Origin of the sequence: Sinorhizobium numidicum, assembly GCF_029892045.1 — a bacterium.
In the GTDB taxonomy this organism is placed as follows: domain Bacteria; phylum Pseudomonadota; class Alphaproteobacteria; order Rhizobiales; family Rhizobiaceae; genus Sinorhizobium; species Sinorhizobium numidicum.
The window spans coordinates 742,228-971,546 of sequence record NZ_CP120367.1 but is presented as its reverse complement, the minus strand read 5'-3'; the positions used below and the strand labels follow the sequence as shown (position 1 = coordinate 971,546).

Genomic DNA, 229,319 nt, shown 5'->3' with positions numbered 1-229,319 from the left:
GAAGCGGACCATCGGCGAGCGGTCTTTGACATAGATGTCGAGGCTGACCGGCGTTTCGAGCACCTCGTCCACGGAGGAGGGCAGCCCTTGGCGGAGCACGAGCTTGTAGCGTTGCCCGTGCGTCAGGCCCTCGACGCAAATCTCGCTTCCCTTTGCTTCGACGGCTTTGGGTGCCGCTCCGTCAAGGGTCACGAACGAGGCATAGTCAGGCCCGTTCTTGACGAGTTGTTCGGAGAATTGAACGCAGGCGCGTGCGCTGGCGCTATCGGCATCGATCGTGTGATCGGTAACGCGGAAGCCCTGCCGCGCCTTGAGGTCGAGATAGGCCGTCTCCACGGTCTTTGCCTGCGCGAGCTCGAGACTTGCCTTATAGGCATTGAGCGCCGCGCGGTAGTTTTCCATGTTCTCGAGCGCCTTGGCGAGAACGGCGAGTGCATTCGCCCGGCTCTCAGTCGTGCGCGTCAATTGATAGCCGTTCAGAGCGGCAAGGGCGGCCTGACCGGCGATTTCAGTATTGCCCGTGATCCGATTGGCGGCGCGCGCCGTCTCGAGCCACAATTCGCCGTCGTCGGGCGTGATCGCGAGCGCTCCGCGGAATGCTTTCAGCGCGTTCTCGACATTGCCGGCAGTCAATTCGCTGCGCGCCGCTTCGATAAGGCCGTTGACGCCGAAGCCCTGCTGATCCTCGGCGAGCGCCAGGTTCGCCTTTACGTCGCGGGCATCCTGCATGAGCTGGTCCGAGACGAAGGAGAGGCGCGGCGGCGCACCGATGTCAGGGCCGTTGCCGACGTTCTCGACGATCTTCCCGGCTATTGCTCCCTTGAACGTATTCAGCTGGTTGAAGTCGGACTTGAGGAAACACCACTTCACCTTTGGATTGTAGGTGAAGGCCCTGCAGGATCGATCGGCGACGCAGGTGGTCTGGCACTGTTCGAGCGAGACGTTCTGTTCGGTGCGAAGGTCGAAGCCGAAATAGTCGCCATCCCGGGTGATCTCGATCCTTCGACCAGAGTCAGCCGCCGCGGCAGGTGTACCAACGGAAACGAGCATGAGAAGGAAAGTGGAAAGGCCGATGAACGCGCGCATAGACATTAAGTCCTCCCAACGCTGCCCGCCTCGATTGGTGATCACTCTTTCAATCTTCACCAGGCGTTGTCAACCGAGGAGACGGCGAGGAGCGTGCAGGCGCCACAAATCGGCGCTGCAACCGCAGGCATTTATGGAAGGCAAGGCCATGTACGATCTGCATGACGCGGAAACGATGCGCAACATTGACCGGATCGGACAGACGATGTTGCAGAACGTCGTCGAGCTGGCGCTCGAGGATGGATATTCGCACGGCACGATCACCGCCGGGCTCATCAAGCAGGCCTATACGATCATACGCCTGACGCTGCCGATCGATCCGGCAGAGCGCAAGGAGCTGTTCCTCAAACTCGCCGCCGATATGGCGGATCGAAGCGGCCACGCAGCCGCGCGGATAGCGCCCGTTCGGTTCCGAGCTAGCGAAACTCCCGGCCGTTCCACTTGATAGTCCCTTGCTTTCCGCCATGAGCGGACATGTGGATTGCCCCGCCGCTGACGGTGACGCCGGCCCCGAGCATTTCGCGCGCGAGCACCAGCAGAGCCTCGCGGCGGATATAGATCAGGACCGAGCAAACCTGCGCTCCGCAAAAGCTGCTACGTTTCCCGTTCCCGCAGTTCATGCCTTCGTGGCTGATGATGAGATCGGCCTTGCCATCGCCAGTCAGGTCGCGCTCGATCACCGCGCCGGGGTCGATCTGTCCCGGCCCGCCGCAGCCCTCGGCAATCTGTTCGGCAACCAGGTATTCCGCTGCCTTGGAACGCGCTGCGGCCGGAGCCGAGAGCATGGCGAGAGCGACGGCGAGAATGATGACACGTGACATGCTGGCTCCCCCGGGCAGGCGATGGCGCAGAATATATTCATTTCGGTGCTAAGTCAGGTCCGCGGCGGAACGGTGCAACTCCCTTCCCCTCTTCGGGCTGCCCGTTCTGACGGGCTTTCGCAGACCGACGCAAGGCGCGAAGAGCGGGACCTACGCCGATGCTGGCGCAAAGGCGCTCATCGAACCGGCATAGGCTTTCGCCAGAGGAGAGGCATAGGAACCGCGTTTGCTGGTAGTCAGACCCTGCGCCACGAGCGCTTCCGCCTGCTTGACCGCTGCCGAGACGCCGTCGACGACCGGCACGCGATATTCGCGTTGAAGGGATTGCGCGAGATCGGCCATGCCGGCGCAACCAAGCACGATCGCCTCGGCGCCATCGTCTTCGAGCGCCAGTTCGATCTGGCGCTTGAGCTTTAGTAGCGCGCCGGAGGCCTTGTCCTCGAGTTCGAGAACCGGAATATCCGCAGCGCGTACCTTCGCCCGGTCACCCATTCCGTAGCGGCGGCGCACCAGGTCTTCGATGAGAACGCGGGAGCGCTCCAGCGTGGTGACGACCGTGAAGCGTTGGGAGAGGAGTGCGGCGGTCATCACCGCGGATTCGCAAAGCCCGACCACGGGAATATCGGCGAGCATGCGAGCCGCCTCCAATCCTGTATCGTCGAAACAGGCAATAATGGCGGCGTCCACTCCTGCTGCTTGACCCTCGCGGATTTCGAGCAGCAGACCGGGTACGGCAATCGCTCCGTCGTAGTGCCCCTCGATCGAGGCAGGTCCGCTCTTCGACGTGGCGGCGATGATTTTGGTGCCGTGCCCGGCGACCGCATGCGCGGCCTTAGCTGCTTTCTCGGTCATCGAGACGGTGGTGTTCGGATTGACGATCAGAATGTGCATGGAGTTAGCTTATCTTTGCCTGCCGGCGGCGCATGACCAGAATGACGGCGAGTGCGACGAGGATGATGGTGAAGGAGAAGAGCGTCGTGACCGTGCCGAGCGCATAGAGCACCGGCGTCGTCACATTGGTTGTCATGCCGTAGATTTCGAGCGGCAGCGTGTTGTAGGTGCCGGAGGTCATCAGCGTGCGTGCGAACTCGTCGTAGGAAAGCGTGAAACCGAAGAGGCCCACGCCGATCAGGCTGGGTGCGATCATCGGCAGGACCACGTGCCGGAAAGTCTGCCACGAGCTTGCACCAAGGTCGCGCGCAGCTTCTTCGTAGGCGGGCGAGAAGCGGTTGAACACGGCGAACATGATGAGGACGCCAAAGGGCAGCGTCCAGGTGAGATGCGCACCGAAACCGGATGAATACCAGGCGGGCTTCAGGCCGAACTGCTGGAAGACGACGCCAATGCCGAGCGAGATGATGATCGACGGAACGACGAGGCTCGCGACCGTCATGTAGAAGAGTGTGGTCGCACCTCGGAAACGGTGGCGGAAGGCAAGGCCGGCAAGCAGCGCCACGACGACGTTCACCAGCATCACCATCAGTCCGAGCGTGAAGGAGCGGCGGAAGGATGCGCCGAAGTCGCCGACGGCTTGTCTCTCGAAAAGATTATAGAACCAGTGCAGCGATACGCCATTCAGCGGGAAGGTGAGGCCGCCGTCCGGACCCTGGAACGAGAGGATCAGGACGGCCGACAACGGTCCGTACAGGAAAAGGACGAACAGCGCGAAGAAGGCCGCGAGCACGTAGAATTCCATAGGTCGCGTTTCGCGGCTCATGTCAGAGCTCCTTCCGGATGTCGACGACCCTGAGGATTGCGGCGACCATCAGCAGCACGACGACGAGCAGGACGACGGCGTTGGCCGCTGCCGCCGGATATTGCAGCAGCGACATCTGGTTCTTCATCATCAGCGCGACGGATGCGCTCTGTCCGCCGGACATGACCTGCACCGTCGAAAAATCGGCCATGACCAGCGTCACGACGAAGATCGAGCCGATGGCCATGCCGGGCTTCGCCAAAGGAAGGATGACGTTCCAGAGGATCTGCCAGCCGGTCGCGCCGCAGTCGCGCGCCGCCTCGATCAGCGAGCGGTCGATGCGCATCAGCGTGTTGAAGATCGGCGTCACCATGAAGAGCGTATTGAGATGAACCATGGCAAGCACGACGGCGAAATCGGAATAGAGCAGCCACTCGATCGGTTGAGGAATGATGCCGAGCTCGATCAGCGTCGAATTGACGAGGCCGTTGCGGCCGAGCACCGGAATCCAGGAGATCATGCGAATGATATTGGAGGTGAGGAACGGCACCGTGCAGACGAGAAAGAGCACCATTTGCATCGTTGTCGTGCGGATATGGAAGGCGAGAAAATAGGCGACCCAGAAACCGATAAAGAGCGTCAGCGCCCAGGTCATGGCCGTGAATTTCAGCGTGTTGAGATAGGTTTTCCAGGTCACCCACGAGCCGAGCGTATCGCTATAGTTCATCGTCAAGAAATCGGGATAGAGGCCCGCGAAGTCGTAGTCCCAGAAGCTGACCACGAAGATCGTCAGGATCGGCAGGATGAAGAAGAAACCGAGGATCAAGATGAGCGGCAAGGCCTGAAGATAGGCGATCAGCCATTGCGGCGCGGCAAGGCCGCGAGGTGCTGCGTTGACCTCTCCTGAAACTGCGATTGCCGTCATCGTCTATCCTCTCGAACTTGCAGCATGCAAAATAGCCCCCTCATCCCCTGCCGGGACCTTCTCCCCGGCTAGACGGGGAGAAGGGACATGCGGCGCGCTTACCGTCCCGCGCCCGCGGGGGGAGGTTGGGGTGAGGGGCAATCCACATTACGCGGCGATGAACTCGTTCCAGCGGCGGACCATGTAACGATCCTCGTCCATCACCGAGTTCCAGCAGGCGACCTTGCCCATGCGTTCCTCGAAGGAGCCGCCGTCGCGAACGGCACCGGCTTTTTCCATGACCTTGCCTTCCGGAGAGACGATGTCGCCTTTTGCCGGCTTGCCCTCGACCCAGTAGCCCCACTCGTCCTCGGACATGAAGCCTTTCGCGGTCTCCATGGCGGCCGAATAGTAGCCCTGGCGGTTGAGGTACGCGCCGACCCAGCCGGAGAGATACCAGTTGATATATTCGTAGGCTGCGTCGAGTTGGGCACCCTCAAGATGGGCGGCAAGGCCGAGGCCGCCGCCCCAAGCGCGGTAACCTTCCTTGAGCGGCTGGTATTTGCAGGCGATCCCCTTCGAGCGCACGGCCGCAACCGCCGGCGACCACATCGACTGAATGACGACCTCGCCGGAGGCCATGAGGTTGACGCTCTCATCGAAGGATTTCCAGAAGGCGCGGAACTGGCCGTCCTGCTTGGCCTTGATCAGGAAATCGATCGTCTGGTCGATTTCCGCCTTCGTCATGTTGCCCTTGTCGGCATATTTGATGTTGCCCATCGCCTCCATGATCATGGCGGCATCCATGATGCCGATCGACGGAATGTTGAGGATTGCCGTCTTGCCCTTGAAGGCGGGGTCCATGATGTCGGCCCAACTGCCGATTTCGCGGCCGACGAGGTCCGGGCGGATGCCGAGCGTGTCGGCGTTATAGATCGTTGGGATGAGCGTCATCCACTGCGTCGGCTCCTTGGCGAAGGTTTTGGAGTCCTGCGCGTCGACGAAACCGACCGTGTGTGGCGCGGTGCCCTGTGCGATCACGCTATCCGGCTTCAGCTTGCCGTCGACAAAGAGCGGCACGATCTTGTCGTAGTATTTGATCTTGGAGACGTCCATCGGCTGCATGACGCCCGACGGGAAGACCTTCTTGGCGATCCAGTATTCGATATCGGCGATGTCGTAGGAGTCCGGCTGAGTGACGGCGCGTTGGGCGGCGGCGTCGGAATCGGTCGCCGTCATTTCCAGCGTGATGCCGAGGTCTTCCTTGCACTTTTCGGCAATCGCATTGATGTTCGAAACGCCGGTGCCGAACTGACGCAGCGTGATCGGGTTTTGCGCCCAGATGGTCGGGAAGCCGGTGATCGCGCCCGAGCCGGCAATGGCGCCGACGGCGGCCGCACCGGTCTTTAGCAGCGTGCGTCGCGAGATGCCCTTTTCGGACGTGACAGTCTTTGTTTCAGTACTCATGCTTTCGTTCCCCTTTGGTGGCGCTTGATTGGATGGGTCTTTCAGCAGGTCGGGCGGACAGCCGCTTCTTCTCACCCTGCTTCAGGCTGATACGCGGCCGAGGGGGATCACATCCTCCAGGGCCCAGCTCAAGGACACCGCATCGCCGACTGATGCGGGTTTCTTGAAGTACTCGGCGTCAGAGACGATCAGCGTGAAATCGTCGCTGCCGGCACCGATCAGCGTGACCTTCACCGAGGCGCCGCGATATTCGACATTCGATACGATCCCCTCGAAGCCGAGCGATTTTTCAGACGGCGCCTCGAGCCGCACGCGGTCGGTCCGGATGCCGATGTCGATCGGCTTGCCGACCTCCTGTGCGATGTCGCGGACCGAGAATGTCTGGCCTACAGGCACGGCGAGCGTGACGATGCCGTCCTCAATCGCGGTCACGCGGCCGGAAAGCACATTGTGGTCGCCCATGAAGCGGGCGACGAAGGCAGTCGCCGGCTTCTCGAATACAGTGCGTGGCGGGGCGGCCTGTTCGATCCGGCCATTGTTCATGATGACGATCAGATCGGCGAGGGCCATCGCCTCTTCCTGGCTATGCGTGACATGGACGAAGGTGATGCCGAGCGTCTTCTGCAGTTTCTTCAGTTCGGCGCGCATCCGGATTTTCAAGAATGGATCGAGCGCGGAAAGCGGCTCATCGAGCAGCAGCGCTTCGGGGTCGGTGATGAGCGCACGGGCCAGCGCCACCCGCTGCTGCTGGCCGCCCGAAAGCTGCGCCGGCCGGCGCGTAGCATAGGCTTCCATCTGCATCAGCTTCAGCATTTCCAATGCCTTGGCGCGCCGCTCGTCCCTGTCGATCCCCTTCATCTTCAAGCTGAAGGCGACATTGTCGACGAGATCGAGATGAGGGAAGAGGGCATAGGACTGGAACATCATCGCCGTGCCGCGCCTGGCCGGCGGGAAATCCGTGACCACCACATTGCCGAGGCGAACGTCGCCGGACGAGATGCTTTCGTGGCCGGCTATCATGCGCAGTGTCGACGTCTTGCCGCAGCCCGACGGCCCGAGGAAGCAGCAATAGCTACCGGCCGGAATCTTCAGGCTGATGGCTTGAACGGCCGTCGTCGTGCCGTAAACCTTGGAAACGGAAGCGATATCGATTTCTGCCGCTTTGGACATGCGATGTTCTCCTTGCGCCAGAGGAGAAGCATCAAGCGTGCCAGTTTGCTAAAGGCATGATTTTGTGAAGAACTTTTTCGATCGATCCAAGCCGGCCGCGCCGGCCTCGGATTAGCTGCACATTTTATAGGCTTTCGTCATCAAAGCGTGCCTATATTTGTATACAATCGAAAAGATAGGTTGAGCACAAATAGCGGTTAACTTCCGGCGCGCGCCACGCTACAGTATTCGCAACCGTTTGGATTACCAGCCTCATGACTTCACCCAACCTTGCCCGGGCGGAAAACGCCGTCGACATCGGCGCCCAGCACATCCGTGACGCGATCCGTGATGCGATCGTCGAGCGGCGCCTCGCGCCGGGAACCAAGCTTTCCGAGAACGACGTCGGCAACCTGTTCAATGTCAGCCGCACGCTTGTCCGCGCCGCTCTTCAAGCCCTTTCCTACGAGGGGCTCGTCAATGTCGAGAAGAATCGCGGTGCCTTCGTCGCCTATCCTTCCATCGCTGAGGCGCGGCAAATCTTCGCGACGCGCCGTCTCATGGAACCCGGCATTCTCCGCGAGGCTGCGCGCCATATCGGAAAGGCGCAGATCAAGGAGTTGCGGGAGCTGCTCGCTGCAGAGGAACGGCTGACGAATCAGCGTGGAAAATCTGCCCGCCATGCCGAGATCAAGGCCTCCGGCGATTTTCACCTGGCGGTCGCTGCCATGAGTGGCAACGCCATCCTCCAGCGCTTCATGGATGAGCTCGTCGCTCGCTCTTCTCTGGTGATAGCGCTCTACGGGCAGTCGGTGATCTCAAGCTGCGGCCACGCTGAGCACCAGCAGATCGTCGACGAGCTGGAAAAGAAAAACGTCGAAGCGGCCTGCATGCTGATGATCCATCACATTGACCATATCGAAGCGGACCTCGACCTTCGAGGGGCGAAGAAGGGCACCGATCTGAAAGACGCCCTTCGTCTGTAACGCCACAGCAGAGCCTGCGAGTACAAGATCACGGTAGCCTCAGGCTCCGCCCTTCCGATGGGCTACTTCGATGGACGGCTCTCCATGAATGCGTATCCGGAAAATTGTGAATGCTCTTGTTTGCAGGGCGGAAGTTGTGATATTTCTCACAAAACTATGGTAGATAGAGGCTCGCCGTTGGTTTGGCGCGAGGCTCGCAAGTCTCGGACCCGCAAGACATGGCAAACCGCAGGGCAACACGTATCATTGCATTGGCTGACGCGCTGTCGACGCGGAGGGTTCTGCACCTCAAAGACGCAGCAGCCCTGCTGGGCGTGTCGGAAATGACGGTCCGGCGCGACGTCGCCGACAATCCGGAGCTTTTCGGTTATCTCGGCGGGCATATCGTGCCTGCCGCCGATTTCGAGGGCGATGCACCTTACGAGCTTGCGCGCGCGGCCGACAGCCATGCCGCGGCGAAGCGGGAGGCTTGCGTTCACGCCGCCCGGCACATCAGGCCGGACGAGACGATCTTCATCGATTGCGGCACGACGCTTGAATATCTCGTCGACTTGATCCCTGAAAATTACTCAACAACCGCAGTATGTTACTCCCTGAACGTAGCCGAGCGCCTGACGCGCAAACCGAACGTACGGATCGTCATGCTGGGCGGTGTCTATCATCCGTCGTCGGCTTCGTTCTCCGGCAATTCCGGCCTTGAGACGCTTAACCACCTCGGCATCAATGTGGCGTTTCTTTCGGCGGCCGGCGTCGATCCAGGAAGGGGCGCGACTTGCGTTCATTTCCACGAAGTTCCAGTCAAGCAGAGGGTCATTGCGCTAGCGCGCGAAAATTACCTCGTCGTTGACAAGAGCAAGATCGGTAGGCTGAAGCCTGCCTTCTTTGCGCCGATGGGCGTGTTCCGCTCGGTAATCACCGAGGACGGCGAAACGATGCTTTCAGCCGCTTGATGTAGGGCCCGAAAACTATGACAATTTGCGCGAAGGCGAATGTCTTCGCTTGACAGCCTGCGGACATGATGGAACGATAACAAAAAATAGAAAGAAAAATAACAAATCACTAAGCTGAGAGCCCTGACGCGGGCAACTGGCGATAGCAGGGAGCTCGAGGAGAGGCCGGTTGGAAGATCTTGCTGTAAAGGGCGCGCCGGTGACGTCTGTTCATCCCGTCGGCGCAGGCCATAACTGGCCGCGCAACGACGGCGTCGACCTCGACCTTTCGTGGGTGGTCGACGCGCGCGTCAATCTTTCCGCCGCCGAGCGGCGCGTGGCGACGCTGCCGGGGCGGCGCACGGTCAAGAAAGACGCGCAGGCGGCCTGGTTGCTCAAGGCGGTGACCTGCATCGACCTCACCACCCTCAACGGCGACGACACAGTCGAGCGCGTCAAGCGGCTCTGTGCAAAGGCGCGCCAGCCGGTGCGTCAGGATATTCTCGATGCGCTCGGCATGGGCGGGCGCGAGATCACGACGGGCGCGGTCTGCGTTTACCATCGTTTCGTGTCAACGGCGGTCGAGGCGCTTGAGGGCTCCGGCATTCCGGTTGCCGCGGTGTCCACCGGCTTTCCCGCCGGTCTCGTCCCGCATGATGTGAAGCTCAGGGAAATCGAAGCATCGGTGGCCGACGGTGCCCGGGAAATCGACATCGTCATTACCCGCGAGCATGTTTTGACCGGCAATTGGCAGGCACTCTACGAAGAAATGCGCGATTTCCGCGCCGCCTGCGGCGATGCGCATGTCAAGGCGATCCTGGCAACCGGCGACCTCAAAACGTTGCGCAATGTCGCGCGGGCTTCCCTTGTCTGCATGATGGCCGGCGCCGACTTCATCAAAACCTCGACCGGCAAGGAGGGCGTCAACGCGACGCTGCTCGTGACGCTTGTCATGCTGCGCATGATCCGGGCCTATCGGGAACGGACCGGTCTCAAGGTCGGGTACAAGCCGGCAGGCGGCATCTCGGCGGCAAAGGATGTACTCAATTATCAGTTCCTGATGAAGGATGAGCTCGGTCGGGAATGGCTCGAGCCGGATCTCTTCCGCGTCGGGGCATCGAGCCTGCTGGCCGATATCGAGCGCCAGCTCGAGCATCATGTCAGCGGCGCCTACTCGGCCCTCAACAGACACCCGATAGGATAATCCGATGAGCGTCGCCAGATTTTTTGACGAAATGTCTTATGGTCCCGCACCCGAAGCCGATACCGAGGCGCGCGCCTGGCTTGCGCGTCACAATGGCGAGTTCGGCCACTTCATCAATGGTGCCTTCGTCCCTTCCACCTCGGGAAAGACGTTCAATAGCTACGAACCGGCCACCGGCGCGCTGCTCGCAAAAATCGCGCTGGGCGGTCGCGAGGACGTGAACGCTGCGGTTGTCGCGGCACGTAAGGCGCAGGGCGCGTGGGCGAAGCTCGCCGGTCATGCCCGTGCGCGCCATCTCTACGCACTTGCCCGCATGATACAACGCCATGCCCGCCTGATCGCGGTGATCGAAGCGATCGACAACGGCAAGCCGATCCGCGAAACGCGCGACATCGATATTCCCCTTGCCGCCCGCCATTTCTACCATTACGCCGGTTGGGCGCAGCTTCAGGAAACGGAATTTGCCGATCAGGTGCCGGTCGGCGTTGTCGGGCAGGTCATTCCCTGGAACTTCCCCTTCCTGATGCTTGCGTGGAAGGTCGCGCCGGCGCTCGCTCTTGGCAACACGGTCGTTCTGAAACCGGCGGAGTTCACTCCGCTCACCGCCCTTCTCTTTGCCGAACTTGCTGGTGCGGCCGGACTGCCGCCGGGCGTCCTGAATGTGGTCACAGGCGAGGGGGAGACCGGTGCGCTGATCGTCGAGCATGACGACATCGACAAGATCGCCTTCACCGGCTCGACGGAGGTCGGCCGCCTGATCCGCGAAAAGACCGCCGGCACGGGGAAATCGCTGACGCTGGAGCTCGGCGGCAAGTCGCCCTTCATTATCTTCGATGATGCCGATATCGATGGGGCCGTCGAAGGTGTGGTAGACGCCATCTGGTTCAATCAGGGGCAGGTCTGCTGCGCCGGATCGCGTCTGCTCGTGCAGGAGGGTGTTGCACCACTCCTTCATGAGCGGTTGAAGCGGCGAATGGAAACCCTGCGCGTCGGTCACCCGCTCGACAAGGCGATCGACATGGCCGCAATCGTCGCGCCGGTACAGTTGCAACGGATCGAAAGCCTCGTCGTGCAAGGCGTCACCGAGGGTGCCGCGCTGCACCAGCCGAAGATCGAGTTGCCGAAGGGCGGCAGCTTTTATCCGCCGACACTGCTCACCAATGTCCAGCCGACATCCATCGTCGCCACGGAAGAAATCTTCGGGCCGGTGGCGGTTTCCATGACCTTCCGCACGCCGGAAGAGGCCATTCAACTGGCCAACCATTCGCGCTATGGCCTTGCCGCAAGCGTCTGGAGCGAAACCATCGGGCTGGCCCTGCACATTGCCGAAAAGCTTGCCGCCGGCGTCGTCTGGGTCAACGCCACCAATCTCTTCGACGCGGCGGCCGGCTTTGGAGGCAAGCGTGAATCCGGCTTCGGCCGCGAAGGTGGGCGCGAGGGTTGCTATGAATATCTGAAGCCCAAGGCCTGGCTCGGCCGCAAGGCCCGTACCGAGCCGGTTCAGCCGGTCACGAAATCGGTGGCGGGCGATTTCGCGATGCCGGTGCTGGACCGCACAGCCAAGCTTTTCATCGGCGGTAAACAGGCACGGCCGGATGGAAACTACTCGCGGCCCATTCTGTCGGCGAAAGGCAAGGCCATCGGCGAAGTCGGGGAGGGCAACCGCAAGGACATCCGAAACGCCGTCGTCGCCGCGCGAGGCGCATCGGCCTGGTCTTCGGCAACAGCGCACAATCGTGCGCAGATTCTTTATTACCTCGCAGAAAACCTCAGCGGCCGCGTGACCGAATTCGCTGAACGCATCGCGGCAATGACCGGCGCCTCGGCGGCGAATGCGAGGGCCGAAGTCGATGCGTCGATCGCGCGTCTTTTCACCTATGGCGCCTGGGCGGACAAATATGAGGGCGTCGTACACCAGCCGCCGTTGCGCGGGGTCGCCTTGGCGATGCCGGAGCCGCAAGGCGTCGTCGGCGTCATCTGCCCGCCCGAAGCACCGCTGCTCGGCTTCGTCAGCCTCGTCGCGCCGCTGATTGCCGTCGGCAATCGCGTGGTCGCCGTTCCGAGCGAACCGCATCCGCTCGCCGCAACCGATTTCTATTCCGTCATCGAAACATCGGACGTGCCGGGCGGCGTCATCAATATCGTTACCGGATCGACAATGGAACTGGCGAAGACGCTTGCCTCTCACAACGACGTGGATGCGCTCTGGGCCTTCGGTACAGCGGAACTCTCGACGCTGGTCGAGAAGCTCTCGGCTGGCAACCTTAAGCGCACCTTCGTCGACTACGGCAAGGCACTCGACTGGATGGATCGTTCCGCGGCCGAGGGTCAGCCGTTCCTGCGCCGGGCGGTCGACGTCAAGAACATCTGGATTCCCTACGGTGAGTAAGGGATCCCATGCATTCTTCCGGGCGGAGGGAGCCGGCCGGTGGAGTGAAGGAAGCAGAGACAGATTGTAAAGGCGTGGATGCGGCGTCACGCTATCGCGCCGTCGGCAGTCACGCATAATGCTTTGGAGGAGGACAGGCATGCTCAAGAATATCGACCCCGCCCTGAACGCGGACGTACTGCACGCGCTTCGATCTATGGGGCATGCCGACACGCTGGTGATCTCCGACACCAACTTCCCTTCGGACGCGATCGCTCGGCAGACGCGACTGGGCAAATTGCTGCACATCGACAACGTCTCGGCCGCGCGTGCCGTGAAGGCGATCCTTTCGGTGATGCCGCTCGACACGCCCCTTCAGCCCTCGGCCGGCCGTATGGAAATCATGGGGGCGCCTGACGAGATTCCGGCCGTCCAACGCGAAGTCCAGGCGGAGATCGATCGCGCCGAAGGCAAGCCGACACCCATGTACGGTATCGAGCGCTTTGCCTTCTACGAAGAGGCCAAGAAGGCCTATTGCGTCATCACCACGGGTGAAACGCGTTTCTATGGCTGCTTCCTTTTTACTAAGGGGGTCATTCCGCCGGAATCGGCCTGAAACATTCAATCGACTGCTTTTTGAGGGGAGGCTAGGCATGAAGACGGGTGTTTCGATCCTTGGGATCTTCGTGGCCGACACGGCCTATCTGGCGCCGCGCATGCCGCTGATCGGCGAAACGATCACTGGCAGCGGATTTTCCGTCGGCCCGGGCGGCAAAGGATCGAACCAGGCGGTGGCGGCGGCACGCGCCGGCAGCCAGGTTTCGTTCATCTCCAGGCTTGGACGCGATACGTTCGGCGAGATGGCGCTCAAGACCTATGCCGAGGCGGGCGTGACGCCCAAGATCGTTGAAATGGACGATTTGCCGACGGGCGCCGCCTTCATCTACGTAAACGACCAGAACGGCGAGAATGCTATCATCGTCTATCCAGGTGCCGCCGGCTCGATCGATGTGGGCGACGTGGAGGCGGCACGCGAGACGATCGAGAACTCGCGCGTCTTCGTAACCCAGCTCGAGCAGCCGGCAGAGGCCGCAGAAAGCGCGCTGCAAATCGCGCGTGCCGCCGGTGTCACGACGGTGTTCAACCCTGCGCCCGCGGAGCCCTTCCCGGAGAGCATCTATCCGCTATGCGACTATATCGTTCCGAACGAAACGGAAGCGGCAGCAATTGTCGGCTTTGCCTTGCCAACGCTTGAAGACGCGCGTCGCGGCGGTGACGTGCTCTTGAAGAAAGGTGTCAAGACGGCGCTCATCACGCTTGGCGAGCGCGGCGTGCTCTACCACACCGATGGCCAATCGGCTCTGGTGCCCGCTATTGCAAGCGGGCCGGTGGTCGACACGACTGGGGCCGGCGATGCCTTCGTCGGCGGATTTTCGGCCGCTCTGGCGCGGGGGCTGGCGCCCGTCGAGGCGGTACGCTTCGGTTGCGCCACCGCCGGCATATCTGTCACACGCCGCGGAACGGCGCCGGCTATGCCAAAGCTTGCCGAGATCGAGGCTCTTCTCGACAAGGGGGCGGCAGCGTGACACGCAATGACCCGATCAAGCACTTCTTCATCTGGCCGGCATTGATCATCGTTCTTCTGATTTCGATCTTTCCGCTGATCTATTCGCTCACGACGAGCTTCATGAGCATGCGGCTCGTCCCACCGACCCCGGCACGCTTCGTCGGCTTTGGCAATTATGCCGATCTGCTGCAGAACCCGCGGTTCTGGCATGTCGCGACCACGACGACGTTGATCGCCTTCATTTCCGTCGGGCTGCAATATGTCATCGGACTCTCCGTCGCCATTGCCCTCAATTCACGCGTGCCGGGCGAGGGGATTTTCCGCGTCGGTTTCCTGCTGCCTATGCTCGTTGCGCCGGTCGCCGTGGCGCTGGTCGCCCGCCAGATTCTCAATCCGACCATGGGGCCGTTGAACGAGTTCATGAGCCTTATCGGCTTTCCGAACCTTCCGTTTCTCACGAGGACCAGCTGGGCGCTGGGCTCGATCATCGTCGTCGAGGTCTGGCAATGGACGCCGTTCGTGATCCTGATGCTGCTCGCCGGCCTCCAGACCTTGCCGGACGATGTCTACGAGGCGGCCGCCCTTGAAAACGCAACTCCATGGCAGCAATTCCGCGACATCACCTTTCCGATGCTGCTGCCGATCTCGGTGGCCGTCGTCTTCATCCGCCTGATCGAAAGCTACAAGATCATGGATACAGTCTTTGTGATGACCGGAGGAGGGCCGGGTATCTCGACCGAGACGCTGACCCTGTTCGCCTATCAGGAGGGCTTCAAGAAGTTCAATCTCGGCTACACTTCGGCGCTGTCATTCCTCTTCCTGATTTTCATCACGGTTATTGGGCTCGTCTACCTCGCCATCCTCAAGCCCTATTTGGAGAAGCACAAATGAGCGTGCGCACCCTCAAGGGAAATCGCCGCTGGCTGGCGCTTGGCGGATGTCTTCTCTGGCTGGCCTTCACCTTGTTTCCGCTCTACTGGGTGGCGATCACCTCGTTCAAAACGCCGCTTGCTGTCGTCGGTGGTCCGACCTACTTGCCATTCGGCGATTTCGAGCCGAGCCTGACGGCTTGGAATGAGCTGGTATCCGGTCAGCGCGGGCAATTCTACAATACCTTTATTGCATCACTGATCGTCAGTCTGTCGGCAGCGGTGCTCGCCACCGGCATCGGTGCCATGGCAGCCTATGCGCTCGTTCGCTTCACATTCCGTTTCCGGCTTCTGTCGGCGCTGATCTTCGTCGTCATCGCCTTTGGAGGCTTTCTGTTGGGGCGCAACGTGCTCGGGTTCGGCCAGGGAATTTCTCTGATCTATGCCTTCATCGCGGCGCTCGCGCTTGCGGTCATCTCAAGCCGCTTCCGTCTGCCGGGACCTGAGCTTGGCAACAACGACATCGTATTCTGGTTCGTCAGCCAGCGCATGTTCCCGCCGATCGTCGCCGCTTTCGCGCTCTATCTCATGTACACGGAAGTGGGAAAGCTCGGCTTCAAACTCGTCGACAGCTATATCGGGCTGACCTTTGCTTATATCGCCTTCTCGCTGCCGATCGTCGTATGGCTGATGCGGGACTTCTTCGAGGCCCTGCCGGTCGAGGTGGAGGAGGCGGCAATGGTGGATAACGTGCCGACGTGGCGGATCTTCTTCGGCATCGTCCTACCGATGTCGAAGCCCGGTCTCATCGCCACCTTCATGATCACGCTCGCCTTCGTGTGGAACGAGTTCCTCTTCGCGCTCTTTCTGACCAGCTCGAAATGGCAGACGCTGCCGATCCTCGTCGCCGGTCAGAACAGCCAGCGCGGCGATGAATGGTGGTCGATTTCCGCCGCCGCTTTGGTCGCAATCATCCCGATGGTTGTGATGGCAGGACTCTTGAGCAGGCTGATGCGGTCGGGCCTGCTTCTCGGAGCGATCAAATGACTGCGTGTCTCTTTTGGTAAGGTTCATTCAGAGGGAGGAAAGAATGAGAAAGCTGCTACTCGCATCGACTGCCGCCTGGCTCTTGGCCGCTGGCGGCGCCACAACGGCCTTTGCCTGCGATCCGGACTATTCAGGCGTCGAACTGACGGCTACGACGCAGACCGGGCCCTATATCGCCTCGGCGCTTCAGCTTGCAGCCAAGGGTTGGGAGGAAAAGACCTGCGGCAAGGTGAAGGTCGTCGAATTTCCGTGGTCGGAGCTTTACCCCAAGATCGTCACCTCGCTGACCTCCGGCGAGGACGCCTTTGACGTGATTGCCTTCGCCCCTGCCTGGGCGCCGGACTTCACCGATTTCCTGTCGGAAATGCCGGCCGACATGCAGAAGGGTGCCGCTTGGGAGGATATCGCACCGGTCTACCGCGAGCAATTGATGGTCTGGAACGGCAAGGTGCTGTCGCAGACCATGGACGGCGACGCCCATACCTACACCTATCGCATCGATCTCTTCGAGAACGCGGACAATCAGAAAGCCTTCAAGGAAAAATACGGCTACGACCTCGCGCCGGCAAAGACCTGGAAGCAATATCTGGACATTGCCGAATTCTTCAATCAGCCGGCGAACAACCTCTGGGGCACGGCGGAAGCCTTCCGACGCGGCGGCCAGCAATTCTGGTTCCTGTTCAGCCACGTCGCCGGCTACACCAGCCATCCGGACAATCCGGGCGGCATGTTCTTCGACCCGGACACGATGGATGCTCAAGTCAACAACCCGGGCTGGGTGAAGGGGCTCGAGGAATACATCCGCGCGTCGAAGCTCGCGCCCCCGAACGCGTTGAACTTCTCCTTCGGGGAGGTCAACGCCGCCTTCGCCGGCGGACAGGTAGCCGAATCGATCGGCTGGGGCGACACCGGCGTTATCGCGGCCGATTCCAAACAGTCGAAGGTTGCCGGTAACGTCGGCTCGGCGTCGCTGCCGGGCTCGGACGAGATCTGGAATTACAAGACCAAGAAGTGGGACAAGTTCGATCAGGTCGTGCAGACCTCGTTCATGGCCTTCGGCGGCTGGCAGGCGGCGGTGCCGAGCTCTTCCACCAAGCAGGAAGCGGCCTGGAACTACATCCAGTATCTGACGAGTCCAGAGGTTTCCGGTCAGGCCGCTATCACCGGCGGTACGGGCGTCAACCCATATCGCATTTCGCACACGACCAATCTCGATCTCTGGTCGAAGATCTTTACCGAGCGTGAGGCAAAGGAATATCTTGGAGCCCAGAAGGAGGCGGTCACCGCGAAGAATGTCGCACTCGACATGCGTCTTCCGGGCTACTTCTCCTATACGGAAGTGCTTGAAATCGAGCTGTCCAAGGCACTGGCGGGTGAAGTCACGCCGCAAGAGGCGCTCGATAGCGTTGCCGAACAATGGAACAAGCTGACGGATGAGTTCGGCCGCGACAAGCAACTCGCCGCCTATCGCTCATCCATGGGTCTGCCGACGAAGTAATCCACGCCCAGCATACCCGCTTCGAGCTTTTCGAAGCGGGTATGCTTTTTTAGAATGGCGGCTCAACTCGCCATTTTTGCCGTCGCATTTCGCCCGCAGCCACCTGCGGGCCTCATCAGAAAAGGCGTCAGTATGTCCCAGGTCCGCTTGGAACAAGTTACAAAATCCTTCGGCAGCATCACCGTCATTCCGCCCCTTGACCTTTCGATTGCCGACCGGGAGTTCGTCGTTCTCGTCGGTCCATCGGGCTGCGGCAAGACGACGACGCTCAGAATGATTGCCGGCCTGGAGACAGCTTCCTCGGGGACGATCCGGATCGGCGAACGCGATGTGACCGAACTGAGACCGGGCTTGCGCAACTGCTCGATGGTGTTCCAGAACTACGCGCTTTATCCCCATATGACCGTGGCCGAAAACATCGGCTATGGCATGAAGGTGCGCGGCACACCCAAGAGCGACATCGAGAGGTCGGTTGCCGAAGCCGCCCGCATTCTGAACCTGGGCGCCTACCTCAACCGCAAGCCCAACGCGCTTTCCGGCGGCCAGCGCCAGCGCGTCGCCATCGGCCGCGCGATCGTGCGCCAGCCGGACGTCTTTCTCTTTGACGAACCGCTATCGAATCTCGACGCGAAACTCCGGATCGAAATGCGCACCGAAATCAAGCTTTTGCACCGGCGTCTTCAGACGACGGCGGTCTATGTGACGCATGATCAGGTCGAGGCGATGACCATGGCCGACCGCGTTGTGGTGATGAACCAGGGCCGTGTCGAACAGGCTGCCGATCCAATCACTCTCTACGAAGCGCCCGCCAATCTCTTCGTCGCGGCCTTCATTGGCGCCCCGAGCATGAATTTCATCGATGGTATCCTCGAGCGTGGTGAGGGTGGGCTCTGGTTCCGTGCGCCCGGCAATGTCACGCTGCCGCTGCCGGACGAAAGGGCGAAGAAACTCGGCGCCTACCTAGGCCAGGCAGTCATACTCGGTATTCGGCCCGAGCATACGATGGCGACGGAGACGAACCTGCCAAGGATCAGCATGCAGGTGCGAGACGTCGAGCCGCTCGGCCCTCATACGCTCGCAATCGGCAAGGTAGGCCCGGCGCCATTCACTGCCCAGGTGCATGCAGGGGCACCCATTTCGCCGGACGACGTTATCGATGTGCCGATCGATATGGCGCGGATGCATCTGTTCCTGAAGGGCACGGGCGAAGCTGTCGGCCGTTGACGAGGTTCTCTACGGCGTACTTGCGAAAATTGTCAGGACGGTACGGCCCGGGTTCAGGCTGGAACGGCGAAGGAGAGATGCAATGGCCGGGTTGAAGGTGAGGGCGAGGGAGACCGGGGCTACCGCCGTCGTCGGACGGACAGGCGTTCCGCACGTGAAATCGGTTACGGGCGGCGAACTCGACATCATCACCAGCCCATCGCAGCCAGGATTCGGACCGCTCGATCTTCTCTATGCTTCGCTCGCCAGTTGTCTGGTGCTCAGCGCGCGCATTGCGGCGAGCCGCTTCGGCGTGCTCGACCGGCTTGCGGAAGTCTCAGCCAAGGTTACCGGCGAGAAAGCCCATGACGAGCCCTCCCGCATCGTGCGCTTCAACGTCGACTTCGTCATCAAGGGCGATTTCGATGACACGGTGCGGCACGCCATCGCCGAGGCCGCGGAAAATGAGATCTGCACTGTCAGCAACACGCTCCGCGGCAGTCCCGAATTCCTGAGCCACGTCTCCCACTAGGCGAGCGCAACCGCTCGACGTCAACGCAGGTCCTAGAACCGTTCGGGTTCAACGATTGGGACTGGACGCGTAGAAAGGCTCAAAGTCACTGGGAGAAGCCTGGCGTTACCCCCGCGCTCTTAGCGCTGATGTCAACGGAAGCCGTGTCGCTGCGATGGCGGGAAGCGCCCCGCCAATGATCCCGATCGACAGGCCCATGAGACCAGCTGCCAGCATCACGTCGCCGGTCACCGCTAGTTGGAACGCCAATTGGGCATCGTTTGCCCCTATGGTGCTCGCCTGCCAGCCATTGAAGGCCAGCCATGACGCGATGATGCCGACGGCGGCGCCCGTTGCGGAGAGCAGCATCGCCTCGACCCATGTCGCCAGAAATGTCGAGAGACGGCTGAAGCCCAAGGCACGCACCGTCGCGATCTCGACCGTCCTGTCGGAAACGGAGGTCATCATCGTGTTGAGTGCGCCGGCGGCGGCGCCGGTCGCCATCAGCAGCGCGATCGGCCAGCCGAAAAGTCGAATGAGGCTGCTGGTGCGCTCCGACTGCGACGCATAGAGATCGGCTTCCGAAACGGCGACGAGCGGCATGGCCGGGAAGGAGCCAAGCGCATCCCGCAATGTCTTCAGCGCTGCGGGATTGGTCAGACGGAGACGCAGAGCCTGCGTCTGGCCTTGCCGGTCGAAGGCGGACTGTACGGTTTCGAGGTCACCCCATATTTCGGATTCGAACGCACTGCCACTGGCGGAAAAGTGCCCAACCACGGTCCAGTCGACCGCGCCGAGACGCACCCGCTCGCCAATGCCGAAGCCGCGAAACTCCTGCGCAATACGGGCTCCGACGACGATTTCGCGCGAGCTCGCCGAGAAAAGGCGCCCCGCGGCCAGTGCCACGCTGTCACGCAGCGTAGGACCGGAAGGATCCATGCCGCGCAGCGCCAGCGTCCGCTCGGCGCCAGGCTTCGGTTGCTTCACGTCAACGGGTACGACCATTTCACGGGACGAGACCAAATTTCCGGCCGCATCGCGCACGACGCCAATATCTTCCGCGGTCGCCTTGAGGAGCCGGATCGCATCGGACGGCACATCCGAACCAGCCTCCTGGTTTGTACCACCGCCGAGGATCACGGCGACTGAAGGTGAGCCGGCGCCGGTCAGCGCCTTTTCGAAACCCTTTGCCATGGAGAGAAAACCGCTCAGGACGCAAACGACCAGGGCGACCGACAGAACCATTGACAGCGAAATGGAGAAACGGCGCGGTAAGCTCGACAGGTTGGCCCGGATCATCACGAGCGTCTGTTTGATTTGCGAAGACATGGGCTACCTCGTTCGAAAGGCGGTGACGATCGGAGTTCGCATTGCGTTGAAGGCCGGGAGGGCGCCGGTCGCGAGACCAAGGGCGATGATGATGGCCGTGGCTTTCGCGAGCACCAGGCCGGAGAAAACCAGTCCAAGCGTCGGACCGGCCAACAAAGTTGCAAGCTTCGCCACGGCGAGCCCCGCAAATCCGCCCACGGCGAATATGAACAGCGTCTCGCCGAGGACCAGCGTCATGATCCGCAGGCGCGAAAAGCCCAGCGTCTTCAGGAGGCCGATCTCGAAGGTCCGTTCGCGCACGGCGAAGACCATAGTGTTGATGACGATCATCAGGATGGTGACGAAAGCCGCGCCGACGACCAGACCGACGATCAGGCCGGTATCGGCGTATTGGCGGAGGAAGGCTTCGAGGAACTGCTTTTCCGACTGCGTCTTCGTCGCCGCGGCCGAGTTGGCGAAGAGCGCGTCGATGCGGGCGGCGAGCAATCCCGGTGAGACTGTTGCACGCGGGCGGACGATGAAGGCGTCCACGGTGTCCTTGCCCCGCGCCCGGGCGGCGTTGACGTAGTCATAGCGGGCGATCATGAAATAGGTATCGGTGCTCGCACTCTCGCCCTCGAAGATGCCGGCGACCTCGAAGCTCCAGTTGCGGCTGCCATCCTCCCTCACGGTCTGGAACGCAGCCACCGCGACGCGCTGGCCGACGGACCAGCCCTGCGTCCTAGCGAGTGCGCGCCCGACCAGCACCCGATCGCGAGCCTCGCCGATCGCGTCAAGCAGCGGCGACGTCAGGCCCAGTTCCTTGCCGTTGACGGCTGCCAGTAACGCGGGATCGGCGGCGCTTATGGCGACGACATTCCTCTCGACATCCACGAAGCCGCGCATGCGCGCCATGTAGGCAACCGCGGCGACATCGGGAGTCGCGGCTATCCGCGTCATATGGGCCATGGGCAAGGGCTGTGTTCGCCCCGCGCTGTTCATCACGCCGAGTATGTCATCGCTCGCACCCGCAGAACCTTGCGTCCCGTCGAGGAAGCTCGCGGTCAGGCCATAGACCAGGAAGGCGACGGCGACGCAGAACATGACGAGCATAGTTCGTATGGGCTTTCGCCAGGCGTTCTTCCTTGCAAGCTTGAAGAATGTCATTGCGCCGACCTCTCCTGCTCGATGAACTCACCCTTGTCGAGATGCAGCGTGCGTCTGGCGGAGAGGGCGGCTTGCAGATCGTGCGTGACCATGACGATCGTCTTGTTCAGCTCGCGATTGAGGAGCCGCAGCATCTCCAGGATATCGTCCGCCGACTTGCGGTCGAGATCGCCGGTCGGCTCGTCGCAGAGCAACAGGCCAGGATCGGCGACGATGGCGCGGGCGATGCCGACGCGTTGCTGCTGCCCGCCGGACATAGTGGCCGGATATTGCGTCTGTCGGCCGGCGAGCCCTACCAGATCGAGGGCCTTGTCGACCCGCATCCGCCGCTCCTTGTGGGATAAGGGTTTGAGCAGCAACGGCAATTTGACGTTGTCCGCCGTGTTGAGCATAGGCAGCAAGTTGTAGAACTGGAAGACGATGCCCATGTGGTGGGCCCGCCAGGACGACCGGGCGTTTTCGCCCATTCGTTCGAGGCGGTTCCTGCCGATGCGCAGCTCTCCGGCATCAGGACCATCGATGCCGCTCAACATGTTCAGGAGCGTAGATTTTCCCGATCCGGATGGTCCCATGACGGCGACGAAATCGCCGCGCGCTATCGTCAGGTTCAGGTCTGAGAAAATCGATATCGTCTCTCCGCCGATGCTGTATCCCTTGCTGACGCCTTTCAGCTCGATATATGGCTCTTCCTGTCCGGTGACTGTCATTTTACGGTGTCTCCATGGTGGTCATCGGGGTTTGGGAGGATGACGGGAATGCGGATACGCGCGGCCATGTTCGGGCGGATACCGGAGGGAGGCGCGATGACATTGCTCGCTGCGCGCTCCCACGCCGCGCATGCGTCTTCAAGCTGCTGTTTGGACGCAGCGTCCCTGGCACTGAGAACTTTGACGCGATCAAGCGAGGAGCGTGCCTGCGCCAGATCGATTTGCCTGGAGGCAAGCACCAGTTCAGCCGAAATGTTCGCAGCTCTCGCCTCCTCGAGAGAAAGGCGAGCGCTGGCATCGTCGAGGGTGACCAACACCTGTCCAGCCTCGACCTTATCACCCACGTCGACGGCGACGCCGACGATCCTGCCTTCATATTTGGAATAGACGGTCGTGAAGTGCGGCGCGACCACGTAGCCTGAGCCCGTCACGTCTCGAGTAACGAGGACTGAAGTTGGAACGGCCGATTGCGCTCCTTCACGCGCCTTCTGCTGCATCTTCGCATGCTCAGATGACGCGTCGGCGTCTTTATAGGACACCGCCGGATTCCCCGCCGTCTTCGGCGCGGCGAAGAGAACGGTTTTGATACGTTCGGCCGCATCCGGCCGATGCAATGCTAAGACAACAAAAGAAGTGGCGGTTACCAGCGCAAGAACGCAACCGAGGATGAGAAGCCGCCGGGAGCTTCGCTTCGGCGGCTCGAATTCGTCTGTTACAGGCTCAAGAGAAAGCGACCTGAGCGTGTCGGCGAGTTTGCGGTCGTATTCAGTGGTCGTGTTCATGCCGACAGGATGGCCGGCCCGGCTGAAATCGCGACTTGGAACGCGTTTGAGATCGTGCTTGATCGCGATTTGATACTCGATGCACGATCAAGCCGCCGTCAGGACTGCGGCGCCTTCCTCTCTCTCCATTCCAACGGCGTCATGTCGGTGACGCGACGGAATTCGCGGTTGAAATTGGACTTGGTCTGGAAGCCGACGTCAAACATGATTTCGGTCACGGATTTTTCCGACTCAGCGAGCAGACGGCATGCCTCGACGATCCGGTACTCGTTGACGTATTGAGAGACATTGTTGGCCGTCGCCCGGTTTATCGCTCCCGAGATCTGCCGTGCGGGGATACCTACCTTGCGGGCCAGTCGCTCGAGGTTGAGATTGGCGTCGCGATAGATGTGCTTCGTCTCCATCAGCGCCTGAACCATGGCGATGGTTTGCTTGTCCTCCGCTGTTTCGGGCTTTGGTGCGATGTCGATAGTTTCGACAGGAGTGCGGCTGCGGCTCGCCGCGGCGGCCGCAACTGCGAGGATAAGCAGCGCCGCGAGGTTCCCGAAGGTGATGACCGTCACCGCACGCTCGCCATCGGCCCATGCCAGATCGAGAAACACGAAGGTATCGACCGCCGCCGACAAGAGCAGCCCCACCGCCGTGAATATGATCGCGCGATAGGCGGAAACCGCTCCCTCGAAAGGCGCGAGGCGAAGCGCGTCCGCGCCCGGCCGCATCAGGAAGAGGATCGCCGCGGCATAGCCGACGAAGATCAGGACCAATGCGACGTCGATGGCGTCCCGCCATGCCGCCACGAGTACGATGATGACGGCCGCTGGAAGGGCGTGCAGTCCGATCCGCGACAACCAGGATCGGCGGCTCCTCCGCACCAGTCTCGAGACGCCTCCGTAGGCAAGCGGCGGCACTGTCGCCGCGACCACGGGTGCGACGTACATGACGCCATGGACCCCGTAACCCCAGCGTAGACCTGAAAGCAGCGATTGAAACGCGCTGATCAGGATCAGCGCCAGAAACGGCAGGTTCGGCGACGCTTCATCCTCCCGCCTGACCATGGTGACGAAGAGAACGAGGAGCAGGATGGCAACAACGAAGGGAAAAGGGATGAACAGCATGAAGGATACGATGAGAGTGGCGGGAGGTATAGTTTCTTACATCATCACAGAAACCATGACTTCCCGCGACCTCAATCGTGTTTTAGGTCGAAGGCGGCGCCGTCAGTCCCGCGCCAGCATCTTTCGCCCCTGATTATCGGGCGCCGAGTGCAATGCGGTCCGGTACAGGGCCATCGAGAACCTCCTCGGGATCGCCTGGCTGAACGAGGTGGATACGCGTGCCGCTCTCGCTGGCACCCAGACCCGGCTTCAGGACCTGCTGGCCATCATAGTGGCCGCCATTCTGAGTGCGGAACGCGATTGGCCTGTCATTGAAGAGGCCGGCGATGCGGCGCTTATAGGCGTCAGCGACGGCTGGCCATTCGGTGTCCGCCAGCCGATCACTCTGGTAAACGGCGAAGGGCGGAACGACTTCAAGACCCGGGTAGAAGAGAACGCCATGCTGAATGGGCCAAAGGAGGTCGTCGAGTCGGCCATTCACTCCGCGCGCGCCATAGTGAGGCTCGCGGCCGCCAATCGTCACGGTGAGCATGGCGCGGCGTCCGCTGAGGACGCCTTCTCCGTAGCGATCGCCCCATCTCTCGCCGCCGTGGACACCGACTCCATAGGCGAAGCCATATGCGAAGACCCGGTCAACCCAGCCTTTCAAAATGGCAGGCATGCCAAACCACCACATTGGAAAACTCAATAGAACGGCGTCCGCCCATAGTAGCTTTCGCTGCTCGGCATCTATGTCAGGGGACTGGGTACCTGAAGCAAAAGCATGGCGCGATTCGGCTACGTAGCTGAGACGGTCCGGTCGACCTTGCTCGATGAAATCCCCTCGATCCGCGACCGCTTTCCAGCCGGACTGATAGAGATCGGAGACCCGCACTGTATGCCCTTGGGCGGTGAGGGTGTCGACAGCCAAATCCTTCAGCGCGCTGGTTAGCGATTTCGGTTCCGGATGCGCATGGACGATGAGAATGTTGCTCATTCAGTATGTTCCTCGATCAGTTTCTTTGGGTTGGGTTTGGTGATGGCGATGCACCCGCCTCGTCACCCTTGAATCCCAGGATTGATCATGTGGGCCTCCCACTGCTATTTCTGAAATCGAAGTTTTGATGCGTTGGTATAATTTTCATGGATATCGAACGGCTCGATCTGAACCTGCTCGTCACGCTGGACACGCTGCTCGCCGAGCGAAACGTCACGCGTGCCGCCAAGCGGCTGAACCTGAGCCAACCGGCACTATCTGCGCGGCTCACGCGGTTGAGGGAGATCCTCGAGGACCAGTTGCTGTTGCCGGCCCAGCGCGGCATGGTGCCGACTCAACGCGCGCTGGAGCTGCAGGCGCCACTTCATGAAGCATTGGAAGCAGTTCGCCGGGTCGTCGCGGAAGGCACCCCATTTGATCCGTCCAGCGCGGTCGCTACGATAACGATCTCAGCAAGTGACTATGGCCAGTATTCAATCCTGATGCGTCTTGCCCGAGTGTTTCGGACCGAGGCACCAGGAGTGAGGATCGTTTGGCGGACCATCGATGCATCGGCGCTAACGGCTCAGATGGAGCGAGGCGAAGTGGATCTGGCGCTCATGACGCCGGAGAGCGCGCCTGAACTGCTGCGCATGAGAAAACTGTTTCGTGAACGGTACGTTGCGATTGCGCGCTCCGATCACCCGGTCGTGCAGGGAAGCATCGACCTCGATGTATTCTGCGCACTCGATCATGTGGTTGTCTCCCCTCAGGGCGGTGGTTTTATCGGGGCGACCGACGTGGCGCTCGAAGCAGCAGGCCGTAGCCGCCGCGTCGTTCTATCCGCTCCCGGTTTTCTTATTGTTCCGGAGATCATCGTACGGTCGGACATGATCGCGCTGGTTCCCCATCGAATTGCACGCGATCGCTCGGATCAGCTGCAGATCCTGGAGCCGCCGATAGCCGTTCCGGGCTTCGAGATAGCTATGGTTTGGCACGACAGGACGACGACGCACCCGGTTCAGCGCTGGCTGCGAGAGCGAATCGCAACTGTCGCAAACAACGGTTCCATTGCGCCTTGACGGCTCACCACGCGACCTTCAGGGCGATACTTTCTTCTTCAGGCGCATGAGCCGCGGCTGCCTGCCTGCAAACGCCAGGGAGGTTGCGGTAGATTTCCAAATAGTCCTGGGTCATGCGCTCGGCGGTAAAGCGCCTTTCGAAGGCACCGCGAACCTTTCGCCTGTCGAGGCTTAGCACCGCTTCCAGCTTCTCGATCGCTTCGGGCATCGTATCGACCAAGATTCCCGAGACACCGTCGTCGATCACCTCTGGCGCCGAACCGCAACGAAAGGCGAGCACAGGGGTGCCACATGCCATCGATTCAATCATCACCAGGCCGAACGGTTCGGGCCAATCGATCGGAAAAAGCATCGCGGCTGCATTGCCGAGGAAGTCGGCTTTCTCACGTTCGTCTATCTCGCCCATGTATTCGACGTTGGGATGGCTCGCCACCATGGGTTCGATCACGGTTTGCCAATAACACTTATCTTGCGTGTCCACCTTCGCGGCGATCTTCAAGCGCATCCCGACTCGATCGGCGATCTCGATGGCACGATCGGCCCCCTTCTCCGGCGAAATGCGCCCGAGGAACGCCAGATAGCCGCTGTGAGGCTTTTCGGTGAACGGCAAGACATTCTCGTCCAGGCCATGATAGACGGTTCCTCTCCAGTTGACGGGGGGCATCGGCTGCCGCTGGTCATTCGAAATGGACACCACCGGAATTTCAGGAAAAGCGCGATAGAAGGGCTGAAGGTCAGGCAGATCGAGACGGCCGTGAAGCGTCGTGACGGTGCGATCGGCGAAATCCCTGATCAAAGGGAAATGCAGAAATTCGATATGGAAGTGCAACACGTCGAACTCCTGCGCGTGGCGGCGAACCTCCTCGATCATAGCGGCTAGATGAGGAATCGGATCGCTTACGGCCGCGTTGAGCCTCAGTGCGACCTCGGAACATGGCACCAGTTTGGCTTTCGTGAGCGAGTCGCCGCTGGCAAAGAGAGTTACGTCATGACCTTGCCGGACCAATTCCTCGGTGAGATAGGAAACAATTCGTTCAGTACCTCCATAAAGCTTGGGCGGAACTCGCTCCGCAAGTGGTGCAATCTGCGCAATCTTCATTGCGAAAACTCCTATCGAGGGAAGCAGCCCGCCATGTGCCTCCGTTTATACGCAAGTTCTGTTGAGACAATTGTCGAGAGCGACTCTTGTTCCGTCCCTGGAGTACGGTTCGCTGGTCTGCCGGCCGGATGCGTACAAATAGGCGAAGCAAACAGAATCGATGCAACTGTCCCTGGCCGGAAGAGGTGCGGCGGCACATGTTTCCTGCAAAATCGAACGTGCAAAACCCAACGCAATGTAAGTTCCGGCTTGTGGTGCGGAATGCCCGCAAACTGGCATGGAACAGGGCAACAGCCTGACCAGCAGCAGCAGCCTGATGTTCAAGGTGGGGCAACCCAGAGATCGTGCCGGCGTATGAGGGCTATTTGTTCTTCGTGCTGGCGCACGGCCGAATAGTTATCATCGAGCCTTGGACACTGAGAGGTGGTGGTCATCGTCACCTAGCGCGCCGACGCGCAGCCAGGGTCCGCTGTCCTACAGCGCCGTGCGTCTTTTCAGACGCACTAAGGCCGCTGTAGCACTTTGAATCGCTGCATGTTTTCGCCCTTAAATCGGTTCCGATTTAAGGGAACATGCAGTAGGGGGACCGATCTTAACAACAGGTAGATGAGACCGGACAAGCATCGAAGGGCTGCAGTTCCTGAGATCGCCCGGGTTTGCCGATTGGAGCCGTCGAAGATCAATCAGCACCAATGCCGAATGTTGCCGGTGCCGAAGGCTCTGCGCTTCGATAGTGGCTTGGCGGCACGCCGATAACGCGCTTGAAGGCGCGGCTGAAGGCTGCTTCTGAGTCATAGCCAAGACGCCGCGCTGCGACGGAGATGCGCATGCGATCGCGGGTTAGCCACTGCCGCGCCTGGTGCATGCGCACTTGCGTCAGGTAGCGTGCCGGCGTCTCTCCGACCACCGAAGCAAACAGTTGGGCGAAGCCGGAGCGGGAGGCCCCCATCACTTTGGCGAGCGAGCCTACGGTCCAGTTCTTCTCGGGATCGAGATGAATCGCCGCCATGACGCGCCCTATGCCTGGATGCCGCACCGCCGCCATCCAGCCGCTCGTGTCGCCGCATCCGTTCTCCACCCAGGAGCGTATGATCAGGGCGGCCAGCACATCGGCAAGCCGCGCCAGTACGCCGCCTGAGCCGACGCGGCTGGCGCCGACCTCCCGCGCCATGGCATCGAGCAGGTGCGGGATCGCCGGCTCGCTGGCGGTGAGCGCGTCGATGCGCATAACCTCGGGCATCATGCGCAACAGCGGTTGCATGGCATCCAGATTGAACTTCAGGCTCCCGCAGAACAAAATTGTGCTCGGTCCTCGCCCGCCTCCGCAGACGTCGTAGACGCATTTGCACACCTCTTGAACCGAGTATGCCTCGAGAGGAGACAGCTTCTCACCGGGTGAACTCGCCAACGCGTGCTCGCCGCCACGTGGGAGAAGCACGGCGTCTCCACGTTTCAACTCGATCCATTCGCCGTCCGGAACGCGCAACCAGCAGGCGCCGCAGATGAAGTGGAATCGCGCCGCCTCCTGCGCCGGAAAGAAAATGCCCCATGGCGCGGCCAGTTCGCAGCGGCCGTAGTCGACGCCGTCAAGGCGCAGGCCCCTCAGCATGTCGGTCAGGGAATCTCCCGAGGAGTCAGCCGCATATTTGGACGAATGATCAAGCATTACAGAATTTCTAACATGGAATGTCCAATGCGTCACGGCCTATCTAAAGCAGACCCATAGCGGAGCCTGCTCATATGTCACAAACAGCTACAATCCTGGAGGCCGGACTTTCACCGGCGGCGGGCGAAGAGCGAAGCGATCCCGCCTGGGCCGGCGTCGTGTCGCTAGCGCTTGGCGTGTTCGGTCTCGTCACCGCGGAGTTTCTCCCGGCCAGTATCCTGACGCCGATGGCGGCCGATCTCGGCATCAGCGACGGTACGGCCGGGCAAGCTGTCACGGCGACCGCTGTCGTCGGCGCCATCGCGGCGCCGACCATTGCGATCTTCACGCGCAACTTTGATCGCCGGCTCGTGCTGTGGGGCTTCAGCCTTGCGCTGATCGTCTCCAGCTTGCTCGCGGCGCTTGCCACCAATCTCACGATGCTTCTTGCCGCCCGGATCGTACTCGGCATCGGACTTGGCGGCTTCTGGTCGATGATGGCGGCCATCGCATTGCGTCTCGTGCCGATGCGTCTCGTGCCACGTGCCATGTCGATCATCTTCACCGGCGTATCGCTTGCGACGGTCTGCGCCGCGCCTGTCGGCGCCTATATAGGCGATCTCTGGGGATGGCGCGCCGCCTTCTGGGTGGCCGCTGCGCTCGGCGCGGTGACGCTGCTGGTTCAAGTTACGAGTGTGCCGTGTCTGCCGCCGCAATCGGCGCCGAGCCCTAAGCTTCTGCTCGACCTCCTGCGCAGGCCGAGCATCCGCATCGGCATCGTCACCGTCCTGCTCTTCGTGTCGGGCCACTTCGCTGGTTTCACCTATGTCCGCCCGTTCCTGGAGAAGGTGCCTGGATTCGGTATCGAATCGATCTCGTTGATCCTGCTGGCCTATGGCGTCGGCGGCTTTTTCGGCAATCTCGCAGGCGGCTTTGTCATCGAGCGCAGCATCACGGCCGCCGTCAGCCTTGGCACTCTGCTCATAGCGGCAATGGCGCTCGCATTGGTGGCCTTTGGAGCGAACGACATCGTCGCGGCGGCTTCCGTGACGCTCTGGGGCTTCGCGTTCGGAGCATTGCCGGTGGCTGTCCAGACTTGGATGGTGCGCGCTGCCCCCGACCATGCGGAAAGCACCGGCGGCCTGATCGTCGCGACGTTTCAGGTCGCCATCGCCAGCGGGGCCGTTCTGGGCGGTCTCTTCGTGGATGGCTTCGGGCCGCTTGGTGCGATCACCTACTGCGCCGCCGCAACGCTTGCCAGCGGACTCTACGTTCTGGCATCCAGGCGAAGCATCCGGGAGTGAGCAGAGCATTCCATAAGAAAAGATGGATGAATCCCAGTCTATTGCATCGTCTTTATAAGAATGTCCTTCAGCGAGGATGAGGCACGCCGCAAATGCCGGCGACGGCGATTGCCACCGAAAGACCTGCTGGCAATCGCCTGCGAATTAGCGCCGTGGTCTGGGGAACCTATTGGTGATCATTTCGTTGAGATGGCATTAGCTCTCGCTTAAATAATCGATCAGAGGAGAGAGCCATGAAGAGGACAATCGGTAAGGTTCTAGCAACGGTGTTGGTCGGCGTCGGCACCATGATCGCGTTGCCGTCTGTGCCGTCGGCGCAGGGGCTGGACCTATACATTGGACCGGGCGGCCCGGATCTGGATTTTCGCGAATCCCCCCGAAGATACTATGATGACGACGACTATCGCGGGCGCTGTAGCGAGCGGCAAGCGATTCGTCGTGCCTATAGGCTTGGAATTCGCGACCCAGAGGTACAAGACGTGACGCGGAGACAGGTTGTCGTCGATGGCGTTAGCCGTCGTGGTAACTACACGACGGTCTATTTCGCAAATCGTCGAGGTTGCCCGCGAATAGGCTAAGCCTTGGAGGAGCCGAGGAGCGGCGGTCATATATCGGGGCTCCACCACGAGTCTCGCGTAGCGGCAGCGATCTGACCTCTCAGGCGCTGCTGCGCATAAATTTGGGCCATCTTTATTGCCGAATCTTCGAGGGCATCGTTTCCGTCCGCGATTTCGGCCGCGCGGGTGATGCGGCGAGAGCACCAAGTCAACTCCTCGAATCGTGCGTTTTCCTAACGGCGAAGGCTGCCGTTCCCTCACCGTTTTTCGTCGCCGGGCCAGATAACCGTGGCTGCACGCATGGCGCCAAGTGGCTCGATAGCAGCGCGGCATCACGTTCCTGTCTATCACGTTCCCCTCTGGGTAATACCCTCTCGCCCCAAATTTCACGATTGCTGAGACCGGCTCCCAATTGACGACGCGCCTTGTCCTGAATACGGGTGCAGGGTTCCCGATTTCTAGCCGCGGCTGTAACCGAACCAACGGACAATCATATGAGTGTGAAGCGTATCCCGCCTCTGATAACCCTCCTGGCGTTATTCGTCACCGGATGCACGGCATCTACCGATGGCGCCAAGCCCGCAAGCACCAAGCCAAATATGAGCACGCCAAAGTCGGCGGCTGCGGAAGACACGCCGCGCCAGTGCACCACCCGCTTGACCAAATGCTTTTACGGCACCGGTCCGGCAGGCGTTCCCTGCTCTTGCTGGTCGAGTGACGGTGCCCCAGATCACGGCATCACCACAAAATAGATTTCGGGACGAGAGCGGATCTCCTCCGCCGACGACCATGGAAGACCTCATGGGGTGAGACCAGACGCAATCACCTGCGGAGGTGTCGTGCCGATGAGTGATCTTGATGACGCGCAATGTGCCCATCAAGACCTGATCAGCAGTCAGAACAAAGCCAGATATCTCAGTAGTGACAGGACGCCGATGATAATGACGATGACTTGTACTATTTGCTTCGTGCGTCCGTCCATCGGAAGCCGATTGACGAGATAAAGCACCAGAACGACGACGAGAAACGTCACGAGCACGCTAATCAGTAGGGACATATACTCCGCTCCTGTTGAAGAGGTTTGGCTACAAAGCTTACCTATGGGAGAAGGAATGGAAGGAAAGACCCTTGCGTTGTAATCGGCTCGAGCGTCTCGCCCGCCGGATAGCGCAGGGCGCCGCCATTAGCGGGCGCCGTGGCCGCAGCGGTTCGGACGGCCGCCACCCCAGGCCCGCCCGCCACTACAACGGATCGCGCCCGTCCCCTCCGGAAAAGAGCGAGGCGTTCGCTGCCAGCAGCGCCGAAAGCCGGTCTGCAACCGTGCGCACGTCCTCTCGGGACCGTTCGTCATCATGTAGCACAATCCATAGGTCATGGCTGAGCTTCTCGATGACCGGCCCCGCCCGGACGAAGCTGGGGTCGCTGTCGCCGATGAAACAGGGCATAACCCCAATTCCCGCTCCAGCCTTCACCAGATCAAACATCATTCGCGGTGTGTTCACCCAGTTCGTGATCCACCGGTCCGACTGCTCGAATGCCCAGCGCATCCAAGGCTGATTGGCGACATCCGTTCCGAGCGACACCCAATTGCAGTGACGGCGATGGTCGAAACCCTGTGCACAATAAGGCGCATAAGCGACAGCGACCGATCGGCGGGCCGCGACGTTGCCCGTTTTCGGCCTTTGACCGCAGAGACCGATATCGGCATCGCGGTGGGTCAGATGGATGTCCTCGTCGGAGCTCTTGAAGCACATCCGAAATTCGTCGTGGGGCGTCCAAAAGTGTCGCAACCTCTCTGCCGTGAAGTGCGATAGAGCGCTGTCTAAGAGAACCCGCACGATTGGCATTGAAAGCACCTTCTCGTGCCAGTTGGCGATATCCTGTGCCGCCGCTTGCATCGCCAAGACGCGGTCGAGCAACATCTGGCCGTCGGGTGCGAGTCCGTATCCCGTCCTCGCGCGCACAAAGAGCGCCCGGCCAGTCGAGCGCTCAAGCGCGAGCATGCGCCGCCCGATGGTCGGTGCACTAAGACCGGTCTTCTCGGCAGCACCCGCAAGCCCGCCTTCCTGGGCCACGTGGAAGAACAGGCGAAGATCTTCCCAGTTTTCGACTTTCATTGGTGAAAGATGCCTTTCGTTTCTGCGTCTACATCCGCCGTTGGTCACGTACCACCTCCTGGGTGCCGCGATACTTCCAGGAGAAACGACAATGCTACTCGATTGGACGATCTTATATAGGGAACTCCTGCGCCAGCAGCGCAGACAACGCGCCGATGCCTTTGCCGACCCGCTCGATAGCGCAGAATGGGAGGGGTTGGGATGGCTGTTAAAGCTAATCGAAACGTCTGCCAGGATCCGGCAAAATGGGTGGTCGGCGGCCGATCGTCGGCAAACGGCCTACAGGCCAGCGCGAGGCGCCTTGGGTTGCCAACCCAAAGTTCAAGATGGTTGCGCTGCGAGACAGCTCTAAGTTGCCGCAACAGGGGGTGATCAGGAGGATTGTGCCTGGGCCTCTGCAGTCAGTTTACTCTTGTCGATGTCGCTCGCCCTGTGAGCGCTCCTCAAGCGGCTCGTGCAGTGAGCCGCTAACGGCGCTTTCGCTCATCGGCTTTTGTCGTCGGGGAGGGGACGAGCGTGATGAGGTTCGACGTTCCCAAAGCAATCGGTGCTCGCCGTTTTTTTGTCGGATAATCGGTTCCTCGACCCACTCCGCCATCGGACGGGCTAAATTCGATGGTTTGTGCTTCGCGGACTGACGGGGGACGAATATATGGGATGGATCGACCGAAACATCGATCAACCTTTGCTGAATTGTGCGGCTCGGACATTGAACGCCTGGCATTCGCGAACCGGCCTAAGGCCGGAAATTCTGGAGCCGTGTTGGAACGTTGCGGTCTTGTCATGTCTGCTGATCGCCAGCGGTCTAATCCTCGACAACGGATCGCTTTTGCTCAGCCAGTTTGCACTCGTGGCGCTGGCAATCCCGTCGGCGTGGAGGCTTCTGCCTTCATCGCGGCGAGAGGGTCATGAATACGATTTCCACTCGTATAAAGCGCTTCGAGCGCGTGCGCTGCTAAAGAGGGAGACGGAGTGGTCGTTGCGGCTGACCGTGCTGCTCGTGTCGCCGTTCCTCTCGCTCGTCATGCAAGCGGCGGATCAGGAGGCGGCCTATTTTATTGTCGGAGCAGGCCTGTGGTTCGCTCTCACGGCGCCGGCGAAATTCTACTTGGAAGCGGCCGAGCCGCCGAAGCCTACCGATGGCGACCGGATTTCCCTCGTGCTGACCGGGCACAAGCTCAATTTCTTGCCGGTCCGATGACAAGGATGCACCCGGCTCTCGGCCTCTCAGTGTTTGCCCGACGGGCATTCTCTCGAGCCGGCATCAACCCTCCGTCGTAGAACCTGCTGCCTTGAAGCGCTCCTCGAACTCCCGCCGCAGAGCCCGCCGCACCTCCGCGGCGCGCTGGCGACGTTCCCGGACGCCGGGCTCCGGTACATATGGAGGGACCGTCGTTGGACGTCCCTGCGCATCGACGGCAACCATGGTGAAGTAGCACGAGTTCGTATGCCGCCGCTCGCCCGTCCGGATATTCTCCGCTTCAACCCTGATGCCGACTTCCATGGATGTGCGGCCGGCGTGATTGATCGAGGCTCGGAAGGTCACCAGTTCGCCGACATGGATCGGCTGACGGAACACGACCTGATCGACGGATAACGTTACGGCATATTGCTTTGAGTAACGCGATGCACAGGAGAAGGCGACCCGGTCCAGCAGGTTGAGGAGTGCTCCGCCGTGAACGTTACCACTGAAGTTGGCCATGTCGGGCGTCATCAGGACGACCATCTCGACTTGGCTCGTATCATTAATCTCATGCATCTCTCTTCGTCTCCGGATGATCCCCACTTGACATGCTGTCTATCAGTTCTTTGTATTTCGTGAGTGAGATTGCGAATTCGCGAAATATGCTCAATTTCACTCGGCCGATCCGCCAATAACGGGGCACGCTCTACACCACGCAAGCAACGGTCCGCTCTACGTTATTCAAACCCCGTCTGGGTTCACATCATCGTGACCTTCGGCCGCGGCTGATGACTTCCCCGCCCCTTCGCTCTAGGTGGGAGGAATGCCTAACCTCATAGCCGCTCTTCTGTCGTTCATCGTATTTTTGTCGCCTGCCGCCGCGCAGGAAACATCCTCAGTCTCTTCGTTGTTGAAGAGCGTTGCAACTCGGGGCGATCTGAGGACGCTGAAAACTGTAATCGTTGCGCGCGACGGCAAGATCATCGCCGAGCAGGGTTATCGCGGCTACAGCCCCTCGGGATCGACCAATATTAAATCCGCATCGAAATCGATCGTATCGGCGCTCGTCGGAATAGCGATCAGCAAGGGTCTACTCGAGGGTCCGGACCAGAAGATCGCGCCTATCCTGAAATCCGATCTGCCGCCATCGGCGGACGCGAGGATAAACGAGATCACTATTGGCAACCTGCTTTCGATGCAGGCGGGGCTAGGCCGGATGTCGGGACCGAATTACGGTCGCTGGGTTTCCAGCCGCAATTGGGTGCGCTTCGCCCTTGCCCAACCTTTCGACGATGAACCGGGAGGACGGATGCTCTATTCGACAGCATCGACCCATCTCCTTTCGGCGATCCTGACTAAAGTGAGTGGCAAATCAACCCTGGCTCTGGCGCGTGACTGGCTCGACCCGGTCGAGGGCTTCCGGATCGGCGCCTGGGATCGCGATCCACAAGGCATTTACCTTGGCGGAAACCAGATGGCGATGAGCGCCCGCTCGCTCCTTGCCTTCGGTGAGCTTTACCGCAACAGCGGCCGCACGACTGCCGGCCAGCAGATCGTTCCCGCGGATTGGATAGAGCGTTCGTGGCAGGCGCACACGATTTCGCGCTTTTCCGGCGACGCTTACGGCTACGGCTGGTTCAACCGGCGGATTGCTGGAGAGGATGTTTACTTCGCCTGGGGATATGGCGGCCAGATGCTTTATATAGTGCCGTCGCTGAAGCTCACCGTCGTCATGACGTCGGAGGAGAACGAACCCTCCGCCCGTAACGGATACCGCGACACTCTGCACGGCTTGCTGGCGGAGATTATCGCGGTGGCACGAACCTCCTGATCCTGTCGAAGCGAAAACCCGCGAAAAGCCGTGGTGTCGACTTCTCGCGGGTGTGACCGGCTCCCTTCGATAATCCCAGGCGCGCTGTACGAGCCGCTCCGTTGCCTTATGCCGTCGGCTGCTTGGTCTTCCTCAGATAGGGAAGAACGGTATCGAACGAACCGAAACGCTGGATGGCGTCCTCGTTGGACACGGCCGCGGTGATGATGACATCTTCTCCCTGCTGCCAGTTCGCCGGAGTTGCCACCTGATGCTTGGCAGTCAGCTGGATCGAGTCGATGGCGCGCAGGATTTCGTTGAAGTTGCGGCCCGTCGTCATCGGATAGGTGAGGATCAGCTTGATCTTCTTGTCAGGACCGATGACATAGACCGAACGCACGGTCGCGTTATCGGCGGGCGTGCGGCCCTCCGAGGTGTCGCCGGCCCCGGCGGGCAGCATATCGTAGAGCTTGGCGACTTTGAGATCGCGATCGCCGATCAGCGGGTAATCGACATCGAAACCCGTTGCGAGCTTGATGTCGCTCTTCCATTTGTCGTGGCTTTCGACCGGATCGACCGAGATGCCGATGATCTTCACGCCCCGCTTGCGAAATTCGTTCTCGATGCCGGCCATGGCGCCGAGTTCGGTGGTGCATACGGGCGTGAAATTCTTCGGGTGGGAGAAAAGGACAGCCCAGCCATCGCCAATCCATTCATGGAAATTGATCGTGCCATGCGTGGTCTCGGCGGTGAAATCTGGGGCAGTCTCGTTGATGCGGAGGCTCATGGGTTGCTCCTTTCGGTTCGGCAAAATTTCGCTAAGGATCGCGCAACCGCGAGACTTTCGAGGAGGAAACACGCGATCGCCAATCGTAAAAAGAATGGCAAGGGCGAGAGATCCTGCAGAGCCTGTCAAGCTCCTCGACGAAAGCCTCGGTGAAGCGAACCGGGTCCAACATATCATCCACCGCTTCGGGTAAAAAGCAGTAGCTGCAAGCGGTCTGTTCCTGATAAATGGCCCCTATCGAGCCTAGCATGCCGCTTCTGAAAGAAGAACCTCCCGGGAAAGAAAGCCAAGATGATAGTGGTCCGTTCCGCCCGGTCCGATGACGTAAATGCTCTTGCTGAAATTGGTCTTGCAGCATGGCGCAAGGGAATAAAACCGCATGTGCCAGTGGCCGTTGCGATGGCACTCGAGCAAAATAATCCATTCCTGCCATTCCTGCGGGAACTGGGTTCGCGAGTTTTAGTCGCTGAAGTTCATGGAGAACCTGTTGGCCTCGGTGCCTGTGAGCATGCTGACGACACCATCAGCGATATCTGAAACGCGCAGGGGAGGGTCGCATGACAGCAATCGCTTTAACCATAGCCGGATCGGATTCGGGCGGCGGCGCCGGCATCCAAGCCGATCTCAAGACCTTTTCGGCGCTCGGCGTTTACGGCGCCAGCGTCATTACTGCGATCACGGCCCAGAACACGAAGGGCGTAAGCGCCGTCGAGGATATCTCTCCGAAAATGGTCGCGGCGCAAATCGATGCCGTGTTTTCCGATCTCGACGTGGCAGCAGCAAAGGTCGGCATGGTCTCGCGCTCGGAGACGATCGCCGCAATAGCCGACGCGTTGCAGCGGTTCGGCAGGCGGGCTGTCGTCGATCCGGTTATGGTGGCGACCTCCGGCGATCGGCTGCTGCAACCGGATGCGCTTGAGGCTTTGGTGAAGGAACTCCTGCCATTGGCGCTCGTCGTCACTCCCAATTTGGCCGAGGCAGCTCTGCTGACCGGTCGCTCGGTCGCCGCGGATGAAGCGGAGATGGCGCGTCAGGCAGAAGCGATCTTGAAAACCGGCGCGCATTCGGTTCTGGTCAAGGGAGGGCATTTGAAGAGCGGCGAGGCTACCGATCTTTTCTTCGACGGCGACGGTCTGATCCGGCTTCCGGCGCCGCGGGTCGAAACGCACAACGATCACGGCACCGGCTGCACGCTCTCAGCCGCGATTGCCGCCGGTCTTGCGCTCGGGCAGCCACTAACGGAGGCAGTGCGCACCGCCAAGACCTATCTGCACGGCGCTATTGCTGCCTCCGACGAGTTGAAGGTGGGGCGAGGGCGGGGACCCGTGCACCACTTCCACCGCTGGTGGCGGGCGTGATCTCTTCTTCGATCACCCAATTATGATTCTGTTGTCAGCCGTGAAGCTGTACGGCGGGACCTCAAGATTGCGCGGCGCCGGTCCTTTGCGAACCCGTCCCGAGACGTCGTAGATCGAACCGTGGCACGGGCAGAACCAGCCGTCATGGGGGCCGCGAGGATCGCCGTCCTGCTGGCCCAAGGGTATGCAGCCTAGATGTGTGCACACCCCGACCAGGACGAGCCATTCGGGTCGCGGAGCACGTTCGCTGTCTGCAACGGGATCGATGAGCGCGGGGCTGTCATCATCTTCTCGCGCCTGGGCAATCATTTGCTCCGACCGACGGACGATGAACACCGGTTTGCCGCGCCATTTGATCGTGACACGCTGTCCCGGCTCAACGAGGGAGATGTCGAACTCTACGGAAGCCATCGCAGTCACGTCTGCCGACGGCTGCATGCTGTCTATAAATGGCCACAGAAATGCCGCGCCGCCGACGAGAGTGGCCATGCCCGTGCAAAGGTAAAGAAAATCCCGTCGGGTCGGCTCACGGGGTTGCTCAGTCTGTTCGACGGCGTCAGTCATTTTTATTCGCTGAAGGAGAATCTGCGCCCCTTCTCTGTCAACTATCGACCAGCTGATTCTCCGCTTTCATCGTGACTACGTCAACGCCTTCGAGGCGGCGGCGCCAACTTCAAGGATGGCACCGCTCGCGATGCCTCGTTATCGCCACGGTTGCGCCGCAGCATCATTTTATACTTGATTAATGAGCAGTAGCCGGTTCATCGAGGCAGCCACCATATGCACTTCCTTACCCGTCGGCTGGAGGCTTTCAACCGTGACGAACTGCCGGATTGGCCGCGGTCGCCAAAGGCTCTATGGCGGGTGTTCCTGATTGCCTCGAGCCTCGTCGAGTTTTTCCTTTTTTATATGCTGTCGCTGCTCGTTTTAGCGGCCGTGATCGTTCTAATGATCGTGGCCTGGCTCATCAGGGTCGATCGAAAACCGGCGAAGGTTTATCACCGCTGACAAGTGCGCGCCCGGGGCGACAGCACCGCGCGTCTGCTCGGACGCGCGGTGCTTTGTGGTCGTTTACGGATCAGGCGGCCGTATACCGGTTTTCGGGAGTCCCTTGCTCGATATAATATTTGCCGTAGCGATGCCGGTATTTTTCAGCCCCGCCGAAATCGCTGTATTTCCCGAGCTCATTCATGTCGGTCTTGTTTAGGATCACACCAAGCACCTTGGAATTGATATGCGGCTCGGCGTTCAGGAGATCGCGCACGAGCCGTGACGGCGTTCTTCCCCACTCGACAACGAAGAGGAAGCCGTCGGCAAGCGGCGCAAAGGCTTTGGCATCGACGACCGGAGCAAGGGCGGCTAGATCCACGACCACATAGTCGAACGAATTGCGTGCGTTCTCGATCAGGCCCGCCATGGCCGGCGAGGCGAGCAGTTCATTGCTATGATGCCGCTGGTGATGCGATGCCTCGCCGCCGGCGGGCAGGATCGCCAGCTTCGACCGCTGGTCCACTTTGATCCCGGCGGGCCACGTGGCTTCTCCCGTCAGCGTTTCTACCAGTCCGGTCCTCGGGGCGGGCGTGATCATCTGGGTCAGGCCCGGCTTGCGGATGTCGGCATCGATCAAGAGGGTGCGTTTGCCGCTCGCTGCCAGAAGAGCCGCAAAATTCGCCGCGATGACTGACTTTCCTTCGTCCGGAAGAGCGGAAATGATCGCGATTACACGGCTTTCATTTCCCGGCAGCATGTGGTCCCCGGCGAGTTTGGCGTTCCTGAAGGTCTCGGCGAATGCCGATCGCGGTGCATCGAGCACGATGCGTGAGAGCCGCTGGAACGGCATGGCACCATCGCTCGCGTCGTCCGGCTGCCTATCCGACCCGAAGCGAGCGCGCACGAGCTGCGCCGTCTTCTTCGGCCGGGAACCGATGAGCGGAACATAGCCGAGCGCTCTGTGCCCGAGAAGAGAGCGCACGTCCTCTTCGAGACGGAAAGTCCTTTCGCGAAACTCCAGAAACGCTGCATAGGCGCCGCCGACCATCATGCCGAGCACGGCCGATAGAGCAAGCGCCATGGTTTTCTTCGGGCTCGACGGTGAAACCGGAACGCCGGCCTCCGAGATGACACGTGCCTTGGCGATCGGGAAGGAGCGCTGCTGCGTCGCCTGCTCGTAGCGGCCGAGATAGGATTCATAAAGCGTCTTGAGCGCAGCTGCCTGCTGCTCCAGCTCCCTCAACTGAACGAGCGACTTGCTGGCCTCCGAGTTCTTGCCCGCCATGCCTTGGATGCTCTCGCGCAAAGATGCTTCGCGTGAGCGGGCGACCTCGTATTCGTTCTTGTAGCTCGCCGTAAGCTGTTGCAGTTCCTGATAGATCTGCCGGGCGACATCGCTCTGCTCGGCTCTGAGCGAGACAGCCTGCGGATGGTCGGCGCCAAAATTCTGCGTGACTTCCTGTTCGCGCTTGCCGACAGCGAGATAGCGGGTTCTGAGGTCGCGGATCACCGAATTGTCGCCCTCCTTGGAGGAAACGGTGGCATTGTTCACCGCGTTTTCCGGCCCCTGATCGACAATCGACTTGTACTGATTGTAGCGCGCCGACGCTTGGGCGGTGTCCGCTTGGGCGACGATGAGCTGGCTGTTGAGATCGGACAGCTGCTGCTCGGACATCAGCTCGCCGCGAGCGGCGGTAAGCCCGTTTTCGCTTCTGAACATTTCGACCTCGAGCGCTGCGGCTTGCGAACGCTGTTGCAAATCCGTCAGTCGCTCCTGCAGCCACACAGAGGCGCGCTCGGTCGCCTCGAAGTTGGCGTTCAATTGATCGGTAAGATAAGCTTCCGCGTAGCCACGCACGACGATTGCGGCGAGCTGTGGATCGGGTGAACGGTAAGCAAGCGCCACCACCGAGCTTCGCGCGACCCGCTCAACCGTCAGCGCCTGCTGGAGAAGGGCGGCCGCTTTCTTTCGCCGGCCATTTCGCGCCGCCTCTTCGGAGACGGTCGGCCCGCTCAAAAACAGTCCGGTTGCTGTCTTTAGCCAATCCTTGACGACGGCGACCGGCGACTGGGGAGGATTGAGGATCGTGTCGTTCTCCGAAAGGTTGAGCTTGTCGACGACACGCAGAGCAAGCTCGCCGGATTTCAGGATTTCGACCGCGCTCGCAATCTGCGTGTCCAACATCTGACTGTTTGCAGGCGCCGGCTCTTCCTCGGCGTATTTCGACAGGTTCTCGTCGAGGAGAATCTGCGTCAGGGACGTATATTGTGGTGTTGCGAATAGCAGGTAGACGACCCCCAGTACGATGAAGAGACCAACGAAGGCTGCGACGAGCCTGGCTCGGCGAAAGACGACAGCCATGAGCCGATCGAGATCGATGAAGCCGTCGGACTGCTCTTCGCGAGGCATGATGGTGCTCAATGGGACACTTCTCTGTTTCATGGGGGCCGTTCTGTTCATCTTTTTCTCCGGTCCTTGTCCCGGCGGCCTCCCTTGGCCGCCAGGAACGTTCGCTTATGCCGCCCGGATGCGGCTTTCGTGAGACAGGACCATCTCGCGAACGGATTCGAAGACGGTCTCGCCGATATCCGCCCGGGCAAGCGCGAAGGCGACGTTGGCTTCGATGAAGCCCTGTTTCGAGCCGCAGTCGAAGGTTCGGCCGTCATAGGGGTGCGCATGGAAGGTCTGGTCCGCCGAAAGCTTGAGCATGCCGTCGGTGAGCTGGATTTCATTGCCTGCACCGCGCGGCTGATGGGCAAGAATGGAGAAGATTTCCGGCTGGAGGATGTAGCGGCCGTTGAGATAGAAGTTGGACGGAGCTTCGCCCGCCGCAGGCTTTTCGACCATCTGGGTCACGGCGAAACCGTGCCGCACGGTCTCGCCCTTGCCGACAATGCCGTATTTCGAGGCTTCTTCGGGCGCGCATTGTTCTACGCCGACGACATTACCGCCCACGTCGCGATAAAGATCCACCAAGCCTGCCAGGCAGCCGCGCGTCCCGAAGGAGACCATATCCGGTAGGAGAAGCGCGAAGGGCTCATCGCCGATGAGGTCGCGGGCACACCAAACCGCGTGACCAAGACCGAGCGGGGCCTGCTGACGCGTGAAGCTTACCGAGCCGGCTGCCGGCAACATGCTTTCAAGTTCGGAAATCTGGGCATTCTTGCCCGAACGCGAAAGCGAAGAGATGAGCTCCGGCGTATCGTCGAAGTGATCCTCGATCGCCTGCTTGTTGCGGCTGGTTACGAAAACGATGTGTTCAATGCCAGCCTGGCGCGCCTCGTCCACGGCATATTGAACGACGGGCCGATCGACGATCGTCAACATTTCCTTAGGCACTGCCTTCGTCGCCGGAAGGAACCTCGTTCCGTTTCCGGCAACGGGAATCACTGCTTTTCTGACGGTCCTGATACGGTCCATAGTATCATCCTTTACTTGTGTGAGAGTCGTTGCCCAGCGGGGATGGCTCAGCCGCTGCGGTCACGGGGGCGGGAGGTGCCAATCGCGCCGCAAGGCGGCGCAACCGGATGGCGATCGGCATGCGCAGATGCCGAAGCGCAAGAGGGTCGGCGAGCGCGGTTTTCAGCGCGCCTGCCAACGATCTGTTTTTCAACTGTTCGACGAGGACGAGAAACGAACGCGCCTGGCGGAAGGCGCGGCTGCGCTTGTGCTGCACTGCTTCAGACCTCGGATCGAGCCGGTAACGGCGCAGGAACGCTTCGTCGGCGGACATCATGGCGTCGATATGTTCGAGCTTCAGCACCCGTGAAATCGATCCCTCGCGGATGTGATAGATATAGCCGGCAGAGGGCTCGATCGCGCAGCGGCCACCGGAGGCAAGCGCGGAGGCAAGCAGTATATAGTCCTCGCCGATCCGCAACGCCTCGTCGAATTGGAGGGCATGGTCTTCGAGGAAGCGGCGCCCGAATATCGGTTTCATGTAGCCGAAGTTGTGCTGCGAGCGAAAAAGGACATTCGACTCGATGAAAGCGGAAAGTGTGAGCAGCGGCTGCGCGGCGAGCTCCGCCTCCGAGAACATTCTTACGCTGCAGCCGTTGACCGAGACGACATCGAGATTGTCGACGACGATCTGCGCTCCCGACCTTTCGGCACGCGCGATCATCCGCGCCAGCCGGTCCGGTCTCAGCGTGTCGTCCGAATCGAGAATCGCGATCCACTTGCCCCGTGCCGCGGTAAGGCCGGCATTGCGGGCGCCGCCAGGCCCACGGTTGCGCTCAAGCGCAATCAGGCGAACCCGTGGATCGGCGATGGCCGAGACGAGGGCTGGAGTGGCGTCCGATGAGCAGTCATCGACAACGATAACTTCGACGGTGATGCCTTCCTGACCGAGCGCGCTTTCGACGGCGCGCATGATTGTCTCCGCGGCGTTGAAGGCGGCGACGACAAAGGTTACCTCGGGAACGAGATTGGTCGTCGGCTCGCTCATGGTGATGTCACCTCGGCGGTTCCATATTGTTCGAGTTCCTTTTGCCCGAGAAGGCCGCTGACAACGCCCGCGTGCATGATGGCGCGCAATAAAAAGCGATGACGGCGAACGGGTGACGGCAGCACGAGCAGTGTGGCGAATATGCAATAGGTCGATTTGGCGGCAGCGAGCGCCAGGTTCAAAGGCTTGCGCAAGCCCCTTGCTTTCTCTGCGAGAAGGCGGCCGTGCGTCTGTCCGGAGCGGAAGCGTCGCTTCGACAGCCAGGAGAAGGAGGTCCGGTTTTCGGGAACCGGCTCGTGCACCCAGGCTTCCGGCGCGAAAGCAATTGTTCCGCCAGCGCCATGCATCTCCGTGAAGAAGTCCGTATCCTCGCCCCCGCTCCGGCCGAGCGTGAGCTTGAAGCGACGCCCAATGAGCGAAGGCGCTTTGAGCTTGAGCAGGACATTGCAGGTATAGCCGGTGCGGATCTGCCCAGCGACCCAGACGGGCAGCGTCGAATGGAAGTCGCCGCGGCGCATCCAACCAGGAGCTGACGGGCCGTAATGCGCACGGACGGGGCCGAGAATTGCATCGGCGCCGGTGGTCCGAGCCTTTTCCAGCAAGCGAACGAGCCATTCCTTCGAAGCGGCCTCGTCGTCATCTATGAAGGCGAGGAAGTCGCCGGTGCCGTTGTCGAGGCAGGCGTTGCGCGCGATCGAAATGTTCGATGCCGGGCAATGAACGTAGGTAACGTCGAAGGGAAGTTCCGGTCGAAGGCGGTCGACCAGCGCGCTCGCACTAGGCGTCACGTCGTTGTCCGCGACGATGATGCGGATCGCAGCGCTTTCCGGCACAATCAAGGTCGCGAGCGAACGGAGCGTCTCAGCGAGTTCCGGCCGTCGAAACGTGCAGACGGCGATATCGATCTTGAGGTTCTCGTTCGTCATCAGACCACCCGGCGGCGGAGGTCGAGAAGCTCCCGCCAGAAGCCGGCGGACCAGGCGAAATGCATGACCATGGCCGAAAAGGCGGCGAGCGGCCCGTAGGGATTTCGCTGACCGAGCGCCATCCAGACGCCGTAACCAAGGCACGCGATAACCCAAAGGCCCGCCGGAATGACGGCAGCCCAGTTGATGATTGCGAGGAGGGCGCCGAAGGCTACGGGCGCCACCGCGAGCGGCAGAATCTGCCGGATGCCGGGCATGGCACGGTGCTTGAGGAAGTTTTTGGCCCGGCCGCGGCCATAGCCGAAATATTGGCGGAAGAGGGGAACGACCTTCGCGCGCGGATAGTAGACCATGCTCGTTTTGTCGGTCATCCAGATCCGGTAGCCGGCTTTTCTCAGGCGATAGTCGAATTCGGCATCCTCGTTGTGGCTGAAGCTTTCGTCATAGCCGCCGATCGCCTTGAAGGCGGCGATACGCATCAGCGCGTGATGGCCATGCTCGGCCCAGTGGCCGGCCGCACCGGCCCGGTGCTTGGAACCACCGTTACCGAGCTTGGAATTCTGCGCGAAGGCCGTCGCCTTCTGAAACGTGCTGATCCCGACGGTCTGCATGGCGACGACGACGGAGTCGGCGCCCGTCGCCAGAGCGTCTTCGACGAGCCGCTGGCAATAATCATCCGGATAGGTCGCGTGAGCGTCGATGCGGATCAGGTAGTCGAATTCCGAACCGAGTGCGGCCACCGCGCGGTTGACGGCAGCGCTCTGTATGCGTTGCGGATTGTCGAGGACGAGCACCTGGGGGTCCTCGGCGGCAAGGCGGCGAGCGATCTCACGCGTACCGTCCGTACTGCCGCCGTCGACGATGACGATCGTTGCGTTCAAGGGCTTCAGCGACGGCCGCAGCTTTTCGACCAGCGCTTCGATGTGGATCGCCTCATTGAGGCAGGGTATCACGATAAGACTGGACGTGGATGTCAGACCATCCGTGTTCATAGCAATCCACCTTCATTGTGACGGGGCTCCGATACGGCGCCGGCCGGCATGGTCTGCGGCTCTTCGACGGTGAGGGTCGCAAGGCGGCGCACCAGTGCCTCGCAGTCGGCACGGTCGAACACCCAGGTCGCCGGGTTGCACTGGCCGACGCGATCGGCGGCCTCGACGTAGCGGTCCGCTGTCATGGAGCCGATGAGTGTGACGAGGCTGTCGGCACTCGCTTCCTCGACGACGAGGCCAATTCCTCGTACGGAAAGAAAGCGCGCCGTCTCGGTGCCTTTCATGGCGATCGGCACCCGTCCGTAGCGGCAGCCTTCATAGAGCCTGTTCGGCAGTAGCCAGGAGGAATTCTGACCTTCCTCGAAGAAGTCGATTGCCCATGTGAAATGGACATCGCCATAGATGCCGGCGAGGTCTTCCGGATTGCGATAGGATCCCTCAAAGCGCATGAACGGCTCGTCGCGCACGAAGCCTCCAAAATCCTCAAACTCGGAATAAGCGGGCCTGCCTCTGAGCACGATCTCGACGCGCCCCTCCATCTTCCGCGAGAATTCGGCGAGAAGAGCGAGAGACTTTCGGCAGCGCAACGCGCCGAACCAGCCGATCTTCCACGGCGCGCCGGGCGTTGGATACTCTGCCGAAATTGTGTTTCGGTCTGCGCAGCCGTCGATTTCCAGCACCTTGTTTTCAAGCAGCAACGCCGGCGCCTCCAGCCCCGAAAGCGGACGAAAGTAGTGCTCGATGAAGGCCGGTGAACTGGTGATCAGCCAGCGCGCGTCCTTGCCGAAATGAGCCTCGGCGGCGCGAAGCGCCCGCCCGACAACGTCCTTGCGTAGCAGCAGCCGGTGAATGTCGAGGCATTCGTAGACGATCGGAACCTCGCCGCCGAAAAGCGTGACTGCCCGCTTGGCGACAGCGAGCATTTCGAGATTGCGCGCGATGATGATGTCGGGCTTTCGAACGTTTCCGAGCTTGCTCTTGAGCGACAGACACGCCGAGGCAACGGCCCCGATCCGTTGCGCAAAACGGCCGTCCGCCGTCACCCCGAGTTCGACCGGTTCGACGCCGTGAACCGCGGCCAGAGAATTGCTGTCGCGGCGGAATCCCGCAAGCGTTACGCTTGCGCCGCCGGCGACGAGCGTCAAAATCCTGCGCCGTACCGCAGGGTCGGCCAGATCTTGTGCCAAATAAAGTATCTGCAGCATGAAAACGTCCGTTTCCCTGCTCAGCCCCCGCCGAGCTTAATTCGATTTCTTGTGTATCGCAACAAGCGGTTGCAATTGCTCAGCAATTGGTCATCTGCTCAGTTTCCGCTCAGTTCAGGGCGGCAGGCCACTGACTCGGCGAATTGGCACTCGTCGCCGGCAGCCGTGAAAGCGACGCGATCCACCTGCAGCTTCGTCGGCTCCTTGTATGAGAAGGTTCCCATCCAGTCCGAAAGCTTGTCCGTTCCCCAGAGGCTGAAGAAGATCTTTTGTGCATTGACCGGTATTTTCGCGGGATCCGTAACTTCGTGGACCAACTCGCCGTTGACATAATAGCGCAGCCGGTCCTTCTCCCAGACGAAGGCGTAATCATTAAAACCCTGGTTCGCGCCGCCTGGAACATCGGCGAGATACTCGTTGCCGCCCTTCGCGGAGACATATTGATTGATTTGCACCTTTGCGGTGTTCTTACCGAGCACCTCGAAATCGATCTCGTCGTGCGGTTTCTTGTCGGCCGGACCGATATAGGTGAAGAAGGCTGAATTCAGCCCGGAGCCGTCTGCGGTCTTGATCCTTGCCTCATAGGTGCCATAGCCGAAACGTTTGCGTGTCTGGATTTCACCGCAAACGAAATTCCGCTCGCCTTCCTTTCGATCCTGAAAGGTCAGTTCCAAAATGCCGTTTGCAATCTTCACCTGCTTCTTCGACCAGGTGCAATTCTGGTGCGGACCATTGTTCCACCCATCCGAGACAAACCAGACTCGGGTATCGAGCTTATCGAAATCATCCATGAAGGAGGTGCCATTGGCGCCCTCTTGTGCCGCCGCGGCTCCGGCTGCAGCGAGAGGAAGCATTGCGATGAGGGCGAGGCGACTTAAGCGGCCATAACGATCGGATTTCATGTCCTGTTACCTTTGTGTTTCGCACTTGTTCGGCTACCACTAAGGCTGCCGAGGCGAACGGGCGCCAAACGCTTCATAAGCCTGTGCGAAGCGACGAGAATCGCGAGCGCCAGGAACGGCGCCGTAAAATAGAAGAGCGGATATAGTGCGGACCCGGTGCGGTTCCAGATCATCCAGAACAAGAAGAGCAGCGGGAGTTGTGCGCAGAAACTCAGCCCGTTGGTGCTGGTCGGCCTGTCGCCGAGTGGCACATGTGCGGACATGGTGCCCGAGATCAGCACGATCGGCATCAGATTGCTGCGCGACGAGACGTTCGCGTCCATATTCATGATGTCAGTCATCCCCTATCGGGCAGCGCCTCTGCGGCAGCCGTTTCAACGGAGCAGACTTGAGCCCGCGGGAGTCAAACTAGGGCAATCTCAAAGAAAAAATATGGCAGTGCAGCAGAAAATTGAATGGTGTCATGCTGCACTGCACCTAAGTGGCGAGCTATCGCATGGGAAGCCATGGCAGACCGGCCATGCTCGCGGGAGAAAAACCCCGGTTTCGCCGCACGTTGCAGAAATTGTGCCCCGCAAATTTTTGGGGCAACCTAAAATTGAACAACGGGATTGTGATTTTTTTAAATTGCGTGAATTTTTTGGTGGAACAAACCCGTCCCAGGTGGCGATATCCCGAAATGAGGCAAGCTTTGGGCAGCCTTCGCAGTCAAAAGCAGCCCGCCATACCGACAGCGAGATTCGCAATCGCCATTCCAAATCGTTCAAGCGGGCGCGATCATGCAAGCAAACGCCGGGCGGCTATGAGCTCGGCATTCATGGACGTTCGTTCGGTGGAATTGGAAGCAGGCAGCCTCTGCGTCCGGAGCGCAAGGCTGCGACGCGGCGATAAGCCCTAAAATGTTACTGGAAAGTCGTGCGACGCCGAGCAATAGTGCGCACATATTTTAGTCGTTTCAGTACCATCCGAGCCCGCCACAAACCGGCGGGCTTTTTTTGATTGGCGAGCGAATGCTCGCATCGACCGCCAATCCGTACCACCCCCAGGAGTTCATGGCGCGTCTGAAGGAGCTATTGATCCTTTGGCTTTACGGAGATCGTCTTCGTCTCGTTTTCCCGGAAGGGTCTGGTCATCTCGTCGATTTCGGCCTGTCGCTCTGCTGCGACCCTCGGCTCTCGTGATTTCAGCGAGGGCATCAGCACCGCCGCAGCGATCCCCAGCGGACCAAGAATACAACCGATCAGAAGCCAGCGAAGGCTGTGACCGCCCCTCATTGCCGCTATGACCGCGGTAACAATGGCGCACAAAATCCAGATTTCGATGATCATTGACTCTCGTTCGCTGCCTTCAACAGATCGGTTTTCCATTCACGCGTCCGGCGCGTACCGGGCAGGATCGGTCGGTCTGACCACGCCATATGCCGGCCCTGGCCGATCTCGCCATTTCCTGCGCTGAGGCATACAGGCCGTTGCTGTATCTTTCCCAGTCGATAGCATTGCCGGTCTCGACAAGCCAGCGGTTCACATCTCTCCCGTCAGCCCGAAAGCACGTGCCGATAAAACGGCGATAACGGTCGCGCCCGGCAAATTCGCACCGGGTCGGGCGGGACGCCGACAGGAAAGCCTCCAAGGCCAAGGTCGCTTCCTTACCGCACCGGTAATCCGCCCCTGTTTCATCCAGACAGACTTGCCAATCCTCCGGCGCGTCCACACCGTTAAGTTGGATGCGTTCGCCGGCAATTTCAATAGTATCTCCGTCGATGGTGGACGCAGGTCCGACGATCGGTTCGGCCGCCTCGGCGCCGTTGGCGACTAAAAGCATAGCCAACACCGCGTTGATCTTCCGCCTTGCTGTTCGCGAACGTGACGAGAGACACGAGGGTCCTTTTCCGAGGACCTTTGCAGCGAACTCGATGCCGAACATGCCCCATTCCCGTGCAACCCTCATTCCCCATCAGCCTAACTCAGGTCGACCGCGGTCCGCATCCTTCAAAACTATGGGTGAAAGTCGACATCGAAGCCCTATCGATCACGATCGGCGCGCCTCGGTTGCGGCAGGAGGGATTTGCTAAACTTCGCGCAAGACCGCGATCTCACGATTAGAAGACAAAGAGGTAGAGCAGGATGATAACGATGAGCGGAACGCCCATCAGCCAGAGAATGATGCCTTTCATCTTCCCAATCCCGATAGTTGCCACTGAAGCGGTAACACCGAGCAGGCAAAAGTGTTCCTGACCGGCTGATCAGGCAGGCAACAAAAAAGGCCGGGCTTCCCCGACCTTTTCACATTCGCTGCTCTGCCCTGCCAGTACATCCGTGGTCAGCGGCCAAGCGCGAATTCTGCCCGGAAAAAGATCAGGCGCGATGCGCCGACACGTCTCTCCAAGCAATCTGTTGACCGCTAGATGGGAACCCGCGACGAAAATTACAAGCTAGCCGCTTCGTTCATAGCGGGTTTCAGCGAACTAGATCCGATTAAACGTTATTCGCCCCGCTCCATCGCGAATCCTTCGAGCAGATAGCGTACGTCACCCGTGCCCCCGAGCGCGACCGGGGCCGGCGAGCGGGGGCGTCGGAAACGCTCGGTCTTGTCGGCAAGGATTCCGCCCACGATGGCGGGAAGGGCGCCCGGGTGAGTCAAGGCATAAGCGATCGCGTTCTTGAAACCTTCATTGTTCTTAAGATCGAGAAAGTACCGCAACTCGTAGCGGTCCCGAATATGGCGTTCGTGCCAGCGTATGACGGCCTCCGCCTCGCGGCTCAGGCGGCTCTCGGCGAGGATCGCACGATCGGCCTCGTAGAGACGTTTCAGGTCGATCGTTCGGTGGCTGCCGCTCAGCGAATCGCCTCGAACAACGGCGGCGTAACCGCAACTGTGAATAATCTTGTAGCGGGCACCCTTCGCTAACGCCCGGGTATAGAGGTCGTAGTCTTCACCAAGGCGCAGCATCTCGTTGTAGCGAAGCCCATGTTGATCGAGGAAAGTGCGCCGCATAAGCGGTTTTAAAAAGCCGATTTCACCGCGCCGCACTCCGCGCCGCGAGATGTTTCCCTCGACGAAGCCGACAAGATCGATCAGGCGGGGACTTGGCGTGAAGCGACCGATCTTGCCATGGGCGCTTGCGGCTTGAGCGGCATCGATGAAGGCGATGTTGTCGGCGATGAAATCCCAGCCGTCCTCAGATAGCAGTTGCCGCAGCCGACCGGGAAAAAAGAAATCGTCGGCGTCTAGTACGCCGAGAAGCGGCGATTGCGAAATCGAGATCGCATGATTGCGCGCCGCCGCAGGGCCGCGGTTTTCTTCGAAGCGAACGACATTCAGCCGGCCGGTCCCGTCATCGGCAGCGCGCGCGACGGTAGCTGTATCGTCGGTCGAGCCGTCATCGATGACGACGACTTCCGCCGCTTCCGGCTCGGCAAGAGCCGAGGCAATTGCGATGGTGATCGTGTCGGCGGCGTTTTTTGCGGCAATGATAATGCAGACATTCGTCCGCGCGGCTGCGGTCATACTGGCCTCCAGCGGGTCATCGGATGCGCCGGTGCGAAACGAGTTTCACCCGGACGCGCGAATCATGCCGGGCGATCATGTCGCAAACGCGTCAAACGGGAAATTTTTTTGCAAGTGCGAAAGGGACGACGACAGTCGCGCTTCACGCCATCAGAAATTGAAATGCCGCGGCCGGTTCAGTCCGCGGAGGCGAACCTTGCCGGGTTGATTGTCGTCGTTCGCTGGCTCGACGACTACCGGCACCTTACTGGGCTCGAGCTTGCGGCGATCGCGGGCCTCTTTCCAAACGAGAAAAAGGACAGCGAGGAAGTACCCGACTTGCATGAGCACGGCGCAGATCAAGGTCTGTAATGCCGTAGAAGCCAGTGAACCATTGAGGAGGTAGGTCGCGATGGCGAACACTGCCAGAGCGCCAATCATGCTTACAAGGAAGCGTGGTGCGAACATACCGCTATCCCGCTTTCAAAATGTCGATCGGAACTATCATCGGACTCTCAGGCCTCCCTCCTGTGTTTCCACTATATTAGGAGACGCTTTTTTCTTCAACATGTAAACGCAACTTTGTCACTATTGTTTCTACGTTAAAAACCTTTCCGCTGCCTTTAAGCCCATCGCTAACGAATCCCTTCCAAAGTGATTGGAGTGGTTCCCTTCTGCAATCCCCGGTTATGAAGAGCGCGCCAATAATAGTTTTCCGCGCGTTTTCAGTGGTTACTGACTCGCGACACAATCCCCTAAATTAGCAGGGGGGAAAGGCGAACTTATTCTGATTGCTGCATCTTTCGGCTCGCCGAAAGCGATTTTCCGCGATCAACTTTTGTTACAGAGCAGATGCCAAATGGGCGAGCAAATGTGCAGCGCAACATAATGATGCAATGCAACAAACTGGTGGAAACTTGCCCCGCGCCAATTCCGCTCGGCCGCCGCTGCGGCGTATTTGAGTGAAACGATGATACGTGAATTACAATACTTTAGGACATGCAATAATGAAGTCCCGCCGATGTTTCAACGTGGCAATCTTGTGACGAACTATCCTAGCTGTAATTTTGGACCGTTATAATTAAATGTCCGTAATAGTGTGACAGGCATACGCCTCCAAAACGCTTTGGATGGGCGTCCGCAAGGGCCGCCATCATTTCGCCTTCAAAAAACAAAATCTCACCATACACTCGCGCTAGATCAGCCCGCGTCCTGCGGGACCGACAATCGCCAACGTAAGTCCTGCGGGACCGACAATCGCCAACGTAAATGGAGTCACCTCTATGAAGTCCGCGACTCGCTCGGCCAGTTCGCCGTTTTTTATCACCGAAGAGACCGGAGTATTCCGGCCGATAGGGGGAATATCAAAACGAAGTTTCGACGTGCTCGCCGCCTCTCTGGCGCTCGTCCTCTTCAGCCCGCTCTTCCTGCTCATCATGGCGCTCGTGAGGTTTTCCGACGGCGGCAGCGTTTTCTATGGACATCGTCGCATCGGGCATAACGGTCAGGCTTTCAAGTGCCTGAAGTTCCGCACGATGATGGAAAACGGCGATCGGGTGCTGCAAGAGTATTTCAAGGCAAATCCCGCCGCCTATGAAGAATGGCGCGCGACGCGCAAGCTTCAGCACGATCCGCGCGTAACCGCGATCGGCAGCGTTCTTCGCAAGCTCAGCCTCGACGAGCTGCCGCAACTGCTCAACATCATTCGCGGCGAAATGAGTATCGTTGGTCCGAGACCGGTGGTCGAAGACGAACTCGAGCTCTATGATCAGGCTGCAGTCTACTACCTGCGCTCGCGCCCCGGCCTTACCGGCCTTTGGCAGATCAGCGGCCGCAACGATGTGTCCTACGCCGCCAGGGTGGCTTTCGACACGCAATATGTTCAGAACTGGTCGCTCCTTGCCGACCTTGTTATTGTCGCCCGAACAATCCCCGCCGTCTGCTTCTCCCGCGGCAGCTACTGAAACCCTGGCGTTGACCAAACGGTCAGGACAACGTCAGGCAATGGAAATCCCAAACATGCAATCCATCAGAATTTCAGGGAAGTCCGCCGGTTCCCGCAAGCTTACCTATTTCGCCCGCATCGCGATCATCGCGATCATGACCGCCTCCGGGCCGGTCCTCGCCCGGGCAGATGAGTATCGGCTCGGCGTCATGGACAAGCTCCGCGTTCGCGTCGCCGAGTGGCAGACAGCCGAGGGCGCCGTCCGCGACTGGTCTGCCGTCAGCGGCGAATACACGGTAGGCGCGTCCGGCAACGTTTCCTTGCCCTTCGTAGGCGATCTGCCCGTCTCGGGCAGGACGACGGCGGAGGTCGCCGAAGAGATCGGCATAAAGATGCAGAAGCTCTTTGGTCTACGGGACAGACCTTCCGCGTCGGTCGAAATGGCCCAGTACCGCCCTGTCTATCTCTACGGAGAGGTGGAGACGCCCGGCGAATACCCCTACGCGCCCAACCTGACGGTGCTTAAAGCCGTCAGCCTGGGAGGAGGTTTGCGGCGAGCCGAGAACGGTCAACGCTTTGCTCGGGACTATATCAATGCGAGCGGCGATTCCGCGGTGCATGTTTCCGAGCGCAGCCGGCTGCTCATTCGTCGTGCCCGGCTCCAGGCGGAAATCGCGAAACGCGACAAGATCACCTTGCCTGAAGAGCTGAAAGACTTCCCCGGCGTCGACAAGCTGCTTGCCAGCGAGGAGGCGCTGATGGAATCGCGCGACAAGCGGCAGCAACGCCAGTTGGCTGCTCTCGCCGATCTCAAATCCCTTCTTCAAGGCGAAATAGAATCGCTTGCGAAGAAATCCGAGACGCAAGCACGCCAGCTTGAGCTCGTCATGGAGGATCGCGACAAGGTCGACAGCCTAGCGGAAAAAGGGTTGGCTCTCAGCCAGCGCAAGCTTGCGCTTGAGCAAAGGGTGGCTGATGTGCAGTCGTCACTGCTCGACATCGACACCGCCTCGCTCAAGGCAAAACAGGACATGAGCAAGGCGACGCAGGACGAGACCAATCTTCGCAATGACTGGGACGCGCAGCTCGCCCAGGAACTGCAGAACACCGAAGCCGAACTCGACACGCTGACGCTGAAGCTCGGCACCAGCCGTGACCTGATGACCGAAGCCCTGGCACAGTCGGCAGAGGCGGCCCAGTTGCAAGAGCAAAGCGCGAGCATCACCTATTCGATCATTCGCGAAAAAGACGGAAAGCCGACCGAGATTGCGGGGGACGAGAACACTCCAGTGCTGCCCGGAGACGTCATCAAGGTGACCGCTGCACCGGCGATGCGGTGAGGGTGGCATGAGAATATCGAAGGCGAGCCTGATCAGCCCCGGGGCCAATGAGCTGTACGGCATTGCGGCCGTCGCCCTGTCGCTTTTCGTCTTCGCCTATTCGACCCGCTTCGGCCCGATTTCCATTCTGCTTTACTACGGCCTGTGGCTTCCCCTCGTCGCGGTCGACTATCGTAGGGTCCTCGGCAGTTACAGCAAATATCTCTGGATATTTGCCTTCGCCGTGTTTGCCTGCGTTAGCCTCTTCTGGTCGGCGGCGCCCTCGATAACGCTAAGAGCTGGCATCCAATACCTAAGTCACATCATCTGTGCGCTGATCGCCATGCGGACAATCGACATACGTACCTTGGCGCGGGGTGCCATTGTCGGCGTCGCCATTGTGCTCGTCTATTCGCTGCTGTTCGGCGTCTATCATTACGATCCGCTTGACGGCACATACAGCTTCGTTGGCGCATTTGCCTCGAAGAACCAATTGGGCTTCTATGCCTCGCTTGGCATCTATTTCGCTTTCGTGTCCGTCTTCACGCTCGGTGAGCGGGGCATCTGGCGGGCGGCGGCAGGCGTTTCCGGGGCGATCGCCGCCTATTCGCTGCTCGCCTCGCAATCGGCGACATCGGTGCTGACGACCGTCGCGATCATCGGGCTCTGCCTCGGCATGCGCTTGATATCGGCACTGCGCCCCGCCAGCCGCAAGAGCCTCTTCCTCGGCGCCGCGGTATTCGGCAGCGTGGCCGCGGTAGCGATGATCTATGCCGGCGGCATCGATCTGATCCTCGGCGCGTTCGGCAAGGATTCGACGCTCACCGGGCGCACCTATCTGTGGCAACAGGGCATAGAGGCGGCAAAGGCTTCGCCCATCTTCGGCCTCGGTTACCAGGCCTATTGGGTCCAGGGCTTCTCCGAGGCGGAGCGCCTATGGGAAGAATTCTATATCACTGCCCGCGGCGGCTTCCATTTTCATAACACCTTCATCGAGGCCGCCGTCGAAACAGGACTTGTCGGCCTTGTGTTGCTGAGCACGCTGTTGCTTATCGCGGTTTTCGGCAACCTGAAGCGGCTGCTTTTCCTGGACCGCGATCCTGAAGCCTTCGTGCTCTTCGGCGTCGCGATGCTCCTCTTCATTCGCGCTTTCGTCGAAATCGATATTATGAACCCTTATCATGTCGGGTCCTTCCTGCTGTATTTCACCGCCGGAAAACTGACGCTCCCGCGTCGCCGGATCGTCGCGCCTCAGCTATGGCCGGTAATGGGCCGGCCGGTCACCTACGAGGCCCGCGTCAGCGGATGACGCCAGGGGCGGAGGCGACCGAGTGAAGACGATCCACGTAATTCAGTATCTCCGCGCGGCAGCGGCACTAGCCGTGGTTCTGTTCCATGCCGCAGAAAAGACCGGACATCATTTTGCGATCGGCGCGGCCGGTGTTGATATTTTCTTCGTCATCAGCGGCTTCATCATGTGGGTTGTCAGCGATCGTCGGCCGCTGACGCCGGCGAGATTCATTGCCGACCGCATCCGCCGGATCGTGCCTGTCTATTGGCTCGCGACGGCTATCATGGTTGCCGGCGCGCTCGCGGGACTGTTTCCCAACATGGTTCTGACCTTGAAACATCTGCTCGCGTCGCTTTTCTTCGTTCCGGTTCGATCTCCGAGCAATGGCGAAATCTGGCCTGTTCTCGTGCAGGGTTGGACGCTCAATTTCGAGATGCTGTTCTACGCGGTGTTCGCGATCTCGCTGCTACTGCCGCGAAGCTCGCGCCTGCCGGCAATCGGCAGTCTGTTCCTCTTGCTCGTGGCAGCGGGCCTGGCCATCCGCTTCGACAATGCCGTGATGCTCAACTATACGCGGCCGGTCATTCTTGAATTCGTCGCGGGCATGATCGTCGGTGAGTTCTGGCTGAGGGGCAGGGTGCCTTCGGTGACCATCGGTTCTGCGCTGATTGGCTGTTCCGTCGGCGGCTTTGCTCTTATCGCTCTCCTGCGCCTGCCATTCGACGAGTTGACGACAGGCCCGCTGGCCGTGCTGCTCGTCGTCGGCGCGCTTTCGCTGGAGGCGCACGGCCGCGTCCGGGCGTTGACATTACCGAACCTTCTCGGCAACGCATCCTATTCGATCTACCTCTGGCACACTTTTGCGATTTCGGTGGTCGCCAAGATGGGTTTTGCGTTGGGTCTCGATCCACTGATATCAATGGCCGTAGCCGTGCTTTCGGGAACGCTTGTCGGGATCGCCGGCTATGCGATGCTGGAGCGCCCGCTGCTGCAGCGCGGGCGCGCTCAGCCAGCCGTACCCGGCCTTGTTGGCCGCGCAGGCGAATAGATCAGCGCGACTGACGAAATCTGTCTTCTTTTGCACGTAAACGCTTCAAGTTCGCACGAGAATAAAACCATCGTACGGCGTGGCGCGCCTATTCAGACGCGCCACGCCTGGTGGAATCACGCGCCCTGATTTCTGCGTGAATGCCAGTTCCAGGCCGACTCGGTGATTGCCGCGAGATTGTATTGCGGCTCCCAGCCAAGCACCTCGCGGGCCTTGTCGTTGTTGGCGACAAGCGTCGTCGAGTCGCCTTCGCGTCGTCCGGCATAGCCGACATTGAACGGCCGTTTGGCCACCTTTTCGATCGCGCTCAGCAGTTCCTTGACCGTTGTTCCGGTACCGGTTCCAAGGTTGAGCTCGACGCTCTTACCGCCGTCGAGGAGATAGTCGACTGCACGCACATGCGCGTCCGCAAGATCGAGGACATGGATATAGTCGCGCACGCAGGTCCCGTCGCGGGTGTCGTAATCGGTTCCGAACACCTTGAAGCCCTCCCGCCGACCGAGCGCCGCTTCGATCGCCAGCGGTATCGCGTGGGTCTCCGGTTCGTGCCATTCACCGATGCGGCCCTCGAAATCGGCGCCTGCGGCATTGAAGTAGCGCAGGATGACGGAGCGCATGCCCTTATAGAGGCCGTAATCCTTCAGTGCTTGCTCGCAAATCCATTTCGTCCGGCCATAGGGGTTGATCGGCGCCTGTTTGTGGCTTTCGTCCATGGGCACGCTGTCTGGCAGACCATAGGTCGCGCAGGTGGACGAGAACACGAAGGCGTCGATCCCGGCTGCGAGTGCTGCCGACAGCAGGGTCAGCGTGCCGATCACATTGTTGTCGTAGAAGGCGGCCGGGTCCTTCACGGATTCGCCGACCTCGATCATGGCCGCAAAATGCAGGATGGCGCGCGGCTGATGGTGCGCCAGGACCTCGTCGAGACGCTGCCGGTCGCGGATGTCCCCCTTTTCAAGCACGCCCCATTTGACGAACTCCTCGTGGCCATTCGAGAGGTTGTCGTAAACGATCGGCCGATAACCCTTTTCAGCAAGTTGGAGGCAGGTATGGGAACCGATATAGCCGGCACCACCGACGACGAGAATATTGTTGTTCTGCACGGGCAACCTCAAGGATCTCTAAAACTTCGGTAAGAACTCTGTACGCTTGGCCATGAATAGCGGCGAAATTTCCAACACATTGTGAAAGTTCTGCAAAACGGTGGCGTTTTCAACTGCTTCGTTGAAAGGATCGCTTATTTCGTTGCCGCCGGGTCAGTCATGCTTCTGACAACCGGAACTGTTGCAAGGATGCAGCATTCCGCTTCTCTCCGGCGCGCAGCTGCACTATAGGCGCTTGGCGTCTGCTCGGATTTCAACTATAAGCAGTCATCCGGCAATCGGAATCAGGGAGGTCATGATGACAGTTTTTTCCTTCTCCCTCCACGGTGGTCCACGATCCTGACCCTGTGAGCGAGGGCGCCCGCGCCTTTCGATAGCAGATTGAGATTGTCACCGTCGCGCCGTCTCCCTTGGAGACCGCGCTGATTCATTGATGCCGCGTTGATTCATTTTGTCTGGCGGCATTCCCCTTCTGTGCAGATTTTGAGGCCGGTGCGCTCGTCGCCGGGCAAGCCATATGTCGTTTACTCGTTTTGTTGCGCGCGACGGCGCGTTTCGGCGCGTTTTCCGCTTCTCCTGGATCCATTGCAAAAGGCAGCCCCTGCGGCTTGCGGCCATTCTCGGCGCGGTGCTTCTTTCCACGCTCGCCGACGTGCTGACGCCGCTCTATTCCGGTAAGCTGGTCGACGCGGTCGTGTCAGGTGCTGCGACCGATACCCTCGCATGGAACGCCGCAATTTCGGCTTTTATGATGTTGATGGCTCTGTCTCTGGGCGCCATCGTCCTACGGCACATCACGTTCATCGGCATTGTCAGCCTCACCCTGAAAATGATGACCGATATCGCTTCCGCCGCGTTCCATCACATTCAGAGGTTTTCCAGTGATTGGCACGCCAACAGCTTCGCCGGTTCGACCGTCCGCAAGGTGACCCGAGGCATGTGGGCGCTGGACCTGCTCAACGACACTTTGCTGGTCGCCCTGTTTCCCTCGGTGGTCATGCTGGCGGGATCGACCGCACTAATGGCCTGGCACTGGCCCATCATGGGCGTGATCGTCGGGCTTGGCTCCGTCGCCTTCATCGCAGTGACCGTCACCTTGTCGCTCGGCTATGTGGCGCCGATGGCAAGTCTCGCCAATAGCTGGGACACCAAGCTCGGGGGCGCGCTCGCTGACGCGGTGAGCTGCAACGCCGTGGTCAAGGGGTTTGGCGCAGAGCAGCGCGAAGACGCTCGCCTCGCCAAAGTTCTCGGCAAATGGGAGCACCGCACCCGCCGTACCTGGACGCGCGGTACGGTTAACGGCACGGTACAAGGCGCGATGCTGCTCGTGTTGCGCGCGGCGGTGATCGGTTCTGCCTTGCTGCTATGGGCGAGGGGGCAGGCGAGCGCCGGCGCCATCACTTTCATCCTCACGTCCTTTTTCATCCTGCAGGGCTACCTGCGGGAAGTAGGCATGCACATCCGCAATCTGCAGCGCTCGATCAACGATATGGAGGAACTCGTCCATATCCACAGCCAGCCGGTCGGCGTCGAGGATCGAGCCGATGCCAGGCCGATCCGTATCACCGACGGTCAGATCGAGTTCCGCGACGTGACTTTCCACTACGGGGCGCACCGCGCACCGCTTTATGATCGTTTCTCGGTGACCATTCGTGCCGGCGAACGTGTCGGCCTCGTCGGGCATTCCGGCTCGGGCAAGACGACCTTCGTCAAGCTGATCCAGCGTCTGCACGACGTGAAGGCGGGCGAGATCCGGATCGACGGACAGGATATCGTCGGCGTGACGCAGGCGTCGCTGCGCCAGCAGATCGCCATCGTGCAGCAGGAGCCGATCCTGTTTCACCGGTCGCTTGCGGAAAACATCGCCTATGGCCGGCCGGGCGCGACACAGCGCGAGATCGAGGAAGCTGCAAGACTTGCGAGCGCGCATGATTTCATCACGGCATTGCCGAAAGGCTATGGAACCCTGGTGGGAGAGCGCGGCGTCAAGCTTTCGGGGGGCGAACGCCAGCGTGTCGCCATCGCCCGAGCTTTCCTTGCGGACGCACCGATCCTCATTCTGGACGAGGCAACGTCGAGCCTCGACTCTGAATCGGAGGTGCTGATCCAGCAGGCGATGGAGCGGCTCATGATGGGTCGCACCACACTTGTGATCGCCCACCGGCTGTCCACCGTGCGGGCGCTCGATCGGCTGTTGGTCTTCGATCGGGGCCGCATCGTGGAAGAAGGCGACCATGGTACGCTTATTCGCCTGAAGGGCGGCATCTATCGCAGCCTGTTCGAACGGCAGGCGCTGGAACTGACCAAGGGCCTCGTCCTCAACGACGGTTGACCGGGTTGCGATTGAGGAATGGCCGGCCGCGCAGCGGGTTTTTATTCCCGTTTGACCGGCCGGCCCATTCACAAGACGTCCTCTTTGGCCTAAAGAGCACGCAGGTAAAACTCCGGTCGCAGCCTACCCGGTCAAAACAAGGACACCTATCATGAAGACCATCGTAATCTGCTCCGGCGGATTGGATTCCGTTTCGCTCGCGCACAAGGTCGCGGCGGAACATCAGCTTCTCGGCCTGCTGTCATTCGATTATGGCCAGAGGCATTGCAAGGAACTGGATTTCGCCGCTGCCTGCGCTGAACGTCTCGGCGTCTCTCACCAGATCATCGACATCCGTGAGATCGGCCGCCATCTAAGCGGTTCGGCGCTCACCGACGAAGTGGACGTGCCGGACGGGCACTATGCGGAAGAATCGATGAGGGTGACGGTGGTGCCTAACCGCAACGCCATCATGCTCGCCATCGCCTTCGGCGTCGCCGCCGCCCGCAAGGCCGATGCAGTGGCCACCGCCGTACATGGCGGCGACCATTTCATCTATCCCGACTGTCGGCCGGGCTTCATCGGCGCCTTTCAGGCGATGCAGAACCATGCGCTCGAGGGATATGCGGACGTCACCCTGTACGCGCCCTACGTCAATGTCTCCAAGGCCGACATCGTCAAGGACGGGGCGAAGAACAACACCCCCTTTGCCGAGACCTGGTCCTGCTACAAGGGCGGGGCGCGGCATTGCGGGCGTTGCGGCACCTGCGTCGAACGGCGCGAGGCCTTCCATCTGGCGGGTGTGGCGGATCCGACAGACTATGACGATCCGGACTTCTGGATCGCGGCCACCGGTGGCTTCGCCGCCGAGGAGGTGAAGTAATGTTCCGTATCACCAAGGAATTCCATTTCTCCGCCTCGCACCAACTGACGAGCCTGCCGCCCGAACATCAATGTGCACGGCTGCACGGGCACAACTATATCGTCGAAGTCGAGCTTTCGGCCGAAGCATTGAACGAGCACGGCTTCGTACGCGACTATCATGAACTCGCACCGCTGAAACAGTATATCGACGAGACCTTCGATCATCGCCACCTCAACGACGTATTGGGCCATGACCGGGTCACGGCGGAATGTCTGGCACAACATTTCTACATATGGTGCAAGGCGCGGCTCCCGGAGACGACAGCCGTGCGCGTCAGCGAGACGGCAAAGACCTGGGCGGAATATCGGCCATGACTGGGGCAAGATCCGCCGAAATCCGCGTCAGCGAGATTTTCGGGCCGACGATTCAGGGCGAAGGGGTGCTGATCGGTCTGCCGACGGTATTCGTGAGGACGGGCGGCTGTGATTTTCGCTGTTCCTGGTGCGACAGTCTGCATGCCGTCGACAGCCGCTACCGCGACGAATGGCGGGCAATGTCCACCGAGGAAGTGTGGCGGGAGATCGCCAAGCTGTCCGGGGAAGAGCCAGTCATGGTCTCGCTTTCCGGCGGCAATCCGGCGATCCAGCCTCTGGGGGACTTGATCAGGCGCGGTCACGGCGAGGGCTATCGTTTTGCGCTCGAGACCCAAGGGTCGGTTGCCCGCGATTGGTTCGCCGACCTCGATGTACTGGTACTGAGCCCAAAGCCGCCTTCGAGCGGAATGGAAACAGATTGGGACGCATTCGACGCCTGCCTGCGGATGTCCCGGGATAAGCCGCGGACCGTGCTGAAGATCGTCGTCTTCGACGAGGCGGATTATGCCTATGCCAAAACGGCCGCAGCGCGCTACCGGCAATTGCCGGTCTACCTGCAGCCCGGAAACCATACGCCACCCCCTGCGGACGACGACGAGGCGTCGATCGACATCGAAGGCTTGATGGACCGCATGCGCTGGCTTGTCGGCAGGGTCACCGAGGACAAGTGGTTCGGGGCGCATGTTTTGCCGCAGTTGCATGTCCTGCTCTGGGGCAATAAGCGCGGTGTCTAGCTTTACCAGGCGACGGCGTCTTGATCTGAAATGTTTCAGGGCGCGCCGCGTGCTGCCACTTCTCTCTCGGCGATGCCTCCTCCGAGCAGAACTGGCTTCAGCGCAGGCCCCTCGGGATCCTTTACGAGGTGAATTACGCGGGAGAACAGGCTTCCGTTCCGTGGCGTTCGGCCGATCTTGACGACTGCGGTATCCCGAAGATCCGTCTCGAAGATCGACAGCGCCCGTTTCAGCGCCTCGCCGTCCATGGTCTCGAGTGCCTCATCGATGATCACCCAGCGCGGCCGTTGCAGGAGAAGCCGCGCAAAGGCAAGCAGCCTCTGCTCGTCGTCGCTGAGCTCCCGCTCCCAACGGGCTTCGCGGTCGAGTGACGTCGTAAGCTGATCGAGGCCGACCCTCGAGAGCGCTGCGACGATGTCGCCATCCCGGAAGCTCGCCGCTTCCGGATAAGCGAGAGCGTCGCGCAACCGCCCTCGAGGGAAATACGGAGCACGTGGGATGAAAGCGACGGCCTCGCGCGCCGGCATTCCGACACGCCCGCCGCCCCAGGGCCAAAGCCCTGCGAGGGCGCGAAACAGCAGCGTCTTTCCCGCGCGGGGATCACCGCTGATGATGACACGTTGGCCGGCGCCGATCTCGATATGGCGCTCGGCGAGCCTCGTACGCCCGGACGGCGAGGCGACCTCGAGGTTGTCGAAGGTCAGGCTGTCGCCCTCGTTCTCGGCGAATGAGATCCGTTTCTCCTTGTCGTGCAGCGCGTCCGTCATGATCAGTGCGCGGCGGAAGGCAGCGACGCGCAGAAGCGTCGCGCGCCAATCGGCAATGGCACTGATGTTGGCGATGAACCAGCGAAGCGACGTGTGCACCTGGTTAAAGGCGCCGACCGCCATCATTAGACCGCCGAAGCTGATGTTGCCGGCGAAATAGACGGGCGCGGCAACCAGGATCGGCGCGACGACCGTCACCCAACCATAGCCGTCCTGGACCCAGGCAAGGTTGACCTGTGCGCGAAATATGTTGCGCATGGCGCCGAGCACCGACGCGAGATCGAGCTCCAACCGCCGCCGCTCTCCGGCTTCACCCCCAGCCAGCGATATGGCGTCGATGTGCTCGTTGACATGCATCAGCGAGAAACGCAATTCGGCCTCGCGGGCGTACCGCTCGCCGTTCAACACAATGAGGGGACGCGCGACCAGCCAGCTCAGATAAGACGCCGACCCGGCGTAGAGGATCGCGGCCCAGACCATATAGCCAGGAATCTCCAGCGATCTGTCGCCAAAGTGAAAGACAAAGCCCGCTGACAGCGACCAGAGTACGCCGACGAAGGAGGCGAGCAGGATCGACGATTGCAGCAGTCCGAACCCGAGATCGGTGGTGAGATCGGCGAGGTGGCCCGCATCCTCCTGCATCCTCTGGTCCGGATTGACGCCGATTGCACCGGCATTGGCGAGCCGAAAGGCGCGGCGCGACCGCATCCATTCGCCGATGAGGTCCAGTGTCAGTCCTTCGCGCAGCTTCAGCCGGACCATCTGGTTGAGCCACTGCTGCGTGACGTTCAGCACCAAAAGGCCGCCGGCGATTCCGACGAAGAGCAGCAGTTGATAGAAGAAGGTGTTCAGATCGCGCCGTTCGATCGCGTCGAAAAAAGGCTTGTACCAGCGATTGAGCACAATCTGTCCGATGGCCGTTGCGATGATGATGACGAAACTGCCGGATGAAAGCCAGAGGATCGTCTTCAGAACCGGCGACGAAATAAAGGCGCTCCGCATCATGTCGAACTGCTGTGCGAGACTGTTGCCTTCCGGGGTCGCGGCTGACGGCTCGGATGCAGCCTTATTGCCGGTCTGATTCGTCATCATCAGTTTCTCCCTTTCAGAGCTCCAACCGTCAAACCTGTTTGAACGGTCGACAAGCCTAGGGCGGGATGAGGGAAATGTGCGCGGTTTTCCGCCCACGTCCCGCTCTAAATCATTAGAATCGATCACCCTGTGAGTTTGGACCCATTCAAACCAAAATCATCGTGACCCCGTCCGTTGCGCGGCACGGAACACCAACAGAGGATTGGAGGATCTTTTGACCCCGCTCGTCTCCACGGCGCAAGCAATCTCGTGATGATGTCGAACCCACGTTCGACGTCCATTTGGCCGAGATCCGGAGTAACCCCCAGGACTGCTGTTGCGACGCCACATCCCCGTCTCGCAGCAGCAACCAATGCAAAACAAGTATGCCATTAAACATCTGCAGGTGCTGAAATGCAGTCGGACTAAAAACAGCCATGCCCACAGTTTATGGGCAACGGCGCCTGCTGGATACAGATTTCGAGTGTGCCGCCAGTAAAATGCGGTGACGTGATGCATCATTACGTTTGCGAAGTAAGCCCAGCCGCCGCTCACCGCCCGGAAACAGACAGAAATGTCGAGGATCATGCCGGTCGCGCCAGAGGCTGCAACGTTACTGGTTCGCGAAAAGCGCTTGCTTTGCGCTGTCGAACTGGGCGTCGGCGCCGGGTGCGGCAGCCGAAACTGCATCGTTTTCGCGTTCAGCCAAAGCGGACAGGCGCAAAGACGATTTCAGCTTGTTCATGTTACAACGATGACATAAAACGTTACCGCCGTCCTACGACGCGTGTCACCCACACTCAACAGCGGATTCGCAAGAATTTGATGCGAAGAGAAGGAGACATTTATGTCTATTTCACCCTCCAATATTGGTGATAATCAAGCCGCAGCCATCGTCAGCAATGATGTGGCCGCTCGCGTCAAGGCCGCTCGAGAAGCCGTTGGCTACAGTATCGAGGATCTTGCCGTCACGTGCGGCCTCGCCATTGTTGAAATCAACGGAATCGAAAGCGGGATGGACAGCAGTCCAGAAAAATTGAAGCGCGTCGCAAGCGCTCTGCAAGTACCCCTCTCGGACTTCCTGACCGTTGAACTGTAAATTGCTTCCGGCCGGCTCGCATAAGGAGCCGGCCCGAATCACAGCTCGTCTCCCTGACATTCTTAGCGCTAAGCCCGCGGCTCGACAGCGCTTGCCTTATCCCGGCATGTAGAGCCGCAGCGCTTCTGCGCCCCATTACTCCACGCGAAAACCGCCCATTTTTACGGATCGGCAACCGCCAGCGGTCTAGCCGCGGTGGTGTGTTGGCCGAATAACCTGCGTCCTGATGCATTCATGGTGCATTGCAGCGACGAATTGCGCTTGATGTGTTTAGTAAAAAGTATATCACTAAACATATTGCTCAACACGAGGAGTGACGTGGCTGGGCATGCGATGAAGGGAGAATTTTCCGAAATCGGCTTCCGGCCGGTTCCGTATCTGGGAGGAATACATGCGGAAGATGACGAAGGCCCTGATGGGCATGTCGTCGGCACTCGTGCTGTCGACGGCGCTACCGGAAATAGCGAAGGCCGATGAGTTGACGCTGTGCTGGGCAGCCTGGGATCCGGCGAATGCGCTGGTCGAGCTCTCCAAGGATTTCACCGCCGCAACCGGCACCGCGATGAAATTCGAATTCGTACCCTGGCCGAATTTCGCCGACCGTATTCTCAACGAGCTCAATTCCGGCGGCAAGCTTTGCGATCTCCTGATCGGCGACAGCCAGTGGATCGGCGGTTCTGCCGAAAACGGCTATTACGTGAAGCTCAACGATTTCTTCGACAAGGAAGGAATCAAGATGAGCGATTTCGCTGAAGCTGCGGTAAACGCCTATTCCACCTGGCCGAAGGGCACGCCGAACTATTGGGCATTGCCTGCCATGGGCGATGCCAATGGATGGTTCTATCGTAAGGACTGGTTTGCCAAGCCCGAATTGCAGGCCGAGTTCAGGCAGAAATACGGCCGCGATCTTGCCGCGCCACAGACTTGGGATGAATTAAAGCAGGTCGCGGAGTTCTTCACCGGTCGCGATGTCGACGGTCAGAAGGTCTACGGCGCCGCGATCTTCACCGAACGGGCTTCCGAGGGCATCACCATGGGCGCGACCTCGGCGCTCTATCCCTACGGCTTCAAATACGAGAAGACATCGGGCAAATACGACATGGACGGCGCGGTCAACTCGCCCGACGCCGTCGCCGGCCTCGAGGCCTACAAGGCGCTCTATAAGTGCTGCCAGCCGCCCGGCTACACCGACAGCTACATGGGCGAGGGGCTTGATGCCTTCAAATCCGGACAGGTGGCAATGGCGATGAACTGGTTCGCCTTCTTCCCCGGTCTCCACAAGGACGAGAAGGTCGGCGGCGACAAGATCGGTTTCTTCGTCAATCCCAAGCAGAAGACTGCTGCCTCGACGCTCGGCGGGCAGGGGATCTCCGTCGTTGCCAACACCGACAATATGGACGGCGCGCTCGCCTACATCAAATGGTTCGCACAGCCCGAGGTCCAGAAGAAATGGTGGTCGCTCGGCGGCTACGCCGTGCACAACTCCGTCCTGAACGATCCATCCTTCAAGGACAGTCAGCCCTTCGCGGCCGACTTCCTGGTCGCGATGAACCAGGTGCAGGATTTCTGGCAGGAGCCTTCCTATGCCATCCTGATGCAGGCCATGCAGAAGCGCCTGCACGACTACGTCGTGGCCGACCAGGGCACTGCACAGGAAGCCCTGGATGCACTGGCCAATGACTGGAAGGAAATCTTCGAGGACGAAGGCAAGCTCTAAGCCATTCGGAGAAGGTGGCCCGGAACCGATCGTCCGGGTCGCCCGCGACCGAAAATCCCATTCGTCCTCAATTCAGGTGACGTCAGTGACCGATGCTCCTTCCACCGTTGCGGAGCGATCCGCCGATATGCTTGCCCGCTCCACGCCCGCGGCGATCGCGATACAGGTACGCGGCCTTTCGGACCGCGCCATTGCCTGGTTGTTCATCACGCCCGCCATCGCATTGTTGCTTGCGATCAATATTTTTCCGCTGATCTGGGCAGTCTATCTTTCGTTCACGAACTTCCGGGCCAATCGCCCCAACGCCGAAGTGGAGGGTGTGGGCCTGCGCAACTATCAGCGCGTGCTGAACGATCCCGATATCTGGATCGCCATGCAGACGACGGCGCATTTCGTCTTCTGGACGATCCTCTTGCAAACAGCGATCGGCTTCGCCCTTGCCTACCTCATCGACCGCAAATTCCGCGGCCATGCCTTCTGGACGACGGTCATCCTCATTCCGATGATGTTGTCGCCCGCCGTCGTCGGCAATTTCTGGCGCTTCCTCTACCAGCCGCAGATCGGCCTCTTCAACTATATCGTCTCGTTCTTCTCGGGCATTGCGCCGTCATCCTTCGAGATGCTCGGTTCGGTCACGCTGGCGCCGTGGGCGATCATCATCGTCGATACCTGGATGTGGACGCCTTACGTGATGCTGATCTGCCTCGCCGGCCTCAGATCGATACCGGACTATATCTACGAGGCGGCGGAGGTCGACCGCGCCTCCGCCTGGCGGCAATTCTGGTCGATCACCGTACCGATGGCCTTGCCGTTCATCATGCTCGCGGTGCTTTTCCGCGGTATCGAGAATTTCAAGATGTTCGATATGGTCATGCTGTTGACCGGGGGAGGGCCCGGATCGACCACCGAGGTCGCCTCGATCACGCTCAAACGGGAGGCTTTCGAAAGCTGGCTCACCGGGCGATCCTCGGCCTTCGCGATCATCCTCTTCGTCGCCGTCTTCGGCCTAGCGAACGTCTACGTCAAAGCCCTGAACAAGGTGAAACAGCGATGAGCTCGGTCAATACCACCGCCCATTCCGTGGTCGAGCCGACGGCCACCTCCAAGCGCATCGCCGGCGCGATCGTCATCCTCTACGCGCTGGTGACGATGGTCCCGCTCGCCTGGATCTTCCTGACGAGCATCAAGTCGCCGCCGGACTCGATCAGCTACCCGCCGAAGATCGTGTTTACCCCGACGCTTGAAGGCTATTGCAACCTCTTTACCACACGCACGCGGCAAACACCGGACTATATCCAGTCGCTGCCGCCGCCGACCGGCACGTGCGACGAGATCACCCGCAGCCGCAACATGGTCATCGCGGGTCCATCGAACTATTGGCCGCGCTTCGGCAATTCGCTGTTGATCGCCTTTGGCTCGACCTTCCTCGCCGTCTCGCTCGGAACGCTCGCCGCCTATGGTTTTTCGAGGTTCCGCGTGCCGCTTGCGGACGACCTCCTGTTCTTCATTCTCTCGACACGCATGATGCCGCCAATTGCCGTGGCGATCCCGATCTACCTGATGTATCGCCAGCTCGGGCTTTCCGACACGGCGCTCGGCATGATCCTGCTCTACACCGCCGTCAACGTGTCGCTCGCCGTGTGGCTTCTCAAAGGCTTTATCGACGAGATCCCTCGCGAATACGAGGAGGCGGCGATGATCGACGGCTATACCCGCCTCCAGGCCTTCTGGAAGGTCGTGCTGCCGCAGGCGACGACCGGCATCGCCGCGACGGCGATCTTCTGCCTGATCTTTGCCTGGAACGAATATGCCTTCGCGGTGCTCCTGACGTCCGGTTCGGCGCAGACCGCGCCTCCCTTCATTCCGACCATCATCGGAGAAGGGGGCCAGGACTGGCCGGCCGTCGCCGCCGGCACAACGATCTTCCTGGTGCCGATCCTCGTCTTCACCATCATCCTGCGCAAGCAACTGCTGCGCGGCATCACCTTCGGAGCAGTCCGCAAATGACGAACCGACAAGAACCCGCTAGGCGGACCCGGCAGAGGCGACCGTTCTTTGTTCGGCGCGGTCCGATGGAGAATATTGCCACAATGCTCATTGCTGCAGGTTTCCTGATGCTCTTTCAACCGTTCCTGCTGGCGCTCTACACCTATTCGCTCGCCGCGCTTCTCGCCGGAACTGTCATGTTCATCATCGTTTCGAAGTTCCCGGAGTGAGTAATGTCCGAGATCAAAATAGTGAACCTTCGCAAACAGTTCGGCGACTTTGCTGCCGTCGAGGATTCAAGCTTTACCGTCGCCGACGGAGAGTTTTTGGCGCTGCTCGGCCCCTCCGGATGCGGCAAGACGACGACGCTCCGCATGATTGCCGGACTTGAGCTGCCGACCAGCGGCCAGATCTATCTCGACGGCGAGGATGTCACCTTCAACCGTGCCAGTGCACGCGACATCGCCTTCGTCTTCCAGCTCTTCGCACTCTATCCGCATATGAACGTGCGCAAGAACATCGGCTTTCCGCTCCTGTCGCAGGGCGTGCCCAAGTCAGAAATCCGCGCCCGCGTCGAGGAAACCGCAAGGCTCCTGCGCATTGACCACATTCTCGATCGGTCGGTTTCGGGCTTGGCCGGCGGCGACCGCCAACGGGTAGCGCTCGGGCGCGCGATCATCCGGCGGCCAAAATGCTTCCTCATGGATGAGCCGCTCGGCACGCTCGATGCGGAATTCCGCGAGGTGATGGTCCACGAACTGCGCGAACTGCACAATCGCATCCATGCGACCACTATGTACGTGACCCATGACCAACACGAAGCTATGGCCATGGCCGACAAGATCGCGGTCATGAACCACGGCGTCATCGAGCAGTTCGGCCCACCGCAGGAAATCTACAACCGGCCAGTCTCGATGTATGTCGCCGATTTCATCGGTTCGCCGCCTATGAACTTCCTGCGTTTCCATTCAGGACTCCATAGAGGCGCGCGATCGGTCGTTCTCGACGGCATCGAGGTCGCAGTGCCCGAACTTGGCCAGGACATGTCGCCGGGGGAACTGGCGCTTGGGGTCCGTCCGGAGCATATCCGCTTCAACGACGCCTCCCGTTTTCGCGGCGCTGTCTACGGCAGCGAGTACCTCGGCACGAACCAGATCGTCGCGGTGGAGACGGCGTCCGGCATCGTAAAAGCTCGGGTCCCGGCTGACCGGAGCTTCAGGATCGGGGAGGCCGTGGGGCTCGAATTCAATCCCGCAAAGCTCGCTATCTTCGATTGCCGATCGGGCAGGGCAATAACGTCGTCCCTTTACCCGGAGGCTCGCCATGGCTGAGGTCGTTCTTCAAGACATCCGCAAGGCGTTCGGCGAGACAATCGCGGTCGACGGCCTTTCGCTCACGATCAGGGACGGGGAGTTCGTTGTGCTCCTCGGGCCGACGGGTGCCGGCAAGACCACCGCGCTCCGCCTCATCGCCGGTCTTGAAAGGCCGGACGGCGGGCAGGTGACGATCGCCGGGCGCGACGTCGCTCGGCAGTCGCCGGCCGAGCGGGACGTGGCCTTCGTCTTTCAGCAATATTCGCTCTATCCCCATCTGAGCGTCTACGACAACCTCGCCTTTCCGCTGCGCTCTCCGGCGCGTCGGCTGAGCAACGAGGACGTCGACCGCCGCGTGCGGGACGTTGCCCGCATGGTCCAAATCGACCATAAGCTGCAAAACCGCTCGACACGGCTTTCGGGCGGCGAGATGCAGCGCGTGGCGATTGGCCGGGCGCTCGTACGCCGCCCCGCAATCTACCTCATGGATGAACCGCTTTCGTCCCTCGATGCGAAGCTACGTGCGGAGCTTCGCCTTGAACTGAAGCGAATACAGAATGAGTTGAACTCCACGCTTCTTTACGTGACGCATGACCAGGTCGAAGCCATGACGATGGCGGACCGCATCGGCATCCTCGCGGAAGGCCGGCTTGTGCAAATCGGGACGGCGCGGGAGATCTACGCAAACCCCGCCAATCTGCACGTGGCCGCGCGTCTCGGCCAGCCGCACATAAACCTGCTTCCAGTCGATCTCCTGCCGGGTGCAACAGCACCCTTTGGGGCCTGCACGATCGGCGCGCGGACAGAACACCTGGAGATTGCGACAAGCGCTGTCGGCAATGCCGAAGTGGACTGGATCGAGCACTTGGGCGATCAGAACCACCTCCACATACGGGTCAAGGGCCACAAAATCGTGACGCTCGCCGATCCCTATCTGTCGGTCAGTCCGGGTGATCGCATCAATCTCACGCTAAGACAGCCCCTCTATTTCGGCATGGACGGCGAGCGGCTGCGATGACGGCGGCCGTCCGACATTTGCGAGTGTTCGAGTAAGGCAACTGGATGAAAACAATGAAGCACTTTTTCAACCGCAGGGAAAACATCGTCACGGAAGCGCTGGAAGGCCTGTTACAGACGTCGCCGGCCGGAAGTCTCGCGCGTCTTGACGCCTATCCCGACATCAAAGTCGTCATGCGCGGCGATTGGGAGAAGGATAAGGTCGCAGTGATATCGGGCGGGGGCGCCGGCCACGAGCCCTCGCATGCCGGCTTCGTAGGCCGCGGCATGCTGACTGCAGCGGTTTCCGGCGAAATCTTTGCTTCGCCGAGCGTCGATGCCGTACTGGCCGCGATCCGTGCCGTGACGGGCCCGAGGGGCTGCCTGCTGATCGTCAAGAACTACACGGGCGACCGCCTGAACTTCGGTCTCGCCGCCGAGAGGGCGCGTGTCGAGGGCTTTCGCGTCGAGATGGTGATCGTCTCCGACGACATCGCGCTGCCGGAACTCGCTCAGCCGCGTGGCGTCGCCGGAACGCTCTTCGTGCACAAGGTCGCCGGACACCTGGCCGAGCGGGATGCCGACCTCGAGACGATCGCGGCGGCCGCTCGTTCAGCAGCCGGCGACATCGTCTCCCTCGGCGTTTCGCTCTCATCCTGCTCCATTCCCGGCCAGGCCCATGCGGAACGCCTGGGGGCGAGCGAGGGCGAGTTGGGGCTCGGTATTCACGGCGAGCCCGGCGCTGAACGCATCGCCCTGCAGGAGGCGCGAAGCATCGTCGCCCTCATGTCCGAACGCCTTTCGGCAGCGCTGCCGAGCCGGGGTGACTACGCGCTGCTCATCAATAATCTCGGAGCGGTGCCGCCGCTCGAAATGGGGCTGATCGCCAACACCGTCCTCGCCTCTTCGCTCGCCGGCCGCGTAAAGCTGACGATCGGTCCGGCAGCGTTGATGACCGCGCTCAACATGAATGGCTTCTCTCTGTCGCTGATACGGCTCGATCCCGAACGTGAGGCCGCGCTCAAGTCCCCTGTCGCGCCGCACGCCTGGATGCCTAGCGTCGATCGCCACGAGGTAGTAGTCGTGCCGGCTGAGCGGATGTCTCCCGTGCAAACGGCGCCGGCAAGCCACGAGCCCGCCGCCGATCGGCTGATCGCAGCGATTTGCGACCATCTTCTTTCGCTCGAAGAGGAGCTCAATCACCTTGACGCAAGAGCCGGCGATGGCGACACCGGCTCGACCGTGGCGACCGGCTCGCGCAGCGTTCTGGCCCAGATCGCGCGGCTGCCCCTGGCGGACGTTGCCGCGACCCTCTCGTCCATCGGCGGCATCCTGAGCACCAGCATGGGCGGATCGAGCGGCGTGCTTCTGTCGATCTTCTTCACGGCAGCCGCCAAGGCCTATGCCGACACCAAAGACATGGCGAGCGCATTGCTTGCTGGTCTCAATCGGATGACCTTCTACGGCGGCGCGGCAGTTGGCGACCGGACAATGGTGGACGCTTTGGACCCGGCGCTGCGCGCGCTCAAGACCGGCGGTCTTTCCGCTGCGGCTTCCGCTGCACGTGCCGGCGCCGACGCGACCAGGGACATGAAAAAGGCAAAAGCGGGACGGGCATCCTATATTGGCGAGCGGGACCTCGACGGTGTGCCGGATCCGGGTGCGATGGCAGTTGCCGCCGCATTCGAGGTTGCGGCCGGAATTCGCTAGAACATTCGGTTATAACTGATGAAAATCGTTCACGTTTCCGATGTTCGGCTGGTACAATCCAAATCGTCGTGACTGGGGGGGTGGGAAACGATGTCGGTCTTGCCTGCAGGCGAAGCGCTCATAGGCGGGCTGATCGAAGCCTGCCGCGCTGTGATAACGGCCAATGCCGATCACCTGTCGGAGCTCGACAGGGCGATCGGCGACGGAGATCACGGCACCAACATGCGTCGCGGCTGCGAGGCGGTATACGCCGAGCGCGACAGGCTCGCCCGGCTGCCTTTGCCGAAGGCACTGGAAGAAATCGGCCTGACCCTCGTCATGAGCGTGGGCGGCGCGGCCGGTCCTCTCTACGGAACCCTGTTGATGGAGATCGGGCGCCGGATGGCTGGCACGGCGCAGGCCGATTTTTCTCAGGCGCTTGAGCATGCCATCGAGGCCGTTGCCCGCCGCGGCAGAGCAAGTGCCGGCGACAAGACGCTGCTCGACGTGCTTTACCCGGTGCATGCCGAAGTGGTAAGGCGCGCGGGCCTGATGGGTATCGCCGAACAGGCAGAGCGGTCAGCCGGCCTCACTTTCGGGATGAAGGCGATGCGCGGCCGTGCCGCCTTTCTGGGCGAGCGGTCGATCGGACATGTCGATCCGGGCGCAAAAAGCTGCGCGCTGTTGACCACGGCGATCTGTCGTTTCTTGAAGGAGCAAGGTCCGGCATGACCCTGAAATCTGCAAATGTCGGCATCGTCATCGTGTCGCACTCTCCCCTCGTCGCTGAGGGTGCCGCCGACATGGTGCGTCAGATGGTCGGCGATTGTGTGCCTCTCGCCTGGTCCGGCGGCAATGCCGAAGGTGGGCTTGGAACGCATCCGGCCGGCATCCTGGCGGCAATCGAGCGGGCATGGTCGGATGCCGGCGTTGCCGTTTTCGTTGATCTCGGCGGGGCCGAGACCAACAGCGAAATGGCGATCGAACTGCTCGGAAAGCCGCGTTCCGGAAGGGTCGTGATCTGCGATGCGCCGTTGGTCGAGGGAGCAGTGATCGCTGCAGCAGAGGCCTCCGGCGGCGCCGCCCTCGCGCGTGTCGTGGCAACCGCGGAGGAGCTCTCGCCTTGATGGACCACAAGCCGCGACAGCAGACGCCGGAAACAACGGATGGCTATTGCCAGACGCAGATCGAAGTGACGCATGGCTTCGGGCTGCATGCGCGTCCGTCGGTCACCTTCACCCGATTGGCGAGGTCGTTCCCCTGCACCGTGGAGATAGAGGTCAATGACAGCGGCGTGTGGCTCAGCGGCAAGAGCATCGTCAAGATCATGGGCGCAAGAATCCGAACAGGTTCGATCCTGAAAATCCGTGCGCGCGGGCTGCGCGCCTCGGAAGCCATCGCTGCGCTCAAGGCACTTGTCGAGCGCGACTTCGATGAAGAAAAGAAGCATGGCCGAAGCGCTTGAAATTACCGGCACATGCGCCTCGCCAGGCGTTGCCGTCGGGAGAGCTCACGTTGCTGCAGAGACCGCTGTAGGCGTGGTCCCGCCAAACGATTCCGTCGCAACCGAACGGGAAAAACTGCAGCAAGCCATCATGGCTGCAGTCGCGGAGCTGCAGGCTCTGGCCGAGCGATCGGACGAGGAGAGCACCGGTATCCTCGATTTCCAGATCGAAATGCTGCTCGACCCAGCTCTTGCCGAGATGACCGAGGAGCGGATGGCGGCCGGTGACGGCGCAGCACTCGCCTGGGTCGAGGCCTTGGATCGTTATATTGCTGGGATCGAGGAATCGGCCGACGAGCAACTCCGGGCCCGTGCAATCGACGTTGTCGACATCCGCAATCGTGTTCTCCGCGCATTGACCGGCCGCCCGGCCGATGACTTTCCGCCGGGCTCGGTCTTCGTCGGAAAGGACCTGGAACCAAGCCTCTTCCTCGCGCATGACTGGACGGCAGGCGGTGGCATCGTCCTCTTTAATGGCAGCGTCTCCAGTCATGTGGCAATGCTCGCACGCGCCCGTTCCATACCCATGGTCGTCGCAACCGGGGGCTTCGAAATCCAGGACGGCGAACGCATACTCGTCGAAGCGGCCGATGCACGTGTCGTCGTCGCGCCTGATGAAGGACGCGTTCGCGAAGCCAACAGAACGGCACCATCCATGTACTCCGCCGATAGTGAGCCGATGACGGCGACGTCACGAACCGCAGACGGCATCGCTATTCGTCTCTCGGCGATCGTCAATGATGCCGCAGAGCTCGCGCTGATCGATCCTGCACTGTTTTCAGGTGTCGGACTGATGCGCACCGAGTTTCTGATGACCTCGCCTGCCGAGGCGCTCGACGAGGAGAGACATTACGAGATCTATCGACAGGCGTTGCGCTGGGCTGGCGGCGCGCCGGTGACGATCCGCATGCTGGATCTCGGCGGCGACAAGCCCTTGCCGGGTGTCGGCGGCAAGACGGGCGAATCCTCCATGGGCTTACGGGGCATCCGGTTTTTGCTGGCACGACCCGAGCTTGCCCGCATTCAGGCGCGCGCCTTGTTGCGCGCCGCGGCACGCGGCACTCTCGACGTGCTGTTGCCGATGGTGACCGTTCCGGATGAGCTCGAGGCGATGCGCGCGATTTTTGAAGCGGAGTCGGACGCTCTCATCAGGCGGGGGGTGGAGGTGCACATGCCGGAGATCGGCGTAATGGTCGAAGTTCCGGCCGCGGCATTGATGCTCGACCGCTTTTCGCGTTCCGCCTTCTTTTCGTTCGGAACAAACGATCTGGCGCAATATCTGATGGCCGCGGCGCGGGAGGACCAGACTGTCGCGACGCTCTACGACGCCGCTGCGCCGGCGGTTTTGCGCCTCATCGTGCAAGGCGTGGCCGCGGCAGAGGCTATGAACAGGCCAATCGGAATCTGCGGCGAAATGGCCTCCGAGCCGCGGCATCTCCCGGGATTATTGGCTGCAGGACTTCGCCATTTTTCCGTGGTGCCGAACCGTATCGCGGACGTACGATCGGTGATCGCGGGTTTGCGGTCAGACGGCCGCGCGCAGAAGGGATGAATGTCTCGCGAAATGGTTGAAGACCCCATCACGGCCTATAAGACGATCCTGGTCCAGATTATCGACAATCGTCCATCGGGCACTCGTCAGCGGCTGGCCGCGGCGCTCGGCAAGCATCGCAGTTTCGTAACGCAGGTGACGAGCCCTGCCTACTCGACGCCCCTGCCGGCGCGTCATCTTGCAACGATCTTCCGGGTCTGCCACTTCAGCCCCGCCGAACAAGATCGTTTTCTTCAGGCCTACCAGGCTGCTCACCCCGGCAAGCTGCCGGATTTCGGAACTGCGGATAAGCTGCGCCAGCTCTCGCTGATGGTTCCCGATCTCGGCGACGAGAAGAAAAACCGATTGTTCGACGAGGCGATCGAGGAATTTGTCCGGACCATGGCAAAGTTGGTTGGAGCGGTGGAATAGACAGGCGCGGTATGATTGAGTGCATCGCTGCCTGCGGCATGACCATCGAAGTCGGACCGGGCGGGCGAGCGATGTGCCAAATTCGAGGTGTTACGGCGATCCTTGCGCGTCCGGGAGGTTGCGCGCCGTCGTAGGAGGGGCACGATGAAGAAATTCATGAACAGCGCCGAGACGCTGGTTGCCGAGAGCCTGGCGGGCTTTGTCGCGGCGCACGAACGTCTGGTGACATTTGGCGCCGACAGAAAGTTCGTGCGTCGCCGAACCCTTCGACCTGGCAAGGTCGCTCTCATTTCCGGCGGGGGCGCCGGGCACGAGCCGATGCATATCGGCTTCGTGGGCCAAGGAATGCTCGACGCCGCGTGCACCGGACATGTCTTTACGTCACCCACGCCCGACCAGATCGTGGCCGCGATCGATGAGACGGACAGCGGCGCCGGCTGCCTGCTTGTGGTCAAGAACTATGACGGAGATGTCATGAATTTCGAGATGGCCGCCGAGCTAGCAGCGTCCGGACATCGGATTGCCACCGTCACCGTACGCGACGATGTCAATTCCGGTGGTTCGGGGCGCAGTCAGGGCAGGCGAGGGGTTGCTGGAACGCTTGTCGTCGAGAAGCTCCTCGGCGCGGCGGCAGAAGCCGGCTGGTTGCTCGATGACCTCGGTGCGCTTGGAGAAGAGCTGAACGGGCGCATCCGTACGATGGGCGTATCGCTCCGCGGCGTAACTGTGCCAGACACCGAGCGCCAGACTTTCGTGCTCGCCGACGATGAAATGGAGTTGGGTGTCGGCATTCACGGCGAGCCCGGACGGGCGCGGGCCAAATTCGCGACGGCTCACGAGATTGTCGGCACGATCGTCGAGGAGATCGTCAAAGATCTGCTTCCTGGCCGGGACGATCGCCTCCTTGTCTTCGTCAATGGTTTCGGCGGAACGCCGGTCTCGGAACTTTATCTCGCATACAACGCGGCCCGATTGCACTGCGAAAGCCTGGGCCTGACGGTGGCCCGGTCATTGGTCGGGACCTATGTGACCTCACTGGACATGGCGGGTCTTTCGATAACGCTCGCACGCCTTGAGGAGCGCGAGCTTTCATTTTGGGACGCTCCGGTCGACACGGCGGCACTGCGATGGGGCGCCCACTGCACGTTTCCTTAAGTCGGCTCCGATTCAAGGACAAAAACATGCAGCAATTCAAAGTGCTACAGCGACCTTTGTGCGTCTGAAAAGACGCACGACGCTGTAGCGTAAAGGTGGCGTCCGACGCCTCATCTTGCCAAGAAGAGACTTTCGACCTTCCTGGTCAACTCCGAGCCGTCGAAGGGCTTTGCCAGTCGAGGCAAGGAGCGAAACCGCTCGGGCAAATCCGACACGGTATAACCGGTCAGCAACAGCACCGGCACATTGCGGGCAATCAACTCGTCGACAAGCGGATAGACGAATTCGCCGCGCAAATTAAGATCCAGGGTGGCGACGTCGAAGTGTTCCACGCGTGAAGCTGCAATCGAACCGTCGAGCGTCGTGAACGGGCCGATTACCGCGTATCCGGCGGCGATGAGATCATCCTCGATCTGCAGTGCCACCAGAAATTCGTCCTCGACGACAAAAACGCGGCGTCCCTCGGATCCCATCATTCAGACACTCCCACGGGGTAGGGCACATCGATCGTGCATATCAGCCCCCGCGGCGCGAACTCGAGGCGCACCTCGCCGCCGAGGTCGGAAGCAACGACGCGTTCAAGCAGCAGGCGCCCGAAGCCGTTATGCTTTGGCTCCAACACGGAAGGACCTCCGGTTTCGCTCCAGCAAATTCGCAGTCGGTTGTCCCGCGGGTCTATAGTCCAACGGACGCTGACACGACCGGTCCTTACCGTAAGCGCCCCATGCTTCGCCGCGTTGGTTGCAAGTTCATGCGCTGCCAGGCCGAGCGTGAGCGCATGTCTCGGGGGCAGCATCGTCGGCGGTCCCGCAAAGGCCACATTGTCCCTATTCTCGTCGCGATAGGGCGCCAGCTCATCGAACAGGATGGTTTCCAGGGAGACCCCGGACCAACTGGCTTCGGCGAGACGGGTATGTGTCTGGGCGAGCGCTCTGATGCGGGCGTCGAATGAGCGGTGCGCATCATGTACGTCGGGATTGGTGGAGAAGGACTGGCGCGCGATCGAGGTGACGGTCGCCAGCGTATTTTTCACCCGGTGGCTCAACTCGGCAACGAGAAGGTTTCGCTGCGCCTCGGCTTGCTTTCGTTCGGTGATATCCATACAGACGCCAGCCAGCTTTTCAGGTCCGCCGCCATGCGGAGAAAACTGGCCGAATGCCTCCATCCAGCGGACAGTTCCGTCGGCGCGGCGTATCCGGTAGACGGTATGATAGTTTTCGCGAGTCTCCATCACACTCGCGATATCATGCTCGACGGCTACTAGATCGTCCGGATGGATGTCCCGCTTGAAATCTGCGAGCGTTCCTCCGAACGCTCCCGGCTCCAGACCGTGAAGCGCCTCGAGACCTGAAGACCAGATCACCTCGCCAGTAGTGAGATTCCACTCCCAGGCGCCCATCCGTCCCGCACTCAGGGCAAGCTGCAAACGCCGTTCGCTTTCCTGCAGCGCCTCTTCCGTCTGCTTGCGCTCGGTTATGTCGACCGATGCAGCCACAGCGCCGACCACTTCGCCAGCGGAATCGCGCAGCGGCGTGGCATTGCCAAAGAGGTATAGGGACGTTCCGTCATCAAACCGGATCTCCTCTTCGAAATTTTGAACCTCCTCGCCCCGGGCCGCACGCTGCACGGGAAGCTCGTCGGGTTTCAACATTTCGCCCATCGAAAAGACGCGGAAGTTGGCGGGCCTTTCGTCAGGCGGGGCCGATAGCGACAGATTCGAATCGGGCGGCAGCCGCAGAAGCTCGTACGAACTCCGATTGCCGTTGATGACGGAGCAATCAGGCGTCCTGGCGATCCATATCGACGCCGGCACGGCCTCCATGATGGCCAGCAATTCGGCCGCTCGCGCCCGTTCATTCGCTTCGTTGCGGCGCAGCTGTTCCTCCGCCAATCGTCTCGCCTGCTCAGCCCTCATGCGTTGAACGCTGAAGCCGAGCTGCCGCCCAATCGTCAGCGCCATGCGGATCTCGTCATCCGCGAAGCTATGCGGCAAGTTATAATAGGCCATGAATTTGCCGATCAGCTTTCCTTCCGTGACCAGTGGAATGAAACCGAGCGCTCGGATGCCTTCCGCTTCGATAACCGCTCTCAGATCGTCGGAAATCACGGCCTCGGCAATGTCTCGGATGAAGATAGGCTCTGGATCCTTGTCCTCGGAAGTCCAGGGGGAATGGCCGTCGACGGCGCGGCGATAGGGCTCCGAAAGGCCGCGCCAAGCAACGAAGCGCATCGTCTGCGACCGGTCGAAAAGCAGGATGGATGCGCGATCGCAGGCCAAGGCAGTTTGAATAGCGTCCAAGGCCGCCTCGTAAACCTCCTCGATATCCTTGGCCCGGTGAAGCTTTTCGGTGAGGCGGTAGAGGGCAGCCTGCTCGCGCAGGCGGATGCTCAGCACTTCTTTGGCCTGCTTGCGTTCGGTGATGTCGCGAGCAATCTTGGAGGCGCCGATGATCCGTCCCTCCGCATCGCGGACGGGCGAAATCGTAAGCGAGATGTCGATAAGGCTGCCGTCCTTGCGCCGGCGCTTTGTCTCGTAATGGTCGATGCGCTCGCCCCTGCGGATGCGCTCGAGAATTCGAGGTTCCTCATTCTCGTAGGCCGGCGGCATCAAAATAGTGATCGGCCTTCCCAAGACTTCGTCGGCCATATATCCGAACAGCCGTTCGGCGCCCTGGTTCCAACTGGTGATGATGCCGTTCAAGTCCTTGCTGACGATGGCGTCGTCGGAAGATTCGACGATTGCCGCCAGATAGCGGGATTCCCGTTCGGCCAGTCGCCGGCATTCGGCTTCGCGCTCGCTGGCGAGAAGCTCGCTTTTTTTGCGCTCGGTAAGATCGATCAGCAGATTGACGGCCCCCGACAACGCGCCCGACGCGTTAAAGATCGGTGTCGGATAAGGCAGGAGCGGAACCGTCGTTCCATCCGGCCGGACCGCAACCAGCTCCTTTCCCCTGATCGGCTTCCCTTCCTTCAAGGCCCGCGCCATGGGGCACTGATGATGCGGAAGCGCTGAACCATCCGGTCGTCGCAGGCGCCAACTCACGCACCAGCGGTCCTTTCCCAATTCCGGTTCTCGTCCCGCGAGAAGTGCGGCAGCACGGTTATAATAGGTGATGATCCCGTTTTCGTCGGTTGTATAGATGGCCACTGGAAGCGCATCGAGCGTTGCCCGAAAATCCGGCGGGTGCGCAGCACTGATTTCATTTGTGGAACTTTTTGGTAGAGCCTCCCCGCTGCTCATAATTCCCTCCGCAAGCGCTGCGTAACGCGGGAAAACGCCATCGATGCTGGTTTGTTCCGGAGCCGGCACGTGCAGCGACAAAACGGTCTCTCGGTGATGCGTCATAGTAACACTACAAACATACGGTAGATCCTCGCCCACCTACGATGCTACGCTGCGGCAGCAGGAGGGCACCGGATCCGGGGAGGAGGTCGACCAATTAAACTGGAGATGTTTCGATGAGCAGAACTGTACTGAACGCCGCAGGAGTGCCGTTGTATTATAGTGGCAGTTCGACGGCATGGTTTTCCGCAACCGGGTCGGGATCCCAGCTTTATGGAAGCGCCGGCAATGATTCGATGTGGGGCGACGGCTCCGTCAACGTCACCATGATCGGCGGCAAAGGCGACGACATCTATTACCTCTATTCGGGAATCAACCGTGCCTATGAAGCCGCCGGCGAGGGCGTCGATACAATAAGCACCTGGATGAGCTACACGCTGCCGGCGAACTTCGAAAACCTGACGGTTACCGGCAACGGACGATTTGCACTCGGCAATACCGCCGACAACATCATCACCGGCGGCTCCGGCAGCCAGACGCTCGATGGCGGCGACGGCAACGACGTGCTGCGGGGCGCAGGCGGCGCCGACATCTTTGCCTTTACGCGCGGTAATGGAAGCGACCTTATCACCGACTTCAACTTCGACGACATCGTCCGTCTCGAAGGTTATGGATTTACCTCCTTCGATCAGATCCAGGCCAATCTACGCCAGGAGGGCGCCAACTTGCGGCTTAGCCTCACCGACGGCGAGAGCCTGGTGTTCGCGAATACCACCGCGGACGCGCTGAATGCGAATCAGTTCAGGCTGAGTCTGGACCGTTCCATCCTGACGCAGACTTTTTCGGACGATTTCAACACGCTTCAGCTGCGCAGCGGCTCAAGCGGCGTCTGGGACGCCAAATTCTGGTGGGCGCCCGAAAAGGGGGCGACACTCTCCAATAACGGTGAGCTGCAGTGGTACATCAATCCGGCCTATCAGCCGACCGCCGCTGCCAATCCGTTTTCGGTCAATAACGGCGTTCTGACCATCACCGCTAAGCCGGCGTCAGCGGCGATTCAGGCCGAAATCAACGGCTATGATTATACGTCCGGCATGCTGACGACCTACTCGTCCTTTGCCCAGACCTACGGCTATTTCGAGATCCGCGCCGACATGCCGGACGACCAGGGCGTGTGGCCAGCCTTCTGGCTTCTGCCGGCCGATGGTTCCTGGCCGCCAGAACTGGACGTCGTGGAGATGCGCGGACAGGATCCGAATACCGTCATCGCTACGGTGCACTCCAACGAAACGGGTTCGCAGACAAGCATCGCGAGCGCGGTCAAGGTTGCCGATACCGGCGGTTTTCACAAGTATGGCGTGCTTTGGACGGAAGAGGAGATCGTCTGGTACTTCGATGATGCCGCGATCGCACGCGCCGACACCCCCTCGGACATGCACGATCCGATGTACATGCTCGTGAATCTCGCCGTCGGAGGCATGGCGGGCACGCCGACCGACGGCCTTGTCGACGGCGCGGAAATGAAGGTCGACTACATCAAGGCCTATTCGCTCGACCCCGACTGGCAGATCTGAGCGACGCAGGCAGGTTTGCGGAGGCCGGCAACGCGAGGCTGCCGGCCCGTCTGCCGTGATACGCTACTTCTGAATGCAGGTGTCGACCGTATCCTTTGTGCATTCGTCAAGACCGGTAAACACCGGATCCTCGACCGGCTTGCCGGCGATCAGTTCCAGCATGACCTGCGGAGCCTTGTAGCCCATCTCGAAGGGGCGCTGCCCAACAAGAGCGGTGACAAGACCTTCGCGCGCGATAGCAACTTCCTCACCGATCGTGTCGGCAGCGCCAATGACGAACTCGTTCTTGGCAATCTTGTCCGCCATCGGCCTAAACAGGTCGCGATAGGGTTGCGGCGCGCCGAAGAGCGGCCAGCCGCCCATGATGCCGAAGGCGTCGAGGTCGGGATTGGCGGCGAGAATGTCGGTCATCGCCTGCACGCCCCTGGCCCCATCGTCATTGGTGAAGACCGGGCAGCCCGCCACTTCCGTCCAGCCGCCTTCGCCCTTGAGCTCCGTGAGGCCCTTTTGACCAGTCAGCGCGTCCCGCATGCCTTGGGCGCGGCGCAGAATATTGTCGGCGCCGGGATTGCCTTCGATCGTGCAGATTTTGCCGCCGTTCGGCTTGGCCTTCTTGATGTATTCGCCGATGCGGAAGCCCATCAGGTAATTGTCGGTACCGAGATAGGTCTTGCGAAGGGCAGCGTCCTCTTCGGCCAAATCAGCATCCAGTGTCATCACCGGCACAGTCGGATTGGCGGTCTTCAGCGTTTGCGCAATAAGCTTGGCATTCGAGGGCGAGATGGCGATCGCAGCCGTATCGGCCTTGCCGAGCATGTCCTGGACGATTTGCGCTTCGCCGGCCTCGTCCGACGTCGATGCCGGGCCGGTATAGAAGCACTCAAATTCGGAATCGGGATTTTCCTTGTTCCACTTCTGGCAACCCTGATTGATTGCCTCGAAGAACGGGTTGTCGAGGCCCTTGACGACGATGACAAGCTGCTTCTTCTGGGCCAGAGCCGTTCCGGCAGTGAACGCCAGGACGGCGGCGGCAAGCAATAATGCCTTCCTCATTCCTTCCTCCCTTGAAACGAACGGACACTATGTCCGCGCACAGATCAACCCGGATACCAGACGATGCGCGGATCGTTTTCCGAACGCTCGTACTGCCAGGCCGAGTCGATAAGCTTTTCGAGATCGTAGCCGGGTCGCCAGTCCAGCAGATATTTAGCCTTGCTGTTGTCCATCCAGTTCGAGTGAAACTGGCTTTGTATGTCGACCGAGGCAAGACCGCGGCTGCGGGCGAGATAGGCAGCGACTTCACCGTAATCGACCGGCCGATCCATTGAGATGTTGAAGAGTTGGCGGACGGCGCGCGGACTGTCGATCGCCGCAAGGATTGCCGATACCAGATCGTCGACGTGCACGAAGTTGCGTTTCAGCGGCCGCCCGTCTGCGTCGCGCAGCAGCGGCACGGTGCCATCCCTCGCATAGCGCTTCGCATCCGGCTCCGGGACCAGGGTCTTCCAGTCCGGCGCGCCGAACACGTCGTCGCCGAATGACAACGAATATTTGAAGTCGTCCTTCTCCATGATCCACGGAGCGCGCAGACAGCAGGCGTTGAGGCCGTACTGGAGGCCGTATTGTTCCAGCATCACCTCTTCCAGGACCTTGGACAGGGCATAGCAACCCGGATAGGCTTGGTGCGGTGCACGCTCCGTGATCGGGCTGTCATGGCGGTAGTGGAAATGACCGATTGCGGCATCGCCGCCGATCAGAATGAACTGGCGTGCAGTGGCGCTCGTGCGGAATTCCTCAAGCAGCCAGAAGAGGCCCTTGACCGTCACGTCCATGACGCTTTCGGGAGTTTCCTTGCAGGTGGCGAGATGGACGACATGCGTGACGCCGGCGAGCGCCCGGGCCACGAGGTCGCGATCCGCGATCGAGCCGCGGACTACCTCAACGCGGTCCGTCTCAGCGTATGGGCGATTGTGGCAAAGTGCACGTATTCGCGCCTTGGAAAAACGCGCATCGTCAAGCAGCCCAGCGATGAAGTGCCGCCCGACCTTGCCCGTTGCTCCGGTGACAAGGATCAGCATGCTCTCCTCCCGCCGATAGCTAATATCGGCGCGCTTCGAACGTCAACGGATATTCGTATTACAATATGATTTTCCGCGTATATCCGGCCTTATTTACAGGGCAGTTGATTGACGCTGTTGGGTGCTTTTGCGTAAATGGATGCGGTCGTTCCTCCGGGAGGAGATCGGGGGAAGCGGCCACGCGACGGCTTCAGGCCGAGGGCACACACGGCAGGAAGCGGCGCCAAGCCTGCAGGTTTCGGGAAGGTAGACGGCTGTGGCGGTCCTCGAACTCGCCAACATTTCCAAACATTTCGGCGCCATCCAGGCGGTCAACGATGTTTCGCTTACGCTGCAAGCGGGCGAGGTTGTCGGTCTGATGGGGGATAACGGCGCCGGCAAGTCCACTCTGGTCAAGATGATCGCCGGCAACTTCCGCCCGAGCAACGGCACGATGCGTATGGAGGGGGCGGAACTCGTGCTTCATCGCCCCGTGGAAGCGCGGCAGCACGGCATCGAGATCGTCCATCAGGACCTGGCGCTCTGCAACAACCTGACGGCGGCGGCCAACGTCTTTCTTGGGCGCGAGTTGCGCCGGGGCGCCGGGCCATTCCGCATCCTCGACCACAAGTCGATGTACCGGCGCGCCGGGGAGATCTTCAAGGAGTTGAAGTCGGAGACGCGGCCGCGCGACCTCGTCAAGCAGATGTCCGGCGGTCAGCGGCAGGCCGTGGCGATCGCTCGCACCATGCTGTCGGAGGCGAAGATCGTCTTGATGGACGAACCGACGGCGGCGATTTCCGTGCGTCAGGTCGCTGAGGTTTTGAACCTGATCCGGCATTTGCGCGACCGCGGCATTGCCGTCGTCCTTATCAGCCACCGCATGCCGGACGTCTTTGATGTCGCCGACCGCGTCATCGTCATGCGGCGGGGCAGAAAGGTTGCCGACAAGCAGATCGCCGCGAGTTCACCCGAAGAGGTCACCGGCCTCATCACCGGCGCCATCGAGCAGGTTTGACCGCAAACGGCCTTGAGGGGTTCGGCAGGACAGGAGTTCGACAATGGCAATTACCCTCGAGCGAACGATCGAGCAAAGGCAGCAGAATTGGGCTGCAGCGATGTTGAGCAGCCAGACGTTCTGGGTTCTGATCGCGGTCATTCTCGCCTGCATTTTCCTGTCCTTCGCGACCGACTCCTTTGCGACCGCGAAGAACCTTTACAACATCACTCGGAACGTCACCTTCGTCGCGATCATCGCTCTCGGCATGACGATGGTCATCATCACAGGCGGCATCGACCTCTCAGTCGGATCGGTCCTTTGCTTGTGTAGCATGGTGCTGGCGGTCGTCATGAATGCCGGCTACAGCATCGAAGTCGGGATCGCCGCCTCCATCGGGACCGCGCTTTTCATCGGCGCCTTCAACGGCATACTGATCGCCTATCTAGACTTCCCGCCTTTCGTGGTGACGCTCGGAATGCTGTCGATCGCGCGGAGTCTGGCAATGGTCGCCTCCAACAACACGGTCGTCTTCCAGTTCGGACCGGATCACGACCTGCTTCTAGCGTTAGGCGGTGGCGCGTGGTTCTTCGGCATTGCCAACCCGGTGCTCTACATGGTCGTGCTGGCGCTGCTTACCGGTTTCGTGCTGCGCTGGACCCGGTTCGGCCGCTATATTTTCGCGATCGGCGGCAATGAGCACGCGGCGACGCTCACAGGCGTGCCGGTCAGAAAGATAAAGGTCGCCGTCTACATGATTTCTGCCCTCTCGGCAGGGATCGCCGGTATCGTACAAACCGGATGGTTGGGCGCCGTCACCACCAATATCGGCGCGGGCATGGAGTTGCAGGTCATCGCCGCGGCCGTCATCGGCGGCGCCAATCTCGCCGGAGGCGTCGGCACTGCCTTCGGTGCGCTGGTCGGGGCGGCATTGATCGAGGTGATCCGCAACAGTCTCGGCTTGCTCGGCATCAACGCCTTCTGGCAGGGAACCTTCATCGGAGGCGCCACGGTGCTCGCCGTCCTCTTCGATCGGATCCGCAACTTCCGCCAAAGCGAGTAGGGGCTAGTCTAAAGGGCGGCAAACGGCGGCGCCTCAACCCTTGGCGAGAATGCGCCGCATCTCCTCCGTTGCGGCATCGAGCTGCGGGTCGCGCCCGGCCGCATAGGGTAGGCTGAACGACACCGGGATGTCCGGATCGACGCCGCGCCCCTCGAGGCGCAGGCCCTCGTCGATCACCGCGTCGGAGACCGCCAGTTCCAATAGACTGTCATCGGGAAGGAGAAAGGCGCGCCCAGCGAGCAACGCGCCAGCGGTGCGCGTTCCGACGAGCGGTATGCCGTTCGCCTTCAACGCGTAGGCGAAGAGCTCAAGGCCGCTTCTCGCGCCTTCATCGATGATGGCCACCACCGGCCGGCGCCAGCGAACAGTCGCAAGCATGTCCTTGCCGTCCCGCGAGACCAGCCGGAAAGTCGGCACGCCGCCGACGAAGAGGTCTGCCGCGTCGGGCGGACCGCCGCCCCAGCGGCCGCGCAGGTCAACGATGACGCCATCGGCATCCTTGAGGCGGCCGAGCGAAAGCTCGCGGGCGACGATGTCTAGGCCGTCGGACGAGGAGAGCGTCCAGAGCCGCAAATAGCCGATGCGGCGCCCCTCGCTTTCGGTAAGCGTGACGCTCTCCTCTATCGCCTTTGCAAAGGTGCGAAGCGGCTTCAAGCGCTCGACGGCGACCGTGATGGTAATCGGCGGCGCGCCACGGTCGCGCCGCAGCCGTACGTCGACAGTTCGTCCGACCTTGTCTCGGAAGGACGTGATTTCCCGATAGGGGGCGCCGTCCACCGAGAGAATTTCGTCGCCGACCCGGATCCCCGCCCGTTCTGCCGGCCCGCCGTCATAGACGTCGCTGACGAAGCGCGAACCATTCTCCAGCCGCGTGACCATGCCGATGCCGGCATAGCTGGGCTCGCCATTTGGCGGGAACAAGCGCTTGATATCGTTTCGGATCGCGAAACGAAATATGTCCGCAAGTTCGTAGTAGTCGATCGTGTCGGATGTGAAGCGGGCGGTGTGCGACGCCCCTAGACCTGCGAGAATAGTCGCGATCGCCGCATCGACACGGGGCGTAGGACTGCTCTTGGCAAGCGGCTGGGCCTCGTCGTGGGTCTCCCTGCGTACCGCAGCGGCGAAACGATCGAGCGCGGACGTGTCATAGAAATTGTCGATCACGAGCTCGACGGCGCGATCGAAGACCGGGTGGCCCGAACGAGGGGGCTCAAGTGCAAGGCTCTGCCCATGCATGAGCAAGAGCAGGAACGCGAATGGCAAGGCGCCGAGCGTCTTCACGCGCATAGGTCGATTTCCCGTTTCTCTCGGGTCAGTATAGAGAGAAGCAGGCCAACGTGGGCACTACGATCAACAACATTCCGTGAAGAGCCATGCCCGGTCTGCAGGGCTAGTTGGTTTTGCTGCATGTAGAGCCGGGCTGTCAGCGCTCGATCTCGATGGCTCGCTGCGGTTGTTTTCGGGACCAATCCACGGAGAGCTATAGTTCGGGACCATCGCTACCGTACCTGCGGTTTCCCTGGGGAAGGACAGAACCATGGTGCTCTATCTGACAGCCCTGGCGTCGCTGTTGCTCACGGCATTGAGCCTTGGGCCCTCGTTTGCCCATGTGCTGGAAGCACCGCCGCGACTGGTCGTTTGGTCGCCGGAGTTGTGGCGCGAGGCTACGGTGTTCAACGGCCAATTCGTGCTTTTCCCGAAAGTCGGCGCTCCACTCGACGTGGCGGCTATATTGACGGCCTTCTTCCTGGCCTATCTGCTTGCCAGCGAGAGACCTGCTTTCTGGTTCGCGCTCGCCGGCGCCGGTCTCCTCGCAGCGGGGCTGGCGGCGTGGTTCACGCTTGTCGAGCCAGCCAATGCGATATTGGCAACTTGGGCGCCCGGCCCCATTCCGCCCGATTTCGAAGCGGTTCGTTTACGATGGGAGACCGGCCACATGATGGTGGCGGCAGCAAAAATACTGGGCTTCGCATCGATATGCGTTGCCCTCCTGGCTCCGCGCCTGCCGGGCGGGGCGCCTTAGATCACGACGGATGAGGGCCAGTTGCAACGACAAGCGCGACGTCCGCAGCATAAACGCGGGAGTGGGGCAGCTTCTCCCAGTCAATAGCGAGAGAGAATACCCTTCATCTGAACGATCTCCTGGCGCTGAGATTCGATGATCCTGCCGCACAGGGCGACGATCTCGGGGTCGCTGACCGTGGCCTCGCGGCACATGAGGATTGCGCCCGAATGGTGCGGGATCATCGAGCGCAGGAACTGCTCGTTGCCGATGAAGCTCTGCGCCCGCATGAACGCGAAGGCGGCAACGAAGAGAGCAACGAAGCCGACGTAGAGAACGAGGTTCAACCGTTTGCTCTGGTACATCGACCCCATCATAAGCAGCATCAGGATGGCCATCGGAGCGACCATCATCAGCGCCATGTAGAAGGTGTTGAGATTGTTATAGAAATCGCCAAGGCCGTCGATCATCGTGAACATGACGAGGTACATCAGGACCAGGCTGATCACAAGGTTGATTGCGAGATTGCCGTAATGGGAGATCATCACGATGCTATCCTTGCTAGCAATGCGCCGCGGCCTGCGCCGGGCGTCTCGTTAGAGCGCGACCGCGGTCACGAGCAAGACCAGGCTGACCATGCCTAGTCCCGCCCGCACCACATGTGAGAATTCCCAGCGGTCGCGCAGAGCAGTCCAATCCACGTCCTCCCGTGCATCTGGAGCGCGCGAAGCGCCAAGTTTGAAGAAACTCGCCCCCGCTCGCAGCAGCTTAGTGTCCTTGAGCCAGAAGTTGTTCACCGGATGCGTTAAGATCCAATAGGTCGCATGCATCGCCAGCAACGCGACGAAGGCGGCGGCGGTCAGCCAATGAGCCAGCGTGCCGGTCGGCATCACATAGAGGAGCACCGCGACGAGGAGTAGACCGGAGGGCTCGGCCGCACCGCCAATGGTGAAGCCCGGGTAGTAAATTGGCTGGATGGCAAAATACTGCTCTTTCGTAAGACGCAATTTGCCCGGCCACTCAAGGGCGTGGGCGAGAGCGAGCGCCGTTGCAATTGTCACGAGCACGATCGTGAAGACCTGCAAAGCCACGAACATGACGCCGAATCCGAATTTCTTGCCGCGCGGTGCGTTGTTCTAGACGCTGTAGCACTTTGAAATACGCATGGATCCCCTCGATCGGTTCCGATTTAAGGAATCACGCATTAGTAGCCGAACGCGTCAGCTCACAATCGGTTCCGCGCCGGGTCCTCCTTAGCTTCGGATATCCGAATTGCCGCGCCGCAAGTGGCCGAAGCGGAAACGACCGGCAGCCGCAGCGCGCACCATCATCATCTCGCCTATCGTCTCGTGGGTCATCAGGCCAACCAGACGACCGGAACCGTCCAGCACGGCGACGGCCGGTGAATTCGCGTTTTGCATCAGGCGCAGACTTTCCTCTAGGCGCTTTCGATAGTGGATCGTCGGCACGTCGCGGCGCATCGCGGACACGACTGGTGTCGCCGGACCATTCTCCTTCAAAGTACGGATCATGTCGTCGCGCGTCAGCAGACCCTCGAAATGGCCGACCGGATCGACCACGGGGAACTCGCGCTGTGTGGTTGCGAGCAGCGCCTCGATTGCTTCGTCAATACTCGCCGAACGCTCAAGCCTCGCGAACTCTGTGATCATGACGTCGGCGATCATGACACTTTCGGAAATTTCGCGGATCTGGGCGTTCTGCGCTTCCGCCGTCGCAGCCAGATAGACGAAGATTCCGATGAAGATCAGCAGCGGATTGTAAAACAAGCCGACGAAGCCGAAGACGAAGGCGAGCCCCTGACCGATCGTCGCTGCGATCTGAGTGGCACGTGACCAGGTCAGGCGCGAGGCAAGCGCGGCACGCAGCACACGCCCGCCATCCATCGGAAAAGCCGGAATCATATTGAAAAGGACAAGGAAGACGTTGACCCCGGCAAGCCTTGCCAGAAAGCTCATCTGCGGATCCTCGACACCGGCCATCTGCTCCATCCCGACCGAGGTGCCAAGCACGGCAAAGATCACCGCCGCAATTGCCACATTGACGAGCGGGCCGGCGATGGCGATCACGAATTCTTCGCCGGGCTCTTCGGGCATGCGTTCAAGGCGGGCGACGCCGCCAATCGGTAGCAACGTTATGTCGGGCGTCTTGATGCCGAAACGCCGCGCAGCGGCAATATGGCCGAATTCATGCAGAACGACGCAGACGAAGACCGCCATGACGAAGGCGATACCCTCCAGGGCCGCCGGCGTTCCGCCGATCCGATAGTGCATGAGCCAGATCCAGACGAGCAGAAGCGCGAATGTCACATGAACGCGGATTGCGGTTCCACCGATCGTTCCAATTCTGAAAGACCAACCCATGAGCGATATGCTCCCGTCGTGCTTCAGGTTCCAGCCCCGCCGTATTCCGGAGAGCTCGCCCAATAACGGCTGTCTTCACCTTAGGCGACGGGTTTAGTTTATGATGACAGCGGCGGCTTTGATACCATAAACGACCACTTTCGCGCGGCGTGGGCCCGCCAAAGCTGGGCTTCTTTCCAAATCAATGAAGTCTCGGATCGTTCCGCCGCCATGAACGAATTTGCATCGGCTCCGAACGCCGGCCGCGCGGGGTGGGCGTATAGCGTGGGCCGCGGCAACAGCTCGTCCACGAACACATCTCGATCTATGGGCTGTTATCGGCCGTGCTAACGAGCAGTCGGTGTTTGCTTATCTGTTTTTTTGATACAAAACAAACTACTTGAAATGAAAAATCATACAGATTAGCTTCACGCAAAATCGAATTCAATAAATGAGGAAGCCCATGCGAGCGAAAGCGACCCTTAACCGGGAATACACCATCTCGACCGTTGATAAGCGGGTTTACGGCTCCTTCCTGGAACATATGGGTCGTGCGGTCTACACCGGGATCTATGAACCCGGCCACGAAAATGCGGACCGGGACGGCTTTCGTACCGACGTTCTGGATATGGTGCGCGACCTCGATATGCCGATCGTGCGATATCCCGGCGGCAACTTCGTTTCGGCCTATCGGTGGGAGGATGGCATCGGCCCGCGAGCGGAGCGTCCTGTGCGGCTCGATCTTGCCTGGCGCACCCGCGAAACCAACCAGGTCGGCGTCAACGAGTTTGCCGACTGGGCGAAGCTTGCCGGGACCGAGATGATGTTGGCGATGAATCTCGGTTCGCGCGGCTTGGACGACGCCCGCAACTTCCTCGAGTATTGCAACCACCCGGGCGGTACCTACTGGAGCGATCTGCGCGCGAAGCATGGTTACAAGGAGCCGCACAACGTCCGCATCTGGTGCCTTGGCAACGAGATGGACGGGCCCTGGCAGGTTGGACACAAGAGTGCTGCTGAATACGGCCACCTCGCCAACGAGGTGAGCAAGGCTTTCAAATATTTCGACAAGACGCTGGAGACGGTCGTCTGCGGCTCGTCGAACGACAAGATGAAGACCTATCCGGAATGGGAGGCGACGGTTCTCGACGCCAGCTACGACAGCGTCGACTACATCTCCCTGCACAAGTACTTCGGCAATGAGGAGCAGGACACGCTCAACTACTACGCCAAGGCGATCGACCTCGACCGCTACATCGTGACCATCGGCGGCGTCATCGATTATATCAAGGCGAAAAAGCGCTCCAAGCGCGATGTCAAGATCTGCTTCGACGAGTGGAACGTCTGGTATCACGACCGCAAGGAGGACGGCGAACGGATTGCAAGCTGGGACTGGCCGGAAGCGCCGCCGCTGCTCGAGGAACTTTACAATCTCGAGGACGCGATCTTCGTCGGCTCCTTGCTCAACGTCTTCATTCGCCGGTCCGACCGGGTCAAGATCGCCTGCGTGGCGCAGCTCGTCAATGTCATCGCGCCGATCCTGACCAAGGCCGGCGGTCCGGCCTGGCGTCAGTCGATCTATTATCCGCTGCAATATGCCTCGAAATACGGCCGCGGCACGGCGCTCACCGTGGCGGCATCCGGCCCCACCTACGATTGCGAGGTGGCTCAGGACGTGCCCTATCTCGATCTCTCGGCGGTGCTGCAGGAGGACGGCAAATCGATCGCGATCTTCGCCATCAACCGCAGCCTCGATGAACCGCTCGGCATCACGGTCGATCTGCAGGGCTTCAGCCAAGTCAACATCTTGCAGCATCACATGCTTGAGGGCGAGGACCTGAAGGCGGGCAACTCGGTTGAGGATCAGAACCGCATCGTTCCGAAGGCGGGGAGGGAGCTTACCATTGACGAAGCTGGCTCGCTCGTCGGCTCGCTGCCGCCGAAATCCTACCATTTCGTTCTGATTTCCGTCGCATCAGCGTGAGCCGGGCATTGGTCCCGGGGTGGTATGAGGAGTCTCCCCGGACCAATCGTTATTATAGGGAGGTCCAATGTCCGGAATCAAGTTGACGGGCGTCAGCAAATCATTCGGCGCCGTGAAGGTGATCCATGATGTCGACATCGAAATCGAGCAGGGCGAGTTTGCAGTTTTTGTCGGTCCGTCCGGCTGCGGAAAATCCACTCTCCTGCGAATGATTGCCGGTCTCGAGGAGACGACCGGGGGTGAGATCAGGATCAATGCCGAGGACGTCACTCGCCGGGAAGCTTCGAAGCGCGGCGTGGCCATGGTTTTTCAGTCCTATGCGCTCTATCCGCATCTTTCCGTCTTCGACAACATGGCCTTCAGCCTCTCCATCGCACGGCGACCCAAGGCCGAGATCGAGGCGAAGGTCAGAGCGGCGGCGGATATTCTTCGGCTGACGGACTATCTGAACCACAAGCCGAGCCAGCTCTCCGGCGGGCAGCGCCAGCGTGTGGCGATCGGGCGGGCGATCGTTCGTGAGCCGCGTGTCTTTCTCTTCGACGAGCCACTCTCCAATCTCGACGCGGAACTGCGGGTCAAAATGCGTATGGAAATCGCCCGGCTGCATCGCCAGATCGGCGCAACGATGGTCTACGTCACCCACGATCAGGTCGAAGCAATGACGCTGGCCGACAAGATCGTCGTGTTGAAGTCGGGCGTGGTCCAGCAGGTCGGCGCCCCACTCGAGCTTTATCGAAATCCCGACAACATGTTTGTCGCAGGATTCATCGGTTCCCCGAGCATGAACTTCCTGAAAGCCCGTGTCGCCTCCAGCGGCGCTGGCCGGCTGGCCGTCGACCTCAAGGACGCGCCGGGCGTCCCGTTCGAAATCGCGGCGGGGGCGAACGTGCCTACAGGCGAAGAAATCTTCGTCGGAGTGCGGCCGGAACACGTCACGCTCGGCGATCGGGAAGGAGGCGTCCCCCTCAATGCCACCGCGGAGTTCATCGAGGAACTCGGCGGAACCGGCTACCTGCATGTCCTGACGGCAACAGGTGAGGAGATGATCGTCGAATGCCGCGGCGACGAGCGGCCGCATGCCAAACAGGCGATCCGCCTCACGCTCAATGCTGGCGAGATGTTCGCCTTTAGCGGGCAGGGAGAGCGACTGCGTTGATATTCGTAATTCTGATACACAGCGAAACCACGGATTGAGTGAAAGAGCGACCTGCTTGTTCGGATGGGAGGAAATCCGAGCAAGAAGCAATGCGGCGCGAGCCGCCAGACTGGGTGTCATGACAGGAGGAGAGAGACATGAAGAAGCTATTGAAACTTGCCCTTGCGGGTGCGCTGGCGATCCTGCCCTCAGCGGCCGCCTATGCGCAGACCGATATCACCTGGTGGGATTTCTTGAGCGGCGGCGACGGCGTTCGTATGAAGGCGCTCATCAAGGAGTTCAACGATACGCATCCGGACATCCGGATCAACGCGACGACGCTCGAGTGGGGCGTTCCCTTCTATAGCAAGATCCAGACGTCCGCGGCCGTCGGTCAGCAGCCCGACATCATGACCTATCATCTGTCGCGTTTCCCGCTGGCGATACCGTCTGGAATTCTCCGGCCGTTGGCGCCCGAGGAGCTTGCGGCGGCAGGCATCAAGAAGGAAAACTATGTCGAAGCGAGCTGGAATTCGGCCACCGCCGACGGCAAGGTCTACGGTATTCCCTTCGACGTCCACTCGATCGTCCTCTATTACAACAAGACTATTCTGAAAGAAGCGGGCCTGCTCGGCGATGACGGCTTGCCGAAGGGGCTGGATGGTCTCGACAATTTCAATGCGGCGCTTGAAAAAATCAAGGCGACCGGCAAGGTGCAATATCCGCTTTCGCTGCACACGGACGAGGGCGGCTCCATGTGGCGCGTGTTCTACACGCTCATTTCCCAGCAGGGCGGCAAATTCATCGACGGAGAGGAAATTCTGCCCGGCGATGCCGGGGCCAAGGCCTTGACCTCGATGGCGAATTGGGTGTCGTCCGGCTATTCCCCGCAGCTTATTTCCTATGAAGCCTCGATCGCCCTTTTCACCTCGGGCAAGGCGGCGATGCATATCAACGGCGTCTGGGAAGTACCGACCATGGCCGACCTCGCCAAGAACGGCAATCTCGGCTTCGAATGGGGCGCGATTCAGATCCCCGTGCTGATGGGTCAGCCGGCGACCTGGGCCGACTCCCACGCTTTTGCCGTGCCGAACAGCGACGCGAAACCGATTACGCCGGAGAAGCTGAATGCCGTACTTCAGATCATTGGGTGGATGAACGAGCATAGCCTTTCATGGGCCGGTGCGGGTCATATTCCGGCCTATAAGCCCGTGACCGAAAGCGCCGAGTTCAAGGCAATGCAGCCGAACGCTACCTACGCCAAACTCGCCGACACCGCCGTCTTCGATCCCGTCTCGCCGCTCGCCGGTGTCGCCGGACCGATCTACGAGGCAACGCAGAACTTCATCGTACCCGCCTTGAACGGCCAGCTCGATCCACAGGACGCGATCGAACAGATGCGTGAGGAACTGAAGAGCCAAATGTAGGCTATCGCCAGTGGACCGGCCGGTCTCGGGCGGCCGGTCCCTCATAGAGACGCCAGTGGGAGGACTATTACATTGTTGACGGAGCAGAGACGCAGCAAGACGCTGACTGTCGTTCTGATGATCGCGCCATTCGTGATCACCTACCTGACGGTTTTCGCCTATCCCGTCTACAAAATGTTCGCCTTGAGCTTCACTGATGCGCCGCTGATCGGCGAAGGCCGGTGGATCGGTTTTGATAATTACATCAAGCTGCTCAATCAGAAACTCTTCTTCACGTCGGTGTGGAATACGGGCTATTTCGTCTTGCTCACCGTCGTGCCGAACACGCTGATCGGGCTCGGGCTGGCGCTGATGGTCGTGCGCCTCAAGGGGTGGCTGCAGAGCCTCATTCTGGTGCTGTTCTTTCTCCCCTATATTCTGCCTGTTTCGGTCGTGACGCAGATCTGGCAATGGGTGCTCGATCAGCAATTCGGCATCGCCCAATACGCAATCGAGTTCTTCACCGGCAAACGCATCAGTGTCTTTCGCGATCCCATTTGGGCGATGCCGATGGTGGCGCTCGTTACCGTGTGGTGGACCAACGGTTTCAACCTGCTGCTCTTCATTGCCGGATTGCGCAACATCCCGGCAGACTACTACGAAGCGGCCGCTCTCGATGGTGCGACGCGGTGGCAGTGCTTCCGCCGCATCACCTGGCCTCTGATCTGGCCCGTCACGGCACTCGTCCTGACGCTGCAATTGATCCTGCAACTCAAGATCTTCGATCAGGTCTATCTTATGACGGAAGGTGGTCCGTTCAATTCGACTTACGTGCTGCTGCAACTCGTCTACCGCGAGGCATTCCGCCTCAATCATGGCGGTCTCGGTTCCGCGGTGGCAGTCTTCCTGTTCTTGATCATCGTCACCGTTTCGGTGCTGCAGTATCAGCTGCTGCGCGTAAGGGGGCGCTGAGCGATGCAACGCAAATCCATTGGTAACATCCTTCTCCTGGTCCTCACTCTCTGCGTCGCCTGCATGTGGGCCTTCCCGATCTATTGGGCGGTGGTGACATCGATCAAGCCGGAACAGGAGGTCGTCACGAAGACGACGTTCATCCCGGATGTCTTTAACTTCTCGGCCTATTATTTCGCACTGTTCGAAACCAACCTTGCCGCCTGGTACGTAAACTCGCTCGTCACCTCCATAGGCGTCACCGTCATCGTCATTCTGATCAGCGTGATGTGCGCCTATGCGCTGTCGCAGATCGTCTTCGCCGGCCGAAGACTTCTCTATGGCATTATTCTTGCGAGCTTCATGGTTCCCTCCCAGGCACTCGTCGTCTCGCAGTTCGTGCTGATGTACCGCTTCGGACTGATCAACACCTGGGGCGGCATCATCCTGCCCCAGCTCATCATTCCGGTGGTGGTGATCGTCTACAAGCAGTTCTTCGACTCCGTGCCGAAAGAGTTGCGCGAAGCTGCAAAGCTCGACGGCTGCGGCGATTTTCAAATCCTGTTCCGGCTCTATCTTCCGCTGAACTGGGGGATCACCACGGCGCTGGCGATCATCACCTACATCATGGCCTGGAACGCGTTCCTTTGGCCCTTCCTGGTGACGAACTCGGAAGACATGATGACCGTCACCGTAGGGATCACGCAGGTCGACGACGCCTTCGGCGTGAAATATGCGCGCGACATGGCAGTCGCCATTCTTGCGGCAATGCCGGTCGCGGTTGCTTATCTCCTATTTCAAAAGCGCGTAACGCAGGCGCTCATGTTGTCGTCGGGCATAAAAGGATGATCGAACCTGCCCGCTCCGCGCCTCATGCGTTGAGGAGCGGGATCTGGAAATGAAATCAATGCGACAATTGGCGGATAGGCGTGTTATCAGCGCAGATCGACCAGCGCCCAAGCCGGAGTGTCAGTAGCAGCGAATGGAGACGAAGCTTCTTACAGTGGATCCGATCAAAGACGTCGAGGTCGTGGAGGCGCTGGGCTCTGCGACGCGGATCGAAATCCTCAATCTTCTGCGCCAGAAGGGGCCGCTGAACGTCAACGATATCGCCGGCCATATGGGCATTCCGCAATCGACTGCGGCAACGAATCTGAAGTCGCTTGAAAAGGCCGGTCTTATTCAGACGCATACGATGAAGGCATCCAAGGGCAATCAAAAGATCTGCTCTAGCATCTATGGCGAAATTCTGATCCGCTTCGACGATCGCACCAATCTCTCGAACGATATCGTGTCGGTCAGCATGCCCATCGGCCTCTTCACGGAGTTCGAGGTGGAGGCTCCGTGCGGGCTTTGCTCCGTAAACAACGTCATCGGCATGCTGGACGTCCAAGAGGTATTTCTCGACCCGCAGCGCATGCAGGCGGCGCTGCTCTGGTTTACGCGCGGTTACGTGGAATACAAGTTCCCGAACAACGCCAAGGTCAGCGGCCGGCCGGTCCGCAAGATCGAATTCTCCGCCGAATTGAGCTCCGAAACGCCCGCGACCAACGCGAACTGGCCTTCCGACATTTCCATCTGGATCAACGGCATCAAGGCCGGCTATTGGACTTCGCCCGGCGATTTCGGCGATCGCCGGGGCATGTATTCACCGGCGTGGTGGAAACTCAGCGGATCGCAATACGGCAAGCTCAAGACCTGGACGATCGACGACCGTGGCACCTGGATCGACGGCGCCATGGTGTCGACCCAAACGATAACGTCGCTTGGCATTCCGGACCATCATTCCATCCGGTTCCGCATCGGCATTGACGAAAAGGCCGAAAACCCTGGCGGCTTGAATATCTTCGGCAAGGGCTTCGGCGATTTCGATCAGGACATCGTCATGACGATCTATTTCTGATGCCGCCTGACATCCTCCGTCTTCAATAGGCCCTTGCGGGCACGAACAGACAGATTGTTTTTCCATGGTCTTCGCCCGCGGCGGAGCACCAATGATATTCGCCGTCGGGCGATATGCGGACCCTTCTATCGGCATAGGGAAGCACTTCGCCGGTAGCCTCGATGATATAACCTTGGGGACGTTCGCTTATGGCTGTATGGCTTACGTGACGACAGTCTAAATTTGAGCAGCAGGAGTTCGGATATTTCCAGCCGCTGGGCGCGTCATGGGCGTAGGCAAAGGTGGTTACTGACAATCCGACTAGCACAAAGAAAACTCGCATCGCGATCTCCTTATACAGCGGGATGGCGAAGAGGACACAGCTTCGGTCCGGATCCCGCTCTAACCTCTTGGAATCGACCACGTTCTCGATATCGGATCGAGCCGGACACGAAGCCCTCGTGATCGACAAGGAACGGTCGCCAATTCTCCAACAAGAGACACGGTCCAGAACCGACAGCGTTCATTGATGCTACAAAGCGCGGACCAGCGAATTGATCCACACCAGCCGCCGTTACATTTCAAATCTGGCGAATTAACGTCTTCAAGCTGAAGGTTGGAGCAATTACAATTCCGGATTGCAATGAGGCGTTAGCAAGCACTCAGGACTGGTGGATCTGAAAAGCGTCGCTTTCACCTTCCACCAGTTCCATCGGCCAAAGCTGATTGGCTGTCGCATGCGGGTAGTGATGCCGGAAAGCCGGCATGCTCGAGAGCAGCGTCTCCGCCAGCGCAATACCAAGATCGCGCAACGAGAGGCGAAAGCAGGTGAGCGGCGGCGAGAGGAAATGCGCGTGCGGACTGTAGCGGCCGATGACGGCAATGTCGCGGCCGGGCCTGATCCCTGCCTCCGAAAGTGCTTGGTAGAAGCCGACCGCGATCGTTTCGTTGATCAGCAGGATCGCCGTCGGGCGGTCGTCGAGCGCGAGAAGGTCACGGCCTATCTGATAACCGCCAGCTTCGTTCGGCGTCGAGCGGAAGATCAGGTCGTCTTCTAGCGTCAAACCGTGCGCTGCCAGAGCCTCCCGGCAACGATCGACGAAGACATAGCCGAGGTTGACATCGTCGTGCGGCCGGGTGATGGCGATCCGCCGGTGCCCACGGGCGACCAGCCGATCGATCGATGCTTGCGCCATGCCCTCGAAATCGAGATCGAGCCAGGGCTGGCCGGCATCCGTCAGGCTTCGGCCAAGCGTCACGAAGGGAATGTTGCGCTCCGCCAGGAATTCGATCCGAGGGTCATGGCGCTGGGTCGCCGAAAGGATCAGCCCGTCCGCAAACCCGCGCGCTACGACGCGGCGCAAATAGTCGCCCGGATCCTCCTCGGAGGAGCAGAGCAGGGCGACAAGATCAAGCTTGTGCCGGGCAAACACCACCTGGACACCGTCGAAAACGCTCATGAAGAACGTGTCGCCCTGGCCCGTGATCTCCGACCCGGTTTGAATCATGAAGCCGATGATGTTGGTCGTTCCCTGCCTGAGGCTGCGGCCCGACTGGTTCGGCACGTAGCCGAAATCCTCGGCAGCTTGCAGCACGCGTTTGCGCGTCTCTTCGTTGACGTCGGGGCGACCGTTCAGCGCTCGGGAGACCGTTCCGATCGAGATGTCGAGATGATGCGCAAGGCGCCGAATTCCTTTCATCCGGGGCGGTTCCTCCTTCGCTCTCCCGCTCATTTCCGAATCCCTATTGACATGTTTCGGAATCTCCGCATAGTTCCGTAAACGTTTACGGTCGCCGAAACAAGACGGAATCGTAGGTCGTGGGAGGAGAATCTTGATTTTGCGCGCAGTTCTGTGCGGGTGCGGAGCCATGGCCAAAGGCTGGCTCAAGGCGATTGCCGCAAACCGCGATCTTCACTCAGCAATTCGTATCGTCGGGCTCGTCGATGTGAACCCTGAGGCCGCTCGCGCGCTTGCCGCGGATTTTGACATCGGGGATGCGCTTATCGGGTCGGATCTCGATGCGGTCTTGGCCGAAACCACACCCGACATCCTGTTCGACATCGTCGTTCCCGCTGCTCGTCGCAATGTGGTCGCTACCGGCCTCCGGCATGGATGTCATGTGCTCAGCGAGAAACCGATGGCGATCTCGCTTCAGGCCGGCCGGGAACTGATCCGGCTCGCCGACGAAGCCGGCAAGCTGCACGCCGTCGTCCAGAACCGCCGTTTCATTTCAGGCGTGCGCCGCATACGCCGGTTCATCGAAAGCGGCGCGATTGGCGAGGTGACAGGCATCCACGCCGACTTCTTCATCGGCGCCCATTTCGGCGGCTTTCGCGAAGAGATGGATAACGTGCTGCTTCTGGACATGGCGATCCACACGTTCGACGCCGCCCGCTTCATCGCCGACAAGAAGCCGCTCGCTGTCTACTGCCATGAGAACAATCCGCGCGGCTCCTGGTATCAGCATGGCGCAGCCGCGACGGCAATCTTCGAACTTTCGGACGATGTGACCTTCACATATCGCGGTTCGTGGTGCGCCGAAGGAGCCAATACGAGTTGGGAGAGCGAGTGGCGGATCGTGGCTACCCGGGGCACGCTGCTTTGGGACGGAGCCGAGAACTTTCGGGCCCATAAGGTCGCCGGCAGCGATGGCTTCCTGCGCGAACTTTCGCCGATCGAGGTTCCGGAACCGGCCGACCCGCGGGAAACGCATGGGCATGCCAGCGTGATCGCCGATTTCGTTGCTGCGATCCACACCGGCCAAAAACCGGAGACGGCGAGCAACGACAATATCAACAGCCTGGCCATGGTGTTTGCTGCGATCGAGAGCGCCCGCACCCGGCAGCGCGTGACAATCTGAACGAGGCACCTGATGAGCAACCTGGCCAAATCCATCCGCATCGGCACCATGGTGAGCGCCACCAAGGGCGAGGCGGCGAAGCGCATCGGTCAGATCGCAGACCTGGGCTTTGAAAGTTTCGAGCCCTTCTTCTGGCAGACCACCAACGGGCAGGATCTCGCCGAACTCGGCAAGCGCTGCCAGGAGGCGATCGGCGACCGCGATATCACGATCTCGACGCTCGGTATGTTCGGCAATCCGTTGGAAGAGACCGACCTCGACCTGCAGACGCTGCAAGGCTGGAAGGATTGCATCGACAACGCCCACCATTTCGGCGCGACCTGCGTCGCCGGCTTTACGGGCCGCGTCCGCAACAGGCCGCTTACGGATAGCCTACCGCGCTACCGTAAGGTCTGGCGCGAGCTTGCCCAGCGCGCCGCTGACAGGGGCGTGAAGATCGCTTTCGAGAACTGCGCCATGGACGGTAACTGGGCGACGGGAGATTGGAACATCGCCCATAACCCGGACGCCTGGGAACTAATCTTCAACGAGACCCCGGACGATCACATCGGGCTGGAATGGGAGCCCTGCCATCAGATGGTCTATCTGATTGACCCGCTGCCGCAGATCCGCAAGTGGGCGCACAAGATTTTCCATGTGCATGGAAAGGACGCGACCATTCGCTGGGACGTCATCCGCGAGCATGGCATCTTCGGCAAAGAAAAATTCGTCTTCATGCGCACGCCGGGCTTCGGCGACAGCAACTGGACCGACATCATCTCGGAACTGCGGCTCGCCGGCTGGTCCGGTTCGGTCGACATCGAAGGCTGGCACGACCCAGTCTATCGTGATGCGCTCGAAATGACCGGCCAGGTACACGCGCTCAATTATCTGAAGACCTGCCGCGGCGGCGATTTCGTCACCGATCCAGCTTGAGACATGCCTGACGACCGGCATGGAGGATGCCGGTCGCGGGACAACCACAAAGGAGGAGATTATGGGTATCCGCAGATCCGCAATTCTGGGCGCCCTGGCGCTTGCCAGCGTTTCCTTGTCGGCTTTTTCCGCGAGCGCGGAAGATGTCACGATCAGCGTCTGGTCGTTGGACAGAGACATTCAGCCCGCGCCAAACTTGATCAAGGATTTCAATAAGCTCAACACCGGAATTAAAGTTGAATATCGCCAGATCCAGTTCGACGACGTCGTCAGCGAGGCGATGCGGGCCTACTCGACGGGACAGGCGCCGGATATCATCGCGGTCGACAATCCGGAGCATGCGCTCTTTTCCTCGCGCGGCGCATTTCTCGACCTCACCGACATGATTGCGAAATCCACAGTCGTAAAACCGGAAAACTACTTTCCGGGGCCGCTCGCCTCCGTGACATGGGATGGTAAATACTACGGTATTCCCAAGGCAACCAATACGATCGCTCTCTACTACAACAAGGACATGTTCAAGGCGAAAGGCCTTGACCCAAACAAGCCGCCTCAGACCTGGGACGAACTCGTGGAGGCCGCGCGCAAGCTGACGGATCCCGCCGCGAACGTCTACGGCATCACCTTCTCCGCCAAGGCGAACGAGGAGGGAACGTTCCAATTCCTTCCCTGGGCACAGATGGCCGGCGGCAGCTACGACAACATTAATGCCGAGGGTGCGGTCAAGGCGCTCGACATCTGGAAAAAGATCATTGACGAGAAGCTCGCTTCTCCGGACACGCTGACGCGCAGCCAATGGGACTCGACCGGTACCTTCAACTCCGGCAATGCCGCGATGGCGATCTCAGGTCCCTGGGAACTCGACCGCATGATCGAGGAGGCGAAGTTCGACTGGGGCGTGGCGCTGCTGCCCGTGCCGGAAGTGGGCGCCGAACGTTCCTCGGCGATGGGCGATTTCAACTGGGCGATCTTCGCCAATACCGAGCATCCGGCAGAAGCCTTCAAGGTCCTCGAATATTTCGTCTCGCAGGACAACAGGATGTTCAAGGACTTCGGCCAGTTGCCGGCCCGTTCCGACATCTCCATTCCGCCGACCGGCGAACCGTTGAAGGATGCGGCGCTAAACGTCTTTGTCGAACAACTGAAACACGCCAAGCCCCGCGGTCCGCATCCGGCCTGGCCGAAGATCTCCAAGGCGATCCAGGACGCGATCCAGGCGGCTTTGACCGGCCAGATGAGCTCCAAGGAAGCGCTTGATCAGGCGGCAGAGAAGATCAAGGCGGTTCAGGGTTGAGAAGTCCGCCGCTTGCGCAGCGGCGGTAGGCATTCACCGGCGGATCAAGATCCGCCTTCGTTTCCTCCCGGAGGAGGCGATCGTCGGCTTCGGCCGAGATCGCCTCAGGGAAGGGGATCGCCAATGAAGAGAATTCTAGCCAGTGTGACGGACGGAAAGGGCTTCGACATCGGCCTCGTCGTGTTGCCGCTCGCCTTCCTGTTCGTCATGTCCGGGTTGCCGCTCGTCTACAACGTGGTGATGAGCTTCCAGGAAGTCGACATGTTCAGCCTCGGCAGCTTCTTGCGGCCGTTCGTGGGCTTCAAGAACTATGTCGATCTTTTCTCGCAGCCCGAAACCCGGCCCATCCTCTTCAACACGGCGCTCTTCGTCAGCGCTTCCATCGCCGGGCAATTCCTCATCGGCTTCGGGCTCGCGCTGTTCTTCTGGGTCAATTTCCCCGGCGCTTCGTGGCTGCGCGGCCTCTTCCTCGTCTCCTGGGTCATGCCGGGCCTTGTCGTCGGCGCCATCTGGAACTGGATCCTGTCGGGCGACTTCGGCGTCCTCAATTTTCTCCTGCGCGAGACCGGCGTCATCGACGGCAACATCTTCTGGCGCTCCGATCCGAACTATTCGCTCTGGGCGGTGATCATCGCCAATATCTGGCTCGGGACGTCCTTCAACATGATCCTGCTCTCGGTCGGGCTTTCGGGCATACCGAAGGATCTTTACGAGGCGGCCGAACTCGACGGCGCCAATGCGCTCCAGCGTTTCTGGACAATCACGCTGCCGATGATGCGCTCGACGATCGGCGCGATCATCGCACTCGGGCTGATCTTCACGCTGCAGCAGTTCGACCTCTTCGCCGCGATCACCTCGGGCGGTCCCAACAACACGTCGAATGTCACGCAATACTGGGCCTGGGATCTTTCCTTCCGGCAGTACGACTTTGCCAAGGGCGCGACGATCTCGGTGATCATGATCGTCTTCGTCATGTTCGCTTCCGTCGTCTATGTGCGCTCCACCCGCCATGAGGTTCGAGGATGAGTGATCATTTCCGCAATCGGCTGATGTTCGCGGTCGCGCTCGTACTCGCGGCCATCTACCTCTTCCCGCTCTACTGGATGTACATCACGGCGCTGAAGACCGGCTCGGCGATGTTCGCGACCCCGCCGAAATTCTGGCCGAGCGAGCCGCAATGGAGCATCTACTCCTACGTTTGGGAAAGCCGCAACATGGGGCGTTACCTGTGGAACTCGCTGGTCATTGCCATTGGCGCCGTGTCGCTCATTGCGGTGCTTGGCGTCGGCTGCGCCTATGTGCTCGCGCGCTATCGCAATATCTGGGTGGATATCGGCCTCTTCTTGATCCTGATGCTGCAGGTGTTGCCCGCTTCCTTGATGATCACGCCGATCTTCGTCGGGTTCTCCCAAGTCGGCCTGCTCGACACGCCGCGCTTCGCGGTCATCCTGGCGATCGCCGCAAAGAGCATGCCCTTCTTCGTCGTACTGGTGCGCGCGACCTTCATGAACGTACCGATGGAACTCGAGGAGGCGGCGCTCGTCGACGGCAATTCGCGCATTGGCGCATTCTTCAATATCGTCCTGCCGCTTGCGAGAAACGGCATCCTGGTCAGCGCGATCCTGATCTTCATGCAGGCTTTCGGCGAGTTCGTCTATTCGAAGTCGATGATCCAGGCCGTCGAGTTACAGCCTGCAAGCGTCGGGCTCAACACCTTCATGGGGCCGAACACCAATGAATGGAACAACATCATGGCTTATGCCACGATCTATGTGACGCCCATCCTCGCCGCCTTCGTCCTCTTGCAGCGCCGCATCGTTTCCGGCCTCACTTCGGGAGCCCTCAAATGACACTTCAGATCGAGCTCAACGGCGTCAACAAGTACTACGGTTCCTTTCACGCGCTGAAAGACATCAATCTCGCGATAGAGGAGGGGACCTTCGTCGCCCTCGTCGGCCCTTCCGGCTGCGGCAAATCCACGCTGTTGCGCTCGCTCGCTGGTCTGGAGAAGATCTCGACCGGCGACATGAAGATCGCCGGCGCGCTGATGACCAACGTTCCGCCGCGCAAGCGGGACGTCGCGATGGTCTTCCAGTCCTATGCGCTTTATCCGCACATGACCGTGGAGGAAAACCTCACCTACAGTCTGCGCATCCGCGGCGTAAAGAAGGCAGAAGCGCGCAAGGCGGCCGAAGAAGTGGCAGCGACAACCGGCCTCTCGCATCTGATGAAGCGCTATCCCCGCGAGCTCTCGGGCGGCCAGCGCCAGCGCGTGGCTATGAGCCGCGCCATCATCCGTCATCCGAAGGCCTTCCTGTTCGACGAACCGCTCTCGAATCTCGACGCGGCGCTCCGGGTGCACATGCGCAAGGAAATCCGGGCGCTGCATGACCGCCTGCGCGCCACCTCGGTCTATGTCACGCATGATCAGATCGAGGCGATGACCATGGCGGACCACGTCGTCGTCATGCGCGACGGGGTGATCGAACAGCAGGGCCGACCGCTTGATCTCTATGATAGGCCGGCGAACAAATTTGTCGCAGGCTTCATCGGCTCGCCGGCGATGAACTTCATCCCGGCGATCGTCGGTGAAGGCGGCACGCACGTGATCCTCGACTTCGGGGCAACGCGGGCGAGGCTGCCATTCACCGATGCGCTGCCCCCGGGTACTGCAATCACCGTCGGAATCCGGCCCGAGCACATCAAGATCGTCGCCGACGGGCAGGGGGCCTTCGACGTTCCCGTCGGCATCGTCGAATCCACCGGTTCGGCGACCTTCATCGCCTCCGCGACGCAGCCGGAACTGACGGTGGTGGAGACCGGGCGACGGGATGTCGCAAGCGGCGAGATCGTCGGCCTGGCGATAGAGCCGGCAAAATTGCATTTCTTCGATGCCGAATCGGGTACGCGCATTGAAGCAAACGAGGCCCGCAGCGATGCCGGCTCAATCCGGCGTCTCCACCTTGCAGAGGAGACGAGATAGCTGTCCGCCGCGAGCGCCCGATCACGGAGAACGCGTGTGGGCGCTCGGCGCGGATGTCGCCGTTCCTCACTTTCGAAATTGCTCACGTTTATGCGTTCGGGGCTGACTGACCCCTCGAGGTGCGACTGACCTAGACTAGGGAGAGGTCGTTTGCGTTCGGAGATTCAGGATCAAACGTTCCTGCCCCACCCGGATCACATGCTCCATGGCGCTGCGTGCTCCTTCCTCGTTTCGGCGGCGGATTTCCTCGACGATGCGGATGTGCGCCATCGCGACACGATCGATCTCGGCCTCATCAGCGGTGGGGCTCGTCAGTCTGAAAACCCCCACCAGCGCGGCTTCGATCAGGCTCCCGACGGTGCGCATGAACGGATTGAGCGAGGCTTCCAGCAGGCGAAGGTGAAACTCGAGGTCGGCCCTGGCCAGCGTCTGGGCACTGTGGTCGGCGTCACCCATCGCAACGGCAAGCCGCATCATCCGGGCGATGTCCGCATCCGTCGCACGGCGGGCCGCGAGACTTGCCGCATAGGGTTCGAGAGCCAGGCGCACCTCGCTCACATGGTGCAGGAAATCCTCGTTTACACCGGCATTGAAATGCCAGGCCAGCACGTCGCTGTCGAAGAGATTCCAGCTCGCCCGTGGTAGGACGCGCGTGCCGATCCGCGCGCGGGCGACCACGAGCCCCTTGGCGGCAAGCGTCTTCATCGCCTCGCGCAGGACGGTACGGGATACGTTGAAGCGCGCGGCAAGTTCCGTATCACCGGGAAGGATGTCGCCGACGGCGAATTCGCCGCCGACGACCGCCTGGCCTAACTCGTCTACGACGAGCCGATGGCTTGTCCTCTTGCCCGGTTGATTGACGAAACCTGACGAAGGCATTTCACATGGCCCTCCACCTCGTCATGCGTGCTGCCGGTCGGGGCGCGACAGGTGGATGATGCCCTTCTGCAGGAGGATGAAAGCAAACAGGAGCAGGCCGATAAGAATTTTCGTCCACCAGCTCGAAAGCGTTCCATCAAAGGTGATGTAGGTCTGGATAAGTCCCTGGATGAAGATGCCGACCAGCGTTCCGGCGACAAAGCCGGAGCCGCCGGTCAAAAGCGTGCCGCCGATGACGACAGCCGTGATCGCATCAAGTTCGACGCCAACCGCAGCAAGTGAATAGCCGGCCGAGGTATAGAGCGAAAAGACGATGCCGGAGAGCCCCGCGAGCAGTCCCGAAAACGCATAGATCCTGATCGTCGTGCCCGCGACCGGGACGCCCATGAGCTTCGCCGTCGGCGCACCGCCGCCAAGGGCGTAGACGTTCGTACCGAAGCGGGTCCGGTGCGCGATCAGAATGCCGACGGCAAAGACGAGAAGCATCAAGCCGCCGATGAGCGTGATCCGGCCTCCACCGGGCAGTTTGTAATAGAGACCCTTCAACGTCGCATAGAACGGATGCTTGATCGGAATGGAATCGATCGAGAGCACGAAAGCCATGCCGCGGGCGAGAAACATTCCGGCAAGCGTGACGATGAACGCAGGCATCTCGAGATAGTGGATGATCGCTCCCATCAACGCTCCGAAAAGCGTGGTGATGGTGAGAACAAGCGCGAAGGCCGTCAGCGGGTGCATGCCCCCATGTTCGAGAACGACGGCCAGAAACACGCCGGTAAAGGCGATCACCGCGCCGATGGAGAGATCGATGCCGCCCGAAAGAATGACGAAGGTCATTCCGACGGCGGCAATGCCGAGGAAGGCATTGTCGGTCAGAAGGTTGCCGATCACCCGCGTGGAAAGCATGTTCGGATATTGGGCGACGCAAAGCGCGTAGCTCAGGATGAAGATTAGGATCGTTGCCGTAAGCGGAAGATATCTCTGCTTCATTTTGCTTCTCGCTCGGTCGGTTTGCCGGCTGCCCTCGGTATGTTCACGAATGTGAAGGCGCTGCGGAAACGGGGCGACTGGAGCACCAGGATGAAGACGATGATCGCCGCCTTGATGATGAGGTTGAACTCCGGCGGAAAGCCGGAAAGCAGGATGCCGGTGTTGATCGACTGAATGATGATCGCGCCGAGCACCGACGCAGCGATGCTGAAGCGTCCGCCGAGCAGCGAGGTACCCCCGACCACCACCGCTAGGATGGCGTCGAGCTCCAGCCACAGCCCGGCATTGTTCGCGTCGGCGCCCCTGATGTCGGCCGCGGCGATGACGCCGGCGATCGCGGCGCACAGGCCGGATAGCACATAGGCGGCGATCAGAAGCACGGGGGTGAATACGCCCGAGAGCGTGCTCGCCTGGCGATTGACGCCGATCGCCTCAATCAGCATGCCGAGCGCCGTCTGCCTGACGAGCAAGGCGACGATGATCCCAAAGATCAGCCAGGTCACCACCGGCATGGGCAAGCCGGCGAAAGAGCCGCTGCCGATGAAGATGAGGCCTGGATCATTGAAGGTGAGGATCGCGCCTTCGGTGATGAGCTGGGCGATTCCCCGCCCGGCGACCATCAGCACGAGCGTCGCGATGATCGGCTGGATGTCGAGCACTGCAACCAGGATTCCGTTCCAGATGCCGCAAAAGACGCCGACCGAAAGCGTGATCAGAAGCGTTTCGGCAAGCGAATGGCCGGAGGTGATCAAGGAGGCAGAGACCGCGCCGCAAATCGCCATTACGGCGCCGACAGACAGATCGATCCCCTTTGTGGCGATGACGACCGTCATCCCGATCGCCAGGAGCACGACAGGCGCGCCGCGGTTGAGGATGTCGATCAGGCTGCCATAGAGGCGGTCATTCTGTATTTCGAGGTTGAGGAAACCTGGGAATACGATTGAAATTCCTATCAGAACGGTGGCCAGCGCGATCAGTTGCGGCAGCAGCCGCATTAGGTAGGTCCTGCCGATCGATGTCATGCTGCCCCCCGCTCGTTGGCTGCGGCGATCGCTTCGACGATCTTGTGCGCGGTGATGCGGTCGCCATCGAGTTCGGCGACGTGAGCGCGGTCGCGAAGGACAATGACCCGTGTGCTGTAGGCGACCAATTCTTCTATTTCCGATGAAATCACGATCAGCGACATGCCTTTCTCGCGCAGCGTTTCGATCAGTCTGATGATCTCGGCATGCGCGCCGACATCGATGCCGCGCGTCGGTTCATCAAGGATGAGGAATTCCGGCTCGGTCGCCAGCCAGCGGGCGAGAATGGCCTTCTGCTGATTGCCGCCGGAAAGCAGCTTGATCGGTTTTTCGCGGTCGGCGGTTCGAATATCGAGCGCCCGAATATATTGGTCCGCCAGCCGGTTCTGTTCTGCACGCGAGATCGGCCGCGTCCAGCCGCGGCTGGCTTGCAGCGCAAGCACGATATTCTCGCGCACGGAGAGGTCGCCGACGATCCCGGCGGTCTTGCGATCCTCCGGACAAAAACCGAACTTCTGGCGGATGGCAGCGCGAGGCGAGGAAAGCTCGACCGAGTGGCCGTCGATTTGCGCCGTGCCGCTGTCGGCCCGATGGGCGCCGAAGAGCACCTCGGCCGTTTCCGTGCGCCCGGAGCCGAGTAGGCCGGCTATGCCGATGACCTCGCCGGCCCTGACATCGAGATCGAAGGGCTGGATGCGTCCGCGCCGTCCATAGTTCCGGAACCGATAGCGAAGCTCGCCCTCGGTCGTGGCCGCGTGGGGTGCATGAATCTCGTCGGCAAGCTCGCGGCCGATCATCATGGCAATCAGATCGCGCCGGCTGAGGTCCGTCGTTTCACGGGTGCCGACGAGCTGTCCATTGCGGAGCACCGTGATGCGGTCCGAAATGTCGTAAACCTGCTCGAGGAAATGAGTGATGAAAATGATGCCGAGCCCACGCGCCTTGAGGCGCCGGACGATGCGGAACAGCATCGCAACCTCGTGTGCATCGAGGCTCGCGGTCGGCTCGTCGAGGATCAGCACCTTGCCCGAAAGATCGACGGCCCGTGCGATGGCCACCACTTGCTGGATCGCCACCGAATAGTTTGCAAGCGCGCGCGTGACATCGAGTTCGAGCTCGTACTCTGCCAGAAGCTCGCGCGCCATGCGGTTCATGGTTCGGGTATCGATCATGCCGAAGCGTCGCGGCTGCCGGCCGAGAAAGAGGTTCTCGGCAACGCTGAGATTCGGCAGCAGATTCACTTCCTGGTAGACGGTGCCAATGCCCAGCCTCTGGGCTTCAAAGGTGTCGCGCGGGTCGACCTCGGCGCCGTCGAGCAGGATGCTGCCGCCATCCCGACGATAGGCGCCGGTCAGGCATTTGATGAGTGTCGATTTGCCGGCGCCGTTCTCTCCGAGAAGCGCGTGGACCTCGCCGCGCCGCAGGTGAAAATCGGCCTTGTCCAGGGCCTTCGTACCGGGAAAGCCCTTTTCGATCCGGACGGCCGAAAGAATATTGTCGCTGCTGGTCTGCATGGATACCGTCTCTGCAATGCCGCCCGCTCGTCGGGGACAGCGGAAGCACCTTCAGTTGACGGATGCGCTCTGCGTTCCTCCGCCAAGGATCAGGCGTTCTTTAGCCCGCGAAAGGCGCCTCGGGCACTCGGGGTATGAAAGGCCCGCGGCGGCGTGCCGCGGGCCCAAAGCGAGATCAGTATCCGAGGCCCTTCTTTTCCTCGTAGACCTTCATCGGATCGTCAGCCTGGGTGTAAAGCTTCGATTCCGTCTGGATCCACTTCGGCGGCTCCTTGCCGTCCTTCAGGTAGGTCGCGAGCACGTCGAAGGCCGGACCTGCCATGTTCGGCGTGAGTTCGACCGTCGCGTTGGCTTCGCCGGCGGCCATCGCCTGGAAGATATCCGGAACGGCGTCGATCGAGACGACGAGAATGTCCTTGCCCGGTTTCAAGCCGGCTTCCTTGATCGCCTGGATCGCACCGACGGCCATGTCGTCGTTATGGGCGTAGAGCGCGCAGATGTTCTTGCCGCCGTCTTCGGCCTTCAGGAAGCTTTCCATGACTTCCTTACCCTTCGTGCGGGTGAAGTCGCCGGTCTGGCTGCGGATGATCTTCAGGTTGTCGTGGCCGGAGAGCGCCTGCTCGAAGCCCTTCTTGCGGTCGATCGCCGGCGACGAGCCGGTCGTGCCCTGAAGCTCGACGACGTTGCAGGGCTTGTCGGCGACCGTCTCTGCCAGCCACTTGCCGGCGACGCTGCCTTCATGGACGAGGTCGGAGGTCACGGCCGTCAGATACAGTTCCTTCGGAGCGTCGACGGTTCGATCGAGCAGGATGACCGGGATTTCCGCGTCCTTCGCTTCCTGCAGTACCTCGTCCCAGCCGGTCGCGACAACCGGCGCGAGAAGAATGGCGTTCACGCCCTGCGCGATGAAGGAGCGGATAGCCTTGAGCTGATTTTCCTGCTTCTGCTGCGCATCGGCGAATTTGAGGTCAATGCCGCGCTGCTCTGCCTGCTGCTTTGTTAGCGTCGTTTCAGCCGCGCGCCAGCCGGATTCCGATCCGATCTGGGAAAAGCCGACGACCAGCTCCGCGGCCGATGCGCTGCCGAAGGTGCAGGCAGCAAGGATCGTTGCACTCGCAAGTGCCTTGGCGAATTTCATGATTTCCTCCCAAAGAAAGCTGCTCTCCACGCAGCCATGGAGAAAAAATCATATAATATTACTTTTGTAAACTCACATCTGAGATTAAAGATCATCCATCCGCTGATTTCATCGCCAAGTGTGTGATGGATGCATTTTCCAGGCTGGGGAAGCGGTCATCTCAAAGAGTCGCTAAAGTACGGTTCGGCACCGTTCCTCCATAGAGCTGCTGAATACGCCACTTGTTTTCCAGCGAGATGATGACGTCTTCGCTGAAATCCACCCCATGGATCGCGGCAACCTCGGGAAATCCACCGGGCGTGAAGACGTTGGCTTCCAGCACCTTGTTGCCGACGATATCGAGCCCCACCAGAAACATGCCATCCGCTATCAGTTTTGGGCGGAGCTTTTCCGCAATGGCCAGTATTTGCGGTGTGATCGTGGCTGGTTCCGCCGTTCCGCTGACATGCATGTTCGACCTGACGTCGCCTTTGGCCGGCACGCGCCGGAAAGCGGCATGAATGCCGTTGCGCTCAAGCGGCCTACCATTCATGAGGAAGAAACGAATATCGCCGCCAACCGCCTCGGGCAGATAATCCTGGGCGATCAGATATCCCGCACCGCTCGCGACCTCGAAAATCTGGTTGAGGTTGGCCTCGCCGCTGGACCTGATCTTGAAGACATTTTTGCCGCCTGACCCCTGCAGCGGCTTCAGCATAACGCCATCCGGGTGGTCATCGATGAAGGTGCGGATCTCCTCGATGCTCCTCGAAATTAAAGTGGTGGGTCGAACAATCTCGGGAAATCCCTGAAAATAAAGCTTGTTTTGCGCAAGCGCGAGGCCGTCGGGATCGTTAACAACGATGACGCCTCGGGCTGCGGCCAAGCGTCCGAAGTTGGTTCCGACGTACACCGCCCACGGACGTTTGTCCGCATCCTCGGAGGGATCGTTCCTCAGAAAAAGCACCTGGACGTCGCGCATGTCGATCGTGCTGATCTTCGCTTGCTCCCCTTTCAGAGCGCTGAGCAATGTCTCCGGCTTCTTCGGTTTTGAACCGCTCAAGGTCGTAGCGCGCACCAGCAGACCGTCGTCGGGGCGCAACACGAAATCTCCGGGCGTGACGTAACAGATCTCATGACCGCGCGCGAGCGCGGCCAAGGCAAGCGACGTCGTCGTGTAATACGTGGTCTCGCCTTCAATGGAGTTGACGAAAAAGGCGATCCGCATTTGCGGCTCCTATGGTTGCAGCATGTCGAGCGGCGACATTCCCGCATGCGCTCTGGCAAGCCGCGATGGCGCTTCCGGATAGTCTAGAAATATAGGGCGCACCGCCGGCCCACCAAGCAGACCGCGGGCGTTCAGCTCCTGCATGACTGCGAAATGGGAGGCGGCGATTTTCCCCATCCAGAAGGGCTCCAGCGCCCCGCCGTCTGCCAGGTGCTCGAGGAGTTGAAGTAGCCCGCGCAGGTAAATCGCATCCTTGACGAGGCCGCCGCCGCGATAGACCCGCAGGACCACATTGAAGGCATCCGATTTCAGGAAGCCATGATCATGCACCAGGAGACGGTAGGCTTCCGGCAACGACGCACCGTCGAGCATGGCAGCACAGGCTACCACGCGGGCGGCAATGAGACGCAATCGCTCGCCCGTCATGCCGCCGGACAAATATTCCGCAAAGACCGCCAGTCCCTCCTGCATGCCTTCGTATCCCGCGAGACCCGAACGAAAAAGACGTAAGCCTTGGGCCGATCCGTTGAAATAGGTTAAAAGATGGACGCCGACTTCATGGCTTAAAATCGCTTCGACCCGATCTGCCTCCATGACCGTGCTTCGGGCGACCAACAGCCGCTGTCCCGACACTAGCAACCCTGCGGGGAGGTCGTCGCGCACCTCCACGCAAGCCTCGAATCCGGCGTAACGCCGCCCATATTCGGCAACCATCTCGCGTGCCTGTTTCTCGACGAAATAGCAGTCCGCACGCCGTTCGGTGAGCCGCGCGTCGGTTTCTGCTTCTCCTGCGCCATCGCTGCTACGCGCCAGAATGTCGTCTGCCGTGTGCATCAGCCCCGACTCGACGGGTCCGTAGAGGGCGCGGCCGAATTCGATGAACTTTGCGGTATCACGGGCGGAAAGCATCGAGAGCTGCAGATCGAGTTCTTGCTGCTTTTCACGATAGAGATGATAGAGGACGGGATCCTCGAGGTGCTCGAAGGGGATCGAGAAGAGCTTTCTCTTCGCGGCCTCCACCTGCAGCGTCAAAGGCCGGTAGAGAAACCGCGGCGCACGCTCATAATCGCCCGCAGCAAATTCGCTCCAGGCAGCGTCGGCGTTTATCGGCGTGACAGCCAGAAGAAAATCAAAGGTCGACGCCACCTCATCGATGCTTCGATCGGTGCGCACCACGGCATCGATGAAGGCCTTCCTTCCAAGCGCACGATGCGTCGTAATCGACATGCTTTCCGTAGCCGTGACGAAGGCAGCGAAGGCTTGCAGGCCGGCATCGAACATACTGGCGATTAGGCGCTCGCGTATCTCAGGATAGATTCCGCCGGAGTCGCGCTGCCGGTAGATCGGCGCAAACCTCACGGCCATGTAAGGGAAGGGCACCTCCAGCGTTCCGACGTCGGTTGGCGGACTATCCGCCCATTCGCGGAATTCGACGCGCGGCGTCCGGAACTTGCCCTTTACCGCTTCGGCCGCGTTGACGAACGCCCGCGCAGCGGCACGGATCTCCGGTTCCCCGCTGGCGGTGACTTCGATCTTGAAGGGCGGCAGGTGGGGGGCCTTGTCCGTCAGAAGTTCGTCCCGGGCGAGTTCACCCATTTCGAGGACCATGAATGCCCCGAGGCGACGGCTCAGCAGCCTACCGACCGCAATCACGATGGGAATGGCCGTGGCCGCGTCAGGCCCGATGAGATAGGAGGCATTCGCCTGAGCGATTTCGCGGGCGACCGCCCCTCCCGTGTCGCTGGAAATGTGAATGCAGATAAAGGGAAGCTCCCGATCGATATGGAGGCGCCCGCCGTTTGCGAGCTCCTTTCGCACGGCTTTGCCTTCTTCGATCGCCGTCAAGACCTCTGGCAGCCAATCCGGGCTCGCGTCTGCAAAAGCGACTGCGCTCGCCGGCTTCATCGCTGCGCTCCCAAAGCCTCGACCAGCGCCGGCAGCGTCAATAAAATCAGATTTCTGAGGGCTGCAAGGGCTTCGATGTGCGGTTCGCCCGTCCATTCGTCCATGAAGAATTTCTTGAATTCGACTGCGATCGCGCAGCCGGTCTTCGGAAAGCGTTCATGGATGAAGCGGACCTGTTCGCCGCGTCCCTGAAAGGCGATGTTTTCGCGCACATCGAGCGGTCCACCGGGGAAATCGAAGGAGCGAAGCGCCTCGATGAAGCTGTCCAGGACGGGCGCCCATCTTCGGCGGTCCATCGAGAATGTACCGATATTGATATCGGGCGCTTCTGCAGCAGTAGTCGGCTCTGCCTCAAGGCCGGCGCGCCTGTGGTTGTAGCTGTGCACGTCGAGAACCACGAAGCGTCCGTGACACCGCTCGATCCCCGCGAGAAACGATGTCAGCATCGCATAATACTCGTTATGCATAGCAAGCGAGGCTTCGATCACGTCCGGGGGCAGGTCGGCGGCCCAGACGTTCAGTCCCCAGGCCTGTTCCGGCCGCACGTAGATGGCTCCGCTGCGCGGTCGATTGATGTCGACCTCAAATCGGGATCGATGAACGACGATCCGGTTCGGAACGTCGCGAATGATGAACTCGGTGAATGGATCTTCCTCTCGCAGCCGCTCTTCGTCGGAGAGGGCAAGCAGGTTCTTCACCTCGTCCCGCGCCGCGTGACCGTTATGGATCGCGGTGGCGACGACGGGCGAATCACCGCGGTGCTGCGTCCACCATTCGCCGGCGACAGGCAGGCTCAAAACCACGTTCGGATCAAACGATACGTTCATATCCCATCGGTTCCACCGCCCTGCAATGCCGCGCCGCATCCGCGCTGAGGCTTTCACCACTGCTGGTCCAGGTACGGTCGACCATGCAAGATTTACGGCTTTTCCTCATGCGCGATTGATCGTCGGCAAAAATAGCTCCACCTCGCGCTGCCTCTCGGGGGCAAGCGGCTCCACGTTCCTCTTCCAGAACGCCTCGGCTTCCGCTGGCTCCGGCTCCCAGCTTCTGATGGATACCTGATTATCGTCGATCGCTACCCGGCGATGGCCGCCGAGACGTAGATATTCCTCTGCCAATCTGCGCGCGTTCGTCTGTTCCATGGCCGTTACTCCAGGTCTCATTCCCGGAAACTCCAACTCGCCACCTCAACACTACCAATCGGAAACGCTCCGGGCGCCCGGACGTTCCCGGGAGATGCTATTTCGAACTTTATAAACGTTTTGAATTGCCTATGCGAGAATTCGGTCTCGCAGCGGCAGGTCTTCAACGCGCCGGAGGTCAAGCTGCCGCGATCATTTCCGGATTTCGCGGCCCGTCATCCCGTAATTGGACGCGTTGCGCCTTCTTTTGCGACGCTCCAGCGACCGCGCTGCGTCGCGCCACCCTGAGCTCAGGGAGCGTCGGCTGCCACCAACCCCGCGAGCGTTCCAAGGGGTTTGGTTCGCGGCGTGCGGGCCAAGTTGCGACAAGCTCCGACAGGGTAGCTGGCCGCCAGCTCCCCCACACATAGTCAAGCCCATGGATCGTATGCGGGTAGAAGGCCTCAAGCGCCGAGGATTCGGCCACTTCACCTGAAATGTCGATGAAGACGACGATGCCGTATCGCTCCGTCGATACGGGGCGATCTATCGGCGGCAGTGTTTCGGCGAGCAGCGGATAGCGATGGCGGCGGCGCTCGGCAGAACGCGCCCGGGCGGCCTTCTGCGCTTCGGAGTTCTTCTCCGCCTCGCGCCGTCTTCGCCTCTCTTCAGGCTCGCTGCGTCGAGCTGCCTCTTCGATCTTATTCCAACGGCGGCGCAACTCCTCATAGGACCGAAACGGCACGTGCCAAACCCGTAATTCCTCGTCCCAATGGGCGAAGGGGACGGCACGCAGCTCTTCGATAACCCTCTTCGAATAGGGTGTGCGAACGCGCAGGTCCTCGCCGATCTCGAGGTAGGGACTTGTGATCGGATCGAACGCATAGGCGTCGCGGCCCTTGAGGTCGCCATGCACATCTAGCCGTTCGGCCTCTTGCGCCAGCCAGCGTTCGATTCTGCGAGCGGCGGTCTTGCCCGGGACGAACCAGCTCTTGCGCTCGTCACTCCATCTCGCGCGTGGAAAAGCCTCTCGAAAGCGCTCGATCGTCATCCGGTCATACGGAAAGGCGGCCGAAGCACCAGGCGCTTCTTCCTCCCGGCGAGCAGACCGATGGTTGTTGTCCACCATAAGCTTGTAGCGCGCATACTATCTCGCGATAGAAACGTGTGCCCGCCCTGTTGGTTCACCGTCCGGATACGGAGCGGAGCTGAAGTCGCTATCACGGTTTCGCGCCAGATAGGAAAATCTGGCAGACGGACGCTTCGCTGCACGGGAATACCGTTCAACGAAGCAACGTGAACTGCGCAAGCACGAGCAGCCGGGAGCGATAAACCGTCAGTCCGGCATGACCACGAGCTTGCCGACGAAGTTCTTCGCCATGAAATCCGTCTGTGCCCGATGGAATTCCGACAAGGGATAGACGCCGCCAACAAGTGGGCGGATCTTTTTCTCCTCGATATATCGCACCAGCCGCCGGAAATCGGCGCGGCTGCCCTGGCTTGATCCGTGCAGCTCCAATTGCTTCAGATACATCGTCCTGAGATCGAGCTGCACGACAGGACCGGCGATAGCCCCTGCGGTGGTGTAGCGGCCCTCCGGGCGGAGGATCTTCAAGAGATCGTTGAAAAGAGGACCACCTACGAGATCGGCAACTACATCGATCGGTTGACCTCTCACCGCCTCATGCACGGCCTTAGCGAGATCGCCACGACCGCGCGTAACGACGGCCTCGGCGCCTATATCGAGCATGGCGGCTTCCTTGCCGGGACCCGCTACGGCAATCGGAATGGCGCCGCGGGCGCGGGCGAGCTGAATGATCGCGGAACCTACGCCGCCGGATGCGCCGGTGACGAGAATTCGCTCGCCAGCCGAAAGCCTCGCTCTTTCCAGCATGCGTTCGCCAGTCAAGTAGGCGCAGCAGAAGGTCGCGAGCTCGATATCCGTGAGGTCGGTTGCGACCACATGAGCGTTCTCGGCGGGCAATGCCATGTATTCGGCATAGCCGCCGTCGCGGCCATGGCCCATGTAGTCGATGTCGGCCAAACTGTCGTCGTCGCGGTTGTAGATCGAGAAATCGACCATGACGCGCTCGCCTATGCGGGCCTCGTCGACCCCGTCACCGACAGCCACGACGTGTCCGACGGCGTCGGTGCCCTGAATTCGCGGGAACGTGAGCGTGTTGCCCTGCCGCCGCCAGGTCGAGACAGCGGACGGATCATCCTCCGTCCCATAGGCGCCTTGGCGCACCCAGACATCGGTGTTGTTCATGCCGCAGGCGGTAACCCTGATCAGGACCTCGCCTGCCTCGGGAACCGGCACGGCGACGTCCCGGCGATAGACAAGCTTGTCCAGTCCGCCATGTCCCGTCAATTGGACGGCGGCCATGGTCTTCGGAACAGAATGCATCATGTGCGTTCTCCTCAGCGGCCGAGTACGAACTGGACCGCGTCGGCTGCGGCTTTTACAACGATATCGGCCTCCTCCCGTGTCAGACATAGCGGCGGAGCGAAGCCTAGAATATCGCCCTGCGGCATGGCGCGGCCGATGACACCGCGCTCGGCAAGCGCCGTCGCCACTTGCGGCCCGATTTTTCGGGCGGGATCGAAGAACTTGCGATCGTCGCGATCCTCCACGAATTCGATCGCCGCCATCAATCCGTCGCCACGCACCTCGCCGACGTTGCGATGATCGCCGACGGCCCTTTGCAGTTCCGTCCGGAAATAGGTACCCGTCGAACCGGCATTCTCTACGATACCGAGTTCGTCGATCAGCTCGAGATTGGCGATGCCGGCCGCGGCACAGATCGGGTGTGCGGAATAGGTCCAGCCATGCCCGATCGGACCAAGCTCGTCGGAACCCCGCACCAGCACCTCCCAGACCTTGTCCGACACGATCGTTCCGGAAAGCGGCGCATAGGCCGAGGTCAGTCCCTTTGCGATGGTGATGAGATCCGGCTTGATGCCGTAATGATCGGAGCCGAACATGCTCCCAAGACGGCCGAAGCCGGTCACGACCTCGTCAGCGACGAGCAGGATATCGTATTTTTCGAGCACCGCCTGAATCTTCTGCCAGTAGCCCTTCGGAGGCGGCACGATGCCACCGGTGCCAAGAATCGGCTCGCCGATGAAGGCGGCGATCGTATCCGGTCCCTCGGCGACGATCATCTCCTCCAGTTTGTCAGCGCAATATTGGGAGAACTGCTCTTCGCTCATCGAGCGGTCGGGACGGCGGAAATAATAGGGCGCTTCCGTATGCAGGATCGGCGCGCGCGGCAGGTCGAAGGCATTGTGGAAGAGCTGCAGGCCGGTCAATGAGCCGGTCATCACGCCCGAGCCGTGATAGCCCCGCCAGCGCGAGATGATCTTCTTCTTCTCCGGCCGGCCGAGGATATTGTTGTAATACCAGATCAGCTTGATGTTGGTTTCGTTGGCATCTGAACCGGAAAGCCCGAAATAAACGCGGGACATGCCCTGAGGCGCCCGCTCGATGATCATCTTTGAAAGCCGAATGGATGCCTCCGTGCCGTGGCCGACATAGGCATGATAATACGCAAGATTCTTTGCCTGCTCTGCGATCGCCTCGGCGATCTTCTGGCGGCCGTAGCCGACATTGACGCAGTAGAGACCCGCGAAGGCATCAAGGCTCCGCTTTCCTGCAATGTCAGTGATGTAAACGCCTTCGCCGCCGCCGATGACGCGGGTCGGGGTCTCGCCGCGCGCGTGCGTCCCCATGTGGGTGGACGGATGGAAGAAGTGATCGCGATCCCAGGCGGTGAGTTCGTTGCTTCTTTCGAGCATGGTCTTTCCTTTCGTCAAATCAGGGTCAGGCGGCGGTGTCGATGCAGAGATATTTGAGTTCGGTGAAGGCCTCCATGCCGTGCCGGGAGCCCTCGCGACCGAGTCCGGATTGCTTCCATCCGCCGAACGGTATCGGTCCGCCGGTGATCTTCACCCGGTTGATCGCGACCATTCCGTATTCGAGGGCCCGGGCAAGCCGCATCTGGCGGCCCCCGTTTTCCGTAACGACATAGGCAACAAGCCCATATGCGGTATCGTTGGCTCGGGCGATCACTTCTGCCTCGCTGTCGAAGGCGGTGACGGCAGCGACCGGGCCGAATGTCTCCTCGCGCATGATCAGTGCGTCATCCGGCACATCGCTCAACAGTGTCGGCGTGAAGAACAGCGGCCCTGCAGGATGACGCTTTCCGCCGGCCAGAAGATTCGCGCCCCGCTTCAAAGCGTCTGCTATCTGCTCCTCGACCTTGGCGACGGCGCGCGCGTGCATCAGCGGGCCGATATCCGTGCCTGGCTCAAGCCCGGAGGCCACCTGCAGGCGAGCAATGCGCGCGGCGAAAGCCTCGTTGAAGGATTTGAGGATCGGCCGCTCGACATAGATGCGGTTGGCGGCAAGGCAGTCCTGTCCGGAGGTCGCAAACTTCGCGGCAATTGCAATATCCGCCGCCTTCTCCACATTGGCATCAGCAAAGACGATCAGCGGCGCATGACCGCCGAGCTCCATGACCAGCCGTTTCATCGTCGGAGCACATTGGCCCGCAATCAGCTTGCCGATTTCAGTTGACCCAGTGAAGCTCATGGCGCGCACGCGGGCATCCTCGCTCATCCGCCCGACGATCGTCGCGGCATTGCCGGTGACGACGTTGAAGACACCGGCCGGAAGGCCGGCGCGTTCACCGAGTTCAGCCAAGGCGAGGGCAGAGAGCGGCGTCTCGGAGGAGGGGTGCGCAACCACAGTGCAGCCGGCGGCAAGCGCTGCCGCCGCCTTGCGCGTGATCATTGCGGAGGGAAAGTTCCAGGGTGTGACGACGCCGACGACGCCGAGCGCCTCACGGCGGACGATCATTTCTGCACCGGCGAGATGGCTCGTCACGCTTTCGGCGTTGAGACGTTTGCCTTCCTCCGCATACCACTCGATGAAAGAGGCCGCGTAATCGATCTCGCCGCGCGACTCGGCGAGTGGCTTACCCTGTTCCAGCGTCATCAGGAGGGCAAGGTCCTCGCGGGCCGCGAGCATCAGGTCGTGCCACTTGCGCAGGATCGCAGCGCGCGCTTGCGGGAGCATGTCGCGCCAGGATCTGAACGCCTTTTCCGCAGCGTCGATCGCTTGCGATGTCTGGGCGGCATCGAGCGCAGCAACGAAAGCGAGCGTCGCGCCGGTTGCCGGGTCTCGCACTTCCAGGCTCTTGCTGTCACCTCCAGCGATCCAGCGGCCGCCGCTATAGGCGAGCTCCCGCAGCAGTTGCCGATCGTTCAAGTGCTTCAAGGCGTCATGAAAGGTGGTGCGCGCGAAAACGGCGTTCATCTCGGATCTCCTCGTCTGTTGCGAACAGATTGGCATCGTCGCTGCGAGAGATTGTCCATTCAGTCGCTATGCGAGAGAGACTTTGACCAAAGAAGCGTCTCTCGCGAGAGAGATTGTCTAGTGCGTCAGCGGCAATAGCGTGCCGAGCGGTAGCACGGTCTCCTCCTTGACCGTCTTCGTGACGATGTAGGTGAAATAGCGCTCGATGCCGAGTTCGCGCTCGAGCAACTCGTCGACCAGCCGCTGATACGCGTCAATGTCTGATGTAACGACCTTGAGGAAATAGTCGACGCCACCGCCGACCGACCAGCAGGAGACGATCTCGGGAATTGCGGCGACGGCGCGCTCGAAACGGTCGAAATCCGCTTGCCGGTGGTTGCCGAGTGTAACCTCCACCATCACGCTGGCCACTGGTGCAACCCGGCGCAGGGCGACGCGCGCATGATAGCCGGTGACGATGCCGGCCTTTTCCAGTTTTCTGAGCCGCATCCAGCAAGGCGTGGGCGACAGGCCAGCCTTCTCGGCGAGCGCCAGCTTGGTGATGCGCCCATCAGCCTGGATCGCCTCCAGGATCCGCAGATCGATCGCGTCAAGTTTCATGCGGATGCCTTCCGTCGATCCCCATTCAGGTCAAAGTTCGGGAAAAGACATTGGGTGTTCATTTTTGCATTGTCAATTGAGCTGATTTTCATCAGTGTTTAAATCATGACAAATTGGATGCCCGACACCGCTCAGTTGCGCCGCCCGGCCTATCTATCGCTGGCCGAACAGTTTGCCCGCGCCATTCAGGAGGGCAGGCTTCAGAACGGTACGCGGCTGCCCACGCACCGTAAGCTCGCCGACGATCTTAAGCTCTCCGTGCAGACGGTGAGCCGCGCCTATGATGAGCTTATCCGACGGGGGTTAATCTCGGGCGAGGTTGGCCGGGGCAGCTTCGTACAAACGCGGCCGCGGGAGCCGGAGCCGCCCTATCTGCCGGAGCGGCTCGGCGAAGTGATCGATTTATCGATCCTCAAGCCCGTTTGCGAACAGATCCATCTCGAAAAGATGCGTCAGGCGTTCGCCTGGCTTGCGGAGAACCTGCCGCCGAGTTCCGCTCTTTCCTTCCGGCCAAACATGGTGTTCCCGCGCCACCGCAATGTCGCGGCTGAATGGCTTTCACGCTGCGGCCTTGATGTTTCGCCGCTCAATATCAGCCTCACAAACGGCGCGACGTCGGCCATGACGGTGGCGCTGATGAGCGTCGCACCGCCGGGTTCAACAATCGCCACCGAGGCGATCAGCCATCACACGCTGGTGCCGCTTTCGACCTATCTCGGCATTCACCTGGAAGGTCTGCCGATCGACCACGACGGCATGATGCCCGAGGCCCTGGACGAGGCATGCCGGAAAGGCGTCATTCGCGCCATTTTCCTGCAGCCATCGGTGATCAATCCGACCGCGACCCTCATGAGCGCCGAACGGCGCGCCGCGTTGGCGGAGGTGGCACGGCGGCATGACATCGCCATCATCGAGAATGATATTCTGGGCCCGCTGGTCGAAGGGCGCTTACCACCCGTTGCCGCCCTGGCGCCTGAACGCACGCTCTATGTTACGAGTTTCACCAAGATAACGGTTCCGGGGCTCAGGATCGGTTATCTTGCGGCGCCCGACCGCTACGTTGCGGCCGTCGCCAACCGGCATCTCGTATCGAACTGGATGGCGACACCGTCGATCGCCGAGATCGCCACGCGCTGGGTGAGCGACGGCACTGCGATGGAACTCGTCAATTGGCAGCGCCGGGCTCTTGCCGCTCGCCATGCGATCGCCGAGGAGACGCTCGGCAGTCTCGCCCATCGCACCCACCCGCAGAGCCTGCATCTTTGGCTGCCGCTGCCCGAGGGGCACTCCGAGGACGCCTTTGTCTCACAGGCGCGTCTGCGCGGGGTTGCAATCGCACCGGGCGCCTCCTTCCGCACCGCTGACAGCGGCTGGCGCCCGGCAGTCCGCATATCGCTCGGCTCGACCACCGAGCAGGAACTGCGCACCGGTCTCGGTATCGTCGCATCACTGGCACTCGGCGATCCGGAGGCATTGCTGCTCGTGATTTGAGGACGATGCCCAAGCTTTGGGCATCGACAGAATAATTGTCATGATATTATTATTATAATTGACATGATTTCGGAAGCGGACCATCGTTAGGACATTGCCTGTCTCAAAGGGAGAGAGACGCGAATGCCCGAGCCGATCATCCGCATCGACAATATCGTCAAGAGGTACGGTCCACTGACCGTGCTTGACGGCCTGTCCATGGAGGTGATGCCGGGTGAAAAGCTCGCCCTCATCGGCCCGTCCGGCTCGGGCAAGACAACCATCCTTCGCATTCTGATGACGCTGGAAACGATCAGCGACGGCTTCATTCAGGTCGATGGAGAGCAGCTCTACCACATCAAGAAGGGGGGCAGCCTTGTGCCCGCCGACGAGCGGCATCTTCATAAAATGCGTGAGAAGATTGGCATGGTCTTCCAGCACTTCAATCTGTTTCCCCACAAATGCGTGCTCGACAATGTGACGCTGGCGCCGATGCTGACGAAGGGCATGGCGCGCGCGGCAGCCGAGAGGCGGGCGATGGAACTTCTGGACATGGTCGGCATGGCCGATAAGGCGAAGAGCATGCCGGCGCAGCTTTCCGGCGGACAGAAGCAGCGCGTCGCCATTGCCAGGGCGCTGGCGCTGTCGCCGAAGATCATGCTGTTTGACGAGGTGACCTCCGCCCTCGACCCGGAATTGGTCGAGGAGGTCTTGAACGTCATGCGCAAGCTTGCGGCTGAGACGGATATGACGATGCTTCTCGTCACCCATGAAATGGGCTTTGCCCATGATTTCGCAGACCGGGTGCTCTTTTTCGATCGCGGCAAGATCGTCGAGGAGGGCAGGCCCGAGGATATTTTCCGGCATCCCAAGCAGGAGCGCACGCAAACCTTCCTGCGCAAGATCATAGCGGCAGGGCACCGCGTCTGACCGTAGGGCCGACATTGCCTCAAAACAAAACAGCAAGAGAACAACAGAGGAGTTGGGAACAATGAAACTGAGACAATTCATGGCAATGGCGGCAGGTGCCACGGCGTTGATGGCAGTTGCTGCGGCCACACCTGCTGCGGCAGATGAAAACAAGCTGGAGGAACTGAAGGAACAGGGCTTCGCGCGTATCGCCATCGCCAACGAGCCGCCCTTTACGGCAGTCGGGGCTGACGGCAAGGTCTCCGGTGCTGCGCCGGATGTTGCCCGAGAAATCTTCAAGCGGCTTGGCGTTCCGGACGTCGTCGCTTCCATCTCCGAATATGGCGCGATGATCCCGGGTCTGCAGGCAGGCCGGCACGACGCAATCACCGCCGGTCTCTTCATGAAGCCGGAGCGTTGCGCGGCCGTTGCCTATTCCCAGCCGATCCTCTGCGATGCCGAGGCCTTTGCGCTGAAGAAGGGCAATCCGCTCGGGCTCAAGAGCTATAAGGACATCGCCGACAACCCGGATGCGAAAATCGGCGCACCCGGCGGCGGTACCGAGGAGAAGCTCGCGCTCGAAGCTGGCGTGCCGCGCGATCGCGTCATCGTCGTGCCGGATGGCCAGAGCGGACTGAAGATGCTGCAGGACGGCCGCATCGACGTCTATTCACTGCCGGTTCTCTCGATCAATGACCTCGTCTCCAAGGCGAATGATCCGAACATCGAAGTGGTGGCGCCGGTCGAAGGTGCGCCGGTCTATTGCGATGGCGCCGCCTTCAGGAAAGGCGACGAGGCGTTGCGCGATGCCTTCGATGTCGAACTCGCCAAGATGAAGGAGTCGGGTGAGTTCGCGAAGATCATCGAACCCTACGGCTTCTCGGCCAAGGCCGCGATGTCGACCACGCGCGAGAAGCTCTGCGCCGCGAAGTAGGTTTGAGCCACCCATCTGCCCTCCCTTCGCACTAGCGGAGGGAGGCGCACTTGGCACGCAAGCGAAACAAATCCGACTGGAATAATTGAACGATGATCGACTGGTCCGGCTATATCGGATTGATCCTGCAGGGCGCATGGGTGACTGTTCAGTTAACCCTGATGGGCTCGGCGCTCGCCGTCGTGGTGGCCTTCGCAGCCGGGCTAGGCCGCCTCAGCCGCTTTATGGCGGTTCGCGCGCTTGCCACGACCTATATCGAGTTCTTCCGCGGCACCTCGATTTTCGTCCAGCTCTTCTGGGTTTATTTCGTCCTGCCGTTTGCCGGCATCACGCTGACGCCCTTGCAGGCCGGAGTGCTGGCGCTCGGCCTCAACGTTGGCGCCTATGGCGCGGAAGTCGTGCGGGGCGCGGTGAAGGCGATCGGCCGAGAGCAGCGAGAAGCCTGCATTGCACTCAATCTCACGCGCAGCCAGGCGATGCGTCACATCATCCTGCCGCAGGCGCTGCCGTTGATGTTGCCGACCTTCGGCAACAACGCGATCGAGCTTTTGAAGGGAACCGCCGTCGTCTCCCTGATTTCGCTCACCGACATGACCTTCCAGGCCCAGGTGGTGCGTGCGCAAACCGGCAGCACGTTGATACCGTTCGCCACGATCCTGGTGCTCTACTTCGTCATGGCCTGGCTGATTTCCCTCGGGATGCGCTGGCTGGAACGGCGCGCGAGCCGCGGCCTCGAAGGTGTGAGGGCCTGATCATGGAATGGGATTGGGAATTCGTCCGGCAGATCATGCCGACCCTCATAGAGGGGCTGAAGATCACCATCATTGCGACCGTACTCGGCGCCGCTGTCGCCGCGGTAATCGGCCTAGTCTTCGCGATCCTGCGCATGACCGCGCCTGCGCCGATCGCGCGTGCCACCAGCTTTGCGGTCGAGTTCATCCGCGGCACGCCGCTGCTCGTGCAGCTTTATTTCATCTTCTATGTGCTGCCTGACATTGGCATCCGTTTGCCGGCCCTGGTTGCCGGTGTCATCGGCCTCGGCATCCACTACGGCACCTATGCCGCCGAGGTCTATCGCGCCGGGATCGAGAATGTTCCGCGTGGCCAATGGGAGGCGGCGAAGGCAACGAATCTCACCGCACCTCAGACATGGGTCCATGTGATCCTGCCGCAGGCGATCCCGCCGATGATCCCCGCGCTTGCCAACTATCTGATCGCCATGTTCAAGGAGACACCGCTGCTGTCGGCAATCACAGTGCTCGAACTCATGAACCAGGCAAAGAGCATCGCCAACAGCAATTATCGCTACATCGAACCAATGACATTGGTGGGCGTGTTCTTCCTGATCATGAGTCTGATCTCGGTCTTCTTCCTGCGCTGGCTGGAAGAGCGCTACGCCCGGGTGGAAGAACGCTGATGATGGAAAAACCTGCCGCCCTTTCGCTCGCGGCGCGCACACCGCGCCTTGATCATCGGCCGCTCGACAAGCGCATCGGCCTCATCATTCTTGCCACGGACCATACGACGGAAGTGGACTTCCAGCGTTTGGTGGCGTCGGATCGCATCGGCATCTATGTCGCGCGCGTCCCCTACGCCAACCCGGTCACGCCGGAGAACCTCCGGGCGATGCAGCCTTCCCTGACGGCGGCCGCAGCGCTGATCCTGCCAGGTGAGGCGCTCGACGCCGTCATGTATTCCTGCACCTCGGCCTCCGTGGTTATTGGTGACAAGGAGATCGCCGCAGCGATCAATGCCGCCAAGCCGGAGGCGGCCGTGGTGACACCGACGGCTGCGGCGGTCAAAGGCTTGAGGGCCTTGGGCGCCAAGCGCATCTCGGTGCTGACGCCCTACACGATCGAGACCAGCCGGCCGATGGCGGACTATTTCGCCGCACTCGGCTTCGAGGTCGATAAGTTCACCTGCCTGGGCTTGGCCGACGACCGGGAGATGGCGCGGATCGCGCCCGACGAGATCGTCGCCTTTGCGAGGGAAGCGACGGCGCCAGAATCCGATGCCCTCTTCATTTCCTGCACTGCCGTTCGCGCGGCGGGCGTCATTGCCGAAATCGAGGCGGCAATCGGCAAACCCGTCGTAAGCAGCAATCTCGCCACGGCCTGGGCCTGCCTTCGTCTCTGCGGCGACCAGGAAGCGCGGCCGGCGCTCGGCCGGCTGATGGCACTGCCGCTGGAGGGGGAATGGCCGTGAGCGTTTCTCTCCCCGTGACAATCGATGACATCGAAGCTGCGGCGCGCCGCATTTCCGGCCGCTTGCTACGCACGCCCTTCGTCGCTTCGGCATCGCTCAGCAAACTCTGCGGCGTCACCGTTGGGTTGAAGCTCGAGCATCACCAGGCGACTGGCAGCTTCAAGCTGCGCGGCGCCACGAATGCGGTGCTTTCGCTTTCTGCCGAAGAGAGGGCACGCGGCGTGATTGCGGCCTCCACCGGCAACCACGGACGCGCGCTTGCCCATGCGGCCAAGGCCGAAGGCTCGCTGGCGACGATCTGCATGTCGCGCCTCGTGCCTGAGAACAAAGTGTCGGAGATCCGTCGCCTTGGCGCCGATGTTCGTATCGTCGGCAAGTCCCAGGACGAGGCGCAGGAGGAGGTCGAGCGGCTCGTCGCTGAAAAGGGTCTCGTCATGATACCGCCCTTCGATCATCCGGCGGTGGTCGCAGGGCAGGGGACGCTCGGACTCGAGATTATCGATGAGATGCCCGATGCTGGCACTGTGCTCATACCCGTTTCGGGCGGAGGACTGGGGGCCGGCGTGGCCGCGGCGATCAAGGCGCGCAAGCCGACGACACGGATTATTGGCCTGACGATGGAGCGCGGCGCGGCGATGAAGGCGAGCTTCGCCGCCGGCAAACCGGTGCTCGTCGAGGAACGGCCAAGCCTCGCCGATTCGCTCGGTGGCGGCATAGGGCTCGACAATCGCGTCACTTTTCAAATGTGCCATGCGTTGCTCGACGACATTGTTCTGCTCACGGAAGCCGAGATCGCCGCCGGCATGCGCCATGCATATCGCCAGGAGCGGGAGATCGTCGAGGGAGCGGGCGCCGTCGGCATTGCGGCGCTCCTCGCCGGCAAGATCAAAAACATTGACGGCCCGGTCGCCGTGATCCTTTCCGGCCGCAATGTCGACATGGACCTGCATCTGCGCGTGATGAACGGCGAAACGGATCCCTTTCGCGAGGAGGCAGCGTGACACGGATGAAGATCTTGACCGAAAGGGAGCTGCGCACGATCGTGCCGCTCGACAGCGACGCGGTCGCCTGCGTTGAGAATGCCTTCCACGCGCTCGCCACGAAGGCCGTGGCGATGCCGCCGATCCTGCGGCTCGATATCCCGGAGCATCGCGGCGAAGTGGACGTGAAGACGGCCTATGTGCCAGGCCTAGAAGGTTTTGCGATCAAGATCAGCCCCGGTTTTTTCGACAATCCGAAGATCGGCCTGCCGAGCACCAACGGCATGATGGTGCTTCTGTCGAGCCGAACCGGGCTCGTGCAGGCGCTGTTGCTCGACAATGGCTATTTGACCGATGTGCGCACGGCGGCAGCTGGCGCGGTTGCGGCCAAGTATTTGTCGCGGGAGGACTCTTCCGTCGCGGCGATCTTCGGCGCAGGCATGCAGGCGAAGCTCCAGCTCGAAGCATTGGCGCTCGTGCGGCCTATACGTGAGGCCCGCATCTGGGCTCGCGATGCAGTCAAGGCGGAAGCGGCAGCACATGAGCTTGCCGTCAGGCTCGGATTTGCTGTGAAGGCGGAGGTCGATCCGAAGGTGGCGATCTCGGGCGCCGACATCATCGTCACCACCACGCCATCGGAAGCGCCGATCCTCAAGGCCGATTGGCTGCAGCGGGGTCAGCATGTCACCGCCATGGGCTCCGATGCAGAGCACAAGAACGAAATCGATCCGGCCGCGATTGTCGGGAGCATCTATGTCGCCGACAGCCTCAAACAGACGCGCCGGCTTGGCGAGCTGCATCACGGGATTGCCGCCGGCCTCGTGTCGCCTGACGCGGATTTCGCGGAGCTCGGGCAGGTGATCGCCGGCGTAAGACCCGGACGTACGAACACCCAACAGGTCACGATTGCCGACCTGACCGGAACCGGCATTCAGGACACCGCTATCGCCACGCTCGCCTTCGCGCGGGCCAATGCGGCAAACGCCGGAACGACTTTCGAAAGCTGAGACCGGCCCAGCCGGGAAAAACGAGGGAAGAAACATGATCCAATCCAACCTCAAATTCTCCCTTGGGGAATATGAAGCGCGGCTCAAGAAGACCCGACAGGCTATGGAAGCAAAGTGCGTCGAGCTCTTGATCGTCAGCGACCCTTCCAACATGGCCTGGCTCACAGGCTATGACGGCTGGTCCTTCTATGTGCACCAGGCTGTGATCGTGCCGCCTTCGGGCGAGCCGATCTGGTTCGGTCGCGGCCAAGACGCCAACGGCGCCAAGCTGACCGCCTATCTCAAGCATGAGAACATCATCGGCTATCCCGACCACTACGTGCAGTCGACCGAGCGCCACCCGATGGATTATCTCTCCGGCGTCCTCGCGGATCGCGGCTGGGGTTCGCTCCGGATCGGCGTCGAGATGGACAATTACTGGTTCTCGGCGGCCGCCTTCGCCTCGCTGCAGAAGCATTTGCCGAATGCGCGCTTCACCGATGCAACCGCGCTCGTCAACTGGCAGCGCGCGGTCAAGAGCGAGACCGAGATTCAATACATGCGCAACGCCGCCCGCATCGTCGAGACCATGCATGCGCGCATTTTTGAGAAGATCGAAGTCGGCATGCGCAAATGCGATCTGGTCGCCGAAATCTATGATGCTGGCACCCGCGGGATCGACGGAATCGGCGGCGACTACCCGGCGATCGTGCCGCTGCTGCCTTCAGGCAAGGAGGCTTCGGCGCCGCACCTGACCTGGGACGACCGGCCGATGAAGAGGGGAGAGGGGACCTTCTTCGAGATCGCCGGCTGCTACAATCGCTATCACGTGCCGCTGTCGCGCACTGTCTTCCTCGGCGAGCCGACGCAAGCCTTTCTGGATGCAGAAAAGGCGACACTCGAAGGCATGGCGGCTGGGCTCGCCGTCGCCAAGCCGGGCAACACCTGCGAGGACATCGCCAATGCCTTCTTCGCCGTTCTGAAGAAATACGGCATCGTCAAGGACAACCGCACCGGCTATCCGATCGGGCTCTCCTATCCGCCGGATTGGGGCGAACGCACGATGAGCCTGCGGCCCGGCGACAAGACGGAACTGAGACCTGGCATGACGTTCCACTTCATGACCGGACTCTGGCTTGAGGATATGGGCTTCGAGACGACCGAGAGCATTCTCATTACGGAAACCGGCGTCGAATGCTTGGCCGACGTGCCGCGCAAGTTGATGGTCAAGGACTGAGAGACATGGCGGATCAGCACTTGCGGCCATCGCCGATCAGCGCCACCGTCGATTTCGAAGCGGATGGCGTGCAACATGGTTTCCTGCGCCTGCCTTATAGCCGCGACGATTCGGCCTGGGGCTCGGTGATGATCCCGATCACCGTCGTCAAGAACGGGGAGGGCCCGACAGCCCTCCTGACGGGTGGCAATCATGGCGATGAATATGAGGGCCCGATCGCGCTTTTCGATCTGGCGCGTAAGCTCGATCCCGCCGAGGTGCGGGGGAGGGTCATCATCTTACCGGCGATGAACTATCCCGCCTTCTTGGCGCAGACCCGGACATCGCCGATCGACAAAGGCAATATGAACCGCAGCTTCCCGGGCAGGCCGGACGGCACGGTGACCGAGAAGATCGCCGATTATTTCCAGCGTGTCCTGCTGCCGCTCGCGGACATCGTTCTCGACTTCCATTCCGGCGGCAGGACCCTCGATTTCCTGCCCTTCTGCGCAGCGCATATCCTCTCGGACAAGGCTCAGGAGGCTAAGGCCTTCGAATTCGTCCGGGCATTCGGCGCCCCCTATTCGATGAAGATGCACGAAATCGATGCGGTCGGCATGTACGACACCGCTGCCGAGGAGATGGGCAAGATCTTCATCACGACGGAGCTTGGCGGCGGCGGTTCAGCAACAGCCAGATCCGCAGCGATCGCCAAGCGCGGAACGGCGAATGTCCTGCGGCACGCGGGCATCATCAAGGGCGACGTCGAGGCGCAATCGAGCCAATGGCTCGACATGCCGGGGGATGACTGTTTCGCTTTTGCCGAGGAGGCCGGGCTGGTTGAGTTCATGATAGACCTTGGCGAAGCGGTCGAACGCGGTTCCGTGATCGCGCGGATCTATCCGACCGGACGAACGGGCGCCAAGCCGTCGGAGGTGAGCGCCAAGATGGACGGCCTTTTGGTCGCACGCCACTATCCGGGGCTGATCAAGCCGGGCGATTGCTGCGCCGTTTTGGCGGTTCTGGTCTAAGAAGACGGTGTTAGTTCAGTCTTGAGGTAACACGGAACATCCCGTCATTCCCTATGTTCGGGCCCTATGTTCGGAGACGTTAAGTCAGGTTCTCGGAGCGGAGCTAACCCGCACTGCTTCGGCGAGCTTGAACGTTAGCGATGTCGATGGGCCGATGCTGGGCGAGCGCGCGCCTCTGTCCTTGCTCGTAGCCAGCCGTTGGCTAGAGGACGGTACGGCGCAAGCGACCTCAAAGCGCAGGTCACAGAACTGCGTGCCCGCGGCGCGCTGGTGTCCACGTTGCTCTCCGGTCACTCCTTCGCAGCCGATCCTCGCTGCATGTTCATATGGCTGCGCTTGCCGGCGCCTTGGCGTTCGGAAGATTTCACCGCCAATCTGCGTGCCCATGGCGCTGGCGTCATGCCCGCAAGCGCCTTCGCCTGTGATCGTCAGCCCGTTGAGCACGCAGTACGGATAAACATCGGCTGCGCCTCGTCGCGCGAGGAACTCGCAACAGCCTTACGGATTGTAGCCTCGACCTTGGCCGACCACCCACGGGCATTGATCGGGCACGCATGAAATGAACATGACGAGGCCCAGCGAGCGCGGCCCCTTGCAGGAAATCCGGGGAGCTTATCGAACAATCCCGAGCTTCTTCCAAAAAGATGCGGTTTCGGGCATGTAGCTTTTGAAACGAACGAGCGTATGGACCAGAAACATCGAGGCTCGCGGGCTATGACCGGCGTACTTTAGCTGGCGCCGGCCCCGTATGGAGCTAGTTTCAATCTAAGGTCGTTAGCCTCTCAGTATCACCGGCCATGAAATGAAGAAACTCCTCGAGGTTTGTCCATCCATCGCTATCACTGTCCTTTTGGCCATCGTTCGTGTTTGTCGGGTCCATGCCGTTTTTGACTTCCCAATCATCTGAAATGCCGTCGATATCACCATCGGGATACGGCACCCCACCAGCAAGCTCCGGCCATCCACCGACGAACTTCGGATCCGTTTTGAGCAATCGCCCGCTGCGATTTTTGACTTCCTCAATGATGCGTCTATCGACTGTATCGCGTTCAGGCTTTGTTGCACCGGCATTCGCCAGGACGCTTTCGTAGGCACTCAGAGGCGCGGAGGTACGGATCGTCGGCGCATCAAATGGTGTTGCCGCAACAAACCGTCTCTGATCCTCGGCTACGACTAAGCTGTCATCCTGGTCGGCTTCAGTACGATAAGGTTCGTCGTAGTTATCCTTGAGATAAATTGAGTGCCCAAGCCCGCTTTCATCGAAAATATGCACCATGTGATCGTCCAGTAATTTCTCTCCTGCAATCTTGTAGTTGCCGATTACATTGGCGTGGATATGACCCCATTCATCGCCAAAGCTTACGACATATTCCCACTTTGGCGAGAAAAAAACATTGTTCACGATATCGGCAACTGCGCCGGGGATTTTCATTTTTACCTGTGGATTTCTGAACTTGCCAAAAGCAAAGAGGGAGTGGTGCACGGAGATGTTGCCACCCTTGGTGAACAACATGTTGCGGGCGCGGTTCTTTTTCCCCGGCCCACCTCGCAGGAGCGGCTCGCTCGTAATTCCCCACTGCCAAGTGAAATCAGTGGCATCTTCCGAATCGATCGTTTCGTCGGATCCCCAACTGGCCGAGATATGATCAAGCATGATATTTTTCGCCGCCTCAGAGTACAGTCCGAGGCCCCCGGAACAACAAGTCTCACGCGCATGCGGACCAGGGCGAAGTCGAATGTGTCTGATGATCACATCATTGGTCAAAATTTCAATTGAAGGACGGAGTTGTGTCTCACCGTTCCGGATAGCGATCCCGCCGCCAGGCGCTGTCTCTCCGGCAATGGTTAAGAACGGATTTCGAACAACCAGCGAGGCCTCGCGAAGAACAATGGTACCGCCCGTGCGGAAAATACAAATGCGCGGCCCAGACGCTTGGATGCAGTCACGCAAAGAACCTGGGCCCGATTCGTTCGTGTTAGTGACATAGATCGCTTTTCCCCCTCGGCCGCCTAGAGAACCGGCACCGAAGCCTTCGGCGGTAGGGAAGGCGCGTTGTCTACCGTCTGGAAGCGTAGCTGAAAGAGGCTCATCGAGTACCGTTGCAGCCTGGGCAATAGCTCCCCGCGGATGCCCGATCCATGATCCGCAGAGCAGCCCCGCCAACATCAGACAGCGAGCGACCGTTAAACGATGTGCATTTACATTACGCGACTGAGTCATTTTTCTCATGCCCTTGTGCCACCAAGTCGAAGCTGAAAATTCATCTTTCCCGAGTGTAATCGCCAGTGGCAGGTGCTCGGAGGCGCTGGGTTCGCAGAGTCACGACGAATGTCGCCGCTGGCTGTTATGTCGTTCGAGATCTTCGCGAAACCGCTAAATAGGCAACCAGCATATGACACCCCGCCGAAGAGATGATGCCGACTGCTCAAAGATAGCCGTAGCGTCTGAGCATCCAGCCGCACAGCCGCTGAAAGGAAACCTGCTGACCGGCTGGCATGCGTGTTCGCCACGACTCGTCCTTAGTGAGTGCGATCGATGGCTTCATACGCAATCGATTCCCTGCGACCTGGTGTCCCGGCCCCATGGGCTCCCCGTTTTGCAGAGATGAACCGATTTGACTTAAGTCAAGCTCAAGAAATGTCCCGATTTGCTGCATAACTGCAACCGGATTAGACGCGAAATCCTCATATCTCACTCGCATGACCTTTTGTGGGCCTAACTTTCGCGATAGATATTCGACTGCCAGATTGACTATGCTCCATCGCAAAGCTGTCCTGAATACAGATTTTGGTTTGATCTCGTTCTGCAAACCCGATTTTGTGTCACGCTCATAACCTTTCAGCAATGACCAGGCCACTCCGCGCCCGTCGCGCACCAGATGGATGACACGCATGTCAATTCCCGGGATCTGCGCAAGCGCCATCGCTCTCCCCGGCAGCTTCGAAGAGTCGAGAATCAACTGCTTGCCAGAACACGACAGCATTGCGTTGAATAGACGTTTTGTGTGAAGGGCATATGGCGTAAATTGCTTTCCGAGCCCAATACCATAAAGTACTTTTATGAAAACGGGCAATCCTTCAAACCTTTGTTGAAGTGCGCAATACTCCGACATAAGTTCAGAATCCCAACCTTCGGACCACTCTTGTAAAACTGCACTCCAGAAGGAGCAGTCGCGAGTTGTCTTGCCGCACGCACAATATTCATTGTGGCGCCAAACGTGCCGTGTAAGCGACGTTATTTCCCCCGCTCCCACCACGGCAGTATGCTGCCCCAATGCAATGTCGAGTATAGTCGATCCGCTGCGTCCGTAACCTGCAATATAGACGGCGCGAACTGATTGCGAGGGCATCATATCAGCCTTCCTCTTGCTAGTGCCTTTTGCGTGGTGTTGAGCTTGGCTTCCAATTTCCTTTGCCTGTGCGCATGCGATGCTGGGCATACGCACCGGAATAACTCTTATGTTTCGCCTGCTGATCACTGGCGCGGCTACCCGGGTCAGCAACGAAACATGTCTGGCCGATGGTCGTCACGAATATTCGTTGCCGTGGCCGCCAATATAATCCGGTCCTATCCAAATGCCTCGCCAATTACTGCCGCACCGCCTTCGATTCTTCCGGATCGGCAGAAACGGAGTCGTCACACCCTCACCGAGGACGTGACACACAGACTGCACCGAATAGCTGTCATTTCCATTTGCGCCGCGAATTGACCGCCTATGTACCTGCCCTGGCTCGTCTACGAATGAAATAAATGAAACAAAAGATATCAATCCAACGTCAGCTTAACAATCCGATCGGGTTTGCTGTCGATCGTGCTGAACTTACTTCATTATAATCTCTACGCCAACCTTGTATATTCCGGGATGGAGGCTTTTCTGGCCGGCTTGCCAGACCGACCGAGTTCCACACTTCCTTATGGCACCAAAGATCGACACTCGTTGACCCGATATATTGCAAAAGTCGGAAAAACCATCCAGACTGAATTGGGTAAGATCACCCAGGTGCCCGTATCGCGTAGCGACTACGATTTTTTCCGATGGAGAACGCCAAGCATGAGGGAAGGCGGCAATCAAGTGGTTGTGTGCTTTCCTTTTATAGGAGACTTTGTTGGCGGGAGCCACATGTCCGCACTTGGCTTAATACGAAATCTCCCCAGCTCGCGCTTCGTGCCATTGGTTGTGCTGCATCATACGGATGGGCCAGTTGCAGATCTGTTTCGTCGAGAGGGTATCGATTTTGAAGCCGCTCCGGTTTTAAACCGTTTGGAGCGGGCGGGCGCGCGCAACGCCACGGCAGTTGTCAATGTAGCGCGAACTGTTCCTGCACTTGTGAGATTTTTGAAAGGCAAAAGTACCGCAATAGTGCACACAAATGACGGTCGTACACATCTCGTCTGGGGTCTTGCAGCACGCCTCGCTGGATCGAAACATCTCTGGCACCACCGCGGCGATGCATCTTCATTTGGGTTGCGCCGCATTGCGCCCTGGCTGCCCAGCCGTCTAGTAGCCGTATCGAAATTTGCATCGCCTCGCCCTGGGCTTTTCTCAGCTGCGGGCAAATGCAGTGTCGTTCATAGTCCATTCGACGTTATGAAAATGACCGGCATCGAACGCGAAGACGCTCGCAACAAAGTGGTAGCTGCGATTGGGTGTTCGCCCGAAACAAGGCTTCTCGGATATGTGGGAACCTTGGTGGATCGCAAGCGGCCAATCTTGTTTGTTGAGGCCATTGCGGCCCTACAGCGGTTGGCGCCAGAGATCAAAGTTGCGGGTCTGTTCTTCGGGAACGCGTTCAACGGACTTGATGATGCTGCAAGGTCGCGCGCCGAAGCGCTTGGAGTTGGTAGATCCATCCACTTTATGGGTTTTCGCTATCCGAGCGAACCCTGGATGGCAGGGCTAGATGCTCTTCTAGTAACGGCCGTGAATGAACCTCTGGGAAGAACGCTCGTTGAAGCAATGTTGTTAGGCACACCAGTCATCGCGGCCAACTCAGGTGGAAATCCAGAAGTGGTTGAAGACGGAGAGACCGGCATGCTCGTTCGCCCAGATGATCCCGACGAATTCGCCAAGGCCTGTTTAAAACTATTCAACAATGCTGCCTATCACCGTCACATCGTGGAAACAGCCGGTATCGAAGCACGCGCCCGCTTCAGTGTCGAGCGTCACGTGCACGCAATTACCTTGGTATACGAAGAGCTCATGGGTGGGTTTCGACAATATCCAGTGCTCTGAGCGAATACACTCCCATGCCTGTGGTCAAAATTGGGATGGTGTGTGAGGCGATAGTGTCAGAGACCGGTCGGGTAACGGCACCTCAACGTCATTTTGGCGGCTATTTTCGCAAATTGCACATTTCATCTATCAGTGATTGAGCGTGCTGTTTCTACGCGGGCGTTTTAGCGCGCTATGCGACTTTGCGGTTTTCTGATCAGTGATGCTTCCGACTGACAGCGGCCGGAATAAACGCCGCCGTAGGAGGTAAGTTCCACCTCTGGAGCTCAAGCGGGCTTAACCCCTGGGGCGAAAGCATAGCCCATAAGTACTAGCCGTCGCATTTCGTTCTCGATCAGTTCATTCGCCGTTCGTAATTATTTCAGCCGATTGTTGTGGACGCAGCGAGCAGCGCAACCTTCACGGCGGAGTAGAGCAGTCCGGAACCAATGGCGGTTGCCTTGGGCGCGCTTCAGCGCCTGGGTCTATCGCTGGCATACCCATCACGAGAGCGATGAGTGTGCAGATAAGCACTCAGTCTCTTTGAAGCGCCGACGGAACTGCTAGACGATTTGAGTGGATGCGCATGCGCGGTTGCTCGTGATCTCGTAAAGTAGATAGAAGCAACATACCTCGATATGTCGTCTCCAGTTCAAATCCAGACCCTGTCCACCTGCTGCATGCCGCGCCACCGTGGAGTTTTGCTCTCAAAATCCTGACGGTTGATAATCGTACTTCATCGGTGCGATGCGCGGTTGAAGTTCCATAATGTACATTATGCGACTTCGCCATGTAGCCGCAAAGTTAAAGTGTCCTGTTCCTGCAAAGTAAGAATGTCACTCTCCCCGCGTTTTGATGACGTGGGAGATTGCGGATGGGATTGATTGCGATGAGCGAGCGCGACCTGCAGCGGATTGAGGTTTTGTCGAAGGTGGTCGACGGCCGCATGACGCTGGTGTCGGCGGCGCATGTCCTGGGCTTGAGCACGCGTCAGGTTCGCCGGCTCCTGGAGCGGATCCGGACGGATGGTGCGGCATCGATCCGGCACAGAGCGATCGGCCGCCCATCGAACAACCGGATTTGCGACGGCGTGCGCGATTATGCCATGGCGATCGTGCGCGAGCGCTATGCGGACTTTGGTCCGACACTGGCGGCCGAGAAGCTTGCCGAGCGCGACGGGCTGACGGTGTCGCGCGAGACCTTGCGCCAATGGATGGCGGCGGCCGGTCTGTGGCTGTCGCGCAAGCAGCGCCGCACCTTTCACCAGCCGCGGCCGCGGCGCGAGGCCTATGGTGAACTGGTGCAGATCGACGGTTCCGAGCATCGCTGGTTCGAAGATCGCGGTGCCCCATGTTCGCTGCTGGTGTTCATCGATGATGCGACCGGCAAGCTGATGCAGTTGCGCTTCGTACGATCGGAAAGCGCGTTTACGTATTTCGAGGCGCTGGAGCTCTATCTGAAGGCGCATGGTGCTCCGGTCGCCTTCTATTCCGACAAGCATTCGGTGTTCCGGGTGGCGAAGAAAGACGCCAAGGGCGGCCAGGGCATGACGCAGTTCGGGCGTGCGCTTTCAGAGCTAAACATCGAGATTCTTTGCGCAAACTCGAGCCAGGCGAAGGGCCGGGTCGAGCGGATGAACCGGACGCTACAGGATCGGTTGATCAAGGATCTGCGTCTGGAGGGCATCTGCGGGATGGACGACGGCAACGCTTTCCTGCCTCGGTTCATGGAGCGCTATAACCGGCAGTTTGCCATTTCCCCTGCCCGGCCTGATGACCTGCACCGGCCGATGAACCTTGCCCCGGATCGGCTGCGCGAGGTCCTGTGCAAACGTGAGCAGCGTTATGTCGGTGCGCAACTGACGTTCTCCTACGAGCGCCAGCGGATCATGCTGGAAGAGAACGAGGTGACGCGTGGGTTGGTCGGACGCTATGTCGAGACCTACGCTTTCGCCGATGGCCGGCTGGATGTGCGCTGGAAGGGGCATTCCCTGCCCTGCCGGGTGTTCGACAAGGACCAGCGGGTGACGCATGCGGCGATCACCGAGAACAAGCGGCTTTCCGATGTGCTGGCCTATATCAAGGAGCGCCAGGACGAGCGGCCGGCGCCGAAGGTGAAGACCAACAGCGAGAAGATTGGCTACACGCCGCGCGGTCGCAAGCCGGGCAAGCGGACGGATTTCATGAACGATCCCGCGATCATTGCTCGGCGGCGGCAGGCGCTTTCCCAGCAAAGTGCGGTGGAGCAAGGGCAACCCTACCCGGCACAGTTCAATGGAGAATAAACTCGGAATGCATGTTTGATTCCAGCTTTAAACAGGCAGGCCACAAGGGTGTCTTGTGGTAGGTTCCGTGCTGCCAAATAGTCAGCCCCTCGCGTTCTTCGTGCAGCAATCCCAGCCAGCACAGCGGGCGAATGATATCGTAGCGGAGCGCCGACCTTTCCGCCCAGGTTTCGACAGTCATTTCTGCTGGCTCCGGGTACGATTCGCTCGGGTATAGCTCGTTCGCCAGTTCGTCCAACGAACAGCCCGTTTCTGCTTTCATATTGATAAGATTGAGAAAGACGTGCCACCAACGCATCCGATTGCGGACAGCCTCCTGCGTCTGCCCGTGGTGGATATAAGCATAAAGGTAATCCGTCGCGATCAGATCGAAGAAGGCCTGCGGTCTCGCCAAAAAGTCCTGGCCACGTTTTGTGGGCAGCAGGACGTCTTTTTTCCGGCGAAGAAGCTTTAGATGTCGGACCATATCCCGTACCACCCAGAGCGGCGGCATGTCGGCTTCATTGAGGACCTTATTCATCCTGTACAGGTCTTCGAATGTGTACCCGGGCCAATCGAAATGAACGGCGGCCCAGTGCACGAACTTGCGATTCATGGCGCCCGTCGCTGTTAATCCAATGCCATTGTGAGTGTCGGCATAGGATATCGTCACGATCATCCCGCGAAGCAGCGGCGACAGCGCGGCTACATCGACATCACCCATCAGCCTGATTTCCGGAAGCATCGCGAGATCCTGGCCCAGCACATACAGCTGCCTGCAACATCTACCAGGAACGCAATAAATGAAACTGAGAAAGCTAAAGCCGAAGGGGTGCCCTTCAGCCGCCCCCTCCCTTCCCTTGCAACCCGGCCCAGCCGGTCCGGTCGGGGGCTTGCCTCAGCGCAAGTGGAGATGCCGAGTGTCGTATTTCTAAATGGCTGAAGACGTATCCAAAGTGACATTTCTACTTTGCGCCACAGCGGACATTTCAACATGGCCGCCACACGCCATGTAGCCGCAAAGTTAAAGTGTCCTGTTCCTGCAAAGTAAGAATGTCACTCTCCCCGCGTTTTCAATGACGTGGGAGATTGCGGATGGGATTGATTGCGATGAGCGAGCGCGACCTGCAGCGGATCGCGTTTTGTCGGAGGTCATTGACGGTCCTGATCGCCCGGCGCGGCTCGATGGAAGCCTTCCATTGACCTCCGTGTGGCAAGCCCCGTTCATCAGATGCTATAGTCGGCTGAGCAACTCCGACTTCTTGGCTTCGAATTCCTGATCCGTGAGAATGCCTTTCGCATGAAGTGCCGCGAGGCGTTCGATCTTGTCGAAGATGTCCTCATCGGACCGAAGCGCCTCCGGTGCTGGACGTGCCACTTGTTGTGGCCCGGCGGATTCCGGCGCGGACGATGGGAATATCGACGGCGCAGCCGTGGCGGCGGATGTTGCAGTAGCCGGCGTGTCCGCCGGTTCCTTGCCGCCCTGCCGTACCACATCCAGTTCCGAAATTTTCACCAGCCCATACTGAGAGGTAAAGCTCAGCGACTGGTCGCCGCTTTGCTGTTGCGAGAACCCGCCAATGCGATGGTCCTTCGTGTCATAGACCGTAACCCGGCCGCCGATATCGATCGCCAGCCGTTGGGTTGTCGGGAAAAAGGCATAGCGCAGGTCATTCTGCGCCCCGGTCGAGGCAGGATGCCCGAGCTCCTCGGGCCACCAGTTCCCAGCCGACAGGGCGCCAGGCACGAACAGGCTGACGCCGCCGCCCTGACCTTGATATTGGGACTGGTGCGACGTCTGCGGGCGTAGCAAATCCATGGCGCGCACCAAGGTCGCAAGCTCGGAACAAATCCCGGCCACGTTCGCCTTCAGCGCATTGTTGAACATGTCGCCGACCATGATCATGCCGCCCTGCGACCATTGCCCCATTCCGCCCAGATCGGGATGGTTGAACTGGGCCTGTGCCCCCTGCCCGGCGATAATCGCCATCAGAAGGTGTTCCACCGCGCCGAGGCTGACCCCGTACCGCTCTGCAATCTCTCCCAGGATCCGTCGGCCCTCTTCACTGAGTTGTCTCATCGTGATCGCCCTTGCCTGATGAAGATTGCGAGCACGCCGCACGCCGGCGCATCCGTTGCAATTGATCTAGCACGCGTCGCTCCGGGTTGACAGGGCCTCGCAGGATCAGTGTCTCGCTGTGGCATGCCCGGCCTCTTCTCCAATCCCTCATGACGTTTTAATTTCTACATCGTGAATTAAGGTATAAAGATAACGTACTGATATATATTATATTTATGTGATTTGTAAAAGGTCAAATGGTGTACCGGGAAATGAACCCCCTTTCAAATCGCCGATGCATTAACCTGTCGACGGAGAAACCCGAGCAATCGCAACCGGGACGGCGGACGGAGTTCATCATCAGTTGCAAGGAATGGCCCATGAGATCCATCTACTCCCAGATCAATATGGATGAACGCCGCAAGATTGCTCGATGGCGAATGGCAGGCATCAGCGTCAACGCCATTGTCGACAAACTCGGACGGCATCGCTCGACGATTTTCCGCGACTTGCGACGCAAAGCGTTCGAGGATCCGCAGATGCCGGACCTCAGCGGCTACTTTTGCGTTACCGCCAATGAGATGGCGCGTGAGCGTCGCGCCAAGCTGCGCAAGCTCGTCCGCTTCTCGCAGATGCGCCGTTCGGTGGTCGAGCGGATCATGCATGGTTGGTCGCCGCAACAGATCGCTGGCCGGATGCGGTTGGAGCGTCATCCCGATCTCCGTTAGTCATGAGACGATCTACCAGTTCGCGTACTCGGCAGATGGCCATGATATCAAGCTGTGGCGCCATCTGCCGGAGCGCCGCGCCAGGCGCCGTCCGCGGCATGCCCGACGGCGGCATTGCTTGTAAAACAAATCTGAAAACAGGTGTGGTCGCGATCGGCGACGATCGCGACCCATCGATGCTACGAACACAGACCGGATTTATGCACTATCAGCCTTTTTGCCGAAACGACTAAAGTTATTGCCATTGCAGTCGAAGAGCAGACACACAAAGCCCCCGCTCACTGGGATCTTGTTAGACGCGCAATCAGCTAATCAAGTTTAGATGTCGCTTTGATCTCCATTGAAAACTGGCGACCCGTCTCAGTAGCAGGCATGCGTATATCCTGCTTCGTAACTATGATAACGATGTCGGACTGAGCGTTCCTGTCTCTGTCTCATGCGATCCGCTTCTCGCTTTGCGGATCAAAGAACGCCGCCTTGTCGAGATTGAAACCGAGCCGTGACATCTGACCGGGCGCGCAGGCGGCCCTTGCGACTGTTCGCGACAACGGTCCAGAGGAACCGGATGTCAGCGTGGGGAGGTCTTGATGAGATGGAGGACGCTGTAACGTGGTTCTTCTAGGCCAACGAGGAGGTCACCATGCCGCCGAGAAAAAGCACCAAGGATTACCAGAACGAAATTATCAGGGTGCACTACGGCATCAACAACCAAACGCTTGGAGTTCAGTCAGTGTGGGAGACACGCGGCGGCAAGCTCGCCTCGATGTCTGGCGGTCGGCACTTTAACTACCAGGTTGTGGCTGGCAGTATCGTTCGCTCGGACGCGGTGTCCCTTGCGTTCGACCTTACCGACGTTATCACGCTACCCGTTGACGTTGAGAACCATCCACTTGTGAACGAGCTTGAAACGAAGGCCTCAATCATGCGGGCCCAACGCAGCACTTAAATAGGAATCAGGATGAGTAACGGCGCCTGACCACGCATCACCACGACAATGACATTGACGTGGTGTCGACCCGACCCTCGAGCTTGTTACAGACACAGACGAGGTCGTTGAGATCACCCTCGATTGGCAGGCCGCGGAAGCGTTGCTCTCGGCGCTGGCCCAGTTCCTTGCTCAGGGTGAAGGCGAAGACGCACTCAAGATAACGACCGGAGATCGACGGCAGTCCTTGCCTACGGTCTCGGTTTATGGCGCCATTAACACCGTCAATCGCAACACGCTCTGGGGCTTCCAATGACTGACACAAAACCGGACACTTTAGATCAGGTCCTCGCCGACCTGATCAGTGGCCAAATCGAGCAATCCCACGCAAACGAACTTCGAGCAATTCTCTCAACCGGTAATGAGATCACCATGCACGGCAAGTTCACCGTCGGCCGAGACTTCATAATTTACAAAACGGCGAAGGATGATAGCGGCAAGTGGGCGATGACGCCCTTCTCCCATATAGTCCAATTGATAATCTGACGCCGCAACGCTGCCGCGCGACCATGTCCCGGGACTGCAAGCATGGAATGTGCTATACTTCCCGTTCGCGTTGCCATGCGACGACCGCCTCAAGGCTCTCGCGCGTCTCCTCGCCAGAGATGCTTGACCTGACAATGGCGACGAATGCTGAAACCTGCATTCACAGCGCTCCAATCACGGAGGAAAGCGCCATGTATCGTCTTGTGTTCTCTCTAATCCTCGTATCGATGAGCATCATGCTCACTTGGGCTTTTCGGCCTACGCCTACCATGTTTACCGGCTACGAATCGCCACCAACAGCAGATCAAAGCAACCAGTCTGATAGCTTGACCCAATGAAGGGCGATCACCCCGCGCGTAGACCGCGGTCACGGGTGGTCGCGCTTTCCCGGTCGGGTCTATCTGCAATCCGCCGCCCGCATCACGGTTCGACTGGTCACTTCAGCTTGTTGTCGCTGTCCAGAGGGCGGCAATGACAAACTTCTTGCGATCGGTGTTTTTCACCCAGTCCACGTGTGCCGACAAGCCAGTAACCGTGTTCGCCCGCCACACCTCCGCATGCTATAATCGAGGATGCCCGAAAGCGAACAGCAATATGAGTTTTCTGAATTCTCCGGCGAGTTCGTCGATGACGGCGTCATGGTGATTATCGGCATATATCGGCCAGCCAATACTAATGGAGAATGGACGCTCGAGGTCATCGACCAAGAGGGATACTCGACCGTATGGGAAGATTCGTTCGCTACCGATCGCGAGGCCTTTGAAGAATTTCTGGCTACGATTAAGCGTGACGGAATTCACAGCTTTCTAGCGCCACCAATGCATACCGCGCATTGACGCTTGACCGCGGCAAATCGCGCTAATCGCTTCCAATCGCGTCCACCAAGCGCAACGCCCCGGCGGCGACACCACCACAAGAGGAGACTTACTGCGGTGGGCGGCAACAAGTTTTCTCGTGCTCGGTGGACTCAATGATCCGACAAGACCTCTCGGCATGATCTACACGACAGGCGCGGCGCCGCGAACCTAGTCCATTCTCATGCGAAGTCCGCGCTTATATACACGGCTGTCCTTGATGCTCTGCTCAAGCAGCTCAACGGCGGGCCGGTCAGAACCTTCACCCAAGACCAGAATTTCACCGAGTTTCCGTGCGACCGGCACGACGCGCGCGCGAATGTAAGCAAGACAGAACCCGCGAAGCTGCTGGCCGTCTTTGCCGTCGACACCGACGAGACCGAGCTCACGTGCCGATCCCGCACTGAACGGATCGGCACGAGCACTCTGTGCCGCGCCCACGCCGCCCTTCCCTTTACAGAACTCAACCATATCTACGCCTTCACTGCCGGAATGGCTAAGGACCTGGGGCATGTCCATCATAATCAGCATCCTGATCACGGTCCTTATTGTCGCCCTGGTGCTGTACCTCGTGCAAAAACTTCCGATTGACTCGACGATGAAGCAGATGGCCCAGATCGTCATTGTAATCGTTGGCATCGTCTCGTTGCTCAGCTCTCTTGGCGTATTCTGATCCGTGCGGGGGCTTGCCGCATCTCGCCTCGGCCGACGCCACCGGCCGGCACTTGAAATCGGAATGGAACAGTTGCTCTCAGCCCGCTTTTCCGCCTTTGCGCGCGGATCGGTCGACGACGACGCATGGAACCGGAGAATCTGGGGGAAGTCGTTCTTCCGCTGGACCGAAGCAGGTCGGCGTCAACAGGACTGCGCGCCAGCCTTTGGCCAGCCAGCCTGCCCCTGCCCGGTTGACAGAGATGGCGACGCCGCAGGCGGTCAGCCATGGTAGGGAGCCGTGCTAGAGCAGCTCATTCCGGTCCTTGGTCGCTCTTGCCCGCCGCCTCGTGCCATCCGTGTCGTCGTCACTCCTGCCCTGCGCTTCGCTGCGCGGCGGTTTATCGATTGCGCCGCCTTTATTATCCCATTCTTCGAGAGCGTCCCTTATCAGCCTCGCGGAAGCAGTATCCGCGGGATCTACATCGAAACCCGCCACGGATGCTTCGCTGGTGATGGCATCCATGAGGTCTTTATCCGAGATGTCCAGATCAGGGAAAATGCGCCGCACCGCACCAAGGGCTTCTCGGGTCGCGAATGGCCTCGCTTCTTTCTGACATGCGTTCAGAAACGCACCAATCGCCGCGCGCACGTCGGGCGGTATCTTACGGGATTGCGTTCTCATCATCGCCTCCCGGTGAATGAAGGCTCTGAGGCTAAACGCTGCCCGCGTCTCAATGTTCCTTGGTTCCTCTCGCAACTGTTACCGCTATCTATGATCTTGGCGACGTTGAGATTCGGCGGGGTCGGCGGATGGCAGGCCTCTGACACCGCGCAGCCAAATCGGCCAAACGAATTCCGTATGTATGGCAATTGCATTCAATTGAGACCCGACCTTAATGTCAGCCAAAAACAAAACGCCGAACGCCTTGCTTAAAACCCAATTGTGAACCATATACAGAACTTGTTAATTCGGCCGATTTGGAATTTAGCCGATTTGGCTGCGCGGTGTCAGAGGCCCGCCACTCACCACGAATTTTCGATAGCGCCGATCGGGCGCGGCATGTCGCTTCGTTCGAACCTGGAATGGACACCCGGGCGCTGACCACGGATGTACTGGCAGTCCTGGGAATCGTTTCGGTTCGGATGGAAGAGGCGCTGGCAAGCGCTTCCGCATGCTACTGCGGGGCGTTACCATAACCAACCGCACCACGCAGACGTCCGCCTTCCGGTTGCCCAGCTTCAATGCGCCGCAACCTGCTGGAGACAACGTGTCGACCGTGGCGGGGAATCGATCGAGGACTTGCCGTTGGGCAAGCTGTTCGACTGAAGGGCGGGTTTGGTAGGCCGGCTCTTTCCGCGGACATCTATCACATCACCGGAACGCTCCCGCCAAGCGGAGGTTCGCCGCAATACCGCATCCGGAACGACGACGAACGTCATGCACGGGTGACGACACAGCACGGCCTCGAACCGGTGCGCATGTCGTCTGCTGATGACGGCGCCACTCTCATCGAAAGGACGTTCAGCCATGGCCAAGGGACAGAAACGCAGCAATCGCGAAATGAGAAAGCCTAAACAGGAAAAGGCTCCGCCCAAGCCTGAAAGCCAGTTCGGCAACCAGATTAAGCTCGCCACGAACGCCAACGCCTCACTCGGCAAGGGCAAGCACTGACAGCTACGACGCTTCTGTAGAACGGAGAGGATGGCGATGAAGATCGTGATCGAGTTCTACCGTATCCGGAATGCGGACGACGCGCATGCGGTCCTCGGCCGCGAGACCGCGGAAGCCGCCGATCTCGACGAGGCGAGAGAGATTGCGCGGCAGCTTTTGCGGACCCTCGACATGCCGCAGCGTCCGGACGCCATGACCATCATCGATGGTGATGGGAACAATCTCCATTCAAGCAGGCTCGACACCGCCGAAAAATTTTGATGAAAAGGCCACCACCATGAACGCCCACAGCAATGAAACTGAAGTCGGGCAACATGCCCTTGCGATCAGTATCTGGGAAGATGAAGGCGGAGCACCAGCGCCCGACACGACGGATCATCAATACGGCCGCCGCATCGAAGCGGACCGCTCCTGGACGGTCTATCACGTGTTCACAGGCGTACCGGCGCGTATTGGCGGCAACACAATGGTCGGACTTAGCCGGTCGGGCGCAACCGAGGGCATGTTGTCTCTCAACCGTCGCAATATAGAGCGCTGGAAAGAGCGGGTCAGCCTATCCGCACCTGCGCGGCCCGCGTCGTGCGAAACAGAGGCACGCTGATTGTGACGCTGTCATTTCCGAATCCGAGCCGCAGCTTCGATGAGAAGAGAAACGCCATCCGCTTCATCGGCCACGACGGTATGTTCGAGGTGAGGTTCTTCGTCGAGGCCGACGCGCTCGCGATATCGAATGCCGAATTGGACAGATCGGAAATCTCCGAATCGAAGTTCCTTTCTGCTTTCGACGCGTTGCGCCTGTCCATCTACGATATCGCACGCAAAGCTTATTCCAATGGCCGCCGCGATTTCTATACGCTGACCGCCGCCGATTTCCGGCAGGACCGATCCAGATGCTGATCCGCTACGGTTATGAGATCACGCTGAACTGCCAGCAACCGACCGCGTTGGTATGCCTGCTGTCGGTCCACGAGCATCGCGCGGCGGATATTCGGGTCCCTGAAACGACATTCACCGCGCCAGACGTGCCGACGTCGACCTATCGTGATCTCTTCGGCAACCGATGCCGGCGGTTTGTCGCACCGGCGGGCGACCTGACGATATGGGGCGATGCCACGATAGAGGACGACGGCAAGCCGGACAAAGTGCTGCCAGCCGCCCGGGAACTCACGGTGCCGGAGTTGCCGGACGATTGCCTCGCCTATCTCATGGGCAGCCGCTATTGCGAAACCGACCGTCTCAGCCAGAGCGCTTGGGACATGTTCGGCGCGATCGAACCCGGTTGGGGTCGCGTGCAAGCGATCTGCGATTTCGTCCATGACCATATTCGCTTCGACTACATGCACGCCCGGTCGACACGGACGGCCTACGAGGTCTTTCATGAGCGCGTCGGTGTCTGCCGCGACTTCGCGCATCTTGCCGTCACGCTCTGCCGCTGCCTCAACATTCCCTCACGCTATATCAACGGTCATCTCGGCGACATAGGCGTCCCGGTCGTCGATCCGATGGATTTCAGTGCCTGGATCGAGGTCTTCCTGGACGGTGGATGGCACACGTTCGATCCGCGCAACAATACGCCGCGAGTCGGCCGGATCGTGGTTGCGCGCGGCCGTGACGCGGCCGATGTCCCGCTCATCAACTCGTTCGGCCCGCACGTCCTGAAGTCGTTCCGAGTGTGGACTTATGAGGTGCCGACCTTGCGATAGCCAAAGGGAACACTTGCCCGTCGCGATCGCAGTGATCGCAGTGCAGGAACGGTTTGCCGAATGAACACCAGCCGCTCACGCTTCCCAGAGAGAACCGGCAGATCGGCTTGCTAAGCCGTTCGTCTGGTTCCTCCGCATCGAGGCTGCGGCGGGGATTGTTCTGGTGCTCCGCACGCTCTTCGCGCTGGGCCTCGCCAACACAGCGTGGTCGTCGTGGTTTCTTGCCTTATAGGAGATGCCCGCGGTCTTAAGACCTACTCTTCCCTGGGCGAGCCCATTCAGCTCGCCCAGAAGAGCAAATGTCGGGATAACTTATCGGTTTCCGCTCAAGGCGCTGCATCGCGCATGTCCGTCCAGGATACTTTCCGGGTTAATAGGGCTGATGTACGCATGATCAGACGACTACAGGATGCTCCCGAACAGGAACGAATAGACAATCACAGCAATCGCCAGAGTAAACGCAAGCGATACGAACAGGCGCGAGAAATCGTAGGTATAGAAGCTGGCGGGAATGAAGCTTTTCATAGCGACCTCCTAATTTTCGTCTGGTTGAGATGCCCAATGCACGACGTCGGCTACGCCTCAGGACAGTGAGCGGCTGCAGCTCGTGCTGACCTTGCCGAGGACGTCCGCTGGAACTTGGATATCGGCCATAATGGCCGCTACGAGTTCGTCACGCTTCGCACGGTTGTCGTAGCCCTTAAATGTTGCGAGGTCGGCGCTCCTGGCAGTAGCCATTCGGCCTGCCGCGGTTGAACACATCCCCGCAAGCGCATCCACTCTGGCCGTCTCTACCGCCTCAGTGCTAGCAGTCGTGGTGGTAATCCATCCAGCATTGAAACCGATGATCGGCGCGGCGATAAGCCCAACGACTAAACCAATCGCGTAGGGTTTTGTCCGTTCAAGAATTTGATCGAGTGTCATGATTTAATTCCCTTTAATCAGGTGATTATCGGGATCGTTGCAGGCCCGCGCTCGGACCATGAGCCAATAGCAATCCAGATTTATTACAGTGCGCTTTAAAGGAATTAATGTAAACATCCAATTGTTATGTTTTTCCAAGAAATTATTACAACAACTAGTCATGGATATTTTTTTGTAGAAAATTACATTTTTCGGCGGCGCATCATAACGCATGTAGAAATAAACATTTTATCAGGAGACTTTTTTGTGCGGAGACCAGATATTAAATTAGCAAATCTTAGTATCGTCTCATTAATCACATATATGTTTAATATAGTTCTGCAACCATGTTGAATATTGCTGCGTCAGAGGCAGTAGAAGGCCTCTCATGGCCCGCCTATCGCCGCGTGACAATCTTCATTAAGCTTCCGGCCACGGCCGAAAACAAATATCGAATGCGTCTGGTAGCGATAAATCCTGAGGTGAGGAGCTTCACCGCCTAATCGCAGCTGATCGCCACCAACACAAAATCTCACCCTCGCCCACGTCGTGAAGGCAATTACATGCGCCATCATCGCGTACCCGTTCGCCTCAGAGATCGACGAAATGTCTCACTGAGCCGAAACCTATCGCATCACCGCAAAGCTCCGGTTGAGGGATAACTCGCCTCAATATCGCATCCACCGAAGACAATCTGGAGCCAATGGAATGGCGCATGCCGCCCCACCACTAAAGAGCATCACCAGTCGTGGCACAGGCGACGGGCCCAGAGGGGCGACAGGCCCAGAGGAGGACTACAGATGAAAAGTAAACACGAAGAGCAAGCGCTCGCCATCAGCGCATGGAGATCCGAAGGTGGCTCGCCGAACATCATCGAGCCTGAGCACACGCAGGCAACGGACCGTGAGACTTATCGGCAGTTCCCTTTCGATGTGCTGGAGTGTAGCCAATAGGAGGCTGGAAACGCTCACAATCAAGTGTGCGCAAGCAGCCGACTGAGCTGGGGGATCGGCTGGCCGTAGAGGCTGAAAAACGTGGCTCTTGAGGTGTACAATTCGCGGTCCTCTGGGTCGGGCAGAAATCCAGGGTGTCCTTGCTAAACAGGGAAATGAGGTTCATGGTGCCACGTCGGCCGCAACTGGTAAGGGCGCTGCCGCCTGAGGGACCTATCGCGAGCCCTAGCCCCCCGACAAAAAGGAGGGCGCCATGTCTTCCCGCTCCTCGCATCCTGCCATCCTGCTGTATTTCCAAAAGATGCTTGTCAATGCCCACCCCGAAAACGGATGGGATTTGGAAAAGTGTCCAAGGCAGGCTATCCGACCCGTAACGCTCCAGGATCTACCGCGCACGGCTGCGAGTATGTGGCTTGACGGTATTGCTTCCGCACGAGCTGCGAAAAGACGCTCCCGCCCTCGCTAGAGCAACGAGCCATCGCGTTTCCCATTCATCGACCGAGTATCTCCAAACACATGATTATACCTCGAGATAGCGGCGCAAAGGCTCAACCGGAGATAAAGACATGGCCCAAACATACCGCCCTGCATTGGCTCTGCCGATGCTTCTATGTGCGATACTGTTATTCAGCCCGAATGCATTTGGCCAAGCGACACCGCCGGTGCCTGCTAATGCCGAAGCGAACCGCTTCGGATCAGGCTGGGAGTGCAATCGTGGATTCCAAAAGGAGGGCGATTCTTGCCTCGCGGTAAAGTCTCCCGACCACGCGTTCCTGACGAACGAGTCTTATGGTAAGGGCTGGGAATGCCACTACGGATTCGTTGAAAGGGGCAACGAGTGCCTTACCGTTCAGGTGCCTGCCAATGCGTATCTTGATCCATTCTATGGCGATCGTTGGCACTGCATGCGCGGATATCGCCAAAACGACCGGGGATGCGAGCTTATCAAGGTGCCGGACAACGCATTTCTGACGGAGTCGACGTATGATGAGGGGTGGGAATGTGAACGAGGTTATCAGATTGTCGAACGCAAGTGCGTCGCAGTGATCGTTCCCGACCATGCTTATCTGACGACCAGCGGGAACGAATGGAAATGCGAGCGCGGTTTTGAACAGCAGGACCAGGCCTGTGTTGCCGTAGAGATTCCTAACAACGCATTCTTCGTGGAGACATCCTACGGTCAGAAATGGAAATGTGACCGAGGCTTTGAAACGAAGGGAGCGACATGTTCGCAAATCAAGCTGCCTGAGAACGCGCATCTCGATTCTTCCGGTAACGCCTGGGAGTGCAACCGGCCGTATCAACTCCGTAGCGGCGCTTGCCGTATGGAGTAACGATCTCTCTAACATAGTTGCAGATTGAGCCGAGTGGAGGCGGGCGCTGTACCGCGGCGCCTCCTACCAAAATGAGCTACCGGGTGTTTCTTTCCCAGGTGAAGGCGACCGCCGGCGAGCTTGGACTGTATGCCTTCGGGCGATGCCGCTGGCGTTATGGTCTCCTCCTTTTCGGTCTTTGCGCCTCGCGATTGCTTCGGACGTTTGTCCACATCATTCGCTTTGGTCTCGTCGGGAGTTCGCTAGTCTATTGCCGCGATCGGGAAGCGATGTGGACGTTCGTCTATCCTTGCAGCAATTTTAGGCTTCGCCGATCACACAGTCACCGCCCGGTTGCGGGCGACGATTTCGTCGTGGGTCAGGTTGCCGCCGGCTGCCATGAATTCCCTGAGGAGGGCGTCGCGATTACCGGGCGCGCGAGACCGGTCGGCCGATTGCAGCGCCGATTTCAGCTCGCTCGTCTTCAGTTCCGTGCAATAGGCGGGGGTACCAGGCTGCTGACGCCAGGAGTCGCTGAGACTTCCAGAGTCCAGCGCGTTAAAACCGCTGGCCTCTACGAGTTCCATGACAGTGGCCTTCGCCTTCGGGTCACCCGCGACTGGAATGGCGATACGTCGAGATGCCCCGTCTGCCCGGGCATGCCTTCAGTCACGGGACTCTCCGGCGCCGATCGGCTTGTCCGTTGAGCGCCGGAACACCGCGCTCGCGTTGACTCCTCCGAAGCCGAAGCCATTGGAGATCGCGTAGTCCATCTCCACTGGCCGGGCCTGGTTTGCAACGAAGTCTATTCCGTCGCCGGCCGGATCAGGCGCGCTCAAATTGAGAGTTGGCGGTGCCACCTGATCCCTGAGCGCCAGGATTGTGAAGATGGCTTCAAGCCCGCCGGCAGCTCCGAGCAGGTGTCCGGTCGCCGACTTCGTTCCGCTGACAGCCACGCTGAACTCTGCGCCGAAGACCCTCTTGATCGCCGCGATTTCTCCCAAGTCGCCGACTGGCGTCGAGGTCGCGTGCGCATTGAGGTGGCGAATCTCACGCGGTGAAATTCCGGCCTGGGCAATCGCGATCTCCATCGCCCGGCGCGCACCGTCGCCGTCCTCGGGACCGGAAGTGACGTGGTGAGCGTCCGCCGTCGTGCCGTAGCCGACGAGCTCGGCGAGCGGTTTCGCGCCACGCGCGAGCGCATGGCTCAAGGCCTCGATAACCAGGATGCCGGCGCCTTCGCCCATGACGAAGCCATCGCGCAACATGTCGAAGGGGCGCGAGGCCCGATCAGGTGTTTCATTGAAGCCGGTCGAAAGAGAGCGTGCCGCGGCAAAACCACCGAGGCTGACGATATTCATGCATGCTTCCGTTCCGCCGCACACCGCGATGTCGGCTTCATTCGCGCGGATAAGACGAGCCGCATCGCCGATCGCCTGAATGCCGGCCGCACACGCCGTCACCGGCGCGCCGAGTGGACCCTTGAAGCCGTAGCGGATGGAGATTTGACCCGCTGCCAGGTTCACCAGGAAAGATGGCACCGTGAACGGTGAAAGACGCCTGACACCACGCTGATCAACCGTTCGCACCGCTTCCGTTATGGCGGGGAACCCGCCGATGCCCGAAGCGATGATCGTCGCGGTGCGAGCCCGATCAGCTTCCGAGACCGGCTTCCATCTCGCCTGAGCAAGCGCCTCTTCCGCCGCCGCCAGCGCGAAGAGAATGAACCGATCGACCTTGCGCTGATCCTTTGGAGCAAAGACGGTATTCGGATCGAAGCCCGCCTCGGGGTCTTCTTCGAAGGAGGGAACCGTTCCACCGACCTTCGCCGGCAGGTCCCCCACCACATCGTCCGGAAGCCGTCCGATGCCCGAACGACCAGACAAGAGTCGAGACCAGGACGTCGCCACATTGGCTCCGAGGGGGCTAACTGCTCCCATGCCTGTAACAACGATACGGCGCATGTGTTCTCCAGTTATCATTTTGTTGGATCCGTCCGCGAGACTGCGGTGGGTGATCGTGAGAAATCAAGGATTGTGTCGGAGCGCCTACAGCTGCGACGCCGCGACGGGGATGGCGGGAATCTCATGCTTTCCCGGCGGAGGCCGCAATCCGCCGAGCTTCGTCGGCAGCCGCGTTGAGAAACCGCTGCGACATCTCTTCGTCGTTCAAGATACGAGAGATCGTCACGGCACCCACCATGAGCGACAGCATCGCCATGGCTTTGCCGTAGGTATTCGGGCTTTCGGCCTCCGGCATCAATTCGTCGAGAATTTGAAGATGAGCTTGAACGCCATCCTGGAATGGAGCTCTCACCTCCTCGCTTTGACGCGCCGCATCAGCGCCAAGCGCCACCAACGGACAACCGGCGCTCTTCTCTTCGCGATGTCCCAGAGAAAGGTAGAGCTCAATAACGGCCTCAAGGGGATCAGGGCTTGCGGCAGCAACAGCCGACCATCTGCGGGTCGCGTGCTCCATCGCTCGCCTTGACGCCTGTGCCGCAAGATCGTCCTTGGATTCGAACTGCTTGTAGAATCCACCCTGGGTCAGGCCGGCGCCCTTCATCAGATCCTTCAGCCCGATGCCATCAAAGCCGTGCTCTCGAAAAAGCCGGCTCGCTGCGTTGATGACCGCTTCGCGATTTGCTTCCGCCTGTGCGCGGCTAACTCTCATAATCGACCTCCGATTAGATTTCACTTGACATCTATAGCATGATTAGATTTATATCGCAATCTAATAAAGGCAACGCCCGTCAGCAAGGGTTAACTGCAATGAACCGCAAATATCTTCTCACATCCATTGGCCTCCTAGCAGCAGCCGGGGGCGCGGCGTTTGCGTTCGTTTTCGAAACGCCCGGACGGGATGCGGAGGCCGCAGACTCCCGCCTCGCGCCACCACTTGTGAAATTGGTGGAAGCCAAAAGACCGGAAAGAGCTGAGCGCGCCTTCACAGGTACAATCGCCGCCCGGGTGCAGAGCAATCTTGGCTTTCGCGTGCCGGGCAAGATCGTTGAGCGAGTGGTCGACGTCGGTCAGCAGGTCAAGGCGGGGCAAGCTCTGATGCGCATCGACGAAACCGATTTACGTCTTGCGCTGACGGCGAAGCGCAATGCGGTTGCCGCGGCCCGCGCGGTCCTTGTTCAGGCAAGCGCGGACGAGAGGCGCTATGCCGCTCTTGTCAAAGGCGGGGTGGCCGCTACTCCACAACGTTACGAGCAGGCCAAGGCCGCGTTGGATACGGCTGAGGCGCAGCTTGCCGCCGCGGAAGCGGAAGCCAAAGTCGCAGAAAACGAAGCGACCTACTCGGTCCTGGTGGCCGATGCGGACGGAACGGTGATCGCGACGCTCGGCGAACCCGGACAGGTCGTCGCGGCGGGACAGACGGTGGTTCAACTGGCGCACGCAGGCCCGCGCGAGGCCTTGGTCGCGCTTCCCGAAACCGTTCGTCCCGCAATTGGGTCGGAAGCCGAAGCAAGTGTCTATGGAAGTGACGGGCGGCGCGGAAAAACGCGCCTGCGACAAATCTCGGATGCTGCCGATCCCCAAACCCGTACCTATGAAGCGCGTTACGTGCTCGACGGCGACGCCGCCTCGGCGCCGCTCGGCTCGACGGTAACCATCAGAATCCCCAACGGAGAAAGGCAGTCGGAGGTCGCGGTCCCGGTCGGCGCGGTGTTGAATGACGGCAGCCGCACCGGGGTTTGGGTTGTTGACCAAGCTTCTTCCAGCGTGCGCTTCGTTCCAATCCAGATCAAACGGCTCGGTGAAGAAACTGCGTCTATCACCGGCATTGAGGTTGGAGATCAGGTCGTTGCACTCGGGGCGCATCTCCTCAGGGATGGCGCGCCCGTCAGGACCGGGCTTCAGGCAGAGGCGGCGAACCAATGAGCTTCAATCTTTCCGCGCTCGCGGTTCGCGAGCGAGCCGTCACCCTTTTCTTCATCATTCTGCTTGCTGCCGCAGGCGTCTATGCCTTCGGCAAGCTGGGGCGTGCCGAGGACCCCTCCTTCACCATCAAGACCCTGACGGTCACGGCCGTGTGGCCAGGCGCCACAGCGCGCGAGATGCAGGATCTCGTCGCCGAGCCGCTCGAGAAGCGCATCCAGGAACTGACCTGGTACGACCGTGTCGAGACCATAACCCGGCCGGGCTACGCCTTTCTGACCGTCACGCTAAAAGACAGCACGCCGCCCACGGCAGTTGAGGAAGAGTTCTACCAAGCCCGTAAGAAGCTCGGGGATGAAGCCCGCAACCTGCCGTCCGGCGTCTTCGGTCCCTTCGTCAACGACGAGTATTCCGATGTGAGCTTCGCCCTTTATGCGTTGAAGGCCAAAGGCATGCCGATGCGCGAGCTTGTGCGGCGGGCCGAGGTGATTCGCCAGGATCTTCTACATGTGCCGGGCGTCAAGAAAATCAACATCCTTGGAGAGCGGCCCGAACAGATCTTCGTCGAATTCTCCTATGCTAAGCTCGCAACCCTTGGCGTATCGGCACAGGACATCGCTGCGGCCTTGCAAAGGCAAAACACCGTCACGCCGGCGGGCTCGATCGACACACGCGGCCCGCAGGTCTTCATCCGGTTCGACGGCGCCTATGATAGTGTCCAGGCGATCGCCGATACCCCGATCGTCGCTGCCGGACGCACGTTGAAGCTCTCCGATTTCGCAGATGTGCGGCGCGGTTATGAAGATCCCGCTACCTACCTCATCCGCCATGAGGGCGAGCCCGCCATCATGCTTGGCGCGGTGATGCAGCAGGGCTGGAACGGTCTGGAACTCGGCAAGGCGCTCGAAGAAAGATCTGCCGCGATCGCACAGACGCTGCCGCTCGGCATGACGCTCGCCAAGGTCAGCGACCAGGCCGTCAACATCGACGCTGCGGTCGGCGAGTTCATGATGAAATTCGCCATGGCGCTTGGCGTTGTGTTGCTCGTGAGCCTGCTCAGCCTCGGTTGGCGTGTCGGGATCGTCGTGGCGCTGGCCGTTCCGCTTACGCTTGCCGTCGTGTTTCTCATCATGCTGGAAACAGGCCGGTTCTTCGATCGCATTACCCTCGGCGCCCTCATTCTGGCGCTCGGCCTTCTCGTTGACGACGCCATCATCGCAATCGAGGTGATGGTGGTGAAGATGGAAGAGGGCATGGACCGCATCAAGGCGGCCGCATATGCCTGGAGCCATACGGCAGCGCCCATGCTGTCCGGCACACTCGTGACAATCATAGGGCTGATGCCGGTTGGCTTTGCCAGATCAACCGCGGGCGAGTACGCCGGCAACATCTTCTGGGTCGTGGGCTTCGCGCTGATCGTCTCCTGGATCGTCGCGGTGGTCTTCACGCCTTACCTCGGCGTCAAGATGCTGCCGGCGATCAAGCCAGTCGAGGGCGGCCATCACGCCATCTACGACACGCCGAATTACCGGCGCCTGCGGGGGCTCATCAAGTTTGCCGTGCGCCACAAGTTCATGACATGCGCTGTCGTGGGCATCGCCCTGGCTCTTTCTGTCGTTGGCATGGGATCGGTCAAACAGCAGTTCTTTCCGACGTCGGATCGTCCCGAGGTGCTGGTCGAAGTCCGTATGCCCGAAGGCACCAGTATCGAGACGACGACCGCCACGGTCGAGAGACTCGAACGCTGGCTGCAGGAACAGCCCGAGGCAAACATCGTCACCAGCTATGTCGGACAGGGCGCTCCCCGCTTCTTTTTCGCGATGGCGCCGGAATTGCCTGATCCCGCCTTCGCCAAGATCGTCGTGCTCACACCGGACGCGGAGGCGCGCGAGGCTTTGAAGCACCGGCTCCGCAAAGCGGTGTCACAGGGGCTTGCACCTGAGGCTTATGTACGCGTCACCCAGCTTGTGTTCGGGCCGTACACGCCGTTCCCGGTCGAGTTTCGGGTCATGGGACCTGATCCAGAGCAACTGTACAGCATTTCCGAGAAGGCCCTCGACATCATGCGGGGCGTCCCGGACGTGCGGCAGGCCAACCGCGATTGGGGCAACCGTACACCTGTTCTCCGTTTCATCCCGGATCAGGATCGATTGAACCTCATCGGCCTTTCGCCGGCCGAGGCAGCCCAGCAGATGCAGTTGCTGCTGAGCGGCATTCCGATCACGCAGGTTCGCGAGAACATCCGCAACGTGCCTGTCGTCGCACGTAGTGCTGGCGAGAGTCGCCTCGATCCGGCAAGGTTGGCCGACTTCTCGCTGATGAGCAGGGATGGCCGACAGGTTCCGCTCGATCAGATCGGCCATTCCGAAATCCGGTTTGAGGAACCGATTCTGAAACGTCGCGATCGGACCCCGGTCATCACGATCCGATCGGATATCAATGAGGCGACGCAGCCCCCGGAGGTCTCACAGCAGGTCATGACGGCGCTTCAGCCGCTGATCGCCTCGCTCCCCGTTGGATATCGCATTGAAATGGGTGGAAACATCGAGGAATCTCTAAAGGCCAATGTGGCGCTTGTCCAAATCTTCCCGGCCATGATTGCCGCCATGCTGATCGTCATCATCCTCCAGGTCCGCAGCCTGTCAACGATGACAATGGTCATGTTGACGGCCCCGCTCGGTCTTGCCGGGGTGGTTCCAGTGTTGCTCCTCTTCAATCAGCCCTTCGGCTTCAATGCTATTCTCGGACTGATAGGGCTGGCCGGCATCCTGATGCGCAACACGCTGATCCTGACCGAGCAGATCAAGGAGAACCAGGCAGCTGGTCTCGACGACTATCATGCGGTCATCGAGGCGACTGTGCAGCGGACGCGCCCGGTTATCCTGACCGCACTTGCCGCCGTGCTGGCCTTCATCCCTCTCACACACTCCGTCTTCTGGGGATCGATGGCCTATACGCTGATCGGCGGCACGGCGGTCGGCACGGTGCTGATCCTGCTCTTCCTTCCGGCGCTCTATGCGGCATGGTTCCGGATCAAGCCGACCGCAGATGAGGTCCATGAGGATCCGACGGAGGAACCGGAATTGCGAACAGCAATGGCTGCCGAGTAGGGCTCGGTTGTCAGGCGGAGACGGTTCAAGTTCTCGCGCGCTGGCTTTGCCCGAACATACGCAGGGCCAGCCGCACGATCTTACCGCTTGCTGATGACCGTGCAGGGCGAGCCCGGCAGATCCGATTCATCTGGCCTGGAGACATCCGTGAACCATCCGGTCCGAACGGGAACTGATCCCGACGAGGTGCGCCAGCGCATTCTGGAGGTGGCGGAGGAGCACTTTCGCCGCATCGGCTACCATAAAACGTCGGTGGCCGACATCGCCTCCGAGCTCGGCATGAGCCGGGCGAACGTCTACCGTTTCTTTCCCTCCAGGGATGCGATCAACGAGTCCATCTGCAGGCGAGTCGTGAACGAGGTCGCTGACATCGCCATTGCGATCGCACGCACGAACGCAACGGCCTCGGAGAAACTCGACCGGCTCCTGACCGCTATTCACCAGCACAACAAGGTGACACGGCTCAAGGAAAAGCGCATGCATGACCTGATTATCGCCGCCATGCAGGAGAACTGGGCGGTCATCAGGGCGCATATCTTGCGGATGGTGACGATCTTCGAGGCGATCATCCGCGAGGGCATCGAAGCGGGCGAATTCAAGGTCGAAGATGCCGCGCAAGCCGCGCGAGGAGTCATGGCCGCTTTCATGCCATTCTTCCATCCGGTTCTGATCGAGCACTGGCTTCAACACGGCGAAGACACTGAAGCAGGCCTGCGCGAGCAGATTCGCTTTATACAAAAAGCTCTCGGCAAGTCGGACTAAGCGGGCTGCCGTATTCGCATGCGGCGCTGGCCGAGGAGCGGTGGGGGCCCATATGCCGGAAGAGACGGTGAAACCCTACTTCGCCCGAGATAGCGCTCTAAAAGCGTGCCCACGCCCATCTCGCGCAATACGCGCTGACCGGGTGGATGCGGACCTTGCGGGCACACTATCCGACAGTCGGCTCAGGGTCGCACTTTGCCATCCGCAAAGTGCCCGCCCACGACAGTTGTATGGTGAAACCGGCCAAAATCCCCGTCGCAAAGTTATCATGGCCGCCTAGGGTGTCATGTCGCCCCTACCGGAACCGACCCTATGGCGGCGTTGCGGACGACATCAGCAAGGAACTGCGGCTACACAAGCTCAGACGTCGTCATCCACTGCGCGACCTAGTGATTGATCGGCTGAAGCCCCATTGGTCGCCGGAACAGATCGTCGGTCGCCTTCTTGCCGATGGCATCAGCGCCGTCGGCATTTGGCCAGAAAACGATCTACCGCTTCATCTACTGCAAGGGAAATTACGCCCTCGGCTCCTATCGGCCTCTTCCGGAAGGGCGGCGCAGACGCGGTCGTCGCGGATCAAACCGCGCAGGAGCTTCATCCCGTTTGACTGCCGGATCACCCAACGTCCTGAATTCATTAATGATCGTTCGCAATTCTGTCATCAGGAAGGTGATCTTTCGCTCTTCTGTCGCGAGCTGGGCGAAGCCAACGTTGCCTCGCGGTGATGATCAAGAACCGCAGCCGGCACTCGCGATCTGTCATGGACAAGACGTCCTCGACTTCTCGCCCTGTCGTCCGCTGCACGTCGCAGCTTTACATTTGATCGCGGTACAGAGTTCTGGAAAATGGGATCTGCGTCAGAAGCTAGTCCTGCGACCCGAATTCATTCTGGCAGAAAAACACATCCGCCGCTTCATGCACCGCGTCGCGGATCTATCCGAAAGTCATGCAGCAGCAGTTCGTCGACCTCGCCCATTATCTGAAATTCGCTCCGCAGAAAGTGCTTCGGCTATCGGACACCGGCCCAAGTCTTCACCGCACATTTGCGCGAGTGCGGGTGACGCCCCTACTCTTTGCACGCCCCCGTTGCAGTTGGTATAGCCTCTGCAAATCTGCTACATTCCTGCATAAAGCATAAATTAGTGAAATGGTCGGGAACCGACTGCCTTTACGTTAGCAATTATTCAAGAAATTGACGCGGGGTGCGCAGCGCGTTCCGCCAGGGTCTTCACAGGGATTCGGAGGGGGATTATCCATGGCCGTCATCAGCGGTACATCCGGAAACAATACTCTTATCGGCACGGGTCAAGACGATACGATCAACGGCCTGGCCGGTGACGATCTCATTCAGGGACTAGGAGGATCGGACGTCATCGACGGCGGCTCGGGCGTCGACACGGCCGACTATCGGGAGAAAACGGCAGGGATCACCGTCACGCTCAACGGCGGCGTTGATGCGGTGGTGACGGTCGGCGGCATTGCGGAAGACATCCTCCGCAGGATCGAAAACGTCTATGGCGGCTCGGGCGACGACACCATTACGGGCGACATCCAAGCCAATCTCTTCAGGGGCGGCCTCGGAAACGACGTGCTCGACGGTGGCGCTGGGATCGACACGGCCGACTATAGCGACAAGACGACATCGGTCGTGGTCACCTTGACGGGCGCGACGCCGGCCACGGTCTTCGTCAACGGTGCCGCAGAGGATACTCTCAGCAACATCGAGAACGTATATGGCGGCTCGGGAGACGACATCCTGACCGGCGACGGTCAGAACAATGTCCTGCGCGGCGAGGTCGGCAACGACACCCTCAATGGCGGCGCTGGCGACGATTCCCTGTTCGGCGGCGCCGGCAATGACACGGTCGACGGCGGCACCGGGAGCGACACCTTTGACCTGCGGGAAAAGACAGCTGCGATCGTCCTAAGGCTCAACGGCGCCAATGCCGCTACGGTCTTCGTAGGCGGCGCTGCGGAGGACACGGTCAGCAATGTCGAGAAGATCGTCGGCGGGTCCGCGGGCGACACGCTTATCGGTGATGCCGCCGGCAACAAGTTCTCGGGCGCCCGCGGCGATGACTGGCTGATGGGAGGCGACGGGGCCGATATCCTGGACGGCGGCGAGGACAGCGACACCGCCGATTACAGCGACAAGACGGCCGCCATCGCCGTGACGCTGAACGGCAGCAATCTCGCCACGGTGGCGGTGGGCGGCGTTGCCGAGGACTCGATCACGAAGATCGAGAACGTCGTCGGCGGATCGGGCGACGACAAGATTACGGGCGATGCAGCCGCCAACACGTTCCGCGGGGGCCTCGGCGCCGACGTCTTGGATGGCGGCGCCGGCACCGACACGGCCGATTTCACCGACAAGACTCAATCCGTCCTCCTCACCCTCAACGGGGCCACCGACGCTGTCGCGACTATCGGCGGAACGGCAGAGGACACGGTCCGTAACATGGAGAGCATCATCAGCGGGTCGGGCGACGACCAACTCACCGGCGATGCGGCCGCCAACACGTTCCGCGGGGGCCTCGGTGCTGACGCGTTGGATGGCGGCGCCGGCGTCGATACCGCCGACTATAGCGACAAGACGGCGTCCGTGGTCGTCACGCTGGCCGGCGCGAGCCCGGCCACGGTGTTCGTTGGCGGTATTGCGGAGGATACGCTCCGAAACATAGAGAACATCCTCGGCGGCTCGGGCAACGATGTCCTGCGGGGCGACGCCTTTGCGAATGTGCTCGATGGCGGTGCCGGCATCGACAAGGTCGACTATTCGGCGTCGGCCAAGCCGATCGCGGTCACGCTCAACGGCGCCAACAATGCAACGGTCTTCGTCGGCGGTATTGCCGAGGATACCGTCCGCAACATCGAGTATGTGACGGGCGGCGCCGCGTCGGACGTGATCACCGGCGACGCACAGGCGAACATCTTCGTCGGCGGAGGGGGCGACGACCTCCTCAAGGGCGGAGGCGGCCTCGATGTCATCGACGGTGGCATCGGTTCCGACACCATCGACTTCGGTGACAAGACGGCCGCGATCGTCCTGACGCTGGCGGGGGCGGCGAACGCGATCGCCACCGTCGGCGGGATGGCCGAGGACACGGTCCGCAACATCGAGAACATCTTCGGAGGTGCCGGCGCCGACGTGCTGACCGGCGACGGCGGCAGCAACACGTTGCGCGGTGGCCGGGGCGCCGATAGTCTCGACGGCGGCGCGGGTGTGGACACGGCCGATTATCGGGACAAGACGAACACCATCGTCGCCACGCTCGATGGGCCGAATACCGTGATCGTCAAGATCAACGGCCTGAATGAGGACACGATCCGGAACTTCGAGAACATCTCGGGCGGCTCCGCTGGTGATACGCTCACCGGCGACAGCTTGGCCAATACGTTGCGCGGCAACGATGGCGGCGACACGCTGAAGGGCGGCCTGGGCAAGGACGTGCTCGACGGAGGCAACGGCATCGACACGGCCGATTACCTCGAGAAGACCGACGCAATCAGCGTCACTCTCAACGGCACGGCGAATGCGAGCGTCCTCGTCGCCGGCGCAGCCGAGGACACCATCCGCGGCGTCGAGAATATTCTCGCGGGATCCGCTGCCGACACGCTTGTCGGCGACGGCGCAAACAATCTGTTCCGTGGCGCTCTAGGAGCCGATTTCATCGACGGCGGCGCAGGCGTCGATACGGCAGATTATCGCGAGAAGACGGTCGCGGTCAGCGTGACCCTCAACGGAGGGAGCGACAGCTTTGTCTTCGTCAATGGCACCGCGGAAGACACCATCCGCAACATCGAGAATGTGTTCGGCGGCAAGGGTAACGACACCCTCACAGGCGACGGCCTAGCCAACAGGCTCGACGGCAATGACAACAAGGACCTGCTCACGGGTAGCGGCGGAGCAGACACTCTCGATGGCGGGGCGGGCGTCGACACGGCGAACTATCGCGACAAGAGCGTATCGATCTCCATCACCCTCAATGGCGCCACCTATTCGACAGTGACCGTCGGGGGCGTGGCTGAGGATACGATCCGCAACATTGAGAACGTCTGGGGCGGGACCGGTGGCGACAGGCTGACGGGCGACGCGAACGCCAATCTCCTTTCGGGCGGCGGCGGAAGCGACGCGCTGTTCGGTGGCGCAGGGGCCGATACGTTCCAGTTCGATTTCGCGCTCGGAGCGACGAATATCGACACGGTCTCGGATTTCGCCACGGGGGACAAGCTCGCCCTCTCGAAGGGCGTCTTCACCACGCTGAGCGTCGGCTCTCTGGCGAGCGCGCAATTCTATGCGGCGGCCGGCGCAACCGCAGCGCAGGACACGAGCCAAAGGATCATCTATGACACGACGACCGGTGCGCTCTACTACGATGCCGACGGCAGCCTTTCCGGTGCCACGGCCGTTCAGTTCGCCGTGCTCTCGACGCATCCGGGCCTGACCACGGGAGATTTCCTGATCGTGTAGCGGGCGCCGGCGTAGGCCGGTAGCTCGAGGGCGAGCTTGCAATCGTCACTGGGGCAGCTTGGGGGCAGCTTGGTCCGCTGGCCGCGTGCGCGGCGGCGGGATGAGCATTGTGCGAACGCCAATAGACGCATTCGCCCGCTTCATGCCATGCGATATGGACCTATCCGCCGTTACGCGAGCGCAGCTCGCCACCCTCGCCCGTCACCTCAACTCGCTACCGCGAAAGTGTCTGGGCTATCGGACACCGGCCGGGTCTTCCTGGCGCATTTTGCGCGAACGGCTGATCCCCTACCCTGCCCACGTTGCACTTGGCGCAGATTTTCCAAGGTCACTTTTCTCGGCCCCTTGGCTCATGACGAGCTACGATGTCCCCGATTGGGCGGAAGCGTGGAGCCAAGTTTTGCAAGCTCGCGCGCTTTTCGCATGTGCTCCGACTGTTCACATCGTATGCCAATAGGCTGCTACTGATTGTTCTTCCTTCGCAAACCCTCGATCGCGAAGGGTTGCTCGAATGGCCTTTGCGGCCTTAGCTTCGCAGGCTACCCACGCAAATCTTTTCAGAGAAATATGCGGAATGTCCACGTGGGCGATGGCCTGCGCAAGGCCGGGGCGACAGCTGGCTTCGCTCGCGTCGCGATACAGCCACTTGGTGTCAACGGCCGCCCGGCTTGTAAAGGAGATGGTATCTGCCGAAGTGCCAACCTCGATTATCACCGTCGCCGTCTTGGTCTCATCGAGCGATTCCAGAATTCGGGAAATTGCTGGTAGAGCAGTTTCGTCTCCGGCAAGGAGATACCACTGAGCGTCATTGAATCCTCCGCCGCTCGGCCCAGCCGCACCAACCACGTCGCCGCGTGCTGCGCGCCTTGCCCAACTGGAACCGGGACCTTCGTCGTCGTGCATCACGAAATCGACGGCAATCGTATGGTTTGCCGGGTCAACGAAACGGACTGTATAGGCTCGCCAAATCGGCTTGATGTCGGATGAAGGCACCTGCTGTTGACTTTCCGAAGACCCATGTCGTTCGGCGATCTCCTGAAAATTGAACAGGATTCGCAAATGTATGTCGTCCAACGTGTCGAAGGACCTCGTGTCGGCTGTCCGAAATCTGATCCGCCGGAGTCTGGGCGCAATGTCGGTGGTACTGTCGACCGTCAGAACGCAGAAGCTGGGCGGCAAATGACGTTGAAGACAGCTTTTGCTCCACTCGATCCGAGCTGTTCGAGCGGCCGGTTCATCCGCGAGAGCATCTTCGAGCCATACCTTGACGAAATACAGTGTCTCGAGATCGGCGGCGAAAACATCCACCTCGATGCCACCGTCTATCAGCCTCAGTATGCCTGACACTGCCGCCAACTCGACGACCAAGCTGCCGCTGGACAGGTGGCTGTCGACGTCGTGTTCAAGCAAGTGGATGTGAAGACGTTCCAAGACGCATTCGGGGCTGTTCGTCAGGATGCTTGCCTGCAGCCGGTAAGCCAAATTTGTATCTTTTGTCGACGTTGTATCATCGCCCCCGCTCATGAGCCCGCCCTGTCCGCAAGGACGGCCGGATGCCATAGCCGGTTCGAGAAAAAGTGCTGTCTGGAGATCGACATGATCGCCGCACGTTTTGTCGGAAGATCAACGGTTCTTGTATGAGAGAAGCCCGAGCGCTGCAGGTTACGGAGTTGACGGTGATGCGCAGCACTCGGCTCTTGAACGATCCGTTCGGTTCGGGGGTCGTCGAGAAACATCAAATGAAGTAGGGAGGGCAGCCAGGCCGTGAACCACAGCTTCCCGCGAAAAGCCCCCTCCCCGACGATGACGTGACAGCCGCGGTCGTAGTCGCCGGCACCGCAGAAAGTACCGATCAAATCCTCTTTCGCCCAATAGATCTCGAAATAGGAAAAGGCCTGCTCGTCAAAGCGGCCGATCAGCGGTATGATGTGAGGATCGGCCAGCATGCGATCCAAATACCGTCTGTGAGCGGCTTCGCTTCCTGCTTCGTTCCAAAACTCGTCCACTCTTGGATCGTTCATCCAGCGGTGAATGTCGGGCAGGTCCTCAAGTGTCGCCACGGTGAACGAGAGCGTGCCGGAGAGCCAGGGAATGAACCGGGCATAGAGACATCCAGCCGGCTTCGGCGGCCGCAAAGGATGTTCGGTCTTGCCATCAAAGATGTCGCGTCGCGGACGGGCACATGATGGCGAGGCCATCCAGATCTCGGGCATCTGCCAGAACATTTCCGCAAACACCGCTGGCGCGAGTGCATCCTTGCCGTCGATCACAAGGCCACGCCGTTTCAACTCCGGCAATAGGAGATTCCAGCCATCGCCCGCGAGCACGATCGAGACCAAGTCTCTCCTTGTCGCGAACAGATACTCGAAGACGGCGCAAGCAAGTCGAAAACCCCAAGCGTGGCCCGTGCTGAGATCGTCGATTCTCAGTGCCCCCTCCGAAAGCTCGAAGCGTGCCGTGTGATCCTTAACCGCCGAAACCGACAGGATGGATCCAGCCTGGCGCACGTCGACGGACCTGCACGCGTGAAGCTGAAAGGATCGAAACATGCCGCCGTCTCGATCGTCAGTCTTTTGGGGCTCGCCGATCATTTCCCGCTGTCCTTGACGCGATTGGTCCATCAAAAGACCTTCGTCAGCGAGATTGCGAATGTGCGTCCGCGGCCCTTGTAGTCGAATATCGATTCGTCGGCCAATCCGCCATAAAGGGCTTTGGCGCGGGAGCCCCAAATCGTCGTGTAGTCGGTGTCGAAGACGTTATGGATGCCGAAATTCAGCGTCGTGTCGGTATTTTCGAAGGTGTAGCCGCCGGTCAGATCGAACAGCGTATAGTCGTCGATCGTAAACCCATCGGCGTCCATGAGCTCGAAGACATGCTGGCCGTAAAATTTTAGGCTGAGAGCGTCATTAGTCCAGCCGACATAGCCGCCAAGCTTGGAGACGCTTGCGGTTCCAATAGAGTCCTTCTCCCAGCCGTCGTCCTTGACTTCGGTTCTCACCCAATGACCCAAAACCCCAACATCGAAACCATGGTCAAGCTTTGCGCCCACTTTTCCTTCTATGCCATAGACTCGTCTCTCCTGATCGACGACTTCGACCGCAAGCGTCGAGCGATTGAGATTGATGGATCGATCGGAAAGAGAGTAATAGGCCGCGGTTTCAAGGTTGTAGGTGCCGTCGTCAACACGATAGCCGATTTCAAACGAATTGGTCTTGATGGCCTCAAGCGCTGAGTCGCCGACATTCACGCTGTTGATAAGCGTGTAATGTCCACCCGCGAGCGAATAGAGGCCATACCCGTAGTATTTGGCCGGATCCGGCAGCTCGAAGCCCTGGCTGAAGTTTGCATAAACCTGCTGCGTATTCGTCAATTGGTAGGTCGCGCCGGCACTGAACAGAGCGGCGTCATAGTTGACTTCGCCGCCGGGTATGACATCGGCGGAGGTCGCGCTCCCTTGCAGGATGGCGACCTGCTGCGCCGCCCCGACGAAGTCGGAGACCTTGGTGTTGACGAATTGGTAGCGGACGCCGCCGTTCAGCGTCACCCGGTCGGTGGCCTCGTAGGAGGCCTCCGCAAATCCGGCGATCGTGGAGACATCGATAGAGGGATAAAGGCCGGTTATGCCAACCGTATCGAAATCGAGACCCCCGCTGACGGCGGCAGTCCGCATGTCGAAGACGTTCTGACGCGACTTGAAGGAATCCCGATCGGCATCGACACCATAAGTTATCTTCAGCTGGTCTGTGGGCTCCGCGACAAGCGCCGCTTTGACGCTGTAATAGTCGGTGTCCTGCGAACTGCCGGCGAAGTAAGTGCCGGTTTCGGCGTTGCCGCTAGCGGGAAAGGGATTGAACTTGATTTTTTCGCTTCTGTAAGCGCCTTGCAGCAACAGTTGCTGCCCGAAAACGTCATCATCGGTGTAGGTGACGTTGTACATCGAACGGCGGGTTTGCGGATTGAAGTCGGACTCGTACCCGTCACGAGTTTCAAACAGGCTCGGATTTCCAAGCGCTGCGAAATTGAGACCGTAATAAAGACCGTAATCCGAATCCTGCTTGCTATCGAAATATTGCCCGGAAAATTCGAGGCGGCGGCCCTCGTCGACCTGGTAGCCGATCGACCCCATCAGGTCGATGCGCTCGTTGAAGGCCGTGGAGGTCTGCGTGATGTCGGGAATGAGTATCGTGTCGCTGCCGTCGTAAAAGGCGCCGGTCCTGTTCCCGGCGATCGAGAAGCGGGCATCCCAGTTGTCGCTGTCGTAGGTAACGGCGCCCGCCGCATTGCGATCGAAGTCCTGGCTGCCTGCGAAGCCGCTGCCCATGCCGCCGGTGACTTCGGCGTGAAGCCCCGGCTCTGCGTCCTTGCCCTTCTTCGTGATGATGTTGATGATGCCGCCCGTCGCGTTCCCGCCATAGATTGCGGTCGCTCCGGACAGGACCTCCACCCGCTCGATGTTGAAGGGATCGATGGAATCGAACTGGCGGCTGAGCGAACGCGCTGAATTCATCGAGACACCGTCGATGAGGATGAGCGGTGTTCGGCCGCGCAGATTCTGCCCGAAGGATGTGCGCGCTCCCTCGCTCGCAGGATCAAAACTTGGAATGGCGTCAGCTAGAATCTGCTGCAGCGTTTTGCCGGACCGAGCCTCGGTCTGGATTTGAGCCGACTCGACGACGTAGATAGTGCGCGCGATTTCGGAAATCTGCTGAGGGGATCGGCTGCCCGTAACCACGATCGCTTCCAGGCTCGTCGCAGCTTCCGCTTGATCGGCCGAACTGCCCTCCTGGGCAACCGCGCTCGTGCCGACCGCCATCGCCACGGCGAAGAGGCCAAAGCCTACGCCGCCATTCTCATTCTTACCCATAACGCCCCCTGCGCGCGCGAAGACAATTGTCGCTGCGGACAGCGAGCAAATTGCAAATACAAGACTATTTAAGTCATGTTTTATGAGCTAAGGGTGTTCGCCGCTTGGATAATGGCGAACCTCATTTGGACGGATGCGAACGTCAACAGGAAAGGCTGGCTCACGACATGGAGATAATCCGACCGCTGAAATTCGGGATGCTTCCTGATCGCGAAAGCAGACTCGTTTGCAGGAGCATCCTTTTGGACATGCTCGGAGAGGCTACGATTGCCGTGGAAGATGGCGATCTAGCTGGCGTGACGGGGTTGTTCTGGAAATATGTGTCCCTTTCGCTAGCAACGCTCTACTTCCCCAAGGCACCGCTTCGCCTCACCGCAAACGGCGTAAGCGATGCCGGCATTGTCATCATGCGTGCCATGGACGGTCCGCTTGTTATCCATCATCGCCGGAACAAGGTGGAGACGGCACGGGCGGATGTCATCTTTCTTCCCGCAGACGCGTCATCTGAAATCACGCTGCCGGAAGGCGGGCGTTTCGACTGCGCGCATCTCCCCGCCTATGCGCTTGCTTCAATGCGCGATATTTTGAAGCCAATGATGATGCAACCACTTGCTGCCGACTGCTTGCCGCTGCAGCTACTCACGAACTATGCCGGCTATCTTCTGAGACAGGAATATCAAAGCGAGGAGCATGCCGGCATGATGGTCGCCCATTTCTATGATCTTCTGCCAGTGCTTGCTCAGCATGTCGGCAACATCGGTCCGCGAGACACGCCCCAAAGCCGCATGGCCTCCATCAAGACGCTGATAGAAGAAAACCTTGCGAACGGCGCTTTCTCGATCACCGACGTAGCCGAGGCCGAGGGCGTCACTCCCAGAGCAATCCAGAAATTCTTCAGCCGGGAAGGAACGACCTTTTCCCGCTACATGCTTGGAAGGCGGCTTTCACTCGCCAAGGGGCTCATACTGGCGGAAGGCGACGCCACCTCCATCAGCCAGATCGCCTACACTGTGGGCTTCAACGATCTTTCGTATTTTAACCGCACCTTCAGAAGCCGCTACGGCGTGCGCCCCTCCGACCTGCGCCGGCTCACCGCGACAGCCGCCTGACGAAGAGCGTGATATGTCCGAATGTGAAGGGCCGTCCACCGGAAGGGTGGCGGCCCCTTGTATTTTTCAGCAGCTTCAGGAGCGACTACGCCGCATTGCTGCGCCTGTCGAAAGCAACCAACGGGTTGTCCACCATGCCCTGGAAATCCGGCACCGGGCGTTCGTCATCATCGGCATAACCATGCGTGAACAGGCGAACCCGGTTCAGGCAAAGGCGCGGATATTCGTCGCCGAAGAGATCGAACGTCGCGAAGCGGGATGCCATGTCGGGGAAGCGTTTCTGATACCGCAGTACACTCTCGCGCGCCAAGGCCCAGAAGGCGTCTTCGGAGAGGCCGGAGCGCTGGTCGAGCAAGACCGACATGTAGCGGAAGACGCATATAAAGAGTGTCGTCTGGATGAAGTGGATGAGAAAGTCGGCAGGCAGGCACAAAAGAACGGCCCTGACCTCATCCGGCATGCTCGCGCTTTCGGGAAACTCCAGATCGCAGACGATCACGTCGTCGATGAAGTCGCGCAGCGCCAGGCGTTCGGGCCGGCTTTCCTTCAGAATGAGCGTCGCATTCTGGCCGTGTGCCGAAAAGGCAAGGCCATGCTTCGCCAGCAGGTGGAAAACCGGCGGAATGACGACGTCGAAGAACCGCGCCATCCATTCCGATACGGTCATGCCTGCTTTTTCGGCTAACGCCTGGACCACCGGCTTGCCGTCTGTGCCGGCATGCAGGAGGGCGGCAAGGGGCATGCCGGTTTCGCCCGGCTTCAGATGCGCCGCCAGGCTGTCGCGCCACAGGCAACCGAGCATCTCGTTGAATTGATAAGGCGCGCCCTCGACGCCGGAGAATTGCGGATGGACATAGTGCATCCCTGCGCGCTCGCCGAGAAGAACGAGACCGCACTCTTCCAACAGGAAACGATCCTTGACCAGCAACTGGTCGAGCCATGTCGTCAGCGGCGCTGCCGTCAGCGCCCGCTTTCCGGGAATACCTCGGTAGACGGCGGTATTCAGGATGGTCATGCACAGTTTCAGCGTCGATTTCTCCGGATGGGAAATGTTCGACAAGGTGCGCACGGATTGCTGCGGCACATAGAGATCGTCTCCCTTGCCGAGCAGCACCATGTGTCCGGAGGCGATATCGGCGGCGAAATGCGGCACGATCATATGGTCCCACTGCCAGGGATGGACCGGCATCATGTAATGCGTCTCGGTAGAGCCGCCACGCGCGGCGAGCACGGCGCAAAACGCACCGAAACGAGAGGTGCCGACGGCCTCGCGGACGAGCCGCTCGTTCGTAAGCTTCTGCTCCGCGACGAAGGACGCGCGATCCTTGCTGACGCCGAGCCAAAGCACCTCCGTCGCGGTCCGATTTTCCGGCGCATAGGCGAGATAATCGGAATAGCCGAGGCCGATACGCCCCTTGCTGACCGTCACCCAGGGATGGCCGGTGGTCTCGCCCTCCATGCGAATGTCGTCCAACTCCGCAAGTTCCGCACCGGTTTTTGTGGCCCGCGCGGCGATATGCGCATCGGCGACGAGCGTGTTGCCAAGCTCCTTGATGAAGTGCGCGACCGTCATCGGCTTGACGCCGAGCTTCGGAAGCACTTCGGCGCAGAAGGCAAGCGGATCGTCAAGCAGCACATCGGCATCGCCGTGCCGCTTGGCGATGCTCGTCGGATCGACCGAGAGATTGTCGAAGACATAGCGCTTGGCTTTGAAGCGATACGCGACCTCTCCGATATCGACACGGTAGTGGCCCGGGTTTTCCTCCTGAACACCGAAGACGCGTTCATAGGCGAATTCCTCAATGACCTTGGCCAAAAGACGTCTCGATGCCTGTTGCCAGAGCTCTTTGGAAAAGGCGCCGGGAAGAAGCGGGTCATGACGCATGGGCATAGAAATCTCCTGAAATCGAGGATCGGGCGGTCTGGCCGGAAGGCAGGCCGAAGTTCTGGAATGACGCCGGCGCGCCGACGCGGTAATGCTCGCGACCGACAAGCTGGTTGATGATGACCGCATTGCGGAAGGCGCCGAGGCCGAGGTCGGGCGCCCCGACGCCGTGGTGGAAGGTTTCGGCGTTCTGGACGAAAACATTGGCCTTGCCGCCGTCGCTGCGGCGTGCACGGAAATCCTCGCCGACGATCAGGTCGCCTTGCTCGCAGGTTTGAAGAACGCTGCCCTTGAGCGAGCCCAGCCATTCCGGCCAGGCATGCCGGTAGCCCGTCGCGGCAACGATCGCGTCCGTTTCGACGGTCGCCTTCTCATCGAGGTGATTATGGCTGATGCCGATGCGGAAAGACCCTGACGGTCCTGCGCTCTCCAGTTTTTCGACCGCGCAATTGGAAAAGAGCGACAGGCCGGGATCGCGGCCGCCGACTGACCGTTCGTACAGGAGATCGAAGATCTCGCCGATGGTCGAGAAGCTGATGCCCTTGTAGAGCAGGCCCTGGTTCGCGACTATCTCGCGGCGTTTGGCCGGCGCGATCTGATGGAAATGGCGCATGTAGTCAGGCGTGAAATATTCAAGCCCGAGCTTGGAATATTCCATCGGGAAGAAACCCGCCGAGCGGGTGATCCACTGAATGGAAGCGCCGGCTGCGACCATCTCGGGCGTCAGATCGCTGTAGAGCGCAAGAATGCACTCGGCGGCACTTTGCCCGGAGCCGATAACAGTCACGCGGCGACGTTTCGAAAGCTCCATGCGCCGCTTGCCGAACTCGCTGGAGTGCAGCAGGGGCGCCGTCGTTTTGATCCGCGCCCATTGCGGCAGGAAGGGAGCTGTGCCGACGCCGATCGCGAGGTTGCGGCTTCGATATCGCTTCTTTCCGCCCGCGGCGGACCGGCTTTCGACCGAGAAGCCATCGGATGCCGCCTCGTGGGTGACGTCGACCACCTCCTCATCGAAGCGGCACGAGGAAAGTTGCTCCGACGCCCAGCGGCAATAGTCATCGTATTCCTGCCGCGGGATCATGAAATGTTCGTAGAAATAGAACTTGTAAAGGCGATCATGCACTGCAAGGTAGTTGAGGAAGCTCAAGGGATGCGTCGGGTCCGCCATAGTGACGAGGTCGGCCATGAAGGGGACCTGCAGCGTCGTCCCCGGAAGGAGGAGCCCTTCGTGCCAGCGAAACGCCGGCTTGCGCTCGAGAAAGACGCCCGAGAGATTTTCGTGGGAAGAGAGAAGGGCGGCAAGACCGAGATTGAACGGCCCGATGCCGATCCCCGCCAGATCGAGATCCATCATGGTTATAATCCGAATTGTTGGATGAAGCGTCCCCGGTGGCAAAACATCAGTTTGGCGCGCTTGTCGGGAAGATCGATTTCGCCCTGCTCCTCGAAGGCGCAGACCGGCGCATAGCGAAGCAGACGCCGTGCCTCGACGCTCGGTTCGCCGACGATCTTCCGGGTTGCGGGATCATCGAGAAAGAGGAAGCGGGTGAAGGCACGGATCACTGCCGGCGCGATGCCGCGGCCGAAAAAATCAGGTTCGCCGACCAACATATGCCAGCCCCTGTCCTTCTCCTCGGCCGGATAATACCGACCGAGAATATCGTCCTTCGCCCAATAGGCTTCCCAATAGCTCATCGGGGTCCCATCGATGAGGCCGATATATGGGTCCTGATGCGGATCGGCGAGATTGGCGTCGATGTAGGCGGCGATGTGTTCGATCGGCTTCGCCATCTTCCATTGCGGCACCACATGCGCCTGATTCATCCACCGCCACAAAAGCTCCAGATCGCGCTCTTTCTCCAGAAGCCGGAAGCTGATCGTCCGACCGATATCGGGATCGTAGCGCGAGTAGGCGAAAGGCGTGTCAGGCTTGCTGAGATCAAGCATCGGCCAAGGCCTTTTCGGTCTGCAGCAGGGGATTGACGATTTCGAGATAGACCGATTGCGTCTCGAGCGGACCGACGAGTTCGTCCAACCGTGCAATGCGGGTCTTGAGGTTCGCCTTGCACTGCAGCGTCGGTGCCAGCATCTTGCGCACGAGCCGAGAATTCGCGCCCTCCAGCGCTTCGAGCCGCAACAATTCGTTGCGCAGCATGTCAAGCAGCACGATCTCGCCGACAAGCCCCTCCCGCCCCAGCGCGCCGATCATGCCGAGGACCGAATTGATGAAGGCGTAATAGAGGAGGCGCTCGTCGACGGGCTCCTCGCCGAAGACGGATTCGCTTGCTTCGCCGAGGCCCGGCATGGCCTCGACAAGTGCCTTGTGTGCGCGCTCGTGATGGAAAAATCCCTGGTTATCGCGATAGAACACGCCAATCGGATAGCCGTCCTCGATCTCGATCACGATGTTCTGCTGGTGCGCCTCCATGGCGATGCCATGGCGCAGATAAAGCGCGAAGATCGGGCGGACAAAGATCGTCAGAAACCGCTCGAACCAGTCCTTCGCAACGGCATCGAGAGGACGTCCTTCCAACCGCGCCCGGTTGCGGACCAGGGCGCCGAGCCGACTGCCGCGATCCGGCAGATGCTCGCATAGGGCAGCGAGCAGCGATACGTTGCGGTCAGCATCTGCCCCCATGAAAGGATTTTCCCGCATCGACACGGAAAGGCCGTCGATCACCACGCTGTCGACCTTGACGCCCATATAGGCAGGATCCGGGACGAGCGTCAGGCCGGGATAGCTGCGCGAAAAATCCTGCCACAGCCGATGACGGCGGAAGCGATACATATCGTCACCGCGATGCAGCTCGCGGGCAAGATTGACGCGGACGGAATTAGTGATGCCGACGCCCAGCGAAAGCTTCGGCATGAAGGGCGCATCGGGGCGATAGAGCGTGCGCACGGACGACGTCGGGAACCATGGCTCGCCGGCCTCGCCGCAATCTACCAGGCGGCAGTTGGCCACGAGGGCGGCCACCGCGGGGTCCTTCAGCATGTGGTCCGCTTGCCAGGGATGCACCGGCAGCAATGCGAAGTCCCCCTCGGGCAGACGCGCCTTGATCGCGTCGAAATCGCTTCCAATTGCCGCCTTCAGCCATTCTTCGGCCGAAGGGGAGCCCTGCGAATGGCCGGTATGGAAAAGGCTGCGTTCGACGGCGAACCACCGCAGCGGAAAACCGGCTGCGAATTCCGGCGAATAGCGGCGCGACTCCGCTTCCGTCATGCCTTCGCGGCTTTTCGGGCAGGGATGAATGCCGTGTCCAGCAATCAGCCCCTGTTCCGCCGCGATGAAGGAGACCTCGTCGCCGGCGAGACCGGCCAGGTCGGGGTTGCGCGCTTCAAGCGCCGCTTCGATAAGGAGACGGCTCGAATGTGTACGGTTCAACAGGTCGGCCCGGCCGTCCTTCGCAGCAGCGGAAGGTTCCAGCCGTTCGATAACGGCCGTTATCGCGTCTAACGCGCTGATCGCCTTCGGCCCATCTTTGTCGGTCAGCATCACCGGCGCGCCGAAAAGGTGATGACCGGTTGCCGAGCGGTAAAGCGCAGGCAGATCGAGGCTTCCGCCGCCGTCCGGGAATGTCAGCGTGAATTGCAATTGCCCCGACCTGTCCGACCAGCGGACACGATCGGGATATTCGCGTGCCACGCAGTTGAGAAGGGAGCGCAGGGTAAGCGTTGCAGCATTATGTGCGTGCATGGTGGGTCTCCAGTTCGCAGGCCGTTTCGCCGATCGCATCGAGGACACGGTGGACGACATCGGGGGTTGAACGCGGATTGAGCAGCGTGAGCTTGAAATGGACGCGGCCGTCGAGAACGGTCGTCGCGAGAGCCGCGATGCCGGCATGGAAGAGCGCCGCGCGCGTTTTCAGCGTGATCGCGTCGGACAGCTCCGGTCCGCCCGCGGAGACGTAACGGAACAGAACGGTCGAGAGCGACGGTGGCCGCGCGAGAAGCAAATATTGCCGGGCTTCCACGGCCTCCGCCGCGGCACGGGTATTTTCCAGCGTCTGGCAGATCAGTTCGTCCAAGCCGTCGCGGCCGATGGCCCGCATGGTCATTAGGATTTTCAGCGCATCGGCTCTGCGCGTCGTCTGCATCGAACGCTCGACGAGGTTCGGCGCATCGGCAAAGACGGCATCTTCCGGATTAAGGTAGTCCGCCTTGCTCGCAAGCGGTGCAAAATGCGCCCGATCGCCCAGCAGAAGCGCGCCGCAGCTGATCGGCTGAAACAGCATCTTGTGAAAATCGAGCGCGATTGAATAGGCGCGCTCCAGCCCCGCAAGACGACCGCGATGGCGCGAAAACAGAAGCCCTCCGCCGTAGGCGGCGTCCACATGCATCCAGAGATCCTGCGCGGCAGCGAGATCGGCGATTTCCGGAAGGGGATCTATGGCGCCGAGGTCGGTCGTTCCGGCCGTCGCGACTACCGCGACCGGCAGGCGACCAACATCGACGACCTGCCGCAGGCCGGCTTCGAACGCCGACACCGACATCCGGCCCTGCACATCCGTTGCAATGGAAATAACCGCATCATCCGCAAAGCCGAGAATGGCTGCACTCTTGCGTATGCTGAAATGCGCGTGCTCCGATGTGAAAATAACGCCGGATTTCCGCGCTTCGGCGCCGTAGCGCGCAGCGGCCAGATACAACGCCGTCATGTTCGACTGGCTGCCGCCGCTGGTGAAGTTGCCGCTTGCCGAGACAGGCAATCCCGCAAGTTCCGTGAGCTGCGCTAGAACCCGCTCTTCAACGAGGGTGGCGAAGGGCGATTGATCCCAGGAATCGAGCGACTGGTTGGTGGCTGAAATCAGGACTTCCGCAGCCAGCGCGGGCACCGCGACCGGGCAATGGAGATGCGCCATTGCCGCCGGATGACCGACCGCCAGCGCATGTTCAAGCGCCGGCCTGCCGATGTCGGCAAGCGCGGCGGCGATGCCGGTTCCGACTTCAGGGAGCGGGTCGAGATCATCGAGAAGTCCGCGCAGACCCTGAACGCTCGTCCCCGAGTAAAGGCTGTTTGTGGCCGCCGCGCCTTCGGAAACAAGGTCGACGGCCTGAAGCATCGCGTCACGAAACGCCCGACGCGATGCGGTATCGGTGCTGAAGATCTGGTCCGCGTAGTCCGGCTCGATGGCTGGCGCGGCTTTGAGTGCGGCGAAATTCATATTCATGCGGCCTTGCGTCCAAGGCGCTCGAATGCGGCGGCAAGGATGCTCGACACCTGATCGATCTCCGCATCGGATATCGTGAGCGGCGGCAAAAGGCGCAGCACGCTGCCGTAGCGGCCGCCGGTTTCGAGAATGAGGCCGGAACGGAATACATCATTCTGGATCATCCGGGCGATCTCCGGTCCATGCGGCGGATGGCCGAGCGCATCTGGCCGACCATCCGGATCGACGATTTCGACCCCGAGCATCAGGCCTTCGCCACGCACCTCGCCGACATAGGGCGTGTACGCCGCGATCCGTTCGAGATTGGCGCGCAGCCTCCGCCCGGCGATCGCTGCCCGCTCGACGAGCCCCTCCCGCTCTATGATTTCGAGCGTTTTCGACCCGGCAGCCATGGCTAGCTGATTGCCGCGGAAAGTGCCCGCATGGGCGCCCGGCCTCCAAAGATCGAGCCCCTCGCGGTAGATCATCACCGCAAGCGGCAGGCCGCCGCCGATCGCCTTGGACAGAACGACGATATCCGGAACGATGCCTGCCTTCTGAAAGGCATAGAAGCTGCCGGTGCGACCAACACCGCTCTGGACCTCGTCGAGGACGAGCGGGATGCCGAGATCGAGCGTCACGCGACGGACGGCGCGCAGCCACTCGGCCGGGGCCGGAATGACGCCGCCCTCGCCCTGCACGGCTTCCAGAATGACGGCGGCCGGGAGGTTGACGCCGCCTTCGGGATCACGCAGCGCCCGCTCGAAATACTCGGCGGCTAGGGTTGCCGTTTCCTCGCCGCCGCGGCCAAAGGGGCAACGATAGGCATAAGGATAGGGAAAGAAATGCGCGCCCGGCACAAGCTGGCCGACGGCAGCCTTCGCTCCGAGCGAACCCATAAGGGAAAGCGAGCCCTGCGACATGCCGTGATAGGCGCCCCGGAAAGAGATGATATCGGTGCGACCGGTCGCGGTCTTTGCAAGCTTGATGGCGGCCTCGACAGCATCCGTTCCGCTCGGCGAGCAAAATTGAATCCTGCCCCCTTCGCGAAGCCCAGAGGGAAGGGTTTCGAAAATGTCGGCAACGAACCGGTCCTTCACCGGCGTCGTCAGGTCGAGAGTGTGGAGCGGCAGACCGGAACGCAGCACGTCCTGCAACGTCTCGATCACCTCCGGGTGATTGTGGCCGAGCGCCAGCGTTCCGGCGCCTGCGAGGCAATCGAGATAGGTCCTTCCCTCGACATCGGTAACCGTGCAGCCGAAGGCGGACTTCAGCGCGACGGGAAAACGCCGCGGATAGCTGCGGGCATTCGACTCTCGTCTCGCCTGCCGGTCGAGATAGAAGTCATTGCTGGCGCGTGCGGAAGCATCCATGAGATCAACTCCGTTCAAGATTTTCCGGGGAGGTCTGGCGGCGGATTCAGGCGCCTGCCACTAGAGCGGGATGAAGAAAAGTGCGCGGTTTTCCGCCCGCATCCCGCTCTAACTCTTTAGAATCGATCACGTTTTATGATTTTAAGTCGTTTCGACCTAAAATCATCGTGATCTAGAGGCGCAGGCCGCGCCTTGATCTTTTCCAGCATCCAGACAGACAAACCGATTCCGAGCACGGAAATGACCGTCGCCGAGGAAAACAGCATTTCGTAACCGAGCCTGTCGGCGAGGTAGCCTGCGATCGAGGTGCCTATCAGATAGACGACCAGCTCGGCGCAGCTCAGTATGGTGAAATCCGTACCCGGCTGGTCGTCTGAGGATGACGCCATGAAGAACGAGTAGATCGCGACCAGCTCCATGTAGCGGATCAGGGTCTGGAAAGCGGACGCCGACATGGCGACGGCGATTCCGGGCCATACGCCGAACGCATTGAGCGCGAAGGCGAGGAAGCAGAGACTGCGAAGCCCTCCAAGCAGGATGAGCGTCGCCGTCAATCCCACCTTGCGGATGATCAGCGCAGCGATCACGGCGCCTAGAAGCCCCGCGGTCGCGGCAGCACCGCCGGACATGTAGCCGATCCAGTCGGTCGGCACCTTATTGTCGACGAGATAAGGCCCTTCCATGCCGCGCACGAGACCTTCGCTTGCGCGGTAAGTGAGGGCGAAGGCAAGGATCATCCAGGCGTTCGGCCGGTGGAAGAAGCCGAGAAGGCTTGCTCGCTTGCGCGGGGCCGCATCCGGGCTAGGCTCGGCCCTGTCCCGCATCCAGATCGCCGCGGCCAATGGCATGAGTGACAGGCATGCGACCAGGAGGATTGTCGGCCGCCAGCCGATCTTGTGGAAGAGGACCAGCGTCAGCGTGCCGCCGATGATGACGCCGAGCGCGACCGATCCCGCCTGCACGGCATTGCCGATCGGCCGTGTCGATCTGGTCAGGTGCCGCACCGCATAACCGTCGGTGGCGATATCCTGCACCGAGGAAAGAAGCGTGATGCAGATGCCGATCGCGAAGAGCGCGCCGGCCTGGCTGGGCTCGACCAAGGCCATCGAAGCGATGCCTGCACTGACGAGAAGCTGCGTCGGCACCACCCATCCGCGCCGGTGGCCCAGACTTGGCCAGAGCGCCCAGCGGTCGACCAGTGGCGCGATCGCGAATTTCAACACGAGCGGCAGCATCAGAAGCGAGAACAGGCCGATCGCGGTGCGTGACGCGCCGCTCTCGCGCATCAGAGGGGGCAAGGCGACTAGCAGCAGGTAACTCGGGATCCCTTGGGCGAGATAGAGCCCGCCCAGAACCCCGTAAAGTTTTCCTGCGCTTCGCGCTATCGGCCCATCCTGGACCGCGGGAGAAGTTTGCACAATCGTCATGGCAGATAGAATCCTTGCCGCGCAGCGCTGAGCATCAGAGATTGCCCCGCTGGCGAGTTTCGACGCCTGTAAACAGGAGTATTTTTATCATGTTTAAAGTGGCGACTAGCGAAAGGCTTGGATGTGAGCGAACCTGATTAAGACAATTGCGAACGAGTTTCTGAGAGCGGTGTTCGCGCGCGCCAGCCTTCGGTCGAACTTTACGAAGTCGCAAACATTCGATTTCCCCGAGCGTCCTGCTCGGCAATGTGTCTGCCGAACGCGGCCTCATCTGGCCTCGCTCCTCGCGCAGCTCCTCGCGTGCAGTTTGGATGGACCTGCGCCGGCTTCAAATCAGCTTGACCTTCGTCTCCAACGCCGTCGCCCGCGGCAGAATGCCCACGCAGAGCGCTTTGCGTGTCGCTGGATCCGTGTCTAGCTGCGCAGCACGGAGGTTCTTCATGATTCCACCGGGACAAACATTCCCAGCTTTACGTCCTTGAGAACGACGTTCGTGTGAATTCTCTTGATTTGGGGATTTTGCGACATGATGCGCGCCGTAATCTCGTCGTATTGGCCGACGTCCTGTGCCGTAATGATCGCGACCAGATCAACGGAACCCGTCACGTAATAGACCTGTTGGATATGGTCCTGCTTCTCTGCCCAAACGCGAAACTTCGCCAGCGCATCATAATTCTCGCGCTCGATTTCCATCCCGGCGATAAAGGTCATCGGGTTTCCGACGACTTTGCGGTCGACGACCGCGATCTCTGCCGTAATTATCTTTTCTTCGCGCATTCGTTTCAGCCGCCGCTGCACCGCGGAAGCTGAAAGACCAACCTGGTCGGCGATCGCCTCAGCCTTGAGCTGGCAATCTCGCTGCACGATCTCGAGAATGTTGCGATCGAACTGATCCAATGTTTCCGGCATCTGGTCCCTGCTATTGCTGTTTCACCGCAAATTATCATCTGACCTTGCGGCGGTCGGTCGAGAATCGCCGCTACCGTGCTTGATCTCCGCACAGATAAACGAGAACACGCCTGTTTGTGTATATCGTTCGCTTTTCAATCTTCACCTTGTCCCTGCCGTCCTTCAGCATTCCTGCATTGTTCATCGGAGGATTGGCGTGACACGATACAGGATCGCGCTCATCGATTTCGCCACGATCGCGAAGGCCAATGACTCCGAATACAGCCTGCACGCAGGCATTTTCACGAAACAATCTCGCCCAAGCGCTTGCTGCGGTCGAGCGAATCGAGGCAGGCGGGGTGATGATCAACGACTCCTCCGACTATCGCTTCGATTCCATGGCGGCTTCAAATATGGCAGCATGGGTCGCGAGGGCGTGCGCTTCGCTTGGGAGGACATGACCCAGCCCAGAGTGATCTGCATCACTCTGACAATGCGCGGCACATAGACCGCACTACAGCAACAGTTGCGCAGAAATTCCGCAGAAAGCAGGACAATTGCGCGGAGTCTCCGCACGCAGCCGCGCTAAAGTCAAAGAAAACATCTCAAAAAATCTTCGGGGAACGACAGGAATGAAGCCGACGGCAGCTCCCGCCTTGCTCGTGGACGACGTTCACAAAAGTTACGGCATTCATGAAGTCCTAAAGGGCATTTCGCTGTCGGCTCAGAAGGGCGACGTGATCTCGATCATCGGATCGTCGGGTTCCGGAAAAAGTACCTTCCTGAGGTGCATCAACTTCCTCGAAATCCCGGACCGTGGTCGATTTGTCATCAATGGCGAGGAAGTGCTGATGAAAGCCCGTGGCGATGGGCGCGCGCATCCTGCTAACTGGCGGCAGATTGAGCGGCTGCGGACGGGTCTAGGCATGGTTTTCCAGAGCTTCAACCTCTGGGCTCATATGACCGTCCTCGAAAACGTCATCGAGGCGCCGGTCCACGTTCTGCGCATCGGGCGCAGTGAGGCGATCGAAAAGGCCGAGAGCCTCCTGGCGAAGGTCGGCCTTTATGAGAAGCGGCATGCCTTTCCGGCTTTCCTATCGGGAGGCCAGCAGCAGCGCGCCTCGATTGCCCGAGCTCTTTGCGTCGATCCGGCCGTCATGCTTTTCGACGAACCAACCTCGGCTCTCGATCCGGAGCTTGTCGGCGAAGTGCTGAAGGTCATTCGAGACCTCGCAGATGAGGGGCGAACGATGCTGCTCGTCACGCATGAAATGAAATTTGCTCGCGATGTTTCCAGTCACGTGATGTTCCTGCACCAGGGCCGCGTGGAGGAAGAAGGACCGCCCGCACAGATTTTCGGCGCACCGACGAGTGGCCGTTGTCGTGAGTTCACCGGCGTGCTGTCGAACTGATCCCACAATTCCACCAGACAACCGAAAAGGGGACTTGAATGAAGTTGTTTTCCATCCTGCTCGCCGGTGCGGCCTTCGCCGTTTCGGCCGCCACGGCCGAGGCGGACGTTCGCTTCGGCATCATGAACGAAGCCTACCCGCCCTTCTTTACCAAAGATCCGTCCGGCAAGTGGATCGGTTGGGAAATCGAGCTGATGGATGCGGTCTGCGCCGAGATGAAGGAAGAATGCTCCGTCGTCGACATGTCCTGGGACGGACTCATTCCCGGTCTTCAGACGAAGAAGTTCGATGTGATCTGGTCGTCCATGTCGATCACCGACGAGCGCAAGAAGACGATCGATTTCACCCACAAATACTACAACACCCCGAGCAAGCTGATCGGCACCCAGGGTGCGGCGACCGGGGTGGCGCCGGATGACGTTGCCGACAAGACGATCGGCATTCAGGTCTCGACGATCCAATCCGAATATTTCAAGAAGTACTTCTCCGAAAAGGCCTCGGAAAAGACCTATGCGACGCTCGACGAGGCCTTTCAGGATCTTGCGGCTGGCCGCATCGACTATGTCTTTGGCGACGCGATCCCGCTGGCGGAGTTCCTGACGTCCGATTTCGGCAAGGATTGCTGCGCCGATGTGGGGGACGTCGCCGATGATCCGGCCATTCTCGGTGTCGGCATCGGCGGCGGCGTGCGCAAGGAAGATACCGCACTGCGCGACAAGCTCAATGCGGCCATCGCCGCCATACGGGCGAACGGCAAATATGCTGAGATCTCCAAGAAGTACTTCGACTTCGATCCGTACGGGAAATGATCACCGATCGGGAGCACCATGAAAGCGGCCGGGCTTCTTTCGCTCGGCCGTGAAGCGCCGCTGCCGCCCTTCAACCACACGCATTCAGGTAGATCATCGCGATGTCGTCCACGCAGTCAGTGCTGGAGCTGCTCGCTCCCTATCCTCCGGGATGGGGAGGCGTTCTGCTTACCGGAGCTCTTTCCACGGTCACGATCTCGCTTGGAGCCTATGCGTTCGGCATTCTGATCGGGCTGGTAGGGGCGCTCGGAAAGCTGACCGGCAGTCGACCGATCGTCATCGGCCTCGATCTCTATACGACGGCCGTACGTGCCATTCCCGAGCTGATCCTGATCGTTGGGCTATACTATGCGGGGACCGACGGGATTAACCGTTTGCTGCTTGCTGCCGGACTTCCCCCGATCGAGATCAACGGCTTCGTTGCGGCGGTCGCAGTGCTCGGCATCGTCCAGGGCGCCTATATGACGGAGGTCCTGCGCGGCGCGATCTTAGCTATCCCCGTCGGGCAGATCGAAGCCGCCAAGGCTTTCGGAATGCGGCCATGGGTGCGGTTTCGACGCATCGTTCTCCCGGCGCTGATGCCGAACGCCCTCCCCGGCCTTGCCAATCTCTGGATGTCGGTAACCAAGGACAGCGCCCTGATCGCGGTCGTCGGCTACCAGGAACTGGCACTCGCAACGCGACTGGCGGCCGCCAACACCAAGCATTACTTCGTCTTCTTCCTTGCGGCCGCCTTCCTCTATCTCGGCATCACTCTCCTTTCGAATATGGTCTTCAGGGCGCTGGAATTCCGTTTTCGCCGCGGCCAGCCGAAGAGCGCTTGAGGATAGGCCGATGAATTTTTCCTGGATTAGCTCTTATTGGCCGCTCCTCGTCGCCGGCGCAGTGCAGACCGTCCTGCTACTCGTCATATCCGTTGTCTTCGGCTTCATCCTGGCGATCGGCCTGGCATTGGCCCAGATCCGTGGTCCGCGTTGGCTAAAGTGGCTGGCCCGCGGCTATTGCACCTGCCTGCGCGGAACACCGCTGCTGATCCAGCTCTGGCTGCTTTACTATGGCGTCGGTTCGCTGCTGCCGCTCATTCCCGGCCTGCGCTCGAGCTTCCTCTGGCCGGTCCTTCGTGAGGGCTTCTTCTTTGCGGCCGTTAGCTTCACCCTGAACTATGCGGCCTATGAGGCGGAAGTCTTGCGCGGGGCTCTCCTGGCCGTTCCGAAGGGAGAACTGGAAGCTGGAAAGTCCTTCGGCATGTCGTCCTGGCAATTGCTCAGGCGGATATGGCTACCACGCGCTATCCGCATCGCCCTGCCGACGATCGCCGGAGAGATCGTGCTGCAACTGAAGGCCACGCCGCTTGCCTTCACGGTGACGGTCATGGACCTCTATGCCGTTGCCTACAAGGTCCGCCAGGATACGCTGCTGGTCTACGAACCGCTTCTGGTCGTCACCGTTTTCTATGTGTTCCTGACCCTGCTTTTGACCCGCGCCTTCAAACTGGTCGAAGCCCAGGTTCCGGTTCGCCGATAGGCCGAGCGCCTCGGCCTCGCAGCCGTCGCCGAGCGAAGCGGCGGCGCCGCGCGACCCGCTTTTTCAGCGCGGATCGGCACCGTTTTTTGCCAAATTTCGGCGGGACGTGGTGTTATTTGGCCGCCGATCCCACTGTCACCGGCATAAAGTCGCAGCGAACAAACTCAATAAGGGCTTCCAATGTCTCCGAAGGCATCGCTTTCCATGGCCAACTCCGGGGTACTCGCGCTCGATTCTGGCACGTCCCGCGTCAACGACTGGGCCTTGCGCGCGGAAACGTTGGCGGTCGATGGCGGTCTCGTCATCGACCCCACCACGAGAGCGATCGCGCCAAACATCTCGATGTCGGTCAACAACACGCTGGTCCCCGGCGACGGCGCCTTCTCCGCCGACGGCGTTCCCGACCTGACAGCGCTACCGTTTCTTTATGCGCGGTGGACCAATCCCACCGTGCGGCAGCTCGAGCAGCGGATGGCGGCGATCGAAGGAACCGACGACGCGCTGGCAACGGCAACGGGCATCGCGGCGATCGCGGCAACCTTCCTGACCTTGCTGAAGAAGGGCGACCATCTCATCGTCAGCGACGTGTGCTACGCGGGTGCCAATGAGCTTGCGCGACGCATTCTGCCCGACTACGGCATCGAGATCACCGCCGTGAACATGTCGCGCATCGAAGACATCGCCGCCGCCTTTCGGCCGAACACGCGGCTCGTACACTGTGAGAGCCCCTGCAACCCGATCTTGCGGTTGACGGATCTCGCTGCCGTCGCGGCCTTGGCGCGTGACAAAGGCGCACTCGTCTCCGTCGACTCGACGCTGGCGACACCGGTCGCAACCCGGCCCTTCGCGCTTGGAATCGATCTCGTCATTCACTCGCTGACCAAATTCATCAATGGCCATGGCGACGCGCTCGGCGGCATCGTCTGCGGCCGCAAGGAACTGGTTGAGAAAATTCGCTCGCGCGCCGGGGTCTATCTCGGTGCGTCGATGTCGGCGCAGAATGCCTGGCTGATCATGCGCGGCATCGACACGCTCCTTCCCCGCATCCGTACCGTGTCGCAATCCGCGATGCTGCTGGCGGAATTTCTCTCCACGCACCCGGCGGTTCGATCAGTGATCTATCCGGGGCTGAAGACCCATCCTCAATATGCGCTTGCCAGTCGCCAGATGCAGGTCTTCGGCGGCATGATTACCTTTCAGACCACCTCGCCGCAGGCAGTCGCAACCCAGCTTGCAACAAGGCTGAAGGTCGCCCATTACGCATTCTCGCTCGGGCACCAGCGCAGCATCGTCGTTCTTCTCGATACCGAGGAGATGATGCGTTCGACTTATGGGCTGCAGGGCGCGCAACTCGAGGACTATCGCGTCTTTGCCGGCGATGGTGTCTTCCGCCTTTCCGTCGGCCTCGAAGCCGTCGATGACCTCATCGAAGATTTCGATCAGGCACTTCGCCCCTGAGGCTTCCGGAGCGAGCAATGGCTGCACTTACCGAACTTTCAGATGAGAGTCGTGTCGCCATCGGCAAGACGGGAGCCATTGCCGCGCTGATTTTTGTCTACAGGCACGATCGGATGCGCGGCGGCGACGTCGTTCATGCGCTGCGTCGCATCCCCGAAGTGGTCTCCTGCGACGTGATGGGCGGCGAATTCGATCTGGTGGTGCGGGTCGAGGCGCCGGGGGCCGATCGCATCCGACTGGTGTGGCAGGAGATTTGGCCCTGGCCGGCGTCCGCGACACATTGACCGCCTTTGCCCTGTCCTCCGTATTCCACAAGTAAGGAAATCTCTCACATGAAGAAAATGCATGTCCTTGATGGCGGCATGAGCCGGGAGCTGCTCCGGCTCGGAGCTGAATTGCGGCAACCTGAATGGTCCGCTCTTGCGCTGATCGAGACGCCGGACATCGTGCGGCGGGTGCATCGAGAATTCATTGATGCTGGCGCCGATGTCATCACCACCAACAGCTACGCCCTGGTGCCCTTCCACATTGGCGAAGAACGGTTCCACGCGCAGGCTGCGGGCTTGATCGACCTAGCTGGCAGGCTCGCGCGAGCGGCAGCGGATGCCGAAATAAAGCGGGAAGTCCTCGTCGCGGGGTCCCTGCCCCCGATCTTCGGTTCCTACGAACCCGAGCGCTTCGATCCGTCAAGGGTGCAGGACTATCTCGCGGTTCTGGTCGAAAACCTGGCACCTCATGTCGACGTCTGGTTAGGCGAAACACTGAGCCTGATTGCCGAAGGCGATGCCGTTCGCCATGCGGTCGCGGCCACCGGCAAGCCGCTCTGGATCTCCTTCACCCTGGCTGATGATGCGCAGGCGATTGCCGGCGACGAGCCCAAGCTGCGATCCGGTGAGCATGTCGCACAGGCGGCTGCATGGGCCGCCGGTTCCGGAGCCGAGGCCCTCCTCTTCAATTGCAGCCGGCCCGAAGTGATGGCGAAAGCCGTCGAGATTTCGTCCTCCGTCTTTCGCCGCTTGGATGCGAAGGTCGAGATCGGCGTCTATGCGAACGCCTTTGAAGATAATCAGAATGATGGTGCCGCGAACGAAACCTTGCACGAGACGCGCGATGACTTGACGGCCGATCACTATTCCCGTTTTGCCTGCCAATGGGCCGACGCCGGCGCGAGCCTGATCGGCGGCTGCTGTGGCATAGGCGCACACCACATCCACCGGCTTGCGGGAGCCCTGAAATCCTGATCCGCGGTCGGCGGGGAATGGTCGGAGAAAATTGTTGGTGCCGACGAAGCGCGTTCAGGGGGCAGATGAGGTGAACCATCCAGATGCCCAAGTTATTCTAATGGCTCGTGCAAAATATCGTCGTTTGTTCCATGCGCACGGACCACGTATATCGTCGCGACTGGTTCGGGGCCTCCCCTGTTGCATTCGACGCAAACGGATGCCGGTTCGCAGGTTTCGACACATATCGACCGCAGCTTGCTGCAAGTGCGGCCGACACACGAGCACGAGGGCGTTGTATCTGCTATGAGAAATATTTCCCTTCCGAAGCTTGGAATTCTCGCGACTGCTTCCTTGTTCTTCGGCGCATCCGCCCACGCCGCCGACGATCACGACCGGAGGCAGCTCGACCGCGTCGTCAATGAGGCGATCGGACCTGTCATGGAAAAGAACAATGTCCCGGGACTGGCGGTGGCGGTTACGGTCCAGGGGAAGCGATATTTCTTTAACTACGGTATCGCTTCAAAGGAGAGCGGAGAAAAGGTTACCGAGGACACGATTTTCGAGATCGGCTCGATCAGCAAGACCTTTACCGCAACCCTGGCGTCCTACGCAGAGGCGCGTGGAACCCTTTCGCTCTCCGACAATGCGAGCAAATATTTGCCAGCTCTCGCCGGCAGCAGCTTCGACAGGATCCGCCTTCTTGATCTCGGTACCTATACGGCGGGCGGTCTACCCTTGCAGTTTCCAGGCGATGTCACCGATCGGGAAGAGATGGTCGCCTATTACAAGAGCTGGCGCCCTGCCTATGCCGCCGGAACTTATCGGCTCTACTCGAACCCGAGCATCGGCCTATTCGGCTATCTCGCCGCCAGAAGCATGGGCAAGCCTTTCGATGATCTGATGGAACAGGAGATCTTTCCGCGGTTTGGCCTGACCCGTACCTACATCAGGGTTCCGCCGGACCAGATGGGCAATTACGCTTACGGCTATTCGAAAGACGACAAGCCGATTCGCGTGACACCCGGCGTTCTGGACTCGGAAGCCTATGGCGTGAAAACGACCGCGGCCGACATGATCCGGTTCGTCGAGGCAAATATAAGCGGCTCAAAGCTGGACGAAACGCTCCAACGCGCGATCGCCGCAACGCACACGGGATACTACAAAGTCGGTCACATGACGCAGGGTCTCGGATGGGAGATGTATGCCTATCCAACGGATCTTGACCGGCTGCTTGCCGGGAATTCCTCCCGGGTGATCCTTAAGGCCAATGCAGTAAGCAGACTGGCTCCACCGCTGTTGCCGCAGGAAGCTGTGCTGATCAACAAAACCGGCTCCACGAACGGTTTCGGCGCCTATGTCGCCTTTGTTCCCGCCAAGAGCATCGGCATCGTGATCTTGGCGAACAAGAACTATCCCATCCCGGCACGAGTGAAGGCCGCACACCAGATATTGACGGCGCTGGACAGCCCGTCCGGCTTGACCAGCGGTCGCTGATTAAACTCTCCTTTCCGAGGATCTGAAGACAACGAAAGCAGCCCGTCACGCGCATTCCAAGCGCGCGACGGTCTACTGCATTAGCAGAACATCGCGCACTGTATTGTCTGAATGCGATGCTATCGCCGCCTTTTCAGCAGCTCTACGTAGCCGTTGTTGATCCAGAGACGTTCCCAGCATATGCTCGCAGGGTCTTTCCGCCTGGAAGCCGTAGATCTCGGCCGGTCTCCCTCTCGCGTGGAACAGAAACGTCGCTCAAGGATTATAAAAATGCGTCCGCGTATACAAGGGAGGATTGTGCCTATGCCTATGTCACGCCATCCTGTTGTCGCTCCGGATGAACACATCCTAACGGTGCAGGAAGCGCTCGAACCGCTATACATGAAACTTGAACAAGAAGCCGAAGTCCAACTCCTGGAAGCGGCGGTATCGGCGGGCTGGTCGGCCGATGAGGCGCTCGATGCGATCGACGAGCTGAAAAAGCACGAGGTCCTATCCATGATCGGGCGTGATTAGCCCAAAACGACCGATGTCTTACGCCGTCCGAGCCCTGCAAGGCCGGGCGGCTTCCCGCTTACTATCTGTGCCTTAGCTAACATACCGCCGGTTCCAAGCCGACAGCGCCGTGCGTCCGATTAGACTGCGCAAAAATTGCTGTCGCGCTTTGAATCGCTGGCATGATTTGTCCTTAAATCGAACCCGATTTAAGGAACCATCCGGTAGCGCCTGATCGCTGCGTCTTCCTCTCCGCCATTACTTAGTCTTGCCTTAGTCACCCTGTAGGCAGTCCCTTGTGCATCGCAGCATCAACTGCAGGCAGTAACCTTGGGTGCGAAACAAGGACGAAGATTGCTGATGGCTGAGTACGACCCCCGCATAACTCGAATTGATTGTCTGGATGGGCTTCGAGGGCTCGCGTCACTGTGGGTGATGATTGGCCACGCGCTCTTGCTAACCGGTTGGCGCTTGCCGGTTCTGTCGGAGCCTGATCTCGGCGTTGATCTCTTCATCATGCTTTCCGGCTTTCTAATGGTATTTCACTATCAGCTACGTGCCGGCAAGGAGCCATGGGAGCTGACGTCGACCTGGAGAAGCTTCTGGATTCGACGCTTTCTGAGGATTGCGCCTCTCTACTATTTTCTACTGGCTGTTGCCTTCATGCTTGGCCCTTGGTTGTTCGAAACGAGAATGGTCATCGACGCCTTCCTCGATAGAACGCCGCAGTCATCCCAACGCTTTCTGGACAACGGCATCACCAACGGGCTGATGCACGTCAGCTTTCTTTTCGGCCTCTCCCCCGACTACGCCTACCGGACCCCCTTGCCGGACTGGAGCATAGGGCTCGAAATGCAGTTCTATGCGGCCTTTCCCTTCATCATGCTTTTGCTCAAGAAAGCCGGGTGGGTGAGAGGTGCCCTTTTCACGGCCGCCATCGCCGTCGCGATCTGGTCGACGACGAGCTTACTGGGCATTCACTTCCCAATGCCGGCATTCCTGCCGTTGAAGATGCACATCTTTCTCTGCGGAATGCTGTTGGCGCTTGCTCTTCACGCGGACGCATCGAAGGCTTTTCTCTATGGTGGAGCGGCCTTCGCGCTCGCGCTGCTGCCGATCGGCGGAGATATGACGGCGACGAAAATGCTGATGCGGGTCATCCTTGTGGCGATCTTTTTCGCCCTGCTGCATCACCGTCTGCTCGGTGATGCACTGGGTCTGGGGCTTCGGGCCGTTTCCTCATCGCTTGGAAACAGGTTTTTCCATTGGCTGGGGGAACTGTCCTTCGGCGCCTATCTCTGGCACCTCATCTTTCTGCAGCCGATCGCTGCCTATTTCATCGGCGCTTTCGGCGATACGATCACACCGCCCGCGCGGTTTGCCGCGGTCACCGCCACTCTGATCCCGTTGGTCTACACCGCTGCTTACGTGACTTTTCTCGCTGTCGAAAAGCCCGGTCAGCGGCTTGCCAGGCGTTTGATCAACAAGAGAAAACCTCAACCGGTTGAGGCCTGATCCAAGCTCATGCTGGCGACGCGGCACCTACAGCGCCGTGCGTCTTTTCAGACGCACAAAGGTCGCTGTAGCACTTTGAATTGCTGCATGTTTTGCGGCGGGCAATATCGTTCAGAACCCTAAGCAGGTTATAACCGCCCGGCCAGCGACCGAAACCGCTTTCAGGGTTTATGTGACCCGCATGACCAAGATCGACGAGATTGCTGCGCCATGCCTTGCAAAACGACCTTAGACGGTTGAAGCGCATGTAGCGATCGTTGAGACTGCCGACGACGAGGCTTGGGAATGCCAGCCTGTCTGTGGGCATCGCACCGAAATCGATTGCGCCCGTATGGAGCCGTTCGGTCTCGTCGAGATCACACGGCGCGACCAGCAGTGCGCTCCTCACCCGTTCGGCCGTCGGCCGCTTTGCCAGCATCGCAACCAGCACGGATCCCAGACTGTGGGCCACAAGATCGACAGCGTCATGCTTCAGGATCTCTTCCTCTAGCGCTCCACGCCAGTCGGCAAGGGTCGGCCGGCTCCAATTGCGCTGCCGGACAAGCGTTGCCGCCGGATGGTCGGCGAGAACGCTCACGACTCAAGCGCCGAGGCGGTAAGCATGGGCGGCGTTCCGTCTGCCTCAGGTGCAAACCCATTCGCGGATCTCGCACTGGTTCTCTTGGCCGCCACAGAGGCTCAGGGCCTTCCGTTCCGCTTCGCGACGGGTCGTCGCCGAAGCGGTGCCCCAGAACGGGGTTCCAGCACGGGAGGTCCCCCCTAGCGACAGAACTGCACAATGCTCGTAGGGAAAGCCCGTGCCGTCGTCGTCATCCCAATGGCGGTGGTTGCGGAACACTTCGACCACCTTGCAAGCTGCACCTTCCGCATTCTCGCAATGCTTGAGCGCGGCATCTTCCGCTTCCGTCCTCTTGTCGGCGCCCCAGAAGAAGCCGTGCCGGCCATCGACAGGCGAAAACGCAATCGCGCCCCAGATGCCCTTCTCTTCGGGCGCAGGTCCCGGCTGCGGGGTCACCAAATCGGCGGCATTGCCGGGCGAAATGCCAATTAGGGCGGCAATCAGTATGAGCCAAAGGCGACGGCTGAACCACATGTTCGTGCTCCAAGCTGAAGTTGATCAGGAATACATCGCAAGCGTGAGTGCTTATCCGGCCATTCTCGCGACGGAGACGACCACGCAGGCGTTTCCGGTGGGGACCAGAAGAGCCTGGCCGCCATCGTTGGCCAGGTTGAAAAGCATCGTGTTCGAAAGGTTGTCCGCCAGGACGCTGCCCTTCGGAAGTGTCTGCACGATTTCCTGGCATGTCCTCTGGAACGGCGCCACCCGCACGAAGCCGCCTTCGCAGCCCTGGCCGATGGGCGAAGCGAACACGACACCCGCCGCCTGCGCCTTATAGTCGGGCAGGTCATAAGTCATTCCGGCAATGGCCTGCACCGGATGGGTATCGGGCGACGAAGTGTTCCATTGCGTTTGTTCGGTATACGTCGACCCCAAGGTCAGGGCCTCCCCCAGCGCGGCGAAGACCTTGGCGCAGGTGTGGACGCCTGCTTGGTTCGCATGCTTTTGAAATGGCGTCTCGGCCGCCGCTGCACCTCCTGCCACGGCCTTGTTCTCCGCGGGCTTGCTCTCAGCGGGCTTGCCCTCAGCGGGCGCTTGCGACTGGGCCGAGGCGGTCTCCGCGACAAATCTCCCGAGCGGGGGATAGAAATGGAATGAGAGAACGACCACCGCGGCGACCACGACGGCGAACATGCCGGCCAGCGCGACGTTTCGCACCACCCGCCAAACTGACCATCGTGCCGATGATGGAGTTGCCATCGGCTCTGCCGGTGCAGGGGCCTGCGAGCTGGTCAATATTCTGTCCTGGATGGATTGGCGGGTCATGTGGTCTCTCGCTAGTTGATGGCTGACAGTGCAGACTTGAGCCCCTTGAATGGGGCATCCAGGCTGACTGCCGCGCCCGAAGGCGGGGAATAGGAAACATTGATGGTGGCTTCGTTGCCGATTTGCTGTCGAAGAATCGGGCCGACGGGTAGGTAGCCGACGCAGACCGTGCTGTCGCATGCGGTCAGTTGGACGTCGACGGGCTTTTCCCGTCCGGCGATCCCGAGCGAAATCTTGCTCCCCGTACCGAGGTGCGCGGGCGCCCGCAGGATCATGAAAGGCTTGCCTTTCTCATCGGCAGCCAGAGACCAGCTGAAGATGAGCGCCTGATTCTGATCGATGAAGGATTGGCTGATGTTGCACACCTTGCGTTTGGCCTTGAGATTCTCGTCGCAGATCAGGTTCCAGTTCTCGAAGGGCTGGATAATCCGGCGATAGCTGCCCAATGGAACGCCTTGCGGCGGCACCACCTCCGACGGTTTTATCCGGTAGGATCCCGTTTCCTGGCCAGCGACGGGCGAGCCGCCGGTAAGGAGCAGGCAACCCGCTGCGAGCAGGACGAACCGCCCCGCAGCTCGGTCTCGCATGCGGATGGGCTCAGCAAGTGAACGGAACATTGACAAAAAAGAACTTCATGATGGGAACCGCAGGGCTTGAAGATCGCGACGAATACTCGCCGCGATCTCGCAGTGGAGGGCAATCAACGGGGCAGCGAGGGGCTTTCCGAAACTGCGTGAGCCCGCCGCTTGCCATGTCGTCGTGATCCTCAATTCAAGGTCACGCTGAGGCCTGCCCCGACGCCCCACGCACCGCCCGCGGTCGTACCGGAAAGATTGGCCCGAACGCGGCCGTCCTCGCTGGTGTAGCCGGCGCCGAACGCAAACGCCCCCTCGTTGCGCCAATAGCCGCCGCCGGCCGCCACACTGAGCTTACCGGGCCGGTCGTCATAGCGCAGCGACGCCGCCGCCAGGCCGATCGCCGCCGCCTGTCGAGCCTCGCTCCGGATGCCGCCCAAGTCCGTGTTGAGCTGGCTGAGCCTGGAGTCGGTGTAGGCGTTGGCCGAGTTCAGGGTCGTGCCTGCCACCTCGTCGGTGTAGGTTTTTGCCTGGCCGACCGCCCAGGTCGCTCGGTCGTCCGTATATTTCTTCGAGCCGGCCACTGTGCCGGCAATGGCTTTTACCTGCCCTACGTTCGCCGCATCCGTGTCGGCCACGCCGGCCCCGACATTGTGGATGACAACGGGCGCGCCGGGGTCGCCGCCCACGAGTGTTATTGAGTTCGCCTTGGTGCCATCAGGGTTTTGGTCATATTTGACGGCGACCTCCTCAAGATCGCCAATTCCCGTCTGCAGGGATTCGACGGCCTGATTGGTCGCATGGAGCTGGCTGCCGTTGATGGCGTCGGTTGATGTGGCGCTGATACGGCCTGCGGCAACATTGGTGATTGTGCGTTCACTGCCGACGCCGCCCACGCTCACCGTGCTCGTCGGGTTGGTGCCCGCGAAGGTGTAGGCGACGCCGTTGATCGTGGCGCCGGTGGTCGCCACTGCGGCCGCGGTGGTCGAGCCTGCGCCGAGAGCCACGCTGCCCGGTTCATTGGCAGTGGCGCCAGCGCCAAGGGCCATCGCCTGGATGCCGTTCGCGGTCGAATTCGTGCCGAGCGCGATGCCGTCGGCCAGGTTGACGGTCGAGTTATGGCCGATCGAAATGCCGCCGGGCGCCGTCATCTGGACGACGGCGCCGTTGCCCATGCCGATGCCGTTATCGCCGTTGACGGTTGTGCGCGGGCCGATTGCCACGGAATCGACGCCGACAGCAAGCGAATCCGAAGCCGTCGAATTGGCGTGGAAGTAATTGGTGGACGACACCGCGAACGATGACAGTGCCCCCTTGAGCTGGCGGATGGTGACTGCGTCCTGGTCTTCCGTGCCGTCGGCGACGTTGGTGATCTGCCGGAAGGACGTCGAGTTGCCCACCGAGACCGCGCCGAGCAGGATCTTGTCCGACGTGTTGTACGGGATGATTTGGGTTCCGGAGAGAATGCTGCCGGATGCCGGCGCGATCGCCCGGTCGGCCACCGAGCCCGAGCCGAGCGCCACGCCGCCGAGCACCGTCGACTGGGTGTTCTGGCCGATGGCGAGCGAGGTGTTGGCGCTTGCCTGGGCGTTCAAGCCTGCGGCCAAGCTGTTGTTGCCGGTTGCGACGCTCTGCGGGCCGATGGCGACCGAGTCGGTTCCAGCGGCGCTCGAATCCGCAAGTGTCGAATTGGCGTGGAAATATTTTATCCCGCCGCCGCCGCTGATGGCGTCGTCGATGGCTGTGAAGGCGCCGCCCACCGTTGTGTAGCTGCTGCCCGCGATCGTGTAGGTCGGGCTGCTGACGGTGCCGTCCGGGTTCACGATGGCGCCGCCGCCGAGAATGTTGGCGATGCTGAGAGACGTGCCGTAGAGCTGCGAGCCATTGATCGCTTCGGTCGAGGTCGCGGAGACCGTCCCGTCCAAAAGGCCGCTGATGCCGGTGCCGTTCATGAAGAGGCCCGCGGCATTGAACACTTGCCCGCTCGACAGCGTCAGGCTGTCGGCGGTGAGGGCCGGCGTCGTGGCGATCGTGATATCCGTGCCGCTGCGCGTGACGGAGATGTTCTGCCCGTTGAGCAGTTGCACCGTCCCGCCCGGGGCGACGTTCGTCGCGGCACCCCCGTTCGCCTGCAGGTTCCAGCCTGCCGAGGCCGTGCCGTTCACCGCGGTGAGGGCGGACTGCACGTTGTTATAGGTCGTGCCGCCGATCGCAAGCCCCGCCGTTACCTGGTTGGTGGTCGGATTATAGGCAGAGGTGCCGCCGAGCGCCGTCGACACGCTCGTGCCAAACGTGTCGAGACCGGTCCCGACGGCAGTGATCGCCTGGTTCGTCGCGAAGAGCTGCGAACCGTTGATCGCATCCGTCGAGGTAGAGGAGATCCGGCCTGCCGCCACATTGGTGATGGTGCGCTCGGCGCCGACAGCGCCGACGCTTACTGTCGAGGTCGGGGCCGCGCCGGCGAAGTTGTAGGTTGTTCCGTTGATAATGGTGTTCGGCGTGGGTACCGCGACGGCCGTCACCGAGCCCGAACCCAGAGCCACGGATCCGGCATGCGTCGCGGTTGCGCCGGCGCCAAGCGCCATCGCGTTGGCGGCAGCGGCGTTGGCCTGGCTGCCCATGGCGATGGCGCTTACGCCATTGGCGATGTTGCGGTCGCCGATGGCCACCGCGCCCTGGCCGGTCACGGTGTTCTGATAGCCGATGCCGACGGCACCCTGCGCCGCGGTGCCGGGCGTGCTGACCGCCTGTCCGCCGCCGCCGACCATATTGGTATTGCCCATGGCGACCGAGCCGTTGCCGGTGGCGGTGTTATCCATGCCCTGCGCCACGGCGCCGTCGCCGGTCGCGGTGTTGGGATCGCCGATCGCCACCGCGCCATTGCCGTTGGCGACGTTGCCCGAACCGATGGACACTGCCTTGCCGCCGGTCGCGGTCGAGCCGTTGCCGATCGCCACCGCGTCGGCGGAGTTTGCGACCGCGCTGGTGCCCATCGCGATTGCATTGAGCGCCGAGGCATTGGCGTTGTTGCCCACCGCTATGGCGGCGGCGTTCGTGGCCTGGGCGCCCGACCCGGCCGCGACCGAGGCGGTTCCACTCGACACGCTTCCGTTACCCAGCGCCAGTGCGAAGTCGGCCGAAGCATTGGCCGATCTGCCGAACGCCGACGAACTCAACCCCGACGCGTTGGAGAGAAGGCCGATCGCCGTGGCGTTGACGGCAGTCGCCCGGCTTGCGCGCCCCATCGCAATGGTGTCGGCCTGGGACGCTGTCACATCGGTGCCGATCGCGATGGCGCTCTGTGCGAGGGCGCCTGTTCCCGCAGCGGTGCGCGAGCCGAGATAGACGGAGTTGATCGTGGTGGCGGTCGCCTGGAAGCCGATAGCGACGGCATTCTGGGCGCCTGCGCTGGCGGAATTGCCTTGGGCCACGGCATCCAGCCCGGACGCGGTCGCCTGAAACCCGAGCGCGAGGGCGCGCACCCCGCTAGCTTCAGATCCGTAGCCCCCGGCCCACGCAAAGCTGTTGCTGGCCGTAGAGCCAACGCCGACCGCGGTGGAGTTCCCTCCCGAAGCCAAGGCGGCGGTGCCCAGCGCGCTGGCCCCGGCCGCAATGGCGTTGGCGTTGACGCCAAGCGCGACCGTATTGATGTTGTTTGAGATCGCACCGCCGCCCACCGCCACGGCGCCGCCGGTTCCTGTGGCCGACGCGTCCTGGCCGATTGCCACCCCATATTGTGTCGACGAGACGGATCGGGTCCCGATCGCAACGGCATTGAGCTGAGAGGCCGTCGCGGGCGCGCCGATGGCGATGGAGCCGCTGGCTGTCGCCGTGCCGCCGCCGGCGGCATATTGTGCCTGCGCCGGGGTGGCGATCACGAGCATCGCGGCCGCCGATGCAACACCGGCGAGGCTTCCGCCGATGCCGAGCATGCCGCACCCGAGCCGATCTCGCCTCGGGCCAAGCACGCGGTGCGCCAGGCGCAGCGCCATCATCAGCCGACGGCGCAGCGAGCGGTTGCCCTTGTGCGCACCGCTAGAGCAGCTTGCGGCGAAGCGGGCCGGTTCACGTTGCGCGATTGTTCCCTGTATAGATGTCATGGGATGAGTACCTCCTGTACCGCTTCGCTCTCGATCGCGGCAGACTCCCCCGGCCCTGCCGGTGATGCGTGTCCGTTCGAGGATGGCATGATGGGGCTGGCATCGACGCCATGCGCCAGAAGCGCATGGCCATGCCTGCCGCCGATTGATTCGACGCTTGCGAGCGCGCCCTCAAGCCAGGCGTCGCTCTCCTCGGGCACCGTTTCGAGCGCCCTCGCGGCTCGCTCGGCCGGGATCACCTCTTCGAGATGGGAGCGAATTGCCTTGAGGTGCTGAGCGGGCGCTTCGCCGGCAAGGACCACCGCCGTGAGGCCGTAGACATAGTTGGCGAGCAACATGTCCCATTTGGCTTCGGGAAGCCCACGGTAACGCGTTTCCAAAGCTTGGAATGCCAACCGCACCCTTTGACCGATCTCTTCCGAAAGAATCTGCCGCATCTCGGCCGCTGCCTGGCCACTTGTGCCCGTGGATTTCTCCAAAGGACGTTCAACGCCATCCTGCAGCTGAAGAGACGCGGACCGCGCCGTATCAGGAGAGACCATCGGAAACGAAGCCGAACTGCTCATGAACCCCATATCCCCGGCACACCCACTCTCGACGCTCAGCCAGCCACGGCTGGGTGTCAGCCCTCCAGTGACGGCTCTCCCCAGAGCAATTCGACCGGACCATTAAGGAGATACGGAAGTGAGTTGCTGATGACTGTATTTCAGGAAACTCCGTCCTCCGCATCAGGAGATTGCGACAAGAAGGCATTTGCTCGAAGGTTGTGGTCTTTGTACCACACTGATTTTATAGGGGAATTTGCTTTAGCAGTTGCTTTATGAGCGTTGCGGCCACTAATGATAAATGTGCTTTCTGTCTTATAGCGGCAATTCTCCTTGTGAGGCGCCAGCAGCGGGCTGACCGCCCATGCCGGGCCGAGATCGGCTGTTCGGCCAGCTTTGCCGTTAGTGCGACACTGTTTCCGCCAACCGTCACGCAATGACGCGCTCGCGCGTCGCAAGAATCGTTCGCCAAGCGTCCGCTGTGGCGACCAACACTCTTCCGGATTTGCTACAAAGAACTGCTTACTGCATGTTTCCTTAAATCGGAGCCGATTTAAGGCTAAAAACATGCAGCAATTCAAAGTGCTACAGCGACCTTCGTGCGTCTGAAAAGACGCACGGCGCTGTAGGGTGTCGCGCATACCCGAACCGACCCCCAGATGTGTATCTGGGGCCCGGACTCGCAGGCTCAGGTTGCGCGAAGTTGCACGCACGCGCGATGAGGCTGGCAAGGCAATGATCCTCGCAGGCTCTTTATAGGTCAGTGCGACAGGTAAGCCGTCAGAAATGACGCCGATGAAGCGACAGCCACCCGTCTTCTCCGAGGCGAGTTTCGACGTCGGTGTAGTGTGCCAGCGTTATATGCGTTGTTCCGACCGCCGCGGTGTGGGCTCCGGTGATAACAGCGACCTCGGCCCCCGCCGATCTGCCGGCGAGAATGCCGGCGGGCGCATCCTCGAAAACGAGGCAATCCTCTGAACGGACGCCGAGCTTTTCGGCTGCAAGAAGATAACCCTCAGGATCAGGCTTGCCCGCGGACACATCTTCACCGGTTATCATGAGGCGCGGCATTGGAATGCCCGCCGCGGCCAGGCGGCGCACTGCGAGCTCAAGCGGCGCCGAGGTTACGATCGCCCACCTCTCCGGCGGCAGCGTGCCGAGGAAGGCGACGGCGCCGGGGATTTCGACGATGCCTTCAATGTCGGCGATTTCCGCCTCCGCAAGGTCGCGCGCCTCCTGTTCCGGATCAACCGGCAGGCCCAGTTTGCGGATTGTGTCAACCGCACGCACCCCATGCACGGATTTCATTAGGAGATCGGCATCGATCCCGTTACGTGCCGCCCAGGCGCCCCATACTCTTTCGACGACAGCCATCGAGTTGAGCAGCGTCCCGTCCATGTCGAATAGCAGGGCGGCGAAATTCTTCGTGAAAATCGATGAAGACAAATTATCCAAACCCGTTCCCTGAACCAACATTCACATGACGAAGCGCAGGTGCACAACTATCGCCTGAGGTATGGGAGTACAATCCTTATTCGCCTAGCCGTGCCCCTCGGGGTGCTCGCTGACGAGGAAGCCGATCGGGCCGCCAGGAACCTCATCATCGAAGATGGCGCATGAGAGTACGCCGCCGAAAACCGCACCGGAATCGACATTGGTCCTGTTGCCGATCGTTCGGGGATTGCTGAGGCTCGGTGTATGCCCATGGCAGAGATGCTTGCCCCAATAGTTGCCGGAATAATTCGGCTCCGTCCGCATCCAGAGAAGGATGTCGTCGTCCTGCTGGTCCAACGGTAAATTCTCGTCGACGCCGGCATGCACGAAAATGCGATGCCGTTCGACGATAAGCGACGGTCGCTCCGCCATCCAGACCAAGTGGCTCAAAGGTATGGCGCCGCCATAAGACGCCATGGTTTCGTCGCCGCCGTTCATGAGCCAATGGCTCATCTCGGCGTAACCCTTCCGTGCTGCCAACAGCATTTGCTCATGATTTCCCTTGAGAGTAATCCACTCCCAGTCAGCGTTGCGAGGCCCTGCCATGATCCGTTCGACCACGCCGCGGCTATCCGGGCCCCGGTCGATCAGGTCGCCGAGGAAAATGACCCTCCCGCCAGGCGCAGATGATTCGATGCTGGCCAGCAAGTCTTCGAGTTGCACTAAGCATCCGTGAATGTCACCGACCGCGAACGTGAAACGCCGGCCATTCATGAATCGGGTCTCCTGTGCCTGTCCAAGACGGCTGGCTCCTTGCTGTTGACGAGAATCGACCGTCACTGGTCTTAAGGCATGTCTGGATATTGCCGCGGCAAAGCTCCAGCTTCGACAAACAGCTCTACTGCATTATTTTCAAAACGGGAATCGGTTTCGGGGCAAAATCGCCAACAAGAAATCTCAAGCGGTGCGGCACGCCCGATGAAGCATGGCTACAGCCTACATTTCAACCGCTCCGCCGGCGCGGCGTCGCCGATGTTATTTGCTGCGTGGTTTATCCTGTCGGTTCCGATTTAAGGAACAATGCAGCCGGCGTGCGATCGCTTAGCCGCGCGACGAGCCCTTCGGGATCGCCGAAGAGGTGATGGAGACCGGATCGCTGGCAGGAAACGTGTCTTCAAGCCCCTCTTCCAGTTGTTCTTCCATTGCGCGCTGATCATGCGCCTGGCGTGCGTTCGCCAGCGCCCCTTCCGGTGTCCAAGGGGATCGTCTCGTGCCGGCAATGCCCAGCAGAGCCTCGTCCGTTTCGATAGCGGCGGCGAGAATTTCTTTCGCCCGCGCAACGGCATTCAGTCTATTGAGGGTGCCCTCCGCATTCTGCGGGCAGGTAATCGTGACGATCTCTCCGGTTGTGCCGACGAACTCGACGGTAAAACCCGCCTTGCCGCCACGCTCGGCATAAACTTGAATCCCTGCAACCTGCATCGGTTCCTCCTTCCGCCGGTACGCCGCGACAGTCGGGTCAGCGCGGCAGGCCGGCAGCTTCATGGGGTAAGTCTAGCAGATTTGGCGGGTACGAACGAGCATAAGCGTTCCATAGTGACCGTCAGAGGAGGTCCGTCACATGTTTGGCGGCCGGTCGCCTGTCTGCTGGTACCGTTCCCTCAGCGCCCTGTGCGGCGTGGTATCCCGGCCCCATCTTCTCCTTTTCGACGTCGGGCCGCGTGCAGGCGGCAAAGGCGTCGAGACCACGATTATAGACCTTCGTCTGCACGTTCATCATACCGAGCACGGTATGAAACATGTTGTCATGCGACTTCGGCTGATCGGCGTCCTTGGAAAGGCAACCGGTGTCGATCCCCATTGCGGCCTGATAAGGCTTCGAAAACCAGGCGATGAACGGCACTTGCGTCTGCTCCTTCGGTGCGATCGCATAGGGTGCGCCATGCAGGTAGATGCCGCTCTCGCCGAGCGATTCTCCGTGGTCGGACATGTAGATCATGGCGCCGGCAATACGATCCTGATGCTTTTCAATGAGGCGGGCAACGCTTGCAAGAACATGGTCGGTGTAAAGGATCGAATTGTCATAGGCGTTGACGATTTCTTCTGTCGAGCAACGCATCAGTTCTGCCGTGCGGCAGTCGGGCGTGAAACGGCGGAAGGCCTCCGGATAGCGTAGGTAATAGGATGGTCCATGGCTGCCGAGCTGGTGCAGTACGATGACGCTGTTCGCTGTCGTGGCGCCGAGCTTTTTATCCAGTTCATCCAGGAAGATTTCGTCAAGACATTCGCCATTGCTGCACAGCGGGCTGTTCTTCTGGTGGGTCATGCTGGCGAAACTGATAAGGTCGGCGATGCCCTTGCTGCCCGTATTGTTGTCCCACCAGGTAACGGAAATGCCCGCATGTGTCAGCACGTTGACGAGGTTTTCCGTGGAGCGCGCCTTCCAGTCGCTGTATTGCTTGCGCGGATAGACGGAAAACATGCAGGGCAATGACACAGCGGTCGCAGTGCCGCAGCTCGTCGTATTACGATAGTTGACGACGCCGAGTGCCTTCAGCTCTGGATTCGTCTCGCGACCATAGCCGTTGAGCGAGAAATTCATCGCCCGCGCGGTTTCGCCCGCGACGACGACGACGACGACCGGCTTTCCGGCATTGACAACTCGCGGCCCCTCTTTCGCATCGGTTCCGAGCGGCTGTACGACCAGATTGCGCTCGCGATAGGTGGAGAGTGCGTAGCGCACCGCGGAGGTGACCGGGCCGGCCGGGTTGAACCTGACCATCAGGTCTCGGTGCTCCCGCAAAGCATAGGCGACGCTGGCAAAGTTGGCGTAGATAAGAGCGCCGCTCAAAAGCAGTGAAGGAGCGACGAACAGGAAATTGACAGCCGCTTTCGACAAGAAGCGGCGATGCCTGACCTTGATCCAGACGATCAGAAGCGAGGGAAACAAGGCGTAAAGTGCGAGATGAAGAGCGAGGTTGCCGGTTAGCAGATGGCCCGCCTCGGCCTGTGTGGTGACGGCGGCATTGCCAATCATGCTCTTGTCGATGATCACGCCGAAGCTGTCGGTAAAGTAGGAGGCCGCGGCCGATATGACGATCAGAAGGACCAGCACCGGCTTCATCACGTATTTGACCGATAGGGACGTCAGCACCGCAAATGTCGTGAGACCGAGCGCGGCGCCAAGCGACAGCAAACCCAGCCGAGCGTGATCGAAATAGGTTACCGCATGGGTCCAGAAGGAATTGTTGGTCACCAGCAGCAAATAAAGGGTGACGATCGCACTCAACGCAATACTGCCGATTTCCGGCCGGCGAAACTTCAACATAGTCAAAAGCCTAACTCCAAGGATGCGAGCTCGTCGCTCTCACTGCCCCGTTGCACCGTCGGACCGTCATCGACCACTTGCGGGGGATGCAGGCAGTTCGCCGGACGCGTCTCGACACATCCGCCAGTAGCGCAGGCAAGCTGTCGAACTCCTGTCGGAACGTCAGCTTGGAGATGGAAGGGCAAGACCGCGTGCCGGCAATTCCGGCATGGCGCTTTGGCGGGCTCCATGCCTTGGTCTGGCAGGAAGTTGGCAGCCCATGGAAAAGCTCATATGGTCTAGCGCCGCTGGCCGTAAGAAGCTCGAAACCAGGAAAACGCATGCGCCTACTGCTCGTCGAAGATAGTTCCCGCCTCATCGAGCTTGTGGGGGAGACCATGCGGGAATCGGGCTGGCGGTTGGATGCGGTGTCGAGCGTGCGCGAGGCCGAGGCCGCCATCGCCGAACAGGAGCACGATCTCGTCCTTCTCGACCTCGGGCTACCGGACGGCGACGGCCTCGATCTGTTGAAATGGATCCGGCAGGAGCGCGCCGGCCTGCCGGTGCTGATCATCACCGCCCGCGGTTCGGTGGATGAACGGGTCCAGGGGCTCGATGCCGGGGCGGACGATTATCTGGTGAAGCCTTTCCATCACCGCGAACTGCTGTCGCGCTGCAGGGCCATGCTCAGGCGCAATCCGCAGGCGATACAACCGGTACTCGAGGCCGGCGCCTTGCGGTTCGATCCGGCCACGGCGGAGCTCACCTGCGATGGAAGCATCGTGCCCCTGCCCCCGCGCGAGCGCTCCCTGATCGAAATATTGATGCGTGAGGTCGGCCGCGTCGTCCCGAAGCGTCGGCTGGAGATCGCACTGTCGGAATATGGCCAGGAGCTCAGTTCCAATGCTTTGGAACTCGCCGTTTCCCGCATGCGAAAGCGGTTGCAGCCTCTCGACACGAGCGTGCGGATCGAGACGGTGCGTGGAATCGGCTATTTGCTGCGGACCGCCGTATGAAAAAGGCCAATCCCTCGCTGATTGGCATCGTGGCGCGGCGCATCGTCGCCTTTTCACTGCTCGCCATGATTCTGCAAATCGGCGTCGTTTTCGCCGACTACTGGTTCGACGACGATGAGCTCAGCGTTTTGATGCTGCAGGAGGAAACCGAAGACCTGTCGAGGGCGATCAGGAAGCGAGACGGGGTTCTGACCTACGAACCCGATCAGGAGTTGAGAGAGCGTTATCTGGAACCGCATGGGCGCGCGGGCGCAATTTATCTCAGGGTGCGCACGGCTTCCGGCTCCGTGCTCTTTTCCAATTGCACAACCGAATGCGCTGCGCATTTTCTGCCGCTGTCCATCAACGCGCCGACCTTCTGGAAGCGGCAGATCGAGCCGGGCAAGCCCTTCAGTGTCGCGGGCGGCCATTCCTTCGAACGCGACGGCGAGTCGGTTCTTGTCGAGCTCGCGGTCCTGAAAGACCCGAACGGCTTCATGTACAGGGTCCTGCTGCGTGAGATGTTCGATTCAATGATTGTGCCGATGACGCTGATGTTCTGCCTTGTCATCGGCGCAACGATCTGGTCGATCCGCAGCGCCTTGCGGCCGGTGGCCATGGCCGTGCGGGCAGCGGACGCAATCGATCCGCGCGACAGCGGTGCGCGCCTGCCGGCGAGCCGAATGCCGCAGGAGATCGAGCGCCTCGTCAGCGCCGTCAATCGCCTGCTTACCCGCGTTGCCGATCTCGTCCAGTCCCAGAAGGTTTTCTCGTCCTCGATCGCCCACGAGATACGCACCCCCGTTTCCATCGCCAAGATGGAGCTGAGCCGCATCGCCGATCCGCGCGCCCGCAATGCCGAACGCGATCTCGACGCACTTACACATATCCTGGAGCAGTTGACCTCGCTCGCCCGTGCCGACGCCGTCGATCCCGCGGCCTATCAGCGCGCAAGCCTTTCGCAGATCGGAGCGGAGATCGCGGAGACGACGGCGCCATTCATCTTCGACCACGACAAGTCGATCGAATTCGTCGACCACGGCACGGCATCGGTAACCGTGATCCCCGCTCTTGTCGAAAACATGCTGCGCAATCTCATCGAGAACGCAGTGAAGCACAATGCGCCCGGCACCCACATCGTTGTGACCTGCGGACCCGGACCACTGGTCTCGGTAGAAGATGATGGCAAAGGACTTGTCGATCTGCCGGAGCACCACCAAGACCTCGGCTATATCAAGCGCTCGGGGCAGATCGGCCTCGGCCTTAAGATCGTTCATCGGATCGCCGAGCTTCACAAGGCAAAAATCGTGATCGACACGGCGCGCGACCGCGGCACGAAGATCACGATCGATTTCGCCGCGGCAGCGTGACACCCATTCCAGCCCCGCTTCGCGCCGTGCGAATATTTAGTGGGCATGATGCATATTTTTTAATCCGAGGCACTTTCTTGGATGCAGATTTCGTGCCCAATCTCCGGTCACATGCTATGGGCCTGTGCAACTCCTCCCGTTTCCCCCACCTCCTTCGACCCACGAGCATCCATGTCCAAAGCCGCAGTCCTCCTCCGACGTTTCATCCCGTCCCTGGTGCCGGTCAGCCATTGGGAGCGCTTGCGTTCGTGCTGTGGCGCGCTTGTCGGAATATTGCTGACAGGATTCATCAGCACGCTCGCGATCGGCGCCGGCGCCAGCCTGCCGCTTCTCATCGCGCCGATGGGGGCGTCGGCAGTCCTGCTCTTCGCGGCGCCGTCGAGCCCGCTTGCCCAGCCCTGGTCGATTCTCGGCGGCAATATTATTTCCTCGACAGTCGGTGTCACAGCGGCGCTGCTCATTCCGGACCCGGTCATCGCCGCCGCCGTTGCCGTCGCCGTCGCCATTGGCGCCATGCTGATCCTCGGCTGCCTGCACCCGCCGAGCGGCGCCGTCGCGCTCACAGCGGTGCTTGGAGGTCCGGCAATTCGCGATGCCGGCTATGCCTTCGTCCTGTCTCCTGTCGCCGTCAACTCGCTGCTTATCCTCGTCGTGGCGCTGATCTTCAACAATCTCACCGGTCGCCGCTATCCGCATCTCGCCCCGGCCGCCAACCCGCACAACACGCAGGATCCCTTGCCAAGCCACCGGCTCGGCGTTGTGCCCGAGGACCTCCAAGCCGTGCTTGCCCAGTATGGTGAGGTCGTCAATGTCAGTCCCGAGGACTTGGACAGCTTCATCCATCAGGCGCAGGTACGCGCCTTTACCCGCCGGTCCGGCGAGATCACCTGCGGCGAGATCATGTCATGCGATGTCGCAACCGTTGCGCCGGACGCCCCGCTGCGCAAGGCTTGGAAAATGCTCCTCGAGCACCGCATCCAGGCGCTGCCGGTCGTCACCGAAAAAGAAGGGCTCGTCGGCATCATCACCCAGACGGACTTCATGAAGCATGCGACGCTGACGCCGAACGGGCGACTTCAGGTCGGCCTGCGCGAGCGGATCGGCAATATCATCGGTCTGCCGGCGAAATCGCCGCGCTATGTTTCCGACATCATGACGAGACGCGTCCAGTCCGCCCTCCCCGAAACCATGATCGCAAAGCTCGTGCCGCCGATGGCGGACATGGGACTGCATCACATGCCGGTCGTCGACGCCGACAACCGTGTCGTTGGCATTGTGACGCAGTCCGACCTCATCGCCGCCCTGTTTCAGCGGCGGCTCGATGCAGTCGAGGAATCGCGGGACGTCGCCTGACCAGCGACGAATCTCCCTTGCGTCAACGCTGACAGCGCCCCTGCTTCTTTTCAGGAGCACAAAGGTGGAGCCGGACGCCTCTCAAGCGGCGACCTGTGGTTTCGAGCGCAATTCATTCGATTGACTTAATCGTCTGAATGACATAATATCAGCACATGATAAAGGATGACGATTACACACCGCCGCTCCGCGCCGATCGCGGCGACGCCACGCGAGAGAAGCTCCTCGGCGCCTCCATCGACGTCTTCGGTCGTTATGGCTTCGATGGTGCAACGACGCGCAAGCTTGCGGACGCGGCAGGGGTCAACCTTCAGGCGATTCCCTATTATTTCGGCAGCAAGGAAGGCCTCTATATCGCCGCGGCCGAGCACCTGGCATCAATCATCAGCGGCCATGTCGGCGATTTGCGAAGCATCATTCTGGCGCGTTTCGCGGAACTCGATGCGGCTGGCGAACAAATGGCTGCCGCCGAGGCACGCCACTTCCTGACACAGATGGTCCAAAGGATGGTTGTTCTCTTCGTCAGCAAGCAATCGGAGAGTTGGGCGCGCTTCATCATCCGCGAGCAGATGGAGCCGACCGAAGCGTTCACGCGAATCTACGGCAAGATCATGCGGCCGATGATCGAAATGGCGCGCCGGCTGATCGGCGCGATCCTCGGCGATGACCCGGCGTCGGAACATATCCGTCTGCGGACGCTGTCCTTCGTCGGCAGCATTCTGGTGTTCCGAATGGCGCATGCAGCCGTCTACGCACAACTCGAATGGAAAACGACCGGGCCGAATGAGCTCGAGACCCTGCGTCGCCACGCGGCCGAACTCGTGGCCGTGCTCGGTGCCGAGAAGGACCGGCAGTCATGAAGAAAGTCGCCATCTTTGTTCTCCTTTTCGCGGTCGCCGTGACCGGCGGCTGGTGGTTCGATGTGCCCGCGCGGCTCGGCTTTGCGAAGGAAAACCGGGACGCGGTTCTCTACGGCAATGTCGATATTCGCCAGGTTTCGCTCGGCTTCCGCGTCAGTGGGCGGATCGCCGATCTCCGCGTCGACGAAGGCGATACAGTCAAGGCCGGCGACGTCATCGCAAGGCTTGATGCCGAGCCTTTTCAGCAATCGCTCGACGCCGCAGAAGCGGAGGCTGAAGCCCTGCGTGCCACGCTGGCAAAGGTCAAGGCGGGCGCGCGCGCGGCCGAAATCGCACAAGCGCGCGCCGTTCATGAAGAGCGTCTCGCAGAGCTCCGAAATTCCGATCTCGCCTATCAACGCGCGCGGCAATTGCGGCCGAACGGTACGATTTCGCAGGCCGATCTTGATCAGGCGAGTGCTGTGCGTGCCGCGGCCGCCGCTCGTGCGACATCCGCACGTGAGGCTCTGGCGCTGCTCGAAGAGGGAAGTCGAGTGGAAGACGTAGCGGCCGCAGAGGCGCAGTTGAATGCGGCGACCGCGAAAGTCGCGAGCGCCCGCACGTCGCTCAAGGATACCGAACTCGTCGCCCCGAGCGCAGGCATTATCCTTTCCCGGGTGCGGGAAACCGGCGCGATCATCTCGCCGGCCGACACGGTCTATGTGCTTTCGCTGACCGAACCGGTTTGGGTCCGGGCTTATGTAGCAGAGCCGGACCTTGGCCGCATTCATCCCGGAATGAAGGTCAAGATTACGTCCGATACGGCCCCTAGCCGCCCCTATGAGGCGACCATCGGCTTCATCTCGCCGGTTGCGGAATTCACACCGAAATCGGTGGAGACGCCCGAGCTCAGGACCGATCTCGTTTACAGGCTGCGGATCATCGTCAACAATCCCGGCGTAGATCTGCGCCAGGGCATGCCGGTCACCGTACATCTGCCGACCCCGGAGGAAGCGACGTGACGCCCGGCCCTGTCCCCGACCTCGGTCCGGACCCGTTCGTCCGGTTGAGTGCCGTCACCAAGCGGTTCGGCGCTGAAGCCCCTGCCCTCGACGCCATCGACGGCACCATTGCCGGCGGGCGGATCACCGGCCTCGTCGGCCCCGACGGCGCCGGCAAGACGACACTGATCCGGTTGATGACCGGCCTCATGCTGCCGGACGAAGGAACTGTCGACGTGCTCGGCTACGATACGCGCAGGAATCCGGCCGCCATTCAGGCAGCAATCGGCTACATGCCGCAGCGTTTCGGCCTCTATGAAGACCTGTCGGTTCAAGAAAATCTCGATCTCTATGCCGACCTGCGTGGCCTGCCGAAGGCCGAGCGCGCAAGAACCTTCGGCGAACTGCTCGATTTTACCGATCTCCATCGCTTCACCACACGTCTTGCCGGAAAACTCTCCGGTGGCATGAAGCAGAAGCTCGGTCTTGCCTGTGCACTTTTGCGTAAGCCGCGTTTGCTCCTGCTCGATGAACCCGGCGTCGGCGTCGACCCGATTTCGCGGCGCGATCTCTGGAAGATGGTGGAGAATCTCACCGCCGAAGGTATCGGCGTTGTCTGGTCGACAGCCTATCTCGAAGAGGCCGAGGCTTGCGACCACGTCTTTCTGCTCAATCAGGGCAGGCTGCTTTTCTCCGGCCCTCCGCATGAGATGACCGATCGCGTCGAAGATCGGGTCTATAGGCTCTCTGGTATTGACGGCCGCCGCCGCGAACAACTGGCGCGCTTGCTCGATGAGGAAGGCGTCGTCGATGGTGTCATTCAAGGCGAAGCCATCCGGCTCGTAATGAAGCCGGGACTGAGCCCTCCTTCGCCCGCGAAAGACGGGGACAAAGCCACCAGCCACGCCGTCGTCGCAGCGCCGCGCTTCGAGGACGCCTTTGTCGATATGCTCGGCGGCGGACCGGGCGGGCGGTCGAAGCTTGCCGAAACGCAAAAAACCTTCACCGCCGAGGGCGGCAAGCCGGTCATCGAGGCGCGGGGCCTGACGAAGCGCTTCGGCGATTTCACCGCAGCCGACAACATCACCTTCGATATTCCGCGCGGGCAGATTTTCGGTCTGCTCGGTCCGAATGGTGCCGGCAAGTCGACCACCTTCAAGATGCTGTGCGGCCTGTTGAAACCGACAGCCGGCGAAGGCCGGGTCGCCGGTTTCGACCTTAGGCGCGACGCGGCGGAGGCGCGCAACCGGCTCGGCTACATGGCGCAGAAATTCTCCCTCTACGGAGATCTCAGCGTCATTCAGAACCTGAATTTCTTTGCCGGCGTCTATGGGCTCTCTCGCTTAGCCAAGCGCGAGCGCATCGAGCTCATGACGCAGATATTCGAGTTCCGCTCGATCCACGATATGTCTGCCAAGGACCTGCCGCTCGGGCTCAAGCAGCGGCTCGCGCTTGCCTGTGCCGTACTTCACGAACCGGAAGTGCTCTTTCTCGACGAGCCGACCTCGGGTGTCGACCCTATCACCCGGCGCGAATTCTGGACCCACATCAATGGGCTTGTGGAGAAGGGCGTAACCGTTCTTGTCACCACCCATTTCATGGACGAGGCGGAATATTGCGACCGCATCTCGTTGATTTATCGCGGCAGATCGATCGCGCTCGGTTCGCCGGACGAGATGAAGGCGCGTGTCGCCAGCAAGGACATTCCGGATCCGACGATGGAAGACGCCTTCATCGCCCTCGTCGAGAATTCGGAGGCGAACGAGGCCGCATGAAGATCACGCCGAAAAAAGGGAGCAACGAGCAGCGTGCCGGCAAAGGCCGGCGCTTTGCTGCCCTCGTGCGCAAGGAAAGCTATCAGGTCGTGCGCGACCCGAGCAGCATCCTAATCGCTTTCGTCCTGCCGCTGATCCTGCTCTTCCTCTTCGGCTATGGCGTTTCGCTCGACACGACGCAGACGCGGGTCGGCCTCGTCGTCGAGGAGGCGACGCCGCTCACCCGCGACCTTGCCGCGAGCTTTCAGGCGTCGCGCTATTTTTCGGTCGTAAACGGCCAAGACCGTCGCGAATTCGAGGACGATCTCGTGCTCGGCCGCGTGCGCGGCATTCTCGTGATCCCCGCCGAGTTCACTGCCGACCATGCGGCGGGACGACACCCGGCGGTCCAGGTGATCGTCGATGGCTCGGATCCGAACACCGCGAACTTCGTCCAGAACTATGCCCAAGGGGCGGTCGCCAACTGGGAGCGCCAGCGCACAGGCGAGGGCGCGGGCGTGCCGCCGGCAATCGCCGCAGAACAGCGCTTCTGGTTCAATCCGGAGCTGACGAGCCGCAATTTTCTCGTTCCAGGCTCGATCGCCATCGTCATGACGCTAGTCGGCACGCTGCTGACATCGCTGGTCGTAGCGCGAGAATGGGAGCGCGGCACGATGGAAGCGATGATGGCGACGCCCGTTTCCGCCGCCGAGCTGCTGGCCGGCAAGCTGTTGCCCTATTTCATTCTTGGCCTCACTTCGATGACGCTGTGCGTGCTGCTGGCCGTCTTCCTCTTCGGCGTGCCCTTCCGCGGCTCGGTCGCAGCGCTTTACGCGCTCTCCGCCACGTTCCTCATGCCGGCGCTTGGACAAGGGTTATTGATCTCGGCAGCGACCAAGAACCAGTTCCTGGCGTCACAGCTTGCACTGATCTCCGCATTCTTGCCCGCCTTCCTGCTTTCGGGCTTCCTGTTCGAGATCAACTCGATGCCGATGGTCATCCAGTGGATCACCTATATCGTGCCCGCACGTTACCTGATCCCGAGCCTCCAGACAGTGTTTTTGGCAGGCGACATTTGGCCGATGTTTGCGCGCGCGATCGCGGTGATGCTGCTGATCGGCTGCGTCTTCTTCGCGCTTGCTGCACGCAGCACCCGAAAGAGGATCGGCTGACATGTGGTGGACGAGGCTGAAAGCGCTGATCATCAAGGAACTCCTCGCGGTACTGCGCGACCCGAAGGGCCGCGCCATCCTGATCGGGCCGCCGATCATTCAGCTTCTCGTTTTCTCCTATGCGGCGACGCTCGAGGTGAAGAACGTCGACATCATGATATTGAACCGTGACGGCGGCCACTGGAGCCAGGAGCTCGTGCAACAGATCGGCGGATCGCCGACCTTTCGCACGATCAGGCTTGCCAATAGCCCCGCCGATATCCGTTTCGCCATCGATACCCAGGGAGTGCTCGCGGCGCTTGAGATCGGCCCGACGTTTTCGCGCGATATTGAGGCGGGAAGACCGGCCGAGGTGCAGATGATCCTCGATGGCCGACGCTCCAACGCGTCGCAGATCGTTTCCGGCTATCTCGGCCGCATTGTCGGCACGCTCTCCGCCGAGACGCCCGCCGGGAAGCGCTCGGCATCCGACGCGATCAGGGTCGAGGCGCGCAATTGGTTCAACCCGAACCTCACTTATCAATGGTTCATGGTGCCGAACCTGGTAGCGAGCATCGCGCTGCTGATCGGGCTCATCGTTACCGCCTTGTCGGTCGCCCGCGAGCGTGAGCTCGGCACATTCGATCAGCTCATCGTCTCGCCATTGCGCACGCATGAAATTCTGGTTGGCAAGCTGATACCGCCGATGATGATCGGGCTCTTCCACATCACAATCTATATTCTTGCGGCCGTTTTCATCTTCGGTGTGCCGCTGCGCGGCTCGCTTCTCCTGCTTTACGGCAGCGCTGTCTTCTATCTCGCCGCCGTCGTCGGGCTCGGGCTCTTCATCTCGGCTCTCTCGATGACACAGCAACAGGCAATCCTCGGGGCCTTCCTGTTCATGGTGCCCGCGATGCTGCTTTCCGGTTTCGCGACGCCGATCGAGAACATGCCGCCCTGGCTGCAACCGGTGACGCTGATCAATCCGCTGCGTTACTTCCTGGTGATCGTGAAGGGCGTATTCCTCAAGGATATCCCGCTTGCCGAGGTCGCGCACCAGACGCTGCCGCTTTGTCTGATCGCGATCGTAACACTGTCCTCCGCCGCCTGGCTCTTCCGCCGCCGGTTGGAGTGAGAGATCAAATGAGCCTGATCGGGCCTGAGTACCGGGCTACAAATTCGTCACGGTCACCAGCAAGATACCTTCTACGAGCGCCTGGGCGACCAGAAAGGGATCCTTGTGGATCGGCGGAAGCTGATCGATCGCCACCGCATGCGCGTCGCCAATCGCAAGCTCTTCCTAGCCGTCGTCCAGCAGACCGCGGCGAAGGAGCCGGGGATCGGCCTCGAACTCCGACCGCCCCAAGCCTCGCTTTATGGCTATTTCCCAAAGGCTTGCCGCGCTGAAAAGAGGGGACATTCTCCGGATTCTCAATGAGGCACGCGCCTCTGGCGGCAGGCGGCACGGCAATCTGGCCGGCCAGGAAGCCGACGCGACGTTGCTCACCGGCTGAAGGTTGCTCGACGGCGACCACCTTCACCATCGGTTTTCCCGCCTTGGCGATAATAAAGGACTCTCCCTTGGCCGCCTTCTCGACCAGCCGCGACAGATGCGTCTTAGCTTCGTGAATATTGATCGTCTGCACGCTTGGCCTCACGTGATTGGACTTAGTTCATTAAACTTAGTCTGCGTAAGCATCTTTGTTCAAGCACGGGGCGCTGACGTCGTGTCATGCCATTAAAAACCGCTCGATCGCGGCGATCTCGTTCTGGCGGATGTCATGGCCGCCGGAATGCCATTCGACTTCGACCGCTGCACTCTGCGCGGTGAAATAATCGGCGAGCGATTGCGTCAACGGTGCGGGGCAGATGGGGTCGCGCTCGCCGGCGGTGATCAGGATACGCCGGCCTGCGAGTCCGGGATTTTCCTTCGGCCGGAACGGGATTAGTGGATGCATCAACACTGTCTTGTCGAAGATGCCTTCATCGATCAGCACGTTCGCAAGGATGTTAGCGCCATTCGAATAGCCGAGGCCGATTATCTCCGAGGCCCCATGTTCGGCTGCGCGCGTTTTGACGAAGCTCGCCATCTTCTCCGTGGCACGCGTGAGATCCGCCATATCGTAGACGCCCTCGCCCGTTCGCCTGAAGAAACGCGCGGCCCCGTGTTCCGAGACGTCGCCGCGCGGCGAGACGATCGTTGCCTCCGGAATGAGCTCGGCACCGAAGCCGAAGAACTGGTTCTCGTCGCCGCCGGTCCCGTGAAGGACGAAGAGGATCGGATTGCCGGGCTTGCCGGCTTTCAATTTATGCACATAGCCATGATCAGCCATTTGAGTTCTCCCTTGTCACCGGCGTGCCGGCGGACGCTGTTACCGTTCGCTTTAAAACCGCACTGCCCCTCCTAAAACGCAGGCGAAGGAGGGGCGAGAGCCTTGCGCGAGATCCGAACGGTTACGTCTCGAGCTTCTGCAGATTACTTTCGAGGATCGGGCGTAGATGCCTGTGCTGCTGCGGCACTTTCAACGCTTCGCCGAGATGGGCGACATCCTCGTCGCGGTCAAAGCCGGGCTCGTTGGTGGCGATCTCGAAGAGCACGCCGCCTGGGGTCCGGAAATAGATCGCCCAGAAATAATCGCGATCGATCACGGGCGTAACGTGATAGCCGGTGTCCATCAGCGCCTTGCGCACTTCGAGCTGCTTTTCGCGATTGTCGACGGCAAAGGCGACGTGATGCACCGATCCTGCACCCTGTGCCGCGCGGCTGATGTTCGGTAGCGTTTCGAGGTCGACAAGACTCGCCCCGTTGCCGCCCGGCATGATGAGCCGCGTTACCCCATCCTTGCGGTCCAATTCCTCGAAACCCATGAATTTGAGCAGTTCCGCCGTGCCACCTTCGTCGCGCAGCCGCATGGCAACCGAGTGGAAGCCTCGGATTGCATGATCCTCGGAAACCCCGCCCTCGGTCCAGGGCTTGCGTGGATCGTCCTTGACTTCGACCAGGGCGAGGCCGTCGCCATCGGGCCCGGCAAAGTTCAACCGTTTCTCGCCGAAGACTTCTGTCTCCTTGAGACCGCCAACGGCGAGCCTGACCAATCGATTCTGCCAGAAGCCGAGCGAACCTTCGGGAACGGAAAAGACGGTCGTCCCCACCTCGCCCGTCCCGGCGCGGCCGCGCGGCATTTGCGGAAAGGGAAAATAGGTCATCACCGTGCCCGGAGTGCCGATTTCGTCTCCGTAATAGAGATGGTAGACGTCCGGCGAGTCGAAGTTCACAGTCTTTTTGACCCGGCGCAAGCCGAGCATATTGGTGAAGAAATGGTTGTTGGTGTGGGCGTCATCCGCCATGGACGTCACGTGATGCAGGCCTTTGATCTGGTCGAGCATTTCTGCGCTTCCTTTCTGCCCGCCTCGATGCGGGCTCGCTCATGGCGAATAGATGCGCCGTCGAGGCCGGTTGCGAAAGAGCGAGGCGGAATAACGCATTGTCAACGTGCCGTTGACACATTTGGGCTGCCGTTGAACAAAGCAGTGGATGACTTGCCACCGGCCGACCGCCCCTCTACCATCCGCGGTGCGGATGACATGCCGGGGCGCCATGCGTCTTCTTCAGATGCACAAGGCGGCCGTAACACTGGAATCGTGCGGTCGGAAACGCGAGGGAGGAGGAGCCAGGGCATTCCGTGAAATATCGTTTCGTGCTAGCGCTCTGTTTGCTGCCCATCTTCGCGACCGTGCTTGCCGTTCAGGGAAATGCTGTTGCCACTCGCAGTTACATGCAGGAAGCCTCCGCGGCGGCAGCGACGGCGCTCAGACTCGCGGTCGCCGCTCTCAGCGGCCATCTTAATCGTTATCAGGCGCTCCCCGCTCTGATTGCCGATCATGATGATATCAAGGAACTTGCGACGCGGCCGCGCGATCGGCGGCTGCGCGAAGCCGTGAACAATTACCTCAAGGAGATCAACGGGCTCCTCAAGTCCTCCGACATTTATGTGATCGCCCCGGACGGCGAAACGATTGCTGCCAGCAACTATGGCGGCCCGGCAAGTTTCGTCGGTCAGAATTTCAGTTACCGGCCCTATTTCCAGGAAGCCCTGAGGGGCGAGCAGTCGCGCTTCTATGCCGTCGGCACGACCTCGCTCAAGCGAGGTTACTACTTCGGCTCACCAATCCGCATCGGCGACGAGATCCGTGGCGTCATCGTCTTCAAGGTCGACATCGAAACGATCGAGGCCTCCTGGCGCGGCGGCGAATACAAAATCTTCGTCTCCGATCCGGAAGGCATCATTTTCATGACCGGCAGCCCTGAATGGCTCTACGCCGGTATTCTGCCGCTGACTCCAGAGCGGCTCGCCCGCACCGAGGCGTCGCGACGTTATGCCGATGCCATTCTGCGTCCGCTGCCGATTATCCGGGACGGCCCACCTGATCCCCGATTGCTGACGATCTCGACCGGCAGCGGTGACCGGGAATACCTCGTCGTCTCGCAATATATGCCGGAGGCCGACTGGACGGTGAATGTGCTCTTGGATACGGCGTCCGTCAAAACTCAAGCTCTGACCGTCGTCGCTGCGGCGCTGCTCCTATGCGGTCTAGCCGGTCTCGCGGCTGCCATTCTTATTCAGCGCCGTGCGCGGCTACGAGAGCGCATGCAGATGCAGGCGCAAGCCCAGGAGGAACTTGAACGCCGCGTCGAGGAGCGCACTGCCGATCTCGCCCGCGTCAATGCGCAGATCGAGGCGGAGATCGCCGAGCGGCGGCTTACTGAACAGCAATTGCGCCAGACGCAGGCGGAGCTCATCCAGGCAGGTAAGCTCGCCGGCCTCGGTCAGATGTCGGCGGCGCTCTCGCATGAATTCAACCAGCCGCTCGCAGCCGCGAAAACCTATGCCGACAGCGCGGCCGTCTTGATCGAGCGCGGTCGGACGAGCGAGGCGAGTGACAATGTCAGACGGATTTCCGGCCTGATCGACCGCATGGCGTCGATCAGCCGGCACCTGCGCAATTTCGCCCGCAAGCCCAATGAGAAACTCGGCCCTGTTCGCCTCAACGAAGTCATCCACGATACGATGGAGATCGCGGCCCCACGCTTGAAAGCAGCCGACGCCGCGTTAAACATCGACCTCGGCCGCGAGCCGCTCGTCGTCCAGGCGGGGTCGGTGCGGCTGCAGCAGGTCCTGGTCAACGTCATCTCCAACGCTGCCGACGCGGTCGAAGGCCTCGATCATCGGGCGATCTCGATCCGTGCTTGGCGCGACGGCGACAAAGCCGTGCTAACGATACGTGACCGCGGGCCGGGCGTAGCGCCCGCTATTTCTGAACGCATCTTCGATCCCTTCTACACGACCAAGGGCGTCGGTAGGGGGCTCGGCCTCGGCCTTTCCATTTCCTACAATATCATCAAGGATTTCGGCGGCAGCCTCACGGTATCGAACCATCCTGAAGGAGGAGCGGTGTTTCGCATTGAACTTATCGCCATTGATCGGGCCGAAAGAGAGGCTGCCGAATGAGCGAAAGCCGCGTCCTGCTTGTCGACGATGAAGAAGAACTACGCCATTCGAGTGCGCAGGCGCTCGAGCTCGCCGGCTTTCGTGTCGAGACGTTCTCCAGTGCCGAACGTGCGTTGGAACTCATCGGCTTCAGCTTTTCCGGAGTCGTCATCAGCGATATCCGCATGCCCGGCATGGACGGGTTGACTTTCCTGCAGCGCATTCGCGACATCGATACGGAGGTCCCGGTAATCCTCGTGACTGGTCATGGCGATGTCCAACTCGCAGTTCGCGCAATGCGCGAGGGCGCCTATGATTTCGTTGAAAAGCCGTTCACGGCGCCGATGCTCGCCGGCACCATTCGTCGCGCGCTCGAGTGGCGCAGCCTCGTGCTTGAAAATCGCCGACTACGGGCGGTCGCGGGAAAGCGTGACGACATCGAACAGCGTCTGCCCGGGCGAAGCCCGGTCATGGTCGATCTGCGCTACAGGTTGCGTGCAATCGGCGCATCGGATGCCGACACGCTGATCATCGGCGAAACGGGTGTCGGCAAGGAAGTGGTTGCGCGCGCGCTTCACGACCTCAGCAGCCGCGCCAACAATCCCTTCATCGCCATCAATTGTGCAGCGCTGCCGCAGAACCTGATCGAGAGCGAGCTCTTCGGCCATGAGGCCGGCGCGTTTCCAGGTGCGCTGCGACCGCGTTACGGCAAATTCGAACATGGACGCGGCGGAACGATCCTGCTTGACGAGATCGGCTCCATGCCCGTCGATCTCCAGGCGAAGTTTCTCCGCGTGCTGCAGGAACGCGTGATCACACGGCTCGGCTCCAATGAAATCGTGCCGCTCGATGTTCGCTTCATTGCCACCAGCAAAGTCGAGCTGGAAAGCGAGGTCGCTGTCGGCCGCTTTCGCGCCGATCTTCTCTATCGGCTGAATGTCGCCACGCTCCGTGTGCCGCCGCTTGCCGAGCGCCGCTCCGACATCCCGCTGCTATTCATGCAACTCGTTCGCGAATCCGCCGCACGCTACGGCCGCGACGATATTGAAATCTCGCCGTCGCTGGCGTCCGAGATCGCCGAACGGGACTGGCCGGGGAACGTGCGCGAGTTGCGCAACGCGGCAGAGCGGCTGGTCCTCGGGCTTGAAACAGATCGTGCGGACGGCGCTTCGCACGTGAACGATTCTCGTCTCGCCGACAAGGTCTCCGCCTTCGAAAGAAATGTCATTGCCAGCGCGCTTGCGGCCCACGGCGGCGCATTGAAACCCGTTTATGAATCGCTCGGCATCTCCCGCAAGACGCTCTATGAAAAGATGCAGAAGTTCGGCCTCGACAAGAAGGCCCTGACGGACGAGCCTTAGAGGGCGCTTTCGACGCGAAAAAGCGGGAGCAGCCGCCGTGATTGCATCTCACTCCAGCCCTCTCCCCGCCTGCGGGGAGAAGATGGCCGGCAGGCCAGATGACGAGCGGCCACCGAAAGGCCGCTGCACCCGTTTATAGCGTCTTTCCGATCGATGCCGCATAGGCGTCAGACGTTGAAGGCAGCGCCGATCAACGTCTTCGTGTACGGCTCCTTCGGCGCCTCGAAGATCGCGTCCGTCTGCCCCTCTTCGACGATGCGGCCGTTCTTCATCACGATTACGTAGTCCGACATTGCCTTGACGACCGAAAGGTCGTGGCTGATGAAGATGTAGGAGAGGCCGTGTTTGCTTTGCAGGTCCCGCAGGAGCTCGATCACCTGCCCCTGTACCGAACGGTCGAGCGCCGAAGTCGGCTCGTCGAGTATCACCACCTTCGGCTTCAGGATCACTGCGCGGGCGATGGCGATGCGCTGCCGTTGACCGCCAGAAAACTCGTGCGGATAGCGGTTGCGCGAGGCCGGATCGAGCCCGACCTCTTTCAGTGCTGCAATCGCGCGCCGATCCCGCTCGGCGCGGCTGAGGTCTGGCTCGTGCACATAAAGGCCCTCGGTGATGATCTCGCCCACCGTCAGGCGCGGAGAAAGGGAACCGTAAGGATCCTGAAACACCAGTTGGAGTTCGCGGCGCAGCGGCCGCATTGCACCGCGGTCGAAGCCGGAGATATCCGTCGCTCCGAAACGATAATATCCGCTGCTCGGTAAAAGTCTGAGCAGAGCCCGCCCCAAGGTCGATTTTCCGGAGCCGGACTCACCGACGATGCCAATCGTCTGTCCTCGTTTCAGGCGCAGATTGACGCCGTCGACCGCCCGGAACACCGAGGAGGAGCCGCGGAAAAAACCGCCCCCAATGGCGTAATCCACCGCGACGTCGCGGCCCTCCAGGATGATGGGAGCATTGTCCGGCGGCGCTTGCTTGCGGCCGCTCGGCTCTGCGGCAAGCAGCATTTTCGTGTAGTCGGCCTTCGGCCGCTCGAAAATGTCCGCCGTAGTGCCCTCCTCCACCACTTCACCGCGGCGCATCACGGCGACGCGTTCGGCAAAATGCTTGACGATGCCGAGGTCGTGCGTGATCAATACGATCGCCATGCCGAAGCGCTTCTGCAGCGATTTCAGGAGATCCAGGATCTGCGCCTGGATGGTCACGTCCAGCGCCGTCGTCGGCTCGTCGGCAATCAGTATGTCCGGCTCGTTGGCCAGCGCCATGGCGATCATCACGCGCTGGCGCTGGCCGCCCGAGAGCTCGTGCGGGTAGTTGTCGATGCGGCGGGCCGGTTCGGGAATGCCGACGAGTTCCAGAAGCTCGAGCACGCGCTTGCGCGCTGTCTTGAATGTTCCGCCGCGGTGATGGACGATCGGCTCGGCAATCTGCCGCCCGATCGTGTAGAGCGGATCGAGCGAGGTCATCGGCTCCTGGAAAATCATCGTGATCTTCGAGCCGCGCACACCGTTCAGCGCCTTTGGCGGAAGGCCGACCAGTTCCTGGCCGCGATAGCGGGCCGAACCGGTGACCGTCCCGTTTGTTGCCAGCAACCCCATGATGCCCATCATGGTCTGGCTTTTGCCGGAGCCGGATTCGCCGACGACCGCGAGCGTCTCGCCGGAGCGAACGTCTAGATTGATGCTTTTGACGGCCTCGACCGTGCCGTCGGGAGTCGAAAAGTCCACCTTGAGACCGCGTACGGCCAGAATGGTTTCCTTCGTCTCTGTCATATCAGCGGTCCTTCGGGTCGAGCGCATCGCGCAGGCCGTCGCCGACAAAGTTCAGCGAGAACAGCGTAACGACGAAGAAGATGGCCGGGAAAATGAGAAGCCATGGCGCCGATTGCATGTTGTTCGCCCCTTCCGAAATCAGCGCACCCCAGCTCGTCAGCGGCGCTTGCACGCCGAGACCGAGGAACGACAGGAAGCTTTCGAGCAGAATGACTTTCGGCACGACGACGGTGACGAAGACGATTACCGGCCCGATCGTATTCGGGATGATGTGCCGGCGGATAATCTGCCAATCGGTGAGCCCGAGCGCCTGTGCCGCGCCGACGAACTCGCGCCGTTTCAAGGCCAGCGTCTGACCACGTACGATACGCGCCATGTCCAGCCATTCGACCGCGCCGATGACCAGGAAGATCAGTATGAAGCTGCGACCGAAGAAGACGACGAGCACGACGACCAGGAAGACGAAGGGCAACGAATAGAGTATCTCGACAAAGCGCATCATGACATTGTCGATGCGCCCGCCGATATAACCGGAGGTCGCTCCGTAGACGACTCCGATGCCGAGCGAAACGAGGCTAGCGAGCAGGCCGACGGCGATCGAAATCTGCCCGCCCAGCATGACGCGCACGAGCAGGTCCCGGCCATTCGAGTCGGTGCCAAACGGGAAATACTCCCGGTCCACCTGGCCTTCTACCTTCAGCGTACGGCCATCATCCTCGGTCGCAACAACCTTGGTGCCCTCGAACTCATTGGCCCGATCGAAGTAACGTGTGGCGCGCGGATCGATCGGCTGGTCCGATGTGACGGTGGCAGTGAAAGATTCGCCTTCGACGGCGAATTCCCTCAGCGTGACGCGGGCGCGGGTCGCGACACCCTCCATCACCTCCTGAAGGGTTGAGGTATCCGGTCTTGGCTCGAGGCTCGGGCCGATCGACACATAGGACGGGAACACCTGATCATAGGTGTGCGGCGAGAACAACGGCCCAAGAAACGAGAAGAGCGCGATGAAGAGCAGCATGACGCAGCCGGCCATGGCGGCGCGATTGCGACGGAAGCGGATTGCCGCGAGCTGAAAGAGGCTGCGGCCCTTGGTTTCCGGCGCTGACACCGGTGCCTGAACGATATCAGTCATGGCGGACCCTCGGGTCGAGCAGGCCGTAGAGAATATCGACCACAAGATTGAAGACGATGACGAAAATGGCGACGAGGATCACGGTACCCATGACCAGCGTGTAGTCGCGATTGATTGCGCCCAGAACGAAGTAACGGCCGACGCCGGGAATGGTGAAGATCGTTTCCACCACGGCCGAGCCGGTGAGAAGCGCCGCGGCGCAAGGTGCGAGATAGGAAACGACCGGCAACATGGCGGCACGCATCGCGTGGGTCACGACGACGACGCGGGACGGCAGGCCATAGGCCTTTGCAGTCCGGATATGGTCGGTATGCAGCGCCTCGATCATCGAACCGCGGGTAAGGCGCGCGAAGACGGCCAGCTGTGGCAGCGCGAGCGCGATCATCGGCAGAATGAGAAAGCGGAATGATCCGTCCCCCCAGCCGCCGGCCGGCAGCCACGACAGCAGGATGGCAAAGACGAGCGTCAGAACCGGCCCCACGACGAAATTTGGAACCGTGACGCCGACAGTAGAGATCGACATGACGGCGAAGTCGAGAATGCTGTTTTGCCTGAGCGCGGCGATGGTGCCGGCCATGACACCGCCAATCACTGCCAGCAGCAGGGCGTAGAAGCCGAGCTCCATCGAATAGGGCAAGCCCTTGCCGATCAGCTGGGCAACATTGTTGTCGTGATAGATGTAACTCGGACCGAAGTCTCCCGTCACCGCATTGCTGAGGTAGTGAACGAATTGGCGCCAGAGCGGCTGGTCGAGCTGGTAGGTCCTCATCAGGTTCTCCATCGTTTGCGGAGGGAGAGGACGCTCGAGATTGAAAGGCCCACCGGGGGCAAACCGCATCAGAAAGAAGGATATGGTGACGACGATGAACAGGGTCGGCACCGCGCTCGCCAATCGGCGAAGGATGAAGGGAATCATGGATTTGCTCCGGAAGCGACGCGCGGTGGGCTGCCGCGCGTCGCTTCAGTTCGTTATTCGGCGACGCTCAGGAACCTGCTCAGATGCGCGTTCGGCGAATTGTCCTGCCAGCCTTTCACGCGATCGGAGACGAGCCAGAGGTCGGCCTGAGTCAAGAGCGGCGCGATCGGCTGTTCCTTCATCAGGAGGGCTTCTGCCTCGTGCAGGATCTTCGAGCGTGCGGCTGGATCCTGCTCCTCATAGGACTTCTTCATCAGCGCGTCGAATTCCGCGTTGTTGAAATGTCCATAGTTGAAGGTCTTGTTGGTGCTGAGGCTGAGCGCCAGAAAGTTTTCGGCGTCAGCATAGTCGGCGACCCAGCCGGCGCGTGCGACGTTGAACTTACCGCCTTCCTGGAGGTAGGCGTAATGCGACGACACATCGAGGTTCACGAGCGAGACCTTGGCGCCGAAGGTGTTCTTCCACATATCGGCGACTGCGGTTGCGACGCGCTCGTGGTTCGGATTGGTGTTGTAGCGCAGCTCGATGTTGAGCGGCTTGCCGCCCTCCCCGTAACCAGCTTCCTTCATCAGGGCCACCGCCTGATCTTCGCGATCAAGCTGCGACATGTTTGCGAAATCGGCCTTGGACGGCTCACCATAGCTCTCGATGCCCGGAGGCACCATCGAATAGGAGGGGAGCTGCGAGCCGCTGTAGATTTCCTTGGCGAGGAAGTCGCGGTCGACCGCCATCGACAGGGCCCGGCGAACGCGAACGTCGCTATAGGGCTCCTGCCGCGTGTCGAAAGCGTAGTAATAGGTCGCCAACGTCGGCGACACATGGACTTGATCGCCATAGGACTTGCGCAGCCGCTCGATCTGGTCGGCCGAGAAGTTGTAGACGAGGTCCATTTCCTTCGCCTCGAAGCGACGGACTGAAGCGGCCTGATCGTCGATCGGATAGAAGATCACTTTGTCGAGCTTGACGTTGGCGGCGTCCCAGTAGTTCGTGTTTTTCTCAACGGTCAGGCTGTCGTTCGGCACGTGCGCCGTGAGCCTGAAAGCGCCGTTCGAAACCATGACGCCCGGCTTGACGAAGTCGGCACCGTTCTTTTCGACGCTCGCCTTGCTGACCGGGAGGGCGGTCTGATGGGAGAGCAGTTCCAGGAAGAAGGGCGTCGGGCGCTCGAGCGTGATTTCGAGCGTCTTTTCGTCGACGGCCTTTACGCCGAGCTGGTCGACCGGTACTTCGCCCTTGTTGACCTTCTCGGCATTCTTGATCGGGAAGAGAATGTTGGCGTATTCGGCCGCCGTCTTCGGATCTTCCACACGACGGAACGAGAAGGCGAAATCCTCGGCCGTCACCGGCGAGCCATCCGACCACTTGGCGTCGGCGCGCAGCTTGAAGGTATAGACTATACCGTCATCCGAAAGCTCCCAGGTTTCGGCAACGCCCGGCACGACCTTGCCGGCGGCATCGTAGATCGTCAGGCCTTCGTATAGGTCCTTGAGGATGAACTCTTCGATGTTGATGGATGTGTGGGCCTGGTCGAGCGTCTGCGGCTCGCCGGCATTGCCGCGGTGGAGCACCGCTTCGGCGAGCGCCGGGCTTGCGCCGATGAGCAGCGAGCCTATGAGCGCGGCGGCGCTGAGGTTGAATTTCAGTGAAGCCATTTTTCTTCTCCTTCCCCTCTTTTTGGGTGTGTGATCGCAGGAGAGAAGTGCAAATTCTCACCAAAGGCAAGGCGATTCCTGCGGAAAATTGCATCCTCCTTTATAAAACGGAATCTCCATGATCGCACTGGTTGTATTGCATTTGCGAGCAATTCCATCGCTTTTGCGACGTGGCGCATAACAGGATTATGCGCCCGGAAACGCCGACTGCAACGTTTTAGATGAGGTGAACAAGTCGCGGCCGACACCGCCGCTGCAGCGAAAATTCCCACTGTCATGCAAACTTCATGAATTGAAACGGCACTTTACGTAATATGCGAAAAAATTTCGCTCGCGTTTCGCAATCTTTTTGCAATTCGCCTATTTGCGCGCGGTCGACAAAGTTCCTCCAGCAAGCAAGACTCAGGGCGGCGAAATGGCGGGCGGACAACGAAAACCTCGGCTCGTCACCATGCCGTGAGCAGCCTGCCAGCACTACCAGAGAGCGAAAGTAGCGATTTCTGACAGTGGGATTTCTCATCCACAGCAAAATCCTCTGATGCACGTCAATCAATGTCCGGCTCAGTTGTCGCCGCGGTTGCCAAAAGACCTGCATGAATTATTGTGCGCGCTAACTTGGCCCGGGACGCCGGTTCGAAGGAGCCGGAATGAGCTCTTCAGCGGTCCGGTTGATGGGGCCAAACTCGCTACGGGCAGAAACCGTGTCCACTCATTTACCGGCGCCTGGAGTGAGGCGCAGCATCAGGGAGATTTCGAATGGCATTGATCACATTGCGGCAGCTGCTCGACCACGCAGCGGAAAACAATTACGCGCTGCCAGCCTTCAATGTGAACAATCTTGAATACATTCAGGCGGTCATGCGCGCCGCGGATGCGGCGGATTCCCCGGTGATCCTGCAGGCGAGCCGCGGGGCGCGCGCCTATGCGGGCGACGCCTTCCTGCGGCATCTTATCTTGGGAGCGGCGGAAGAATACCCCCATATTCCGGTCTGTCTTCATCTCGACCATGGCGACCAGCCGTCGACTTGCATTTCAGCCATCACAAACGGTTTCACTTCGGTGATGATGGACGGCTCCTTAATGGCCGACGGCAAGACGATCGCCACCTATGACTACAATGTCGCAGTGACGGCCGAAGTCGTGAAGATCGCGCATGCGGCCGGCGTTTCGGTCGAAGGCGAGCTCGGCTGCCTCGGCAACCTGGAAACGGGAGCCGGCGAAAAGGAAGACGGTCACGGATTCGAAGGAAAGCTGTCGCGCGAAGAGTTGCTGACGGACCCCGAGCAAGCCTTCGACTTCGTCTCGAAGACGGGCGTCGATGCGCTTGCGGTGGCCATCGGCACGAGCCACGGCGCCTACAAGTTCACACGCGAGCCGGATGGGGAAATCCTCTCGATCGAGACGATCGCCAAGATCAACAAGCGGCTGCCGAACACGCATCTCGTCATGCACGGATCGTCCTCCGTGCCAGCCGATCTCCAGGAACTCTTCAACGCCTATGGCGGCAAGATGAAGAAGACCTGGGGCGTGCCGGTCTCGGAAATACAGAAGGCCATTCCGCTTGGAGTGCGCAAGGTCAACATCGACACCGATCTCCGGCTCGCCTTCACCGGCGAAATCCGCAAGCACCATCTCGAGCATCCGGACAACTTCGATCCCCGCAACTATCTGAAGCCGGCCATCGCCCGGATGACCGAGGTCTGCAAGGAGCGTTTCGAGGCATTCCGCTCCGCCGGTCAGGCGTCAAAGATCAGGACGCTCAGGCTGCCGGAAATGGCCAAACGTTACGCAAAGGCCGCCTGAGGCGGTTTCCAGGCGTGCCACAGCTACTAACATCGTGAGACGAAGCCTCAAAACTCGCTAGCGGTAACATCGGTATTCAACGCCGCGCGCCTGAGAAGACGCGGCGTTTTCCGGCATGTTTCGTTAGATCTGGCGCTCCGCCACCGTTTCATGCTCGTAGAGCTGGTCCATGCTCAGCGAGGCCACCTCGGCAAGCGGGGCCTGGCTCTTCACTCGTCCGCTACCGAGAACCACGACGTCGTCGCAGAACGAAATCGTACTTCTGTGATGGCTGATCACGATCGTCGTCCGACGGCCGGCTCGCATTCTGAGCGTTTCGATGATCGCCGATTCCGAGAGGCCGTCGACGGCATTGGTCGCTTCGTCAAGGATCAAGATTTCCGGATCGCGCACCAAGGCTCTGGCGAGCGCAATCCGCTGGCGTTGGCCCGCAGACAGGCTAGCCCCTCTATAACCCACGACCGTTTGGTAGCCTTGGGACAGCTTTTCAACGAAACTATGCGCCTCGGCCAGTTTCGCCGCGCGCTCAACTTCAGCGATCGTGGCGGTTTGGCCGTAGGTGATGTTCTCAACAATGGTGCCGTCCACGAGTTCCAGGTCCTGACTGGCGACGGCGATCTGGCGACGCCATTGAGCGGGATCGATCTGATCGAGCGGTACGCCATCGATGAGGATGCGTCCTTCATCCGGCTCCACAAATCGGCAGAGGAGATTTACGATCGTGGTCTTCCCAGCGCCTGACCGGCCTATGAGCGCCGTCGAACAGCCGCTGCGGATTTCGAAGCTCGCCGAGCGCAACACCACGGCGCGGGAGCCGGAACCAGGATATTTAAATGTCACGCGGTCGAATTCGATGCGCTGTCTTAATCCATCGACCGGCTCGCTGCCGGCCGGCGGCTTCGGCTTGTCCGACGAATCCAGCAGCCATCTCACCTCTTCGAGCGACCCGCTCCAGCCCTGGAGCTGGCTCCAGGACATTTGCAAGGCGCGCATGTGCGGCTGCAGCCGGTAGAGCAGCACCACGAAAGCCACGATCACCGGAAAGCTCACTCCAATGAACCAGGCGCTCACGACGACCGCCAGGAACAGGGCGGAGTGAAGCACCTCCGTGAGTGGCGGCAGTACACCCTGGCGGGTTTGCAGCACGAAGCCGGCCCGCCGGACAGAATCCGATGCGGCATCGAATGCCGCCTTTTCGCGCCCCTCCTGGCCAAACACACGGATCAGCCGCCCTGCATGCACGAGATGAAGCATCCTGGCGGCAAGCTCGCTGTTGAAGGAGGTCACGCTGCGGCTCGGGCCTTTGAGAGTGGCCGATAGCGCGGCATGCGCCACTTGGACGAGGATAAGCCCGAGGGCAACGAAGAGCGTCATCTGCCAGGACAGGAGCAGCAGGAATGCGAGCAGGATCACGGCGGCCGACGCATTCACGATCGCCGCAAGGACGGTCTGTATGGCATCCGAGGCCCGCCATGACTCATTTGAGATGATGTTGAGCAGCCGGCCGGGATTCTGTTGCATGAAGAACGGGTAGCCGATCCTCAGGAGCTGATCGGAGAGCGCACTTCGGACGGAGTGGCTCGCCTTTCCGTAGATGAAGGTTGTGAGCACCGTATTCGCAAAGGCGAGCACGTTTTTCAGAGTGATCAGAACCAGCACGGCGGCCGTGATCGCCAGCAATCTTTCGCCGTCGTCCAGCCCGGACCCCACCTGCTGGAAGATGGCAGATATCCCGCCCAATCCGCCGGCATCCCCGTTTCCGGCAATAATGCCGAGCATCGGAATGATGAGGCCGATGCCGGCGCCTTCGAGCGCCGCACTCGCGAGCCCCAGAACCACGACAGCCGGTATAAGGCGCAATTGCCTGCCCAGCGCTTCGCGCAAGAGCTGCAAGCCGGATCTCGAGAACTGCACCATCATTGACCTCGCTCCAGCCCTGGCTTTGTCTCTCCGGCCGGACGCAGTTCCGTTGGCGCCGCGCGGTCGCTCATGGCGAGACGCGCAAATATTGCGGCTCCCAGCAGATTCATCGACACGATCGGCCAATGGGACAGTTGTAGTTCGGGGTCGAACCTGGCACCGCCGAAGGTTTCCCCGCAGGCCGATCTTGTCGTCCAGCAGAAGTGCTTGAGCAGCCACGGAGCTTTGAAGAAATGCTTCAGGCACAGTGCCCCATTGCCCAGGCTGTAACTTCGATGGAGTTTTTCGATGGCGGCGCGGGCCTTTCGGCCGTGATGATGAAAGACCGTCATGTCGGGCACGTATTCGACTGGAATACCGAGCTGAAAGGCGCGCACGAGGTAATCAGTATCCTCGGCCGATTGCAGCGGCGCGCCGGCACCGAAACGCTCGTCGAAGCGGCCGACAAGCGCGGCGACCTCGCGGTGCATCGTCATGTTGCAGCCGAGCACGAAGCCGCCCGGATGGACCTCGGTGGTCAGTCGTGCCCGCAGCCGGGACCGCTTGATCGTGAACGGCAGGTCGTCGGGATTGCCGAGCTCAACGCGGCCGCCGCGGATGACGCGTTTTTCGCCAGTAGAGTAATGCTGCTCCAGATCCCGAAGGTAATTGCCATCGACCTCGCAATCGTCATCGATGAAGACGAAGACCAGACCGCGCGCCCGCTCCATTCCGGTATTGCGCGCAGTGGCAAGGCCGGGACGCGGCTCGGTGACAACCGTGATGGTCATCTTCGACGCCGCGGCTAAGCGGCGCAGTTCCCCCGGCGTGCCATCCGTGGAGCCGTTGTCGACCACCACGAGCTGGCTTGTAATGGTGGGGTGGCTGCAACACGCCGCCTCGATCGATCGGATGCAAGCCGGGAGTGCTTGAACGCGGTCGCGCGTGCAGACGATAAAGCTTGCGAAAGGCCGCGATCGATCCGAAGCAGAGCACATGCCCGCACGCGGCGCCGCCAACTCATCGAAACGCTCGCGCGCTATTTCAGGATGTTGAAGCGCCATCTCAGGCCGGGCCATGTTGAGGAAGGATGGTCGCGGCCGGCACGGACCGCAGGTATCGCGTGAGCGAATCCGCCCTCTTGGCGGCTGCGAGCGAAAGGCGACTGCACCAGGGTGCATGGACGCCGGCGAGCAGCCCGTATCGCTCGCGGCGGCGGATAAGGCCCCACTTGCCTGTCCGGGTCAGGAATGCGTGCGCCAATTCCGGCCGTTCCTCGTCGAGGATGAGCTGGAAGAGAAAATAGAAGAAACACAAGGCGCCATCCTGGTAGGCTCCTAGCGTCTCCATCGGCTGAGCCGAGATCTTGTCGTCGAGCGCCAGGATGAAGTCAGCAAGGTTTCGGACCGTGCCCTCTGTTATCGTGACGCCGATTTCACGCAGAGCGCTGGTGTCGTCGAAAAGTCCTTCCCGCTCAAGGTTTTCCGCGACGATCTTCAGATGCGTTCGACGCATTTGTCGCTGGTGTTTGCTTGTGACGCTGTCGCCATGAATCCGGTAGGCGACCAGTGCGTCGTCGATCATCATTGCCGGGAAGCGCTCAGCGGTCCGCCTGAAGAGGTCGAAATCTTCCGCATGCACATAGCCGGCATCGTAATGGAGCATGTCCTCCGGGATCACTTTTCGGTTGTAGACCACGGTCGAGTGCATGAAGATCGTGAAGAACATCGACAGAATGCGCAGACTACCCGACCGGTAGATCGGATTGGGTGCACCGCGAACGATGCGGTCGCCTATCAATGTGTCGATGCCCGTGCCGCAAAGGGCGAGCTCGGGCTGCTCCTCGAACAACGACACTTGCCGCGAAAAACGTGACGCGTACGACACGTCATCGGCGTCCATCCGCGCGACCAGATCACCCCTGGCCAGAACCAGCCCCTCGTTCAGGGTCGCAATGAGGCCGCGGTTCTCCCGTGAAAGGATGGAGATCCGGCGATCGACCTTGCGATAGCGCTCGAGAATCTCCAACGAACGATCCGTCGATCCATCGTCGATGGCGATGACTTCCAAACGTTCATAGGTCTGGCGCAGGATGCTTTCGAGCGCCGTCGCGACGTACGGTTCGGCGTTGTAGACGGGCAGCAGGACGGAGACCAATGGCGGGGGCATGGTTCAGCTCGCGTGTTTATTGATAATCCGAAGTCGGCAGGACTTTGCCGCAATCGACTGGGACGGCGGCGCTTCCGCGACTTCCAGGACGCACGTAGGGAAAGTGGCGTTTCAGCTCGTTGAGCGGCTTTTCGAAGGTGAGCCAGGAGATCGAAGCGATCAGCAGCGTCGCGGCGCCTGCGACGAGCACCCGCCCTGCACCCTGCTCCGAGACATTGACGGGAAGCCACGGTTGAGCCTTGACGACCAATGCGAGAACAATTGCGTGGTAAAGATAGACGCCGTAGCTGATGCGTCCGAGCGCCGTGAAGGCCGGAAGCTCGGCCATCCGACCGACATAGCCGTCCATTCCCTTTGAACAACAGCCGACCAGCATAGCAAGCGGCACGAGGGGAAGGGCCTCCAGTGCAATCCAGGCCAGCCACTCCAGCGCTGGCGTCGATGATACGGGCCTCATCCACAACAGGATAAACGAGGCACCCAGCAGCGGCATCCAACTCAGCCTTGTCCACCGCGGCCAAGC

At 60.5% G+C, this 229,319-nt stretch carries 206 protein-coding genes and 10 pseudogenes (2 of these 216 only partly in view); 115 read left to right on the top strand and 101 right to left on the bottom strand.

Annotated features, from left to right (window positions below; genetic code table 11):
- A protein-coding gene (locus PYH37_RS04680; protein WP_280732528.1) for an alpha-2-macroglobulin family protein crosses the window boundary here: on the bottom strand, positions 1-1,086 show its 5' end (the start). It extends 4,365 nt beyond the left edge of the window; the window shows 1,086 of its 5,451 coding nt (coding positions 1-1,086); its start codon is at positions 1,084-1,086; its stop codon lies beyond the left edge, outside the window.
- Between the two features lie 148 nt (positions 1,087-1,234).
- Here PYH37_RS04680 and PYH37_RS04675 point away from each other — a divergent pair, with 148 nt between their 5' ends.
- Positions 1,235-1,531, top strand: coding sequence for a hypothetical protein (locus PYH37_RS04675; protein WP_280732266.1), 297 nt, complete (start codon positions 1,235-1,237; stop codon positions 1,529-1,531).
- Here PYH37_RS04675 and PYH37_RS04670 read toward each other — a convergent pair.
- From PYH37_RS04670 to PYH37_RS04645, 6 genes are all read right to left on the bottom strand, one after another.
- Complete coding sequence (locus PYH37_RS04670) at positions 1,503-1,907, bottom strand: hypothetical protein (protein ID WP_280732263.1); 405 nt, start codon at positions 1,905-1,907, stop codon at positions 1,503-1,505. The two genes, PYH37_RS04675 and PYH37_RS04670, sit on opposite strands and share 29 nt — an antisense overlap.
- A 150-nt stretch (positions 1,908-2,057) precedes the next feature.
- Entirely contained in the window at positions 2,058-2,798 is a 741-nt protein-coding gene (locus PYH37_RS04665) for an aspartate/glutamate racemase family protein (protein WP_280732262.1), read from the bottom strand.
- A gap of 4 nt (positions 2,799-2,802) precedes the next feature.
- Entirely contained in the window at positions 2,803-3,624 is an 822-nt protein-coding gene (locus PYH37_RS04660) for an ABC transporter permease (protein WP_280732261.1), read from the bottom strand.
- Position 3,625: 1 nt separating this feature from the next.
- Positions 3,626-4,528, bottom strand: coding sequence for an ABC transporter permease (locus PYH37_RS04655; RefSeq protein ID WP_280732260.1), 903 nt, complete (start codon positions 4,526-4,528; stop codon positions 3,626-3,628).
- 147 nt (positions 4,529-4,675) lie between these two features.
- Positions 4,676-5,974, bottom strand: a complete 1,299-nt coding sequence (locus tag PYH37_RS04650) for an ABC transporter substrate-binding protein (RefSeq protein ID WP_280732259.1) — start codon at positions 5,972-5,974, stop codon at positions 4,676-4,678.
- Positions 5,975-6,055: 81 nt separating this feature from the next.
- Positions 6,056-7,144 (bottom strand): ABC transporter ATP-binding protein, encoded by a 1,089-nt coding sequence (locus tag PYH37_RS04645; RefSeq protein WP_280732258.1) that lies wholly within the window; start codon positions 7,142-7,144, stop codon positions 6,056-6,058.
- Positions 7,145-7,398: 254 nt separating this feature from the next.
- Between PYH37_RS04645 and PYH37_RS04640 the strand changes: the two genes are divergently transcribed.
- The 11 genes from PYH37_RS04640 to PYH37_RS04590 all read left to right on the top strand — a co-directional run bounded on the left by PYH37_RS04640 (position 7,399) and on the right by PYH37_RS04590 (position 19,326).
- Positions 7,399-8,109 carry a GntR family transcriptional regulator gene (locus tag PYH37_RS04640; protein WP_280732257.1) on the top strand — a complete coding sequence of 237 codons (711 nt, stop codon included), beginning with the start codon at positions 7,399-7,401 and terminating at the stop codon, positions 8,107-8,109.
- 218 nt (positions 8,110-8,327) lie between these two features.
- Positions 8,328-9,059 carry a DeoR family transcriptional regulator gene (locus tag PYH37_RS04635; RefSeq protein ID WP_280732256.1) on the top strand — a complete coding sequence of 244 codons (732 nt, stop codon included), beginning with the start codon at positions 8,328-8,330 and terminating at the stop codon, positions 9,057-9,059.
- A 169-nt stretch (positions 9,060-9,228) separates the two neighbouring features.
- Positions 9,229-10,242: a deoxyribose-phosphate aldolase gene (deoC, locus tag PYH37_RS04630; RefSeq protein WP_280732255.1), complete on the top strand. Its 1,014-nt coding sequence runs from the start codon at positions 9,229-9,231 to the stop codon at positions 10,240-10,242.
- A 4-nt stretch (positions 10,243-10,246) separates the two neighbouring features.
- A complete protein-coding gene (locus PYH37_RS04625; RefSeq protein WP_280732254.1) occupies positions 10,247-12,631 on the top strand; it encodes an aldehyde dehydrogenase family protein in 2,385 nt (794 codons plus the stop codon).
- Positions 12,632-12,770: 139 nt separating this feature from the next.
- Positions 12,771-13,226 carry an RbsD/FucU family protein gene (locus tag PYH37_RS04620; RefSeq protein WP_280732253.1) on the top strand — a complete coding sequence of 152 codons (456 nt, stop codon included), beginning with the start codon at positions 12,771-12,773 and terminating at the stop codon, positions 13,224-13,226.
- A gap of 37 nt (positions 13,227-13,263) precedes the next feature.
- Positions 13,264-14,196: a ribokinase gene (rbsK, locus tag PYH37_RS04615; protein ID WP_280732252.1), complete on the top strand. Its 933-nt coding sequence runs from the start codon at positions 13,264-13,266 to the stop codon at positions 14,194-14,196.
- Complete coding sequence (locus PYH37_RS04610) at positions 14,193-15,068, top strand: carbohydrate ABC transporter permease (protein WP_280732251.1); 876 nt, start codon at positions 14,193-14,195, stop codon at positions 15,066-15,068. The genes rbsK and PYH37_RS04610 overlap by 4 nt, the downstream gene beginning before the upstream one ends.
- Complete coding sequence (locus tag PYH37_RS04605) at positions 15,065-16,093, top strand: carbohydrate ABC transporter permease (protein ID WP_280732250.1); 1,029 nt, start codon at positions 15,065-15,067, stop codon at positions 16,091-16,093. Before PYH37_RS04610 ends, PYH37_RS04605 begins: the two co-directional genes overlap by 4 nt.
- Before the next feature lie 43 nt (positions 16,094-16,136).
- On the top strand, positions 16,137-17,591 hold the full coding sequence (locus tag PYH37_RS04600; RefSeq protein ID WP_280732249.1) for an extracellular solute-binding protein: 1,455 nt from the start codon (positions 16,137-16,139) through the stop codon (positions 17,589-17,591).
- Between the two features lie 132 nt (positions 17,592-17,723).
- Positions 17,724-18,815 carry an ABC transporter ATP-binding protein gene (locus PYH37_RS04595; protein WP_280732248.1) on the top strand — a complete coding sequence of 364 codons (1,092 nt, stop codon included), beginning with the start codon at positions 17,724-17,726 and terminating at the stop codon, positions 18,813-18,815.
- 82 nt (positions 18,816-18,897) lie between these two features.
- Positions 18,898-19,326 (top strand): OsmC family protein, encoded by a 429-nt coding sequence (locus PYH37_RS04590; RefSeq protein ID WP_280732247.1) that lies wholly within the window; start codon positions 18,898-18,900, stop codon positions 19,324-19,326.
- Positions 19,327-19,431: 105 nt separating this feature from the next.
- On the opposite strand, the gene PYH37_RS04585 is transcribed toward PYH37_RS04590, so the two are convergent.
- From PYH37_RS04585 to PYH37_RS04560, 6 genes are all read right to left on the bottom strand, one after another.
- Positions 19,432-20,634, bottom strand: a complete 1,203-nt coding sequence (locus PYH37_RS04585; RefSeq protein ID WP_280732246.1) for an ABC transporter permease — start codon at positions 20,632-20,634, stop codon at positions 19,432-19,434.
- Positions 20,635-20,637: 3 nt separating this feature from the next.
- Entirely contained in the window at positions 20,638-21,780 is a 1,143-nt protein-coding gene (locus PYH37_RS04580) for an ABC transporter permease (RefSeq protein WP_280732245.1), read from the bottom strand.
- Entirely contained in the window at positions 21,777-22,487 is a 711-nt protein-coding gene (locus tag PYH37_RS04575; RefSeq protein ID WP_280732244.1) for an ABC transporter ATP-binding protein, read from the bottom strand. Before PYH37_RS04575 ends, PYH37_RS04580 begins: the two co-directional genes overlap by 4 nt.
- A complete protein-coding gene (locus PYH37_RS04570; protein WP_280732243.1) occupies positions 22,484-23,269 on the bottom strand; it encodes an efflux RND transporter periplasmic adaptor subunit in 786 nt (261 codons plus the stop codon). The genes PYH37_RS04575 and PYH37_RS04570 overlap by 4 nt, the downstream gene beginning before the upstream one ends.
- Before the next feature lie 98 nt (positions 23,270-23,367).
- Positions 23,368-24,384 carry a helix-turn-helix domain-containing protein gene (locus PYH37_RS04565; RefSeq protein ID WP_280732242.1) on the bottom strand — a complete coding sequence of 339 codons (1,017 nt, stop codon included), beginning with the start codon at positions 24,382-24,384 and terminating at the stop codon, positions 23,368-23,370.
- Positions 24,385-24,517: 133 nt separating this feature from the next.
- The gene (locus PYH37_RS04560; protein WP_280732241.1) at positions 24,518-25,360 is read right to left on the bottom strand and encodes an NAD(P)H-dependent oxidoreductase; all 843 of its coding nucleotides are present in this window, start codon (positions 25,358-25,360) and stop codon (positions 24,518-24,520) included.
- 146 nt (positions 25,361-25,506) lie between these two features.
- Between PYH37_RS04560 and PYH37_RS04555 the strand changes: the two genes are divergently transcribed.
- On the top strand, positions 25,507-26,421 hold the full coding sequence (locus PYH37_RS04555) for a LysR family transcriptional regulator (protein ID WP_280732240.1): 915 nt from the start codon (positions 25,507-25,509) through the stop codon (positions 26,419-26,421).
- Between the two features lie 4 nt (positions 26,422-26,425).
- Here PYH37_RS04555 and PYH37_RS04550 read toward each other — a convergent pair whose 3' ends face one another.
- Positions 26,426-27,520, bottom strand: a complete 1,095-nt coding sequence (locus PYH37_RS04550; RefSeq protein ID WP_280732239.1) for a glycosyltransferase family 4 protein — start codon at positions 27,518-27,520, stop codon at positions 26,426-26,428.
- Between the two features lie 338 nt (positions 27,521-27,858).
- Here PYH37_RS04550 and PYH37_RS32390 point away from each other — a divergent pair.
- Positions 27,859-27,964 (top strand): annotated as a pseudogene (locus PYH37_RS32390) (DUF1236 domain-containing protein); the annotation flags it as partial.
- A gap of 235 nt (positions 27,965-28,199) precedes the next feature.
- Here the strand turns inward: PYH37_RS32390 and PYH37_RS04545 are convergent.
- Complete coding sequence (locus PYH37_RS04545) at positions 28,200-29,186, bottom strand: AraC family transcriptional regulator (protein ID WP_280732238.1); 987 nt, start codon at positions 29,184-29,186, stop codon at positions 28,200-28,202.
- Between the two features lie 74 nt (positions 29,187-29,260).
- Between PYH37_RS04545 and PYH37_RS04540 the strand changes: the two genes are divergently transcribed.
- Together PYH37_RS04540 and PYH37_RS04535 are read left to right on the top strand one after the other, a co-directional pair.
- A complete protein-coding gene (locus tag PYH37_RS04540) occupies positions 29,261-30,469 on the top strand; it encodes an MFS transporter (RefSeq protein WP_280732237.1) in 1,209 nt (402 codons plus the stop codon).
- A gap of 233 nt (positions 30,470-30,702) precedes the next feature.
- Positions 30,703-31,047 (top strand): hypothetical protein, encoded by a 345-nt coding sequence (locus PYH37_RS04535; RefSeq protein ID WP_280732236.1) that lies wholly within the window; start codon positions 30,703-30,705, stop codon positions 31,045-31,047.
- An 874-nt stretch (positions 31,048-31,921) separates the two neighbouring features.
- Here the strand turns inward: PYH37_RS04535 and PYH37_RS04530 are convergent.
- Together PYH37_RS04530 and PYH37_RS04525 are read right to left on the bottom strand one after the other, a co-directional pair.
- The gene (locus PYH37_RS04530) at positions 31,922-32,083 is read right to left on the bottom strand and encodes a Thivi_2564 family membrane protein (RefSeq protein ID WP_280732235.1); all 162 of its coding nucleotides are present in this window, start codon (positions 32,081-32,083) and stop codon (positions 31,922-31,924) included.
- Between the two features lie 184 nt (positions 32,084-32,267).
- Complete coding sequence (locus PYH37_RS04525; RefSeq protein ID WP_280732527.1) at positions 32,268-33,143, bottom strand: LysR family transcriptional regulator; 876 nt, start codon at positions 33,141-33,143, stop codon at positions 32,268-32,270.
- A 979-nt stretch (positions 33,144-34,122) separates the two neighbouring features.
- Between PYH37_RS04525 and PYH37_RS04520 the strand changes: the two genes are divergently transcribed.
- Positions 34,123-34,344, top strand: a complete 222-nt coding sequence (locus PYH37_RS04520; RefSeq protein ID WP_280732234.1) for a hypothetical protein — start codon at positions 34,123-34,125, stop codon at positions 34,342-34,344.
- A gap of 63 nt (positions 34,345-34,407) precedes the next feature.
- On the opposite strand, the gene PYH37_RS04515 is transcribed toward PYH37_RS04520, so the two are convergent.
- Entirely contained in the window at positions 34,408-34,902 is a 495-nt protein-coding gene (locus PYH37_RS04515) for an acyl-CoA thioesterase (RefSeq protein ID WP_280732233.1), read from the bottom strand.
- Positions 34,903-35,149: 247 nt separating this feature from the next.
- On the opposite strand from PYH37_RS04515, the gene PYH37_RS04510 reads away from it, so the two are divergent.
- Entirely contained in the window at positions 35,150-36,157 is a 1,008-nt protein-coding gene (locus PYH37_RS04510) for a serine hydrolase domain-containing protein (protein ID WP_280732232.1), read from the top strand.
- A gap of 106 nt (positions 36,158-36,263) precedes the next feature.
- Here the strand turns inward: PYH37_RS04510 and PYH37_RS04505 are convergent, their stop codons facing one another.
- A complete protein-coding gene (locus PYH37_RS04505; protein WP_280732231.1) occupies positions 36,264-36,923 on the bottom strand; it encodes a peroxiredoxin in 660 nt (219 codons plus the stop codon).
- A 291-nt stretch (positions 36,924-37,214) separates the two neighbouring features.
- Here PYH37_RS04505 and PYH37_RS04500 point away from each other — a divergent pair.
- Positions 37,215-37,457 (top strand): annotated as a pseudogene (locus PYH37_RS04500) (GNAT family N-acetyltransferase); the annotation flags it as partial.
- 23 nt (positions 37,458-37,480) lie between these two features.
- Complete coding sequence (gene thiD, locus PYH37_RS04495) at positions 37,481-38,281, top strand: bifunctional hydroxymethylpyrimidine kinase/phosphomethylpyrimidine kinase (RefSeq protein ID WP_280732230.1); 801 nt, start codon at positions 37,481-37,483, stop codon at positions 38,279-38,281.
- 12 nt (positions 38,282-38,293) lie between these two features.
- Here the strand turns inward: thiD and petA are convergent, their stop codons facing one another.
- Complete coding sequence (gene petA, locus PYH37_RS04490; protein ID WP_280732229.1) at positions 38,294-38,845, bottom strand: ubiquinol-cytochrome c reductase iron-sulfur subunit; 552 nt, start codon at positions 38,843-38,845, stop codon at positions 38,294-38,296.
- Positions 38,846-39,061: 216 nt separating this feature from the next.
- Here petA and PYH37_RS04485 point away from each other — a divergent pair, with 216 nt between their 5' ends.
- The gene (locus PYH37_RS04485) at positions 39,062-39,289 is read left to right on the top strand and encodes a hypothetical protein (protein ID WP_280732228.1); all 228 of its coding nucleotides are present in this window, start codon (positions 39,062-39,064) and stop codon (positions 39,287-39,289) included.
- A 70-nt stretch (positions 39,290-39,359) separates the two neighbouring features.
- Here the strand turns inward: PYH37_RS04485 and PYH37_RS04480 are convergent, their stop codons facing one another.
- The 8 genes from PYH37_RS04480 to PYH37_RS04445 all read right to left on the bottom strand — a co-directional run bounded on the left by PYH37_RS04480 (position 39,360) and on the right by PYH37_RS04445 (position 48,073).
- Positions 39,360-41,732, bottom strand: a complete 2,373-nt coding sequence (locus PYH37_RS04480) for a polysaccharide biosynthesis tyrosine autokinase (protein WP_280732227.1) — start codon at positions 41,730-41,732, stop codon at positions 39,360-39,362.
- Between the two features lie 54 nt (positions 41,733-41,786).
- A complete protein-coding gene (locus PYH37_RS04475) occupies positions 41,787-42,692 on the bottom strand; it encodes a UTP--glucose-1-phosphate uridylyltransferase (RefSeq protein ID WP_280732226.1) in 906 nt (301 codons plus the stop codon).
- Positions 42,693-42,696: 4 nt separating this feature from the next.
- Positions 42,697-43,719, bottom strand: a complete 1,023-nt coding sequence (locus PYH37_RS04470) for a glycosyltransferase family 2 protein (RefSeq protein ID WP_280732225.1) — start codon at positions 43,717-43,719, stop codon at positions 42,697-42,699.
- Entirely contained in the window at positions 43,716-44,645 is a 930-nt protein-coding gene (locus PYH37_RS04465) for a glycosyltransferase family 2 protein (protein WP_280732224.1), read from the bottom strand. The genes PYH37_RS04470 and PYH37_RS04465 overlap by 4 nt, the downstream gene beginning before the upstream one ends.
- Positions 44,645-45,637, bottom strand: a complete 993-nt coding sequence (locus PYH37_RS04460; RefSeq protein WP_280732223.1) for a glycosyltransferase family 2 protein — start codon at positions 45,635-45,637, stop codon at positions 44,645-44,647. Before PYH37_RS04460 ends, PYH37_RS04465 begins: the two co-directional genes overlap by 1 nt.
- Positions 45,634-46,842 carry a glycosyltransferase family protein gene (locus tag PYH37_RS04455; protein WP_280732222.1) on the bottom strand — a complete coding sequence of 403 codons (1,209 nt, stop codon included), beginning with the start codon at positions 46,840-46,842 and terminating at the stop codon, positions 45,634-45,636. The genes PYH37_RS04460 and PYH37_RS04455 overlap by 4 nt, the downstream gene beginning before the upstream one ends.
- Positions 46,843-46,940: 98 nt before the next feature.
- Entirely contained in the window at positions 46,941-47,744 is an 804-nt protein-coding gene (exoK, locus tag PYH37_RS04450; protein WP_280732221.1) for an endo-1,3-1,4-beta-glycanase ExoK, read from the bottom strand.
- On the bottom strand, positions 47,741-48,073 hold the full coding sequence (locus tag PYH37_RS04445) for a hypothetical protein (RefSeq protein WP_280732220.1): 333 nt from the start codon (positions 48,071-48,073) through the stop codon (positions 47,741-47,743). Before PYH37_RS04445 ends, exoK begins: the two co-directional genes overlap by 4 nt.
- 103 nt (positions 48,074-48,176) lie before the next feature.
- On the opposite strand from PYH37_RS04445, the gene PYH37_RS04440 reads away from it, so the two are divergent.
- Complete coding sequence (locus tag PYH37_RS04440; RefSeq protein ID WP_280732219.1) at positions 48,177-48,635, top strand: hypothetical protein; 459 nt, start codon at positions 48,177-48,179, stop codon at positions 48,633-48,635.
- A gap of 179 nt (positions 48,636-48,814) precedes the next feature.
- Here the strand turns inward: PYH37_RS04440 and PYH37_RS04435 are convergent, their stop codons facing one another.
- The 4 genes from PYH37_RS04435 to exoX form a co-directional block, all read right to left on the bottom strand.
- Positions 48,815-49,072 (bottom strand): hypothetical protein, encoded by a 258-nt coding sequence (locus PYH37_RS04435; protein WP_280732218.1) that lies wholly within the window; start codon positions 49,070-49,072, stop codon positions 48,815-48,817.
- A gap of 19 nt (positions 49,073-49,091) precedes the next feature.
- A complete protein-coding gene (locus tag PYH37_RS04430; RefSeq protein WP_280732526.1) occupies positions 49,092-49,565 on the bottom strand; it encodes a thermonuclease family protein in 474 nt (157 codons plus the stop codon).
- A gap of 660 nt (positions 49,566-50,225) precedes the next feature.
- Entirely contained in the window at positions 50,226-51,251 is a 1,026-nt protein-coding gene (locus tag PYH37_RS04425; RefSeq protein ID WP_280732217.1) for a glycosyltransferase family 2 protein, read from the bottom strand.
- Positions 51,252-51,401: 150 nt separating this feature from the next.
- Positions 51,402-51,698 carry an exopolysaccharide production repressor ExoX gene (gene exoX / locus PYH37_RS04420; RefSeq protein ID WP_280732216.1) on the bottom strand — a complete coding sequence of 99 codons (297 nt, stop codon included), beginning with the start codon at positions 51,696-51,698 and terminating at the stop codon, positions 51,402-51,404.
- A gap of 815 nt (positions 51,699-52,513) precedes the next feature.
- Here exoX and PYH37_RS04415 point away from each other — a divergent pair.
- The 4 genes from PYH37_RS04415 to PYH37_RS04400 are packed head-to-tail and all read left to right on the top strand — an operon-like array spanning position 52,514 to position 56,833.
- Positions 52,514-53,194: a sugar transferase gene (locus PYH37_RS04415; RefSeq protein ID WP_280732215.1), complete on the top strand. Its 681-nt coding sequence runs from the start codon at positions 52,514-52,516 to the stop codon at positions 53,192-53,194.
- A gap of 55 nt (positions 53,195-53,249) precedes the next feature.
- Positions 53,250-54,515 (top strand): polysaccharide biosynthesis/export family protein, encoded by a 1,266-nt coding sequence (locus PYH37_RS04410; RefSeq protein ID WP_280732214.1) that lies wholly within the window; start codon positions 53,250-53,252, stop codon positions 54,513-54,515.
- 7 nt (positions 54,516-54,522) lie between these two features.
- Positions 54,523-55,803, top strand: a complete 1,281-nt coding sequence (locus PYH37_RS04405) for an O-antigen ligase family protein (protein ID WP_280732212.1) — start codon at positions 54,523-54,525, stop codon at positions 55,801-55,803.
- A 22-nt stretch (positions 55,804-55,825) separates the two neighbouring features.
- Positions 55,826-56,833, top strand: coding sequence for an acyltransferase family protein (locus tag PYH37_RS04400; RefSeq protein WP_280732210.1), 1,008 nt, complete (start codon positions 55,826-55,828; stop codon positions 56,831-56,833).
- A gap of 116 nt (positions 56,834-56,949) precedes the next feature.
- Here PYH37_RS04400 and galE read toward each other — a convergent pair whose 3' ends face one another.
- The gene (galE, locus tag PYH37_RS04395) at positions 56,950-57,936 is read right to left on the bottom strand and encodes a UDP-glucose 4-epimerase GalE (protein WP_280732209.1); all 987 of its coding nucleotides are present in this window, start codon (positions 57,934-57,936) and stop codon (positions 56,950-56,952) included.
- 517 nt (positions 57,937-58,453) lie between these two features.
- Between galE and PYH37_RS04390 the strand changes: the two genes are divergently transcribed.
- The 4 genes from PYH37_RS04390 (at position 58,454) to queE (ending at position 62,220) form a co-directional block, all read left to right on the top strand.
- Positions 58,454-60,268: an ABC transporter ATP-binding protein gene (locus PYH37_RS04390; protein WP_280732208.1), complete on the top strand. Its 1,815-nt coding sequence runs from the start codon at positions 58,454-58,456 to the stop codon at positions 60,266-60,268.
- A gap of 151 nt (positions 60,269-60,419) precedes the next feature.
- Positions 60,420-61,130, top strand: coding sequence for a 7-cyano-7-deazaguanine synthase QueC (gene queC / locus PYH37_RS04385; protein ID WP_280732207.1), 711 nt, complete (start codon positions 60,420-60,422; stop codon positions 61,128-61,130).
- Positions 61,130-61,486 (top strand): 6-carboxytetrahydropterin synthase QueD, encoded by a 357-nt coding sequence (gene queD, locus PYH37_RS04380; protein WP_280732206.1) that lies wholly within the window; start codon positions 61,130-61,132, stop codon positions 61,484-61,486. The genes queC and queD overlap by 1 nt, the downstream gene beginning before the upstream one ends.
- A complete protein-coding gene (queE, locus tag PYH37_RS04375; protein ID WP_280732205.1) occupies positions 61,483-62,220 on the top strand; it encodes a 7-carboxy-7-deazaguanine synthase QueE in 738 nt (245 codons plus the stop codon). Before queD ends, queE begins: the two co-directional genes overlap by 4 nt.
- A 35-nt stretch (positions 62,221-62,255) precedes the next feature.
- Here queE and PYH37_RS04370 read toward each other — a convergent pair whose 3' ends face one another.
- A complete protein-coding gene (locus PYH37_RS04370; RefSeq protein ID WP_280732525.1) occupies positions 62,256-64,076 on the bottom strand; it encodes an ABC transporter ATP-binding protein/permease in 1,821 nt (606 codons plus the stop codon).
- 829 nt (positions 64,077-64,905) lie between these two features.
- Here PYH37_RS04370 and PYH37_RS04365 point away from each other — a divergent pair.
- The 14 genes from PYH37_RS04365 to dhaK all read left to right on the top strand — a co-directional run bounded on the left by PYH37_RS04365 (position 64,906) and on the right by dhaK (position 77,480).
- Positions 64,906-65,157, top strand: a complete 252-nt coding sequence (locus tag PYH37_RS04365; RefSeq protein ID WP_280732204.1) for a helix-turn-helix domain-containing protein — start codon at positions 64,906-64,908, stop codon at positions 65,155-65,157.
- A 391-nt stretch (positions 65,158-65,548) separates the two neighbouring features.
- On the top strand, positions 65,549-66,874 hold the full coding sequence (locus PYH37_RS04360; RefSeq protein ID WP_280732203.1) for an ABC transporter substrate-binding protein: 1,326 nt from the start codon (positions 65,549-65,551) through the stop codon (positions 66,872-66,874).
- A gap of 127 nt (positions 66,875-67,001) precedes the next feature.
- A complete protein-coding gene (locus PYH37_RS04355) occupies positions 67,002-67,928 on the top strand; it encodes a carbohydrate ABC transporter permease (RefSeq protein ID WP_425336092.1) in 927 nt (308 codons plus the stop codon).
- Positions 67,925-68,881, top strand: a complete 957-nt coding sequence (locus PYH37_RS04350) for a carbohydrate ABC transporter permease (RefSeq protein WP_280732201.1) — start codon at positions 67,925-67,927, stop codon at positions 68,879-68,881. Before PYH37_RS04355 ends, PYH37_RS04350 begins: the two co-directional genes overlap by 4 nt.
- On the top strand, positions 68,878-69,090 hold the full coding sequence (locus PYH37_RS04345; protein ID WP_280732200.1) for a hypothetical protein: 213 nt from the start codon (positions 68,878-68,880) through the stop codon (positions 69,088-69,090). Before PYH37_RS04350 ends, PYH37_RS04345 begins: the two co-directional genes overlap by 4 nt.
- Positions 69,091-69,093: 3 nt before the next feature.
- Positions 69,094-70,191: an ABC transporter ATP-binding protein gene (locus PYH37_RS04340; RefSeq protein ID WP_280732198.1), complete on the top strand. Its 1,098-nt coding sequence runs from the start codon at positions 69,094-69,096 to the stop codon at positions 70,189-70,191.
- Entirely contained in the window at positions 70,184-71,191 is a 1,008-nt protein-coding gene (locus tag PYH37_RS04335) for an ABC transporter ATP-binding protein (RefSeq protein WP_280732197.1), read from the top strand. Before PYH37_RS04340 ends, PYH37_RS04335 begins: the two co-directional genes overlap by 8 nt.
- Before the next feature lie 53 nt (positions 71,192-71,244).
- Entirely contained in the window at positions 71,245-72,879 is a 1,635-nt protein-coding gene (locus tag PYH37_RS04330; RefSeq protein ID WP_280732196.1) for a dihydroxyacetone kinase subunit DhaK, read from the top strand.
- Positions 72,880-72,969: 90 nt separating this feature from the next.
- Positions 72,970-73,590, top strand: coding sequence for a dihydroxyacetone kinase subunit DhaL (dhaL, locus tag PYH37_RS04325; RefSeq protein WP_280732195.1), 621 nt, complete (start codon positions 72,970-72,972; stop codon positions 73,588-73,590).
- On the top strand, positions 73,587-73,985 hold the full coding sequence (gene dhaM, locus PYH37_RS04320; RefSeq protein WP_280732194.1) for a dihydroxyacetone kinase phosphoryl donor subunit DhaM: 399 nt from the start codon (positions 73,587-73,589) through the stop codon (positions 73,983-73,985). The genes dhaL and dhaM overlap by 4 nt, the downstream gene beginning before the upstream one ends.
- On the top strand, positions 73,985-74,323 hold the full coding sequence (locus PYH37_RS04315; RefSeq protein ID WP_280732524.1) for an HPr family phosphocarrier protein: 339 nt from the start codon (positions 73,985-73,987) through the stop codon (positions 74,321-74,323). Before dhaM ends, PYH37_RS04315 begins: the two co-directional genes overlap by 1 nt.
- Entirely contained in the window at positions 74,307-75,914 is a 1,608-nt protein-coding gene (locus tag PYH37_RS04310) for a putative PEP-binding protein (protein ID WP_280732193.1), read from the top strand. The genes PYH37_RS04315 and PYH37_RS04310 overlap by 17 nt, the downstream gene beginning before the upstream one ends.
- Complete coding sequence (locus tag PYH37_RS04305; RefSeq protein ID WP_280732192.1) at positions 75,915-76,325, top strand: hypothetical protein; 411 nt, start codon at positions 75,915-75,917, stop codon at positions 76,323-76,325. It begins immediately after the preceding gene.
- Positions 76,326-76,469: 144 nt separating this feature from the next.
- Positions 76,470-77,480, top strand: coding sequence for a dihydroxyacetone kinase subunit DhaK (dhaK, locus tag PYH37_RS04300; protein WP_280732191.1), 1,011 nt, complete (start codon positions 76,470-76,472; stop codon positions 77,478-77,480).
- Between the two features lie 110 nt (positions 77,481-77,590).
- Here the strand turns inward: dhaK and PYH37_RS04295 are convergent, their stop codons facing one another.
- The gene (locus PYH37_RS04295) at positions 77,591-77,956 is read right to left on the bottom strand and encodes a response regulator (RefSeq protein ID WP_280732190.1); all 366 of its coding nucleotides are present in this window, start codon (positions 77,954-77,956) and stop codon (positions 77,591-77,593) included.
- Positions 77,953-80,721, bottom strand: a complete 2,769-nt coding sequence (locus PYH37_RS04290) for a PAS domain S-box protein (protein ID WP_280732189.1) — start codon at positions 80,719-80,721, stop codon at positions 77,953-77,955. The genes PYH37_RS04295 and PYH37_RS04290 overlap by 4 nt, the downstream gene beginning before the upstream one ends.
- A gap of 218 nt (positions 80,722-80,939) precedes the next feature.
- On the opposite strand from PYH37_RS04290, the gene eglC reads away from it, so the two are divergent.
- Positions 80,940-82,337: an endo-1,3-1,4-beta-glycanase EglC gene (eglC, locus tag PYH37_RS04285; RefSeq protein WP_280732188.1), complete on the top strand. Its 1,398-nt coding sequence runs from the start codon at positions 80,940-80,942 to the stop codon at positions 82,335-82,337.
- Between the two features lie 63 nt (positions 82,338-82,400).
- Here the strand turns inward: eglC and PYH37_RS04280 are convergent, their stop codons facing one another.
- Together PYH37_RS04280 and PYH37_RS04275 are read right to left on the bottom strand one after the other, a co-directional pair.
- On the bottom strand, positions 82,401-83,390 hold the full coding sequence (locus tag PYH37_RS04280) for a sugar-binding protein (RefSeq protein WP_280732187.1): 990 nt from the start codon (positions 83,388-83,390) through the stop codon (positions 82,401-82,403).
- A gap of 44 nt (positions 83,391-83,434) precedes the next feature.
- Positions 83,435-84,415 carry an NAD-dependent epimerase/dehydratase family protein gene (locus tag PYH37_RS04275; protein ID WP_280732186.1) on the bottom strand — a complete coding sequence of 327 codons (981 nt, stop codon included), beginning with the start codon at positions 84,413-84,415 and terminating at the stop codon, positions 83,435-83,437.
- A 104-nt stretch (positions 84,416-84,519) separates the two neighbouring features.
- Between PYH37_RS04275 and PYH37_RS04270 the strand changes: the two are divergent.
- Together PYH37_RS04270 and PYH37_RS04265 are read left to right on the top strand one after the other, a co-directional pair.
- Positions 84,520-85,412, top strand: a pseudogene (locus PYH37_RS04270) (ATP-binding cassette domain-containing protein).
- 43 nt (positions 85,413-85,455) lie between these two features.
- Positions 85,456-86,454: an ABC transporter permease gene (locus PYH37_RS04265; RefSeq protein ID WP_280732182.1), complete on the top strand. Its 999-nt coding sequence runs from the start codon at positions 85,456-85,458 to the stop codon at positions 86,452-86,454.
- A gap of 33 nt (positions 86,455-86,487) precedes the next feature.
- Here PYH37_RS04265 and PYH37_RS04260 read toward each other — a convergent pair whose 3' ends face one another.
- Entirely contained in the window at positions 86,488-87,741 is a 1,254-nt protein-coding gene (locus PYH37_RS04260) for a S41 family peptidase (RefSeq protein ID WP_280732181.1), read from the bottom strand.
- Between the two features lie 250 nt (positions 87,742-87,991).
- Between PYH37_RS04260 and PYH37_RS04255 the strand changes: the two genes are divergently transcribed.
- Complete coding sequence (locus tag PYH37_RS04255; protein ID WP_280732180.1) at positions 87,992-88,477, top strand: DUF1772 domain-containing protein; 486 nt, start codon at positions 87,992-87,994, stop codon at positions 88,475-88,477.
- Between the two features lie 80 nt (positions 88,478-88,557).
- On the opposite strand, the gene PYH37_RS04250 is transcribed toward PYH37_RS04255, so the two are convergent.
- The 3 genes from PYH37_RS04250 to PYH37_RS04240 form a co-directional block, all read right to left on the bottom strand.
- The gene (locus PYH37_RS04250) at positions 88,558-89,001 is read right to left on the bottom strand and encodes a DUF305 domain-containing protein (RefSeq protein ID WP_280732523.1); all 444 of its coding nucleotides are present in this window, start codon (positions 88,999-89,001) and stop codon (positions 88,558-88,560) included.
- A gap of 51 nt (positions 89,002-89,052) precedes the next feature.
- Positions 89,053-89,553, bottom strand: a complete 501-nt coding sequence (locus PYH37_RS04245; protein WP_280732179.1) for a DUF1772 domain-containing protein — start codon at positions 89,551-89,553, stop codon at positions 89,053-89,055.
- Between the two features lie 156 nt (positions 89,554-89,709).
- Positions 89,710-90,837 (bottom strand): site-2 protease family protein, encoded by a 1,128-nt coding sequence (locus PYH37_RS04240; RefSeq protein WP_280732178.1) that lies wholly within the window; start codon positions 90,835-90,837, stop codon positions 89,710-89,712.
- A 442-nt stretch (positions 90,838-91,279) separates the two neighbouring features.
- On the opposite strand from PYH37_RS04240, the gene arfA reads away from it, so the two are divergent.
- The 6 genes from arfA (at position 91,280) to PYH37_RS04210 (ending at position 98,195) form a co-directional block, all read left to right on the top strand.
- Positions 91,280-92,800: an arabinosylfuranosidase ArfA gene (gene arfA / locus PYH37_RS04235; protein WP_280732177.1), complete on the top strand. Its 1,521-nt coding sequence runs from the start codon at positions 91,280-91,282 to the stop codon at positions 92,798-92,800.
- 67 nt (positions 92,801-92,867) lie between these two features.
- Complete coding sequence (locus PYH37_RS04230) at positions 92,868-93,956, top strand: ABC transporter ATP-binding protein (RefSeq protein WP_280732176.1); 1,089 nt, start codon at positions 92,868-92,870, stop codon at positions 93,954-93,956.
- A gap of 137 nt (positions 93,957-94,093) precedes the next feature.
- The gene (locus PYH37_RS04225) at positions 94,094-95,362 is read left to right on the top strand and encodes an ABC transporter substrate-binding protein (RefSeq protein ID WP_280732175.1); all 1,269 of its coding nucleotides are present in this window, start codon (positions 94,094-94,096) and stop codon (positions 95,360-95,362) included.
- A gap of 75 nt (positions 95,363-95,437) precedes the next feature.
- The gene (locus PYH37_RS04220; RefSeq protein ID WP_280732522.1) at positions 95,438-96,313 is read left to right on the top strand and encodes a carbohydrate ABC transporter permease; all 876 of its coding nucleotides are present in this window, start codon (positions 95,438-95,440) and stop codon (positions 96,311-96,313) included.
- 3 nt (positions 96,314-96,316) lie between these two features.
- On the top strand, positions 96,317-97,141 hold the full coding sequence (locus PYH37_RS04215; RefSeq protein ID WP_280732174.1) for a carbohydrate ABC transporter permease: 825 nt from the start codon (positions 96,317-96,319) through the stop codon (positions 97,139-97,141).
- A 133-nt stretch (positions 97,142-97,274) separates the two neighbouring features.
- A complete protein-coding gene (locus PYH37_RS04210; protein ID WP_280732173.1) occupies positions 97,275-98,195 on the top strand; it encodes an ArsR/SmtB family transcription factor in 921 nt (306 codons plus the stop codon).
- Positions 98,196-98,217: 22 nt separating this feature from the next.
- On the opposite strand, the gene PYH37_RS04205 is transcribed toward PYH37_RS04210, so the two are convergent.
- Together PYH37_RS04205 and PYH37_RS04200 are read right to left on the bottom strand one after the other, a co-directional pair.
- Complete coding sequence (locus tag PYH37_RS04205; protein WP_280732172.1) at positions 98,218-98,517, bottom strand: hypothetical protein; 300 nt, start codon at positions 98,515-98,517, stop codon at positions 98,218-98,220.
- Between the two features lie 319 nt (positions 98,518-98,836).
- On the bottom strand, positions 98,837-99,874 hold the full coding sequence (locus tag PYH37_RS04200) for a substrate-binding domain-containing protein (RefSeq protein ID WP_280732171.1): 1,038 nt from the start codon (positions 99,872-99,874) through the stop codon (positions 98,837-98,839).
- Positions 99,875-100,004: 130 nt separating this feature from the next.
- Here PYH37_RS04200 and PYH37_RS04195 point away from each other — a divergent pair, with 130 nt between their 5' ends.
- The 6 genes from PYH37_RS04195 to PYH37_RS04170 all read left to right on the top strand — a co-directional run bounded on the left by PYH37_RS04195 (position 100,005) and on the right by PYH37_RS04170 (position 106,228).
- Positions 100,005-101,036 carry a Gfo/Idh/MocA family protein gene (locus tag PYH37_RS04195; RefSeq protein ID WP_280736696.1) on the top strand — a complete coding sequence of 344 codons (1,032 nt, stop codon included), beginning with the start codon at positions 100,005-100,007 and terminating at the stop codon, positions 101,034-101,036.
- Between the two features lie 12 nt (positions 101,037-101,048).
- A complete protein-coding gene (locus tag PYH37_RS04190) occupies positions 101,049-101,951 on the top strand; it encodes a sugar phosphate isomerase/epimerase family protein (protein ID WP_280732169.1) in 903 nt (300 codons plus the stop codon).
- 61 nt (positions 101,952-102,012) lie between these two features.
- Positions 102,013-103,245, top strand: coding sequence for an ABC transporter substrate-binding protein (locus PYH37_RS04185; protein ID WP_280732168.1), 1,233 nt, complete (start codon positions 102,013-102,015; stop codon positions 103,243-103,245).
- 123 nt (positions 103,246-103,368) lie between these two features.
- The gene (locus PYH37_RS04180; RefSeq protein WP_280732167.1) at positions 103,369-104,271 is read left to right on the top strand and encodes a carbohydrate ABC transporter permease; all 903 of its coding nucleotides are present in this window, start codon (positions 103,369-103,371) and stop codon (positions 104,269-104,271) included.
- Positions 104,268-105,095, top strand: a complete 828-nt coding sequence (locus PYH37_RS04175) for a carbohydrate ABC transporter permease (protein ID WP_280732166.1) — start codon at positions 104,268-104,270, stop codon at positions 105,093-105,095. Before PYH37_RS04180 ends, PYH37_RS04175 begins: the two co-directional genes overlap by 4 nt.
- The gene (locus PYH37_RS04170) at positions 105,092-106,228 is read left to right on the top strand and encodes an ABC transporter ATP-binding protein (protein WP_280732165.1); all 1,137 of its coding nucleotides are present in this window, start codon (positions 105,092-105,094) and stop codon (positions 106,226-106,228) included. The genes PYH37_RS04175 and PYH37_RS04170 overlap by 4 nt, the downstream gene beginning before the upstream one ends.
- Positions 106,229-106,363: 135 nt before the next feature.
- Here PYH37_RS04170 and PYH37_RS04165 read toward each other — a convergent pair whose 3' ends face one another.
- From PYH37_RS04165 to PYH37_RS04100, 14 genes are all read right to left on the bottom strand, one after another.
- Entirely contained in the window at positions 106,364-107,107 is a 744-nt protein-coding gene (locus PYH37_RS04165; RefSeq protein WP_280732164.1) for a FadR/GntR family transcriptional regulator, read from the bottom strand.
- Between the two features lie 21 nt (positions 107,108-107,128).
- Entirely contained in the window at positions 107,129-108,097 is a 969-nt protein-coding gene (gene yjfF, locus PYH37_RS04160; RefSeq protein WP_280732163.1) for a galactofuranose ABC transporter, permease protein YjfF, read from the bottom strand.
- Positions 108,094-109,119 carry an ABC transporter permease gene (locus PYH37_RS04155; RefSeq protein WP_280732162.1) on the bottom strand — a complete coding sequence of 342 codons (1,026 nt, stop codon included), beginning with the start codon at positions 109,117-109,119 and terminating at the stop codon, positions 108,094-108,096. Before PYH37_RS04155 ends, yjfF begins: the two co-directional genes overlap by 4 nt.
- Positions 109,116-110,633 carry a galactofuranose ABC transporter, ATP-binding protein YtfR gene (gene ytfR / locus PYH37_RS04150; protein ID WP_280732161.1) on the bottom strand — a complete coding sequence of 506 codons (1,518 nt, stop codon included), beginning with the start codon at positions 110,631-110,633 and terminating at the stop codon, positions 109,116-109,118. The genes PYH37_RS04155 and ytfR overlap by 4 nt, the downstream gene beginning before the upstream one ends.
- Positions 110,634-110,808: 175 nt before the next feature.
- Positions 110,809-111,771, bottom strand: coding sequence for a galactofuranose ABC transporter, galactofuranose-binding protein YtfQ (gene ytfQ, locus PYH37_RS04145; protein ID WP_280732160.1), 963 nt, complete (start codon positions 111,769-111,771; stop codon positions 110,809-110,811).
- 160 nt (positions 111,772-111,931) lie between these two features.
- On the bottom strand, positions 111,932-112,978 hold the full coding sequence (locus PYH37_RS04140) for a glutathione synthase (RefSeq protein ID WP_280732159.1): 1,047 nt from the start codon (positions 112,976-112,978) through the stop codon (positions 111,932-111,934).
- A 9-nt stretch (positions 112,979-112,987) separates the two neighbouring features.
- Positions 112,988-114,883: a flavohemoglobin expression-modulating QEGLA motif protein gene (locus PYH37_RS04135; RefSeq protein WP_280732158.1), complete on the bottom strand. Its 1,896-nt coding sequence runs from the start codon at positions 114,881-114,883 to the stop codon at positions 112,988-112,990.
- Positions 114,880-115,710, bottom strand: coding sequence for an N-formylglutamate amidohydrolase (locus tag PYH37_RS04130; protein ID WP_280732157.1), 831 nt, complete (start codon positions 115,708-115,710; stop codon positions 114,880-114,882). Before PYH37_RS04130 ends, PYH37_RS04135 begins: the two co-directional genes overlap by 4 nt.
- Before the next feature lie 105 nt (positions 115,711-115,815).
- Positions 115,816-116,028: a hypothetical protein gene (locus PYH37_RS04125; RefSeq protein WP_280732156.1), complete on the bottom strand. Its 213-nt coding sequence runs from the start codon at positions 116,026-116,028 to the stop codon at positions 115,816-115,818.
- Between the two features lie 178 nt (positions 116,029-116,206).
- Positions 116,207-117,136, bottom strand: coding sequence for a hypothetical protein (locus PYH37_RS04120; RefSeq protein ID WP_280732155.1), 930 nt, complete (start codon positions 117,134-117,136; stop codon positions 116,207-116,209).
- Between the two features lie 207 nt (positions 117,137-117,343).
- The gene (locus PYH37_RS04115) at positions 117,344-118,417 is read right to left on the bottom strand and encodes an alcohol dehydrogenase family protein (protein WP_280732154.1); all 1,074 of its coding nucleotides are present in this window, start codon (positions 118,415-118,417) and stop codon (positions 117,344-117,346) included.
- Positions 118,418-118,428: 11 nt separating this feature from the next.
- The gene (locus PYH37_RS04110) at positions 118,429-119,805 is read right to left on the bottom strand and encodes an aspartate aminotransferase family protein (RefSeq protein ID WP_280732153.1); all 1,377 of its coding nucleotides are present in this window, start codon (positions 119,803-119,805) and stop codon (positions 118,429-118,431) included.
- 25 nt (positions 119,806-119,830) lie between these two features.
- A complete protein-coding gene (locus tag PYH37_RS04105) occupies positions 119,831-121,327 on the bottom strand; it encodes an NAD-dependent succinate-semialdehyde dehydrogenase (protein WP_280732152.1) in 1,497 nt (498 codons plus the stop codon).
- A gap of 117 nt (positions 121,328-121,444) precedes the next feature.
- Positions 121,445-121,927 carry an Lrp/AsnC family transcriptional regulator gene (locus tag PYH37_RS04100; RefSeq protein WP_280732151.1) on the bottom strand — a complete coding sequence of 161 codons (483 nt, stop codon included), beginning with the start codon at positions 121,925-121,927 and terminating at the stop codon, positions 121,445-121,447.
- Positions 121,928-122,032: 105 nt separating this feature from the next.
- Between PYH37_RS04100 and ehuR the strand changes: the two genes are divergently transcribed.
- From ehuR to PYH37_RS04045, 11 genes are all read left to right on the top strand, one after another.
- The gene (gene ehuR, locus PYH37_RS04095; protein ID WP_280732150.1) at positions 122,033-123,418 is read left to right on the top strand and encodes a MocR-like ectoine utilization transcription factor EhuR; all 1,386 of its coding nucleotides are present in this window, start codon (positions 122,033-122,035) and stop codon (positions 123,416-123,418) included.
- 123 nt (positions 123,419-123,541) lie between these two features.
- Positions 123,542-124,327, top strand: coding sequence for an ectoine/hydroxyectoine ABC transporter ATP-binding protein EhuA (gene ehuA / locus PYH37_RS04090; protein WP_280732149.1), 786 nt, complete (start codon positions 123,542-123,544; stop codon positions 124,325-124,327).
- 61 nt (positions 124,328-124,388) lie between these two features.
- On the top strand, positions 124,389-125,240 hold the full coding sequence (ehuB, locus tag PYH37_RS04085; protein ID WP_280732148.1) for an ectoine/hydroxyectoine ABC transporter substrate-binding protein EhuB: 852 nt from the start codon (positions 124,389-124,391) through the stop codon (positions 125,238-125,240).
- A 92-nt stretch (positions 125,241-125,332) separates the two neighbouring features.
- Positions 125,333-125,992, top strand: coding sequence for an ectoine/hydroxyectoine ABC transporter permease subunit EhuC (gene ehuC, locus PYH37_RS04080; protein ID WP_280732147.1), 660 nt, complete (start codon positions 125,333-125,335; stop codon positions 125,990-125,992).
- 2 nt (positions 125,993-125,994) lie between these two features.
- Positions 125,995-126,657 (top strand): ectoine/hydroxyectoine ABC transporter permease subunit EhuD, encoded by a 663-nt coding sequence (ehuD, locus tag PYH37_RS04075; protein ID WP_280732146.1) that lies wholly within the window; start codon positions 125,995-125,997, stop codon positions 126,655-126,657.
- Positions 126,658-126,659: 2 nt separating this feature from the next.
- Positions 126,660-127,445, top strand: coding sequence for an ectoine utilization protein EutA (gene eutA / locus PYH37_RS04070; protein WP_280732521.1), 786 nt, complete (start codon positions 126,660-126,662; stop codon positions 127,443-127,445).
- Positions 127,442-128,446 (top strand): hydroxyectoine utilization dehydratase EutB, encoded by a 1,005-nt coding sequence (gene eutB, locus PYH37_RS04065; protein WP_280732145.1) that lies wholly within the window; start codon positions 127,442-127,444, stop codon positions 128,444-128,446. Before eutA ends, eutB begins: the two co-directional genes overlap by 4 nt.
- Complete coding sequence (gene eutC, locus PYH37_RS04060) at positions 128,443-129,432, top strand: ectoine utilization protein EutC (RefSeq protein WP_280732144.1); 990 nt, start codon at positions 128,443-128,445, stop codon at positions 129,430-129,432. The genes eutB and eutC overlap by 4 nt, the downstream gene beginning before the upstream one ends.
- A gap of 34 nt (positions 129,433-129,466) precedes the next feature.
- Positions 129,467-130,648 (top strand): ectoine hydrolase DoeA, encoded by a 1,182-nt coding sequence (doeA, locus tag PYH37_RS04055; protein WP_280732143.1) that lies wholly within the window; start codon positions 129,467-129,469, stop codon positions 130,646-130,648.
- A gap of 5 nt (positions 130,649-130,653) precedes the next feature.
- Positions 130,654-131,658, top strand: a complete 1,005-nt coding sequence (gene doeB, locus PYH37_RS04050; protein ID WP_280732141.1) for a N(2)-acetyl-L-2,4-diaminobutanoate deacetylase DoeB — start codon at positions 130,654-130,656, stop codon at positions 131,656-131,658.
- 198 nt (positions 131,659-131,856) lie between these two features.
- Positions 131,857-132,216 carry an aminotransferase-like domain-containing protein gene (locus PYH37_RS04045; protein ID WP_280732140.1) on the top strand — a complete coding sequence of 120 codons (360 nt, stop codon included), beginning with the start codon at positions 131,857-131,859 and terminating at the stop codon, positions 132,214-132,216.
- 202 nt (positions 132,217-132,418) lie between these two features.
- On the opposite strand, the gene PYH37_RS04040 is transcribed toward PYH37_RS04045, so the two are convergent.
- The gene (locus PYH37_RS04040) at positions 132,419-133,888 is read right to left on the bottom strand and encodes a pectate lyase (RefSeq protein WP_280732139.1); all 1,470 of its coding nucleotides are present in this window, start codon (positions 133,886-133,888) and stop codon (positions 132,419-132,421) included.
- A gap of 196 nt (positions 133,889-134,084) precedes the next feature.
- On the bottom strand, positions 134,085-135,011 hold the full coding sequence (locus PYH37_RS04035) for a sulfotransferase family protein (protein ID WP_280732138.1): 927 nt from the start codon (positions 135,009-135,011) through the stop codon (positions 134,085-134,087).
- Between the two features lie 699 nt (positions 135,012-135,710).
- On the opposite strand from PYH37_RS04035, the gene PYH37_RS04030 reads away from it, so the two are divergent.
- Both PYH37_RS04030 and PYH37_RS04025 read left to right on the top strand, forming a co-directional pair.
- Positions 135,711-136,892 (top strand): glycosyltransferase family 4 protein, encoded by a 1,182-nt coding sequence (locus tag PYH37_RS04030; protein WP_280732520.1) that lies wholly within the window; start codon positions 135,711-135,713, stop codon positions 136,890-136,892.
- Between the two features lie 853 nt (positions 136,893-137,745).
- Positions 137,746-139,155 carry an ISNCY family transposase gene (locus tag PYH37_RS04025; protein ID WP_280732137.1) on the top strand — a complete coding sequence of 470 codons (1,410 nt, stop codon included), beginning with the start codon at positions 137,746-137,748 and terminating at the stop codon, positions 139,153-139,155.
- On the opposite strand, the gene PYH37_RS04020 is transcribed toward PYH37_RS04025, so the two are convergent.
- Both PYH37_RS04020 and PYH37_RS04015 read right to left on the bottom strand, forming a co-directional pair.
- A complete protein-coding gene (locus PYH37_RS04020) occupies positions 139,142-139,879 on the bottom strand; it encodes a hypothetical protein (protein WP_280732136.1) in 738 nt (245 codons plus the stop codon). The genes PYH37_RS04025 and PYH37_RS04020 overlap by 14 nt on opposite strands.
- Before the next feature lie 489 nt (positions 139,880-140,368).
- The gene (locus tag PYH37_RS04015; RefSeq protein WP_425336091.1) at positions 140,369-141,214 is read right to left on the bottom strand and encodes an SHOCT domain-containing protein; all 846 of its coding nucleotides are present in this window, start codon (positions 141,212-141,214) and stop codon (positions 140,369-140,371) included.
- Between the two features lie 359 nt (positions 141,215-141,573).
- Between PYH37_RS04015 and PYH37_RS04010 the strand changes: the two are divergent.
- The 4 genes and pseudogenes from PYH37_RS04010 to PYH37_RS03990 all read left to right on the top strand — a co-directional run.
- Positions 141,574-142,036, top strand: a pseudogene (locus tag PYH37_RS04010) (transposase); the annotation flags it as partial.
- Between the two features lie 525 nt (positions 142,037-142,561).
- The gene (locus PYH37_RS04000) at positions 142,562-142,867 is read left to right on the top strand and encodes a hypothetical protein (RefSeq protein ID WP_280732134.1); all 306 of its coding nucleotides are present in this window, start codon (positions 142,562-142,564) and stop codon (positions 142,865-142,867) included.
- Positions 142,868-143,158: 291 nt separating this feature from the next.
- Positions 143,159-143,392 (top strand): hypothetical protein, encoded by a 234-nt coding sequence (locus tag PYH37_RS03995; protein WP_280732133.1) that lies wholly within the window; start codon positions 143,159-143,161, stop codon positions 143,390-143,392.
- Positions 143,393-143,964: 572 nt separating this feature from the next.
- On the top strand, positions 143,965-144,228 hold the full coding sequence (locus tag PYH37_RS03990; protein ID WP_280732132.1) for a hypothetical protein: 264 nt from the start codon (positions 143,965-143,967) through the stop codon (positions 144,226-144,228).
- A gap of 189 nt (positions 144,229-144,417) precedes the next feature.
- Here the strand turns inward: PYH37_RS03990 and PYH37_RS03985 are convergent, their stop codons facing one another.
- Positions 144,418-144,768 (bottom strand): hypothetical protein, encoded by a 351-nt coding sequence (locus PYH37_RS03985; protein ID WP_280732131.1) that lies wholly within the window; start codon positions 144,766-144,768, stop codon positions 144,418-144,420.
- Between PYH37_RS03985 and PYH37_RS03980 the strand changes: the two genes are divergently transcribed.
- Positions 144,758-144,919, top strand: coding sequence for a Thivi_2564 family membrane protein (locus PYH37_RS03980; RefSeq protein WP_280732130.1), 162 nt, complete (start codon positions 144,758-144,760; stop codon positions 144,917-144,919). The genes PYH37_RS03985 and PYH37_RS03980 overlap by 11 nt on opposite strands.
- Before the next feature lie 282 nt (positions 144,920-145,201).
- Here PYH37_RS03980 and PYH37_RS03975 read toward each other — a convergent pair whose 3' ends face one another.
- Positions 145,202-145,582, bottom strand: coding sequence for a hypothetical protein (locus PYH37_RS03975; protein ID WP_280732519.1), 381 nt, complete (start codon positions 145,580-145,582; stop codon positions 145,202-145,204).
- 846 nt (positions 145,583-146,428) lie between these two features.
- On the opposite strand from PYH37_RS03975, the gene PYH37_RS03970 reads away from it, so the two are divergent.
- From PYH37_RS03970 to PYH37_RS03950, 5 genes are read left to right on the top strand one after another with little or no spacing between them, the layout of a single operon-like run.
- The gene (locus PYH37_RS03970) at positions 146,429-146,572 is read left to right on the top strand and encodes a hypothetical protein (protein ID WP_280732129.1); all 144 of its coding nucleotides are present in this window, start codon (positions 146,429-146,431) and stop codon (positions 146,570-146,572) included.
- A gap of 36 nt (positions 146,573-146,608) precedes the next feature.
- A complete protein-coding gene (locus PYH37_RS03965; RefSeq protein ID WP_280732128.1) occupies positions 146,609-146,833 on the top strand; it encodes a hypothetical protein in 225 nt (74 codons plus the stop codon).
- Complete coding sequence (locus PYH37_RS03960; protein ID WP_342394639.1) at positions 146,778-147,173, top strand: hypothetical protein; 396 nt, start codon at positions 146,778-146,780, stop codon at positions 147,171-147,173. Before PYH37_RS03965 ends, PYH37_RS03960 begins: the two co-directional genes overlap by 56 nt.
- A 2-nt stretch (positions 147,174-147,175) precedes the next feature.
- A complete protein-coding gene (locus tag PYH37_RS03955) occupies positions 147,176-147,469 on the top strand; it encodes a DUF1488 family protein (RefSeq protein ID WP_280732127.1) in 294 nt (97 codons plus the stop codon).
- A complete protein-coding gene (locus tag PYH37_RS03950) occupies positions 147,463-148,275 on the top strand; it encodes a transglutaminase-like domain-containing protein (RefSeq protein ID WP_280732126.1) in 813 nt (270 codons plus the stop codon). Before PYH37_RS03955 ends, PYH37_RS03950 begins: the two co-directional genes overlap by 7 nt.
- A gap of 402 nt (positions 148,276-148,677) precedes the next feature.
- Here PYH37_RS03950 and PYH37_RS03945 read toward each other — a convergent pair whose 3' ends face one another.
- Complete coding sequence (locus tag PYH37_RS03945) at positions 148,678-148,800, bottom strand: hypothetical protein (RefSeq protein WP_280732125.1); 123 nt, start codon at positions 148,798-148,800, stop codon at positions 148,678-148,680.
- Positions 148,801-148,857: 57 nt separating this feature from the next.
- Positions 148,858-149,199, bottom strand: a complete 342-nt coding sequence (locus PYH37_RS03940) for a hypothetical protein (RefSeq protein WP_280732124.1) — start codon at positions 149,197-149,199, stop codon at positions 148,858-148,860.
- A gap of 779 nt (positions 149,200-149,978) precedes the next feature.
- On the opposite strand from PYH37_RS03940, the gene PYH37_RS03930 reads away from it, so the two are divergent.
- On the top strand, positions 149,979-150,131 hold the full coding sequence (locus PYH37_RS03930) for a hypothetical protein (RefSeq protein WP_280732123.1): 153 nt from the start codon (positions 149,979-149,981) through the stop codon (positions 150,129-150,131).
- A 566-nt stretch (positions 150,132-150,697) separates the two neighbouring features.
- Positions 150,698-151,465, top strand: a complete 768-nt coding sequence (locus PYH37_RS03925; protein ID WP_280732122.1) for a hypothetical protein — start codon at positions 150,698-150,700, stop codon at positions 151,463-151,465.
- Between the two features lie 314 nt (positions 151,466-151,779).
- Here PYH37_RS03925 and PYH37_RS03920 read toward each other — a convergent pair.
- The 3 genes and pseudogenes from PYH37_RS03920 to PYH37_RS03910 form a co-directional block, all read right to left on the bottom strand.
- A pseudogene (locus PYH37_RS03920) lies at positions 151,780-152,094 on the bottom strand (3-hydroxyisobutyrate dehydrogenase); the annotation flags it as partial.
- A 15-nt stretch (positions 152,095-152,109) separates the two neighbouring features.
- Positions 152,110-153,408, bottom strand: coding sequence for a beta-ketoacyl-ACP synthase II (gene fabF / locus PYH37_RS03915; RefSeq protein WP_280732121.1), 1,299 nt, complete (start codon positions 153,406-153,408; stop codon positions 152,110-152,112).
- Positions 153,409-153,529: 121 nt separating this feature from the next.
- Positions 153,530-154,117 carry a TetR/AcrR family transcriptional regulator gene (locus PYH37_RS03910; RefSeq protein WP_280732120.1) on the bottom strand — a complete coding sequence of 196 codons (588 nt, stop codon included), beginning with the start codon at positions 154,115-154,117 and terminating at the stop codon, positions 153,530-153,532.
- Between the two features lie 98 nt (positions 154,118-154,215).
- On the opposite strand from PYH37_RS03910, the gene PYH37_RS03905 reads away from it, so the two are divergent.
- The 6 genes and pseudogenes from PYH37_RS03905 to PYH37_RS03885 all read left to right on the top strand — a co-directional run.
- The gene (locus PYH37_RS03905; RefSeq protein ID WP_280732119.1) at positions 154,216-155,331 is read left to right on the top strand and encodes an efflux RND transporter periplasmic adaptor subunit; all 1,116 of its coding nucleotides are present in this window, start codon (positions 154,216-154,218) and stop codon (positions 155,329-155,331) included.
- On the top strand, positions 155,328-158,438 hold the full coding sequence (locus PYH37_RS03900; protein WP_280732118.1) for an efflux RND transporter permease subunit: 3,111 nt from the start codon (positions 155,328-155,330) through the stop codon (positions 158,436-158,438). The genes PYH37_RS03905 and PYH37_RS03900 overlap by 4 nt, the downstream gene beginning before the upstream one ends.
- A 147-nt stretch (positions 158,439-158,585) precedes the next feature.
- Complete coding sequence (locus PYH37_RS03895; protein ID WP_280732117.1) at positions 158,586-159,200, top strand: TetR/AcrR family transcriptional regulator; 615 nt, start codon at positions 158,586-158,588, stop codon at positions 159,198-159,200.
- Between the two features lie 311 nt (positions 159,201-159,511).
- Positions 159,512-160,261 (top strand): annotated as a pseudogene (locus PYH37_RS32385) (IS30 family transposase); the annotation flags it as partial.
- Positions 160,262-160,455: 194 nt separating this feature from the next.
- A complete protein-coding gene (locus PYH37_RS03890) occupies positions 160,456-163,671 on the top strand; it encodes a beta strand repeat-containing protein (protein WP_280732116.1) in 3,216 nt (1,071 codons plus the stop codon).
- Positions 163,672-163,785: 114 nt separating this feature from the next.
- Positions 163,786-163,950: pseudogene (locus tag PYH37_RS03885) on the top strand (IS30 family transposase); the annotation flags it as partial.
- A 159-nt stretch (positions 163,951-164,109) separates the two neighbouring features.
- On the opposite strand, the gene PYH37_RS03880 reads toward PYH37_RS03885, so the two are convergent.
- Positions 164,110-164,850: a siderophore-interacting protein gene (locus PYH37_RS03880; RefSeq protein ID WP_280736695.1), complete on the bottom strand. Its 741-nt coding sequence runs from the start codon at positions 164,848-164,850 to the stop codon at positions 164,110-164,112.
- On the opposite strand from PYH37_RS03880, the gene PYH37_RS03875 reads away from it, so the two are divergent.
- Positions 164,851-165,015, top strand: a complete 165-nt coding sequence (locus PYH37_RS03875) for a hypothetical protein (protein ID WP_280736698.1) — start codon at positions 164,851-164,853, stop codon at positions 165,013-165,015. It begins immediately after the preceding gene.
- Between the two features lie 176 nt (positions 165,016-165,191).
- Here the strand turns inward: PYH37_RS03875 and PYH37_RS03870 are convergent, their stop codons facing one another.
- A complete protein-coding gene (locus tag PYH37_RS03870) occupies positions 165,192-166,262 on the bottom strand; it encodes a GNAT family N-acetyltransferase (RefSeq protein WP_280732114.1) in 1,071 nt (356 codons plus the stop codon).
- Positions 166,263-166,291: 29 nt separating this feature from the next.
- Positions 166,292-168,535, bottom strand: coding sequence for a TonB-dependent siderophore receptor RhtA (rhtA, locus tag PYH37_RS03865; protein WP_280732113.1), 2,244 nt, complete (start codon positions 168,533-168,535; stop codon positions 166,292-166,294).
- Between the two features lie 167 nt (positions 168,536-168,702).
- On the opposite strand from rhtA, the gene rhrA reads away from it, so the two are divergent.
- A complete protein-coding gene (rhrA, locus tag PYH37_RS03860) occupies positions 168,703-169,644 on the top strand; it encodes a rhizobactin biosynthesis transcriptional regulator RhrA (RefSeq protein WP_280732112.1) in 942 nt (313 codons plus the stop codon).
- A gap of 85 nt (positions 169,645-169,729) precedes the next feature.
- On the opposite strand, the gene PYH37_RS03855 is transcribed toward rhrA, so the two are convergent.
- The 8 genes from PYH37_RS03855 to PYH37_RS03820 form a co-directional block, all read right to left on the bottom strand.
- Positions 169,730-171,535, bottom strand: a complete 1,806-nt coding sequence (locus PYH37_RS03855) for an IucA/IucC family protein (protein WP_280732111.1) — start codon at positions 171,533-171,535, stop codon at positions 169,730-169,732.
- Positions 171,519-172,883, bottom strand: a complete 1,365-nt coding sequence (rhbE, locus tag PYH37_RS03850; RefSeq protein ID WP_280732110.1) for a rhizobactin siderophore biosynthesis protein RhbE — start codon at positions 172,881-172,883, stop codon at positions 171,519-171,521. The genes PYH37_RS03855 and rhbE overlap by 17 nt, the downstream gene beginning before the upstream one ends.
- A gap of 2 nt (positions 172,884-172,885) precedes the next feature.
- A complete protein-coding gene (rhbD, locus tag PYH37_RS03845; RefSeq protein WP_280732109.1) occupies positions 172,886-173,476 on the bottom strand; it encodes a rhizobactin siderophore biosynthesis protein RhbD in 591 nt (196 codons plus the stop codon).
- The gene (rhbC, locus tag PYH37_RS03840; RefSeq protein ID WP_280732108.1) at positions 173,469-175,226 is read right to left on the bottom strand and encodes a rhizobactin siderophore biosynthesis protein RhbC; all 1,758 of its coding nucleotides are present in this window, start codon (positions 175,224-175,226) and stop codon (positions 173,469-173,471) included. The genes rhbD and rhbC overlap by 8 nt, the downstream gene beginning before the upstream one ends.
- On the bottom strand, positions 175,213-176,700 hold the full coding sequence (gene rhbB / locus PYH37_RS03835) for an L-2,4-diaminobutyrate decarboxylase (RefSeq protein WP_280732107.1): 1,488 nt from the start codon (positions 176,698-176,700) through the stop codon (positions 175,213-175,215). The genes rhbC and rhbB overlap by 14 nt, the downstream gene beginning before the upstream one ends.
- On the bottom strand, positions 176,697-178,052 hold the full coding sequence (gene rhbA / locus PYH37_RS03830) for a diaminobutyrate--2-oxoglutarate transaminase (protein ID WP_280732106.1): 1,356 nt from the start codon (positions 178,050-178,052) through the stop codon (positions 176,697-176,699). The genes rhbB and rhbA overlap by 4 nt, the downstream gene beginning before the upstream one ends.
- Positions 178,053-178,168: 116 nt before the next feature.
- A complete protein-coding gene (locus PYH37_RS03825) occupies positions 178,169-179,479 on the bottom strand; it encodes a RhtX/FptX family siderophore transporter (RefSeq protein WP_280732105.1) in 1,311 nt (436 codons plus the stop codon).
- 438 nt (positions 179,480-179,917) lie between these two features.
- Positions 179,918-180,388 (bottom strand): Lrp/AsnC family transcriptional regulator, encoded by a 471-nt coding sequence (locus tag PYH37_RS03820; protein ID WP_280732104.1) that lies wholly within the window; start codon positions 180,386-180,388, stop codon positions 179,918-179,920.
- A gap of 235 nt (positions 180,389-180,623) precedes the next feature.
- On the opposite strand from PYH37_RS03820, the pseudogene PYH37_RS03815 reads away from it, so the two are divergent.
- The 11 genes and pseudogenes from PYH37_RS03815 to PYH37_RS03765 form a co-directional block, all read left to right on the top strand.
- Positions 180,624-180,875, top strand: a pseudogene (locus PYH37_RS03815) (aldehyde dehydrogenase family protein); the annotation flags it as partial.
- Between the two features lie 124 nt (positions 180,876-180,999).
- Positions 181,000-181,779 carry an ABC transporter ATP-binding protein gene (locus PYH37_RS03810; RefSeq protein ID WP_280732103.1) on the top strand — a complete coding sequence of 260 codons (780 nt, stop codon included), beginning with the start codon at positions 181,000-181,002 and terminating at the stop codon, positions 181,777-181,779.
- 38 nt (positions 181,780-181,817) lie between these two features.
- Positions 181,818-182,588 carry a transporter substrate-binding domain-containing protein gene (locus tag PYH37_RS03805; RefSeq protein WP_280732102.1) on the top strand — a complete coding sequence of 257 codons (771 nt, stop codon included), beginning with the start codon at positions 181,818-181,820 and terminating at the stop codon, positions 182,586-182,588.
- 101 nt (positions 182,589-182,689) lie between these two features.
- Positions 182,690-183,412, top strand: coding sequence for an ABC transporter permease (locus PYH37_RS03800; protein WP_280732101.1), 723 nt, complete (start codon positions 182,690-182,692; stop codon positions 183,410-183,412).
- Positions 183,413-183,422: 10 nt separating this feature from the next.
- On the top strand, positions 183,423-184,112 hold the full coding sequence (locus tag PYH37_RS03795; RefSeq protein WP_280732100.1) for an ABC transporter permease: 690 nt from the start codon (positions 183,423-183,425) through the stop codon (positions 184,110-184,112).
- Positions 184,113-184,316: 204 nt separating this feature from the next.
- Positions 184,317-185,570 carry a trans-sulfuration enzyme family protein gene (locus tag PYH37_RS03790; protein WP_425336090.1) on the top strand — a complete coding sequence of 418 codons (1,254 nt, stop codon included), beginning with the start codon at positions 184,317-184,319 and terminating at the stop codon, positions 185,568-185,570.
- 83 nt (positions 185,571-185,653) lie between these two features.
- Positions 185,654-185,889 (top strand): annotated as a pseudogene (locus tag PYH37_RS03785) (Lrp/AsnC ligand binding domain-containing protein); the annotation flags it as partial.
- Positions 185,890-185,902: 13 nt separating this feature from the next.
- Complete coding sequence (locus tag PYH37_RS03780; RefSeq protein WP_280732098.1) at positions 185,903-186,811, top strand: homocysteine S-methyltransferase family protein; 909 nt, start codon at positions 185,903-185,905, stop codon at positions 186,809-186,811.
- 285 nt (positions 186,812-187,096) lie between these two features.
- On the top strand, positions 187,097-188,287 hold the full coding sequence (gene ampC / locus PYH37_RS03775) for a class C beta-lactamase (RefSeq protein ID WP_280732097.1): 1,191 nt from the start codon (positions 187,097-187,099) through the stop codon (positions 188,285-188,287).
- Positions 188,288-188,581: 294 nt separating this feature from the next.
- A complete protein-coding gene (locus PYH37_RS03770) occupies positions 188,582-188,803 on the top strand; it encodes a hypothetical protein (RefSeq protein ID WP_425336089.1) in 222 nt (73 codons plus the stop codon).
- Positions 188,804-189,142: 339 nt separating this feature from the next.
- On the top strand, positions 189,143-190,297 hold the full coding sequence (locus tag PYH37_RS03765; RefSeq protein ID WP_280732095.1) for an acyltransferase family protein: 1,155 nt from the start codon (positions 189,143-189,145) through the stop codon (positions 190,295-190,297).
- 7 nt (positions 190,298-190,304) lie between these two features.
- On the opposite strand, the gene PYH37_RS03760 is transcribed toward PYH37_RS03765, so the two are convergent.
- From PYH37_RS03760 to PYH37_RS03715, 10 genes are all read right to left on the bottom strand, one after another.
- On the bottom strand, positions 190,305-190,874 hold the full coding sequence (locus PYH37_RS03760) for an RBBP9/YdeN family alpha/beta hydrolase (RefSeq protein WP_280732094.1): 570 nt from the start codon (positions 190,872-190,874) through the stop codon (positions 190,305-190,307).
- A gap of 45 nt (positions 190,875-190,919) precedes the next feature.
- Positions 190,920-191,390 (bottom strand): DUF4189 domain-containing protein, encoded by a 471-nt coding sequence (locus PYH37_RS03755; RefSeq protein ID WP_280732093.1) that lies wholly within the window; start codon positions 191,388-191,390, stop codon positions 190,920-190,922.
- 51 nt (positions 191,391-191,441) lie between these two features.
- Positions 191,442-192,050, bottom strand: a complete 609-nt coding sequence (locus PYH37_RS03750; protein WP_280732092.1) for a hypothetical protein — start codon at positions 192,048-192,050, stop codon at positions 191,442-191,444.
- 143 nt (positions 192,051-192,193) lie between these two features.
- Entirely contained in the window at positions 192,194-192,628 is a 435-nt protein-coding gene (locus PYH37_RS03745) for an invasion associated locus B family protein (protein WP_342394638.1), read from the bottom strand.
- Between the two features lie 320 nt (positions 192,629-192,948).
- Positions 192,949-196,857, bottom strand: coding sequence for a YadA-like family protein (locus PYH37_RS03740; RefSeq protein WP_280732090.1), 3,909 nt, complete (start codon positions 196,855-196,857; stop codon positions 192,949-192,951).
- Positions 196,854-197,294, bottom strand: a complete 441-nt coding sequence (locus PYH37_RS03735) for a hypothetical protein (RefSeq protein ID WP_280732089.1) — start codon at positions 197,292-197,294, stop codon at positions 196,854-196,856. The genes PYH37_RS03740 and PYH37_RS03735 overlap by 4 nt, the downstream gene beginning before the upstream one ends.
- Positions 197,295-198,182: 888 nt before the next feature.
- A complete protein-coding gene (locus PYH37_RS03730; protein ID WP_280732088.1) occupies positions 198,183-198,857 on the bottom strand; it encodes an HAD family hydrolase in 675 nt (224 codons plus the stop codon).
- 84 nt (positions 198,858-198,941) lie between these two features.
- Positions 198,942-199,610 (bottom strand): metallophosphoesterase family protein, encoded by a 669-nt coding sequence (locus tag PYH37_RS03725; RefSeq protein ID WP_280732087.1) that lies wholly within the window; start codon positions 199,608-199,610, stop codon positions 198,942-198,944.
- Positions 199,611-199,937: 327 nt separating this feature from the next.
- On the bottom strand, positions 199,938-200,318 hold the full coding sequence (locus PYH37_RS03720) for a hypothetical protein (protein ID WP_280732086.1): 381 nt from the start codon (positions 200,316-200,318) through the stop codon (positions 199,938-199,940).
- Positions 200,319-200,439: 121 nt separating this feature from the next.
- Complete coding sequence (locus PYH37_RS03715) at positions 200,440-202,164, bottom strand: phosphoethanolamine transferase (RefSeq protein WP_280732517.1); 1,725 nt, start codon at positions 202,162-202,164, stop codon at positions 200,440-200,442.
- Positions 202,165-202,484: 320 nt separating this feature from the next.
- Between PYH37_RS03715 and PYH37_RS03710 the strand changes: the two genes are divergently transcribed.
- The 8 genes from PYH37_RS03710 (at position 202,485) to PYH37_RS03675 (ending at position 211,741) form a co-directional block, all read left to right on the top strand.
- Positions 202,485-203,159 (top strand): response regulator, encoded by a 675-nt coding sequence (locus PYH37_RS03710; RefSeq protein ID WP_280732084.1) that lies wholly within the window; start codon positions 202,485-202,487, stop codon positions 203,157-203,159.
- A complete protein-coding gene (locus tag PYH37_RS03705; RefSeq protein ID WP_280732083.1) occupies positions 203,156-204,508 on the top strand; it encodes a sensor histidine kinase in 1,353 nt (450 codons plus the stop codon). Before PYH37_RS03710 ends, PYH37_RS03705 begins: the two co-directional genes overlap by 4 nt.
- A 171-nt stretch (positions 204,509-204,679) precedes the next feature.
- Positions 204,680-205,861, top strand: a complete 1,182-nt coding sequence (locus PYH37_RS03700; protein ID WP_280732082.1) for an HPP family protein — start codon at positions 204,680-204,682, stop codon at positions 205,859-205,861.
- 155 nt (positions 205,862-206,016) lie between these two features.
- Complete coding sequence (locus tag PYH37_RS03695) at positions 206,017-206,721, top strand: CerR family C-terminal domain-containing protein (protein ID WP_280732081.1); 705 nt, start codon at positions 206,017-206,019, stop codon at positions 206,719-206,721.
- The gene (hlyD, locus tag PYH37_RS03690; RefSeq protein WP_280732079.1) at positions 206,718-207,722 is read left to right on the top strand and encodes a secretion protein HlyD; all 1,005 of its coding nucleotides are present in this window, start codon (positions 206,718-206,720) and stop codon (positions 207,720-207,722) included. The genes PYH37_RS03695 and hlyD overlap by 4 nt, the downstream gene beginning before the upstream one ends.
- Complete coding sequence (locus PYH37_RS03685) at positions 207,719-209,476, top strand: ATP-binding cassette domain-containing protein (RefSeq protein ID WP_280732078.1); 1,758 nt, start codon at positions 207,719-207,721, stop codon at positions 209,474-209,476. Before hlyD ends, PYH37_RS03685 begins: the two co-directional genes overlap by 4 nt.
- Positions 209,473-210,627, top strand: coding sequence for an ABC transporter permease (locus PYH37_RS03680; RefSeq protein ID WP_280732077.1), 1,155 nt, complete (start codon positions 209,473-209,475; stop codon positions 210,625-210,627). Before PYH37_RS03685 ends, PYH37_RS03680 begins: the two co-directional genes overlap by 4 nt.
- 1 nt (position 210,628) lies before the next feature.
- Complete coding sequence (locus PYH37_RS03675; protein WP_280732076.1) at positions 210,629-211,741, top strand: ABC transporter permease; 1,113 nt, start codon at positions 210,629-210,631, stop codon at positions 211,739-211,741.
- A gap of 325 nt (positions 211,742-212,066) precedes the next feature.
- On the opposite strand, the pseudogene PYH37_RS03670 reads toward PYH37_RS03675, so the two are convergent.
- The 3 genes and pseudogenes from PYH37_RS03670 to PYH37_RS03660 all read right to left on the bottom strand — a co-directional run.
- Positions 212,067-212,252: pseudogene (locus tag PYH37_RS03670) on the bottom strand (type II toxin-antitoxin system Phd/YefM family antitoxin); the annotation flags it as partial.
- 84 nt (positions 212,253-212,336) lie between these two features.
- Positions 212,337-212,939 (bottom strand): alpha/beta hydrolase, encoded by a 603-nt coding sequence (locus tag PYH37_RS03665; RefSeq protein ID WP_280732075.1) that lies wholly within the window; start codon positions 212,937-212,939, stop codon positions 212,337-212,339.
- 121 nt (positions 212,940-213,060) lie between these two features.
- Positions 213,061-213,993 (bottom strand): VOC family protein, encoded by a 933-nt coding sequence (locus tag PYH37_RS03660; RefSeq protein WP_280732074.1) that lies wholly within the window; start codon positions 213,991-213,993, stop codon positions 213,061-213,063.
- Positions 213,994-214,289: 296 nt separating this feature from the next.
- On the opposite strand from PYH37_RS03660, the gene PYH37_RS03655 reads away from it, so the two are divergent.
- Complete coding sequence (locus PYH37_RS03655; RefSeq protein ID WP_280732073.1) at positions 214,290-216,116, top strand: sensor histidine kinase; 1,827 nt, start codon at positions 214,290-214,292, stop codon at positions 216,114-216,116.
- Positions 216,113-217,456 carry a sigma-54-dependent transcriptional regulator gene (locus PYH37_RS03650; protein WP_280732072.1) on the top strand — a complete coding sequence of 448 codons (1,344 nt, stop codon included), beginning with the start codon at positions 216,113-216,115 and terminating at the stop codon, positions 217,454-217,456. The genes PYH37_RS03655 and PYH37_RS03650 overlap by 4 nt, the downstream gene beginning before the upstream one ends.
- 167 nt (positions 217,457-217,623) lie before the next feature.
- Here PYH37_RS03650 and PYH37_RS03645 read toward each other — a convergent pair whose 3' ends face one another.
- Genes PYH37_RS03645 through PYH37_RS03630 form a run of 4 tightly spaced genes read right to left on the bottom strand, consistent with a single transcriptional unit; the run spans position 217,624 to position 222,925 of the window.
- Positions 217,624-219,225: an ABC transporter ATP-binding protein gene (locus tag PYH37_RS03645; protein WP_280732071.1), complete on the bottom strand. Its 1,602-nt coding sequence runs from the start codon at positions 219,223-219,225 to the stop codon at positions 217,624-217,626.
- A 1-nt stretch (position 219,226) separates the two neighbouring features.
- The gene (locus PYH37_RS03640) at positions 219,227-220,357 is read right to left on the bottom strand and encodes an ABC transporter permease (RefSeq protein WP_280732070.1); all 1,131 of its coding nucleotides are present in this window, start codon (positions 220,355-220,357) and stop codon (positions 219,227-219,229) included.
- Positions 220,350-221,273, bottom strand: a complete 924-nt coding sequence (oppB, locus tag PYH37_RS03635; RefSeq protein WP_280732069.1) for an oligopeptide ABC transporter permease OppB — start codon at positions 221,271-221,273, stop codon at positions 220,350-220,352. Before oppB ends, PYH37_RS03640 begins: the two co-directional genes overlap by 8 nt.
- Before the next feature lie 53 nt (positions 221,274-221,326).
- Positions 221,327-222,925, bottom strand: a complete 1,599-nt coding sequence (locus PYH37_RS03630; protein ID WP_280732068.1) for a peptide ABC transporter substrate-binding protein — start codon at positions 222,923-222,925, stop codon at positions 221,327-221,329.
- A gap of 756 nt (positions 222,926-223,681) precedes the next feature.
- On the opposite strand from PYH37_RS03630, the gene fba reads away from it, so the two are divergent.
- Positions 223,682-224,728, top strand: a complete 1,047-nt coding sequence (gene fba, locus PYH37_RS03625; RefSeq protein WP_280732067.1) for a class II fructose-bisphosphate aldolase — start codon at positions 223,682-223,684, stop codon at positions 224,726-224,728.
- A gap of 123 nt (positions 224,729-224,851) precedes the next feature.
- On the opposite strand, the gene PYH37_RS03620 is transcribed toward fba, so the two are convergent.
- The 4 genes in view from PYH37_RS03620 to PYH37_RS03605 are tightly spaced (at most 16 nt apart) and all read right to left on the bottom strand, a layout consistent with a single transcriptional unit that may run on beyond the window.
- Positions 224,852-226,645 carry an ABC transporter ATP-binding protein gene (locus PYH37_RS03620; protein WP_280732516.1) on the bottom strand — a complete coding sequence of 598 codons (1,794 nt, stop codon included), beginning with the start codon at positions 226,643-226,645 and terminating at the stop codon, positions 224,852-224,854.
- Positions 226,645-227,691 carry a glycosyltransferase family 2 protein gene (locus PYH37_RS03615; RefSeq protein WP_280732066.1) on the bottom strand — a complete coding sequence of 349 codons (1,047 nt, stop codon included), beginning with the start codon at positions 227,689-227,691 and terminating at the stop codon, positions 226,645-226,647. Before PYH37_RS03615 ends, PYH37_RS03620 begins: the two co-directional genes overlap by 1 nt.
- 1 nt (position 227,692) lies before the next feature.
- Positions 227,693-228,796: a glycosyltransferase family 2 protein gene (locus tag PYH37_RS03610; protein WP_280732065.1), complete on the bottom strand. Its 1,104-nt coding sequence runs from the start codon at positions 228,794-228,796 to the stop codon at positions 227,693-227,695.
- Positions 228,797-228,812: 16 nt separating this feature from the next.
- Positions 228,813-229,319 carry the end of an acyltransferase family protein gene (locus tag PYH37_RS03605; protein ID WP_280732064.1) on the bottom strand. It continues 618 nt past the right edge of the window, so the window shows 507 of its 1,125 coding nt (coding positions 619-1,125); its start codon lies off the right edge, out of view — the gene reads right to left on this strand; it ends in the stop codon at positions 228,813-228,815.

What these genes read in the sequence shown, in the direction of transcription:
- PYH37_RS04330 (WP_280732196.1), top strand. Translation starts at nt 71,245, where the DNA reads ATGAAGCACTTTTTCAACCGCAGGGAAAACATCGTCACGGAAGCGCTG.
- yjfF (WP_280732163.1), bottom strand. Translation starts at nt 108,097, where the DNA reads ATGAAGCAGAGATATCTTCCGCTTACGGCAACGATCCTAATCTTCATC.
- PYH37_RS04390 (WP_280732208.1), top strand. Translation starts at nt 58,454, where the DNA reads ATGTCGTTTACTCGTTTTGTTGCGCGCGACGGCGCGTTTCGGCGCGTT.
- PYH37_RS04510 (WP_280732232.1), top strand. Translation starts at nt 35,150, where the DNA reads ATGCCTAACCTCATAGCCGCTCTTCTGTCGTTCATCGTATTTTTGTCG.
- PYH37_RS03750 (WP_280732092.1), bottom strand. Translation starts at nt 192,050, where the DNA reads ATGTTCGCCGTCGTGGTCGCCGCGGTGGTCGTTCTCTCATTCCATTTC.
- PYH37_RS03640 (WP_280732070.1), bottom strand. Translation starts at nt 220,357, where the DNA reads ATGACTGATATCGTTCAGGCACCGGTGTCAGCGCCGGAAACCAAGGGC.
- PYH37_RS04000 (WP_280732134.1), top strand. Translation starts at nt 142,562, where the DNA reads ATGCCGCCGAGAAAAAGCACCAAGGATTACCAGAACGAAATTATCAGG.
- PYH37_RS04430 (WP_280732526.1), bottom strand. Translation starts at nt 49,565, where the DNA reads ATGCTTTTAGTCGCCAACGGCGCCGAGGCGGCCGAACCGATCGTCGGA.
- queC (WP_280732207.1), top strand. Translation starts at nt 60,420, where the DNA reads ATGAAGACCATCGTAATCTGCTCCGGCGGATTGGATTCCGTTTCGCTC.
- PYH37_RS04345 (WP_280732200.1), top strand. Translation starts at nt 68,878, where the DNA reads ATGACGAACCGACAAGAACCCGCTAGGCGGACCCGGCAGAGGCGACCG.
- PYH37_RS04525 (WP_280732527.1), bottom strand. Translation starts at nt 33,143, where the DNA reads ATGAAAGTCGAAAACTGGGAAGATCTTCGCCTGTTCTTCCACGTGGCC.
- PYH37_RS04590 (WP_280732247.1), top strand. Translation starts at nt 18,898, where the DNA reads ATGGCCGGGTTGAAGGTGAGGGCGAGGGAGACCGGGGCTACCGCCGTC.
- PYH37_RS04190 (WP_280732169.1), top strand. Translation starts at nt 101,049, where the DNA reads ATGAGCAACCTGGCCAAATCCATCCGCATCGGCACCATGGTGAGCGCC.
- PYH37_RS04605 (WP_280732250.1), top strand. Translation starts at nt 15,065, where the DNA reads ATGAGCGTGCGCACCCTCAAGGGAAATCGCCGCTGGCTGGCGCTTGGC.
- PYH37_RS04165 (WP_280732164.1), bottom strand. Translation starts at nt 107,107, where the DNA reads ATGCCTTCGTCAGGTTTCGTCAATCAACCGGGCAAGAGGACAAGCCAT.
- PYH37_RS04575 (WP_280732244.1), bottom strand. Translation starts at nt 22,487, where the DNA reads ATGACAGTCACCGGACAGGAAGAGCCATATATCGAGCTGAAAGGCGTC.
- PYH37_RS03805 (WP_280732102.1), top strand. Translation starts at nt 181,818, where the DNA reads ATGAAGTTGTTTTCCATCCTGCTCGCCGGTGCGGCCTTCGCCGTTTCG.
- PYH37_RS04245 (WP_280732179.1), bottom strand. Translation starts at nt 89,553, where the DNA reads ATGTTCGTGGCTTTGCAGGTCTTCACGATCGTGCTCGTGACAATTGCA.
- PYH37_RS04215 (WP_280732174.1), top strand. Translation starts at nt 96,317, where the DNA reads ATGCAACGCAAATCCATTGGTAACATCCTTCTCCTGGTCCTCACTCTC.
- PYH37_RS04265 (WP_280732182.1), top strand. Translation starts at nt 85,456, where the DNA reads ATGGCAATTACCCTCGAGCGAACGATCGAGCAAAGGCAGCAGAATTGG.
- PYH37_RS03910 (WP_280732120.1), bottom strand. Translation starts at nt 154,117, where the DNA reads ATGAGAGTTAGCCGCGCACAGGCGGAAGCAAATCGCGAAGCGGTCATC.
- PYH37_RS04635 (WP_280732256.1), top strand. Translation starts at nt 8,328, where the DNA reads ATGGCAAACCGCAGGGCAACACGTATCATTGCATTGGCTGACGCGCTG.
- petA (WP_280732229.1), bottom strand. Translation starts at nt 38,845, where the DNA reads ATGACTGACGCCGTCGAACAGACTGAGCAACCCCGTGAGCCGACCCGA.
- PYH37_RS04295 (WP_280732190.1), bottom strand. Translation starts at nt 77,956, where the DNA reads ATGATGGGATCCGAGGGACGCCGCGTTTTTGTCGTCGAGGACGAATTT.
- PYH37_RS04355 (WP_425336092.1), top strand. Translation starts at nt 67,002, where the DNA reads ATGCTTGCCCGCTCCACGCCCGCGGCGATCGCGATACAGGTACGCGGC.
- PYH37_RS04535 (WP_280732236.1), top strand. Translation starts at nt 30,703, where the DNA reads ATGAAGAGGACAATCGGTAAGGTTCTAGCAACGGTGTTGGTCGGCGTC.
- PYH37_RS04415 (WP_280732215.1), top strand. Translation starts at nt 52,514, where the DNA reads ATGAAGTCCGCGACTCGCTCGGCCAGTTCGCCGTTTTTTATCACCGAA.
- PYH37_RS04370 (WP_280732525.1), bottom strand. Translation starts at nt 64,076, where the DNA reads ATGACGAATCAGACCGGCAATAAGGCTGCATCCGAGCCGTCAGCCGCG.
- PYH37_RS04135 (WP_280732158.1), bottom strand. Translation starts at nt 114,883, where the DNA reads ATGAAGCCGGCGAGCGCAGTCGCTTTTGCAGACGCGAGCCCGGATTGG.
- PYH37_RS04305 (WP_280732192.1), top strand. Translation starts at nt 75,915, where the DNA reads ATGTCTCGCGAAATGGTTGAAGACCCCATCACGGCCTATAAGACGATC.
- PYH37_RS03940 (WP_280732124.1), bottom strand. Translation starts at nt 149,199, where the DNA reads ATGACACTCGATCAAATTCTTGAACGGACAAAACCCTACGCGATTGGT.
- PYH37_RS04350 (WP_280732201.1), top strand. Translation starts at nt 67,925, where the DNA reads ATGAGCTCGGTCAATACCACCGCCCATTCCGTGGTCGAGCCGACGGCC.
- PYH37_RS04180 (WP_280732167.1), top strand. Translation starts at nt 103,369, where the DNA reads ATGAAGAGAATTCTAGCCAGTGTGACGGACGGAAAGGGCTTCGACATC.
- doeB (WP_280732141.1), top strand. Translation starts at nt 130,654, where the DNA reads ATGGCGGATCAGCACTTGCGGCCATCGCCGATCAGCGCCACCGTCGAT.
- PYH37_RS04665 (WP_280732262.1), bottom strand. Translation starts at nt 2,798, where the DNA reads ATGCACATTCTGATCGTCAATCCGAACACCACCGTCTCGATGACCGAG.
- PYH37_RS03665 (WP_280732075.1), bottom strand. Translation starts at nt 212,939, where the DNA reads ATGGCTGATCATGGCTATGTGCATAAATTGAAAGCCGGCAAGCCCGGC.
- PYH37_RS04255 (WP_280732180.1), top strand. Translation starts at nt 87,992, where the DNA reads ATGGTGCTCTATCTGACAGCCCTGGCGTCGCTGTTGCTCACGGCATTG.
- PYH37_RS04655 (WP_280732260.1), bottom strand. Translation starts at nt 4,528, where the DNA reads ATGACGGCAATCGCAGTTTCAGGAGAGGTCAACGCAGCACCTCGCGGC.
- PYH37_RS03735 (WP_280732089.1), bottom strand. Translation starts at nt 197,294, where the DNA reads ATGCGGCAGATTCTTTCGGAAGAGATCGGTCAAAGGGTGCGGTTGGCA.
- PYH37_RS04600 (WP_280732249.1), top strand. Translation starts at nt 16,137, where the DNA reads ATGAGAAAGCTGCTACTCGCATCGACTGCCGCCTGGCTCTTGGCCGCT.
- PYH37_RS03960 (WP_342394639.1), top strand. Translation starts at nt 146,778, where the DNA reads ATGGTGATGGGAACAATCTCCATTCAAGCAGGCTCGACACCGCCGAAA.
- PYH37_RS03755 (WP_280732093.1), bottom strand. Translation starts at nt 191,390, where the DNA reads ATGTGGTTCAGCCGTCGCCTTTGGCTCATACTGATTGCCGCCCTAATT.
- PYH37_RS04205 (WP_280732172.1), bottom strand. Translation starts at nt 98,517, where the DNA reads ATGCGAGTTTTCTTTGTGCTAGTCGGATTGTCAGTAACCACCTTTGCC.
- PYH37_RS03970 (WP_280732129.1), top strand. Translation starts at nt 146,429, where the DNA reads ATGGCCAAGGGACAGAAACGCAGCAATCGCGAAATGAGAAAGCCTAAA.
- PYH37_RS04290 (WP_280732189.1), bottom strand. Translation starts at nt 80,721, where the DNA reads ATGAGCAGCGGGGAGGCTCTACCAAAAAGTTCCACAAATGAAATCAGT.
- eglC (WP_280732188.1), top strand. Translation starts at nt 80,940, where the DNA reads ATGAGCAGAACTGTACTGAACGCCGCAGGAGTGCCGTTGTATTATAGT.
- PYH37_RS04595 (WP_280732248.1), top strand. Translation starts at nt 17,724, where the DNA reads ATGTCCCAGGTCCGCTTGGAACAAGTTACAAAATCCTTCGGCAGCATC.
- PYH37_RS04155 (WP_280732162.1), bottom strand. Translation starts at nt 109,119, where the DNA reads ATGACATCGATCGGCAGGACCTACCTAATGCGGCTGCTGCCGCAACTG.
- exoX (WP_280732216.1), bottom strand. Translation starts at nt 51,698, where the DNA reads ATGTTCGCACCACGCTTCCTTGTAAGCATGATTGGCGCTCTGGCAGTG.
- PYH37_RS04445 (WP_280732220.1), bottom strand. Translation starts at nt 48,073, where the DNA reads ATGAATATGGACGCGAACGTCTCGTCGCGCAGCAATCTGATGCCGATC.
- PYH37_RS04130 (WP_280732157.1), bottom strand. Translation starts at nt 115,710, where the DNA reads ATGAACGTATCGTTTGATCCGAACGTGGTTTTGAGCCTGCCTGTCGCC.
- rhbE (WP_280732110.1), bottom strand. Translation starts at nt 172,883, where the DNA reads ATGATGGATCTCGATCTGGCGGGGATCGGCATCGGGCCGTTCAATCTC.
- PYH37_RS03740 (WP_280732090.1), bottom strand. Translation starts at nt 196,857, where the DNA reads ATGACATCTATACAGGGAACAATCGCGCAACGTGAACCGGCCCGCTTC.
- PYH37_RS04110 (WP_280732153.1), bottom strand. Translation starts at nt 119,805, where the DNA reads ATGCTCGAAAGAAGCAACGAACTCACCGCCTGGGATCGCGATCACTTC.
- PYH37_RS03610 (WP_280732065.1), bottom strand. Translation starts at nt 228,796, where the DNA reads ATGCCCCCGCCATTGGTCTCCGTCCTGCTGCCCGTCTACAACGCCGAA.
- PYH37_RS03905 (WP_280732119.1), top strand. Translation starts at nt 154,216, where the DNA reads ATGAACCGCAAATATCTTCTCACATCCATTGGCCTCCTAGCAGCAGCC.
- PYH37_RS03620 (WP_280732516.1), bottom strand. Translation starts at nt 226,645, where the DNA reads ATGGTGCAGTTCTCGAGATCCGGCTTGCAGCTCTTGCGCGAAGCGCTG.
- PYH37_RS04140 (WP_280732159.1), bottom strand. Translation starts at nt 112,978, where the DNA reads ATGCGGATCGCCTTTTTCGTCAACTCCATTGAAGGCGAGACCACGTAT.
- PYH37_RS04650 (WP_280732259.1), bottom strand. Translation starts at nt 5,974, where the DNA reads ATGAGTACTGAAACAAAGACTGTCACGTCCGAAAAGGGCATCTCGCGA.
- PYH37_RS04485 (WP_280732228.1), top strand. Translation starts at nt 39,062, where the DNA reads ATGCACTTCCTTACCCGTCGGCTGGAGGCTTTCAACCGTGACGAACTG.
- PYH37_RS03875 (WP_280736698.1), top strand. Translation starts at nt 164,851, where the DNA reads ATGACGTTGAAGACAGCTTTTGCTCCACTCGATCCGAGCTGTTCGAGC.
- PYH37_RS04120 (WP_280732155.1), bottom strand. Translation starts at nt 117,136, where the DNA reads ATGGTGGACAACAACCATCGGTCTGCTCGCCGGGAGGAAGAAGCGCCT.
- PYH37_RS03630 (WP_280732068.1), bottom strand. Translation starts at nt 222,925, where the DNA reads ATGGCTTCACTGAAATTCAACCTCAGCGCCGCCGCGCTCATAGGCTCG.
- PYH37_RS04405 (WP_280732212.1), top strand. Translation starts at nt 54,523, where the DNA reads ATGAGAATATCGAAGGCGAGCCTGATCAGCCCCGGGGCCAATGAGCTG.
- PYH37_RS04475 (WP_280732226.1), bottom strand. Translation starts at nt 42,692, where the DNA reads ATGGACCGTATCAGGACCGTCAGAAAAGCAGTGATTCCCGTTGCCGGA.
- PYH37_RS03790 (WP_425336090.1), top strand. Translation starts at nt 184,317, where the DNA reads ATGGCCAACTCCGGGGTACTCGCGCTCGATTCTGGCACGTCCCGCGTC.
- PYH37_RS03650 (WP_280732072.1), top strand. Translation starts at nt 216,113, where the DNA reads ATGAGCGAAAGCCGCGTCCTGCTTGTCGACGATGAAGAAGAACTACGC.
- eutA (WP_280732521.1), top strand. Translation starts at nt 126,660, where the DNA reads ATGGAAAAACCTGCCGCCCTTTCGCTCGCGGCGCGCACACCGCGCCTT.
- queD (WP_280732206.1), top strand. Translation starts at nt 61,130, where the DNA reads ATGTTCCGTATCACCAAGGAATTCCATTTCTCCGCCTCGCACCAACTG.
- PYH37_RS03965 (WP_280732128.1), top strand. Translation starts at nt 146,609, where the DNA reads ATGAAGATCGTGATCGAGTTCTACCGTATCCGGAATGCGGACGACGCG.
- rhbD (WP_280732109.1), bottom strand. Translation starts at nt 173,476, where the DNA reads ATGCTTGATCTCAGCAAGCCTGACACGCCTTTCGCCTACTCGCGCTAC.
- PYH37_RS04660 (WP_280732261.1), bottom strand. Translation starts at nt 3,624, where the DNA reads ATGAGCCGCGAAACGCGACCTATGGAATTCTACGTGCTCGCGGCCTTC.
- dhaM (WP_280732194.1), top strand. Translation starts at nt 73,587, where the DNA reads ATGACCCTGAAATCTGCAAATGTCGGCATCGTCATCGTGTCGCACTCT.
- PYH37_RS04250 (WP_280732523.1), bottom strand. Translation starts at nt 89,001, where the DNA reads ATGATCTCCCATTACGGCAATCTCGCAATCAACCTTGTGATCAGCCTG.
- PYH37_RS03765 (WP_280732095.1), top strand. Translation starts at nt 189,143, where the DNA reads ATGGCTGAGTACGACCCCCGCATAACTCGAATTGATTGTCTGGATGGG.
- PYH37_RS04170 (WP_280732165.1), top strand. Translation starts at nt 105,092, where the DNA reads ATGACACTTCAGATCGAGCTCAACGGCGTCAACAAGTACTACGGTTCC.
- PYH37_RS04225 (WP_280732175.1), top strand. Translation starts at nt 94,094, where the DNA reads ATGAAGAAGCTATTGAAACTTGCCCTTGCGGGTGCGCTGGCGATCCTG.
- doeA (WP_280732143.1), top strand. Translation starts at nt 129,467, where the DNA reads ATGATCCAATCCAACCTCAAATTCTCCCTTGGGGAATATGAAGCGCGG.
- hlyD (WP_280732079.1), top strand. Translation starts at nt 206,718, where the DNA reads ATGAAGAAAGTCGCCATCTTTGTTCTCCTTTTCGCGGTCGCCGTGACC.
- PYH37_RS04100 (WP_280732151.1), bottom strand. Translation starts at nt 121,927, where the DNA reads ATGAAACTTGACGCGATCGATCTGCGGATCCTGGAGGCGATCCAGGCT.
- rbsK (WP_280732252.1), top strand. Translation starts at nt 13,264, where the DNA reads ATGAAGACGGGTGTTTCGATCCTTGGGATCTTCGTGGCCGACACGGCC.
- PYH37_RS03680 (WP_280732077.1), top strand. Translation starts at nt 209,473, where the DNA reads ATGAAGATCACGCCGAAAAAAGGGAGCAACGAGCAGCGTGCCGGCAAA.
- PYH37_RS04505 (WP_280732231.1), bottom strand. Translation starts at nt 36,923, where the DNA reads ATGAGCCTCCGCATCAACGAGACTGCCCCAGATTTCACCGCCGAGACC.
- ehuA (WP_280732149.1), top strand. Translation starts at nt 123,542, where the DNA reads ATGCCCGAGCCGATCATCCGCATCGACAATATCGTCAAGAGGTACGGT.
- rhrA (WP_280732112.1), top strand. Translation starts at nt 168,703, where the DNA reads ATGGAGATAATCCGACCGCTGAAATTCGGGATGCTTCCTGATCGCGAA.
- PYH37_RS04175 (WP_280732166.1), top strand. Translation starts at nt 104,268, where the DNA reads ATGAGTGATCATTTCCGCAATCGGCTGATGTTCGCGGTCGCGCTCGTA.
- PYH37_RS04410 (WP_280732214.1), top strand. Translation starts at nt 53,250, where the DNA reads ATGCAATCCATCAGAATTTCAGGGAAGTCCGCCGGTTCCCGCAAGCTT.
- PYH37_RS04470 (WP_280732225.1), bottom strand. Translation starts at nt 43,719, where the DNA reads ATGAGCGAGCCGACGACCAATCTCGTTCCCGAGGTAACCTTTGTCGTC.
- PYH37_RS04435 (WP_280732218.1), bottom strand. Translation starts at nt 49,072, where the DNA reads ATGATCATCGAAATCTGGATTTTGTGCGCCATTGTTACCGCGGTCATA.
- PYH37_RS04365 (WP_280732204.1), top strand. Translation starts at nt 64,906, where the DNA reads ATGTCTATTTCACCCTCCAATATTGGTGATAATCAAGCCGCAGCCATC.
- PYH37_RS04625 (WP_280732254.1), top strand. Translation starts at nt 10,247, where the DNA reads ATGAGCGTCGCCAGATTTTTTGACGAAATGTCTTATGGTCCCGCACCC.
- PYH37_RS04670 (WP_280732263.1), bottom strand. Translation starts at nt 1,907, where the DNA reads ATGTCACGTGTCATCATTCTCGCCGTCGCTCTCGCCATGCTCTCGGCT.
- exoK (WP_280732221.1), bottom strand. Translation starts at nt 47,744, where the DNA reads ATGAAATCCGATCGTTATGGCCGCTTAAGTCGCCTCGCCCTCATCGCA.
- PYH37_RS03855 (WP_280732111.1), bottom strand. Translation starts at nt 171,535, where the DNA reads ATGCCCATGCGTCATGACCCGCTTCTTCCCGGCGCCTTTTCCAAAGAG.
- PYH37_RS04545 (WP_280732238.1), bottom strand. Translation starts at nt 29,186, where the DNA reads ATGCTTGATCATTCGTCCAAATATGCGGCTGACTCCTCGGGAGATTCC.
- rhbA (WP_280732106.1), bottom strand. Translation starts at nt 178,052, where the DNA reads ATGGATGCTTCCGCACGCGCCAGCAATGACTTCTATCTCGACCGGCAG.
- ehuD (WP_280732146.1), top strand. Translation starts at nt 125,995, where the DNA reads ATGGAATGGGATTGGGAATTCGTCCGGCAGATCATGCCGACCCTCATA.
- PYH37_RS03950 (WP_280732126.1), top strand. Translation starts at nt 147,463, where the DNA reads ATGCTGATCCGCTACGGTTATGAGATCACGCTGAACTGCCAGCAACCG.
- PYH37_RS03870 (WP_280732114.1), bottom strand. Translation starts at nt 166,262, where the DNA reads ATGATCGGCGAGCCCCAAAAGACTGACGATCGAGACGGCGGCATGTTT.
- PYH37_RS04030 (WP_280732520.1), top strand. Translation starts at nt 135,711, where the DNA reads ATGAGGGAAGGCGGCAATCAAGTGGTTGTGTGCTTTCCTTTTATAGGA.
- PYH37_RS03890 (WP_280732116.1), top strand. Translation starts at nt 160,456, where the DNA reads ATGGCCGTCATCAGCGGTACATCCGGAAACAATACTCTTATCGGCACG.
- PYH37_RS04440 (WP_280732219.1), top strand. Translation starts at nt 48,177, where the DNA reads ATGGCAGTGCAGCAGAAAATTGAATGGTGTCATGCTGCACTGCACCTA.
- PYH37_RS04580 (WP_280732245.1), bottom strand. Translation starts at nt 21,780, where the DNA reads ATGACATTCTTCAAGCTTGCAAGGAAGAACGCCTGGCGAAAGCCCATA.
- PYH37_RS04020 (WP_280732136.1), bottom strand. Translation starts at nt 139,879, where the DNA reads ATGCTTCCGGAAATCAGGCTGATGGGTGATGTCGATGTAGCCGCGCTG.
- rhbB (WP_280732107.1), bottom strand. Translation starts at nt 176,700, where the DNA reads ATGAATATGAATTTCGCCGCACTCAAAGCCGCGCCAGCCATCGAGCCG.
- PYH37_RS04465 (WP_280732224.1), bottom strand. Translation starts at nt 44,645, where the DNA reads ATGACGAACGAGAACCTCAAGATCGATATCGCCGTCTGCACGTTTCGA.
- PYH37_RS04280 (WP_280732187.1), bottom strand. Translation starts at nt 83,390, where the DNA reads ATGAGGAAGGCATTATTGCTTGCCGCCGCCGTCCTGGCGTTCACTGCC.
- PYH37_RS03820 (WP_280732104.1), bottom strand. Translation starts at nt 180,388, where the DNA reads ATGCCGGAAACATTGGATCAGTTCGATCGCAACATTCTCGAGATCGTG.
- PYH37_RS03695 (WP_280732081.1), top strand. Translation starts at nt 206,017, where the DNA reads ATGATAAAGGATGACGATTACACACCGCCGCTCCGCGCCGATCGCGGC.
- queE (WP_280732205.1), top strand. Translation starts at nt 61,483, where the DNA reads ATGACTGGGGCAAGATCCGCCGAAATCCGCGTCAGCGAGATTTTCGGG.
- PYH37_RS03810 (WP_280732103.1), top strand. Translation starts at nt 181,000, where the DNA reads ATGAAGCCGACGGCAGCTCCCGCCTTGCTCGTGGACGACGTTCACAAA.
- PYH37_RS03675 (WP_280732076.1), top strand. Translation starts at nt 210,629, where the DNA reads ATGTGGTGGACGAGGCTGAAAGCGCTGATCATCAAGGAACTCCTCGCG.
- PYH37_RS03945 (WP_280732125.1), bottom strand. Translation starts at nt 148,800, where the DNA reads ATGAAAAGCTTCATTCCCGCCAGCTTCTATACCTACGATTTCTCGCGC.
- arfA (WP_280732177.1), top strand. Translation starts at nt 91,280, where the DNA reads ATGCGAGCGAAAGCGACCCTTAACCGGGAATACACCATCTCGACCGTT.
- PYH37_RS04185 (WP_280732168.1), top strand. Translation starts at nt 102,013, where the DNA reads ATGGGTATCCGCAGATCCGCAATTCTGGGCGCCCTGGCGCTTGCCAGC.
- PYH37_RS03725 (WP_280732087.1), bottom strand. Translation starts at nt 199,610, where the DNA reads ATGAATGGCCGGCGTTTCACGTTCGCGGTCGGTGACATTCACGGATGC.
- PYH37_RS03985 (WP_280732131.1), bottom strand. Translation starts at nt 144,768, where the DNA reads ATGATGGACATGCCCCAGGTCCTTAGCCATTCCGGCAGTGAAGGCGTA.
- ampC (WP_280732097.1), top strand. Translation starts at nt 187,097, where the DNA reads ATGAGAAATATTTCCCTTCCGAAGCTTGGAATTCTCGCGACTGCTTCC.
- PYH37_RS04530 (WP_280732235.1), bottom strand. Translation starts at nt 32,083, where the DNA reads ATGTCCCTACTGATTAGCGTGCTCGTGACGTTTCTCGTCGTCGTTCTG.
- PYH37_RS04460 (WP_280732223.1), bottom strand. Translation starts at nt 45,637, where the DNA reads ATGAACACGGATGGTCTGACATCCACGTCCAGTCTTATCGTGATACCC.
- PYH37_RS04275 (WP_280732186.1), bottom strand. Translation starts at nt 84,415, where the DNA reads ATGCTGATCCTTGTCACCGGAGCAACGGGCAAGGTCGGGCGGCACTTC.
- PYH37_RS03990 (WP_280732132.1), top strand. Translation starts at nt 143,965, where the DNA reads ATGCCCGAAAGCGAACAGCAATATGAGTTTTCTGAATTCTCCGGCGAG.
- PYH37_RS04115 (WP_280732154.1), bottom strand. Translation starts at nt 118,417, where the DNA reads ATGATGCATTCTGTTCCGAAGACCATGGCCGCCGTCCAATTGACGGGA.
- PYH37_RS04515 (WP_280732233.1), bottom strand. Translation starts at nt 34,902, where the DNA reads ATGCATGAGATTAATGATACGAGCCAAGTCGAGATGGTCGTCCTGATG.
- PYH37_RS03645 (WP_280732071.1), bottom strand. Translation starts at nt 219,225, where the DNA reads ATGACAGAGACGAAGGAAACCATTCTGGCCGTACGCGGTCTCAAGGTG.
- PYH37_RS04315 (WP_280732524.1), top strand. Translation starts at nt 73,985, where the DNA reads ATGGACCACAAGCCGCGACAGCAGACGCCGGAAACAACGGATGGCTAT.
- PYH37_RS04125 (WP_280732156.1), bottom strand. Translation starts at nt 116,028, where the DNA reads ATGGAACAGACGAACGCGCGCAGATTGGCAGAGGAATATCTACGTCTC.
- PYH37_RS03975 (WP_280732519.1), bottom strand. Translation starts at nt 145,582, where the DNA reads ATGAGAACGCAATCCCGTAAGATACCGCCCGACGTGCGCGCGGCGATT.
- PYH37_RS03900 (WP_280732118.1), top strand. Translation starts at nt 155,328, where the DNA reads ATGAGCTTCAATCTTTCCGCGCTCGCGGTTCGCGAGCGAGCCGTCACC.
- PYH37_RS04230 (WP_280732176.1), top strand. Translation starts at nt 92,868, where the DNA reads ATGTCCGGAATCAAGTTGACGGGCGTCAGCAAATCATTCGGCGCCGTG.
- PYH37_RS04555 (WP_280732240.1), top strand. Translation starts at nt 25,507, where the DNA reads ATGGATATCGAACGGCTCGATCTGAACCTGCTCGTCACGCTGGACACG.
- PYH37_RS03615 (WP_280732066.1), bottom strand. Translation starts at nt 227,691, where the DNA reads ATGGCGCTTCAACATCCTGAAATAGCGCGCGAGCGTTTCGATGAGTTG.
- PYH37_RS04570 (WP_280732243.1), bottom strand. Translation starts at nt 23,269, where the DNA reads ATGAACACGACCACTGAATACGACCGCAAACTCGCCGACACGCTCAGG.
- PYH37_RS04240 (WP_280732178.1), bottom strand. Translation starts at nt 90,837, where the DNA reads ATGGGTTGGTCTTTCAGAATTGGAACGATCGGTGGAACCGCAATCCGC.
- PYH37_RS04260 (WP_280732181.1), bottom strand. Translation starts at nt 87,741, where the DNA reads ATGCGCGTGAAGACGCTCGGCGCCTTGCCATTCGCGTTCCTGCTCTTG.
- PYH37_RS04540 (WP_280732237.1), top strand. Translation starts at nt 29,261, where the DNA reads ATGTCACAAACAGCTACAATCCTGGAGGCCGGACTTTCACCGGCGGCG.
- PYH37_RS03700 (WP_280732082.1), top strand. Translation starts at nt 204,680, where the DNA reads ATGTCCAAAGCCGCAGTCCTCCTCCGACGTTTCATCCCGTCCCTGGTG.
- PYH37_RS03995 (WP_280732133.1), top strand. Translation starts at nt 143,159, where the DNA reads ATGACTGACACAAAACCGGACACTTTAGATCAGGTCCTCGCCGACCTG.
- dhaK (WP_280732191.1), top strand. Translation starts at nt 76,470, where the DNA reads ATGAAGAAATTCATGAACAGCGCCGAGACGCTGGTTGCCGAGAGCCTG.
- oppB (WP_280732069.1), bottom strand. Translation starts at nt 221,273, where the DNA reads ATGATTCCCTTCATCCTTCGCCGATTGGCGAGCGCGGTGCCGACCCTG.
- dhaL (WP_280732195.1), top strand. Translation starts at nt 72,970, where the DNA reads ATGTCGGTCTTGCCTGCAGGCGAAGCGCTCATAGGCGGGCTGATCGAA.
- PYH37_RS04550 (WP_280732239.1), bottom strand. Translation starts at nt 27,520, where the DNA reads ATGAAGATTGCGCAGATTGCACCACTTGCGGAGCGAGTTCCGCCCAAG.
- thiD (WP_280732230.1), top strand. Translation starts at nt 37,481, where the DNA reads ATGACAGCAATCGCTTTAACCATAGCCGGATCGGATTCGGGCGGCGGC.
- ytfR (WP_280732161.1), bottom strand. Translation starts at nt 110,633, where the DNA reads ATGCAGACCAGCAGCGACAATATTCTTTCGGCCGTCCGGATCGAAAAG.
- PYH37_RS03800 (WP_280732101.1), top strand. Translation starts at nt 182,690, where the DNA reads ATGTCGTCCACGCAGTCAGTGCTGGAGCTGCTCGCTCCCTATCCTCCG.
- PYH37_RS04335 (WP_280732197.1), top strand. Translation starts at nt 70,184, where the DNA reads ATGGCTGAGGTCGTTCTTCAAGACATCCGCAAGGCGTTCGGCGAGACA.
- PYH37_RS03780 (WP_280732098.1), top strand. Translation starts at nt 185,903, where the DNA reads ATGAAGAAAATGCATGTCCTTGATGGCGGCATGAGCCGGGAGCTGCTC.
- PYH37_RS04040 (WP_280732139.1), bottom strand. Translation starts at nt 133,888, where the DNA reads ATGAGAAAAATGACTCAGTCGCGTAATGTAAATGCACATCGTTTAACG.
- PYH37_RS04620 (WP_280732253.1), top strand. Translation starts at nt 12,771, where the DNA reads ATGCTCAAGAATATCGACCCCGCCCTGAACGCGGACGTACTGCACGCG.
- PYH37_RS04565 (WP_280732242.1), bottom strand. Translation starts at nt 24,384, where the DNA reads ATGCTGTTCATCCCTTTTCCCTTCGTTGTTGCCATCCTGCTCCTCGTT.
- PYH37_RS04455 (WP_280732222.1), bottom strand. Translation starts at nt 46,842, where the DNA reads ATGCTGCAGATACTTTATTTGGCACAAGATCTGGCCGACCCTGCGGTA.
- rhbC (WP_280732108.1), bottom strand. Translation starts at nt 175,226, where the DNA reads ATGCACGCACATAATGCTGCAACGCTTACCCTGCGCTCCCTTCTCAAC.
- PYH37_RS04645 (WP_280732258.1), bottom strand. Translation starts at nt 7,144, where the DNA reads ATGTCCAAAGCGGCAGAAATCGATATCGCTTCCGTTTCCAAGGTTTAC.
- PYH37_RS04340 (WP_280732198.1), top strand. Translation starts at nt 69,094, where the DNA reads ATGTCCGAGATCAAAATAGTGAACCTTCGCAAACAGTTCGGCGACTTT.
- PYH37_RS03930 (WP_280732123.1), top strand. Translation starts at nt 149,979, where the DNA reads ATGAAAAGTAAACACGAAGAGCAAGCGCTCGCCATCAGCGCATGGAGA.
- ehuR (WP_280732150.1), top strand. Translation starts at nt 122,033, where the DNA reads ATGACAAATTGGATGCCCGACACCGCTCAGTTGCGCCGCCCGGCCTAT.
- PYH37_RS03980 (WP_280732130.1), top strand. Translation starts at nt 144,758, where the DNA reads ATGTCCATCATAATCAGCATCCTGATCACGGTCCTTATTGTCGCCCTG.
- PYH37_RS03715 (WP_280732517.1), bottom strand. Translation starts at nt 202,164, where the DNA reads ATGTTGAAGTTTCGCCGGCCGGAAATCGGCAGTATTGCGTTGAGTGCG.
- PYH37_RS04425 (WP_280732217.1), bottom strand. Translation starts at nt 51,251, where the DNA reads ATGACCGCAGCCGCGCGGACGAATGTCTGCATTATCATTGCCGCAAAA.
- PYH37_RS03710 (WP_280732084.1), top strand. Translation starts at nt 202,485, where the DNA reads ATGCGCCTACTGCTCGTCGAAGATAGTTCCCGCCTCATCGAGCTTGTG.
- PYH37_RS03925 (WP_280732122.1), top strand. Translation starts at nt 150,698, where the DNA reads ATGGCCCAAACATACCGCCCTGCATTGGCTCTGCCGATGCTTCTATGT.
- PYH37_RS04640 (WP_280732257.1), top strand. Translation starts at nt 7,399, where the DNA reads ATGACTTCACCCAACCTTGCCCGGGCGGAAAACGCCGTCGACATCGGC.
- rhtA (WP_280732113.1), bottom strand. Translation starts at nt 168,535, where the DNA reads ATGGGTAAGAATGAGAATGGCGGCGTAGGCTTTGGCCTCTTCGCCGTG.
- PYH37_RS04675 (WP_280732266.1), top strand. Translation starts at nt 1,235, where the DNA reads ATGTACGATCTGCATGACGCGGAAACGATGCGCAACATTGACCGGATC.
- fba (WP_280732067.1), top strand. Translation starts at nt 223,682, where the DNA reads ATGGCATTGATCACATTGCGGCAGCTGCTCGACCACGCAGCGGAAAAC.
- PYH37_RS04015 (WP_425336091.1), bottom strand. Translation starts at nt 141,214, where the DNA reads ATGAGACAACTCAGTGAAGAGGGCCGACGGATCCTGGGAGAGATTGCA.
- ytfQ (WP_280732160.1), bottom strand. Translation starts at nt 111,771, where the DNA reads ATGAAATTCGCCAAGGCACTTGCGAGTGCAACGATCCTTGCTGCCTGC.
- PYH37_RS03795 (WP_280732100.1), top strand. Translation starts at nt 183,423, where the DNA reads ATGAATTTTTCCTGGATTAGCTCTTATTGGCCGCTCCTCGTCGCCGGC.
- ehuC (WP_280732147.1), top strand. Translation starts at nt 125,333, where the DNA reads ATGATCGACTGGTCCGGCTATATCGGATTGATCCTGCAGGGCGCATGG.
- PYH37_RS04025 (WP_280732137.1), top strand. Translation starts at nt 137,746, where the DNA reads ATGGGATTGATTGCGATGAGCGAGCGCGACCTGCAGCGGATTGAGGTT.
- PYH37_RS03720 (WP_280732086.1), bottom strand. Translation starts at nt 200,318, where the DNA reads ATGCAGGTTGCAGGGATTCAAGTTTATGCCGAGCGTGGCGGCAAGGCG.
- PYH37_RS04310 (WP_280732193.1), top strand. Translation starts at nt 74,307, where the DNA reads ATGGCCGAAGCGCTTGAAATTACCGGCACATGCGCCTCGCCAGGCGTT.
- PYH37_RS04200 (WP_280732171.1), bottom strand. Translation starts at nt 99,874, where the DNA reads ATGAAAGGAATTCGGCGCCTTGCGCATCATCTCGACATCTCGATCGGA.
- PYH37_RS03660 (WP_280732074.1), bottom strand. Translation starts at nt 213,993, where the DNA reads ATGCTCGACCAGATCAAAGGCCTGCATCACGTGACGTCCATGGCGGAT.
- fabF (WP_280732121.1), bottom strand. Translation starts at nt 153,408, where the DNA reads ATGCGCCGTATCGTTGTTACAGGCATGGGAGCAGTTAGCCCCCTCGGA.
- PYH37_RS04035 (WP_280732138.1), bottom strand. Translation starts at nt 135,011, where the DNA reads ATGATGCCCTCGCAATCAGTTCGCGCCGTCTATATTGCAGGTTACGGA.
- PYH37_RS04480 (WP_280732227.1), bottom strand. Translation starts at nt 41,732, where the DNA reads ATGAACAGAACGGCCCCCATGAAACAGAGAAGTGTCCCATTGAGCACC.
- PYH37_RS04360 (WP_280732203.1), top strand. Translation starts at nt 65,549, where the DNA reads ATGCGGAAGATGACGAAGGCCCTGATGGGCATGTCGTCGGCACTCGTG.
- PYH37_RS04560 (WP_280732241.1), bottom strand. Translation starts at nt 25,360, where the DNA reads ATGAGCAACATTCTCATCGTCCATGCGCATCCGGAACCGAAATCGCTA.
- PYH37_RS03705 (WP_280732083.1), top strand. Translation starts at nt 203,156, where the DNA reads ATGAAAAAGGCCAATCCCTCGCTGATTGGCATCGTGGCGCGGCGCATC.
- PYH37_RS03825 (WP_280732105.1), bottom strand. Translation starts at nt 179,479, where the DNA reads ATGACGATTGTGCAAACTTCTCCCGCGGTCCAGGATGGGCCGATAGCG.
- ehuB (WP_280732148.1), top strand. Translation starts at nt 124,389, where the DNA reads ATGAAACTGAGACAATTCATGGCAATGGCGGCAGGTGCCACGGCGTTG.
- PYH37_RS04585 (WP_280732246.1), bottom strand. Translation starts at nt 20,634, where the DNA reads ATGTCTTCGCAAATCAAACAGACGCTCGTGATGATCCGGGCCAACCTG.
- PYH37_RS04105 (WP_280732152.1), bottom strand. Translation starts at nt 121,327, where the DNA reads ATGAACGCCGTTTTCGCGCGCACCACCTTTCATGACGCCTTGAAGCAC.
- PYH37_RS04210 (WP_280732173.1), top strand. Translation starts at nt 97,275, where the DNA reads ATGGAGACGAAGCTTCTTACAGTGGATCCGATCAAAGACGTCGAGGTC.